Consider the following 224632-nt stretch of genomic DNA (forward strand, 5'->3'; position numbering starts at 1 on the left):
GGGCCGGCTCCGGTCCCCCGGCGGCGGTTCGCGCGACGGCGGGTCAGGCGGGTGTCAGCCCCGGGTTCCCCGCCTCGGTCACGAAGGATCCGGCCGTGCTGACCGGGGCGCCGGGCGTGGTGACCGCGGACACCGTACGGAAGTCGGCGCGCGCCAGCTCCGTGCCGAGGGTGACGAGCGCGTAGCCGCGGCGGCCGTTGTAGAACTTCAGGTGCGGGTTGGCCCGGGTGAGGGTGTCCCAGTTGGACGGCCTGTCGGTGCCGTCCTTGCCGCTGGTGAGCGAGGTGGCCACGATCTCCGTGCCGACGGTCCTGGACGCGGGGTCGTCGAAGTCCGCCTTGAGGTCGAAGCCGTAGCCCACGTGCACGTCACCGGTGAGGACCATGAGGTTCTCGATCCCGGCCGCCCGCGCGCCGTCCATGACGCGCTCGCGTGAGGCGGGGTAGCCGTCCCACGAGTCCATGGACAGCTTGTACGCGTCGCCCGGCACGTCACGCCGCCGGGAGAAGGCGACCTGCTGCGGCACGACGTTCCACAGGGCGTCCGAGGTCTTCCACCCGTCGAGCAGCCAGCGCTCCTGGGCGGCGCCCGTCATGGTGCGCGACGGGTCCTCCGACTCGGGCCCCGGCACCCGCCAGCCGTCGCCGTAGGCCTGGTCGCTGCGGTACTGGCGGGTGTCGAGGACGTCGAACTGGGCGAGCCTGCCGAAGTGCAGCCGCCGGTAGAGCCGCATGTCCGGGCCGACGGGGCGCTGCGGGGTGCGCAGCGGCTGGTTCTCCCAGTACGCGCGGTAGGCGGCCGCCCTGCGCAGCAGGAACTCCTCGGTCGGGACGCTGTTCTCCGGAACGTCGCCCGCGTAGTTGTTCTCGGTCTCGTGGTCGTCCCAGGTGACGATGAAGGGGTGCGCGGCGTGCGCGGCGCGCAGGTCCGGGTCGGACCTGTAGAGGCCGTACCGCATGCGGTAGTCCTCCAGCGTGATCGTCTCCCGGTCGAAGTGGTCCGGCAGGACCCGGTCGGTGTAGCCACGGGCGCCGCCGGTGGCGCTGACGGCGTACTCGTAGAGGTAGTCGCCGAGGTGGAGGACCACGTCGACGTCCTCGTCCGCGAGGTGCCGGTACGCGGTGAAGTAGCCGTCGTGGTACGCCTGGCAGGAGACGGCGGCCAGGGCCAGGGAGCTGTTGCGGGCGTCGCGGGCGGGAGCCGTGCGGGTGCGGCCCGCGGGACTGGTCCAACTGCCGGCGCGGAAGCGGTAGTAGAAGGTCCGGTCGGGGTCGAGTCCGCCCGCGTCCACCCGCACGCTGTGCGCGAACTCCGGGTGCGCGGTGGCGGTGCCGCGCCGCACGATCCGCCGGAAGCGCTCGTCGTGGGCGACCTCCCAGCGGACCTCGACGCGCCGGGCGGGCAGCCCGCCGTCGGCCTCGTAGGGGCGGGGCGCGAGCCTCGTCCACAGGAGCACCGACGACGGCAGCGGGTCCCCGGACGCCACCCCGAGGGTGAACGGGTCCTCGGTGATCCTCCGGGCGTCGAGCTCGGCGGCGGCCGCCGTGCCCGCGCCGGGCAGGCCGACGGCGAAGGCCAGGGCCGCCGCGGCGCCGGTGACGGTCAGGAACCGGCGGCGGCCGACGTCGGCCCCGATCCTCCGCGCGGCGCCGCGCAGTTCGGCGGAGTGCCCGCCCTGGCCGGGCGTCCTGCTGATCTGTGCGGGTGTCATATGCCCCTCCCGTGGCGGATGGTGTCAGAGACATGGGAGAGCGGGACGACGACTTACCGTTGGCACGTACACAACATCCGTATGGCGGTGCGGTGAGCACCGGGTGCCGGCCGCCGTGAAACCTCCCGTACGCTGCCGGGCCATGAACGCTGAGCAGAGAATCGCCGTCGTCACGGGCGCCGGATCGGGGATCGGCAGGGCGGTCGCCCTCACTCTCACGGGTGCGGGCTGGACGGTGGCCCTGGCGGGCCGGCGCCGCGCCGCGCTGGAGGAGACCGCCGCCGCCGCGGGACCGGGCGCCGTGGTGTGCCTGCCCGCCGACGTGAGCGATCCGGACGAGGTGGCCGCCCTCTTCGCCTCCGTACAGGAGCGCTTCGGGCGGCTGGACCTGCTCTTCAACAACGCGGGGACGTTCGGGCCCCGCGCGGTGCCGGTCGAGGACATCGCGTACGAGGACTGGCGAGCCGTGGTCGACGTCAATCTGACGGGGACGTTCCTGTGCGCGCAGGCCGCGTACCGCCTGATGAAGGAGCAGGACCCGCAGGGCGGCCGGATCATCAACAACGGCTCGGTCTCGGCCCACGCGCCGCGCCCGCACTCCGTCGCCTACACGGCGACGAAGCACGCGGTCACCGGCCTGACGAAGTCGCTGTCGCTGGACGGACGGCCGTACCGGATCGCCTGCGGGCAGATCGACGTGGGCAACGCGGCCACCGACATGACGGAGCGGATGAGCACGGGCGTCCTCCAGGCCAACGGGGAGGTGGCCGCCGAGCCCGTCATGGCGGCGGACGACGTGGCCAGGACGGTCCTGCACATGGCGGAGCTGCCCCTGGAGGCCAATGTGCAGTTCGCGACGGTGCTGGCGACGGCCATGCCGTACGTGGGTCGCGGCTGATCTGTTTCGATCGACGCTTGCCCGTAACTCGCCCTCGAATGACAGAAATTGCGAGTTTCTGACTCCGGGTCCGGGCAAGCGCGTACTGCCCGTATGCTGCTGACCTTCACCGGATGAACACAGAAGGACCACAACGCATGCGCATACGCACCGCCGCGCCCCTCGCCCTGGCCGCCGCCACCGCACTGGCCGGCTCGCTCCTGGCCACGGCCCCGGCCTCGGCGGCCTCCCACCGGGGCGGGCTGCACCTCGGCAAGATCCAGTACGACAGCCCCGGCAAGGACACCCGGACGAACACGTCCCTCAACGCCGAGTACGTGGACATCCACAACAACGGCAGGTCGAAGCTTCAGCTCAAGGGCTACAAGCTGAAGGACGACACCGGCTACACCTACACCTTCCCCGGCTTCACCATCGGCGCCGGGAAGACGGTCCGGGTCCACACCGGCAAGGGCCGGAACACCGCCTCCCACGTCTACTGGAACCGCGGCTCGTACGTCTGGAACAACACCGGCGACAAGGCCCGGCTGATCAAGCCGGGCGGCGCACTCCTGCACTCCTGCTCCTGGGGCCGGGGCAACGGCGTGAAGGTCTGCCACTGACCGCAGTGAAGGGGCCGCCGCGGCCGGGGGGTCCGCGGGAGCGGCCAGGGGGTGGTCCGGAGGGTCAGGGCTCCGGACCACCCCGACCGAGGGGCCGGACGCGCCGAGGGGGGCGTGGCCGGGGCCGCCGGGGAATGCGGGCCCGCGGCCCACGGTTGACGTGCGGCATGAGCACACACCACAGCGCCGAGGTCCTCCGTTACACCGCGTTCTCGGCCGACCCGGACGGGGGCAACCCGGCCGGGGTCGTCCTGGACGCCTCAGGGCTCGACGACCCGGAGATGCTCGCCATCGCGGCGGAGCTGGGCTACAGCGAGTCGGTGTTCCTCACCGCGCCGGACGGCCGTGGCGGGCACACGGTCCGCTACTTCAGCCCGAAGGCGGAGGTGCCCTTCTGCGGCCATGCCACGGTGGCCGCCGCCATCGCGCTCGCCGAGCGGGACGGCCCCGGTGACCTGGTGTTCTCCACTCCCGCCGGGACGGTGCCGGTCACCGTCGCCCGTGAGGGCGGCGAGCTCCGGGCCACCCTGACCAGCGTCGAGCCGCACACCACGGACGCCGCGCCGGAAGACGTGGCGGAGGCGCTGGCCGCACTGGACTGGCCGGCCGCCGGGCTGGACCCCGCGCTGCCTCCGCGCATCGCGTACGCGGGCGCCCGCCACCTGGTGCTGGCCGCCGCGAGCCGGGAACGCCTGGCGGACCTGTCGTACGACTTCGCACGGCTGGAAGCCCTCATGCACCGGCTGGACCTGACGACCGTTCAGCTGGTGTGGCGTGAGTCCGGCACCGTCTTCCACGTCCGCGATCCGTTCCCGGTCGGCGGTGTCGTCGAGGACCCGGCGACGGGCGCGGCGGCGGCGGCCTTCGGTGCCTACGCGCGCGAACTGGGCCTCGTCCCGGACGACGCGGTCCTCACCCTGCACCAGGGCGCCGACATGGGACGCCCGGGCACCCTCACCGTCGGGCTGCGGCCCGGCGACGCGCGGATCAGGGTGAGCGGGACGGGTACCCGCATCGGCTGACGGCCCGGGGGCTCCGCCGGGCGCGGGCAGGGACCTGCCGCTTCCACGCCCGGCGGAGCGGCCCGCGCGGCCCGGGTGCGCTCCGGCCGGTACGCGGGCCGGACCCTCAGCACGATGTCAGCTTCGGCTCCTCGGGGGCCGGCTGCTTCATTATCGGCTTCAGGTGCCGGGCGTAGATCCCGGCCCACTGCGACGGCTCTCCCGCGGTGCCCGCCATGATGTCCGCCAGCGCCCCGCACACCTCACGGTGCAGCCCCGTCTCCCCCTGCTCCATCGCCACGCCGTAGCCCTCGGATCCCCCGAGGCTGTCGAGGGCCTTCGTCTTCTCGGAGTACTTGTCGGCGAGCCCGGCGACGATCACGTCGTCCGTGGCCACCGCGTAGACGGCCGACCTGGGGTTCAGCAGCGCCTTCACGCAGTCCTCGTACCCGGCGCGGAGGTCCATCTGGCCGCCCAGGCCCTCCTTCTCGATCCAGTCCGCGTAGACCGACTCCCGCGCGGTGCAGACGTCGGCGGTGGGATCGTCCTGGAGGTCCTTGAGGTCGTTGTACGGCCGGTTCTTGCGCACCAGGAGTCCCTTGAGCGCCTCGAAGTAGGGACCGGCGAACTTCACCTTGTCCTCCTTCTCACGCTGTTCACTGATGCTGTACGTGGCCAGCACCAGATCGATCCTCCCCGTCTCCAGCAGATCGCTGCGGTTGCCCGAGTTCACGCTGACGAACTCCACCTGGCCGTCCTTGAAGCCCAGATGCCGGGCGAGTTCCCTCGCGAGGTCGACCTCGAACCCCTTGTAGCCGGTGCCGGACCTCACGCTCAGTCCCGGCTGGTCGGCCTTGACGCCGACACGCAGGGTCCGGTGGGTGTCGCTGAACCTCGGGACCTCCGTCGCGCCGGCCGCGGGGGCACCCCTGCCCGCCTCCGGGGCGCCCTTCGACCCGTCGTCGCTCCCGAACCGGTTCCAGGCGAAGAGCCCTCCGCCGAGGAGCGCCGCCGTGCAGAGGACGGCCACCGGGACCTTCCACCGGCCCGGACGGCCGCCGCCCGACGCCTCGGGCCGCCCCGCCCCCGGCGTGTGCCGGACGGGACCGGCGGGCCCTACGGGACTCCCCTGCCCCGCCGGGCCCGGGGGCGGCGCACCGGCGCCTCCCCCGGGCCTGGTGGGGACCGGTTCCGGGGTCTCCGCCGTCCTCACGGGCGGCGGTTCCGCGGGCCTGGCCCGGGCCACCGGGCTGTCCAGCGCGGCCACGTCCTGGGTCACGGCCCGCAGCAGCCGGTCGGCCTCGGCGGCGTCGGGCCGCTGCCCGGGGTCCTTCTGGAGCAGCCCGGCGATCAGCCCGGCCAGCGGGCCGGCGTACCTCGTCGGCGGCGTCGGCGACTCGCGGACGGCGATGAGGACCTCGAAGCTGCCGCCTCCGTCGAACGGGCGCCTGCCCTCCACCATCTCGTAGAGCGTGACACCGAGCGCCCACAGGTCGGACGCGGTGGAGGCCGGGCGCGGGTTGTCGGGGGTGTGGCTGAGCAGCTCGGGTGCGAGGTACTGCGGAGTCCCTATGATCTCGTGGGAGCGCGTGACCTGCGCCGCGCCCTCGAAGGTGGCGATCCCGAAGTCCATGAGGAGCGCGCGCCCGTCGGGGCGGAAGAGGATGTTGTGGGGCTTCACGTCGCGGTGCAGCACCCCGGACTCGTGCACGGCGGCCAGTCCGCGCAGCACCTGGAGGCCGATCCGTGCCGCGTGGGGCACCGAGAGCTGCTGCTGCTCGTGCAACAGGTCGGCGAGGGAGCGGGAGTTGAGCAGCTCCATCACGATCCAGACCTGGTTGCCGTCCTCGATCACGTCGTGCACGGCGACCACGTTCTGGTGGCCGATCCTCGCGATGGCCTGCGCCTCACGGCGCGCCCTGCTGACCCAGTTCGCCTGGGCGTCGGAGCTCGCCGCGCCGGGGTAGAGCAGCCCCTTGACGGCCACCCTCCGGTCCAGGCTCGTGTCCAGGGCCTCCCAGACGACGCCCATCCCGCCGCGGCCGAGCTGGCGCAGCAATCTGTAACGGCCCGCTATCACCGTGTCCGGCGCGTCGTCCGGACCGCCGCCGGCTGTGCCCTCGCTGCGCATCCAGGCCCCCCAGGAGATGTTCATCGACAGGGACAGCAACTTTAGACGCATCTCGGACAGATCCGAGCGGCGTGACCGGTCGGTGACAGCCGCCTCGCCGGGCCGTGACATCCCGGGCACGGCAGCCCGGGCGGCGGGACGGGACTGTCGCACGCACGGTGGGGCGAATGGGGCGATCTCGCTCAACCGGCTTGCGCCGGGCTCTGGTTGGCCCTCGGCCTCCGGCACTCCCCCGCCGTGACCGGGCAGTCCCGCGGACGACGACGGGCGCGCGAGGGGCGGCCCGGCCCGCGCTGATGGACGCGCGGACCGTACCCGGCGTCGGCACACGAGCGGACCCGGCACCCGCGCGAACGGGACGGCGCGCCGTCGCCGCGTGAGGCGTGGAGGCGGCGGGGCGCGCGGTACGGCCGCCCGCGCGTGAGCGGGCCGGACCCCCGCCACACGCGCGGGCGGGCAGATCGGGAGCCGGCGTGCGTGGGCGGACGCCGCGCCCGCCCACACGCGGGCCACCGACCACTGGAGCGAGCCGGTGGCAGTGGGTTCCGCCCCGTCCACCGCGCGGGCCGACGGCGGCGAGGCCGGTGCGGGGATCGCTCGTCCCCCGCCCCCGCGCGCGGGCCGGCGTCCGTGGTGGCGCGGGCCGGCCCGGGCCCTGGTCAGGCGAGCAGGCCGGCGACCTCCTCCATCTGTTCGGGCCGCAGCGGGCCGTGGGCGAGGGCCGCCGCGTTCTCCTCGGCCTGGGCGACGGTCCGGAAGCCGGGGATCGGCACCGTTCGGCCGCTGCGGGCCCACAGCCAGCCGAGGGCCCCCTGGGCGAGGGTGCGGCCGTCGGCGGTCAGCACCTCGCGGACGGCCTCGACCCATGCCGCCCAGTGCCCGGCGGGCACCCCGCCCTTCTCGTACCAGCTCAGCCAGGCGGGCGGGGCGGACCGGATGTCCCCCTCGGCCGCCCGGCGGCGGCCGCGCGCGCCGGTGAGCAGGCCCATGGCCAGGGGGCTCCGGATGACGCTGATCAGCCCCCGCTCCTCGCTGAGTTCCAGCATGGCGGGGGCGTCCTCCAGCACGTTGCACGCGTGCTGGACGGCCGCGCAGTGCTCGCCCTCGGCGAACAGCGCGGCCCGCTCCGGGTCGTCGGTGCTCCAGGCGTAGGCCCTGATCAGCCCCTCGGAGACGAACTCCTCGCAGGCGTCGCGCAGTTCGGCCGCCCGGTCGAGCGGGGTGTCGCCGAGGTGCAGCTGGTAGAGGTCGATCCGGTCGGTCCCCAGCCTGCGCAGCGAGGCGATGAGCGCCTCACGGGCGTACGCGGGGGAACGGTCGGCCCCGTCCATCGTGCGGGTCCGCTCGTCGAAGAGGTTGCCCCACTTGGTGGCGACGAAGGCCTCGTCCCGCCTGCCCGCGAGCGCCCTGCCCAGTACGCGTTCACTGTGCCCGGCCCCGTACACGTCCGCGGTGTCGAAGAACGTCACCCCGAGGTCGAGCGCCCGGCGGATCGCGGCCACCGACTCCTCGTCGTCGACCTCGCCCCAGCCCAGCGGGCTGCCGTCGGCGGCCGACCACTCACCGCCGATCGCCCAGCACCCGAAGCCGAGCGCTCCCGCGCCGGTCCCGCTGCCGTCGTGCGTCCTGTGCCGCCAGTCCGTTTCCGTCGTCATGCCGCAGAAGCTACGAGTTGGAGCGCACGAGAGGTCAAGCGCCCCGGCCGGGAACAGAGCCAACGCCGTTCGCCGTGAGGCCGGTTCACGTACACACCGGCCCACGCGGCCACCGCAGCCGGCCGCGCGGTCGGCGGCGGCGGAGGGGCGCCGACACCGCCCGGACCGCCTCCCGGACCTCGTCCTCGCGGGAGCCCTGCCCGCAGGGGCGTTCCCCGGCTGGCCGGGGAGCCGGACGCCGGCCGGGCGAGCCGGGCGAGCCGGGTGAGTCGGGCCGGGCTGCGGGGCGCGGGCCGGGCAGGATGGCGTCCATGGCCCTACCGCTGACCGTCCCCAGCATGACCGCCGGAGCCGACTTCGTCCTGCGGCCCTGGGAGATGAGCGATCTGCCCCTCGTCCGCGAGGCGGCGGAGGACGACTACATCCCGCTGATCACCACGATCCCCTCGCCGTACTCCGACGAGGCGGCCGAGGCCTACGTCCGCCGCCAGTGGGACCGGGCGGCGGCCGGTGCGGGGTATCCGTTCACCATCGCGCGGACCCGGGACCGGCGGCCGGTCGGCTTCATCGAACTCCGGCTCACGGACGCGGCGGAGGGCCGGGCGGCGCTCCGCTACTGGATGACGGTCCCGGGCCGCGGTCAGGGGGTCACCGGCGCGGCCCTGCGCACGGTCACCACCTGGGCCCTGCACGAGCTGCGCATCCCCCGCGTCCAGGCCCTCGTCGAACCGTGGAACACCGCCTCGGTCCGGACCGCCGAGAGCGCCGGCTACCGGTGCGAGGGGCTGCTGCGCGGCTGGCAGGAGATCGGGGGGCGGCGCCGCGACATGCTGATGTACGCGCGGCTGAACGACGACCGGCCGCCCGGTGACCGGCCACCGGCGGCGGGCTGAACACGAGGCGTTACGATCGCGGGCACCGCGGTGGTACCGCGGATGCCCGCGACCGCCGGAACACCCAGGAGAGTCGAGCCTTGTCCGAACCACGCATCGGCGTGTCCGTCGTCACCATGGGAGACCGCCCGCAGCAGGTCGAGGCGCTGCTGGCGTCGGTGGCCATGCAAGATGTGCGTCCCGCCCGCGTGGTCGTCGTGGGCAACGGCTCGGAGCTCCCCGACTACCGGTCCTTCCCCGGCCTGGCGGACCTCGACGGCGGGGTGACCCTGCTCGAACTCCCCGAGAACCTCGGCTGCCCCGGCGGCCGCAACGAGGCCCTGGACGCGCTCGCCGGCTTCGGTGACGTGGACGTCGTCATCGAACTGGACGACGACGGGCTCCTGGTGGACAAGGACGTGTTCCGCACGGTCCGTGAGCTGTACGCCGCCGACCCGCGCCTCGGCATCGTCGGCTTCCGCATCGCGGACGAGCACGGGGAGACGCAGCGCCGGCACGTTCCGCGCCTCCGCGCCAAGGACCCGATGCGCGGGGGCCCGGTCACCGCGTTCCTCGGCGGCGGACACGCGCTCTCCATGAGGATGCTCGCCGAAACCGGCCCCTGGCCCGCCGAGTTCTTCTTCACGCACGAGGAGACGGACCTGTCCTGGCGGGCACTGGACGCGGGCTGGACGGTCCTCTACGAACCCGGACTGCTGCTCCAGCACCCCAGGACGTCCCCGGCCCGGCACGCGGTCTACTACCGCATGACCGCACGCAACCGTGTCTGGCTGGCCCGCCGGAACCTGCCCTTCCTCCTGGTCCCCGTCTACCTCGGCACCTGGATCCTGCTCACCCTCGCCCGGACCCGCTCGGCGACCGGTCTGCGCGCCTGGGCGGCCGGCTTCGCCGAGGGAACGCGTACCCCGTGCGGCGGACGCGCCCCGATGCGGTGGCGCACCGTGTGGCGCATGACGCGCCTGGGCCGCCCGCCGGTCATCTGAACGCGCGGGGGAGGCACACCGGCCGGGGCCGGTCCGTCCGCCGGGCGCCCGGCCTCCCGGGGAGGAACACGGCTCAGCCGGCCGCCGCCCACCGGTACAGCACGTCCGGCTCCTTCTCCTCGTTGCGGCTGCCGTCGTCGTACGCCACGGCGACGAAGCCGTGCCGCTCGTAGAAGGCGCGTGCGGCGGAGTTGCGCTGGAAGGTGTAGAGGCTCAGCTTCCCCCGCGAGGCCTCCTTCACCCGCTCCAGCAGCAGCGTCCCGATGCCCCGCCGCAGGCTGTCGGGCCGCAGGTAGAGCTGGTCGAGCACGTCCCCGTCCAGCGAGGCGAAGCCCAGCACCTCCCCCGGCTCCCCCTCGGCCACCCAGGTCCTGGTGCCGGGCAGGAGGACCTGGGTGATCCAGGCGAGCGTGTCCTCGTCGCTGTGCACCCGGAGCAGACCGGGCAGGGCGGCCGCCCGCGAGGCGAGGAAGACCCGGGTGATCCCCTCCGCGTCCCCGGCGGTGGCCGCCCGCAGCCGTACGGTCGTGTCCTCGGTCATCCGCCGCTCCCCCGCATCGTGAACGCACAGGTATACCAGGGCGGTCCGCCGGTATCAGCGGCCCGTCAGGATCCGGGGCCCGCGCGTCAGGAGACCGTCAGCACCGCGCTCCGGGTGCCCTCCCCGGAGCTGTCATAGGACGGACGGCGGGACGTTCGGGAGAGGTGGGGGCGATGCGGCCGAGAGTCGTGGCCGGGGTGGGCGGCGGGCACGGGAGTCCGGCGGTACTGCGCCGCGCCGCGGCCGAGGCCCGCCTGCGGGGTGCGGAGTTGTGGGCCGTACTGGCCTGGGACGCGCCCGGGGCGGGAGCCGGCGGGCGGCACCTCACCGGTCCCGCGCCCTCGCTGTCGGTGTTCCGTGAGGATGCGGCCGAGCGGCTGCGCCGCTCGCTCGGCGCGGCCTTCGGGGCGGCGGGGGCGGGGGTGCCGCTCACCGGGCGCGCCGTGCGGGGCACCCCCGGCGCCGCACTCGTGGACATCGCGGACGACCAGGACTGCGTGATCGTGGTGGGGACCGGATCGCGCGGCGCGGCGCACCGCCTCCTGTGGCCGTCCGTGGCCCGGTACTGCCTGGCGCACGCGCCGTGCCCCGTACTGGCCCTACCGCCGTCACCCCTGCGCGCCGGCCTGGCGGCCGTCCACCGCCGCAACGTCCTGCGTCTGCGGCTGGACACGCGGGAACTCACGGACCGGGACGGCGTGTGACTCCACGGACCGAACGGGACGAACGTTGCATAATGCGGCCTCCAGGCAGCACCGCCCACCCACCGGAGGAGTTCAGCCGTGCCCCTGACCCGTACAGAGCGTGAGCAGTTCCTGGCCGAACCGCATGTCGGCGCACTGGCCGTGGACGCGGCGGAGGAGGGCCGGGCGCCGCTCACCGTGCCGATCTGGTACCAGTACCTGCCCGGCGGCGACCTGTGGATCATGACGGGACGCGACTCGCGCAAGGGCCTCGCCATCGCGGACGCGGGGCGCTTCAGCATCATGGCCGACCGCGTCACCCCGACCGTGCGGTACGTCTCGGTCGAGGGCCCCGTCGTCGCCACGCTCCCCGCCACCCGTGACCAGCTGGTGGAGATGTCGTCCCGCTACCTGCCCGCCGGGAAGGTCGACGCCTACGTCGCGTCGGCCTGGCGCGACCACGGTGCGCAGGTGGTCATCCACATGCGCCCCCAGCACTGGCTCAGCTCGGATCTGGGCGAGATCTGAGCCGTGCCGGCCGCCCGCGCGCACCGGCCGCCGGGCGCGGGCGGCCGGATCCCGCACCCGCCCCCGGCGGCGGAACCCCGGCGTTCCGCCGTCACCTGCGACACCGCGCCGACCTGCGCGGCCCCGTCGGAACCGGTGGCGGACCGGGTCGGCTGAACCCCTGATTCCGCAAGACATGGTTCGAGCCGATCTTGTGGCATAGATCGTTTAGGCTCTGGGCAGCATCAGGGCGCACATGATGAGCCATCAATTTCAGGCCCAAAACGTGCACTTCGAGTCAATGGGCGTCAATTCCGATCGCCCTTCCGCAGGGGCGGGGGCCTGCGGATCGTCTCACGAGAGGACGCCAATGCCGCAGGACGTCACATTCGACCTCCCCTTCAAGGCCCCGGTCAGCGAGCACCTCGCCCACGCACGGGAGCGCCACCTGCGCTGGGTGTGGGAGATGGGCCTGGTACGCAGCCAGGCCGGGTTCGAGGAGTACCAGTCCTGGGACCTGCCCCAGGCGGCGGCGCGGACCTATCCGCACGCCTCGGCCGAGGACATGGTCGTCCTGATGAACTGGTTCTCCCTCGCCTTCCTGTTCGATGATCAGTTCGACTCCGGGAGTCCGGATCGCGCGGACCGGATAGCGGAGGTCGCGCGGGAGCTGATAGCCACCCCGCTGAGGCCCGCCGGGACGGCCCCCCGGGTGGTCTGTCCGATCACCGTGGCCTGGGCCGAGGTGTGGGCCCGCCTCTCGGATGGCATGTCCCTGACTTGGAGGACCCGCTTCGCCGCCTCCTGGGGCCGTTTCCTCGTGGCGCACACCGAGGAGGTCGACCTGGCGGCCGGGGGCGGAGCCGGAACCCTCGGCATCGAGGAGTACGCGGAGTTCCGCCGCCGCACCGTCGGCATCCACCACAGCATCGACGCGGGTGAACGCAGCCGCGGCTTCGAGGTGCCGGCCCAGGTGCAGGCGCACGACCTGATGGTCCGGATGCGGGACCTGGCCGCGGACACCATCGGGTTCATGAACGACATCCACTCCTTCGAGCGGGAGAAGCGGCGCGGCGACGGCCACAACCTCATCGCGGTGCTGCACCGGGAGCGCGGCTGCACGTGGGAGGAGGCCGCCGACGAGGCGTACCGGATGACCACCCGGTGCCTGGAGGAGTACCTCGAACTGGAGGCGCGCGTACCGGTGATGTGCGAGGAGCTCGGGCTCGGTGCCGAGCAGCGGGACCAGGTGCGGATGGGCGTGGAAGCCATCCAGCACTGGATCAGCGGCAACTACGAGTGGGCGCTGACCTCGGGCCGGTACTCCGCCGCGAAGGAGGGCCCGGCCGCCACGGCTGAGCTGGCGGGCAGGGGATCGCTGGACGATCTGCTCGCCGTCTGACACGGCGGTTCCCGCCCGGCCGGAGGGCCCGGCCGGGCGGGAACGCGGGACGCGGTGGCTACTGCACCGTGAACTCGACCGGGAGGCTGTCCAGACGCGCTTCCCAGGTGGAGGCCGTCGAGGTGAGTTCGTCGACGGGTACCGACAGGCGCAGTCCGGAGAGCCGGTGCAGCAGGACGTCGACGGCGGTCTCGATGATCGCCTGGCCGATGCCCTGGCCGGGGCACTCGTGCGGGCCGCCGCTGAACGCGAGGTGCGACTGGTTGCCGTGCACGGAGACGCCCGAGTCCGGCCGGATGTCCGGGTCGAGGTTGCCCGCCGCGAGCCCGAGCACCAGGAGGTCGCCCTCCTTGATCTGCGTACCGCCGAGTTCCAGGTCCGCCGTGGCGAAACGGCCCGGGAGGACCGCCAGCGGCGGGGTGTTCCACATGGCTTCCTCGACGACCCCGGAGAGGTTCAGCTGGCCGCTGACCAGTCCCGCGAGGCGCGAGGCGTCGGTGAGGACCAGCTCCAGCACCCGGGCCAGCAGGTTGCTGGTCGTGGTGTGGGCGGTGATCAGCACCAGCCGCAGGTGGCTGAGGATCTCGCCCTCGTCGAGGCCGGCGGTGTGCGCGAGCAGCCCGGTGGTGAAGTCGGGACCGGGCTCCTCACGCTTGCGCTCGGCGAGGTCGGCGAGGATCTCCATGATGCGGTCGTTGTGCGCAAGGGCGTCCGGACCGCCCTTGATGACCTGGGCGCACGAGACCGCGAGGCTGCGCCCCTCGGCCGCCGGGAGCCCGAACAGCCGTGTCAGGACGAGCATCGGGAGGTACTCGGCGTACTCCCCGACCAGGTCGGCGGCGCCCTTCCCGGCGAACACGTCGATCTGCTTGTTCGCGAAGTGCGTGACGTGGCGCCGGATGCCCCGCCCCGCGAGCGTGTCCAGGTTGTCGGTGACGGCCCTGCGCAGCCTGCGGTGCGGCTCGCCGTCCTGGGACACGCAGTCGGGGCGCCAGCCGAGCATCTGGATGAGCGGCGAGGTCTCCTCGACGCCCCCTTCCTGCCAGTCGCGCCAGATGCGGGAGTCCCGGCTGAACTGGAGGGGGTTGTCCAGCACCCGCCGGCTCTCGCGGTAGCCGAGGACCAGCCAGGCGCGGACGTCGCCCTCCAGGAGGACCGGGGCCACGGCCCCGTACTCCTTGCGGAGCCGCCCGTAGATGCCCTGCGGGTCGAGCGCCGCGTCCGGGCCGTACAGCCGGGTGAGGTCGTCCGCACCGCCGTGCATGACCGGGCAGCCGCGAACGGCGTCGCCGTCGTTCGCCGGGTGATCGGTCATCGGGGCTCCAGGGCGACGGCGGAGCGTTCCTTGAGGTGCTGGATCAGGGCGATCAGCACGTCACGGCTGGAGTTCCGGTCCCGGGCGTCACAGGTCACGACCGGGGTGTGTGCGGGGATGTCCAGGGCGTCGCGTATCTCCTCGACCGGGTGCCCCTTGGAGTCGGGGAACACGTTCAGGGCGATGACGAAGGGCACGTTCTGCCGTTCCATCTCCTCGATGGCCCGGAAGCTGGAGGCCAGCCGACGGGTGTCCACCAGGACCACGGCACCGAGCGCACCCTTGAACAGGCCGTTCCACAGGAACCAGAACCGCTCCTGTCCCGGTGTGCCGAACAGGTAGAGCACCAGCTCGTCGTTGATGCCGATCTTGCCGAAGTCGAGGCTGACGGTGGTCTGCTGCTTGTCCGCCACCCCGATCAGATCGTCGACGTCCACGCTGGCCTGGGTCAGCGTCTCCTCGGTGGTGAGCGGCTTGATGTCGCTGACCGAGCGCACGAGGGTGGTTTTCCCCGTGCCGAAACCGCCGGCGATCATCACCTTCACCGAGCGGGTGCCCCCGGCCGTCTGCCGGTCGGGATGGTCAAAGCCTTTGAAGTCCACTGAGTACCTCCTCAAGGAGCGCGATGTCGGGCCCGCGGCCGGCGGCTGACGCCGGGATGGGATCACGGGCTTCGACGCGGCCTGCGTCCAGCAGATCGGCCAGGAGCACCGCGAGAATGTTGAAGGGCAATCCGAGGTGGGCGCCGAGTTCGGCCACCGACAGCGGATCGCGGCAGCGCCGGAGTATCTCCTCGTGCTCGTGCTGCAGGCCGGGCTCGGCTGCGACACGGGAGATGACGAGGGTCGCCACGTCCAGGGTCGACGCCGAACCCCCCGGTCCGCTGCGCCCCCCGGTGAGGACGTAGTAGCGCTCGAGACCGGGCGGGTCCGTGGGCCGGCGGGGACCACTCATCCAGAGTGCTCCTCCAGGCGCGGGCTGGTGCCGAGAAGCTCACCCATCCTGCGCGCCAGGTCCCTCATCTGGTGCCCGAGCAGGCCCTGGTCGAGCCCCTCCCTGGCGAGAACGCCGAGATACGTCTCCACACCGGCCCGCACCACGAAGAGGTGGCCGCCGTCGACCTCGATCATCGCCAGGCGGAGCTGCCCCGCGTACTTGGGGAATTGCTCGGCGACGGGCTGCGCGAGGGCCTGCAGCCCCGCGACCACGGCGGCGAAGCGATCCACGTCGTCGGGGTCGTCGGCGCCGTAGGAGGTGATGGCCTTGCCGTCGCTGGAGGCCACGAGGGCGAAGCGGATCTCCCGGATACTCTCCGTCAGATCCCGGAGCGCCCAGCTCACGTCGGTTCCCTGTTGCGTCATGTGGACTAGTCGCTCTCTTCAGTGCGGTTGGACTCGCGGACGGGGGTCGCCTCGATGACGCCCGGGTCGGCGTCCTCGCGTCCGGCCGTGGCGAAGGCCGCGAGGCCGGCGAACGAGGCGTCGGGCGGCACGGCGGCCACCGACTCCGTGCTCCGTTCGACAGCGCCCTGCTGGGCGCTCGGGGCGTCGGCCCGCCTGCTCCTGCGTCGCGGCAGACCGCCGGGCGTGGTGTCCCAGTCCTCGACGGTTTCGGCGCGCTCCACGGGCACGGAGACCTCGGCCGGCACGGGGACCGGCTCGGCCCTTTCCACGACGGGCCTGACCGGCTCGATGGCGGGGGCCGACAGATGGCTGAAGTACTTGTGGGGAACCACCACGACCACGGAGGTGCCCAGCCACGGCGAGTCCGCGAAGGTGACCCGGATGCCGTAGCGGCGTGCCAGGGCACCCACCACGCGCAGGCCCAGGTTGGCGTCCTCCGAGATACCGCCCAGCCCGGGGCCCTTCGCGGTACCCGCGAGGGACTGCTCCGCCTCGCGCTTGCGCTCGTCGCTCAGCCCCTTGCCCGCGTCCTGGATCTCGATGCCGACCCCGTTGGGCACCTCCTTGCCGGAGACGACCACGGGCTCCGTGGGCGGCGAGTAGCGGGCCGCGTTGTCCAGGAGGTGGGCGAAGATCAGGGTGAGGTGGTCCACCAGACCGCCGTCCACCCCGAGTTCGGGCAGGTGGCGGACCTGGATGCGGTTGAAGTCCTTGATGCGGCCGATGCCGCCCCGCACCACGCTGAGCAGTCGCTGCGGCTCCTGCCACTGGCGCCCGGGCCGGTCGGACCCTCCGAGCACGCCGATGCTGGCGGCGAGGCAGTCGGCGGGGCCGATCTCCTGGTCGAGCTCCATGAGCCCCTGGGCCACCGCGGGCAGCCGCCCGTGCTCGCCCTGCATCTCGTGCAGCCGTCCGCGGAGCCGGCCGGTCAGCACGTGGATCCGGCTGCCGATGCCCACCACGGCCTGTTCGGCCGACGTGGAACGATTCAGCTCCTCCTCCACACCGAGCAGCGCGGTCCGCAGGACCTTGCGCTGCGCGGCGCGCATCTGCGGGCTCGCGTCCGGCTCCTGGCCGACCTCGGCCAGGATGTCGTCGATGGACTCACCCTCGCGAAGCCGCTTGATCGCTTCGGGGAGACCGCTCTCGCCGAGTCTGCCGACGGCGGCCTGCTGGAGCACGAGGTGCTCCTCCATGGCCCTGGTACGTGCGGCGATGCCGGCCTCGTACGCCTGGTTGTTCTCCGCGAGCCGGGCCTCGAAGGCGGCTGCCTGCTCGCCGAGTTGGGCCTCCAGCGCGGACCGCTCGACCGCGAATCTCTGCTCCCGGCCGGCGACGTCCGCGTAGCGCTGCTGGGACTGCTCGGTCTGCGCCGAGCGGAATTCCTCGTTCGCACGGCCGAGCTGGTTCCGGGTCCTGACGAGGAGCCGTACACAGGCCGCGCCGGCGACGGTGACCGCGGCACCCGCGAACGTCGCGGGTATCTGGACCTGATCAGGTGCCGCCACCGCGGTGGCGACGGTTCCAGCTCCTAAGGCCAGCGGCATCAGCCACCAGCCGTACCAGGCGACCGGTGCGCGTGCCGCCGGGGGTGGAGTGGCAAGTTCCATCTGCATCCTTCGAGAGCAACACAATCGAACAGGGGGGTCGTGCGGGCGCCGCGCACGCATGCGGGCAGCGCGACAGCGGCCGAGTGAGTTCGAGTCAACTCGCCGCGCCGCAGGGGAGCCTATCGGGTTTGGTATGCAAGTGATCAACTCTCCTCCGCATACCGGAGCTATTCGATCACGCTGTGGCCTGAACCTTCCGGCCACCGGGGTACGACTCGGACAGGCCCCTGCGACTCGCGGGGCGTGGCCCGGCCCCGCGGGGCGGAACGGCCCCGGGGCGGGGCCCGCAGAACGGCCGGAAAGGGCCTTTGACATGGGCCGCAAGGCGGCCGGAACGGCAGGCGGAGGGGCGGGCCGCGCTCCGGGGGCGACGCCTCCGCGGAAGGCGGTCGTGCGATGGCCTCCGTCGCTCGCTCCCGTGTCCCGCTCACGGCCGACGGCCGGGATCAGGGGGGTACGCCTCCACCGGGGACGGTGCGCGCATCGGACCGGCGCGCGAAGAGGGCAGACCCGGGGCGTGCGCACCGGGTCCATGAGCGCCGCGCGCTTCGGCGAGCGGCACGATGCCCCGGCGGCCCCCGGGTCGCCGTCCCCCGCCCCGCCGGACCGCCCCCTGTCGCCGCCCATCGCCCCCGCCGACAGCCTTCCCGGACAAGGAAACTGATGAACCGTCCGCGCGGTCCCCCGCGCCGGACCCCTCCGGCGGGACACTGCGGACCTGTTGCGCGGCCCGTCGGGTCGGGCCCGCGCGTCCCGGAGCCGCGCACCGGAGCAATGCCCCGGAGGAGTGACGCCGCCTGATCGAACGAGTTTGAGATCCGGCCGCCGGACCCTGCCCGGCCAATCCCCGGCATCAGAACTGGTGTTCACGATATGCCCGCCACAGGGCCGTTACGGGACCGGATCCGGCGCGTTTTTGGAGCACCAGTGCCATCCGGCAGCCCAGACGGAGGACGCCATGCATCCCACTCCCGCCCGCCCGCAGCAGCCCCCCGCATTCGAACAGCGCCTTCACCCCGCCCACAGGGTTGACGGCCTCACCGGCTCGGTACGACGGGAAACGGGGTGGGCGGCATGAGCCGGCCGGCCGCTCCCTCACCCGACGGCGTTCCGGGGCCGCGTACCACCCCGCCACCGCCGGACTCCGCCACAGCGCGCCCCGGCGGACCGCACGACGACACCCCCGGCACTCCTCCCGGCGGGCCCCACGGCATCCCCGCCGCGCCGCCCGGCGGCAATCCGCCCGCGTCCGGCGCGACGGACGGCTCGGAACCGCGGAGTGCGAAGCCACTGGGTCCGGAAGCGCAGAACCCGGAACCGGGGAGCTCGGAGCCGGGGAACCCGGAACCCCGGATGCGGTACGTCGACCTGACCGGCAGCCGCGAGGCCGCCGGCCGCTCGATCCGTATGCGGGACATGGCCCGGCGCCTGCCCCAACTGGTGCGCCGCTCGCTGGGACTGGCGTGGCGGGTCGACCGTGGGGCGACCACCGGGCTCCTGCTGTGCCAGGCGGCGGCCGGGGTGATGCAGGCCCTGGGCCTGGTCGCCATCAGCGGCACCCTCACCGCGCTCCTCACCGGCGGTGACGTCTACGACCGGCTCGTCGACGCCTGGCCGTCGGTGGCGCTCCTGGCCGGTGCGGCCGGGGCTCGCGCCCTGCTGGGGATCACCGTCAACTGGCTGTCCTCCCGTCTCGGCCCGCTGATGTCCCGCGAGGCCGAGCAGATGCTGCTCACCGGCTGCGCCGAGGTCGAGTTGTGCGCGTACGACGACCCCGGCTTCAACCGGGACCGTGAGGCCGCCGACCGCGGGGCACAGGTCACCGGCGACCTGATCGACGAGGGCCAGGACCTCATCGCGTCGGGTGCCAGCTTCCTCGCCGGGGCGATCGTGCTGGCCGGCGTGCACTGGGTCCTCCTCCCGCTCCTGGTGGCGGCCAGCCTCCCGCAGGCCCTGGCCCAGGTCAGCGCCGCCCGCGTGCGCTACCTGGCGAACCTGCGCAGCAACGGCGACCAGCGGATGCTGTCGGTGCTGCGCTGGCACATCTACACCAAGGACGCCGCCGACCAGATCCGCGCGGGCACCATGGCCGGATTCCTGTCCGGCCGGTACCGGCAGACCGTCTCCCGGATCAACCGCGAGGACCGGGCGGCGGCCGACAAGGGCGCCCGCATGTCCCTGCTGGGGGCGCTGTGCGGCGGGCTGGGGTCGGCGGTGGTGTGGGCGGCGGTCGTATGGCTGCTCGCGACCGGCAGGATCACCGTCGGGCGTGCCGGGACGGCCGTCTTCGCCCTGCAGACGGTCGGTACGTCGGTGCGCGGCCTGGTCTCCGTCGGCGCGCGGGCCGTGCGTACGGGCCTGTACATGGACGACTGGACCGGTTTCCTGGACAAGGCCGGCGGCTTCCGCATGCGCCGGGGACCGCACCACCCCGGTCCGCCGAAGACGATCACGATCGATTCGGTGTCGCACCGGTACGCCGGCAAGGACCGCGACGCGCTGTCCGGCGTCTCGCTCACCCTGCGCCGCGGGGAGGTCACCGCCCTGGTCGGCTTCAACGGTTCGGGGAAGTCGACGCTGTCGAAGCTGGTCAGTGGCCTCTACCTGCCCACGGAGGGGAAGGTGCTGTGGGACGGGGTCCCGACCCGCGACACCGACCCGCAGGCGCTGTGGCGGCAGACGGCCCTGGTCCCCCAGGACTACGCGCACTGGCCGCTGACGGTGCGCGAGAACGTGACCCAGGGACAGCCCGGGGACGGCGGCGACGCCGCGGTACGTGAGGCGTGCGAGGCGTCCGGCGCCGACGAGGTCGTCGACAAGCTCGGCGCCGGCCTGGACACCCTCCTGGCCCGCGAGTGGCTCAACGGGGAGGAGCTGAGCGGCGGTCAGTGGCAGCGCATCGCTCTCGCGCGGGCGTTCTTCCGCCCGGCCGGACTGCTGGTCCTCGACGAGCCGACCGCGAACCTCGACCCGCGCGCCGAGCACTCCATCTTCCGGCGGCTGCGGGGGCTCGCCCGGGACCGCGTGGTCCTCCTGGTCACCCACCGCATCACGAACGTCGCCGTCGCCGACCGGATCGTGGTGCTCGACGAGGGCAGGATCGTCCAGGAGGGGACGTACGCCCAGCTCGCTCAGCAGCCGGGCCTGTTCCGCCAGTTGCTGTCCTACCAGATCACGTCCGAGCGGGACGGCACGAAGCACGGAAGCCACGCGTGAACCGCCCCGCCGCCGGCCCGGCGCCGTGACACCCACGCCCGGGGCCCGTCCGCAGGTGCCGCACCGCCCCGGGTGACGACGTGCCGTCCGCCCGTGCCGGGGCGTATCCGTCCCGGCTTCCCGGCACGGGCGGAGGGGAGGCCCGGCCGGAACGCGACCGCGCCGGGCCGCCAAGGGCGCGAAGCCTCATGAGACCGGCCCGCGTCACGGGACGGACCCCGGGAGTGCGGGGACCCGGCCGGTCGCTCTCCGGGGCGGTCCGAACTCGGGGACGTCCTCGGGGGCGCGGCGGGGACCCCGGCGCGGCCCTGCCCCGGCCTCCCGGGGCAGGATGCGGCGCGTCGTCCTGCGGAGCGCGGCGGTGCGCGAGGTGCGCGGCGGTCCCGGTACCGGGCTGGTCGGAGCGGTTGCCCGCCACCCGCCGGGGAGGCCGGATTCCCCCTGGTGGCCGAGGGCGGCCGGTACGCCGGCCGGTACGGCGGCATGCTCGCAGGCCCGCCCGGCGGCCACAACGGCATCTCTCGCTTTTACTCCCTCGACTTTCCTTTCGAACGGATGCTGTGCCGGCCCGCCTCCTCGTCCGGCCACGGCTGTCCGGCCCAGGTCACCGAGCGGGATCCGCGTGACCGGGGCCGCGAGCGCGATCTGTGTCCGGGCGGCGTCGAGGCCGTCATCGGAGCCGGCGGCGGCCTCGCTGAGACGGTGGAACACATCATGCGCGGCACCGGCCTCGCCGGGCTGCCCGCGCGGACGACTGATCCAGAACACAGGTGAGACCGATTCCCCGTCACTGTGACCCGCATACAGATCAAGATTCACCCCTGCTTGGAGGAGAAGTGAGCCGTACCTGGTTGCCGCCGGAGGAGTATGCCTTGTCGGTGCCCAAGTCGACCGGGTTCGCCTGTGTGTTCTTCACCGACCGGAAGGACCGGCCGGTGCAGTTGCGAGCCACGTACTCCCCGGCGCATCCGTGGCAGTTCCCCGGCGGCACGATGGATCACGGGGAGCGCCCCTGGCAGACGGCGCGACGGGAGTGCCACGAGGAGACGGGCCTCGACGTGGAGGGGCCTCCCCGGCTGCTCGCCTCGGTCTTCGGCCCTCCCGGGAGCGACTGGCCGTTCAGCTCGACGGGGTGCGTGTTCGACGGCGGCCGGCTCACCGACGAGCAGATCCGGTCCATCGTCCTGGATCCGTACGAGCACGACGCGGTGCGGGTCCTCTCGCTGGCGGAGTGGGAGCCGCTGATGCCCCGGCAGGACTTCGCCCGCCTGGAAGCGGTGATGACGGCACGGCTGACCGGTACGGCGGCCTACTTCGACTCCTGGGGCTGGGACGACAGTTGAGCACCGCCCCGGCGACCGGCCCGCCGTGATCGCCGCTCGGGCCCGGCCGGAGCCGCTCAGCAGCACCCTGCCGGGCGCCGGCGGGCCTGAAGGGCCGGGCAGCTCCGCCGGCGCGGGCCGGAGGTCCGGTGGCGGAGCCGAAGGGGGCGGCAGACGAGTCGGGCTGTACGCCGGGTTCTGTCGCCCGGTCGCCTCGCGGCGGCCGGGGAGACGGCCATCCATCTAGGACCGGCATTGCTGCCGGTCTCGTGCGGTCTACCCGCGAACTCGGGCGGGCAGCCCTCGGACGTTCGCGCAGGAGCACCGGGGTGCTCCCTCTTGACCTTGCTCCGGGTGGGGTTTACCTAGCCGTCCGAGTCGCCTCGGACGCTGGTGGTCTCTTACACCACCGTTTCACCCTTACCGGGGACCGAGGTCCCCGGCGGTCTGTTTTCTGTGGCACTGTCCCGCGGGTCACCCCGGGTGGCCGTTAGCCATCACCCTGCCCTGTGGAGCCCGGACGTTCCTCGGGAGGGTCCGAAGATCCTCACGCGGCCGTCCGCCCGGCTCGTCTGCCGTGGTGACCATGCTACCCGCCGGTGCCGGGGGTGAAGGCCGCGATGCCCGCCTCCCAGGCGGCCGACAGGTCGGCGCCCGGGGGGAAGCGGCCGTTGAGCTCCAGGACCACCATGCCGTGGGCGAAGGCCCAGGCCGCCCGGGCGCGGTCCTCGTCGCCCCCGGCGGCCCGGTACAGCGGAGCCGCCGCCGCGTCCGCCGCTCCCCCGGCGGGCAGCGTGCGGCCCATGGTGAGGAGGTAGAGGTGCGGATGGGCCAGGGCGTACGTGCGATACGCGGTCGCGAGGGCGGAGAAGGAACCGGGGGCCGCGGCCTCGGCCGCCGCCAGGACCCCGGCGGTCTCCCTGAGCATTTCGGTGGCGAGCGCCGCCACCACGGAGGACTTGTCCGGGAAGTGCTTGTAGAGGGACGGCGCCTTGACACCCACCCGGTCGGCCAGCCGGCGCATGGTGAGCGCTTCCGGGCCCTCCGCCTCCAGCAGGGCGCGCGCGGCGGCCACGATCTGCCGGGGCCTGCCGGCCGTGGGGGCGATGGCGAGGTCACTCACGCATAAGACCTTCCCTGGTACGGAGTCGGTACGCAGTCCACGACCGAGGACGTGATCGTACGAGATACGGACAAGCCGGTCGCCGGGGACCTCGGCTGTTCCCGGTACGTCCGGAGGGGACCTCGGCTGTTCCCGGTACGCCCGGAGGGGATCTCGCGTGCTCCCGCCGCTCCTTGGACGGCCCGCGGCCTCCCGGCGCGGGGTGCCACCTCCCCGGGGCGGGTCCGTCGCCCCCGCCCGGGGCGGCGTACGCGCGGGGACCTCGCCCGCCGCGTCCCCTCCTCCCCCGGACCGGGCCGGTGCGCGGGTCTCCCGGCGGGTTCCTGGGCTCCTGGCCCGTACCCTTGCCGGGGGGGGGGCTTCCGTGCGTGAGGGAGCCCTGTGCCGCGTATGAAGGAGAACGCCCGTGCTCGTGCTGTTGCCGCCCTCCGAAGGTAAGGCCGCCTCGGGGAGCGGGGCACCGCTGAAGCCGGAGTCGCTCTCCCTGCCGGGCCTCGCGGACGCGCGGGCCGCCGTCCTCGGCGAGCTGGTCGAGCTGTGCGTGGCGGACGAGGAGAAGGCCCGCGAGGTGCTCGGCCTGAGCGAGGGGCTGCGGGGCGAGGTAGCCAAGAACACCGAGCTGCGCACCGCCGGGACGCGGCCCGCCGGGGAGATCTACACCGGTGTGCTGTACGACGCCCTCGGTCTGGCCACCCTGGACGCGGCGGCGAGGCGGCGGGCCGGGACGTCGCTGCTGGTCTTCTCCGGGCTGTGGGGCGCCGTGCGGGTGGGCGACCGGATCCCGTCGTACCGCTGCTCGATGGGCGTGAAGCTGCCGGGCCTCGGCGCGCTGAGCGCGTACTGGCGCGCACCGATGGCGTCGGTCATGCCGGAGGCCGCCGGGGACGGGCCGGTCCTGGATCTGCGCTCGTCCGCGTACGCCGGGGCCTGGAAGCCGGCGGGCGAGGTCGCGGAGCGCACGGCGAGTGTGCGGGTGCTCCAGTCCCGGATGGTCGACGGGGTGGAGAAGCGGTCCGTGGTCAGCCACTTCAACAAGGCGACCAAGGGCCGGATGGTGCGTGACCTGCTGCGCTCCGGGGCCGACCCGAAGGGACCGGCGGAGCTGGTCGAGGTGCTGGACGGCCTCGGATACGTGGTGGAGGCGCGGGCTCCCGAGCGGGCCGGACGGCCCTGGGCGCTCGACGTGGTGGTCACCGAGATCCACTGAGACCTCCACCCCACCCCGTTCGTTGCAGCATACGCAACGAGCGTTGCGCACTGTGCGGTCCTCGCGGCAGGATGAGTCCATGACCTCCTCCGCGCCCGTCGCCGTGTCCGCCTCCGTGCTGGACCTCGCCCCCGTCGTCCCCGTCGTCGTGCTGGAGGACGCGGCCGACGCGGTGCCGCTGGCCCGTGCGCTCGTGGCGGGCGGGCTGCCCGCGATCGAGGTCACGCTGCGGACGGCGGCGGCCCTCGACGCGATCCGGGCCATCGCCGCGGAGGTTCCCGGGGCCGTGGTCGGCGCGGGCACGGTGATCTCCCCGGCGCACGTCTCACAGACCGTCACGGCCGGAGCCCGCTTCCTGGTCAGCCCCGGCTGGACGGACACCCTGCTGGAGGCCATGAAGGCGTCGGGCGTGCCGTTCCTGCCGGGCGTCTCCACGACCTCCGAGGTCGTGGCGCTGCTGGAGCGCGGGGTCACGGAGATGAAGTTCTTCCCCGCCGAGGCGGCGGGCGGCACCGCGTACCTGAAGGCCCTGGCGTCCCCGCTCCCCCAGGCGCGGTTCTGCCCGACGGGCGGCATATCGGCCGCCTCGGCGCCGTCGTATCTGGCCCTGCCCAACGTCGGCTGCGTGGGCGGCAGCTGGATGGTGCCCGGCGACGCGGTGGCGGCGAAGGACTGGGCCCGTGTGGAGCGCCTGGCGGCCGAGGCCTCGGCCCTCGGCCGCGGCTGACCCGGCGGCGCGGCCCGGGGACCCCCGAGCCGTGGCCCCGGCGGACCGCTAGCGCAGGTGCGAGGTGTCGTTGAGGAGTCTCAGCGACGGGTTCCCGTCCGCGTAGTACGCCACCGTCGAGACGGAGGCCGGGGAGAGTTCCATACGGAACAGAGACTCCGGCGGGGCGCCCAGCGCGAGGCGGACCAGCGTCTTGATCGGGGTGACGTGCGTGACGAGCAGCGCCGTACGGCCCGCGTGACGGGCGATCAGCCGGTCGCGCGTCACGGAGACCCGCTCCGCCACCTCCGCGAAGCTCTCTCCGCCGCCCGTGGGTGCCGCGTCGGGGGACGCCAGCCAGGCGGTGAGGTCGGCGCCGTGGCGCTCCCGCACCTCGGCGAAGGTGAGCCCCTCCCAGACACCGAAGTCCGTTTCGCGCAGTCCCTCCTCGACCCGGACCTCCAGGCCGAGGCGGTCGGCCACGGCTTGCGCCGTCTCACGGCAGCGGCGCAGCGGTGAGCTCACGATCTCCTGGACCGTGCCCAGGGCGGCGAACGCCTCCGCCGCGCAGGCGGCCTGGTGACGGCCGGTCTCCGACAGCTCGGGGTCGCTGCCTCCGCTCCCCGAGAACCGCTTCTCCGGGGTGAGGGCCGTCTCGCCGTGCCGGAGCAGGTAGAACGTCGCGGGCGCGCCCAGATCGGGTGCGCTTGCCCAGCCCACCTGCGGGGTCCCGTCCGTGCCCGACTCCGTGGCCCCGGCCGTTCCCGGCCGTGGCCCCCGCACGCCGCCCGCCCGCGAACCGTCCGTACCGTCCGCCTGCGCCGTCCCGGCCGCACCGGGCTCGGGCGCCTCGGCCGTATCCGGCCCGGGGGTGCCCGGCGGCCGGGCGGCGGCCAGCGCGGCGCGGACCTTCGCCGCGCCCGCGGCCGCGTCGCCGGGCGGTCCGGACCGGGGCGGCGGCTCCGTCGGGAAGTAGGGGCGCATCGTGTCCATGTCGGCCGTCGAGGCACCGGGGTCCCACTGCTCACCCCGCTTGCCGGCGTCCATCGCCTCGTTCGCGAGCCGGTCGGCGTGCTTGTTCTCCGCACGCGGGATCCACTCGTACGTGACCGAGGAGGCGGGCAGGATGCCCGCGGCCTCCTCGGCGAGCGGCTTCATGCCGGGGTGCTTGATCTTCCAGCGCCCCGACATCTGCTCGACCACCAGCTTGGAGTCCATCCGGACACGCACCTCGACGGGGGTGTCCGGGAACAGCTCCCGTACCGCCCTGAGGCCGGCGATCAGACCCCGGTACTCCGCCACGTTGTTCGTCGCGACACCGATGTACTCGGCCCGCTCGGCGAGCGTGGCGGCGTCGAGCGGGTCCAGGACGACGGCGCCGTAGCCCGCGGGGCCCGGGTTGCCCCGGGACCCGCCGTCGGCCTCCACGACGAGCCGGCGGGGAGCGGGCATTACAGACCCGACTCCGAGGTGCGGACCAGGATGCGGTGGCAGTTCTCGCAGCGCAGGACGGTGTCGGGGGACGCCGCCTTCACGTCGTTGACCTCGGTGATGTTCAGTTCGAGACGGCAGCCCTCGCAGCGGCGCTGGTAGAGCCGGGCGGCGCCGACACCGCCCTGCTGGGTGCGCAGCTTGTCGTAGAGCTTGAGCAGGTCGGCGGGGATGGCACCCGCGACGACCTCGCGGTCCTTGGACACGGTGGCCGCCTCGGCGTCCAGCTCGCCGGTCGCGGCGTCACGGCGGGCCGTCGCGTCGTCGGCCTTGGCCTGCACCGCGCCGACGCGCTCGGTCAGCTCGGCGACGCGCTCCTGGGCGGACTCGCGGCGCTCCATGATCTCGAGGACGACGTCCTCCAGGTCGCCCTGGCGCTTGGCCAGCGAGGTGATCTCGCGCTGGAGGTTCTCCAGGTCCTTGGGCGAGGAGACCGCCCCGGAGTCGAGCCGCTGCTGGTCGCGGACGGCGCGCTGGCGCACCTGGTCCACGTCCTGCTCCGCCTTGGTCTGCTCGCGGGTGGTGTCGCTCTCCTCGGTCTGCGAGGCGACGAGCAGGTCGCGCAGCTGCGCGAGGTCGCTGTTGAGCGAGTCGAGCTCGGCGTGCTCGGGCAGCGAGGTGCGCTTGTGGGAGAGCTGCGACAGACGTACGTCGAGTGCCTGGACTTCGAGGAGTCGGATCTGGTCGGCGGGCGCGGCGTTCAGTTGGGGGCTCCAGAAGAGTGGTGGGTGGTCCAGGGGTCGGTGACCTGCTTCGAGACGTGGACCCGGAGGTCCCATCCGTGGCGGTCGGAGATTGCGTCGAGCTGCGCGGCGGCCTGCTCGCACCAGGGCCACTCGGTGGCCCAGTGCGCGGCGTCGACCAGGCCGAGCGGCGTGTGCTGGACCGCCTCGGAGGCCGGGTGGTGGCGCAGGTCCGCGGTCAGGAAGGCGTCCACACCGGCGGCGCGTACGGCGTCGAAGAGGCTGTCTCCGGAGCCGCCGCTCACCGCGACCCGGCGTACGAGCGCGTCGGGGTCGCCGGCCGTCCGGATGCCCTGCGCGGTGGCGGGCAGCCGGGCGGCGGCGCGGGCGGCGAAGTCACGGAGGGTCTCGGGGTGGTCGAGTTCGCAGATCCGGCCGAGCCCGCGACGGCCGCCGGTGTCGCCGGGGGCCGGCACGAGGGGGCCGGTGACCCTCAGGTCCAGCGCGGCGGCGAGGGCGTCGGAGACCCCGGGGTCGGCGGTGTCGGCGTTGGTGTGCGCGACGTGCAGCGCGATGTCGTGCTTGATCAGGCCGTGGACGACCCGGCCCTTGAAGGTGGAGGCCGCGACCGTCGTCGTACCGCGCAGATAGAGCGGGTGGTGGGTGACGATCAGCTGGGCACCGAGGGCGCGCGCCTCGTCGGCGATCTGCTGGACGGGGTCGACCGCGAAGAGGACCCGGTCGATCTCCGCCACGGGATCACCGCAGACCGTGCCGACGGCGTCCCATCCTTCGGCCCGCTCGGGAGGCCAGAGGGCGTCGAGCTCGGCGATGACTTCAGACAGACGGGGCACGGGGGAAAGGCTACCTGTCCGCCGTGCCCCGCCGCCCCTGGCCGCCGGGGCCCGTGGAGCGGGACCGGCGGCCGGTGCGAATCGTTACCCGACGAGGTCGGCGCGCAGGTCGTCCAGGACCAGGTTGGCGGAGGTGACGCCGAGACCGAGGTACCAGGTCTCGTCCGAGACGTCCTTGGCCTGGCCGGCCTTCACCGCGGCGAGGTTCTTCCACAGCGGGTTGGCGCGGGCGGTGTCGCGCTTGGTGGCCTTGGCGTCGCCGTAGACACCGGTGAAGATCCAGTCGGCGTCCGCCTGGTCGATGTTCTCGGGGCTGATCTCGGCGGCGAGGTCGTCGATCTGCTGGTTCTCCGGCCGGGGCAGGCCGACGTCCTGGAGGATGGTGCCGATGAAGGACGCCTTGGCGTAGAGGCGGATCTTGTCCGGCAGGTAGCGGACCATCGAGACGGTCGGCTTGTCCGGGCCGATGTCCTCGCCGAGCTTCTTCGCGTTCGCCTCGTAGGCGGCGAGCTCGGACTTCGCCTTCGCCGTCCTGTCGAGCGCGGCGGCGTTCAGGAGGTAGTTCTCCTTCCAGGTGAAGCCCGGGCGGATGGAGAACACGGTCGGCGCGATCTTCGAGAGCTCGTCGTACTTGTCCGCGGCACGGAGCTGGCTGCCGAGGATCAGGTCCGGCTTCAGGCCGGCGATCGCCTCGAGGTTGAGGCTGTTGATCGTCCCGACGCTCGCCGGGTCGCCCGCGTCCTTCTTCAGGTACGACGGGATGGCCTCGTCGCCCTCGGAGGGTGCGTAGCCGACGGGCTTCACACCGAGCGAGACGACGTTGTCGAACTCGCCGACGTCCAGCACGACCACGCGCTTGGGCACGGACGTGAGCTCGGTGCTGCCCATGGCGTGGGTGACCGTACGCGGGAACTCGCCCGCTCCGGCGTCCGTGCCGTACTCCGCGGTCTTCTTCGCCGCGTCGCCGAAGTCCTTGCCGCCGGTGGCGACGGCCGCCTTCTTGTCACCGCCCTTGTCGCCGCCCTTGTCAGCGCCCGCCGTGTCGTCGCCCCCGCATGCCGAGAGGGTGAGTGCGGCCGCGACCGCGAGACCGATCGCGGCGGTGCCGCGGCGTCTGAAGGACATGTCTGCTCCCGTTCAGGACGTACAGGAAATTCTTAGGGAAGGCTCACCTTATGTGCTTCCCGAACGTGCAGCACAGGCGCCCCCACCTCCGCAGGTGAATCTGGACATCGGCACCCTTATGTGTGAAGAGACATGGCTCGCGTTGTCCGGCGACGTGTCCGAAATCTAGCTTCGGTTGCCGGAGGTGACCGAACCATGACTGCCTGTGCCATCGAGGACAAGACCGCCGGACCCGCCGGGGTCGCGACGACCGGGACCACGCCCGGACCGGCGGGTCCTGACGGCGCGCCCGCACCGGTGGAGCCCCGGGCCGCGGGCGCCTCGGACGAGGGCGCGGATCCGGCCGGGGAGGACCGGCCTCCGGATCCGGCCGGGGAGGACCGGGGTCCGCGGGCGGCCGGCCGGGCCGCGACCGTCGTCCCGCCCCTCCCCTTCGTGCCACCGGCCGCGACCCCGCCCGTCCGCTCGGCGCCGCACATCCCGGCCTCGGGGATCACCGTGGTGCCCGCCGCTTCCTCCGCGGGGATCACCTCGGTACCCGCCCCGCCCGCGGGCATCACCACGCTGCTCACCCCCTCCGCGGGCATCACGGTGGTACCCGCCACCCCATCCGCCGGGATCACGGCGACACCCGCCCCGCCCCCAGGGCCCCCGGTGGGTCCCGCCCCGCCCCCGCAGACCGGGGCGGCGGGACCCCGCCAGATGTCTTCGCGCCGTGTGGGGCCCCCGCTCACCATCGCCGCCGACCACTCGTACGCGGCGCGGCTCACCGAGGCCGGGCCGCCGGACGAGCCGGTCCGGTCCGTCGAGCGCTGGACCCTGGACGGCCCCGAGCCCTACGCCGTACGCCTCCCCCTGGGCCGGCCGGAGCGTGCCGGGGCCGACGTACTGCCGCTCTCGGACGGCCGGGTCCTGATCCGGCAGCAGGTGGCGGCGGGCCGGCACACGTTCTCCCTGCTCTATCCGACCGGCCACGGCACCGGCGAACGGGCGCTCGGCTCCCTGGAATGCCCGGAACTCGCGCTCCTGCCCCCGTCCCCGGACGGCATCAGCGTCTTCGCCCTGCTCCCCGGTGAACGCTCCACCGGCGTCTGGCTGGTGGCGGGTGGCGCGTACGGTCCCGAGCTGGTCGCGGATGTCCCCGGGCGGTGTTCGGGCGGCGCCTGGCTGGACCGCGAGGGGCGGCTGCTCGCGGTGGACCGGCAGATGCCCGGCGGCGGACCCGTGAAGGCGGTCGTCGTGGACCTGGAGCGGGACGGCGAGGTGACCCCGCTGCTCCAGATCGCGCCGGACAGCAACGACCGGCTGCTGACGGCCGACGCCGACAGCGGCCTGCTGCTGGTCCGCTCGGACGCGCCCGGCCAGGACCGGCTCGGCTGGGGCGTGCAGGGCAGCTGCCTTCCCGTGCGGTTCCCCGAGTGCCTGCGCACCCAGGACACGGTGCTGACGCCGTTCGCCGTGCAGCCGGGCCAGATGCTGATGCCGGAGAGCTGCGCGGTGGCCCTGCGGGTCGACGGGGCGGCGGGCAGCTGGGTGGGGCTGTGGCGGCCGGCCGGCCGGCGGCTGCACCAGTTCGCGGCGCCCGGCGGATGGCTCGCCGGAACCGGTTTCTGGACCAGGGAGGGGGTGCTGCACCTCCCGTACTCACGGGAGGACACCCCCTGCGCCGTGGCCCTGATGGAGGCTCCCGTGGACGGGCCCCGTCCCGTCGCCGCGAGCGGAACGGACACCTCCGCCACGGCCCCTGCATCCGGGGTGTGCAAACCCGTTCCGTTGGGGCAGGCGCCTCTCATCGGGCGGACCGCACCTGGATAAACTCTCGCCCGGGCTACGCAGCCGTTCCGTGCGGGCGCCGACGGTGACCGTGCCGGGGGGCGGCGGGGCTGCGACACCACATGTAAGCGATTGCAACGGGGAGACTTCCCACATGCCTGAAGCCCGAACCGACACGACCCAGACGCGTCCGCCCGAGGCGGACACCGGCCGGGCCGAAGCCGGCGGCTACGGAAAGCACCGAGGGGGCGCGTCTGCGGACAGCGTGACCGCGCAGCCGCACGGCCGCCACCGGCGTCCCTCCGAAGGGGGTGGCGGCGCGGCGGCCTGAACCGCTCCGTACGAGACGAGGGCCGTCGCAGCCGTCCGGCTGCGGCGGCCCTCGGCGTTGCTCGGCGTCGCTCGGCGTCGCTCGGCGTCGCTCGGCGTCGCTCGGCGTCGCTCGGCGTCGCTCGGCGTCGCTCGGCGTCGCTCGGCGCCCGAAGGGTGTTCCTCCCGGCGGGGCGGTGGCGTCGCGGCCCCCGTGACGGCCCGGCGGCCTACTGTGAGCCCGTGAACGAGATGCCGCAGGACCACCGCCCCACCGGTTCGGTCCGCATCCTCCTCGCCGAGGACCCGGGGGTGGGGCCGGGCGCACTCGCCCTGCTCCTCGGGATGGAGCCGGACTTCGACGTGGTGGCCCAGCTGACGGCCGGGGACGGGATCGTCCACGCGGCACACCTGTCCCGCCCCGACGTGGCCCTGGTGGACATCGGCCTCCCCGGCCGCGGCGGCCTGGACGCGGCCGCCGAACTGCGGGCGGAGGTGCCGGACTGCCGGGTGCTGATGCTGACCACCCTGAGCAGGCCGGGTCATCTGCGGCGCGCCCTGGAGGCCGGGGCCTCGGGCTTCCTGGTGAAGGACGGCCCGGTCGGTGACCTGGCGAAGGCGGTCCGGCAGGTGCTGGGCGGAGAGACCGTGATCGATCCGGCGCTGGCCGCAGCCGCCGAAGGCGCCGGCCCCTGCCCGCTGACCCCCCAGGAGCGGGACGTGCTCAACGCGTCCGCGGACGGGGCGACGGCCGCAGACATCGCCGGGAGGCTGCGCCTGCCGGAGGCGGCGGTCCTGGGCGACCTCGCGTCGGCCGCCGGGAAGACGGGTACCCGCACCCCCATGGAGGCGATGCGCGCGGCCCGTGCGCAGGGCTGGCTCTGAGCGGCGTCCGCCCTTCTCCCGCACCGTGCCGGACGGCACCGCTCCCGGACCCGGCTACGCCTCCGGGGAGTGCAGCGCCGGAGCGGTCTCCTTCCCGGGGCGCCTCCCCCGGCTCCCCGCGCTCGGGCCCGCCCGCCCGCCCGGGCCCGCCGCCCGGCGGCCCGGCAGCCAGAGCAGCATCATCACCGCTCCGGCCGTCAGCACCACGGCGGACGTACGGAAGGCCAGGGCGTAACCGGCCGTGATCTCCGCCGCCCCGGTCGAACCGGCGGTGCGGGCCGCCGCGACCGTGGAGAGCACGGCGAGGCCCAGCGCGCCGCCCATCGTCCGTGAGGTGTTGACCAGCCCGGAGACGAGTCCGGCGTCCCCGGGTGCCGCGCCTGAGGTGGCGAGCGTGGCCAGCGGGGTGGAGGCCAGCCCGGCCCCGGCCATCATCAGGACGCCGGGCAGGCAGACCGAGGTGAGGTAGGAGCCGTGGACGCCCAGGGTGGACTGCCAGCCGAAACCGGCGGCGGCGACCAGGGCTCCGGCCACGGCCAGGGACCTGGCACCGGTCCTGGCCATGAGGGCGGGCGCGGCCTTCGCCCCGACGAAGACGGCGGCGGAGCTCGGCAGGAGCGAGAACCCCGCTTCCAGCGGCGTGTAGCCGAGCACGTTCTGGGTGTAGACCGTCATGAAGTACCACATGCAGAAGGTCGCCGATCCCAGCAGCAGCATCGACACGTTCGCCGCCGAGACGGCGCGCACCCCGAGGACCCGCAGCGGCATCAGGGGCGCGGCCGTCCTGGTCTCCACCAGGACGAACACCCCGAGCAGCGCGGGACCGCCCAGCAGGGGCACCAGGGTGGCGGCGGCCGTCCACCCGGAGGCCTCGGTCTGCACGACGCCGTACGCGGTCGTGGCCAGGCCCGCCGTGACGAGGACCGCTCCCAGCAGGTCCACCCGGCGCCGGTCGCCCGCCCGGCCCTCGGCCAGCCACACCGCCGCGCCGGCGATGACGAGGACGCCGACCGGCACGTTGACGAGCAGCACCCACCGCCAGGAGAGGGTGTCGGTGAGGACCCCGCCGACCAGCCCGCCGGCCGCGCCGCCGCCCGCCCCGACCGCCATCCAGGTGCCGATCGCCCGGGTCCGCGCCGGGCCCTCGGGAACGGCGGCGGTGAGGATGGTGAGCGTCGCCGGGGACAGGACGGCCGCGCCGAGTCCCTGCCCCGCGCGGGCGGCGAGGAGCTGCCAGCCCTCCTGCGCGAACCCGCCGGCCAGCGACGCGGCGGTGAAGAGGCCCAGTCCGGTCAGGAACATCCGCTTGCGGCCGTATATGTCGGCCGCCCGCCCGCCGAGCAGCATGAATCCGGCGAAGGCGATCGAGTAGGCGTTGACGACCCACTGGAGCGCGGGTGCGCTCAGGCCCAGGTCGGTGCGCATCGAGGGCAGGGCCACGTTGACGACGGACACGTCGAGGACGACCAGGAACTGACCGGTGCAGGCGGCCGCGACCACGGCCCACGTGCGGGTCCTGGAGCGGGCGGGAGGCCGCGGGGGCGGGGTGACGTCAACCATGGGTGTCATACTCGCAGGCCACTCGTGCCCCGTACATCGGTTTCGGGCCCGCCTTCGGTCCCACCGGGCCTCCGCCCTCTGGCGTAGGAACATTCGCCGACTTCCCTGTTTTTACGCCGCGTTCACCGGAATATCGCGGGCGTACGAAAGCGTTCAACATGCACACACTTTGCGGTCGACGCTGCCCGCGGGCGCGCCGCCGCACGTTCCACCCCGCTCGAACTTCCGCTTCTCCCCCTGCCCGGAGGCCACACGTATGCAACGGACGACGAACGAACAGCAAGCCGGGGAACTTCCCGACCCGCGCAGGGCCAAGGGCGGCGGCGTGGTTCCCGTACTCGCGTTCGCGGGGATCACCGTCGCGGTGATGCAGACCCTGCTCGTCCCCGTCATCAAGGACCTGCCGTCACTGCTCGGCACCGACCCGGCCAACGCGACCTGGGTCATGACGGCGACGCTGCTCGCCGGGGCCGTCGCGACCCCGATCATGGGGCGGCTCGGTGATCTGTACGGCAAGCGGCGGATGCTGCTCGCCAGTCTCGCCGTGATGGTGGTCGGCTCGCTGGTCTGCGCCTCCACCGACGACCTCGTGATCATGATCGCCGGGCGGGCGCTCCAGGGCTTCGCGATGGGGGCCATCCCGCTGGGCATCGGCATCATGCGTGACGTGCTGCCGCGCGAGAAGCTCGGCTCGGCCATGGCGCTGATGAGTTCGTCCATAGGCGTGGGCGGCGGGCTCGCGCTGCCCGCCGCCGCGCTCATCGCCCAGCACGCCGACTGGCACGCGCTCTTCCTCAGCTCTGCCGCGCTGGGTGTGCTGGCGATGACGCTGACCGTGCTCGTCGTGCCGGAGCCCCCGCTGCGCGCACCGGGACGTTTCGACCTGGTCGGCGCGCTGGGGCTCTCGCTCGGCCTGGTCTGCCTGCTGCTGCCCGTCACCAAGGGCGGTGACTGGGGCTGGACCTCGCCCCTGACCCTCGGGCTGATCGCCGCGTCCCTGGTGGTCCTGGTGCTGTGGGGCCTGTTCGAGCTGCGTTCCGCGGCGCCGCTGGTCGACCTGCGGACCAGCGCCCGCCGCGAGGTGCTGCTCACCAACCTCGTCTCGATCATGGTCGGGGTGGCCTTCTACGCCGTGTCGCTGGTCCTCCCGCAGCTGCTCCAGCTCCCCCGGGCGACGGGCTACGGCCTGGGCCAGTCCATGGTGATGGCGGGTCTCTGCGTGGCGCCGCTGGGTCTGACCATGATGTTCGTGGCCCCGCTGTACGCCCGGCTCTCCGCCCGCCGCGGCCCCAAGGTCTCCCTGATGCTCGGCATGCTGATCATCGCCGTCGGTTACGGGGCGGGGCTCGGCCTGATGAGCGCCGCCTGGCAGACCGTGGTGATCGCGGTGGTGCTCGGGGCGGGCATCGGGCTCGCGTACTCCTCGCTGCCCGCGCTGATCATCGGGGCGGTCGACGCCTCCGAGACCGGTGCGGCCAACGGTCTGAACACACTGATGCGGTCGATCGGCACCTCGCTGTCCAGCGCGGTGATCGGCATGGTGCTGGCGAACACCTCGGTGCGGGCGGGGTCGGTGGACGTCCCCTCCATGGAGGGCTTCCGGACCTCGTTCATGATCGCGACCGGGGCGGTGCTGATCGGCCTCGTGCTGGCCGCGTTCCTCCCCGCGCAGCGGAAGGCGGGCCCGGTGCTGGTGGCCAGCAGCGCGGGCGACGCCCTCGCCGCGGCGGAGTCCGCCGCCGTCGCGGCCCCGGTCAGCGCTCCGGAGCGTCGAACCTCGGCTCCGTAGCCAGCAGCCGCGACACATCGGTGCCGGCCGCGAGCTCCCGCGGCCGGGCACCGCGGGCGAACAGCCGGGCGGGCCGCGCTCCTTCGACCGTGGCACCGCCCTCGCGGACCCGGAGCCAGGATCCCTCGCGCAGCCCGAGCACGGGGACGTCGTTCTCCTCCAGGAACTCGGTGAGCCGCTCCTCGCGGGTCTCGCCCTTGTGGGTGCTGGCGGGGTCCGGGTCCAGGTAGTGCGGGTTGATCTGGAACGGGACCAGGCCCAGCGCGTCGAAGGACGGCGGCTGGACGATGGGCATGTCGTTGGAGGTCCGCAGGGTCGGCGCGGCCATGTTGGTGCCCGCGCTGGCGCCCATGTAGGGCATGCCGTCCCGCACGGTGTCCTGGAGCGCCTCGCGCAGGCCGGTGCGGTACAGGGCGCTCAGGAGCCGGAAGGAGTTCCCCCCGCCGATGAACACGGCGTCCGAGGCGGCGAGTTCGGCGACGGGGTCGGCGTTCTCGTGGACGCCGCGCACGGTGGTGCCGAAGGGCTCCAGGGCCTCACGGACGCGCGCGGTGTACGCGTCGTGGTCGGCCAGCGCGTAGGGGACGAAGGCGAGCCGCGCGTTCTCCGGGAGGAACGCGGTGACGGTCTCCAGAGCGTGCTCCAGGTAACCGCGGCCGTACTGGGTGGAGTTGGAGAGAAGCAGCAGATTCACGGGGGTTCCTCGCAGGGGTGGGGCGGGCGGGGCGGGCGGGGCGGGCGGCGCGTCAGGCGCTGCGCGGGCGGCCCGCGCGGGACTTCGGCCGCTGGGGCGGGTGGGTGAGCCGGTGCTCCAGCAGGTGGGCGGCGTGGCGCAGGGCGTCGAGGCGGTCCTCGGGCGCTCCCCGGAACCGGTCCTCGCCTCCCCCGAGGCTGAGGCTGCCGTAGGGCTCGCGCCCCAGGAACACCGGTACGGCGACGGTGGCGATCCCGGTGTCGTACTCGCCGACCGTCCAGGCGTACCCCTGGGCGCGCACCTTCAGCAGCTCCTGCTCCAGCAGGTCCGGGTCGGTGACGGTCCGGTCGGTGAAACGCGCCATGGGCCGGCCGCGGAAGAGCCGGTGGCGCTGGTCGTCGGGCAGGTAGGCGTAGAAGGACTTGCTGGTGGCCCCCGCGTGCGCCGGGTAGAGCTCGCCGACCAGCGGGTAGTAGCGCAGCGGTCCCGTCTCGCCCTCCTCGGCGGCCACGCACCGCATGTGGAAGCTGTCGGGCAGGCAGAACAGGACGGTGTCGCCGGTGGCCCGGCGCAGTTCCTCCAGCACCGGCGCGGCCAGCAGTTCCAGTGAGCCCGAGCGCTCCCAGAGCCGGCCGAGCCGCAGGACCGCCGGGCCGATGCGGTAGCGGCGGGTGACCGGGTCGGACACCAGGAAACCGCGGCCCGCGAGGGTGGCCAGCAGGCGCTGGGCGACCGAGGTGTCCCAGCCGAACTCCTCGGCGACCTCGGTGACGCCCCAGTCGGGCCGGGTGCGCTCGAAGGCGAGCAGCACGAGCAGGGCCCGGTCCACGGTTTGCAGGGCTCCGGCCGGGGTGCGCCGGTCCAGATCGAAGTCGGCCATCAGCATCTCACCATTCAGACCCGAATTGCAGATAACGGGAAATCGTTGCGTTCCACGGTAGCCGATCCCGAATCTTGCTCCAGCACCCCGCCCCGCGCTTCCCCGCAGGAGCGCCGGGCGGGTGTCCCGCACCGGAGAAAGGCCCCCCATGCTCAAGTACGTACTGGACATCGTCGAGCTCCTGGACGACCCGCAGGCCGGCGGGAAGTCCGTCGCCGGATACCTCGACTCCGTCGCCGGGGCCGAGGGCCCGTCCACGCGGGTCACCACGGTCACCGGCGACCGGGGGGCGACGGACTTCGTGCTCGTCCGCATCCCGGGCACCCACGGGCGCTCCTCGGGCGGCAGCGCCCGGACCCTCGGTGTGGTGGGCCGGCTCGGGGGCGTCGGCGCGCGGCCGGAGGTGACCGGACTCGTCTCCGACGCCGACGGCGCTGCGGCGGCGCTCGCCACCGCCGCCAAGCTGCTGGACATGCGCCGCCGGGGGGACGCGCTGCCCGGTGACGTGGTCGTCGCCACGCACATCTGCCCGGACGCCCCGACGGAACCGCACGACCCGGTCCCCTTCATGGGGTCCCCGGTGGACATCGCCACGATGAACCGGCACGAGGTCACCGGGGACATGGAGGCCGTGCTCTCCATCGACACCACCAAGGGCAACCGGATCATCAACCACAAGGGCCTCGCCCTCTCGCCCACCGTCAAGGAGGGCTGGGTGCTCCGGGTCTCGGAGCAGCTCGGCGCGCTGCTCGCCGTGGTGACGGGTGAGCCGTTGGTCACGTACCCGGTGACCACGCAGGACATCACGCCGTACGGTAATGGTGCACACCACATCAATTCGATCCTCCAGCCCTCCACCGCGACCGCCGCACCGGTCGTCGGTCTCGCGGTCACCTCGGCCGCCGCGGTGCCGGGCTGCCAGACGGGCGCGAGCCACGAGACGGACATCGCCTCCGCCGCCCGGTACGCCGTCGAGGTCGCCAAGGCCTTCGGCGCCGGAACCCTGGACTTCCACGACGCGGTGGAGTTCGACAACCTCGTCAACCGCTACGGGTCGCTGGCTCACCTGCAGACCTTCGGCCGTACATCCCAGGAGTCCTGATGGCATCCGACAGCCGGGCCGCCGCGGCCCCCGAGGCCAAGAGCATCGGCAGTGACGACTACTCCCTCTCCCGGGTGCCGCGCGACAAGCGCTTCGGCTTCTGGTCGATGCTCCTCCAGTGGCTGGCCCAGTCCGGGTCGATCTCCCAGTTCACGCTCGGCGCCACCATCGGCGTGGGCATGACCTTCGGGAACGCGTTCCTCGCCTTCACGCTCGGCGCGGTCATCCTGGAGATCGTGATCTTCGCGATCGGTCTGGCCGGGATGCGCGAGGGCCTGGCCACCCCGATGCTGACCCGCTGGGTGGGCTTCGGCCGCAACGGTTCGGCCCTGGTCAGCTTCGTCATCGCGGTCAGCCTGGTGGGCTGGTTCGGCGTCCAGAACACGATCTTCGGCACCAGTGTCTCCGCGCTCGTCGGAGGTCCGTCCTGGATGTGGTGCGTCGCCGCGGGCGTCGCGATCACCGCACTGGTGATCTTCGGCTTCCGCTACATGGCGCTGTTCGCGAAGATCGTCACCCCGCTCTTCTTCGGCATGGTCGCCTGGTCGGTGATCAGCACGCTGAGCGACCACTCGCTCGGCGACCTGATCAGCTCGCCGCCGCCCGGTGAGACGATCCCGCTGGCGGTCGCCGCCACCGCCATCGCGGGCGGCTACATGACGGGCGCCATCGTCTCCCCGGAGATGACCCGCTACAACAGGAAGGGCTCGCACGTCTTCGTGCAGAGCGCCTCCTCGATGATCCTCTCCGAGTACATCGTCGGCATGACCGGCGTCCTCCTCGGCCACCTGGTGAAGTCCAGCGAGGTCTCGCACATCGTGCTCTCCACCTCGGGCGCGTTCGGCGTGGTCGTGGTCCTGATGTCCACCGCCAAGATCAACGACTGGAACCTGTACGGCTCCTCGCTGGGCGTCGTCAACTTCTTCCAGGTCGTCTTCGGCCGGCGGCTGCACCGCGGGGTGGTCACCGTCGCCCTCGGTGTCGCCGGGACCCTCCTCTCCGCGGTCGGCATCATGACCCACTTCACGGAGTTCCTCTCGCTGCTCGGCGTGATGATCCCGCCGATCGGCGGCATCATCGTCGCGGAGTACTGGGTCGTGAAGCGGATGCGGCGCCCGCTGGACGAGACCCGCGAGGCGCAGACGCTGCCCGCGACCTCTCCCACCTGGGTGCCGATGTCCCTGGTCATCTGGGCCACCGCGTTCTGTGTCGGCAAGTTCTACGACGGCGGCATCCCGGCCCTCAACTCGCTGGCCACCGCCTTCCTGCTGTACTGCGTGCTCGGCCTGCTGGGCTGGGTCAGGCCGTACGGCACCTCCACCCTGGACGACGACGCGCACACCCCCGCTCCCGCCGCCCACGTCACCACCCCGGCAGGAGCAGCATGAGCATCGTCCCCGCGTCCGCACAGGCCCAGGAGGAGGCGGTCTCCCTCTGCGCCGAACTGATCCGCTTCGACACCTCCAACCCCACCAGCGACGAACGCGCCGCGGCGGACTGGGTGGTGGCGCGGCTCGCCGAGGCCGGCATCGACTCCGTACTGGTCGAGTCCGCCCCCGGCCGGGCCAACGTCGTCGCGCGCATCGCGGGTGCCGACCCGTCCCGGGGCGCCCTGCTGGTCCACGGCCACCTCGACGTCGTGCCCGCCGACGCCTCCGAGTGGCAGGTACCGCCCTTCTCCGGGGAGATCCGCGACGGCTACCTGTGGGGGCGCGGCGCGATCGACATGAAGGACACGGTCGCGGTCATGCTCGCCACCGCCCGGCACTTCGCCCGGACGGGTACGCGGCCCTCCCGTGATCTGGTCCTCGCCTTCCTCGCCGACGAGGAGGCGGGCGGGAAGTTCGGCGCGCACTGGCTGGTCGAGCACCGCCCCGAGCTCTTCGCGGGGGCCACCGAGGCGATCGGCGAGGGCGGCGGCTTCTCCTTCGCGATCGACGACACCCGGCGGCTGTACCCGATCGAGAACGCCCAGCGCGGCATGGCCTGGATGGAGCTCACCGCCACCGGCCGGGCGGGACACGGCTCGTCCCCCAACGACGAGAACGCGGTCACCGATCTCGCCGAGTCCCTCACCCGCATCGGCCGCGAGACCTTCCCGGTCCGGCTGATCGAGCCGGTCCGCGCCCTGCTGGAGGAGGCCGCCCGGCTCTACGGCGTCGCCTTCGACGAGGACGACATCGAGGGCACGCTCTCCCGGCTGGGGCCGGTGGCGGACTTCATGCAGGTGGTGCTGCGCAACTCCGCCAACCCCACCATGTTCTCCGCCGGTTACCAGACCAACGTGATCCCGGGGAAGGCCACCGCACGGGTCGACGGGCGTTTCCTGCCCGGCCACGAGCAGGAGCTGATCGACACGATCGACCGGCTGCTGCTGCCCTCCGTCAGCCGCGAGTGGGTCAACCACGACATCGCGCTGGAGACGGCGTTCGAGGGCCCGCTCGTGGACGCGATGTGCGACGCGGTCCGCGCGGAGGACCCGGACGGCCACCCGGTGCCCTACTGCAACCCCGGAGGTACGGACGCCAAGGCGTTCACCCACCTGGGCATCCGCTGCTTCGGCTTCAAGGGGCTGAAGCTCCCGCACGACCTGGACTACGGCCGGCTCTTCCACGGCGTGGACGAACGCGTCCCGCTGGAGGGCCTGCGCTTCGGGGTCCGGGTCATGACCAGGCTCTGGCAGAGCTGCTGACCTGACCCGGCAGCCCTGCCAGGGGCCCCGCCCCGACCCGGGCCCACCCCACCCGTACGCCCCCGCCGACCCCGGTCGCGGGGGCGTGCGGCACGATGGGACGCCGTCCGATCCGCAGCGCCAGCAGGAGGAACCCCGTGGCCGCCGAGTCCGCCGCCCGTCCCGAGCCGGAGGTCCTCGCCGCCTTCGAGGCCGCCAAGGGCTTCATGCCGGTGCACGAGGGGCTCGCCCTGTACGACGCCGCCGTCGGGGCCGCCGCCCTGGGGCTCCCGCTCCTGGAGGTCGGCACCTACTGCGGGCGGTCCACGATCCTGCTGGCGGACGCCGCGCGGGCGGCCGGGGTCACGGCCCTGACCGTCGACCACCACCGGGGCAGCGAGGAACAGCAGCCCGGGTGGGAGTACCACGACCCGTCGGTGGTGGACCCGGACACCGGTCTGATGGACACGCTCCCCTCCTTCCGGCGCACCCTGCACCGGGCGGGCCTGGAGGAGCACGTGGTGGCGCTCGTCGGACGGTCCCCGCAGGTGGCGGCCGTCTGGGGCGGTGAGCTGGGTCTGGTCTTCATCGACGGCGGGCACACCGACGAACACGCGAACGGCGACTACGAGGGCTGGGCGCCGAAGGTCGCCGACGGCGGGCTGCTGGTCATCCACGACGTGTTCCCGGACCCGGCGGACGGCGGCCAGGCCCCGTACCGCGTCCTCCGCCGCGCCCTGGCATCGGGGGCGTTCACCGAGATCTCGGTGACGGATTCGCTGCGCGTTCTGCGGCGTACGGGGCCGGGGAACTGAGGGGCACGGATAGCATCGCGGCGTGCCTCACCACGACTCCGTTCCCCCCACCTCCCGTCCGGGCCCGCGCCGCCGGCCCGTGTTCACCGCCGCGGCACTGGCGGGTGTCTGCCTGACCGCCGCGGGATGCGCGGGCGACGGCGGGCCGGAGCCCGGCGCCGCGGCGGGGACCGCGACCCGGCCGGCCGCCTCCCCGGCGCCCCCCTCCCCCGCGTCGTCCCCCTCCCCCTCGCCACGGCAGTCCTCGGCCGCGGCCCCGGGCCCCTCGGCCGGGTCCACGTCCTCCCGTCCGCTGCCCCGGGGCCCGCTCACCGGCCGCACCGTGGTCATCGACCCGGGGCACAACCCCGGTAACCGCGACCACACCCGGGAGATCAACAGCCAGGTGGACATCGGCACCGGCCGCAAGGAGTGCGACACCACCGGCACGTCCACGAACGCGGGTTACGCGGAAGCCCGGTTCACCCTCGACGTCTCGCGCAGGCTGCGCACGCTGCTGGAGGAACAGGGCGCGAAGGTCGTCCTCACCCAGGACGGCGACCGCGCCTTCGGCCCGTGCGTCGACGAGCGTGCGCGGATCGGCAACGGCGCGAAGGCAGACGCGGTCGTCTCGGTCCACGCGGACGGTTCCGCAACCGGCAACCGGGGATTCCACGTCATTCTCCCCGCGGCGGTGAAGGGAGGCGAAGCCGACACCGCGAAGATCGTGGCCCCTTCGCGTGAACTGGGAGTGCGCATTGCCGGGAATTTCGTACGCGTTACTGGAAGCGCCCCCTCCAATTACATCGGGGGCGGCACCGGACTGGACACCCGTGACGATCTCGGGGGTCTGAATCTGTCGACCGTGCCCAAAGTGTTCATCGAATGCGGCAATATGCGCGATCCTGAGGACGCGGCCCTGCTCACCAGTGCGGGCTGGCGCCAGAAGGCGGCTCTCGGAGTCGCCGAGGGCATCGGCAGCTATCTGAAGAGGTAGTTCTGCGGTGATAGTGGCGACCTTGGGGGGATGGCCGGTCCGAGGTCCGGGCAGCACCACAACCCGCCCGGGCAGACGATAGATTCATCCGTACGATGGGGAGCCGCCCCGAGCTTCGCGCCGTACCCGCCGTTCAGGCGGCATCGACGACCGCCTCGACGAGACGACGACCGACTAAGGACCTTCACGTGAATATCCGCTCCCTCTCCCGAGGCGACGGCGTGGTGATCGGAGCAGCGGTCGTGCTGTTCATCGCCTCTTTCCTCGACCTCTCCGGCTACGAGTGCCCCAAGGGCGTGGACTGCTCGGGCTACAGCGCGAACGCCTGGGACTCGCTCTCCATCCTGATGGGGATCTACCTCGCGGGCATCATCGGCGCGGCGCTGCTGATCGTCAGCCGCTCGATGCCGGGCCGCAAGGTGGTCGGTTTCGAACTCGGCCAGTTCGGCGCCGCGTTCACCGTGTTCTCCCTGTGGACCATGTTCTGGACGATCATCGACGCCGGTGACGCGGGCGCGGGGCTGATCCTCGGACTGCTGGCGACCCTCGCGCTGGCCGGCGGCGCCGTGGCCACCCCGCTGGTCCCCGCGCTCAAGGCCCCGCTCCTGGGCGCTCCCCGCCCGCAGCCCGTGCAGCCCGCCTACGGCCAGCAGCCCAACCAGGGTTACGGCTACCCCGGGGCGCAGCAGCAGCCGTTCGGCGGTCAGCCCGGACAGCAGCAGCCCTACGGCGCCCAGCCCGGCCAGCACGGCCAGCCGGAGCAGCAGGCTCCGCAGGGCGGCGGGGCTCCGGCCGCCGACTTCACGCCCTTCTGGTTCGCGGTGCCGGTGGCCCGTCCGCTGTACGGCGAGGACGGCGCCCCCAACCCGATCGCCGAACTCGCCCCGGGTACCTGGTACCTCGCGGTCGAGCAGCGTGGCCCCGGGCTCATCGCCCAGACGCAGGACGGCCGTCGCGGCGTCCTCCAGGACACCACGGGCATCCAGCGCGGCTGAGCCGTCGCACGCCCGAGTGGCCCCTGCCCGGACGGGCGGGGGCCACCGTCGTTCCGGGGCCGGGACGGGCGGCCCCCGCCGGATCGGGCCCGCCCGGGGGCCGTGTTCTCACCGAGGGTGACACGGGCCCGCGTCCCGCGCCGCGCACGCCGGTGCGGGAGCGCCCCCGCGCCCCGCGCACGCCGTACGGGTTTCACTCACGGTAAAGCGGCAATCCGGAGAGCATGTCTCCCAGAACAGGCACAGGAAGCAGTACCGCCGCCCGCGTCATAGCCCTCGTCGCGGACATCATGGCCTTCATCATCATTCTGTGGATCCTGATGTACCTGCTCGACGCCAACCGGGGCAACGAGCTGGTGCAGTGGGTCCAGGACTCCGCCCGCTGGCTGGCCGGCTGGTCGTACGACCTGTTCACCTTCGACGAGGCGTGGGCCCGTGTCGTCACCGGGTACGGTCTGGCCGCCGCCGTCTACCTGTTCATCGGTCATGCCGTGGCGGGCCGGGTACGCCGCTTCTGACGAGCTCGCGCCCGGCGAGCGGCGGGACGGCGCGCCGTGGACCGCCGGGCCGGTCGGTCCGGGCGGGCCTCAGGCGTCCTGGCCGCAGCAGTCCGGCTCCAGCCCCGCCGGCAGCCGTTCGCCGCCGAACACCGCGGTGGTCGCCTCGTCCCCGCCGAGCGCGGCCACCGCGAGCAGCAGGGAGCCGGCCGTCCAGGTGGTGAGTTCCTCCGGCCACACGGCCCGCTCGCCCTCGAAGACGTAACCGGTCCAGTAGAGCCCGCCCTCGGCCCGCAGGTGCTGGATGGACTGGAGGATCTCCAGCGCGCGGTCCGACTCCCCCGTCACCCAGAGCGCCAGGGCCAGTTCGCAGCTCTCGCCGCCCGTCACCCAGGGGTTGGGGAGTACGCAGCGCACGCCCAGGCCGGGGACCACGAAACGGTCCCAGCCCTCCTCGATCCGCCGTGTCGCGGCGGCGCCGCTCACGGCGCCGCCGAGGACCGGGTAGTACCAGTCCATCGAGTAGCGGCTCTTGTCCAGGAAGCGTTCGGGGTGGCTGCGGATCGCGTGGCCGAGCGCGCCGGCCGCGAGCTCCCAGTCCGGCTGGGCCTCCTCGCGCTGTTCCGCCAGCGCCAGCGCGCAGCGCAGCGCGTGGTGGACGGAGGAGGAGCCCGTCAGCAGGGCGTCGGTGACGGCGGTGCCGTCGGGCTCGCGCTTCCAGCCGATCTCGCCGCCGGGCTGCTGGAGCCGCAGCACGAACTCGACCGCCGCGTAGACCGTCGGCCACATCCGGTCGACGAACGCGTCGTCGCCCGTGGCGAGGTAGTGGTGCCAGACGCCGACGGCCACGTAGGCGCAGAAGTTGGTCTCGCGCCCCAGGTCGGTCGGCCGGCCGGGATCCCCGTCGTGGTAGGCGGCGTACCAGGAGCCGTCCTCGTTCTGGTGGCGGGCCAGCCACGCGTAGGCGCGGGCGGCGGCCTCGTGCTCGCCTGCCGCGTCCAGGGCCATCGCGGCCTCGGTGTGGTCCCAGGGGTCGAGGTGGTGGCCGCGGAACCAGGGCAGCGCACCGTCCTCACGCTGCACCGCGAGCACCGCGGCCACGGTCTCCGCGGCCTGTTCGGCCGTCAGGACACCGGGCAGGACGAGGTGTTCGGTCTGCTCGGGCGTGCTCACGCCTCGGCCTTCGGCAGGTGCGGCTTGGTCGCGTACGCCACGAAGCTCTTGCCGACCACGGGGTTGAGCAGCTGCTCGGCGACCCGGGTGGCCAGGGGCTTCTTCATGATGTCCCAGACGAGCAGCTTGTGGTAGGCGCGCACCGGGAGCGCCTTCTCGTTGTCCACGCCGAAGGCGCACTTCAGCCACCAGTACGGGCTGTGCAGCGCGTGCGCGTGGTGGGTGCCGTAGGGCTTGAGCCCGGCTTCCCGGATCCTGCCGAGGAGTTCGTCGGCCCGGTAGATGCGGATGTGCCCGCCCTCGACCTCGTGGTAGGCGTCGGAGAGCGTCCAGCAGACCTTCTCGGGCCCGTAGCGGGGCACGGTGATCGCGATCCGGCCACCGGGCTTCAGCACCCGGACCATCTCGGCGAGGACACCCTTGTCGTCGGGGATGTGCTCCATCACCTCGGAGATGATGACGACGTCGAACGACGCGTCGGGGAAGGGCAGGTTGAGCGCGTCGCCCTCCATCGCGGTGGCGGTCGCGCCCGCCGGCGCCTCCCCCGCCTCCTTCATCGCGGCGAACCACCTGGCGACCTCGCGGATCTCCTCGCCGTTGCGGTCCAGGGCCACCACCTGGGCACCGCGCCGGTAGCACTCGAAGGCGTGCCGGCCGGCGCCGCAGCCCAGGTCGAGCACCCGGTCGCCTGCGGCGAGCGGGAAGCGGGTGAAGTCGACGGTCAGCACGGGGGCCTGCCTTCGAGGTCGGAGGTACGGATTCCGGGAGCCACGGGGGCGTTCACCTGCGGGCCCCCCGGGCGGCGATCGACTGACGGTACAGCTCGACGGTGCCCAGAGCGGCCCTGGCCCAGGTGAAGTTGGCCAGGACCCGGGCCCGGCCGGCCTCGCCGAGGCGGGCGCGCAGCGCGTCGTCGCCGAGCAGCCGTCCGAGGGCGGCGGCCAGCGCCCCGGCGTCGCCGGGCGGCACGGCCAGGCAGGTCTCCCCGTCGGGTCCGGCGACCTCGGGGATGGCGCCGCCGGTGGTGGCCACCAGCGGGGTGCCGGTGGCCATGGCCTCGGCCGCGGGCAGCGAGAAGCCCTCGTAGAGCGAGGGGACGCAGGAGACCTGGGCGCCGCGGACCAGGTCGACGAGTTCGGCGTCGCTGATGCCCTTGACGAACTCGACGGCGTCCCGGAGGCCGTAGCGTTCGATGGCCTGCGCGACGGGGCCGTCCTCGGCACGCTTGCCGACGACCACGAGGTGGGCCGCCGGGTTCTCGGTACGGAGCTTGGCGAGGGCCTCCACGAGGTGGACGAGGCCCTTGAGCGGGACGTCGGCGCTGGAGGTGGTGACGATCCGGCCGGGGACCTCGGCGACCGACGGGTCGGGCGACCACAGGTCGGTGTCGGCGCCGATGTGCACGACCCGGACGCGGTCCGGGCGGACGCCCAGGTGCTCGGTGATCTCCTGCCGGGACGAGCCGGAGACGGTGAGGACGGAGGGCAGGCGGCGGGCGACGCGCTTCTGCATCCGGGTGAAGCCGTACCAGCGGCGCACGGAGAGCCGGCGCCGTGCCGACTCCGCCGCTTCCAGGTCCAGCCGGCGGTCGACGGTGATGGGGTGGTGGATCGTGGTGACGAGGGGTGCGCCGAGGTCCCCGAGCAGGCCGTAGCCGAGGGTCTGGTTGTCGTGCACGACGTCGAAGTCACCGCGTCTGGCGCGCAGATGGCGCCGTGCCCGCAGGCTGAAGGTGAGCGGTTCGGGGAAGCCGCCGGTCCACATGGTGGCGACCTCGGCGAGGTCGATCCAGTCGCGGTACTCCCCGCGTCCCGGGGTGCGGAACGGGTCGGGCTGGCGGTAGAGGTCCAGGCTCGGGAGCTCGGTGAGCGGGACGCCCTCGTCGAGTACGGGATAGGGCTGGGCGCCTATCACCTCGACGCTGTGGCCGAGCCGGGCCAGCTCACGGCCGAGGTGGCGTACGTAGACGCCCTGGCCCCCGCAGAAAGGATTGCCCTTGTACGTCAGGAGGGCGATGCGCAGGGGCCGGTCACCGTCGGTGCCCGACGTGCCGCCGCCCGTGAAGGAGCCTGTCTCCGTGGCCTCAGCGGTCACACTCGGCCCCCTTCTCACTGCGCTTTCGCCGGAGCGTAACCGGTCGCGCTAATCTAGAACAAGTTTCAGACTCGCTCGTACAACCCGCACCGAATCTACCGGCAGGTAGCGTCGGCGTGACGGCCGGATCAGGTGATTCGCGCCACGGCGGACACCTGCGCGGGCCGTGCGCGTTCGGAGAGCGGCGCCCGGCCGGGCAGGGAACCGGTTCTCCCTTTCTGGATGGGGACAGATGACAGCGGAAGCCAGGCCGGCAGCGCCTCCCCTGACGGAACGCCAGGAGGCCCGCCGCCGCAGCATCCTGCGGGCCGGCGCGCGGCTGGCCGGGCGGGGCGGCTTCGAGGCCGTGCAGATGCGTGAGGTGGCGGACGCCGCCGGGGTCGCCCTGGGCACGCTCTACCGCTACTTCCCGTCCAAGGTGCATCTGCTGGTCGCGATCATGCAGGGCCAGCTCCAGCACCTGCACGTCACGCTCCGCAGGCGTCCCCCGGCCGGGGACGACGCCGCCCAGCGGGTCGCCGAGACCCTGATGCGGGCCTTCCGGGCGCTCCAGCGCGATCCCCACCTGGCGGACGCCATGGTGCGGGCGCTGACCTTCGCCGACCGGGGGGTGAGCCCGGAGGTGGACGCCGTCTCGCGGCTGACGACGGCGATCGTGCTGGACGCGATGGGGCTGGAGGAGCCCACGCAGGAGCAGCTGTCCGTGGTCCGGGTCATCGAGCACACCTGGCACTCGGCGCTGATCACCTGGCTGTCGGGGCGGGAGTCCGTCGCACAGGTGAGGCGGGACATCGAGACGGTGTGCGGGCTGATCGACCTGCCGGCGGACGCACGCTGAGGCGTGCCCATGTGCGGTGCCCACACCGGCACCCGCCCAGGTGAGGTGCCCTGCACCATATCGACGGCGCCACGGTGTTCGTACGGTTCGGCCGACATCACCCGAACCCTGCCGAGGAGCCGGTCACCATGCGTCGAAGAGCCGTAGGCACCGTCCACAGAAGAACCCTGACCGCGGCGGGACTCGGCGCCGCCGGCCTGCTCCTGGTGGGATGCACCGCCGCCGGGCAGGCGGGCGGCGCCGCCGGGACGGACGGGGGCGGGGACGGGACCGTGAAGGTGGGTCTCGTCTACTCCCGTACGGGGCTGCTCGCCGCGTACGGGAAGCAGTACCGCGACGGGTTCGTGGCGGGCCTCGACCACGCGACGAAGGGAACCGGCAAGGCGGGCGGCCATCCGATCGAGGTCACCGAGCAGGACGACGCAGGCGACCCCGGCAAGGCGGTCTCCGCCGCGAAGAACCTGATCGGCAAGGGGTACAAGGTGCTGGCCGGCACCACGGACTCCGGCGTGGCGCTCCAGATGGCCCCGCTGGCCGCCCAGAACAAGGTGCTGTACGTCAACGGCCCGGCCGCGACGGACGCGATGACCGGGGTCAACCCGTACACCTTCCGGTCCGGCCGGCAGTCCTACCAGGACATCCTCACCGCGGGCACCATGCTCGGCGACCCGGAGGGGAAGAAGGTCACCGTCCTCGCGCAGGACTCCACCTTCGGCCAGGCCAACGTCGCCGCCGTCAAGGCGGTCCTGGGCGCCGAGGGGGCGACGGTGGGCTCCGTCCTCGCCCCTCCGGGCGCCACGGACCTGACGCCCTTCGCCCGGCAGGTCAAGGCGGGCGGACCCGATCTGGTCTTCGTCGCCTGGGCCGGGGCGACCGCGCCCGCGCTCTGGACCGCCCTGGACCAGCAGGGTGTGCTGGGCGCCGGCAAGGTGGTCACCGGGCTGGCCGGCACCGCCTCGTACCCGGTGTTCGGTACCGCCGGCGCGAAGGTGTCCTTCCTCGCGCACTACTTCCCCGGCGCGGGCGGCGGGAACGCCGTGGAGAGGGCCATGCTCGACGGTGTACGGAAGGCGGGCGGCACCCCCGACCTGTTCAGCGCCGACGGGTTCACCGCGGCCCAGATGATCGTGCGGGCCGTCGAGGAGGGCGGGGCCACCGACACGGCGGCCATGGCGAAGGCCCTGGAGGGCTGGAGCTTCGACGGGGTGAAGGGCCGGCAGCGGATCCGCGCCGAGGACCACGCGCTGCTCCAGCCCATGTTCGTGGCCCGGCTCGACGGCGCGGGCGACGCCGCGAAGCCGGAACTGGCCGGCACGCTGACGATGGACGCGGTGGCCCCTCCCGTGAAGCCCTCGGCGGGCTGAGGCCATGACCGCATCCGGCACCGCCACCGCGCGGGACGACGGGGCGCGTACGGGCGGCCCGGTGCTCCGGCTGGACCGGCTCGGTCGGCGCGTCGGCGGGGCGTCCATCGTCGAGGACGTCTCGCTCGATGTCCGGGAGGGCGAGTTCCTCGCCTTCATCGGGCCCAACGGGGCGGGCAAGACGTCCCTGTTCAACCTGATCAGCGGGATCGTCCCGCCCACCACGGGCACCCTGGAGCTGGACGGCGCGGACCTGACCGGCCTGCCGGTGCACACCCGTGCGCGGCGCGGGATCGGCCGGACGTTCCAGACCTCCAGCCTCTGGCCGCGGATGACCGTGGCCGAGCACGTCCGGCTGGCCGCGCAGGCCAGGCACGGCGGTTCGCACCGGCTCTGGCGGCGGGCCGCACCGTTCACCGCCGAGGTCGACGGCGTCCTGGAGCGCACCGGTCTCGGGCACCACGCCGGGGCCACGGCGGCCGAGCTCTCGCACGGCGGGAAACGCAAGCTGGAGCTCGCCGTACTGCTGGTCGGCGAGCCCCGGATCATGCTGCTCGACGAGCCGATGGCCGGGGTCAGCGCCGAGGAGGTCCCCGCGCTCACCGAACTGATCCGCACCCTGCACCGCGAGGAGGGCCGCACCGTGCTCATGGTCGAGCACCACATGGACGTGCTGCTGGGACTCGCGGACCGGCTGGCGGTGATGCACCACGGCCGGCTGCTCGCCCTGGGCACTCCCGGCGCGGTGACCGCCGACCCCGTCGTCCAGCGGGCCTATCTCGGGGAGGGACTGTGAGCGCGCCGCCGCCCGCCCTGCTCGCCGTGCGGGACCTGCGCGTCCTCATCGGCGGCCGGCACATCCTGCACGGGGTGGACCTGGACGTGGCGCCCCACGGCGTCACCGCGCTGCTCGGCCGCAACGGGGCCGGCAAGACCACCACCGTGCGCGGCGTCCTCGGGCTCGTGCCGCGCACCGGGAGTGTGCTCCTCGACGGTGCGGAGACCGTGGGCCTGCCCACCCACACCCTGGTCCGCCGCGGCATCGGCTACGCCCCCGAGGACCGGGGGATCTTCGCCGGCCTCACCGTCGCGGAGAACCTGCGGCTGGCCGAACGCCGGGGCGGGGACGGGCCCGCGTACGGCCTGGTCCACGAACTCTTCCCCGAACTGAAGCGACGGGAGCGGCAGTTGGCGGGCACCCTGTCCGGCGGCCAGCAGCAGATGGTGGCCATCGGGCGCACCCTGCTGGGCGGCAACCGGCTGATCATCGCCGACGAGCCCACCAAGGGCCTGGCCCCCAAGGTCGTCACCGAGGTCGCCGTGGTGCTGGAGCGCGCCGCCGAGGCCGTGCCCGTGCTCCTGGTCGAACAGAACCTCGCCGTCGTACGCCGCCTCGCCCGGCACTGCGTGGTGCTCGCCGACGGCCGCACGGCGCACCGGGGCGAGGCGGCCCGGCTGCTCGGCGACCCGGAGGCCACCCGCCGGCTGCTCGGCGTGGGCCACGGCCCGCTCGCCCCACCGACCCCGGAGGCGGATGCCTGATGTCCACCCTCGTACTGCTCACCATGACCGGACTCGGTCTGGGGGCGCTCTACTTCCTCGTCGCGTCGGGGCTCTCACTGATCTTCGGCCTGATGGACGTGCTCAACTTCGCCCACGGGGCGCTGCTCTCCATCGGCGCGTACGGCACCTGGTGGGCGGCGTCCGGCGGTCTGCCCGGCGCCGGCCCGGACGGCTGGGGCTTCGCGCTGGCGGTCCTGTTCGGCACGGCGGTGGGCACGCTGGCCGCCGTGGTCCTCGAACTGGCCGTCGTACGGCCCCTGTACGACCGGCCCCGGGAACAGGTCCTCGCGACGGTCGGGGCGGGGCTGGCCGTGCCCGCCCTGCTGTCCGGCATCTGGGGTTCGGACGCCCGGACCTTCCCCGGTCCCGAGGCGCTGTCCGGCACGTTCCGGCTGCTGGGCGCGGACGTCCCGGTCGACCGGCTGGTGCTCGTCGCGGCGGCGGCCGCCGTCCTGGTCGCGCTGCGGCTGTTCCTCGGCCGGACCCGGCACGGCCTGGTCGTACGGGCCGGGGTCGAGGACCGCGCCATGGTGACCGCGCTGGGCATCGACGTCCGCAGGGCGTTCACGCTGGTCTTCGCGATCGGCGGCTGCGCCGCCGCGCTGGGCGGCGCGCTCGGCGGGCTGTACTTCGGCTCGGTCGACCCCCATCAGGGCACCTCGCTGCTGATCTTCGCGTTCGTCGTCGTGGTCACCGGCGGCATGGGCTCGGTGACCGGCGCGGCCGTGGCGGCCGTGGTCATCGGCCTGGTCCAGCAGTTCGCCAACTACTACACCGCAGCGGGCCTCGGCGACCTGGCCGTCGTCGTCCTGCTCGCCGTGCTGCTGCTCGTCCGGCCGCGCGGACTGACCGGGAGGCTCGCGTGAGCACCGCCACCACATCCGCGCCCACCGCCGTGACCCCGGCGCCCGGGGGCCGCAGGACCCGGCTGCTGCGCCGGTGGCCGGCCGCCGTCCTCGTGCTGCTGATCGTCGCGCCCTTCAGCGCGCTGCCGCTGCCCGGACTGCTGGACGGCCCGGTCGGAAGCCCCGGCAGCCTGCAACTCCTGGCGACCTGCCTGCTGTTCGGTGCCCTCGCCACCGGATACGACCTGCTGCTCGGCCGGACGGGGCTGCTGTCCTTCGGGCACGCGCTGTACTTCGCGGCGGGCAGTTACGCCACCAACACGCTCCTGCTGGAGGCGGGCCTGCCGTTCGCCGCGGCCGCGGTCCTCGGCCTGTGCTCCGGCGCCCTGCTGGCCCTGGTGCTGGGCTCGGTGAGCCTGCGGGTCACCGGCATCGGCTTCTCCATGGTGACGCTCGCCTTCGCGCAGGCCGGCTCGATCCTCGTCTCCCGCGACCCGGGCGGCCTGACCGGCGGCGAGGAGGGCCGGGCGGCCCCCGCGGAGCTGCTGCCCTCCTGGCTGGTGGGCATCGACCACACGGCCAATCTGTACTGGATCACCCTCGCCTACCTCGTCCTCACCCTCGCGGTCGTCCACCGGGCCGTCCGCTCGCCCACCGGCCGCGTCTGGGAGGGCATCAGGGAGAACGAGCGCCGGGTGGAGGTGCTGGGCCTGAAGCCGTACGGATTCAAGCTGACGGCCTTCGTCCTGGCCGGGACGCTGGCGGCGGCGGGCGGGCTCGTCCATCTGCTGCTGACCGGCGGCTCCACGCCCCGGACGACGGCCTCGGACTTCACCCTGTCGCTGTTGGTGATGGTGGTGCTGGGCGGATCGGGCACCCGCTGGGGGCCGATGGCCGGCGGCATCCTGTACACCTGGGCCGACCACCGGCTCGGCGACCTCGCCGGGTCGGACGCGGTGGCCGGCCTGCCCGCGGTGCTGCGCGTCCCGCTCTCCCAGCCGCTGTTCCTGCTCGGGGTGCTGTTCGTGGCCGTGGTGCACCTGCTGCCCGGCGGCCTGGCCCGCCTGCCGTCCCGTCTGCGCGGGACCCGTGAGGAGAACCGATGATCCCGTACGAGGAGTTGCGCGTCCCCGTCACCGGCGGCCACCTGGCCGCGCTGCGGTGGCCGGCCCGCGATCCCGGCGCGCCGGTGGTGGTGGCCCTGCACGGCATCACGGCCAACGCGCTGTCCTGGGGGCCGGTGGCCCGTCTGCTCGACGGGCGGGCCACGCTGGTCGCCCCCGACCTGCGCGGCCGGGCCGGCAGCGCCGGACTGCCCGGCCCGTACGGCATCGCCGCCCACGCGGACGACGTGGCCGCCCTGGCCGGGGCGCTCGGGCGGGACCGGGTGGTGCCGGCGGGCCATTCGATGGGGGCGTTCGTGGCGGCCCTCGCCGCCGTACGCCGTCCGGGGCTCTTCGGCCCGCCGGTGCTCGTCGACGGCGGGTTCGGGTTCCCCGCGCCCACGCACCTGGCGGCGGACGAGCTGATGGCGGCGGTGATCGGCCCGGCCATGGACCGGCTGTCGATGACGTTCCCCGACCGGGAGGCGTACCGGTCGTTCTGGCGGGCCCATCCCGCGTTCGCCGGTGACGCCTGGTCGCCGGAGGTGGACGCGTACATCCAGCGCGACCTGACCGGTGAGGAGCCCGCGTTGCGCTCGGGCTGCCGGCTGGAGGCGGTCCGCACGGACGGGGTGGGCCTCTTCCAGGACGAGGTACTGGCCGCCGTCCGCCGGCTCCCCGGGCCCGCGACCCTGTTGTGGGCGCAGCGCGGGCTGATGGACGAGGAGCAGGGGCTGTACGACGAGTCCCGGCTGGCGGCGGCCGGCCAGCCGGGCACGAACGTCAGGGCGGTGCGGGTCGAGGACGTCAACCACTACACGGTGCTGACGGGCGACAGGGGGGCGCGGGAGGTCGCCGGAGCGCTGCTGCGGGCGGCGTCCGCGCTCCGCTGAGCGGGCGGTGGGCGGCCGGGGCTCAGCGGTCCCGGCCGTCCGCCAGCAGGTGCAGGCGCAGGGCCAGTTGGAGCTCCAGCGCACGGTCGGGCTCGTTCCAGTCGCGGCCCAGCAGGACCTGGACGCGGTCGAGGCGCTGCACGACCGTGTTGACGTGCACGTGCAGTTCGTCCTTGGCCCGGATCAGGCTACCGCCCGCGCCGAAGTACGCCCGCAGTGTCCGCACCAGATGGGTGCCGCGGCGTTCGTCGTAGCGCAGCAGCGGCCCGAGCACCCCGGTGACGAAGCCGTCCACGTCCTTCGCGTTGCCCAGGACGACCCCCAGGAAGCCGAGTTCGCCGACGCAGGCCCCTTCGCCCTCGCGGCCCAGCACCCGCATGGCGCGCAGGCAGCGGGCGGCCTCGGTGTAGGCGGCGGCGAGTTCGCGGATGCCCCGGGCCGGGCCCGTACCGGCGACCGTGACGGGTGCCTGGACCAGGTGGCCGAGCTGTGCGGCCGCCGCCCGGGCCGCCGCGCCCACGGACGTGGTGGCGTCGTCGGTGGCGATCAGCAGCACGACGGCGCCCGCGTGTTCGGCGCTCACCCCGTGGATGTCCCCGCCGAAGAGGTACCGCATCGCGGCGCCGCCGAGCCGCTCCCCGGCCGCCGCCTCCGCGACCAGCAGGAGGTGCGGCCCGTCCAGGTCGACGCCCAGGCGCCGGCCGCGTTCGGCCAGCCCGGCGGGGTCGCGCTCCGGGTCGCCGAGCAGGTCGCTGATCAGCTCGCCCCGTACCCGGTTCTCGGTCTCGGCGACCGTGCGGCGCAGCAGCAGGAGGAGGCCGGTGACGACGGCGGCGCGTTCGAAGAGCCGCCGGTCGGAGTCGTCGAGCCGGTCCGCACGGTGCAGCACCAGTCCGGCGAGGAGTTCCTGCCCGGCGAGCACGGCGCAGATCCACCGGCCGTCGCGGTGGACGGCGCGCGCTCCGTGGCGGGACTCCTGCGCGGTGCGCGCGAGCCATCCGGCGTCCATGCTGTCGGCGGCGGACGCGGTGCCGTCGGGGCGTACGGCGGCCAGGGGGCGGCCGCCCGGGTCGTGGATGGTCAGGGGGCTGTCGAGCAGGCCGGCGACGGACGCGGCGACGTCCCTGACGTCGCCGCCGCGCAGCACCAGGTCGGTGAGCCGGTCGTGGGCCTCCTCGGCGCGCCGCATGGCGGCCGAGTGGGCGCGTACGGCGGCGTTGGCGCCGGCCAGTTCGGCGTTGGCGCCGGCGAGTTCCGCGAGGGCGGTACGGGTGGCGTCGACGGCCCTGGCGGTGTCGATGGCGATGGCGGCGTGCGCGGCGAGCGAGCAGAGCAGGGCGACCTCGTCGGGGCTGAAGACCCGCGCGGCGCGGTCGGCGGCGAACAGGACCCCGATGACCTTCCCCGTGCCGCCCCGGCTGGATCCGAGCAGCAGGGGCACGCCCAGGATCGCCACCAGCCCTTCGTCCAGCACCCCGGCGTTGATGTTGCGGGTGTGCCGGAAGCGTTCGTCGGTGCGGTAGTCGTTGGTCGCGTACGGGCTCGCGGTCTGCGCCACCAGTCCGCCGAGCCCTTCGCCCAGTTCGAGCCGGAGCCGCTGGAAGAGGAGGGACACCGACCCGTCGGTCACCCGCATGTAGGTGTCCCCGGCCTCCTCGTCGGGGAGCGTGAGATAGGCGGTGTCGGTGCCCAGCAGCATCCGGGCCCGCCGGACGATCGCCTTGAGCACGTCGTCGAGGTCCCGGGAGGCCGCGAGGTCGCCCGCCGTGTCGAAGAGGGCGGTGAGCTGGAGTTCCCGGCGCCGGTGCTGGCGCAGGGCGCCCCTGATCCGCAGGGCGGTGGCGGCCGCCCGCTCCACCTCGGCCAGTTCGGCCGGGGAGACACCCGCGGCCCTGGCCTCCGAGGTGACGGCGCCCAGGTCCTCGGCGGGGGCGTCGTCGGCCAGCAGGTCGAGGAGGTGCGCCAGCAGGGGCGCGGCGGACGGGGACGGTTCAGACATGGGCGGCCATCGTTCTTCCGGCTTCCGGGGGCGGTTGCGGTCAGTTGGCGGTCCAACCGCCGTCCATCGTGAGGGAGCTTCCGGTGAGGTGCGACGTGCCGGGGCCGCACAGCCACAGGACGGCGCCGGCGACGTCGCCGGGCTCGATCAGGGACTTGAGGGCGCTGCGTTCCAGCAGCACCCGCCCCACCACCTCCTGTTCGGAGATGCCGTGGCTGCGGGCCTGGTCCGCGATCTGGTCCTCGACCAGGGGCGTGCGGACGTAGCCCGGGCTGACGCAGTTGCTCGTCACCCCGTGCGGCGCCGCTTCGAGTGCGACCACCTTGCTGAGCCCCTCCAGTGCGTGCTTGGCCGACACGTAGGCCGATTTGTAGGGGCTCGCGCGCAGCCCGTGCACGGACGAGATGTTGACGACGCGGCCCCAGCCGCGTTCGTACATGCCGGGGAGCGTGCGGCGCAAGATGCGGAACGGGGCTTCCACCATGACGCGGTGGATCAGTGCGAAGCGGTCCGGCGGGAACTCGTGCACGGGCGCCACGTGCTGGAGCCCCGCGTTGTTGACCACGATGTCCGCGTCGGCGGGCAGCCCGTCCACCGCCTCGGCCACGGAGAGGTCGGCGACCCAGGCCGTTCCGCCGATCCGTTCGGCCAGGCGCTCGGCGGCGTCGCCCGCCTTGTCCACCACGTGCACATGGGCGCCCGCGGCGGCGAGCGCCTGTGCGCAGGCCAGTCCGATGCCGCTGGCGGCCCCGGTGACCAGGGCGGTGCGTCCGGCGAGGTCGCGGGGGTCGGGCTGGGGGGTCCGGGAAGTCTGCATGGGCGTCACCGTAAGGACGTCGCCGCCCGCATCACACGGGGCCGGTGCACACACCCCGGTGCGGCCCCGTGGTGGCGGCCCACATGGTGCGCGGCTGCGGGCGCGCCGTGCGCCCGGCGGGCCCCGGGCGGGCGCAAGGAGAGCGCCGCACACAGCGGCGGACGGCCGGTGTCCGTCTGCCACATGGGCGGCCGGGCCCGCGGCTCGTAGGTTCCGGCAGCAGTCCGCACGTCCGTCCGCACGTCCGACGAGGAGGCCACACCGTGCGCCCACCGATCCTGCGACGCCTGCTCCGCCGCGTCGCCCCCGTCGCCGTCTGCGGCCTGCTCGCCGTGCTCGGCGCACGCCCGGCGCCCGCCGTCGCCGCCCCCGCGGCTCCGGCCGCCACCGGGCTCCAGCAGGTCACCGGCTTCGGCTCGAACCCCGGCGGTCTCCAGATGTTCGCGTACACCCCCGACGGTGTGCCGGCGGGCGCGCCCCTGGTGGTCGCCCTGCACGGCTGCACACAGTCGGCGAGCGCCTACTTCACCGGCTCCGGCTGGAGCAAGTACGCCGACCTGTGGGGCTTCGACGTCGTCTTCCCGCAGACCACACCGGCGAACAACGCGCTGTCGTGCTTCGGCTGGTTCGACCCGGCGGAGAGCACCCGGGGCCGGGGCGAGGCGGCGTCCGTCGTGCAGATGGTCGAGTACGCGAAGCAGACGTACGGTTCCGACGGCCGCCGGGTGTACGTCACCGGGCTGTCGGCGGGCGGCGGGATGACCGCCGATCTGCTGGCCGCCTATCCGGACGTGTTCGCGGGCGGCTCGGTGGCCTCCGGGCTGCCCGCGCAGTGCGCCACCAGCCAGGCGGCCGCGTCCGGCTGCCAGACGGGCCCGCAGAAGCTCTCGCCCGCCCAGTGGGGCGACAAGGTCCGCGGCTCCTACCCGGGCTGGACCGGCCCCTGGCCACGGGTGGCGATCTGGCAGGGCACCTCCGACCGCACCGTCAGCCCGGCCAACGCCACGGCGCTGCGCGACCAGTGGACCGACGTGTGGGGCATCGGCCAGACCCCCTCCGGCACCGGGAGCCTGCCGGGCGGCACCACCCGGAGCGTGTACGAGGACGCGTCGGGGCGGTCCGCGGTGGAGACCTTCTCGGTGTCCGGCATGGGTCACGGCCTGCCGGTGAACCCGGGTTCGGGGGCCGACCAGTGCGGGGCGACGGGTGCGTACTTCCTGAACACCGTCTGCTCGGCCTACCACACGGGCGTGTTCTGGGGCCTGGACCGGGACGCGCCGGGCGGCGGGTCCGGGCTGCCCGCCCCCACCGGCCTGAAGGTCACCGGGGTCACCGACAGCGGCGCCTCACTGGCGTGGGACGCGGTCACGGGCGCGGCCTCCTACACGGTGTACCGGGACGGCGCGGAGGTGGCCACGACGCCCTCGGTGTCCTTCACCGACACCGGCCTGACCGCGGGCACGTCCTACCGCTACTCGGTGGCCGCGGCCGACTCCTCGGGGGCCGCCGGGGCGGGCTCGTCGGCCGTGACCGCGACCACGACGGGCGGCACGGCCCCGGCGAGGTGCTTCACGGCGACGAACTACGCGCACGTGACGGCGGGCCGGGCGCACATCTCGGGCGGCCACGCCTACGCGAACGGTTCGGGGCAGGACATGGGGCTGTACAACGTGTTCGTCACACACACCCTGCGGGAGTCCCCGGCGGGCCACTTCGTGATCGCCGACTCCGGCTGTCAGGCGGGGTCCTCGTAGGCGCCCCTCGCCTTTCCGGGCAGCCGGCAGCCGTCCTCGACGGCGTTGAGCGACACGGTCGGGCCGGCGCCCTGGACCGCGTGGTAGCGGGCGTACAGCTTCCAGCCCCGTTTGGCGAGGGTGCGGTAGGTGATGTCCCGCACGGCGTGGCTGGAGACGAGCTCCCAGTCGTGCTGCCGCAGCCGTGTCAGTGTCCCCTCGAACGCGTCCGCGGCCCCGGCCGCGGGCGCGTAGCCCGTCCAGGGCGCGACGCACTTCTGCCAGTCGCCCCCGGGCAGTCCGCCCGTCGAGGTGTTCCCGTCCGGGAGGCCCGCGGCGCGGGCGAAGCCGGCTATCTCGTCGGCGACCGTCCGCGCGACGAACGGCGGGGTGGGTTCCGGGGTGGGCGCGAGGGGTGTCCCGCTCTCGTCCAGGAGGCCGCAGCCCGCCGTCACCGTCATCAGTCCGGCCGTCACGGCGGCGACGGCCGCCGTGCCCCTTCTCGTTCCGCGCACTGTGTCCCGCCCGGTCGTCCCTCCCCACGGGCACGCGCCCGTGTGACCCCCGCCGGAGTCTCGCACGGGCTCTGACCTGCTGGGAAGGCCCCGCGTCCACGGGGTGCCGCTGTCCGCCCGGAGGGGGCCGGGCGTGCCCCGGTAGAGTGTGCGGGTCGTCATCATGCCCGTACAGGGGGAAGCCGGTGCGAATCCGGCGCAGACCCGACCCCTACGCGCTCGGCTCAGCTCGAGCAGGGGAAACCCCATTCGAGAGGCCCAGCCCGCCATGTCCGTACGCCGCCGCGCGGTCGCGCTCGCGCTCACCGCCGTGCTCTGTGGAGCGGCCGCCCCCATGGCCGCCGCCGCGCCGGGTCCGTCGCCCTCACCTTCCGCACCGGACCTTCCGGCGGGGCTGTACGGCACCAAGGACCCGACGTACGACGGGGTGTGGCGTCAGTCGCTGGCCTTCCTGGCCCAGAAGATCGAGCTGGTCACGCCCTCCACGCGGTCGGTGGAGTGGCTCGTCGGCCAGCAGTGCGACAGCGGGGCCTTCGCCGCCTACCGCGACGCCTCCGTGCCCTGCGACGCCGCGACGGTCGCGGACACCAACGCCACGGCGGCGGCGGTCCAGGCCGTGGTCGAGCTCGGGGTGCACCGCGAGGCCGTGGACAACGGGGTCGCCTGGCTGAAGTCCGTGCAGAACGAGGACGGCGGCTGGGGCTACAACCCGGGCAGCCCGAGCGACGCCAACTCCACCGGTGTCGTGGCCGGTGCGCTGGCCCGGGCGGGCGTTCCGCTCGCCGAGATCACCACGGCGGGCGGGAAGACGCCGTACACGGCGCTCCAGACCTTCGCGCTGCCCTGCGGCGGCGACGGCGGCGGGGCGTTCGCCTACCAGCCGGACAAGGACGGCAAGCTCACCGCCAACGCCGACGCGACGGCGGCGGCGGTCCTCGGCGCGATGGGCAAGGGCATGGCCGCGGGCAACTACAACGCGGTGAAGGCACCCGTCTGCGTGGAGGGCACCGGCCTCACCCCCGAGCAGTCCGCGCAGAACGGCGCCGCCTACCTGGCGAAGGCCCTCGCCGGCGGGTATCTGGACCTGCCGCCGATGCCGGGCGCCGAGGAGTCGGCGCCGCAGCCGGACTTCGGCAACACGGCGGACGCGGTCGTGGCGCTGGCGGCCTCCGGCCACAAGGACAAGGCGGCCCGGGCGGTCGCCTACCTGGAGAAGCACGCGCAGGGCTGGGCGAAGGAGGGCGGCCCGGCGGCCACCGCGCAGCTGGTCCTCGCCGCCCACGCGACCGGCACCGACGCCCGTGACTTCGGGGGCGTCGACCTCGTCGCCCAGCTCAACGCGACGGGCCCGGCGCCCGCCGCCACCGCCGTGCCCTCGCCGACCGCGACGGAGCCGGAGAAGCCCGCGGACACGAGCAGCGACGACGGCGGGCTGGGCCTCTGGTGGATCATCGGCATCGGTCTCGTCTTCGGCACGGGCATCGGTTTCCTGCTCAGCGGACGCCGGAAGAACCAGCGGCCGTGAGGCGCCCGCTGGGCACGGCGGCGCTGCTCCTCCTCATAGGCGCCGTCCTGGCCGTGCCGGGCGCGGGCACCGCCCAGGCGGCGGGCTACCGCTACTGGTCGTTCTGGGAGGGCGACGGCGGCACGGACTGGACGTACGCCACCCAGGGACCCTCCGTGATCCGCCCGGACGACGGCGCGGTGCAGGGCTTCCGCTTCTCGGTGAGCGCGGACTCCCAGGACTCGGCGCGCCCCCGCCGCGCACCGGACTTCGGGACCGTCTGCGCGGCCACCCCGGCGAAGGACGGCCTCAAGCGGATCGCGCTGGTCATCGACCCCGGGACGGCGGCCGACGCGCCGGACGGCGAGAAGCCGCCCGCGCCGCGTACCGCCTGCGCCGTGGTGGCACCGGAGGCGAGCACGGCGGAGGCCCTCGCCTCGGTGGCGAAGCCCCTGCGCTACGACAGCTCCGCGATGCTCTGCGCGATCTCGGGCTACCCGCGGTCGGGCTGCGGCGAGCAGGTCGGCGGGGAACCGGACACCGCGGAGTCCGGAGAACCGGCCACGGCGCCGGCGGCCGACGGCGGGGGGAACGCCTCCGAGGACTCCACCGGCGGCGGCCCGTCGGCGGGTGTGCTCACCGGCGTCGGCGCGGTGCTCGTCCTGGGTGCCGCCGCCGTGCTGCGGGCCCGCCGCCGCCGATGACCGGCTCCACCGGCACGGCCCGGCTCCACCCTGCCCTGCGCGCCCCCGGGGCCACCCGCGGCAACGCCCTGCCGGCCGGGGCCTGGTGGCTGTGGGCGCTCGGGCTGGCGGCAGCGGCGTCCCGCACGACCAACCCGCTCCTGCTCGGGCTGCTGGTGGGGGTGGCCGGCTACGTGGTGGCGGCGCGTCGCACGGACGCGCCGTGGGCCCGTTCGTACGGGGCCTTCGTCAGGCTCGGACTGTTCGTCGTCGCCGTGCGCCTGGTGTTCTCCGTCGTCCTCGGCTCGTCCGTCCCCGGTACGCACACCCTGTTCACGCCGCCCGAGGTGCCGTTGCCCGACTGGGCCCAGGGGATCAGGATCGGCGGCCGGGTCACGGCGGAGCAGGTCGTCTTCGCCCTCTACGACGGCGCGAAACTGGCCACCCTGCTGATCTGCGTCGGCGCGGCGAACTCGCTGGCCAGCCCGGCCCGGCTGCTGAAGTCCCTGCCCGGCGCCCTGTACGAGGTCGGGGTCGCCGTCGTCGTCGCGATGACGTTCGCGCCGAACATGGTCGCCGACGTGGCACGGCTGCGGACGGCGCGCCGGCTGCGCGGACGGCCCGCCGGCGGGATCGGCGCGGTGCTCCGGATCGGACTGCCGGTGCTGGAGGGCGCGCTGGAGCGCTCGGTCGCCCTGGCCGCGTCGATGGACGCGCGGGGCTACGGGCGCACCGCGCGGGTCCCGCCCGCCGTCCGCCGCACCACGCGGGTGCTGACGCTCGGCGGGCTGCTGGGCGTCTGCGCCGGGACGTACGGGCTGCTGGCCGCCCGGGGCGCCGTGCACGGGCTGCCGTTGCTGCTGGCCGGACTGGCGGCGGCGACGGCCGGGCTCAGGCTCGGCGGGCGCCGCTCGGTCCGCACCCGCTACCGGCCCGACCGCTGGGGCGTACGCGCCTGGCTCGTCGCGGGCTCGGGCGCGGCCGTCGCGGCGGCGATGATCGGGGCGGGCGCCGCCGCCCCGGACGCCCTGCACCCCGGTGTCGTCCCGCTCACCGCTCCGGTACTGCCGCTGTGGCCCGCCGCCGCCGTGCTGCTCGGACTGCTGCCCGCCGCGGTGGCACCCCTTCCCCCCTCGCCCTCGGACTCCAAGGAGCACGCATGATCCGGTTCGAGCAGGTCTCGGTGCGGTACGAGGGCGCCGAACGCCCCACCCTGTCGGGGGTGGACCTCACGATCCCGGAGGGCGAACTGGTGCTGGCCGTCGGCCCCTCCGGTGTCGGCAAGTCGACACTGCTGGGTGCCGTGTCCGGTCTCGTACCGCACTTCACCGGCGGGGTGCTGAGCGGCCGGGTCACGGTCGGCGGACGCGACACGCGCACGCACAAGCCGCGTGAACTGGCCGATCTCGTCGGCACGGTGGGCCAGGACCCGCTCGCCCACTTCGTGACGGACACCGTCGAGGACGAGCTGGCCTACGGGATGGAGTCGCTGGGCCTCGCCCCGGACGTGATGCGGCGCCGGGTCGAGGAGACGCTGGACCTGCTGGGGCTCGCCGAGCTGCGCGACCGGCCGATCGCCACGCTCTCCGGGGGCCAGCGCCAGCGGGTCGCGATCGGCTCGGTCCTCACCCCGCACCCCACGGTCCTGGTCCTCGACGAGCCGACGTCCGCCCTGGACCCGGCGGCGGCCGAGGACGTGCTGGCGGTCCTCCAGCGCCTGGTGCACGACCTGGGCACGACGGTGCTGATGGCCGAACACCGGCTGGAGCGCGTGGTGCAGTACGCCGACCAGGTCCTCCTCCTGCCCGGGCCCGGGGCCGCCCCGGTGATGGGCGCGCCCGCGGACGTCATGGCGCTCTCGCCGGTCGCCCCGCCGGTGGTGGCCCTGGGCCGCCTGGTGGGCTGGGACCCGCTGCCGCTGTCGGTGCGCGACGCCCGCCGCCGGGCGGTGCGCCTGCGCGAGCGGCTGGCCGACGTGGAACCGCCGCCGCGCGCGGCCCCGGCGGATGCGGTGGTGGCCCCGCTGCCTGCGCGGCCCGCGGCCCGCCCCGGCCTGCTGGCCCGGCTGCTCGGCCGCGCGCAGGACGCGGCCCCGGCGCTGCCCCCGGCCCCGGAGGCCGCCGCCACCCTGGTCGAGGGGCTGGGGGTGCGGCACGGGCGGGTCCAGGCGCTGCGCGGGGTGACCCTGTCCGTCGCGCCGGGCGAGACCGTGGCCCTGATGGGCCGCAACGGCGCGGGCAAGTCCACCCTGCTGTCCACCCTGGTGGGGACGGTCCGGCCCACCTCGGGCTCGGTGCGTGTCGCGGGCCTGCACCCGTCCGGCACCCCGCCTCGGGAGATGGTGCGCCGGGTCGGTCTCGTACCGCAGGAACCGCGCGACCTGCTGTACGCGGACACGGTCGCCGCCGAGTGCGCGGCGGCCGACTCCGACGCGGGCGCGCCCGGGGGCAGTTGCCGGGCGCTGGTCTCCGAGCTGCTGCCCGGGGTGCCCGACTCCGCCCACCCCCGTGATCTCTCGGAGGGCCAGCGGCTCGCGCTGGCCCTCGCCCTGGTGCTCACCGCCCGCCCCCCGCTCCTCCTCCTGGACGAGCCGACGCGCGGGCTGGACTACGCGGCGAAGGCACGGCTCGTCGGCGTGCTGCGCCGGCTGGCCGCGGCGGGCCACGCCATCGTGCTGGCCACGCACGACGTGGAGCTGGCGGCGGAGCTGGCGCACCGGGTGGTGATCCTGGCCGACGGCGAGGTCGTCGCCGACGGCCCGACCCGGGAGGTCGTGGTCTCCTCCCCCGCCTTCGCCCCGCAGACCGCGAAGGTCCTGGCGCCGCGTCAGTGGCTGACCGTCTCCCAGGTGCGCACGGCGCTGGAGGGGCTGGAGTGACGGCGCGGTCCGCCCGGCCCGTGCGGCTCGGCCCGCACGCCGTCGCCGCGCTCGTCCTGGTCAGCGCGGTGGGGGTGGTCGCGTTCGGCTGGCCGCTGCTCGCGGGAGCGGGCTCCGGCCTCGCCCACGCCCAGGACGCTCCGTGGCTGTTCGGCGTGCTGCTCGTCCTGCTCGTCGGCGTCGTCCTCGCGACGATCGCGGACTCCGGCCTGGACGCGAAGGCCGTGGCGATGCTGGGCGTCCTCGCCGCGGTCGGCGCCGCGCTGCGTCCGCTGGGCGCGGGGACCGCGGGCCTGGAGCCCATGTTCTTCCTGATGGTCCTGAGCGGCCGGGTCCTGGGGCCGGGCTTCGGCTTCGTGCTCGGCTCGGTCACGATGTTCGCCTCGGCGCTGCTCACGGGCGGGGTCGGACCGTGGATGCCGTTCCAGATGCTGTCGATGGGCTGGTTCACCATGGGCGCGGGCCTGCTGCCCGGGCCGGACCGGCTGCGCGGCAGGGGCGAGCTGCTGGTGCTGGGGGTGTACGGATTCGCGGCGGCGTTCGCGTACGGCACGGTGATGAACCTGTACGGCTGGACGATCGTGCCGGGGCTCGGCTCCGGGGTCTCCTTCGTCGCGGGCGCCCCGGTCCACGAGAACCTGGTGCGCTTCCTCGCCTACTGCACCGCCACCTCGCTGGGCTGGGACCTGGGCCGCGCCGTGCTCACCGTCGTCCTGACGGTGGCGGTCGGGCCCACCCTGCTCAGGGCCCTGCGCCGGGCCACCCGCCGCGCCGCGTTCGACGCCCGGGCGGACTTCGAGGTCCGCCCGGACTGATCAGCGGTCCTACGCCTTGCTGCCCGCCGGTTCGGCGGCCACGGGTTTCTCCGGGCCGTCCGCCGCCGGACCGCCGCCGGTGCGGGCGGCCGGGATGGTGCCGGTGCCCGCCTGGAGCCTGCGCGGCCCCGAGAGGACGTACACGATCCCGAAGCCCGCCGTGACCACCGTCGCGCCGCCGACAGCGTCCAGCACCCAGTGGTTGCCCGTGGCCACGATCGCGGAGACGGTGAACAGCGGATGCAGCAGCCCCAGGGCCTTCATCCAGATCTTCGGGGCGAGCAGGGCGATCACCACCCCGCACCACAGGGACCAGCCGAAGTGCAGGGACGGCATCGCCGCGTACTGGTTGGTCACCGCCGTCAGCGCACCGAAGTCGGGGCTGTCCAGGTCCTGGGTGCCGTAGACCGTGTCGATGAAGCCGAGCCCCGGCATGAGGCGCGGGGGCGCCAGCGGGTAGAGCCAGAAGCCGAGGAGGGCGAGGACCGTGGCGCAGCCCAGCGTGCTGCGGGCCCAGCGGTAGTCGGAGGGACGGCGTGCGTAGAGCACGCCGAGGACCGTGAGCGGCACGATGAAGTGGAACGTCGAGTAGTAGTAGTCGAAGAAGCCGCGCAGCCAGGGGATGCCGACGACGGTGTGGTTCAGCCAGTGCTCGATGTCGATGTGCAGCCACTGCTCGAGGGAGTGGATCTGCCGGCCGTGCTCCTCGGCGGCGGAACGCCCGGCGGTCGCGGCGAGCCGCACCTGGGCGTACGCCGAGTAGACGACCCGGATGAGCAGGAGTTCCAGCAGCAGGTTGGGGCGGCTGAGCACCCGCCGCCAGAACGGCAGCAGCGGCACCCACGCGAAGCGCGCCGGCACCGGTCGCGCGTGGTCGGTGGGGACCGGCCGCCGCCAGTGGGGCGAGGTGCGGGGCAGGAAGGGCATCGCGCAGGCCGCGGCGAGCGCGGCGATCAGCAGCATGTTGTCGCGTACGGGCAGGATCACGCCGACGTTCGGCAGCAGCATCTTCCCCGGCAGGGTCAGGACGAGCACGACGACGACCGGCCACACCAGCCGGTCCGAGGCGCGGACGCCCACGCGGCCGACGACGGCGAGCAGCACCCACAGCAGCTGGTGCTGCCAGGCGGTGGGTGACACCGCGACGGCGACGCAGCCCGTGACGGCGACGGCCAGGAGCAGCTGCCCGTCCCGGGCGTAACGGGCCGCCCGGCGCAGCCCGAGGAGGATCACGACGGCGGCCAGGGCCAGGAACAGCACCGTCTCGAACGGCCCCTGGAGCCCGAATCGCAGCAGGGCGCCGTGCAGGGACTGGTTGGCCAGGCTGTCCGGTCGCTCACCGAGCCCGGCACCCGCGAGGTGGTGCACCCAGTACGCCCAGGAGTCGCGCGGCATCATCACCCAGGCCAGCGCCGTGCAGAGGCCGAAGGTGGCGCCGCCGGTCACGGCGGCCCCGCGTCTGCCGGTAAGCCAGAACAGGCCGGCGAAGAGCAGGACGGCCGGCTGGAGGGCGGCGGCGACCCCGGTCAGCACCCCGGGAAGCCGTTCGCCGCGCACCGCGAAGCAGGCGAGGAGCACCAGCAGGACGGGCAGGATGCTGGTCTGGCCGAGCTGGAGGGTGTTGCGGACGGGCAGCGACAGCATCAGCAGGGTGATCGCGACGGGCGCCGCCAGGAACGCGGTGCGCCGGCTCACGGGTGCGGGCAGCGCGCGGACGGCGACGTATCCGAGCAGGACGACGAGCAGCAGCGAACCGAAGGTCCACACGACGCCGAGGGCCTGTTCGGCCGAGACCGTCAGCGGCTTCAGCACCAGCCCGGCGAAGGGCGTGCCGGTGAACCGGCCCGGGTCGTAGAGGGAACCCGCGATGTGCAGGACCCCGGTCGCGCCCGTCCAGGTCTCGAGGTCGGCGAGGCGTTCGCCCGGCGGCCTCCGCAGCACCACCGCCGCCTGCCGTATCGCCAGGACACCGGCGAGCAGCCACAGGACGGCTCTGACCACCGCGGCCCTCGACCCGGGATCCGCCGCCGCGTCCCCCCGCACACTGCGCTCCACATCTGTCACGCTGCGCCGACCCTCCCCTTTTCGTGCACGGTCCCCTCGGCCCGGGTATGTGCGGATGAAGCCTCGCATTGCCCTATGAGGTAGACACAATCAACCCCCTCTTCGCCTGTCTGTCACCACCGGGTGCCGGAAGAACGCCCGGACGCCGTCGGGCGGGTCCGGCGGCGTACGGGTCGGTCCTCGTGACGGGGAGCGTCCGCCTGCCAGCCGGCGAAGAGGGGGACGTCCGACGAGCCGTCCAGGACGACGACGCCGAAGGGCCGGTCGAAGGCGATGTGCCGGACCGTCCGCGGCCGCGCGGCGAGGGCCCGTGTCGTCAGGACCGTGACCGCCGCGGCCTCGACGCCGTCCTCGGCGATCTTCACCACCGCCTCCTGGACCGCCTCGGAGAGATGGAGGCGTACGGGCGAGAGGCCGGAGAAGTCGGCCGCGGCGCGGTCGGTCGCGAGCCGCACCCCGAGCGCGGGCAACTGCCCGGTGATGGGGATGTTTGTCCGCAGGGTGAAGCGCGGCAGCGAGACGGTCACCGCTCCGGCGTCCAGCGGGACGCGTGACCCGCCGGGGGCCCACGCGAGCGGCAGGACCCGGTCGGCGCCGTCGCCCGGCCGCCCGAGGACGAACCTGACCCGCGCCGGTGCCGCGCCCTCCGGCTCCGCGCGGCAGCGCAGTTCGACGACGTACGCCCCCGAGACCGTCCACACGTCCGCGCGCCGGACCGGCGCGTGCATCGTCGCCACCGGCCGGGTGGTGCCCGCCGCGTCGGTGAAGGGGACGTCACGGGTGCGGCCGGCGTCGAACGGCGCCTCCCAGAGCGCCTTCAGGGCCAGCACGCCGACCAGGGCGAGTTCGATGTCCTCGCCGAGTTCCAGCGGCAGCCGCTCGATCAGGCCGCCGGTCCGCTCGCACACCCACGCGTCGGCCTCCGCGGCGTCGGCCGGGCCGAACTCGACGTCGGGCAGGGACCGTTCGTAGCGGGGGTGGAGCGGCGCGTCGTGCCACACCCGGGTCGCGACCTTGAGCGCCCCGGTGCGCCCCCAGTCCCGGGCCGCCTCCGTCACCACGGCCGCCGCCTCCTCGCCTGCCGCGCCCAGCAGGGCGCGCAGTTCCGCCGCGGTCTCCGTGCGGGCGCCCGCGCCGAGCACCGTCAGGGCCAGCCAGAGCCCGGCGGGCGAGCACACGAAGCCGGGCCCGCCGGGCCGGGCCAGCTCCCGTATCCACCGCTCCCCCAGCCGCTGGACGGCCGTCTCGATGCCGGTGTCCCGTGTCATCGCTTCCTCCCGCTCCGCGCTCCCGCGCCACTGACAAAACGGTTCGCCACCGCGTGCCGCCCCGGACAGAATGGCCCGGTGACATGGACGGTGACCCCGGAACACTTCGGCAGCCCCGAGGCGGCCCTGCTGCGGCGGGACTACTACGACGAGGTGGCGAGCCGGTACTGGGGCCGCCCGGCGACCTCGGAGGAGATCGACGAGGGGCTGCGGGACGACGGCGCCGGGCTGCTCGCCCCGCCCACCGGCGAGTTCCTGGTGGGACGGTACGGCGGCGAGCCCGCGGGCTGCGCGGGCCTGCTGCTGGCCGGCGACGCGACGGCGGAGCTGACCCGGGTGTTCGTGCGGCCGGCGTTCCGCTCGACGGGCGGCGGCGGCCTGCTGCTCGCCGGGGTGGAGAGCGCCGCGCGGGCCCGCGGGGTGCGGCGGATCCGGCTCGACACCCGCGACGACCTGGTGGAGGCGCGCGGGCTGTACGCGAAGCACGGCTACCGGCCGGTGCCTGCCTTCAACCGGGGCCCCTACGCGGAGCACTGGCTCGCCAAGGAACTCTGATCCCCCGGCGGCGGGGGGTCAGCCCACCGAGTGGTCCCGGCGCGGTTCGGGCATGTGCGGCCGCTCCCGGCTCGATCCGCTCACCTCGGCCGACAGCTCGGTCACCAGGCGGACCAGGTCGGTGGGCCGGTCCGGACCCCACCAGTCGCCCAGCAGTTCGGCCAGTGACTCCTCGCGGGCCTGGGACAGCCGCACCACGGCCTCCGCGCCCCGTTCGGTGAGCACCAGCTGCATCCCCTCGCGCCGGGCGTAGCCGAGCCCCTCCACCTGGCGTGCCGCCGAGGTGATCACCCTGAGCGGCACGGGGGCGACCTCGGCGAGCCGGCCGGGTTCGACGGTGCCGTGCCGTTTGATGCGCAGCAGGAGCCAGCTGGCGGCGGGCTGCAGCTCGTATCCGGCCTTCGCGGTGATCTTCTCGTAGATCTCCCGGCGCCCCTCCCGGGTGGCGAGCACCGACAGCGCGCGGGCGCACTCGTCGTACGAGGAGCGCTGGACCGGGTTCGAGGCGAGGGTCTCGCTGCTGTCGGGTGCGGTCACCGACCCGCGCAGGGGCTCCTCCTTGAGGAACCAGGCGAAGACGAACGCGACGAGGACGACCGGTGCCGCGTACAGGAAGACGTCGGTGATCGAGGTCGAGTACGCGGTCAGCACCGAGGGCCGCAGACCTGCCGGGAGGCGGCCGATGGCCCGCGGGTCGGCGGCGAGCGATCCGGCGTCGACCCCGGGGGGAAGGGCGCGGCCGGTGAGCGCGTCGGCGAGTTTGCCGGTCAGCCGGTTGGTGAAGATGGTGCCGAACACGGCGACGCCGAACGAGGCGCCGATGGACCGGAAGAAGGTCGCCCCCGACGTGGCGACACCGAGGTCCTCGTAGCCGACGGAGTTCTGCACGATGAGCACGAGCACCTGCATCACCAGGCCGAGCCCGGCGCCGAAGACGAAGAAGCAGAGGCTCATCGTCAGGGTGGAGCTGTTCTCGGAGAGCGTGTGGAGCAGCAGCAGGCCGATCACGGTGACGGCGGTGCCGGCGATCGGGAAGACCTTCCAGCGTCCCGTCCGGCTGACGATCTGGCCGGATCCGGTCGAGGTGATCAGGAGCCCGAAGACCATCGGCAGCATGTGCACACCGGACAGGGTCGGGGTGATGCCGTGCACGACCTGGAGGAACGTCGGCAGGTAGGTCATGGCGCCGAACATCGCGAAGCCGATGACGAAGCTGATGACCGCGACGAGGCTGAAGGTCCTCTTCCGGAACAGCCTCAGCGGCAGCACGGGCTCAGCCGCCCGCCGCTCGGCCGCGATGAACGCCGCCAGCAGCACCACGGAGAGGACCGCGAGGGCGATGATCTGCACGGAGCCCCAGGCCCAGGTGGTGCCGCCGAGCGAGGCGACGAGGACCAGGCAGGTGGCGGCGGAGGCGATGAGGAAGGTGCCCAGGTAGTCGATGGTGTGCCGGGTGCGGCGGACCGGGATGTGGAGGGACGTGGCGATGACGAGCAGCGCGACGACGCCGATGGGCAGGTTGATGTAGAAGACCCAGCGCCAGCTGAGGTGCTGGGTGAAGAGGCCGCCGAGCAGCGGCCCCAGCACGCTGGTCACTCCGAAGACCGCGCCGAAGAGGCCCTGGTACTTGCCTCGTTCGCGCGGGGTGACGATGTCTCCGACGATCGCCATCGACAGCACCATCAGGCCGCCGCCGCCGAGTCCCTGGAGGGCGCGGAAGCCGATCAGCTGCGGCATGTTCTGGGCCATGCCGCAGAGCGCGGAGCCCACGAGGAAGATGACGATGGCGGTCTGGAAGAGCTTCTTGCGCCCGTACTGGTCGCCGAGCTTGCCCCAGAGCGGGGTGGCCGCGGTCGCCGCCAGCAGGTAGGCGGTCACCACCCACGACAGGTGGTCCAGGCCGCCCAGTTCGCTGACGATCGTGGGGAGTGCGGTGGACACGATGGTCTGATCGAGTGCGGCGAGCAGCATGCCGAGGAGCAGGGCGCCGATGGACACCAGGACGTTCCGCCGGGACCGCCCCTCACCTGTGGCAGGGGGTGGCGGGCTCAGCTGCTGGGCCATGAGCATCTCCTCGGGTCCGCTTCCACCCCATCCTGGCCGCTGTGTGCCGTTATGGCCTGCCGAGCCGCCGCCGCGGGCGTTGGGCTTCCCCGCGGCGGCCTTGCATAATCGCAGGCAGTTCAAAGGGGAGGGGAACCCACGATGACCGGACATATATGCCCGGAGTGCGGTGGCGAGCGGGGCGCGAGACCGGGGGCGGGGTGCGCCTGCGGAGCGGGGGCGGCCGCACGGGACGCCCGTACGGCGGAGATCGCGGCGGCCGAGGATTTCGACCCGCTGCGGATCCGGCCGTACGTGACGCTGAACAGCGACGACGCGCAGGACCACGGCACCCCTGACGCGGCCACGACGATGCCGCTCTTCCTGGACGGCGCCAGGGGGGCCGCACCGGGCGCGCCGCCCGGCGGCGCCGTCGCGGACGGGACCCGCCGGCGGACCGCGGCGGCCTACGCGGGCGGCGGCCCCGATCCCGTGCAGCCACGCCGCCGGCGGCCGTTCGCCGTCGTCGCGGTGGGGGCCGCGGTGGCCGCGGTGGTGGGGACGGCGGCTTTCGCCGGGGGCCTGTTCGACGACGAGGACAGCCGTGACACGGCTCTGCCCGAGGCCATGACGAGCATGCCGGACGCGGGCGGCGAGCCGGCCGCGACCGTGTCGGAGTCCCCGTCCGCCTCGGCCTCCGCCACTCCGTCCCGGTCGGCGTCGGCTTCGGCGTCCCCGTCGGCGTCGCCCTCCCCGTCGGACAGCCCGTCGGCCTCGGCGTCGGCGTCGGCGACCGCCTCCCGGCAGCCGTCACCCTCGGCCAGCGCGACGATGGCGCCCGCCACGACGGAGGCGGTGGCGCCCCCCGCCGAGGAGGAGTCCGGGACGACGCTCCGCCGGGGGGACCGCGGCGCGGAGGTCTCCGAGCTCCAGCGGCGCCTCCAGGAGATCTGGGTCTACCGGGGACCGGAGAACGGCGACTACTCGCAGCAGGTGGAGCAGGCCGTCGCCGAGTACCAGCGGTGGGTATCGGTCAGGAACGACCCCCCGGGGGTCTACGGGCCGGAGACCCGGGCCGCCCTGGAGGCGCAGACGAGCGGCAGGGGCCGCAGGTCCTGAGCGGCCTCCCGCCGGACCCGTGAGGACGCGGAACCGGCGCGGGGCCGCATCCCCGGTGCGCCGGACTGGCGTTTCCGCGACGGTTTTTGTATCGTGGTGGAACAAAGTAGCCTCCGCCCGTTCACCCTGACCGGCGGGCGGGGCTGCTTGTTTCTTCGTCACCCGCAGCGATGAGCTGTTCCCCCGCGCTCTGGAGCATGCCGATGCCGGCCACCGTCCTCGAAGCCCGCGCCCTCCTGCTGGACATGGACGGCACCCTCGTGAATTCCGACGCGGTGGTGGAACGCTGCTGGCGCCGCTGGGCGACCGCGCAGGGGCTGGACCCCGAGGCCGCGCTCAAGGTGGTCCACGGCCGCCAGGGCTACGCGACGATGGCGGCCCTGCTGCCGGACCGCCCGATGGAGCAGAACCACGCGGAGAACCGCCTGATGCTCGCCGAGGAGACCGCCGACACCGAGGGCGTCGTCCCCATCGGCGGCGCCCCCGCCTTCATGGCGTCGATCGCCACCCTCCCGCACGCGCTCGTGACCTCGGCCGACGAGGCGCTCGCGCAGGCGCGGATGACGGCCGCGGCCCTGCCGATGCCGGAGACGCGCGTCACCGCGGAGCTGGTGGGAGCCAGCAAGCCGGACCCCGAGGGCTTCCTCAAGGGCGCGGCCGAGCTGGGCTTCGACCCGGCGGACTGTGTCGTGTTCGAGGACTCGGAGGCCGGCGTCATGGCGGGCCGGGCCGCGGGCATGCGCGTCGTGGGCGTCGGCCCGCGCGCCGCCGCGCTCTCCCCCGACGCCCATGTCGAGGACCTGACGCGGCTCCGGGTGGAAGCGGGCGCGGACGGTTCGATCCGGTTGCACATCGAGGTCGCGTAGCGGCGGGGGCCACCCCTCCACGCACCGGATTCCGCAGGACCGGAGGGCTGCCCCTCCGCCCGCGTACCGGGCCCTGAGGGGCTCGACCCTCCGCGTACGGAACCCCGTGGTCCCAGGGGGCTCGACCCTCCGCGTACGGAACCCCGTGGTCCCGGGCGACTCGACGCCCCGCGTACGGAACCCCGTGGCCCCAGGGGGCTCGACCCCCCGCACAGGGAACCCCGTGGTCCCGGGCGACTCGACGCCCCGCGTACGGAACCCCGTGGCCCCAGGAGGCTCGACCCCCCGCACAGGAAACCCCGTGGCCCCCGCGCGGATTCGCCCCGGCCCTCGCTCCTCCGCCTTGCCGCCCCGGGTCAGTCCCGGTGCAGCAGCCCTCGTGCGACCAGTTCCAGCACCAGCGCGACGGCGACCGCCTGCACCGCCATCAGGGCCACCAGGACGAACAGCTGCACGGCGCCCGCCTGAACAGGTGAGGCGCCGCCCAGCAGCATGCCCACGAACGCCCCGGGCAGGGTGACGAGCCCCACGGTCCGGGTCTGGTCCAGTCCCGGCAGCAGCGCGTCCGACGCCGCGGGACGGGCGATCTCCAGCCGGGCGTCCCGGTCGAGCAGTCCGAGCGCCATCCCGGCCTCCACCTCCCCGCGCCGCGCCCCGAGTTCGTCCAGCGCGCGCCGCCCGCCGAGCACGGTCGCGGTGAGCGCGCCCCCGATGAGGATGCCCGTGACCGGGATCAGCGCGATGCCGCGCGGCGGGAGCAGCCCGGTGAGCAGCAGTGCCACGACCACGGGCACGACACCCGCGGCGATCGGCAGCGCGGCCCACCACCAGGTGCGGTTGGGGGTGATCCGCCGGCCTGCGGTACGCACCGCGACGGCGAACATCAGCGCGAGGAAGCCGAGCAGCGGCCCCAGCGAGCGCACCACCCAGCCGATGAGCAGCGAGACGGCGGCCAGTTGGACCGCGGCCCGCAGCCCGGCGACGGCGATCTCGCGGCCCCGCCCGAGCGAGGCCCACCCGGCGACGGCGACGGCGAACACCAGGAGTACGGCGAGCACGACGCCGAGCGTGGGAGTGACCGGAAGCAACACCCGGCCACCCTAAGGGGGCACCCTGTGCCGCCTTCCTCCCGGTACGCGAGGGGTGCCCGACCCCGCCGCGTCCGGCGGCGCCGACGGCGGCCCGTCCTCCCGGTGCGCGGGGTCCCGCCGAGCCGCCCTCCCGGCCCGCGGGGGGACACCCCGGCGTACGGGCCACCCGGCACGGCCCACGAGCCCCGGCCGGGCTCCACGGACACTCACACGCCTCCCGCCCGGGGCCGCTCCGGGCTCACGAACGCCCGGGACGAAGAAGCCCCGGAGGGGGCGTGGACACCCTCCGGACCGCCCCGGGATCACCGGAACGTCAACTTCGCGCCTCGAACACCTTTCGGACGGGACGTCAGACCGACCGTCCTACCTCTTGATGTGACGTGCGCATGTCGTCACTCTGTTACCTGGCGACCACCCCACCGAAACCCGGTGCCGCCACGATGGCCGGGCTCCGCAGGTTGCCCGCACGACATCCCCCCATATCAAGGGAGTTCACATGTCAGGTATCTACGCGCGTCGCATAGCTGTAGTCGCCGCCTCGGCCGCGCTCGCCGCCACCACCGGGCTCCTCACGGCACCGACCGCCCAGGCCGCGATGCCCACCCCGGTCGCCGCATCGACCGCCCGTACGTATCTGAGCCAGCTCACCGTCTCCGCCGAGGGCTCGTCCTCCGGCTACAGCCGTGACAAGTTCCCCCACTGGATCACCCAGTCGGGAACCTGCAACACCCGGGAAGTGGTGCTGAAGCGCGACGGCACCGGCGTCGTCCAGGACTCCGCCTGCGCGGCGACCAGCGGCACCTGGTACTCGGAGTACGACGGAGCCACCTGGACCGCCGCGTCCGACCTGGACATCGACCACATGGTCCCGCTCGCCGAGGCCTGGCGCTCCGGGGCCAGCAGCTGGACCACGGCCCAGCGCCAGTCCTTCGCCAACGACCTGACCCGGCCCCAGCTCATCGCGGTCACCGACAACGTCAACCAGTCCAAGAGCGACAAGGACCCGGGCAAGTGGCTCCCGCCGCGCACCGCCTACCGCTGCACCTACGCACGCGCCTGGGTGCACGTGAAGCACTACTACGGCCTCAGCGTCGACTCCACCGAGAAGAGCGCTCTGCAGTCCGTCCTGAACGGCTGCTGACCCGCCCTCCGTCACGGGCGTGACCCGGCCCGCCCTCCTCCCGTCGTTCCGTACCCTACGGAGCCATCGGCGACGCGAGGAGGGCACACATGGCCGGGCTACGCCTGGGACCGCTGCTGAGGTACGTCGACTGGGAGACCGGCTCCCGGGCGACCGTCTGGGTGGAGTCGACCAGGCCCTGCACCGCGGAGGTCCGCTGCGCGGACGGGGCGGCGGGCTCCTCCCCCACGTTCGCCGTCCAGGGCCACCACTACGCCCTGGTGGTGGTGACGGGGCTGACGCCCGGTTCGGTCACGCCCTACGAGGTACTGCTCGACGGCCGCCGCGTCTGGCCGCCCGAGGACTCCCGCTTCCCGCCGAGCACCATCACCACGCCCGCGGTGCCACAGCCCGAGGAGGCGGGCCCGGTCCGGGTCGCGTTCGGCTCCTGCCGGTGGGCCGCGCCGCCCGCCCACGGCGACGGCGCCTTCCCGGGCTCGGGCAGCGGCGACCCCGTCGGCCCCGACGCCCTCGACACACTGGCGGTCCGCCTCGCCGCGGACCCCGGGGCGGTCCGCCCGGACGTGCTGCTGCTCCTGGGCGACCAGGTGTACGCGGACGAGACGTCCCCCGCGGTGCGGCGGCGGCTCGCGGCCCGCAGGGACCTGAAGGAGGCGCCGGGCGCCGAGGTCGCGGACTACGAGGAGTACACCCACCTCTACGACGAGTCCTGGCGCGACCCGGACGTGCGCTGGCTGCTCTCCACCGTCCCCAGCTGCATGATCTTCGACGACCACGACATCGTGGACGACTGGAACACCAGCGAGGCGTGGGTCCGCGACATGCGCCGCACACCCTGGTGGCACGAGCGGATCGTCAGCGGACTCATGTCGTACTGGGTCTACCAGCACCTCGGAAACCTCTCCCCCGACGCCCTGGAGGCCGACCCGGTCTACGCGGCCGTGCGCGCCGCACCGGACGGCACCGAGACCCTGCGCGCCCACGCCGCGGCCGCGGACGCCGACCCCACCCGGACGCGATGGAGCTACCGGCGTGTTTTCGGCCGAGTACGGCTGCTGATGGTGGACACCCGGGCGGCCCGGACCCTCGACGAGCGGCGCCGCTCGATGCTCCGCGACGAGGAGGCCAGGTGGCTGGCCGACGAGGTGCTCGCGGACCCCGCCGCGTACGACCATCTGCTGATCGGCACCTCGCTGCCGTGGCTCCTGCCGCCCCTCGTCCACGACCTGGAGGCGTGGAACGCCGAGATGTGCCGCGGCGGGCGCGGCGAGCGCTGGGCGCGCCTCGGGGAGAAGGTGCGCAGGGCCGCCGACCTGGAGCATTGGGCCGCGTTCCCGGACTCGTTCCGTTGGCTGTCGGAGCTGTTGCGGGAGGCCGCACGGGCGCAGGACGGACCTGCCACGGTATGCGTGCTCTCGGGCGATGTGCACCATGCCTACATCGCCGAGCCCCAGTGGTCCGGCTCAGCCCCTGACGGCACGCGCGCCGCACGCGTCCTGCAACTGACCTGCTCTCCCGTCCACAACTCCGTCCCCGCCCACCTGCGCGCCGGCTTCCGCTTCGGGTGGAGCGGTGCGGGCCGGCGGCTCGGGCGCGCGCTGGCGCTCCACGGGCGGACGAGACGCCCTCCGGTCCGCTGGCGTAAGACAGGCGGACCGTGGTTCGGCAATCAACTGATGACGCTCACCCTGCACGGCCGGAAAGCTGTACTGACATTGGTTCAGGCCAGAGCCCGGCCCACAGGGGCGCAGCTGGAGACCGTGTTGGAGCGTTCACTGACTTCGAACGAATGACCAATTTTCAGCCAGTCGACAGAATGTTGAACTTGCAAGTAATGGTGAGGCCACCCTAACCTGTTGGCCCTCGATCGGTTCACGTCCCCAGACCGAAGGAGCCCCACCCCCCATGTCCATACGCCTGAACCAAGCCCAGCCCTACGCGCTCGGCCTCTTCCGTATCGTCGTCGGTTTCCTCTTCGCGTGCCACGGGGCCGCCTCGCTCTTCGGGGTCCTGGGCGGCTCCATGGGCGGCGGCACCGTCCCCACCGGCACCTGGCCGGGCTGGTACGCCGCGGTCATCCAGCTCGTCGGCGGCACCCTGGTCGCACTCGGCCTCGGCACCCGCGCCGCCGCTCTCATCTCCTCCGGCTCCATGGCCTACGCGTACTTCAAGGTGCACCAGCCCGCGTCGCTGTTCCCCCTCCAGAACGGCGGCGAGGCGTCGGCGGTCTTCTGCTGGGCCTTCCTGCTGCTGGTCTTCACCGGCTCCGGCGCCCTGGCCCTGGACCGGTTCTTCTCCTCGCGCGGCGGCCCGGAGGGTGAGGACCGGCCCGCCCACGAGAAGGCCCCGGCCGTCTCGGTCTGACCCGCACGCTCCCCACGCCCCGGCCCCCCTTCGTCGAGGGGGGCCGGGGTGGCACGTGACCTGCGCGACATCGGACGATCTCCCGGCGCATACCTGGTGAACCGGGTGAACGTCAGGCGTACGCTGTACAGCTGGCCCTGCCGCTCCTGCCGCTCCCCTGCGACGTCGCGGCGTTGACACGGAACACGGGAACGGGGAGTAGAAAGTGCTCGAGAGTGTGGGTGCGCTGACCGGCAGCCCATGGATCTACGCGGTGGTCGCCCTCTCGGTGCTCCTGGACGTGTTCCTCCCCGTCCTCCCCAGCGGTGTCCTGGTGATCACCGCCGCCACGGCCGCTGCCGCGAGCACGACCACGGTCACCGCCGCGGCCGGCGGAGCCACCCGGCACGTGCCCTCGCTCCTGGTCCTGATCCTCTGCGCGGCGACCGCCTCGGTGCTCGGTGACCTCGTCGCCTACCGTCTCGCCTGGCGCGGTGGCGACCGCCTCGACCGGGCCATCGCCCGCTCACGCCGCCTCACCTCCGCCCAGGAACGCCTCGGTGCGGCGCTGAGCCGTGGTGGAGGGGCCCTCGTCGTCATCGCCCGTTTCGCACCGGCCGGCCGCTCCGTCGTCTCGCTGGGAGCGGGCGCCGCCCACCGCAAGGTGAAGGAGTTCCTGCCCTGGTCGGCCGTGGCCGGTGTGGCCTGGGCGGTCTACAGCGTGGGGCTCGGCTACTTCGGCGCCCAGTGGCTCGGCGCGGGCTGGCTCGGCACGGCCGTCTCGGTCCTGGCCCTGTTCGTGGCGGGCGCCCTCGCGGCAGCGGTCGTACGCCGCCCCGTCCCCGCCCCGGTCCACACCGCCGGGGCCCCGGCCGGAACCTGAGGGCGAGCGCTCCGGAAGCCCAGGGGCACGCGCGGACGACGCACCGCCCGGCCCGGACGGCACGTGCGGACGTCCCACACCGTCCGGACCGGCGCGGCCCGGTCACCCGCACGGTCCCTCCGGCCGTCCGGCCCCGGCCGCTCAGACCCGGGCCGCGCCCCGTATCTCCAGGCCGTCCAGCAGTCGCCGGGTCGACTCGGCGATCTCGGCCACGGCACGGTCGAAGACCTCCTGGTTGTACGCGGCGGGTGCGCGGAAGCCCGACACCTTGCGGACGTACTGCAGGGCGGCGGCTCTCATCTCCTCCTCGGTGGCCTCTTCGGGGATGGCGGGCGGACGAAGCGTCTTGATGCTGCGGCACATGTCTCCAGTGTGCGACGCGCCACCGACAACGCGCCTCACGACCCCGGAACCGCCCGCCGCCGGGACTCCGGGGGCGGCGACCTACACTCCCGGCCGGTTCCCGTACGGCTCGATCGGCGGGATGGCGTAGCTCCCGTCGAGAACGGCCTGGCCGGGCAGGAGCAGCCGCATCAGCGGCCGGAAGGCGCCCGGCGGCACCGGGAGCCAGTTTGCCGCGGCCACGGGGTCCGCCGGGCGTTCCGCGGCGAGGTGCAGCGTCAGCGAGCCGTCGGCGGCGTGGACCAGCCCGGGCGTCCGGTTCCCGACCGCGTAGCGCTCCTCCGCGTTCGCGACCAGGTGGCCCCCGGGGCTGTCGTACGCGGTCAGCGACCAGAGGCCCCGGACCGGCGGCGGCTGGTCCAGGCGCAGCACGTAGCGGCGGGACCCGTCGAGCGGGTGGCCGAGGGCGTCGCGGGAGGTGTGCGCGTACACCGCCTCGTACCCGTGGGGCAGCCAGCGGTCCCGCCGGGCGGCCACCGCTCTGACCAGGTACGACGCCTCCCGGTCGGGGATCCTCCACTCCGGTGAGCCGAGCGTTCCGACCCCCAGGTGGTCCAGGTTGTGGTCGCGCAGGTGCGGCACCGTCCGCCAGGCTCCCGGCGGCCCGGCGGGAGCCGTCGCGAGCCGCCGGGCCTCCTCCTCGACCCGCAGCCTGCCGAGCGCCAGCCCCCGCCTCAGCGCGCGCACGAGACCGGGCCGGGGCGACACGTACGGCGAGAGGCCTTCCTCCAGGAGGCCCAGGGGCTGGAAGCGGTCCTGGTAGGCGCGATCGGCGGGGGCGGGCGGGAAGTCCCCCATCCACACCCGGAGTTCCTCGAAGAACCGCAGCTCCCCCGGCACTCCGGGCTCGGTCGCCGGGAGCCCGGTCCGGTGGGCGCGGTCGCCGAGGTGCGTGAGGGTGAGCTCCTGCTGGAGCGCGCGGATCCGGGGCATGTCCTCGGGCCCGTCGCACGCGAGACGGCCGACGACGGAGGCGACGGAGGTGGGCGCGTCGATCACCCCGGTCACCCCGTCGGGCACGGTGCCGGCCCAGCCGGGCGGCACGATCATCCAGTCCCCCTCGCCCGTGCCGGTGGCCCGGGGCCCGAGGTAGGCGAAGGCGTTGCCCCACGCGTCCACGAACTGCAGGACGTAGTAGGCGCCGTCGGTGTCCGGCACGTGCAGCCTGACCGGCCCGCCGGAGAGGTCGAGCTGGGCGAGCGCGTCCACGAGGTCGGCCGGGGCGAACGGGACGTGCGTGGAGGGCGTGGCCGGGCCGTCCGCGTGCGCGAAGTCGTTGAACGGCGCAGGTGCCAGCGTCCCGCAGCCCTCCTGGAGGCAGGCCTGGACGGCGGACAGCTGACGGACGAGCGGCGATCCGTAGACGTACGCGTCGGCGGCCAGCGCGGTGATCGCGTCCGGCTCCAGGCCACTTCGCCCCTGTCTCACGTCAGATGACCGGCTTCGACCGGTGGACGCACAGGGCCCAGATCACGAAGATGTCGATCGCGACGGAGATGACCGCCCACACCGGCTGGTACGGCAGCCAGACGAAGTTGGCGATCAGGTTCAGCGCGGCCAGCACGACGCCCACACCCCAGGCCCACGGCACGCCCTTGAGGATGCTCCACCCCACGAGCACCAGGACCACCCCGAGGACCAGGTGGATCCACCCCCAGGCGGTGACGCCGAACTTGAAGGTGTAGTCGTCGATGCGCATGTACACCTGGTCGGACGCGAGACCCGCGATCCCTTTGACGACGGACAGAACGCCGTCGACGACGAGCAGCACCCCCGCGAACATCACCCCGCCGGCCACCCAGGGGTTCTCCGGGCGCGGGGAGGGGGGCGAAGGGCGGGAGGAGCCCGGGGCGGATGCTGGACGGGACATGGGATTCCTCTCCGCGGATTCCTCTCCGCTCGACGGACCGCCCCTTGCTGCGGCCGCAGGTCCGACCTTGTGGGACAGGCTCACCGGTGACGACCCGGACGTGCCCGTTCGAGTGACCTCCACACCCGCTTCAGGGTGCGCCCACCGTGACGACCTGACCCTGCGCGTCGACGGTGACCACCACACGCTCGACCTTGTTCGTCAGGGCCAGCACCGCCCACACCACGCCCCACACGCAGCACGAGAACGCCGTCAGGAGGGCGTGCAGCACATGGTTGACGGGCTGCCCGCGTACCAGGACCGCCTGGCTTCCCGACCGGGACTCCACGCGCCACCCCGCCGCGACCCGCCGGCTGACCACCCAGTCGAGGATCAGGCCGCGCTGCGTGACGCCGGGCGTTCCTCCGCTCGCCCCGTAGTAGCCGGGGGGAGGCTCGAGTGACGCCTCGTGCCGGTGTGCTCCTCGACGCCTCACGGGGCTCACCTCCAGGTGTCGAGGCCTCCGCCCCGCCACTCGATCAACTCCGGCCGGTCGAGATCGATCTCCTCGGCCCCGTCGGCGAGACCGGCCCGCCGCAGGTAGGAGGCGACGTCCCCGCGCCCGTGCGCCAGCCCGACGATCTGCCCGCGCACGGTCACCCGCCGCCCACCGGTCGAGGAGGGCGGGTACACGATCACGGGCGGGTGTCCGGACATGCCTCCACGGTCCCCTGTGCCTCGCCGGCTCGCATCCCGGGACGGAGGCCACCCGTCGTCCGGCAGGGGAGCGGTACGGGTCTCGGCATGAGCGCCGCCACAGCAGCCGTAGCAGCCGTAGCAGCCGTAGCAGCCGTAGCAGCCATGGTCACCGCAGTCGTCGGCGTGCTCGGCACGCTCTTCGCCCCGCTGATCACGAGCTGGGTGACCAGGCGCCGGCGCACTCCACACGCTCCTCAAGGGCGCCCCGCACCGCACGCGCGACGGGGTCCGCACGGACGACGACCGGGCCCAGCTCGAACTGGGCCGCCGCGACTGCCGCGACCGGTACGCCGAGGCCCGGGTGATCGTTCCCGAGGCCGTCCTGAACTGCTCGCGTGAGGTCGACGTGGTCCTCGCCGGGGTGGACGCCGCGCTCAAGCGCATCGGCCGCGGTCCGCCCCGCGAGGGCGGGACGGCCGAACGACTGCTCCTGGAGCTGAAGGCCGCGGATCCGGGACTCACCGCCCCGCACCGGGTCATGCGCCAGGACCTGGGCGTCTCCGGCTGCGGCGCTGCCGCACGCGGCGGGGGCGGGAACGGCGGCCGGGCCGCTACCGGCAGGCGCCGGGACGTGGTACGTCTCTTCCTCACTGCCGGCCGAGGGGGCCTGGCAGCACAGGGGCGGAGGACCGGTGGAGGCAGGCAGCCGAGGAGTGCTGGGGGTCGTGGGTGCGGCGGCCGACGGGGTCGAGTCGCTGCGCACGGGGCTGGTCGGACCGGCCGTCGCCCTGGGGTGGCGGGTGGCCGTGACGCTCACACCGAACGCCGGCCGCTGGCTGAGGGCGAACGGTGAGCTGGACCGGCTGGAGGCACTGACCGGCCTGCCCGTACGGGACGCTCCCCGCCTCCCCGACGAGCCCCGCCCGCACCCCGTGGCCGATCGCTACGTCGTCGCCCCGGCCAGCGCCGACTTCGTGGCCAAGCTCGCGACGGGTATCGCCGACAACCAGGCACTCACCCAGGTGAGCGAGGCGCTGGGCACGGCCGGTGTCCCCGTGGCGGTGTTCCCCCGGATCAACGCGGCGCACGCGAGGCACCCGGCATGGGAAGGGCACATGGAGGCTCTGCGCAGGGCAGGGGTCGAACTGCTGACCGGCCCCGATGTCTGGCCGCTGTACGAACCGCGTCGGGAACCGGCGGACAGGGAGCCCCCGTGGGCGGCGATCCTGGGGTGCGCCGCTCTCCGGTGACGCGGTCCCGCGACCGCACCACCAGGACACGGCGCTGCGGGTCCTCCCCAGGATGACCGGCATACGCGGGGCGAGGGAGGACGGGGTGGGAGACGGCAGGCCGGGTCACGGCGGTGGGCAGCCACGGGACGTACGCCTTCAGCAAACCCAACCACGCGTCCGTGAGGCTGCTCGCCGGTCTCGGTGCCGAAGGGGACGTCCACGCGGGTGAGACGATCCGCCACCAGTTCCGCATGACCTACGAGCCGGACCTGCCCAACCTCCGTCAAGGACACCTGATGCGCGAGGAGCTCTTCGACGAACTCACCGCCAGGGGCTACGCCGTCGCCGCAGGAGAACTCGGCGAGAACATCACCACCAGGGACGTCGATCCGCTGGGGCTTCCCTCCGGCAGCCTGCTCCGTCTCGGCGACCAGGCGGTGGTGGAGGTGACGGGGCTGCGCAACCCCTGCGCGAAGATCAACGACTTCCGGCAGGGCCTGCTCAAGGAGGTCTTCGCCCTCGACCCCGTCTCGGGGACCTTCACCTTCAGGTCCGGGATCACGGCCGTGGTCCGCCGCGCGGGCACGGTCCGCCCGTACGACGCGGCCGAGGTCGAGCTCCCTCCGCTCCCGCACCGCCCCTGAGACGCGTCCGAGGGCGCGTCGCTCCGCGGCCGGCGGTATGCGACAGCGTCCGAGCCGGAGCCGCGACGGCCACCGACTCGCCTTCTGAGCCCGCGAGTCGGGGTACGCCGGCCGCACTCCGAGGGCACACGCGGGCGGGTGCACCACTGGCGTAGGCTCCCGCGTGTTCGCACACAGGAGCGAACGCTCAGCGTGCACGGGCACGGCAGGCACGGCACGTACGGCCGAGGGGGGACGTTCATGAGTGACGCACGGGCAGACGAGGAACCGTCCGCCGACGGCCCGGCGGACACCCGGCCCGCACGTCGGCGTCCGCTCGGATGCCTGGGGATCGCCCTGCTCGTCCTGGCGGTGGCGGCCGGAGGGGTCGTCTGGCTGTTCCAGGACGAGTTGTTCCACCCCTTCGGCGACGCCCGCGCCTGTGAGGGCAGCGAGGTGCCCCTCTCGGACGTGATCGGCGGCGCGGGAAGCGTGCCGCTCCCCGCGGACGCATCCGACGTCCACTACTTCACCGAGCACGGCAGAGCCCAGATCTCCTTCGTCAGTAGCCGGATGCCGGAATTCCTCCACCGCTCGGGCATCGTTCCCGACGGCGCGTCCCCGTTCGACGAGCGGTACGACAGCCACTACGCACTCGGCGACGGCGAGACCGAGCTGCCGAAGGGCCTGTGCGGCACCGGCGTACGCGGCCCCGTCCTCAGCTACGGGGGCACCTCCTTCACCCTCATCGTGGAACGCTCCCCCTTCACCCCGGAGCGGTTCCGGGCGCCCGCCCGTGCCATCGTCACGTACAACATCCCCTGAGGAGCGGGGAGTTCCCGCCACCCCGGTGCACCCGCACGGCTCAACGCCGCTGCCACGAGGCGAGGACACGAGGGACGCGCCCGGAGGGGCACATGAGCACGGGGAACGGGACTCCGCTGCTGCCCGACGTGCTCCGGGCCTATCCGTACGCCTGGGACAACGGCTTCGTCCGGCCCTCGGAGAAGGAGGACGGGGAGGCGCTCGCCCACGCGCGGGCCGTACTGACCACCTGCCTCCCGCCGGACGGCCTTGCCGAGCCCGAGCCTCCGCGGGAAGCGGTCGTGTTCGAGTGCTCCGGCGACGCGTGCCCGGAGTGGACCGCGATCCGTTCCGTCCTGCGCGCCCGCATGCCGTACGCGCGGCACGTGACGGTGGAGCGCATGGCCGCCGCCGGGGGCTCGACACGACCGGTTTCCAGGAGGTCCGGACCCGCCGCGTCACCGTCTGGACGGCAGAGCAGACCCTGTACTGGTGCGGCCCCGTGGTCGACGACGAGGAGGCACTGACGCCCTGGCTCATGGATCTCGCCGAACTCTTCGCGAGCCGCGGCATGGCCGCCGAGAAGGCCGTGGGCGCGCTCAGCCGCACCGGGCGAGGGCGGCGCGGCTCTCCACGTACGGCGGGCTGCCGGCCGGGATCCGGGAGGCCGTGACGTACGCGCTCCGCCGAAGCCCCACACCCCACGGCCCGACGCGGCGGTGCACCGGGGGGGCCGGAGGTGCCGGACACCGCGACGGGCCCGGCACCGTGCGGTGTCGGGCCCGTCGGGGGCTCAGCGCGCGGACGGGACGCCCGGCGGGCGTCCCGTCCCCGGCATCACGCGTGGGAGTCGGCCTTCCGGCGGCGTACCACGAACACCGCGCCCGCGCCCAGAGCCAGGGCCGCGCCGCTCGCGAGGGCGAGCTGCGAGGTCGCGGAGGACGATCCCGTGGCGGCGAGGCTGCCGGTCACGGGGGTGGCCGACGCGTCGCCCTGCGGCTTGAGGTCCGAGGTGTTCGGCTCGGTCTTGCCGGGCTTCGCGTCGTCGACCTTGCCGGGCTTGCTGCCCGCGGCGGCGATCACGAACTCGTAGCCCTCGAGGTCCGGGCTGCCACCGCAGGTGCCGTTGTCGTTGAAGTAGTCACCGGCGACGAAGGTGACGCCGTTGCCCGCAGGGGCCGAGGCGTCGATCGCGAGACGCATCTTGACGTCGGCGTGGGCACCGGCCTTCAGCGGGCTGATGGTGTCCATGTAGTGCTCGTTGTCGACGGTCTTCCACGTCGAGGAGGAGGCGGACGACCACTGGAGGTGCACCAGGTCGTCGATGTCGTTGAGCCCGCTCCGGTCCGTCGCGTGGACGTAGGCGAACGGAAGCACCTCGTCCATCGTCCTGTCGCTGCCGTTGGTCACGCGAAGGGTGAAGCTGACCTTCGTACCGGCGACGACGGTGGACGGCAGTCCCTTGACGACGGTGGTGAGCTTGGGCTCGGGGACGCAGTCCTCGCCCTCCTCGCCGCCTTCGCCCTCCTCGGCCGCTTCCTCCTTCGCCTTGGCCAGCGCCTCGTCGGCGGCGTTCTTGTCGGCGAGCGCGGCCTTGGTGGCCTGCTGAGCGCCGTGCAGCGTGCTGAGCGCGTCGACCCGGTAGTCGTCGAGCGCCTTGCCGGCTTCCGCCGCCTTGGCGTCGGCGTCGGTCCTGGCCTGCCCGGCGGCTGTCGCGGCGGCCTCCGCCTCGGAGAGGGCGGCTTCCGCGGCGGCCTTCTCCTCGTCGGTGGCCGTATCGGGAAGGCCCTCGACCACGGCCCGGGCGTCGACGACCTTCTGATCGGCCTCGGTCTTCGCGGTGGCGGCCTCGACCGCCGCAGCCCTCGCGAGCCCGGCCTCCACGGCCAGGGGAGCGGTGTCGGACGCGGCCGCCTCCACAGCCGCGTAGGCGGTGTTCTCGGCGGCCAGAGCCTGCTCGTACACCACCTTCGCGGCGGCGGCGGCCTTCTCCAGCTCCGCGATGGACGGCTTCTGCTGCGTCTGCGCCGCCGGCTTGTCGTCGGCGAACGCGGGGGTGACCGACAGCAGGACGGCAGGCGTGGTCACTGCGGCGACAACTGCTGTGGCGAGGATCCGGCGAATCTTCACAAGTGCCCTTCAGGGTCCGGGAAAAGAGAAGAAAGGGCCGCAGCGGAATGGGACACGCAAATGCGGCTCGAGGTGATCGTATGGCGGATGCAACGACCGGTCGTCACGGATTTTTCACCCGTTCCCGCCAAGACCACCACACGAGGACAGACAGAAAAGACGAAAGGGTGCAGTTGCTTTCGCCGCCTGTGCTTTCGCTGTGAGGAACACCACACCGGCCCACCGGGCTCCCCTCCGCGCCTACCGACGAACTGGCCTGCGGGCGGGGCTGTTTCCACCGAGGAGTACGTCGCCGCCGGGGGTAGGGAGTCAGCCCCGGAAACGCCGCTGCGCCGTGGTCGCATGCCGTTCGGCGGGGTGGCGGGGTGGGCGGGGTCGTGGGGTGGGCGGAATGTGCGGGGTCACGCGATGACAGGACGCCGGCACTCTTCGCCGCTGGGCACGGTTCCTCGGTGCCACCATGGGCGTCACACCACGTCCCGCTGGGGAAGCGGCAGTCTGTTCGGGGGCTCCATGAACGTGAAGGTACCGGCCGCCCTGTGGGACCGAGAGTACGTCGCTGACCTGCTACGGCAGTACTGGTCCTCCCTCCCCGACGGATCCCCGGTGTATACGGGCGCGAGGTTCGAGAGGCTCGGAGGCGGCGGGGACCGCCGGGAGGTGGTCCACCACTTCGCGTCGGAGGACTTCGTCGCGGTCGCCATGCTGAGCGTTGACGTACCGGCGCGAGCAATCCTGCACGTCCTGGAACCTGCCAGGCCCGGTTACTTCAACAGCCTGCTGCGGGAGATCCCCTCCGACACCGAATTGGCCGACGCGACGGAAGAGCACGTGGCTCACGGTGGTCCGGCCTGGACGCTGTGGACGCGCCTGTGCGAGGTACACGGCATCGGCCCGGTGGGCGCGGGTAAGTTGCTCGCCCGCAAGCGCCCGCACCTGCTGCCCGTCTACGACTCGGTCATCAAGAGGGTGTTCGAGCGCCCGAAGAGGGACCTGACGTTCTGGTCGGACGTACGTACCCAGCTTCGCACTGACCAAAGGGCGCTGGTGTCACATCTGGAAGCGGTTCGGGACTTGGCGGAGATCGGCGAGGACATCAGCGTGCTGCGGGTCCTCGACACAGCGGCGTGGCTCCACGGCAGAACCGTGCGGGGATGAACGGCGAGCCACCGCCTTGCATGCCTGGCGCCGGCGCAGGACGGCCACGGGCAGCGCGCACGGACACTTCCTCTGCCTTCACCGGGAACGACTGCACCAAGCCCGCTCCGGCGAAAGCCACCGGGCCGGCCTCGGGCGCCCGCACCCGTCGGTGCCCACGGTGGATGTCAGCCAGTCCGAGGCACGATGCTCACCGCGCGGTAGTCGTACCCGTCCTGCTTGAAGCCAGGTGCTTCCCATACGAGTTCGACCTGCTGACCGGCCGACAGCGTACGGAAGCCGACCGCCTGGATGTCGGCGTAATGGCCGAAGCAACCGCCGGGGGTCTCGGGTGAGTCGAGGACACCCCACCCTTCCTCGTCGTTCCACTCGCGGACAGTCGCATGCACCATGGACGGAAGCCTACGGCTTCCGCCGTAGAAGGTAGGCGCCATCGCAGCGGCCTCTGCCGCCTGTGCCCAGGCAAGCCCCTGGTCACCTCACGCGGCGATCGGGGCTACAGCCCCCTCAACGCCTCGCGGAAGTCGTCGTACGCGCTCCAGCAGTCGATGGTTCCGTCGTCGTTGAGACTGCCCATGTACCAGCCCTCGTCACCGATTTGCTTCAGCAGGCAGAGGCTGTGAAAGCCGATCACGACCTCCGGCCGCATTTCCTCACCGTCACTTGGGCCACCTCGCCATACGGCCGCACGATCTGCGTCGAGCAGCACTGCCTCCTGGTCTCCGGAAACATCGCGGACCTGGGCAAGGCTCCAGCCTGCGGGAAGCCACTCGCTCGTCATGGCGCCATCATGGCCCGGCCTGCGGCCGAGCGTAGCCAGCCGCCCTTTCGGCCACACTGCGGACTTCCGAGAAATGCGGCCACGCCCGCTTTCTCCGCGGGACGGTTCGTTCCACGCCGCGGGTCACTGCGTCTGCCAATCGGCACGAGCGGGTCATCCCTGTGGCTTCTGTCGGTACTCGGAAGTCGAACTCAAAGGGGGTGACCACGTCACGTTGCCGAACAGGGGGTTCTTCGGCATGGACAGAGAAGAAGAAAAAGAGAAGGGAGACGTCGCCGTTGTCCACGCGTTTCAGTTGCAAGCGTCGCGATGCGAGACATTTCATTTCACTGGACGCGCCACTGCCCCTGCCTCCGACAACAGAGACACCTCACGACGAGACCCTGCGCGCGAGAGTACGGCCACCCGCCTGGTGAAGCAGGACTCTCCAGATAGAGGGGGCAGTCACCCCGGTCCCATGCCCGCTTCAGGTTGGACGGACCGGACGGGCCGGCGGCTGAACAGCTGCCGTCACCCACTACCGTCAACGCCCCCGCAGCGGCTCGCTGCGGGGGCGTTCTGACTGGTGGGCGCGGACGGTTTCGAACCGCCGACATCTGCTTTGTAAGAGCAGCGCTCTACCCCTGAGCTACGCACCCGTGGATGAAGCAACAGGTTACATGGCCCACCGCCCCCCGCAGCAATCCGGGAGTCCGCCCCTCCGTGCCCGCCGCTCCCCCGGTCGGAGCGCGCGGTTACGGGGGATATCCCCACCCCGGAGACGGTAGCCGTCCGGATCGTCCCGGGGGTGGGGCCGTACTTACGGTGGAGCCACATCGGCAGCGCTCTCAGGGGGACACACATCATGACCATCCGTACACGACGCACCGACGCCCTCGTGGCCGCCGCCGGGACCGTAATTCTTGTCGCGGCGCTCAGCGGCTGTGGCAGTACGGACGCCGAGGACTCCGCCCCCGAGCACAAGTCGTTCGCCTTCGGTGGGGAGGCGCTCACCATCGATTCCGGGAACTCGACCCTGGATCTGGTGCCGGCCGATGTGAAGCAGATCGAGGTGACCCGCCGGGTCGACGGGTGGGTTTTCCTCGGCAGCGGCCCGGATCCCGTGTGGAAGCTGGAGGGGGACAAGCTCCGGCTCGAGGTGAAGTGCCGGGCGATGATCAGCAACTGCGAAGCGCACCACGAGGTCAAGGTGCCCAGGAGGCTGGCCCTGACCGTGCAGGGGAACAACGGGAAGGTCACCGCGGCCGGCTTCGACACCCCGCTCAAGATCACAACGGACAACGGCGGGGTCGACGTCCATGACATCTCCGGTCCGCTGGAGCTGCACGCCGACAACGGCTCGGTCGAGGCCCAGCGGGTCTCGGGGCCTTCCGTGATCGCCCGCTCGGACAACGGGAGGATCCGGATCGGGTTCACCCGGGCCCCGGATCTGGTGGACACCTCCAGCGACAACGGCAGCATCTCCATCGCCCTGCCGGCCGGGAAGGAGACGTACGCCGTCTCCACCCACACCGACAACGGCCGCGTCTCCGTCGGCGTGCCCCGCAGCGAAAACAGCGAGCACGTGGTGAAGGCGCGCAGCGACAACGGGGAAGTCACCGTCCGAACTGCGAACTAACCGACCCGTGCGTTCGTCCTTACTGGTGCGAGAATGAACCGGGCAGGGCGAATCGGCACGGGAGAGGGATGTGACGGCGACACACACGCGGCCGGAGGCGAAAGCGAGTGTCGGCTCCGCCGTCAGGGACGTCCTGGTGCTGATGCTGCTGCCGGTCCCCCTGGTCGTCGCGGCGCTGCCGGCCGCCTTCGCGGGCGGGGGCACCCGCCGCTGGTTCGGGGGCCGCGGGGAGAACCAGCGGGCCGACGCCCAGGCGGCGAAGGACGCCGCGGCCGAGGCCTTCTACGAGCTGGACACCGCGCAGCGCGATCTCCAGATCTCGATCGAGACGATCACCGCCGTGGACAGTTCGCCCCGCGCCCGCAAGGCCGCGGAGGACTTCGCGGCGCTGGGCCGGCGGATCGACGAGGTCAGCCACCTGTACATCACCGCCGTCGACGCCCACGACCTGGACCGGGACGACCTGGAGCCTTCGGTGGCGGCCGGTGCGCGTACCCAGCTGACCCGGGCCAAGGACGATCTCGTACGGGTGAAGGGCGAGCTCGACCGGTTCGGCCAGGGCCTCGGGACGCTGCTCAGCAGCGCGGAGACGCAGCTGGCACGGCTCGCCCCCGCTGTGGAGCGGGCTCGCCAGGCGCTGCTCGCCGCGAGCAACGCCCTGGACGCGATACGTGCCTCCGGGCTGCGGGCCGATGATCTGGCGGCCCGGCTCGCGGCCCTCGCCCCGGAGCTGACCAAGCTCAACCAGGGCGCGGGCCGGCACGGCGTGGCCGAGACGCTGCAACGTGCCGACCAGGTGCTGCGCGACGCCGAGGCGGTGCGGGCGGAAGCGGCCCGCCTTCCCGAGCGGGCCGCCGAGATCGACCGTCGGCTGGTCTCGCTGCGCACCCGGGCCCAGGCGCTGACGACGCGCGCCGGACAGGTCGAGCCGGTGCTCAGCGAGCTCCGGCGGCGTTTCTCGGCTGCCTGCTGGCAGGACCTGCAACCGGTTCCCGACCAGGCGGCCGCCAACGTCCGGCAGGCCGAGACGAAGCTGGCGGAGGCCGCCCAGGCGCGCTCCGAGCAGCGCTGGGCCGATGCGACCTCCCGCCTGAGCACGGTCAGGGCACTGTTGAACACGACCGACGAGGCGGTTTCCGCGGCCGGCGACCGGCTGCGGCGCCTCGACGCGGTGGCCAAGGATCCGCAGGCGGAGATCGAGCGCACCCGCTTCGCGATCCGGGACGCCCAGCGTCTCGCCATGGCGGGCCGCAACACCCCCGATCCGCGTCATGCCCGCCCGCTGGACGACGCGGTGGCGCGGCTGGATCGCGCGATCACCGGGCTCGACGGCCGCCATCCCGACTACTGGCACTTCCTCACCGAGACCGAGGCCGTGCGCAGCACGGCGAACCGTGTCGTGTCCGCCATCCGGGAGGAGCTGGGAGGCGGCGCCTGAGCGCGCCTGCCGCCCCCGCCTGTCGAACCCGGAAGGCGACGCCGCAGACCGCCGGACCGGCCGGACCCGCGGGGCCCCCATGACCCGCACGACCCGCATGATCCCCTTGCCGAAGCCGGGCCTTCCTGCCCCCAGCCCAGCCCGGCCCGGTACGCCCTCCCGCCCGACGCCCAGGCGATCAGGCGGCCCGGCGGCCCGGCGGCCCGGCGGCTGAAGATCCGGCGGCAGGCGTCCGGCATCCAGTCCTGCCCCGGGTGCCTGACCGGCCGGCGGCGCCCCCGCCCCGGTGCACTGCTTCGCCCCAGCCCGGAGGCCGAGCACCGCTCCACCGGCGCCCCCGGCCCGTCGCTCAGGCCGCCCGACCAGAAGGCACTGGTACGGGCACCGGCACCGGGACCCGCAGCACCAGCACCAGCACCAGCGAAGGTGAAGGTGAAAATGAAGACAGGGGCGAAAGGCCCTGATTTGTCCCCAGCGGCCGGCGGACCGATCCTGGAGGTACGCAGCGGCTTCCGCCGGGGAGCCCCTTGTCGCGTACGCGGCTGAAGGAGGCCTTCATGGCCACACACGTCCTGCATCCCACGCGCCGACGCGGCAAGCCCACCCGCCGCGGGGTCACCCGCCTCGACGAGCACCTGCCCGTCGACCACCGGCTCAGCCAGGTCTACCGGGTGGGCGCGGGCCTCATGGGTCTGCTGCTCGTCGCCTTCGGCATCCTGGGGCTGATCGACCGTATCGGCATCTTCGACACCGGCGGCGACAGGGTGGCGGGCCTCAACACCAACGGTGCGCTGAGCATCCTGTCCATCTGCATCGGGCTGCTGCTCTTCGTCGGCATGGTCATCGGCGCGAACTTCGCCTCGACCCTGAACATGGTCCTGGGCATCGCCTTCATCATCAGCGGGTTCGTGAACCTGGCCCTGCTGGACACCAGCATGAACTTCCTGGCCTTCCACATGCAGAACGTGCTGTTCAGCTTCGTGGTCGGGCTGCTGCTGATGATGTTCGGCATGTACGGAAGAGTCAGCGGCGGTCTGCCCCACGACAATCCGTACTGGCGTGCCCGTCACCCCGAGCAGGTCGCGCGGGAGGAGCGCCGGGCTCGCGTCCCGATGCCCGAGGTGGCGAAGGGGAAGAGGCTCTAATCTGGGGCCATGCCTCGTTACGAGTACCGCTGCCGCCCCTGTGGCGAGACGTTCGAGCTCAGCCGTCCGATGGCCGAGTCGTCCGACCCCGCCTCCTGCCCCGCCGGGCACGAGGACACCGTGAAGTTGCTCTCCACCGTGGCCGTGGGCGGGTCGGCCTCACCATCGGCATCCGCCGCGCCCGCACCGTCGGCGGGCGGAGGCGGCTGCTGCGGCGGTGGCTGCTGCGGCTGAACGGAGACTTCCCGGTCCGCCCAGCCTGTGGTGGGCCGGGCCCCCGGAGGTCGGCCCACCGCACCGACCCACCCGCCTGCTCACTGCCCGCTCACCGCACCGGCCCGCCCGCTCGCCGCCCACTCACCGTGGTGCTCACCGCCCGCTCACCGCACCGGCCCACCTGCGGGCCCCCTCACGGCTCGCTCACTGCCCCCTCACCTGCGGCGTGAGAGCGTCAGCCCGTCCGCCACGGTCAGCAGCACGCTGTCCATCCGGTCGTCGGCGGCCACGTGGTCGTTGAACCCCCTGATGTCCGCCGCGGCCCCCATGGCCAGCGGGTCGGCGACGCCCCCGTGGAAGAGGACGTTGTCGGTGACGACGAGCCCGCCGGGGCGCATCCGCGGGACGAGTTCCTCCCAGTACGCGATGTAGTTGCCCTTGTCCGCGTCCAGGTAGGCCAGGTCGATGTGCGGCTCGGCCGGCATCGCGCGCAGGGTGTCCAGCGCGGGAGCGATCCGCAGGTCGATCCGGTCGGCGACACCCGCCTTCTCCCACGCCTGCCGGCCGTACGCCGTCCACTCCTCGGAGATGTCGCAGGCGATCAGCACCCCGTCGGCGGGCAGTGCCTGCGCCATCGACAGTGCCGAGAAGCCGGTGAACGTGCCGACCTCCACGACGTGCCTGGCACCCGTGAGCCGGACGAGGAAGGCGAGCAGCGGCCCCTGCTCCTGCGCGGACTGCATGCCCGCGTGGCTCGGCAGCTCCGCGTACGTGGTCTCCACGAGCTCACGCTGTACCGCGTCCAGGGGAGGGTTGTGGGCCAGCGTGTAGGCGTACAGCTCGTCGGTGATCTTGGTCTGGTTGCCCTTGGTCATGAGCGTCTCCTCGGTCGGCGGCGGCCCGGCCAGCTTGCCGAAGATCGCCCGCGAACGCTCAGCGACCCGCCCCCCGCGGGTCGGCGGCGCGCAGGAAACGGCGCAGGATCTCCTCACCCGCGGCGACGCCCCGCTCCCGGAGCACCTCGGTCCCGGGCGCGCCCCAGCCGCAGTCGGCGAGTTCGCCGTGGCCCGGGCGCCACGACCGGTGGGCGGCGAGCAGCAGGTCGGCGTCCAGGAGCGAGTCACCGGCGGCCAGCGTCAGCGTGGCGCCGCAGCGGCGTGCCACCTCGCGCATGGCGGCGCTCTTGGTGAGCGGCTCGGGCACGACGTAGATCTTGCGGCCCTGGAGGGAGACGCTCCAGCCCCGGGGGCCGGCCCAGGCGGACAGTTCCTTGACCCAGCCCTCGGGCAGGGCGGCGCGGTCGACGACCAGGTAGGCGAAGAGGTCCTCGGCGATCCGCTCCTTGAGCAGCCAGGAAGGGTCCCCCACCGCCTGGAGATGGGCACGGACCTCGGCCAGCGGGGCGCACTCACCGGCGATCCGGCCGACCACGTGGCCGTGCCATTCCGGGTCGGAGACGCCGTCGACCAGGAGGTGCCCGCCGTTGGCGCAGATGGCGTACCGGGGGGCGGGGCCGGGGAGGTGGATGCGGCCGTACTGCTCCCGGGTCCGGGTGGTGGTCGGGACGAACACGGTGGTGCGGGCCAGTTCGTCGAGCAGCCCGGCGGCCGTCTCCGTCAGGTAGCTGAGGGGGGCCTGGCCGTACACCTCCACGCAGAGCAGACGAGGGGCCTGCGCGTCCGGCATGGTGAGCTGGAGGGACGCAGCCGAGTAAATGAGGGTGCGGTCGAGGTCGCTGGCCACCAGCGTCACGGGCCCCTGCGCGGGGGCACTCGCGCCCGCTCCCGGGGGGCCGGTCACGGGGCCCGGCGCGGTCACGGCGCCGGGCCGGGGGGCCGGGGGCTCGGGCGCGTTCGCGGGCGTGCTCGCGGTTCCGCTCACTTCGCCGTCACCGCCGTGCCGTCCGCACCGGTGGCGCCCCTCGTGTACTTGGGGTGGATCAACCCGACGCAGGTGTACGGGAGTTCCGCGACCTCCTCGACCGGGACACCGCGCTGCTCGGCGAGCAGGCGTACGTGGTCGAGGTCGGCGCCTGCCCCCCGCTTGGCCAGGATCTTCCACGGAACGCGGCGCAGCAGGACCCGGGTCGTCTCGCCGACACCCGGCTTGACCAGGTTCACGTCGTGGATGCCGTACTCCTCACTGATGCGTTCGACGGCGGCCCACCCTTCCCAGGTAGGGGCGCGGTCCGCGGCGAGCAGCTCCTTCGCCTCGGCGTCCACGGCGTCGGAGACCTCGTCGAAGCGCGCGGACACCGTGTCGAGGAACAGGCCGGAGACATCGGATTCGGCGAGTTCGCGGTAGAACTTCGCCCCGTGGAAGTCGTTCGGACCGACCAGGTCGGCACGCAGTACGGTGCGGGAGATCAGCCCGGACACCGTGGAGTTGAGGCAGGCGGACGGGATGAGGAAGTCCTCGCGCGTCCCGTACGTCCGGACGCAGCCTCCCGGGTCGGCCAGTACGGCGATCTCCGGGTTGAACCCGCCGAACTCCTTCAGCGCCGCTGCGAGTTCGCGTGTGATGGCACCCTTCCCCGTCCAGCCGTCGACGAAGACGACGTCCGCCGGGTCGTGGTGGGCGGCCAGCCAGCGCAGGGCGTTGGCGTCGATGCCGCGGCCCCGCACGATGGACACCGCGTAGTGCGGCAGGTCGAGGCCGTGCCGGTGCAGGGCCCAACGGCGCATGAGGACCCCGACGGGGGTACCGGCCCGGGCGAGGGAGACCAGGACGGGCCGGGCGGTGCCCGCTCCCGCCCCGGGCCGGGAGCCCCGGTGTTCGGCGAGGACGGTCTCGGTGACCGTGCCGACGGCCCGGGCGATACGGGCCGCAGAGGTGTCCAGGGCCGCCTTGAACAGCTCCTGGTAGCGGGGGCTGGGCTGGTACTCGACGGGCAGCGATTCGGCGTAGTGCGCTCCCCCGCTCTGGATCGCCTCCTCGCGTTCCTCGGTGGGCGCTTCCAGCGGCGTGTCGGAGAGGTCCTGGAGCAGCCAGCCGACGTCGTCCGCCGCGTAGGAGGAGAAGGCGGGGCCCCGGAGGGGTTCGGGCAGCATGGCGGCTTCCTGCCTGTCTGAGGTCGGCGAGGGGCCCCGGTCCGAGGCCGTGGAGGGACGTCTTCCCGGAGCGGTCGGCAGCACGGGGTCCGGGGCGTCGGACGACGCCCCGCCGGACGACGGGGTGGCGGACGAGGACACGTGCGACGACCGGGCGACGGACGGTCCGGCGACGGACGACAGCTCGCCCGACGACCGGGCGTCCGAGGGTCGGCCGCCGGTCGGCCGGGCACCGGCCGGGACGTACGACGGGACGACCGCGAGCAGGACCCGGTCGGTGTGGCCGGCGAGCCGGGCCAGCAGCCCGTCGGGGCCGTGCAGTGCGGCGGTGTCGGCGGCGGAGTCGACGACCGCGACGACGGCGTCGAACCCCGCGCCCGCCACGTTGTACGCGTACCGGTCGCCCGGGCCGTCGGCGGGGTCGTCGTGGGCGGGGAAGACGAGGCGGCTGCGTATGGCGTAGCCGGGGTCGTCGACGGCGAGCACGGGTGAGCGGGTGGTGGTCGAGTAGCGCACGTCGGCCGTGACGGCGTCCTCCAGGGCGGTGGCCAGCCGCAGGGGCGCGTACATCAGCTCCTCGAAGCCGAGGACGAGCACCCGCCGCGCGTCGCCCAGAGCATCGGCGACGCGGCCCGCCATGGCCGGGAGGGCGGCTTCCAGGGCCGCGCGGTGGGCCGGGGTGAAGCCGTGGCGTCCCCCGTCGGGCACACCGGCCGGCCAGTCGAGCGCGACGCGTACGGGGACGGGGAGGGGCCGCGGCGCGGAAGGGCCCGCCGTGGGGCGGCCCCCGACGCCCGCGGCGTCCGCACCACCCGCAGGACCCCCGCCGCCCGGGCCACACTCACGGCCGGCGCGGTCCCCACCACCCGGGCCGCCCGCAGTGAGCGCCTCGCCCGCACGGCCCGCGCCGTCCGCGTGACCGGACTCGTGGGCGGCGACCAGGCGCCGGCCCTTCTCCAGGACTCCCTCGGGCAGCAGCACGGTGCCACGGGCCCGGACCACGAGGTCCACGCGGGCGCCGATCTCCTCGGCGAACTCCGCGAGCCGCCCCTGGTCGGCCTCGGACCGCATGTCCACCAGGGCGACGATGACGTACCGGTTCCGGGGGTAGCGCGCGTGGAGCGCCCGGATCGTGTTGAGCACGGTGTTGCCGGTGGAGAACTCGTCGTCGACCAGGACCAGCGGCGAGCCCTCGGCACCGGCGGTCAGGAGGTCCGGATCCTCCGGCAGCAGCAGATGGGAGGTGGCGTGCGAGTGCGCCTCCTCGAAGCCGCCCGCCTGCGCGACCCCGTCGACGGGGCGCCGGGTCGAGTGGAGGTACGGGGCCACGCCCAGCCCGTCCGCGACGGCGTGGCCGAGGCCCGTGGCCGTCTCCGCGTAGCCGAGGACGACCGCGCGCCGGGCCTCCGCCTCCCCCAGCAGGTTCCGCACCCGTTCACCGAGCTCGAAGCCGGCGCCGTGCACGACGGACGGCCGCTGCGGCACGTGCTTGCCCAGGACGTTCGACACCAGAAGATGGGCCCGCTTCGGGTTGCGGCGCAGGGCGAGCCCCAGCAGCTCCCGCAGTTCCCCGTCACCGACGAGCTCGACCCCGAGCCGACCGGCGACCCAGTTACCCGACCACTCCACGTCCACTGCCTCTTCTTCCCGTACACACCCGTGCACCAGCCCGCGTCCACCCATGTCCGCGCTCATGTCCCGACCACGCTCACGTCCCGGCCGCGTTCATGTCCCGGCCGCGTTCACCGACGGCCGCCCGGGCCGACCACCGCGTCCGCGCCCAAGTCTCCGCCCTGTCCGACGTGTCCGCCCTGTCCGCCCGTGCCCGCGCGCCCACGTCCGCGCTCAGTCCGCCACGCCGGCTGCGAGCAGCTCCACGAAGCCCACGTCCTCGCGGGCCACACCGAAGACCTCGGCCCGCCGCAGGGTGCGCTCGGCCCAGGCACGGTGCGGCTTCACCTCGTTCATCTTGTTCGTGTACGCCGAGCGCAGCACCCCGCCGCCGTCCCGTTCGGGCCGCAGGATGTCCTGCGCGTCGCTGTACTCCTCGTGGCTGACGACCGACAGCGCGTGCACCGGCAGGACGTGGGACGGGTGGATGCAGGTCTTGCCGAGCAGCCCGTTGGCCCGGTCGAGGTCGATCTCGCGCAGCAGCCCGTCGAGGTCGTGCTCGATGAGGGTGGTGCGCAGCTCCTCGGCCCGCCCCATGAAGGGGCTGCGGCGCAGCTGGGGCTTGAACATGCGTTCCTGGAGGCGGAAGTACTCCCACACGGGCCCGGTGATCGTGAATCCGGTGCCGTCCGCCCGGCCCAGCACGTTCACGACGTCGCCGATGACGGCGCCCACGATCTGGACGTCGTACGCGGTCATGTCGGGGGCACGGCGCAGGCCGTAGGCGGAGCAGAAGTCGGTGACGCCGAGCCGCAGCGCCAGGACACGCTCGCGGTACTTGTCGACGGTGCGCGCGATTCCCTGGAGGGTCTCGGCCCTGGTCTCCAGGTGCAGGAGCTCGGGTGATTCGAGGACGGGCATGGCGAACAGCCGGTGTCCGCTTTCCGCTTCGGCCGCGGTGAGAGCCTCCAGAAAGTGCTCTCCCCGCTCTTCCGTGAATTTCGGAAGTACGAATCCGGACAACAGTCGGGCGGAGCTTCCCAGCCGCCGTACGAGATCGGAGATCTGCTCGGGCTCCCGGACCCTGATGAAGAGGAGGGGCCCGTCCGCTTCGCGGGCCTCCAGATCGGCGAACTGCCGGACCAGGTTCGCCTCGGCGCCGACCACTTCGGCGTCGTCGATGGAATCCTCCAGGCAGAGGACCATGGAGACCACCCCGCGCCCCGCCTGCTTGATCACGTCGTCGGCCAGCCGGGGCCGGGTCGCGGGGCTGTAGAGCGTGGCCCCCAGGGCCACGCTCAGCAGATCGGGGGAGGAACCCGCGTCGAATTCGCACGGTCCGCTGAAGAACAGCCCCTCCCGGACAGCGGGCGAGATATGCCCGAAATGACGCATGTGATTCCCCCGTACTGTCATAGAGACGGCCAAACGCATGGCCGGTAATAGTACGTTCGAGCAGGTGTCCTCGGTTCCCCGACCGTATGAACTTCGGGTGTCCCCGGTGTATCTCACACCCCGCGCGGCGCGCCTGAGAGGTCCCCGCGAACAGGGCCTGGCCTACTGGTCCGTACCCCCGCGTTGTCCGGGCGCCCCACCAGCAGGCAGGATGACCGCCATGACGCACGCGATGCTGAAGGGCTCGAACGTCCCTCTCGACGCCACGGCCGTACGGGCCGTGCTGCGGTGGACCCCGGGTCCCGGGGTTCCGGACGTGGATGCCTCCGCCCTGCTGATCGACCCGTCCGGGCGGGTGCGTTCCGACGAGGACTTCGTCTTCTACAACCAGCCGCGGCACCCGTCGGGCCTCGTGCGGCGGCTGCCCAAGCGCAGTGTCCCCGAAGGCCTCACGGACACGATCGAGGCGGACCTCTCCGCCCTCGACCCCTCGGTGGACCAGGTGGTCATCGCCGCGTCCTGCGACGAGGCGGCGTTCGAGCGCGTGGCGGACCTGCGCATATCGCTGTACGACGCGGCGTCCTCCGACGGTGAGCCGCTCGCGGTCTTCGACGTGCGGCCGGAGACAGGTGAGGAGACCGCCGTGATCTGCGGCGAGCTGTACCGGCGGGGGGACGGCTGGAAGTTCCGGGCGGTGGGGCAGGGGTATCCGACCGGCCTCGTCGGCCTGGCCACCGCCTTCGGGATCTCGGTGGACGAGGCGGAGGCGGCCTCCGAGCCCGGCTCGTCCGAGACCTCCGCGGCTTCCCCGTCCGTGCCGGAGGCCACCGCGCCCTCGCCGGACTCCCAGGCCACGGTCCAGCACCAGCAGCCCGCCTACGGCTACCCGCAGCCGTCCGCCGCGCCGCAGCCGGCCTACGGCTACCCCCAGCCGCCCACCACGGCCCCCCAGCCCGCCTACGGGTATCCACAGCCCGCCGCGCAGCCGGCGTACGGCTACCCGCAGCCCGCTCCCGCGGCGGCCCACGCCGCCGACCCGAACTTCGTGCTGCCCCCGCAGGGCCCGCAGTTCCTCAGGTAGTGAACCCGGGGCGCGGCCGTCCGCCGCGGTGTCCATTCAGGCCCGCGTCTTGTAGCCGCGCCCCCACTGCATCCCGAAGCCGTACATCCGGTCCAGCTCCGACTGGAAGCCGTACACGAACTTCACCTCACGGCGCACGATCAGCTCGCCCTTGAGGTTCTCCACCGTGAACACCGCGCAGGAGCGGGCCTGCGGGGCCCGTTCGTCGAGCTCGATCTCGATGCGCGGGCCGTTGCCCGGGTAGAGCGTCACCTTCGCGTGCGTGCGGTCGAAGGCCGGCGTCTGGTCGTAGATGTACACGAAGAACAGCAGGCGCTTGATCTCGTCGCGCTTGTCGAGGTTCACGTAGACGGTCTCGCCCGACGGTGCCCCGAAGCGGTCGTCCCCGCTGAGCCTGATGTACGGTGCGGCGTTCAGGTCGCCTATGAGGTTGCCCAGGGGCTGCACCACCCCCTTCGTCCCGTCCGCCAGTTCGTACATGCAGCCCAGGTCCAGGTCGACGTTGACCATGCCCTGGGTGTGCGCCTGGACGACTTCCGGCTTGAAGAGCTTCAGCGGACGCAGCAGCCGGCCGCTCTGCCCCGACCGGCCGCCGAAGTCCGACGTCCGCATGCGCCACGACAGGTTGACGCGCAGGTTGCCCGACAGGGCGCCCTGCTTGTTCAGCGAGATCGTGGCATTGCGCTTGGAGAGCACGATCGAGTTCGTGACGGAGTTACCCGACTCGAACTGCGACGCCCGCCCTGGAAACAGGCCGTCCCAGAAGGCCATCCCAACCCCCATATGTCTAGGTGGTACCGCGCCGGATACCAGCAGCGGCCCCACACGCCCCGCACGCCACTGCGGGGCGGCCACAGAGCCGGAGGCCCGGGTGTTCCCGGAGTACCGCCGCCATGGGCCGCCCCGCAGAGAGAGCGTTCCTCATTCCTTACCGGGTCACACCCCGGAGGAGACTTCCGCCTTGGAATCGGAGCCGCCACCGCCGTCGCCGGCCGCCTCCAACGCCTTGTTGCGCCGCACCGAGGACCAGAAGGAGAGGCCGATCAGCACGACTCCCACGAGACCGGTGATGATCTCGTTGATCTGGAACTGGATGGTGACCAGCAGGATGACCGACAGGGCGCCGATCGCGTAGTGCGCGCCGTGCTCCAGGTAGACGTAGTCGTCCAGCGTGCCCTGACGGACCAGGTACACGGTGAGCGAACGGACGTACATGGCACCGATGCCGAGACCGAGGGCCATCAGGACGATCTCGTTGGTGATGGCGAAGGCGCCGATGACGCCGTCGAACGAGAAGGACGCGTCGAGGACTTCGAGGTAGAGGAACATGAAGAACGCGGCCTTGCCCGCGAGCGCCACGGCGGAGACCGGCTTCCCGGACTTCCTGGCCTCTTCCTCGGCCTCCTGCTCGCGCTCCTCCTCCTCTTCGAGCTTGTTCTCGAAGAATCCGGAGAGTCCGCCGACCACGAGGTAGGTGATCAGACCCGCGATACCGGAGAGCATGACGGTGGACGCCTTGTCGGCGTGCCCGCCACCGTGCTGGTGGGCGTGGGTCGCGAACGTGAGCGCGGAGACCAGCAGGACGATCAGCGCGACGCAGACCGACAGCATGTCGATCTTGCCGAGCTTGGCGAGCGGACGCTCGATCCAGCGCAGCCACTGGATGTCACGCTCCTCGAAGATGAAGTCGAGGAAGATCATGAGCAGGAACATCCCACCGAAGGCGGCGATCGACGGATGGGCGTCCGTCACCAGTTCCTTGTACCTGTCAGGGTCGTTGAACGAGAGGTCGATGGCCTCGATCGGCCCCAGCTGGGCGCTGATGGCGACGATCACGACGGGGAAGACCAGCCGCATGCCGAAGACGGCGATGAGCACACCGACGGTGAGGAAGATCTTCTGCCAGAAGGCGTTCATCTTCTTCAGGATTCCGGCGTTGATCACCGCGTTGTCGAAGGACAGCGAGATCTCGAGGACCGACAGGATCGCGACGATGCCGAATGCCTGCCACCCCCCGTAGAACACCGCTGCGACCAGGCCGAGCGCGGTGACCGCGAACGACCAGCCGAAGGTTTTCAGAAGCACTGGCTACCCCATCGTGTATGTAACGGGTCTCCCCCGGTGAGTACGGGGCTCCCCCGCGCCGTGCGCGGCTTTACGAAACGTTGACCCCGAAGTCTAGAGCGATGCCACGGAGCCCCGACGCGTACCCCTGTCCGACTGCACGGAATTTCCACTCCCCGCCATAGCGGTAGAGCTCGCCGAAGATCATCGCCGTCTCCGTCGAGGCGTCCTCACTGAGGTCGTAACGCGCGAGTTCCTGACCGTCCGCCTGGTTCACCACGCGGATGAAGGCATTACTGACCTGCCCGAAGGTCTGCCCGCGATTGTCGGCTTCATGGATCGAGACCGGAAAAACGATCTTGTCGCAGTGCGCCGGCACCTGGGTGAGGTTCACGATGACGGACTCGTCGTCGCCCTCGCCCTCCCCCGTGAGGTTGTCACCGGTGTGCTCGACGGAACCGTCGGGGCTGGTGAGGTTGTTGTAGAACACGAACCACTCGTCGCCGAGGACCCGGCCCGACTGGCACAGCAGCGCGCTGGCGTCGAGGTCGAAGTCGGCTCCCGTCGTGGATCGTGCGTCCCAGCCGAGCCCGACCAGCACCTGAGTGAGGTTGGGTGCGGCCTTGGAGAGGGAGACGTTGCCTCCCTTGGCGAGCGTGACGCCCATGGTGTGTCCTCCCCGAGTCGTTGGACGGTCTTCCGGCCCGGCACGGGCGCCTGACGGACGCGGTGGAGCTGAAGCTGTCCGGAGGATCCTCCGGACCGGCTCAGACGTTGACGCCGAAGTCCTGCGCGATGCCGCGCAGACCCGAGGCGTACCCCTGGCCGATGGCACGGAACTTCCACTCCGCGCCGTTGCGGTAGAGCTCACCGAAGACCATGGCGGTCTCGGTCGAGGCGTCCTCGCTGAGGTCGTAGCGCGCCAGCTCGCTGTTGTCCGCCTCGTTCACCACGCGGATGTAGGCGTTGCGCACCTGGCCGAAGCTCTGCTGGCGGCTCTCGGCCTCGTAGATCGAGACCGGGAAGACGATCTTGTCGACATCGGCCGGGACCCCGGCCAGGTTCACCTTGATGACCTCGTCGTCGCCCTCGCCCTCACCGGTGAGGTTGTCACCGGTGTGCTCCACCGAGCCGTCGGGGCTCTTGAGGTTGTTGAAGAAGACGAAATTCCCGTCGCTGCCGACCTTGCCCTCGGCGTTGGTCAGCAGAGCGCTGGCGTCGAGGTCGAAGTCACCGCCGGTGGTCGTACGGGCATCCCAGCCCAGACCCACGATGACCGCGGTCAGGTTCGGCGCGGCCTTGGTCAGCGAGACGTTGCCGCCCTTGCTGAGGCTGACTCCCACGAGTCCTCCAAAAGTTTTGAGAGGGCCGGCAGACACCAGCGCCCCCGTCGTGCGTTGGCATAGGATCAACGTCTGGATCCTAGTGACCGGTTCCCGGTCAAAACAGGCTTTTGGCCGGTGGCGGCGAGGAGATACCCGGATCCGGCCGGTCGAGACCCCCCGGGCCCCTTCCATCACCGGCCAGGACCGCCGGACGGCTCCTGCCCCGGGGCCCCTCCCGGAAACCGGAGGAGTCCGGTCCGCCGCCTCCGCCGGATCAGATCGAGTCGAGCGCCTTGACGTAGTCGTTCAGGTCACGCGCGTCCGGCAGACCGTTGACGACGGTCCAGCGGACCACGCCCTCCTTGTCGATGATGAAGGTGCCGCGCACCGCGCAGCCCTTGTCCTCGTCGAAGACGCCGTACGCCCGCGAGGCCTCCCCGTGCGGCCAGAAGTCCGAGAGCAGCGGGTACTCCAAGCCCTCCTGCTCGGCGAAGACGCGCAGGGTGTGGATGGAGTCGTTGGAGACGGCCAGCAGCTGGGTCTCCTCGTTCTCGAACTTCGGCAGCTCGTCGCGGAGCGCGCAGAGCTCGCCCGTGCAGACGCCGGTGAAGGCGAAGGGGTAGAAGAGCAGCACCACGTTCTTCTCACCGCGGAAGTCGGAGAGCTTCACCGTCCGCCCGTGGTTGTCCTTCAGCTCGAAATCCGGAGCCTGCGTGCCGACCTCGATCGCCATGTAAACCTCATCCCTTCACCAGCGTCACACGTGCCCGGCCTGGGCCGTCCGGGTGACACCCACCCTACGCAGCGGCCCCCGCGGATCCCGGGCGCCCCGCGGCGGCGCGTACGAAGGCCCCCGGCGGCGTGCTGCCGTCGGGGGCCTCGGTGGTGGGGAAAGAGCTCAGCGCTTGGCCTTGGCCCCCTTGGGGGTGACCAGACGGCTGCCCGTCCAGTCCTTGCCCGCGTTGATGCTCTTGGTCTGGGCAAGACCAGCTGTCTGGGCAGCCTCGTTGATGTCGCTCGGCTCGACGTATCCGTCTCGGCCGGTCTTGGGCGTCAGCAGCCAGACCGCCCCGCCGTCCTCGATCAGACCAATGGCATCCACCAGCGCGTCCGTAAGGTCGCCGTCCTCGTCACGGAACCAGAGCAGGACGACGTCAGCGACGTCGTCGTAGTCCTCGTCGACGAGATCCTGGCCGATTGTGGCCTCAATGCCCTCACGGAGCTCCTGCTCGACGTCGTCGTCGTAGCCGATCTCCTGGACCACCTGTCCGGGTTCGAACCCAAGCCTGACGGCCGTGTTGGTCCGTTCCTCCGCGTGGTCCGCGGTCGCGCTCACGGGTTGCCTCCTGATCATGTTTCGGAAAATGCTTCAGCCACGCGCGTGCGCGGGGCATTGGCCGTAGTCCACACGGGCTCGGCGAATCGCGCAAGTACCCGGCGTCCGAGACCGCCTAAACGGTGACGTTCCCTGCCACGTCGCCGCAACATCCGGCATGTCTCCTGCGGGGCCGGAAATGGGGTCCGGACCCTTTGCGTCCTTCCTCAGCTTATGCCGTTTCGCTCCGCCATTCGGATTCGAACGGCCTTTGGGAACGCTTGACCGGGTCGGGCGTATGGTTGCGGTTTGGGCGGGGCCGCCCCCGCGCTGCTGGTACTCGTGCCCGGACACGGCGTCCGGGAACCTTGTGTTACCCCACAGTAGAGATGACGTTTAGATCCTCGCGGTACACGATGGAGGCGGCGTAGAGCGGGCACTCCGGGGGTACGTTCCCCGCGACCAGGCCTCGAAGAGCACTACCGAACAGCGAGGGAACAGCGTGGCTTCCGCATCCGATCGCAACCCGATCATCATTGGCGGCCTTCCGAGTCAGGTCCCGGACTTCGATCCCGAAGAGACCCAGGAATGGCTCGACTCCCTCGACGCCGCCGTCGACGAGCGCGGCCGTGAGCGGGCCCGCTATCTCATGCTCCGGCTCATCGAGCGGGCGCGGGAGAAGCGCGTGGCCGTTCCCGAGATGCGCAGCACGGACTACGTCAACACGATCGCCACGAAGGACGAGCCGTTCTTCCCCGGCGACGAGGAGATCGAGCGCAGGGTCCTCAACGCGACCCGGTGGAACGCCGCGGTGATGGTCTCCCGCGCCCAGCGTCCCGGGATCGGTGTCGGCGGTCACATCGCCACCTTCGCCTCCTCCGCCTCGCTGTACGACGTCGGCTTCAACCACTTCTTCCGGGGCAAGGACGACGGCCGGGGCGGCGACCAGATCTTCTTCCAGGGGCACGCGTCCCCGGGCATCTACGCCCGCGCGTTCCTGCTGGACCGGCTGAGCGAGGCGCAGCTCGACGGCTTCCGCCAGGAGAAGTCGAAGGCCGGCCACGCGCTGTCCAGCTATCCGCACCCGCGGTCGATGCCGGACTTCTGGGAGTTCCCGACGGTCTCGATGGGCCTCGGCCCGCTCGGCGCGATCTACCAGGCGCGGATGAACCGCTACATGGAGGCGCGCGGCATCGCCGACACCTCCGCGTCGCACGTCTGGGCCTACCTCGGCGACGGCGAGATGGACGAGCCCGAGTCGCTCGGCCAGCTCTCCATCGCCGCCCGCGAGGGCCTGGACAACCTCACCTTCGTGGTGAACTGCAACCTTCAGCGCCTCGACGGCCCCGTGCGCGGCAACGGCAAGATCATCCAGGAGCTGGAGTCGCAGTTCCGCGGCGCCGGCTGGAACGTGATCAAGCTGGTCTGGGACCGCAGCTGGGACCCGCTGCTGGCGCAGGACCGCACGGGCATCCTGGTCAACAAGCTGAACACGACCCCGGACGGACAGTTCCAGACGTACGCCACCGAGACCGGGGCGTACATCCGCGAGCACTTCTTCGGTGACGACCCGCGGCTGCGCGAGATGGTCAAGGACATGTCCGACCAGCAGATCCTGCACCTCGGGCGCGGCGGCCACGACCACCGCAAGGTCTACGCGGCGTACGCGGCGGCCAAGGCCCACAAGGGCCAGCCGACCGTGATCCTGGCGCAGACGGTCAAGGGCTGGACGCTGGGTCCGAACTTCGAGGGCCGCAACGCGACCCACCAGATGAAGAAGCTCACGGCCGAGGACCTCAAGCGCTTCCGTGACCGGCTGCACATCCCGATCGCGGACAAGCAGCTGGAGGACGGCAACCCGCCGTACTACCACCCGGGCCGCGACTCGGAAGAGATCCAGTACATGCACGACCGCCGCCAGGGTCTCGGCGGTTACGTCCCGACCCGCGTGGTGCGGGCGAAGGCGCTGCCCCTCCCCGACGAGAAGGCGTACGCGACCGCGAAGAAGGGTTCGGGTCAGCAGTCGATCGCCACGACCATGGCGTTCGTCCGCGTCCTGAAGGAACTCATGCGGGACAAGGAGATCGGCAAGCGTTTCGTGCTGATCGCGCCCGATGAGTACCGCACCTTCGGCATGGACGCCTTCTTCCCGAGCGCGAAGATCTACAACCCGCTCGGCCAGCAGTACGAGTCCGTGGACCGCGAGCTCCTCCTCGCGTACAAGGAGTCGCCGACCGGGCAGATGCTGCACGACGGCATCTCCGAGGCCGGCTGCACCGCCTCGCTGATCGCCGCCGGGTCGGCGTACGCCACGCACGGCGAGCCGCTGATCCCGGTGTACGTCTTCTACTCGATGTTCGGTTTCCAGCGCACCGGTGACCAGTTCTGGCAGATGGCCGACCAGCTCTCGCGCGGCTTCGTGCTGGGCGCGACGGCCGGACGCACGACCCTGACCGGTGAGGGCCTCCAGCACGCCGACGGCCACTCGCAGCTCCTCGCCTCGACGAACCCGGCCTGTGTGTCCTACGACCCGGCGTTCGGCTACGAGATCGCGCACATCGTGCAGGACGGGCTGCGCCGGATGTACGGCGGGGCGCCCGACGAGAACGAGGACGTCTTCTACTACCTCACGGTCTACAACGAGCCGATCCAGCACCCGGCCGAGCCCGCCGACGTGGACGTCGAGGGCATCCTCAAGGGCGTGCACCGCTACCGCGCCGGCGACAAGGGGCAGATCCCGGCCCAGATCCTGGCGTCCGGTGTGGCGGTCCCGTGGGCGGTCGAGGCCCAGCGGATCCTCGCCGACGAGTGGAACGTGAAGGCGGACGTCTGGTCGGCGACCTCCTGGAACGAGCTGCGCCGCGAGGCCGTGGAGGTGGAGCGCCACAACCTGCTCCACCCGGAGGAGGAGCAGCGCGTTCCCTATGTGACGGAGAAGCTCTCCGGCTCCGAGGGCCCGTTCGTGGCGGTCTCGGACTGGATGCGCTCGGTACCCGACCAGATCGCGCGCTGGGTGCCCGGCACGTACCAGTCGCTGGGCGCGGACGGCTTCGGCTTCGCCGACACCCGGGGTGCGGCCCGCCGCTTCTTCCACATCGACGCGCAGTCGATCGTGCTGGCGGTGCTGACCGAGCTGGCGAAGGAAGGCAAGATCGACCGTTCTGCGCTGAAGACGGCGCTCGACCGGTACGAACTGCTGGACGTGGCGGCCGCGGGCCCCGGCCCGGCCGGCGGCGACGCGTAGGGAACACACGGTTCCGGCCGGAGGGCGGCGGACCCCGGGTCCGCCGCCCTCCGGCGTCCCGCCGCCGCTCAGTTCTCCCAGATCTTGAAGGCCCTCACCGTGTACGGCGACCTGGGCACCCAGGTGCCGCCGCCCGGGTACGTCTCGAACTCTCCCGTCTCGGCGCACTCGGCCGACTGGAACGTGGTGACCGGGCGCCCGGTGCGGTTGACGAGCGCCTGGGCGCTGCTTCCGGCGGGAAGCGGGACGCAGCTCTCGATGTCGACGGTGGACAGTTCGTGGGCCTGCTTGGCTCCGGTGAAGTCGGGCTTCGCCCAGAGGCAGAGCTGGCCAGCGCCGCACGGCGCGAGCCCTGCCGGGGAGGCGAGCGGCGCGTTGCGGGTGCGTTCCTGACCGGCGGACGCGTGGTGGGCGGCCGGGGCGGCGTCCGAGGACAGGGCCGTGACCGGGACGAGTGCGGTGGCCGCCAGGGCGGCGGCGAGGAAGGTGGTGCGCATGTGGATCAACCCCCGTTGGTCGAGCGAGCCGGACGGCCCGCATGTCCGCACTCTGACCTGCGGAAGGACGGGCCGGGAAGGGGTCGGCCGGCGGACCACCCTGATAGGCGACAGCCCCGCCGGAGGCGTCCGGCGGGGCTGTCGCACGTGCTGTGTTGACGTCCGCTGCCGCCCGGCACCCGGGTCCTGCCGGGCACCGGCCGGGGGGACGGATGCCGCCCGCACCCGTCCCCGCCTCGGCGTTCGCGCCACGCCCGGTGGACGTGGCGGCGAAAACCGCGGCCACCACGACGATCCCCACGGCCAGGAGGGCGGAGCTCCCGCCCGACACGAACGTGTCATCGGCGGCGCCCGTGATCCTCGTAGCGACAGCCGGTGGCGCCCGTGAGCGCCGCGGCGTTGTCCGGCGGTGTACCCCCAGGCCCTTCACCACACAGGAGCACGGCCGGAAAGGCAGCCGGCGGGACCGCCGATGCCGCCGGTGCTGCCGGTGCTGCCGGTGCTGCCGGTGCTGCCGACGCTCCCGATGCCGTCGAGGTCCGCCGCACGCCTTCCTGTCCGCCGTTCCGCGAACAAGGCGGCCGTCGCTCCGGAGCTCCAGAACCCGTCGCCCTCCCGGTCCAGGAGGCACCGGACGCGCGCTTCCTCGCGGAGGCGCGTCAACACCCCGCCACGGAAGCCCCTTTCGAGGCATGGCCCCCGGACCCGCTGGGCATATGGGGCACGCACGACCAGTACGAGCAAAAGAGAAAAAGCGAACATTACGCCCGAACTCCGGGCGTGGGCCCACCGAATGACCGGCCCGGGTCAGGCCCTGCGGCACGGCGTCGACCCGGCATGGCAGGCCGCTCCACCGGTAGCGGAGCGTGAGGAGCACGGGCGCCGAGAGGGATCCGCGCCCACGGGCGTCCGCCGCCGCGCTCCCCGGGGCGACGCGGGCGGCCGCACGGAAGCGGGGCGAGCGGCAGGGCGCGGGAGCGGAAGGCCGGGGGAAGCCGGCCGAACTCCGCCCGGACCGGCCCCGACCTGCGCCCCCGGGATGCGGCGGGCCGCCCAGGCACGCCCTTACGTGAACCGCACAGGTGTGCCGCACCCCTCATCGCCCGCGCATGGCCGAACTCACAATCCCCCGGCGCCGCAGGCCGATTCGAGCGGACGGCAGCCCGCAGGGGCGCCGGAGTGTGGACCCTGCGCACACGGAGCGTGGAGGACGGACGGCCGATTCCCCGCAGCCGGGTGATCCGTGTCACCCCTGCGACGACGGCACGTGGGCGTCTCCTAGGGTGGGGCGCAGTGACTTCCTTCGATTCATCCCCCACGCTCACCGCCTGGCGCGCGCTGCTCGCCGTCGCGGTCGTGTTCGTGATGCTGGCGACCACCGGATGGACCGCCGTGCGTCATCAGCACTCCACCACGCCGCGCGAGCTCGCGCTCGCTTCCTGGGCGAAGGACCGGATAGCCGGTCACGCCCTCCCGGACGTGGGCGCGCCGGCGTACCGGCTGAGCACGTTCTTCGCGACCCTCACCACGGGTCAGCAGGTCGCCCTGGCCGACAAGTACCCGCTGGTGGTGGGGAATCTGAACGGTGCGCCGGTCGCCCTGCGCTACCGGGCCAACCGGGACGCGCTGGAGCAGGCGGAAGCGGCCGAGGAACAGCGGACGCTGGACACGCGGCTCTCCCCGGACGGGCGGCGGCAGGCCGTGCTCCGACTGGAGCGCTTCCGCTCCCTGCTCGCCGGTGACCGGCAGATCCTCGCCTTCGACCCCTCGGGGCGCGGCCGGGCCGCCGAGGTCTTCGGCGATCTCGACCGGGCCGAGCGGGTCTCGGTCGTCGTGCCGGGCGTCGACACGAATCTCCTGACGCTGGAGCGCAGCGGCGTCAAGGAGAACGCGGCGCCCGTCGGCATGGCCCGTTCGCTGTACGGTGCCGAGCGCTCGGCGAGTCCCTCCTCGCACACGGCGGTCATCGCGTGGGCCGACTACACCGCGCCCGTCGGGATCGGTATGGACGCCGCGCTGGGCGGGCTCGCCTCGGAGGGCGCGCTGCGGCTCGACGCCCTCGTGAGGGCGCTGCCCGGCACGTCGGACGTCTCGCTGTTCTGCCACAGCTACGGCTCGGTGCTCTGCGGGGTGGCGGCGCACGAGCTGCCGTCCAGGGTGTCCGACATCGCGGTCGCGGGCAGTCCCGGGATGCGGGCGGACAACGCCGGAGCCCTGCACACCCGGGCCAGGGTGTGGGCGATGCGGGACGGCGACGACTGGATCGAGGACGTCCCGAACATGGCGGTCGGCGGGCTCGGGCACGGCGCCGATCCGGTCGACCCGGCCTTCGGGGCACGGATCGTGTCGGCGAACGGCGCGGTCGGGCACAGCGGCTATTTCGAGCCGGGCACCGAGAGCCTCAGCAACTTCGCCGCGATCGGCGTGGGGGCGTACGACTCGGTCAGCTGCGCGGGCTCCGACAACACGTGCCACCGGGAGATTTCCGGCGGGTCGGGGGCCTGACGCGCGTAGAAGGATGTCCGACGCCGGTGGAGAGCGGCGAATGGCCTGCCCGATTTCGCCTGTCCCAGAAGGGGGACGTGCGGGCCCGTGCCACATACGATGAGGCACATGGGTGATGTGCTGGCCGGAATTCATGCCACCTGGGAGTTCGACACCGACTCCGTGCTCATCCGCTTCGGAGGGGGAATCCGCTCACCGAGGCTCTTCCAGAGCCTGGGTGAGCGCCGTATTCCGTACGCGGCGCTGTCGTCGGTGACGCTGACCCAGGGCAAGCGGGGCACGGTGGTGCTGCGCGCGGTGCCGAGACCGGGCGCCGATCCGCTGCTGGAGGCCGCGGCCGGGCAGCTCAAGGAGAGCAGCGACCCGTACCGCCTGGTGCTGCCCGCCGAACGCGAGACGCTCGCCGAGTACTACGCCGACGAGCTGCGCGCCGTGCTCGGCCCCGAGGCGCCGCATCCCGCCGAGCGCTTCCTGGTGACGGCCCCCGAGGCACCGATGCACTTCAAGGCGTACGACGGCCGGGCAGGCTTCGACGGGACGCTGGTCTCCTTCCGGTGGTTCTGGACGGGCGCGTCGAGCGCCAAGTGGAAGGCGGGCGACCAGTCGTTCCCGGTGGCGGAGCTGGGCGGGATCGAGTGGCGTTCACCCGAGGCCTTCGAGGGCTACCTCCGGCTGGTGCCGCGTGGCGCGGTGGCGGGCTCGGAGGCGGACGGCCCCGGTCCTGAACCGGTTCCCGGCGCGGGCCGCCCGTCCGCGGGGCGGATAGAGCCGGACCAGGACCCCGCGGCGGTCGTGTTCGGCCTGGGGTACGGGCCGGTGCACGAGTCGCTGCCCTTCGCCGCGGCGGTGCTGGAGTCCGTGCGCCGCACGCAGTCGGTGCCGGTCGCGACCGCTCCCGTCCCGGTGGGCGGCGCCCGCCGCGACCCCGCGGACATCGCCGAACGGATCCGCCACCTCGGGGACCTGCACCAGGCGGGTCTGGTGACGGACGCGGAGTACAGCGCGAAGAAGGCGGAGCTCCTCGCGGAGCTGTAGGACGGTGGGCGTTCCGGCGGGACCGGGCACGGCCTCGGGCCCCCTACCCCGGTACGGGTCCGGGCACCGCCGTTCCACCCTCCGGTATGACGCCGACCGGCATCCTCCGCGCCTACTCTGACCCGATCATGTCCGCATCCCCCTCCGGGCCTCCGCCCGCCGACGGCCCGCTGAGCGCCGCCCTCCGCAATCTGCGCGAGCTGGCCCACGGGCTGTCCCACCCGTCCCATCCGCCGACCCCGCTGTTCGCCGGTTCCCCGCGGCGCTGGCTGAGACTGCTGCCGTACGCCGTGGTGCTCGCCCTGGCAAGCGTCTTCATCCCGGTCACGATCCAGGTACTGAGCGGCGACTACGGGGTGCCCGGCGCGCTGGCCGGAGCTCTGGCCGTCGGGCAGGCCGCGCCCCTGCTGATGCTGGCGCACCGGCCGCTACAGGCCTGGTGGATCATCTTCACCGCCGACATCGTGGGCGCGCTGGTGCAGCTGGAGGACGGCGTGCGGCCGGGCCTCGTCTGGCCGTGGACCCCGCCGGCCGTCATCGGCTACCTCTTCGTGCTGCTGGCCCTCGGACTGCGGGAGAGCCGGCGGACCGTGATCGGCGTCTGGCTCGCGACGGGAGCGGCCGGGCTCCTGCTGCACCTGGTAGCGCCCGCGCACGGCGAGGGCGGCGAGCTCCTGCTGTTCGTCCTCGGCGGGGTGGTGCTGGTGATCGGGGCGGCGGTACGCGAGCGGGGCGAGGCCCAGCGCCGGCTCGCCGAGCAGGAGACGATCAGCGAGGCGGAGCGGGCGCAGCGGACGCTGCTGGAGGAACGCACCCGCATCGCCCGTGAGCTCCACGACGTGGTCGCCCACCACATGTCGGTGATCACGGTGCAGGCCGACTCGGCCCCGTACCGGATCGCCGGGCTGTCCGAGGAGGCACGGGCGGAGTTCGCGTCGATCGCGGCGGGCGCCCGGGAGTCGCTGGCCGAGATGCGCCGGCTGCTGTCGGTGCTCCGCAGTGACGGCAGCCGGGGCGAGCTCGCCCCGCAGCCCGGCCTCGGCCGGGTGCAGCAACTGGTGGAGGCGACCGTGCGGGCGGGGCTTCCGGCGGAGCTGTCGCTGGCGGCGGACGTGGTCGAGGCGGTGGAGCGGGGCGGCGTACCGCAGGCGGTGGACCTGTCGGCGTACCGCATCGTGCAGGAGGCCCTGGCCAATGTCGTCCGGCACGCGCCGGGGGCGCGGACCCAGGTCTCGGTCACGGCGCGCGAGGGCCGGCTGACGGTGCTGGTCGTCAACGGCAGGGCGCGGGAGCCGGGTTCGCCCCTGGAGGCGTCGGGGACGGGACACGGGCTGGTCGGCATGCGGGAACGCGTACGGTTGACCGGCGGCACGCTCGACACCGGTCCGCTGCCGGACGGGGGTTTCCGGGTGGCCGCGCGGCTCCCGCTGCCGCCGCCCCAGCCCCCCGCGTCCGTGACCCCGGAGGAACCGTGACCATCCGCGTGATCATCGTCGACGACCAGGCCATGGTGCGGGCCGGGTTCGCCGCGCTCCTGGCGGCGCAGAGCGACATCGACGTGGTGGGCGAGGCCCCGGACGGGCGCCGGGGCGTCGAGGTCGGCAGGGCGGTGCGCCCGGACGTGGTCCTGATGGACGTCCGGATGCCGGAGATGGACGGACTGGCCGCCGCCCGCGAGCTGTTGACCCCGCCGGCGGGTGTCGACCACCGGCCGAAGGTCCTGATGCTCACCACGTTCGACGTGGACGACTACGTCTACGAGGCGCTGCGCGCCGGGGCGTCCGGGTTCCTGCTGAAGGACGCCCCGCCGGCGGACCTGATCTCCGCGGTGCGGGTCGTCGCGGCGGGGGACGCGCTGCTCGCGCCGTCCGTGACCCGGCGGCTCATCGCGGACTTCGCGCGGCAGCGGCCGGCGGCCCCGTCCGGCGGTCCGGCGCTGCGGCTGAACGGTCTGACACCACGGGAGACGGAGGTGCTGGAGCTCATCGCCCGGGGCCTGTCGAACCAAGAGATCGCGGCGCGGCTGGTGCTGGCGGAGCAGACGGTGAAGACCCACATCGGCAGGGTGCTGGCCAAGCTCGGGCTCCGGGACCGGGCGCAGGCGGTGATCTTCGCGTACGAGTCGGGGCTGGTGGCTCCGGGGGACGCGTAGCCCCTCCCCCTCCCGGTGGCACCCCCGGCGGGGTGGGGCTCTCCCCCCGTACACCCCCTACCCCGGTAGCACCGGGCAGTTGGCCCCCCGGGGTGACGCTTCGTCACCCGTCGTCCTCCTACCGTCCTCCCCGGCACACCGAGCGGTGTGCGCACACCGTACGGGGAGGGCATGATGCGCCGATTCGCGAGGACGCTGGCCGCGGTCGCACTGGCGGCCGCAGGGGTGGCGGGGACGGCCGGCTGGGCGTCGGGGACCACCCAGCGGGCGGTGACGGGGCCGCCGCCCGGCAGCGCCTCGTGGCGGGCCGACGGGGTGCTGGGGCGGACGCTGCCCGACCCCGGCGGTGCGACGCCGCATCAGGTGCGGGTGTTCTTCGCCGGGTTGGGCGACGGCGAGCGGCAGGTGCTGCTGGAGCGGCATCCGTCGGTCGTCGGCAATCTCGACGGGGCGCCCCTGGAGCTCCGCTACCGTGCCAACGCCCGTGCCCTGCGGGCCTCCGACGACCCCCGGTACGCGGGTCTCGCCGCACCCGGCCGGCAGATCCTGGCGTTCGATCCGCGCGGCCGGGGCCAGGTGGCCGAGGTCTTCGGGGACCTGCGCTCGGCCCGCCACGTGTCCGTCGTCGTACCCGGGTCGGACATCGACGCCGGGACCTTCGACCGGCGCGGCGACGTGTACGGCACTCCGGCGGGCATGGCGAGGTCCCTGTACGCGCGGACGGGCCCGGGAAGCGCGGTGATCGCCTGGGCCGGTTACACCACCCCGGTCGGTCTCGGCCTGGACGCGGCGACCGGCGCTCTGGCCGAGGCGGGGGCCGGGCGGCTGACCCGGTTCACCGCGGGACTGGCGGCCGACGGTCTGCCCGCGCCCGTCGTGTTCTGCCACAGCTACGGCTCGGTGGTCTGCGGGCTCGCCGCCTCGGGGCTCGGCGCCACCGACCTGGTCGTGCTCGGCTCCCCCGGGATGCGCGCCGACGACGTGGAGGGCCTGCACACCCGGGCACGGGTGTGGGCGGCGAAGGACGGCACCGACTGGATCGACGACGTGCCGAACATCCAGGTGGCGGGCCTCGGGCACGGTGCGGACCCGGCCGGCGAGAGCTTCGGGGCGCGCCATGTGCCGGCCCGGGACGCCCGGGGCCACACCGGGTACTTCGCTCCCGGCACGGACTCGCTCCGGGCCTTCGCCGCCATCGCCGAGGGGGTCTCCCGGTGAGCGTGCGGCAGACCGTGTCCCGCATCGACGCGGGCACTCCCGCCCACCGCGACCGCGCGGTCGACGGGCTGCGGGCCCTCGCGCTGCTGGCCGTACCCGCCGGGCACTGGCTGCTCGGCGGATTCACACGGGACGCCGACGGCGCCCTGCACAACGCCAGCCCGCTCTCCACGTTCGCCGTGTTCTCCCCGGTGAGCTGGGTGCTCCAGATGCTGGGGGTCTTCTTCCTGGTCGGCGGCTACGCCTCCGTCCTCTCCTACCTGCGCAGGCCGTCCACCACCGGGGCGTGGCTGCGCGGCCGGATGGTCAGACTGGGCAGGCCGGTGCTCGGCGTGACCGCCGTCTGGGCGCTGGCACTCCCGGTGCTGTACGCCGCCGGGGTGCCCGAGGACACCCTGCGTACGGGCGCGAAGCTGGTGATCCAGCCGCTCTGGTTCGTCGGGGTGTACGCCGTGGTCACGGCGCTCACGCCGTACTGCGTGCGGGTGTCCGGGCGGCTCGGGGGCTGGGCCGCGGCACCGCTGATCGGCTCGGTCGCCGCGGTCGACCTCCTGCGCTACGGGCCGTACGCGGACGCCGTGCCGTCCTGGACCGGCCTGCTGAACATCCTTCCCGGCTGGCTCTTCGCGTACCAGCTCGGCGTCTGCTGGGGCCGGGGCCGCCTCTCCCGGCGCGGGGGGTGGCTCCTGCTCACCGGGGGTACGGCCCTGTTCGCCGTGCTGCTGCTCGTCCTCCACTACCCGGCGTCGATGGTCGGCGTACCGGGTGAAGCGCGGACCAACTCGCATCCGCCGTCGCTCCTGGTCCTGGCCCTCGCCTCCGCGCAGAGCGGGGCGGCGGTCCTGCTGCACGGCCGGATCGGCCGGGCGCTGCGCCGCCCCGCGCTGTGGGCGCCCGTGGTGGTGGTCAACCTGTCGGCGATGACGATCCTGTGCTGGCACCAGACGGCGATGCTGGCCGCGGCGGTCCCGGCCTCCTTCGCCGGAGCCGTGCCCGGGCTGACGACGGCCCCGGACTCGGCCGCCTGGGTCCTGGCCCGGCCGGCCTGGATGCCGCTGTTCGCCGCCCTGCTCGTCCTCCTCTCCCGGTACGCCCGCCGGTTCGAGGAGCCCTGGGACGCCTCGGGCGGCCGGGCCGGGACCGTCCGGCGGGCCGCGGCCGGGCTGCTGGCGGCGGGCTTCGCGGTCTTCGCGCTCCGGCCGGCGTGAAGGGGACCCGGCCTACCGTCGCCCGTCGACCAGGCCGGATTCCCAGGCCCAGGCGGCGATCTCCACCCGGTTGCGGGCGGGCAGTTTGGTCTGGACGTTGCCGAGGTGGGTCTTCACCGTGCCCACGGAGATGGACAGTTCGGCCGCGATCTCGGCGTTGGTCAGCCCCCTGGCCACCAGGCGCACCAGGTCCTCCTCCCGTGCGGAGAGCGCGGTGTCCGGCTTCCGGGGGGCGGGCGCGGCGCTGTTGAGGTGCCGCAGCAGCCGTACGGTGATGGCGGGGCTCACCAGCGCCTCGCCGGAGGCGGCGGCCCGGATCGCCTCGACGAGCAGGGCGGGGCCGGAGTCCTTGATCAGGAAACCGGAGGCGCCTTCGCCCAGGGCGCGCTGTACGTACTCGTCGTCGTCGAACGTCGTGACCACGACGACCTTCGGCGGGTTCACCGTGCCGGGGCGGGTCAGTCTCCGCAACGCCTCCAGCCCGTCCATGCGGGGCATGCGGATGTCCATCAGCACCACGTCGGGCCGGTGGCGCCCGGCCAGTTCCACGGCCGCCAGCCCGTCCGCGGCCTCCGCGACGACGTCGATGTCGTCCTCCGCCGCGAGGATCATCGCGAACCCGGCGCGGACCATCGCCTGGTCGTCGGCGATCAGCACCCGGATCGTCATGACGCCGTCACCCCCGCGGTGGCCGCGGGCAGTACGGCCTCGACGCCCCAGCCGCCCGCCGTCACCGGACCCGCCCGGACGCTCCCGCCGATCAGGCCCACCCGCTCGGCCAGTCCCTTCAGCCCGTAGCCGCTCCGGGAGCCGTGCCCGGGCCGGCCGTCGTCGGTGACCCGCACGGTGACCCGGTCCCCCGAGCGCTCCACGCGCACCCGCACCTCGGTGCAGCCCTGGGCGTGCTTGCGCACGTTGGTGAGGGCCTCCATCACCACCCGGTGCGCGGTCGTGGTCACCTCCACCGGCAGATCGTCGAAGCCCCCCTCCAGGTCGAGCCGGGCCCCGGCGCCGCCGACGGCCGAGAACTCCTCGACGAGCGAACGCACTTCACCGATCCCCGCCAGTGGCGTCAGCGCCACCTGCCCGTCGGCGTCACGCAGCATCCCCACCATGTGCCGCATCGAGGTGAGCGCCTCCGAACCGGCCTGCTCGATCCGCCGGAGGGCGGGCGGCACCAGTTCGGGCCGCCGGTCCGCGACGGCGTGGGCGCCCTGCGCCTGTACGACGATGCCGGTCACATGATGGGCGACGAAGTCGTGCAGGTCCCTCGCGAACTCCGTCCGCTGCTCCAGCCTGAGCGCGGCGGCCTGCCGCCGCCGGTCCGCCAGCAGCAGACGCATCCCGAGGCCGGCGCCCAGCGCGGTGACGGCCGCGAGGGCGAAGACCAGGGCCATGATCGTGGTGCTCTGCCGCACCGAGACCGACACCGGCCTCAGCACGATCGCGAGGAACAGCGGGGGGACGGCCGCGACCGCCCACGACGGCACCCCGCGTCGGGCGGTGAGCAGCAGGAGCCACACCAGCGCCGCCGGTTCGGCGAATCCCATCGCGTACGAGCTGACCGACAGCTCCAGGTGCAGCACGAACGAGAGGCACAGCGACACGAACGCGAGTGCGCCGGCGGCCGACGGCAGGGCGCGTCCGCCGAGCCTGGGCGAGGCGATGACGAGGGCGACGCCCAGCAGGGCGCAGCCGAGCTTGGCGGGGCCCAGCGGGGAGGGGCCGTGGTCCTGGACCGAGTAGAAACCGCCGCCCACCCCGTCCAGCAGGACGAGGCCGGCCAGGGCCACGAGCAGCAGGAGCCGGACGATGACGACCAGGAGCCGCGGTTCGCCGTTCTCCCGGCCGGTCGTGGTGGGGGCCGTACCGGCCGGTCCCGGCGTCTGCCTCACAGTCCTCCCGCCGACCGGCCGAAAGTCGGAGCCGGCCGGCCATGATCTGTCTTTCGCCCGATCCGCCGCGGGACGCGGCGGAGAAGAATCGTCCTCACCGGGCGGCGTTCGCCGTTCATCACCCCAGGAGGATGTCACGATCGCGGCCGACGCCATTTCGACCCGGAACCCCGGTGACTGTGCCCCGGGAACAGCCGAACAGGCCGCCCGCACGGGCGGTATCGCGTCCCGGCGGCCGGCCGCGCGTCCCGCCGGCCCTTCCCCCCACGTACAGGGCCCGCCCCTCCCCCACACAAAGGATCCACAGGTGAACCACGCAGAGTCGCAGTCCGGGGACGGAACGGGGTTCGCGCCTCCGTCCGTCGGCGCTCCGGCGATCGAGGCCCACGGTCTCGGCAGGAAGTACCGGCGCGGCTGGGCGTTGCGGGACGTCTCGTTCCGGCTGCCGGCCGGGCGGGTGTGCGGCCTCGTCGGCCCCAACGGCGCGGGGAAGAGCACCCTGATGGGGCTGGCCACGCACATGATCCGTCCGACGGCCGGCACCCTGCGGGTGTTCGGCGCGGAGCCCGGTTCGACGGAGGCCGTGCTGCGGACCGCGTTCCTCACGCAGGAGAAGCCGCTGTTCCGGCGCTTCACCGTGGCGGAGACCCTGCGGCTGGGCCGCGAGTTCAACCCCCGCTGGGACCAGGAGGTCGCCGAGGGCATCGTCCGCGCGGGCCAGGTACCGCTGGACGCGAAGGTCGGCACGCTCTCCGGCGGGCAGCGCACCCGCGTCGCCTTCGCCCTGGCGTTCGGCAAGCGCCCCGATCTGCTCATCCTCGACGAGCCGATGGCCGACCTGGATCCGCTGGTCCGCCGCGAGCTCATGAGCACCCTGACGGCGGAGGCCGCCGGACACGGTACGACGGTGCTGGTGTCCTCGCACATGCTCGCCGAGCTGGAGCACATCTGCGACCACCTCCTCGTCATCGCGGACGGCGGGCTCCGTCTCGCGGGCGAGGTGCGCGAACTGCTGGCCGCACACGCCCTGTTCGACATCCCGGAGGGCGACCGTCCGCCGGCCGTCACCCCTCACCGGGTCATCGGGGCCGACCACGGCGACGGGCGGCCGGGGGTGCTGGTGCGCCTGGGCGGACCGCTCGCCCACGGGGGTCCCGCGGCGGAGACCCCGACCCTGGAGGAGCTTCTGCTCGCCTATCTGCGGTCACCCGACGCGCCCCCGCTGATCGCACCCGGCGCACGGGTGGGCGACATCGACGACATCATCACCCGCGACCGTACGAAGGCGATGACGGCATGACCACGCTCACCCGCGACCCGGCCCGTACGACACCCTCCGCACCCACGCGGAACTACTGGCTCCCCCGGCTCGGCGGTCCGGTCTGGCTCGTCTGGCGCCAGCACCGCGCCGCGCTCTGGACACTCCTCGGCATCACCGCGCTCGGCGTGCTGGTCATGGTCCACCTGCGCGGGCAGACGATGGACTTCCTGGCCACCCAGGAGCCGACGGCACGGCGCCTCGGCGGCATGCCGCCCGAGTTCGAGACCCACGTCGACCGCCTGCTGGGCATCGCGGGCTACCTCGGCTACCTCCCCGCCCTGGCCGGCGTGTTCCTCGGCGCTCCGCTCATCGCGGGCGACCTGGAGACCGGCACCGCCAAGCTGGTGACCTCGCAGTCCGTCAGCCGGCAGCGGTGGCTCCTCACGAAACTCGCCGTTCCCGCCGCGGTGCTCACCCTGTCCGCCGGGGTGCTCTCCGCGGTCCTCACCTGGTGGTGGAATCCGGTCAAGGGCCTTTCCGGCGGCCTCCTCTGGACCGCCGTCTTCAGTTCGACGGGCGTCGTACCGGTGGCCTACGCCCTGCTCACGTTCACCGTGGGCGTGGCGGCCGGCCTGGTCCTGCGCCGCACGCTGGTGTCGATGGTGGTCACGCTCGGCGTCGTCGTCGCGATCGGGTTCGTCTGGAGCGAACTCTGGCGGAGCCTGGGGCACATCAGGTCGGTCAGCACCCACGACGGCGTCGGACCCGGCGCGGTACAGCCGGAGCTGCCCGCCCAGGCGGAGCAGCAGGGACAGGGCACCTACTTCCTCACCAGCTCCGGGGACCGCCTGGAGTGGACCACCTGCCTCGACCAGATGGAGGACGACCGGGCCCACACCGCCTGCCTGGAGTCCCACCACGTCGTGGGCCGGACCATCGACTACCTCGACCTCTCCCAGATGCAGACGATGCAGTGGCTCGGAGCCGGCATCATGCTCGCCGTCACCGCGGCCGTCGCCGCCTTCGTCATCCTCCGGGGCAGCAAGCGGCTCCTGTGACCCGCGGATCACAGGAGCCGCCGTGAGCCGGCCGCCACGGCACGAGCGGTGGGCGGGGGGCGGCCTCCGGCCGACCCCCGCCTACTCGCGCGCGGTGGCGGTGTTGCTCATGTCCGGGTACCTGTCCCCCGCCACCCGGCCGGCGATGGGCTCCAGCAGCTCCAGCTCCGGCCCGGTCAGGGTCAGCCGGGTCGCTCCGACGTTCTCCAGCAGGCGGCTGCGCTTACGCGTGCCGGGGATCGGCACCACGCTCAGGCCGTGCACCTGCGCCCGCTGCTGCACCCAGGCCAGGGCGACCTGCGCCGCCGTCGCCCCGTGCGCCGCCGCGATCTTGTGAACCGGCTCCAGCAGGGCGGCGTTGTTCTTCGCGTTCTCACCGGTGAAACGCGGCTGGTGCACGCGGAAGTCGCCCTGTCCCAGGTCCTTGGCCGCGTCCGCGAACGCCCCGGTCAGGAACCCTCGGCCGAGCGGGGAGTACGGCACGAGGGTCACCCCGAGCTCGGCGGCGGCCGGTACGGCGCTGCGCTCCACGTCGCGGCTGAAGAGCGACCACTCGGACTGGAGGGCGGCGATCGGGTGCACGGCGTGCGCCTCGCGGAGCTCGGCCCCGGTGACCTCGCTCAGCCCGAGCTGCTTGACCTTGCCCTGCCGGACCAGCTCGGCCATCGCGCCCACCGACTCGGCGAGCGGGACCAGCGGGTCGCGGCGGTGCATGTAGTACAGGTCGATGACATCGGTGCCCAGCCGTCGCAGGCTGGCCTCGACCGCCTCACGGATGTACGCCGGGTCGTTGCGCACCCCGCGGTAGTGCGGGTCGTCGGTCCGCTCGATGGCGAACTTCGTGGCCAGGGTGATCGCGTCGCGGTGCGCCCCCACGAACGGCGCGAGGAACGTCTCGTTGGCCCCCCGTCCGTAGACGTCGGCGGTGTCGAAGAGCGTGACGCCGGCTTCGAGCGCCGCCTCCAGGGTGTCGCGGGCGGCCGCCTCGTCGGTGTCGCCGTAGAACTCGCTGATCCCCATGCAGCCGAGCCCCTGCACACCGACCCGCGGGCCTCCGGTACCGAGTTCCGCTGTCGCGATCTTTCCGGTGTCACTCATGTCTCAGACCCTTTCCGGCGCCGTGCGGGCGCCGCCATAAAAGTCGATCTTGAAGTCGAGCACGGCCAGCGTTCCCTGGAGTTCCGCGATCCGCGTCTTCACGTCGCGCCGGGTCGCCTCCAGCAGTTCCTGCCGCTCGGCGAAGGTGTGGTCGCCCTCGCGGACCAGTTCGGCGTACCTGACCATGTCGGCGACCGGCATCCCGGTCAGCCTCAGCTTTCCGACGAAGGCGAGCCAGTCCAGGTCGCGGTTGCGGAACCGGCGCTGGCCCGTGTGGGAGCGGTCCACGTGCGGCATCAGCCCGATCCGCTCGTACCAGCGCAGCGTGTGGGCGGTGAGCCCGCTGAACGCCACGACCTCGCTGATGGTGTAGCGGTCCTGGCCCTCGGGGCGCGGATGCGCCTTCGGGGCGGACGCGCAGGTGTCCGTCCGTGCGGAAATGCTCTCCATCACCGTCATGCCTCCACGCTAGAACCCTGGAGTGCACTCCAAGCAAGCGATATCGGTGGCGATCTCGGATCCGGGCTCCCGTTAGGCTCGTACGCATGCAGAGCCTGGCGATGACCGAGAACTGGCCCGTCCCCACCGCGGCAGCCGCCGTCGTCACCTCCGACGGCACGCTCCTGGGTACCCATGGTCCCACCGCGCGGCGCTTCCCGCTGGCCTCGGTCACCAAGCCGCTCGCCGCCTACGCGGCGCTGGTGGCCTACGAGGAGGGCGCCGTCGAGCTGGACGAACCGGCCGGCCCCGAGGGCTCGACCGTCCGCCACCTCCTCGCGCACACCAGTGGTCTCGCCTTCGACGAGCACCGGGTCACGGCGCCTCCCGGCACCCGCAGGCTCTACTCCAACGCGGGCTTCGAGGTGCTCGGCGACCACATCGCGAAGGCCACGGAGATCCCGTTCCCGGAGTACGTGCGCCAGGCCGTCCTGGAGCCCCTGGGCATGACCTCGACCTCACTGGAGGGCTCCCCCGCCAAGGACGGCGTCTCCACCGTGGACGACCTGGTGCGGTTCGCCGCCGAGGTCCAGGCCCCGAGGCTCCTGGACCCGCGTACGGTCCTGGAGGCGCAGACCGTCGTCCACCCCGGGCTCAAGGGCGTGCTCCCCGGCTACGGTCACCAGAGCCCGAACGACTGGGGGCTCGGCTTCGAGATCCGTGACTCCAAGTCACCGCACTGGACCGGGGTTTCGTCCTCACCCGCCACCTTCGGCCACTTCGGGCAGTCCGGCACCTTCCTCTGGATCGACCCGGCGGCGGGCGCGGCCTGTGTCGCGCTGACGGACCGGGCCTTCGGGCCGTGGGCGGTCGAGGTCTGGCCGCCGTTCACCGACGCGGTCCTGGCGGAGCTCGCCGCCTCCCGCTGAGAGCACTCGAACCACACCGACTTGCCCACGCCGTCGGGGCGCGCCTCGACGCCCCAGCGGTCGGTGACGGCGTCGACCAGCCGCAGCCCCCGCCCGCCCTCGTCCAGCACCTCCCTCACGGCCGGGCGGGGCAGCCGGGGGCAGGCGTCCGCGACCTCGACACGGACGCCCCCGGCGGGCAGCAGGAAGATGAGGGTCCGGCAGCGGCGCCCGGGAACGTGGCGTACGACGTTGGCGATCAGCTCGGTCAGGGCGAGTTCCGCCGCGTCCGCCACGTCGAGCAGGCCCCAGCCGGTGAGGTACAGCCGCAGGACCCGGCGCAGATGGCGTGCGGAGTGCTCGCCCATGGCGAGTTCGGCACGGTAGGCCGCGGCCTCCGCGTCACCGGTCCGGGTACGGGATACGTGATTCATGTCACCAGAGTGCCGTGTTCCGGTTACTCTCGGCTACGACCTGGAGGCGGTACCGACCGCCCGTGTGATGCGGGAGCGTCGTGGCGACCGGTCCGAACCCCTGACGAGCGCGGCTGGCGTAAGTCCGGCTACGGCGGAAGCACCGGCGGTGAGTGCGTGGAGGTGGCCGACGGCCGCGCCGCCTCCGTCCCCGTCCGCGACAGCAGGGAGCCGGCCGGCCCGTGCTCGCCCTGGGCACCGACGCCAGGCAGTCCTTCGCGGACGGGCTGCGCCGACCCGGCGCGAAGTCGGTGTGGCCCGCCGTGCGCCCCGATGCTCCTCGAACTCCCGCACCGGGCTGCGCCGTTGGCCGGCCTTCCGCAGGAACGGCGCGACGCTCCCAAGGACCTGTTCCCACAGGCGATGGCCCGTTCCCGCCGGTCACGCCCCACGGGCCTCCCGTGATCGCGCTCCGATAGGTTCGGCCCCTATGCGATCACGTGATTACGACCTCGACTTCCGGGACCGGGCGGGCAGGACGCGGACCAAGGGCCTGGTGCTGCTGTGCCTGGCCGCGCTCCTCTGGGTCTGGACCGCTGTGCTGCTGACGATGCCGTACCAGGCGGACACCGGGCGCGACGGCGATACCGCCAGCTGCGGCGCCCGGCTGTTCACGGAGCGGGGGACGGCCAACACCGGTGGGTCTGGCAGGGAGTCCTGCCAGAAGGAACGCGACTGGCCGAAGGTCCTCGCCGTCCTCGGCGCCTCCATACCCGTCTCGGTCGTCGGCGGGTCGCTCTTCACCATCGGCACGGTGACGCGCCGGATGAGCGCCCACGGCGAGGCCATGCGCGAACTCGACAAGCTGACGGCCGGCCGCGAGGACTGAGGGCCCGCGGCCGGGCCGCCCGGACGGTCAGAGCCAGACGGTGGCCAGCCAGGCGGCCACCGCGGCCAGCACCAGAAGGACGATGTTGAGGCCGATCACGCCCGTCTCGCCGCGCGACAGGTGCAGCGCCAGGCCGCCCACCTGCACCAGGGCCAGGCCGATCGCCGCCGCGACGGCGAGCGCGACCGCGATGCCGGTGAGGGGCGGCAGGACGAGGCCGAGCGCGCCGAGCACCTCCAGGGCGCCGATGGCCCGGACGGCCGACATGGGCACCTGGTCCACCCAGCCCATCATCGGCCTGAGTTCCGCCTGGCTCTGGAGGACCTTCCTGCCCCCCGAGTAGACGTAGAGCAGGGCCAGCAGCGCGGCGACGATCCAGTACGCGACCTGCATGACGGCAGACCTCCCGTTAGTTACGAACCGTAAGTTGCCCCATCATGAGTCAGTGTCGGGAGGCCTGCAAAAGGCACACGGATGTGAGCAACGCACAAGGAGCTGTCATGGAGCAGTACGAACACACCTGCATGATCCGGGGGGACGGCGGCCGGGCGATCCGGGCGATCCTGGACCGGATCTGCGACAAGTGGACGATGCTGATCGTGGCGACGCTGGACGAGGGGCGCATGCGCTTCTCCCACCTGCACCAGCACATCCCGGGCATCTCGCAGCGGATGCTCACGCTGACCCTGCGCAACCTCGAACGGGACGGCCTCGTCTCCCGCACCGTCTACGCCGAGGTCCCGCCCCGGGTCGAGTACGCGCTCACCGCTCGGGGGAAGAGCCTCATCCCGCCCGCCCTGGCACTCGCCCGCTGGGCCATCGAGCACAACGGCCCGATCCAGTCCAGCAGGACCGCCTACGACGCCGGGAAGGCCTGACCGCCCTCTCCCGCCGGGTGCCGGTCAGCCGTCCGGCACCCGGCGGGAGGCCGCCCCGCCCCCGATGCCGGGGTCCCGGGCGGGACTTCGCCGCCGCCGGGCCCGCGGGCGGCGGCGCCGTACACGGAGAACCGGTGTCCGCCGCGTGCGGCGGGGCGACCGGCGCTCACACCGCCGAGAGCTCCCACATCAGCACCTCGACACTCCCCAGGGCCACCAGCTCCAGGCCGCGGGGCTCCGTGATCCGCGCCGAGTCACCCTCACCCAGCTCCTCGCCGCCCAGGCGCACCTCGCCCCGCACGACGTGGACGTAGACACCGGCGGCGTCCGGCACGGCACTGCGCCCGCCCTCGGACAGCCGCCGCACATGGAGCATCGCGCCCGCCTCGGGGAGGGCGTACGGGGTGGAGTCGGCTATCCCGGCGACATGCGTGTACGAGGGCTCCCCGCCGGGCCGCAGGGGCGCCAGCCACATCTGAATGAACGTCAGCGGGCTTTCCCCGTCGTTGCGTTCGACGTGCCGCACCCCGGCGGCCGAGCTGAGGTGCTGGACGTCCCCGGCCCGTACGACGCCGGAGTGCGAGGCCGAGTCCCGGTGGGTGAGCTCGCCCTCCACCACCCAGGTGACGATCTCGGTGTGGCTGTGCGGATGCTCGTCGAAGCCGGCGCCCGGGGCGAGACGCTCCTCGTTGCAGGCCAGGACCGGACCGAATCGCAGATTGTCCGGGTCGTAGAACCGCCCGAAGGAGAAAGCGTGCAGGGTCTCGATGCCCGCGGAGCCACCCGTGGCGGGGTCACCGCCGCGGAAGCGGTCGCCGGAGCGGCGTACGTCCATCACCACCCCAAGGTATCCCCGCAGGCCGGGCCCCCGCCCCACCTCTCCGGGCACCTGTCCCGATAAGGCAGTCTTGTGTGCGTGCCCCGACACGATCCTGAACAGCCCGCCAAGCATGACCCCCACCTCCACGCCGCGACGCTGAAACGGCTGGAGCAGTCCTCCGGCCGGCTGGCCGCCAACGCCATCGCCCGCATGGACGAGACGCTGCCGTGGTACCGGGCGATGCCCCCGGAGAACCGGTCCTGGATCGGCCTGGTCGCCCAGGCCGGTATCGCCGCGTTCACCGAGTGGTTCCGGCACCCGGAGACGCCGCAGGCGATCTCCACCGACGTCTTCGGCACGGCTCCGCGCGAACTGACCCGGGCCATCACCCTGCGCCAGACCGTCGAGATGGTGCGTACGACGATCGAGGTCATGGAGGCCGCGATCGAGGAGGTCGCCGCGCCCGGCGACGAGTCGGTGCTGCGCGAGGCCCTGCTCGTCTACGCCCGTGAGATCGCCTTCGCGACCGCCCAGGTCTACGCGCAGGCCGCCGAGGCCCGCGGCGCGTGGGACGCCCGGCTGGAGTCGCTCGTGGTGAACGCGGTGCTGTCCGGCGAGGCGGACGAGGGAGCCGTGTCACGGGCCGCCGCGCTGGGCTGGAACTCCCCCGAGCACGTGTGCGTCATCCTCGGCACGGCCCCGGACGGCGACAGCGAGCTCACCGTGGAGGCCATCCGGCGGGCGGCCAGGCACGCCAAGCTCCAGGTCCTGACCGGGGTGCTCGGGCACCGCCTGGTCGTGATCGCGGGGGGCAGCGACAATCCGCTGAACGTGGCGAAGTCGCTGATCGGCCCGTACGCGGCCGGTCCCGTCGTCGCCGGACCCGTGGTGCCCGACCTCCTCGCCGCGACCCGGTCCGCGCAGGCGGCGGCGGCCGGTCTCAAGGCGTGCTCGGCGTGGCAGGACGCTCCGAGGCCCGTCCTGTCGGACGATCTCCTTCCTGAGCGTGCGATGGCCGGCGACCCCGCCGCGCGCGATCAGCTGGTGGAGGAGATCTACAGACCGCTCGAAGAAGCGGGTTCGGCACTTCTGGAGACGCTGAGTGTCTATCTGGAGCAGGCGAGCAGTCTCGAAGGCGCGGCGCGCATGCTGTTCGTGCACCCCAATACCGTGCGCTACCGGCTTCGACGTGTGACCGACGTCACCGGCTGGTCACCCTCCGACGTCCGGTCCGCGTTCACGCTGCGGATCGCCCTCATCCTGGGGCGCTTGGTCGCCGGAGACACTCAGTCCTAGACTTTTGTCGAACTTCAACAATTCCCCTGACGGTTCTTCGTCCTTGTCCCCACGGGCGTCCGGGGCCGTCCACAAGAGAGAGTGTGAGGGTGCTCGTACTCGTCGCTCCCGGCCAAGGCGCTCAGACGCCCGGCTTCCTGACTCCCTGGCTCGAACTCCCCGGTGCCGCAGACCGCATCGCGGGCTGGTCCGACGCCATCGGGCTCGACCTTGCCCACTACGGCACGAAGGCCGACGCGGACGAGATCCGCGACACGGCGGTGGCACAGCCGCTGCTGGTCGCCGCGGGTCTCCTGTCCGCCTCCGCACTGGACGCCTCGCCCGGCGTCGTCGCGGGACACAGCGTCGGTGAGATCACCGCCGCCGTGCTCGCCGGCGTCCTCGGCGACGAGGAGGCGCTCCGCCTCGTACGCACCCGGGGGCTCGGCATGGCCGAGGCCGCCGCGCTCACCGAGACCGGCATGGCCGCGCTCCTCGGCGGAGAACCGGACGTCACGGTCCCGCACCTGGAGAAGCTGGGGCTCACCCCGGCCAACGTCAACGGCGGCGGGCAGATCGTCGCCGCCGGCACCGCGGCCCAGATCGCCGCGCTGATCGAGGACAAGCCCGAAGGCGTGCGCCGTGTGGTGCCGCTCAAGGTGGCGGGCGCCTTCCACACGCACCACATGGCTCCGGCCGTGGACAAGCTGCGTGCCGCCGCCACCGCCCTGACGGTCTCCGACCCGAAGGTGACGTACGTGTCGAACGCCGACGGAAAGACGGTCGCCACGGGCGACGAGGTCATCTCGCGGCTCGTCGGCCAGGTCGCCAACCCGGTCCGCTGGGATCTGTGCATGGAGACCTTCGCCGAGCTGGGTGTCACCGCCCTCATCGAGGCGGCGCCCGGCGGGACCCTGGTCGGGCTCGCCAAGCGCGCGCTGCCCGGCGTGAAGACCCTCGCGCTCAAGACCCCCGACGACCTCGACGCTGCCCGCGCGCTCATCTCCGAGCACGCGGACGCCTAAGGAGCCCGAGAGCATGTCGAAGATCAAGCCCAGCAAGGGCGCCCCGTACGCACGGATCATGGGTGTCGGCGGCTACCGCCCCACCCGTGTCGTGCCCAACGAGGTGATCCTCGAGACGATCGACTCCTCCGACGAGTGGATCCGCTCCCGCTCCGGTATCGCGACCCGGCACTGGGCCTCCGACGAGGAGACCGTGTCCATGATGTCGGTGGAGGCCTCCGGCAAGGCGATCGCGGACGCCGGGATCACTCCCGAGCAGATCGGCGGAGTCATCGTCTCCACCGTCTCGCACTTCAAGCAGACGCCCGCCGTCGCGACCGACATCGCGCACCGGATCGGCGCGGGCAAGCCCGCCGCCTTCGACATCTCGGCCGGCTGCGCGGGCTTCGGCTACGGCCTCACCCTCGCCAAGGGCATGATCGTCGAGGGCTCCGCCGAGTACGTGCTCGTCATCGGTGTCGAGCGGCTCAGCGACCTCACCGACCTGGAGGACCGCGCGACGGCCTTCCTCTTCGGCGACGGCGCCGGCGCGGTCGTCGTCGGCCCCTCCCAGGACCCGGCCATCGGCCCCACGGTCTGGGGTTCCGAGGGCGACAAGTCCGAGACGATCAAGCAGACCGTGGCGTGGAACGACTTCCACATCGGCGACGTCTCGAACCTGCCGCTCAACGAGCGCGGCGAGGTCAAGTTCCCGGCCATCACGCAGGAGGGCCAGGCGGTCTTCCGCTGGGCCGTCTTCGAGATGGCGAAGGTCGCCCAGCAGGCGCTGGAAGCGGCCGGGATCTCCCCCGAGGACCTGGATGTCTTCATTCCGCACCAGGCGAACATGCGGATCATCGACTCGATGGTGAAGACGCTCAAGCTGCCGGAGCACGTCACGGTCGCCCGTGACGTGGAAACCACCGGCAACACGTCGGCCGCCTCGATCCCGCTCGCGATGGAGCGGCTTCTGGCGACCGGTCAGGCCAAGAGCGGCGACACGGCGCTCATCATCGGCTTCGGGGCGGGTCTCGTCTACGCCGCGACGGTCGTTACCCTCCCCTAGGCACACCGGACCTTTCGGTCCGCACGCCCGAACCCTGCAGAAACACATCGAAGGAGCGCCAACATGGCCGCCACTCAGGAAGAGATCGTCACCGGTCTCGCCGAGATCGTCAACGAGATCGCCGGTATCCCGGTCGAGGACGTCCAGCTGGACAAGTCCTTCACCGACGACCTGGACGTCGACTCGCTGTCCATGGTCGAGGTCGTCGTCGCCGCCGAAGAGCGCTTCGACGTCAAGATCCCGGACGAGGACGTCAAGAACCTCAAGACGGTCGGCGACGCCGCCGAGTACATCCTGAAGCACCAGGGCTGATCCCAGCCCGTCCCGTGTGTCGCCACCCGGCGGTGGCGCCGCTGATTCACGACCCTCTACACGTGGAGAAGATTTTCCAGTGAGCCCGACCAATCGCACCGTGGTCGTCACCGGTATCGGCGCAACCACTCCGCTGGGTGGCGACTCCGCATCGACCTGGGAAGGTCTGATGGCCGGCCGTTCCGGCGTCAAGCCTCTCGAGGGCGAACGTTTCGCCGAACTGCCCGTACGGATCGCCGCCCTCGCGGCCGTCGATCCCGGCGACGTACTGCCCAGGCCCCTCGCCCGCAAGCTGGACCGCTCGGCGCAGTTCGCGCTGATCGCCGCCCGCGAGGCGTGGGCGGACGCGGGCTTCACCGGCAAGGCCGGTGAGGACGAGAAGATCCGCCCCGAGCGTCTGGGCTCGGTCATCGCCTCCGGCATCGGCGGCGTGATCACCCTGCTCGACCAGTACGACGTGCTGAAGGAGAAGGGCGTACGCCGCGTCTCCCCGCACACCGTTCCCATGCTCATGCCCAACGGCCCGGCGGCCAACGTCGGCCTGGAGGTCAACGCCCAGGCCGGTGTCCACACCCCGGTCTCCGCCTGCGCGTCGGGCGCCGAGGCCATCGGCTACGCCGTCGAGATGATCCGCACCGGCCGCGCCGACGTGGTCGTCGCCGGCGGCACCGAGGCGGCCATCCACCCGCTGCCGATCGCGGCGTTCGCCAACATGATGGCGATGTCCAAGAGCAACGACGAGCCCGAGAAGGCCTCGCGCCCCTACGACACGGCCCGTGACGGCTTCGTCCTCGGCGAGGGCGCGGGTGTCGTGGTCCTGGAGTCCGCGGAGCACGCGGCCGCGCGCGGCGCCAGGGTCTACTGCGAGGTGCTGGGGCAGGGCCTGTCCGCCGACGCCCACCACATCGCGCAGCCCGAGCCCACCGGGCGCGGCATCGCCACGGCCATGCAGAACCTGCTGGACGCGACGGATCTCAAGCCGTCGGAGGTCGTGCACCTGAACGCGCACGCCACGTCCACGCCGCAGGGTGACCTCGCGGAGATCAAGGCGCTGCGCGCGGTGCTGGGCGACGACCTCGACCATGTCGCGATCTCCGCCACGAAGTCCATGACGGGTCACCTGCTCGGTGGCGCGGGCGGTATCGAGACCGTGGCGACCGTGCTGGCGCTGCACCACCGCCTGGCCCCGCCGACCATCAACATCGACGAACTCGACGAGGCCATCGACGCGGATGTCGTGCGCGGTGAGCCGCGGGCGCTGCCGGAGGGGTCGATCGCCGCGATCAACAACTCGTTCGGCTTCGGCGGCCACAACGTGGTGCTGGCGTTCCGCTCGGTCTGACCGGCCCGGATCCGCCGCGAGGCCCGCTTCCCAGGACGGGAGGCGGGCCTCTGGCATGCGGCGCGGCGGCCGACGGGGGGTTCCGGCGCCCCGGCGGACGTCCGGAGAGCCGGGGCGGGGGTACGCGCCCTCGGAGGGCGTCCCGAAGGCAGGGGCAATCGTTTCTTCTGAGCGGGGGGCGCACACCCCGAACGGGGTCCCGCGGTTACACCACCTGGTGGAGCCAGCGGACCGGGGCGCCCTCTCCCGCGTGCCGGAAGGACTCCAGCTCGTCGTCCCAGGGCTTGCCGAGGAGCTTGGCGACCTCGGCCTCCAGATCGGTCTCCCCGCGCAGGGAGCGCGCCAGTGCGGCCCGCAGCCGGTCCTCGGGGACCAGGATGTCGCCGTGCATGCCGGTGACCGCGTGGAAGATGCCGAGGCCGGGCGTGGAGCTGTAGCGCTCCCCCTCGGCCGTGGGGCAGGGTTCCGCGGTCACCTCGAAGCGCAGCAGATCCCAGCCGCGAAGGGCCGAGGCCAGCTCCGAGGCCGTGCCGACGCGGCCCTTCCAGCTGAATTCGCACCGCCAGGTGCCGGGCGCGGCCGGCTGTCTGACCCAGTCGAGCTGGACCCTCACACCGAGCACACCCGCTACCGCCCACTCGACGTGCGGGCACAGCGCGCGCGGTGCGGAGTGGACGTACAGGACTCCACGTGTCGTCACCGGGACCTCCAGTGTGGGTCGAGGTTCGCCTTCCTCAGCGGCCTCGCGCCCGTACCGTCTCTTCCCGGCCGGATCCCGAGGTTGTCATCAGTAAACAGCATCGGGAGTTAATCTCCAGAAAAGGGACAGTATGTGACGTGAGATAACTTACCGGGCCCGCCGATGCGTGCGCGGGCCGGTCGGCGCCTCTGGTTCGACGGGGAAAAGCTACCGTGCGCCGGGGCCGGCTGTGTGACGTACGGTCGGTCCCGGGCCCGTGATTCGCTCTCCTTTCACCCGCGAGGGCACGGGGGCCCGCCACCTGGGACCAGTGGATGTGCCAGGGGCACCATCACCCGTGCGGCGGGAGGGAAAAAGGGATGCCTGAGCACCGGACACGCCGCCGCGTCCGGGGCGCGGCGGCCGCTCTGGCGGCGGTCGCGCTCGCCGGCGCGGCCCTCACCGGCTGCACCTCCGGCACGGACGCGGCACCGGGGAGGACCGGGAGCGCGCCGAGCCCCTCGCCGACGCCGCTGTGGAACGCGAGTCCGGGCTCCGTCGCGGCCGTCGGGGATTCCATCACCCGGGGCTTCGACGCCTGCTCGGTGCTGGCCGACTGCCCCGAGGTGTCCTGGGCGACCGGGACCGACGACGGGGTGCGCAGCCTCGCCGTGCGCCTCCTGGGCGCGTCGAGGGCCGCCTCGCACAGCTGGAACCACGCCGAGTCGGGCGCCCGGATCGCGCAGCTCCCGGAGCAGATGGCGCTGGCCGCGAAGGACCGGCCGGAGCTGGTCACGGTGATGATCGGCGCGAACGACGCCTGCCGGGACTCGGTGCCGCTCATGACTCCGGTGAAGGACTTCCGGGCCTCCTTCGAGGCGTCGATGCGGCAGCTGCGGTCCGCCGCCCCGAAGGCGCAGGTGTACGTGTCGAGCGTGCCGGACCTCAAGCGGCTCTGGTCGACCGGGCGTGAGAACCCGCTGGGCAAGCAGATCTGGAAGCTGGGGATCTGCCGGTCGATGCTGGGCGACGCGGACGACATGGGGCCCGCGGCCATCGCCCGCCGCGACGCGGTGCGGGAGCGGGTCGTCGCGTACAACGGGGTGCTGCGGGACGTCTGCGCGCGGGACGAGCGCTGCCGCTACGACGGCGGGGCGGTGTTCGACTACCGGTTCACCGGTGAGCAGCTGAGCGAGTGGGACTGGTTCCACCCGGGCAGGAACGGCCAGGCCAGGCTGGCGGAGATCGCTTACCGCGCGGTCACGGCGGCGGGGCCCCCGGCGTAGAGTTCTTGATCATGACGACGGGTTCAGCGGTACACGGCGAAGACTTCTCCACCCTCACGGACGGCACGCCGGTGCGGCGCTGGACCCTGGAGCGCGCGGGCACCCGGGTGCGCGTGCTGACGTACGGCGCCGTGGTGCAGTCCGTCGCGGTGCCCGGCAGGAACGGCACCCGGGCGGAGGTGGCCCTGGGGCTGCCGGACGTCAAGGGGTACGAGACCTGCCCCGGCCCGTACTTCGGCGCGGTGGTCGGCCGGTACGCGAACCGGATCGGGGGCGGCTCCTTCGTCCTGGACGGGCGGACGCACCGGGTGACGCGGAACGAGGGCCGCAACAGCCTGCACGGCGGTGAGCGCGGCTTCGACAAGCGGGTGTGGGCCGCCGAGGAGGTGCCGGACGGGGTGCGGCTCTCCCTGACCGCCGAGGACGGCGAGGAGGGCTTCCCGGGGCGGCTGGAGGTGTCGGTGACGTACACCCTGGACGAGGACGGCGCGCTGCGGATCGCCTACCGGGCCACGACGGACGCGCCGACCGTGGTGAACCTGACGAACCACTCGTACTGGAACCTGGCCGGGGCGGACAGCGGCAGCGCGCTCGGCCACGAACTGCGGCTCGCGGCCGGGCGGATCACCCCGGCGGACGGGGAGTCGATCCCCACGGGCGAGTTCCTGCCGGTGGAGGGGACCCGTTTCGACTTCCGGGAGTCCCGCCCGGTGGGTCCCGGCTACGACACCAACTACGTGCTGGAGGAGACCGGCGACGAGCCGGTCGCCGAGCTGTACGACGCGGCGTCGGGGCGGCTGCTGACGGTCCGCACGACGGAGCCGGGGCTCCAGCTCTACACCGCCGACCACCTGGGCGGGGATCCGTTCGTGCCGTGCGCCGGGATCGCGCTGGAGACGCAGCACTTCCCCGACTCCCCCAACCGCCCGGAGTTCCCCGGCACGGTACTGCGGCCGGGTGAGGAGTACGCCTCCACGACGGTGTACGGATTCTCGGTGCGCTGAGCCCGGGCGGCGGGCCGTCAGTCCTTGCTCAGGGTGTACGGCGACGAGGGGGCCGGCTCCGGCAGGGGCGCGGGCGCCGTGAGTTCGCGGGCCAGCAGCGTGGCCCCGGCGACGGCGCCCGGCATGAGGAACACGGCGACGAACGGGACGACGAAGGCGAGCGCGAGCGGGACCCCGAAGCCCAGGACCATCATGCGGCGGCCCCGCAGCAGCGCGAGCCGGTCCTTGAGGACCATGCCGCGCCGCTGGAGGGCCACGGCGGTGAGCTCCTCGGAGAGGAAGTAGCCGGAGACGCAGAAGCCGAGGGCGGGGATCACGGTCTGCCCGATGACGGGGATGAAGCCGAGGGCGAAGAGCAGCACCCCGTAGAGCGCCACGCGCACGAGGATGCGGACGGAGTCGCGGGCGGAGATCCACAGCTCGCGCAGGAGCGGCAGGTCCGACCGCGGCACCTCGCCGCCCTCGGTGCGGTCGACCTCCTCGGAGAGCGACTCGTAGAACGGCTGGCCCACCAGCAGGGTCACGGCGGTGAAGGTGATGACCGCGAGGAACATCCCGAACACGAAGACCAGGGCGACCAGGGTGCCGCGCAGGAGGGCCTGCCAGGGCGAGGACCAGTCGTCGGCGAACGGGGTGGCCCAGCCGACGAAGTCGTCGGCGCCGTAGCCCAGTCCGACGAGGGCGGCGGCGTACACGACCAGGGTGATCAGCGCGGGCAGCAGACCGAAGCCGAACCACCGGCCGTGCCCGAAGGCCCAGCGCTGGCCCTTGACCAAGTAACCGAAACCCGCCCCGAGATCACTCATGGCGTCAGGGTACCCAGAGCGGCCGGCACCCGTTCGCCGGCGTCGTGGGACGGGCCCGCCCACCTGCGCGTCGTCGTCGGCCGCCCGGGACCGTCCGCCTCCCGGCAGCCGCACGCTCCCCGTCCCGGGCCTTCTCCCGCCCACGGGTGCCGGCCGGTCCTACGCGAACCATTGACACGTCCCCCGGGGCGTCATTAACGTCACGCCAGCATTTCGAACGAGCGACGAAATACCGAACACGTCGAGAGGCAACACCCGTGCGCATCACCGGAATCAGTACGCACGTCGTCGGCACGCCGTGGCGCAACCTCACCTACGTCCAGGTCCACACCGACGAGGGGCTCACCGGGGTCGGCGAGACCCGGATGCTGGGGCGCACGGACGCGCTGCTCGGCTATCTGCGGGAGGCGTCGGCCAACCACATCACGGGATCCGACCCGTTCGCGATCGAGGACCTCGTCCGCCGGATGAAGTACGGCGACTACGGGCGGGCCGGGGAGATCGTGATGTCCGGCATCGCGGTCGTCGAGATGGCCTGCTGGGACATCAAGGGCAAGGCGCTCGGCGTCCCCGTGTGGCAGCTGCTCGGCGGGAAGGTCACCGACCGGGTCAAGGCGTACGCGAACGGCTGGTACACCACCGAGCGCACCCCGGAGGCCTACCACGAGGCGGCGCAGGGGGTCGTGGCGCGCGGTTACCGCGCCCTGAAGATCGACCCGTTCGGTACGGGGCACTTCGAGCTGGGCCAGGAGGAGACGCGTTACGCCGTGTCCCTCATCGAGGCCGTGCGGGACGCCATCGGCCCCGACACCGAGCTGATGCTGGAGATGCACGGGCGGTTCAGCCCCTCGACGGCCGTGCGGATCGCCCGGGAGATGGCCCCCTTCCGGCCGGCCTGGCTGGAGGAGCCGGTGCCGCCGGAGAACCTCAAGGCGCTGAGCAAGGTCGCGGAGAAGGTGGACCTGCCGATCGCGACCGGTGAACGCATCCACGACCGGATCGAGTTCCGCGAGCTCTTCGAGTCGCAGGCCGCCGACATCATCCAGCCGGACGTCGGCCACATCGGCGGCATCCTGGAGACCCGCAAGCTCGCGGCGACCGCGGAGACGCACTACACGCTGATCGCCCCGCACAACGTGGGCGGCCCGGTGCTGACCGCGGCCAGCCTCCAGGTCGCCGGGTGCACCCCCAACTTCAAGATCCTGGAACACTTCAACGACTTCGCGGACGCCGACATCAAGAAGGTCGTCAAGGGCGCCCCGGCCGTCGACCCCGCGACCGGCTGCTTCGAGCTCTCGGACGCACCCGGGCTCGGCGTGGAGCTGGACGTGGACGCGGCGGCCGAGTTCCCGCAGCAGCAGGCGCGGTTCGACCTGTGGGCGGACGGCTGGGAGAAGAGGCAGCCCAAGTGAGCCCCCTCTCCCGCTCGCTGACCGTCGAGCGCCCCGGCAGCCACCGGCTGACCGCGGGCCCGCTCCCGGAGCCGGGCCCCGGCGAGGTCAGGGTGCGGGTCGCCGCCGCCGGGATCTGCATGAGCGACCGCGAGGTGTACGACGGCCACCGCGACCCGGCCTACGTGCGCTACCCCGTGGTACCGGGGCACGAGTGGTCGGGGACCGTGGACGCCGTGGGCGAGGGCGTCGACCCCGCGCTGACCGGACGGCGTACGGTCGCCGAGGGCTTCCGGGCGTGCGGGCGCTGCGAGCGGTGCAGGTACGGGGAGACCTCCCTGTGCACGGCGGGGTACGACGAGACGGGCTTCACCCGGCCCGGCGCGTTCGCCGACCATCTGGTGGTCCCCGCCCGGCTGCTGCACCCGCTGGCCGACGACGCCGACCTGCGGGCGGCGGCCCTGCTGGAGCCCGCCGCGGTGATCGCGGCGGCGGTACGGGCCGGGGCGCCCGAGCCCGGTGAGCGGATCGCCGTGCTCGGGGCGGGCACGCTCGGCCTGCTCGCGGTGCAGTTCCTGGCGGCGGTGTCGCCGGCGGAGCTCACCGCGATCGACCCCCGGGAGGGACGGGCCGCCCAGGCCCTTCGGTTCGGCGCGGCCGAGGCGCGGACCCCCGGGGAGGCCGAGGAGGTGCGCGGCCGCTACGACCTGGTCGTGGAGACGGCCGGAGCGCCGTCGACCGCGGCGGACGCGTGCCTGCTGGCGCGTCGCGGCGGGCGGGTGGTGCTGACCGGGATGTTCACCCCGGGCGCCACCGGCATCGACCCGGTGCACCTGTCGCTGAGCCAGCTCACCGTGCGCAGCGTCTTCGGGGCGTCCTCGTCGGCCTGGTCCCACGCGGTGCGGGCGTTCACGGCCGGGCTGCTCGACCCGGCGCCGCTGATCACCCACGAGTTCCCGCTGGAGCGGTTCGCCGAGGCCGTGGCGCTGGTGGGGTCCGGGGACCCGGAGACGGGGAAGGTGCTGCTGCGGCCGTGACGGGCCGGCCCTGACCCGTACCCGGTCCGGCGGCGTCCTGACCGCCTTCGTACCGGCTCACCCCCAAAGATCCGAACTTCGTCCGAAATACCGAACATGAAGGACCAGTCGTGAACGACGCCCCTGTCTCTTCCCCCGGTAGCGCCGGCCCCCGCCGCCCCGGTGAGGCCGCGCTCACCGCGCTCGGCCTCGGCGCGGCCCCCCTGTCCCCGGCGGACGCCTCGCCGCACTCCTTCCCCGGCGGGGGGAGCTGGCGCACCGAGGTGCCGTCCGTGGAGGGTCCCGAGGCCCTCGGCGTCGTGCTCGAGGAGTCCGCGCGGCTCGGCGTGCCGGTCCACCGGGTCAGTCAGGGCAGCGGCATCTGGATGCTGACCGACGCGGAGATCACGGAGATGGTCGAGGCCTGCGCCGGACGGGACATCGAGCTCTGCCTGTTCACGGGGCCGCGCGGCACCTGGGACACCGGCGCGTCGGTCCGTACGGACTCGGGCGGCGCGGGGCTGCGCTCCCGTGGCCACGACGCCCTGGCCGGCTGTGTCGAGGACGCGCTGCGCGCCACCGCGCTCGGGGTGAAGTGCCTGCTCGTGGCCGACGAGGGGGTGCTGTGGACCCTGCACCGGCTGCGCGCGCAGGGCACCCTGCCCGCCGACACCACCTTCAAGGTCTCGGCGCTCATCGGGCCGGTGAACCCGGCCTCGTACGCCGTGTTCGAGCAGCTCGGCGCCGACTCGATCAACATCCCGTCCGACCTGACGCTGGCTCAGTTCACCGAGATCCGAAGGGTGTCGCGGGCTCCGATGGACCTCTACATCGAGGCTCCGGACGATCTCGGCGGCTATGTCCGGATGTACGAGGTGGCCGAACTGATCCGGCGCGGGGCGCCGCTGTACCTGAAGTTCGGGCTCGCCAAGGCGCCCGGGATCTATCCGTACGGACAGCACCTGCGGGATCTGGCGCTGTCCACCGCCAGGGAGCGGGTGCGGCGCGGACGGCTCGCGCTGGACCTGCTCGCACGGCACGGGGCCGACGGGGGCATGGCCCCGCTCGGCTCCCGACTGCCGGGCCCGCTCAACCGGTTCGCGATCTCGTCATAACGTTCCGGAAAAGTTTCACACAAAAGAAGACAGGGACGCGCACAATCCCACACACCTGTTCTCGGTCGATCAGCCCGTAGCTCCCCGGGCGTACCGGCACCACCGGACCGGGACCTGACCCCCATCAAGGATGATGACTATGCGCAACCGCAGAGCCGCACTCGCCGCCATAGCCTCCGCCGCCTCCCTCGCCCTCGCGCTGACCGCCTGCGGCCAGAACGCCGAGGGCGGCAGCGACGAGGACAAGGGTGGCTCCGACGGCGCCACCGTCGGCGTCGCGATGCCGACCAAGTCCTCCGAGCGCTGGATATCCGACGGCGCCAACGTCGTGAAGGAACTGAAGTCCAAGGGCTACAAGACCAAGCTCGTCTACGGCGAGGACGACCCGGACCAGCAGGTCTCGCAGATCGAGAACATGATCACGCAGGGCGTGGACGCCCTGATCGTCGCCGCGATCGACAACAAGTCGCTCAACAACGTGCTCCAGCAGGCCAAGGACGCCGACATCCCGGTGATCTCCTACGACCGGCTGATCCTCGGCACGGAGAACGTCGACTACTACGCCTCGTTCGACAACGAGAAGGTCGGCGAGCTGCAGGGCACGTACATCGTGGACAAGCTCGGCCTGGAGGACGGCAAGAAGGGCCCCTTCAGCATCGAGCTGTTCGCCGGCTCCAACGACGACAACAACACGAAGTACTTCTTCCAGGGCGCGATGAACGTCCTCAAGCCGTACGTGGACAAGGGCGAGCTGGTCGTCCGCTCCAAGCAGACCGCCCTCAACCAGGTCACCACCCTGCGCTGGGACGGCGGGACCGCCCAGAAGCGCATGGACGACCTGCTGACGTCGAGCTACCGCAGCGCCCGGGTCGACGCCGTGCTCTCCCCGTACGACGGCATCTCCATCGGCATCCTCTCCGCCCTGAAGTCGGACGGCTACGGCACCAAGGCCAAGCCGATGCCGGTCGTGACGGGCCAGGACGCCGAGGTCGCCTCGGTGAAGTCGATCGTCACGGGTGAGCAGACGCAGACCGTCTACAAGGACCTGCGCCAGCTCGCCAAGGTCGCCTCGAACATGGTCGACGCGGTCCTGAACGACAAGAAGCCCGAGGTCAACGACACCAAGTCGTACGACAACGGCGCCAAGGTCGTCCCCGCCTTCCTGCTCCAGCCGGTCAGCGTCGACAAGGCCAACTACAAGGAAGTCCTCATCGACGGCGGCTACTACACCGAGAACGACCTCAAGTAACCGGGCGAGACCAAGGATTGGAAGGCAAGACCATGGCGGGACCCGTCCTGGAAATGCGCTCGATCGTCAAGACCTTTCCCGGTGTCAAAGCGCTTTCGGACGTCTCACTGACCGTCCGTCAGGGCGAGGTCCACGCCATCTGCGGGGAGAACGGCGCCGGCAAGTCGACCCTGATGAAGGTGCTGTCCGGCGTCCATCCGCACGGCAGCTACGAGGGGGACGTCCTCTTCGAGGAGGAGACCTGCCGGTTCAAGGACATCCGGGCGAGCGAGCAGCACGGCATCGTGATCATCCACCAGGAGCTGGCGCTGGTGCCGTACCTGTCCATCGCGGAGAACATCTTCCTCGGCAACGAACACGCCAGGCGCGGACTGATCAACTGGAACGACACCCTCAGGCACGCCGGTGAACTGCTGCGCCGCGTCGGTCTCGACGAGCACCCGGAGACCCGCGTCGCCGACATCGGCGTGGGCAAGCAGCAGCTGGTGGAGATCGCCAAGGCCCTGTCGAAGAAGGTGAAGCTGCTCATCCTCGACGAGCCGACGGCCGCGCTCAACGACGAGGACAGCGGCAAACTGCTCGACCTGATCCTTCAGCTGAAGGAACAGGGCATGACCTCGATCATCATCTCGCACAAGCTGAACGAGATCCGCCGGGTGGCCGACTCGGTCACGATCATCCGCGACGGACGCTCCATCGAGACGCTCGACGTGAAGGCGGCGGAGACGACCGAGGACCGGATCATCAGCGGGATGGTCGGCCGCGACCTGGAGAACCGCTTCCCCGACCGGACCCCGCACCACCCGGAGGAGGGTTCCGCACCCGCCCTGGAGATCCGCAACTGGACGGTGCACCATCCCATCGACCAGCAGCGCAAGGTCGTCGACGACGTCTCGATCGAGGTGCGCCGCGGCGAGATCGTCGGTATCGCCGGGCTCATGGGCGCCGGCCGCACCGAGCTGGCGATGAGCGTCTTCGGCCGCTCCTACGGCCGCTACGCGGGCGGCACCGTGCTCAAGGACGGCGCCGAGATCCGCACGAAGACCGTCCCGGAGGCGGTCGGGCACGGCATCGCGTACGCCACCGAGGACCGCAAGCACTACGGCCTCAACCTCATCGACACCATCAACCGGAACATCTCGCTGACGGCCCTGGGCAAGGTCGCCAGGCGGGGTGTGGTCGACGAGCACGGCGAACGCCAGGTCGCCGAGGGCTTCCGCACGTCCATGAACATCAAGGCGCCGACCGTCTTCGAGCCGGTGGGAAAGCTGTCCGGCGGCAACCAGCAGAAGGTCGTCCTCAGCAAGTGGATCTTCGCGGGTCCCGAGGTGCTGATCCTGGACGAGCCCACGCGCGGCATCGACGTGGGCGCCAAGTACGAGATCTACACGGTCATCGACCAGCTGGCCGCCCAGGGCAAGGCGGTCGTCTTCATTTCCTCCGAACTGCCGGAGCTGCTCGGCATGTGCGACCGCATCTACACGATGGCCGCGGGACGGCTGACGGGTGAGTTCTCGCGGGCCGAGGCCTCGCAGGAAGCGCTGATGCGTCAGATGACGAAGGACAAAGAGGTAACCCGATGAGCACGGACGTGACCGACAGGACCCCGGCCCCCGCGCCGCCCGGCAAGGAGGGGTCCGGCGACGGCCTGCTGCAGCTGATGCTCGGCGGGATGCGCCGGAACATGCGCCAGTACGGCATGCTGATGGCCCTCGGCCTGATCGTGGTGCTGTTCGCGGTGTGGACGGACGGCGACCTGCTGCTGCCGCGCAACGTCTCCAACCTGGTGCTGCAGAACAGCTACATCCTGATCCTCGCGATCGGCATGATGCTCGTCATCATCGCGGGCCACATCGACCTGTCGGTCGGCTCGCTGACCGCGTTCATCGGCGCGATGGCCGCCGTGCTGATGGTCGAACACCACATCGCCTGGCCGCTCGCGGTGGTGCTGTGCCTGGCCATCGGCGCCGTCGCCGGCTCGGTGCAGGGGTTCTTCATCGCCTACCTCGGCATCCCGTCGTTCATCGTGACGCTGGCGGGCATGCTGCTCTTCCGCGGTCTGACGGAGATCTTCCTGAAGGGCCAGACCCTCGGCCCCTTCCCGCCGGACCTCCAGAAGATAGCCAACGGCTTCCTGCCCGAGGTCGGCCCGACCACGAACTACCACAACCTCACCCTGCTGCTGGGCCTCGCGGTGATCGTCTTCGTGGTGCTCCAGGAGGTCCGCGACCGCAAGCGGCAGCAGGAGTTCGCGCTCGACGTGCCGCCGGCCAAGCTGTTCCTGCTGAAGCTGGTCGCACTGGTCTCGGCCGTCCTGGTCGTCACGCTGCTGCTCGCCAGCTACAAGGGCGCCCCGGTCGTGCTGCTCATCCTCGGTGTGCTGGTCGTCGGCTTCGGCTACCTGATGCGCAACGCGATCATCGGCCGCCACATCTACGCCATCGGGGGCAACCTGCCCGCGGCCAAGCTGTCGGGCGTGAAGGACAAGAAGGTCACCTTCCTGGTCTTCCTGAACATGGGCATGCTGGCGGCGCTGGCCGGTCTGGTCTTCGCCGCCCGCTTCAACGCGGCCTCGCCCAAGGCGGGTCTCAACTTCGAACTGGAGGCCATCGCCGCCTCGTTCATCGGCGGTGCGTCGATGAGCGGCGGGGTCGGCACGGTCCTCGGCGCGATCATCGGCGGCCTGGTCCTGGGTGTGCTGAACAACGGCATGAACCTCGTCGGCATCGGCACCGACTGGCAGCAGGTCATCAAGGGAGCGGTGCTGCTGGCCGCCGTCGGCTTCGACGTCTGGAACAAGCGCAAGGTCGGCTCGTGACCACCGCCCGACGGGCACGCTGACCACCGCGCCCGACCGCGAACGGCGCCCTCCCCGGCACGGGGAGGGCGCCGTTCGCCGTGGTCAGGACAGCCGGATCATGTTCCAGGACAGCGGTTCCAGCACGGCCTTGAGCGTCCCGCCCACCAGCTCGGTCCCCTCGGCCGCGTGCGGGAGCACCCGCTCGGGCTCGGCGAGGGTGTTGCGGGCCTCGGGGTCGGCGTCCGCGACGACCCGGTGTTCGACGACCCGCTCCAGGCCCAGTCCGGTCAGGGCGACTTCGAGGGGCAGCGCGGCGTCCTGGCCGCGGTTGACGGCGAAGACGGTGACCGCGCCCGTCTCCGGGTCCCGTACGGCCGTGGCGTGCAGCAGGTCCGTCTCGCCGTACTTCGCCGTCCCGTAGGTGGGCGAGTCCACCCGTACGTCCAGGACCTGGCCCCGCCCGTACCGCGCGGCCTGGGCGAAGGGGAAGAAGGTGGTCTGCCGCCAGGCGGGTCCGCCGGGCTCGGTCATGATCGGGGCGATCACGTTGACCAGCTGGGCCAGGCAGGCGACGGTCACCCGGTCCGCGTGGCGCAGCAGCGCGATGAGCAGGCTGCCGAAGACGACGGCGTCGGTGACGCTGTAGTTGTCCTCCAGCAGGCGCGGCGCCTCGGGCCAGTCGAGCGGGTTCTCCGCCGTCTCCTGCTGGAAACGGCTCATGTACCAGACGTTCCACTCGTCGAAGGAGAGGTTGATCTTCTTCGTGGACTTCAGGCGCGCCCCCACGTGGTCGCAGGTCGCGACGACGCTCTCGATGAAGGACTCCATGTCCACGGCCGAGGCGAGGAAGGAGTCCCGGTCACCGTCGGTCTCCTCGTAGTAGGCGTGCAGCGAGACGTGGTCGACGAGGTCGTAGGTCTCGGCGAGCACCGTCGCCTCCCAGGCGGCGAAGGTCGGCATGGCGCGGCTGGAGGAGCCGCAGGCGACCAGCTGGACGGACGGGTCGATCTGCCGCATCGCGCGCGCGGTCTCGGCCGCGATCCGCCCGTACTCCTCGGCGGTCTTGTGGCCGGTCTGCCACGGGCCGTCCATCTCGTTGCCCAGGCACCACAGCCTGATCCCGAAGGGGTCCTTGTCGCCGTGCTCCACGCGGCGGTCGGAGAGTTCGGTGCCGGAGGGGTGGTTGGCGTACTCCTGGAGCTGGATGGCCTCCTGGACGCCTCGCGTGCCGAGGTTGACCGCGAGCATCGGTTCGGCCTGCGGGCCGATCTTCCTGAGGAAGCCGATGTACTCGGAGAGGCCGAAACGATTCGTCTCGGTGGAGCGCCAGGCGAGGTCGAGCCGGCGGGGGCGCTCGTCGGCGGGGCCGACGCTGTCCTCCCAGCGGTAGCCGGAGACGAAGTTGCCGCCGGGGTAGCGGACGGCGGTGACCCCGAGTTCGCGGACGAGGTCCAGGACGTCGGTGCGCAGCCCTGCCTCGTCGGCGCAGGGGTGGCCGGGCTCGAAGATGCCGTCGTAGACGCAGCGGCCGAGGTGCTCGACGAAGGAGCCGAAGAGGCGTGGGTCGACATCGCCGACGGTGAAGGCCGGGTCGAGTGTGAAGCGCGCGGTGCGGGTCATGACTCCCTAACTCGTTCGATATTTCGAATGCTGCTCGTAACATCGAACGGACCGTAGGGTTCAACCTCCGCGGCCGTCAATGCTTTCGCACACGCTCCTGCGGACGGGGGTGTCCGCGTACGTCCGAGGGCCGCACCCCTGTGACGGGATGCGGCCCTCGGACGTACGCGTGGAGCGGGGTCAGCCGACCGACAGCGCGACCTTGATGTTGCCCCGGGTGGCGTTCGAGTACGGGCACACCTGGTGCGCCTTCTCGACGAGCGCGAGGGCGGTGGCCGGGTCGAGGTTCGGGAGGGAGGCGCTGATCGCGACCTCCAGGCCGAAGCCGCCCGCCTCGGTCCTGCCGATGGAGACCGACGCGGTCACCGTCGAACCGGAGATGTCCGCCTTCTCCTGACGGGCCACCACGCCGAGGGCGCCCTGGAAGCAGGCGCTGTAGCCGGCCGCGAAGAGCTGCTCGGGGTTGGTCCCCGCGCCGCTGCCGCCCATCTCCTTCGGCGGGTTGACGACCACGTCGAGCTTGCCGTCGTCGCTGGAGACGCGGCCGTCACGGCCGTTCGAAGCGGTGGCGACGGCGGTGTAGGCGACGTCCACGTGCTGGATGGTCATACGGGTGATTCCTCCTGCTGATGCGCCGCGGCTCGCGCCCACGACCGCGACGGCCTGGGCCGAGCCTAGCGGGTGGCGGTGCGGCGCACCCCGCCACCCGCCGGATCACCGACGGCCCGGGCCCGCGGGCGCTCAGGCGTCCAGCGAGACGATCATCTTGCCGGTGTTCTCGCCGCGCAGCAGGCCCACGAAGGCGTCGTAGCCGTGCTCGATGCCCTCGACCTTCGTCTCGCGGTACTTGAGCTCGCCGGAGGCCAGCCAGCCGGCCACCTCCTGGACGAACTGCGGCTGGAGCGCGGAGTGGTCGCCGACGAGCATGCCCTGCAGGCGCAGCCGCTTGCCGATGACCAGCGCCAGGTTGCGCGGGGCCGGGGTGGGCTCCGTGGAGTTGTACTGGGCGATCATCCCGCAGATGGTGGCGCGGCCGTGGACGTTGAACGAGGAGATCGCCGCCTCCAGGTGTTCGCCGCCGACGTTGTCGAAGTAGACGTCGATGCCGTCGGGAGCGGCCTCGGCGAGCTGGTCGCGGACGGGGCCGTTCTTGTAGTTGAAGGCCGCGTCGAAGCCGTACTCCTCGACGAGGAGCTTGACCTTCTCGTCGGAACCGGCGGAGCCGATGACCCGGGAGGCGCCCTTGAGCCTGGCCATCTGGCCGACCTGGCTGCCGACCGCGCCGGCCGCGCCGGAGACGAAGACGGCGTCGCCCTCCTTGAAGGAGGCGACCTCGAAGAGGCCGGCGTAGGCGGTGAGCCCGGTCATGCCGAGCACGCCGAGGTAGGCGGAGAGCGGGGCCAGCGAGGCGTCGACCTTGACCGCGTGCTTCGCCGGGACGTCGGCGTACTCGCGCCAGCCCAGACCGTGCAGGACGTGGTCGCCCACGGCGAAGCCCTCGGCGTTCGAGGCGACGACCTCGCCCACCGCGCCGCCGTCCATGGGGTGGTCGAGCTTGAAGGGCGGGACGTACGACTTCACGTCGTTCATCCGGCCGCGCATGTAGGGGTCGACCGAGAAGTGGAGGTTGCGGACGAGGACGCGGCCCTCACCGGGAGCGGACACCGGCACCTCGCGCAGAGCGAAGTCCGAGGTCTCGGGCCAGCCGTGCGGGCGGGCGACGAGGTGCCATTCGCGGCTGGACGTGGGGAGTACGGACATGGGCTCGGGTTCTCCTCGGTGTCGTGCGGGGGGAGAAGCGAAAAGCTTCAGGACGTGAAACAACCATGCGTCCAGATATTTCACCTTGTCAAGTAATTCGGTACCCTGGGTGTCATGGCCACCTCGCACACGGACCCTCTCACCCTCGACGTCATCCAGCTCATCGGCGGCGTCGTGGCGCGCTACCACGAGGAGTACGACCGGGCGGCCGCCACCCACGCGCTGACCGGCGCGCAGGCCAGGGTGCTCGGGCTGCTCTCGCTGGAGCCGATGCCCATGCGCAAGGTCGCCCGGAAGCTGAAGTGCGAACCGTCCAACATCACGGGCATTGTCGACCGGCTGGAGCTCCGCGGCCTGGTGGAACGCCGCCCGGACCCGGCCGACCGGCGGGTCAAGCTCGCCGCCCCGACCGAGGAGGGACTGCGCACGGCCGGGCAGCTGCGGGACGCCCTGGACTTCGCCCGGGAGCCGCTCGCCGAGCTGTCGGAGGCGGAGCGCACCGTGCTGCGTGACCTGCTGCGCCGGATGCTCGGCGAGGACGCCGTCTGAGGGCCGTCCTACGGCCTCAGCAGAAGATCCACCATCGACAGGTCTCGGTCGGCGACGGGCTCGGGGCGGGGTCCTCCGTGGGCTCCGGGCGCGTCGGCTCCTCCGACGGCGTGCCGGGCTCCGAAGGCTCCTCGGGCGTCCGGGTCACGTCCGGATCCGACGAGGCGGAGACGGACGCGGACGCCGAGGTCTCCGCGCGGACGGGTGCCGACGGGGAGGCCCCGGACTCCTCCGCGGCGGACGGGGCGTCCGCCTCCGCGGCCGTCGCGGAGCGGGAGTCGGTGACCGGCACGACGGTGGGGGTGTCCACCGGGCCGGGGTCGTCGGGCTCCGCACCCGACGACGCGGGCGGTCCGGGCTCGGTGGCGGTGGGCGTGGCCTCGCTCACGTACTCCGAGGCACCGCTGTCACCCCCGGGCTCCATGGCCAGCTCGGCCAGGCTCAGCGCCCCCAGCGCGAGCACCACGCCCACCGCCGTCAGCAGCAGCGCGCGGCCCCGCCTGCGGTGCCCCCGCCGACGGCGCCCGGCGGCGGCCCGGGCACCCCGGCGGCGGCCGGCGGCCCCCTCGGGTTCCAGGGTCTCGACGGCGGGCTCGGCCCGACGGCCGGAGGGGTCCGCGACGGCATAGGGGACCAGCGCCTCGGCGGGAGTCCCGCAACCTGCGCAGGCCAGAGCCCCGTTGAGGTGCCGTTGGCACGGGTGGCAGTAATCCATTGCGCCCGCAGACTAGACGGGCGGACGACACCGCAGGAAGCCGCTCAGGTGAGGATCCTGTGTGGAATCAGGGACTCCGGTGCGCGCGGTGCCCCGGACGTGCCACGCGGCAGGATGGTTCCATGACCGCTCCCGCCCCGTTCGGGCCGCTCCAGTTCCAGCTCGTCCTGCTGCGCCGGATGGCCGACCACCGGCCGGACCTCGTCGAGGACGCCCGCCATGAACTGAGCGCCTCGCTCGCCGAGATGCGGGAGGCGAACCGGCGCTGGCAGGCGATGCTCCGTGCCCCGCGCGGCCGGGGCGCGCTGCGCCGCTACCGCTCGGTCCTGGGCGAGCCCGAGTCCTCCGTACGCCGCCAGGTGGGCGACCTGCAGTGCGACGCGCTGCTGTGGCGGCTGCCGCTCTGGCCCGACCTGCGGTTCGAGGTGATGGCGGGTCCCGGCGGAGCCGTGTGGAACGAGTGGCTGGTCCGCGCCCCCGGTTCGGCGGGCCCCGGGCTGCGCACCGCCGCCGACCTGCGCCCCTGGTCGTGCACCGTGGACGAGGTGGCCAGGGCCTTCCCCCCGGCGCGCCCCATGGAGGGCAGCGCGCCGACCCGCTGGGCACTGGCCTTCACCGACCCGGCGGACGGCGGGCCGCGCGTCGCCGAGTTCACCTGGGGACTGTTCCAGCGGCTGCTGCCGCACCCCGCCTGAGACCTGTCGCGCCGTCAGCTCGGGGTCCCCCCTACGGCTCACCCAGCGCGCGCCGGGCCTGTCGCGGCAGGACGATGCCAGGAGAGCCGGCTGCCGCCGGTACCCCCGTCAGCGTTCTCGGGAGACCCTGCCGTGACCGTCAGTCTCGAACAGTTGCGCCGTTGCCACATCGCCGTCGATCTCGGGGCCGCGAGGACCCGTGTGTACATCAAGGGGGTGGGGCTCGTCGTGGACGAGCCCAGTGTCGCCGCCGTGAACACGCGCACCGGCTCGCTCATCGCCGTCGGCGCGCTCGCCGAGCAGATGACCGGCCGCACGCCCGCGTACATCCGGGTGGCCCGCCCGGTCTCCGGCGGGACGGTCGTCGACATCGACATGGCGCAGCGCATGCTGCGCCACCTGCTCGGTGAGAAGCTCCGCCGCCAGCTGCGCCGCAAGCCCCGGCTGCGGGCGGCCGCCTGCACCCCGCACGACGCCGATCCACTGGCCCAGCGCGCGACCGTCGAGACCCTCGTCGGCCTCGGCGCGCGGCGGGTGGAACTCGTCGACACCCTGATCTCGGCCGCCATCGGCGCCGGGCTCCCGGTCGAGCAGCCGACCGCCACCATGATCATGGTGTGCGGCGCGGCGACCACGCAGATCGCGGTGCTCTCGCTCGGCTCGATCGTGACCGCCGTACGCATCCCGATCGGCGGCGAGGCCATCGACGACGCGGTGATCCAGCACCTGCGCCAGCACCACGAGCTGATGCTGCCCAGCCAGTCCGTGCGCCCCCTGCAACTGGCGCTGCGGGGCAACGGCCTCACGCTCAACGGCCCGGCGGAGACGGAGATCCACGGCCGTGACGTGGCCACCGGCCTGGCCCGTTCGGTGCGGGTCGACACCGCCGCCGTACGCCAGGCGATCCACGCCCCGCTCACCGCGGTGCTCGACGGGCTGGGCAAGGTGCTGCGCGACTGCCCGCCCGACCTGGTGGCCGACATCGCGGAGTCCGGGATCATGATGGTCGGCGGGAGCGCCCTGCTGCCGGGGCTCGACCAGATGCTGCGCGACGCGACGGGCGTGCCGGTGAACATCGCCGAACGGCCCGACGTCTGCTCCGTGCTGGGGCTGGGCGCGATGCTGGACGGCACGGTCCAGCCGCTGGACCTCGCCCCGCTCGCGGGCTGAGGCCGGCGGCCCCGCCGGTGGGCGAGACGGGTCTCGACCTGGGGACCACCCTCCAGCACATCGTGGACACCGCCACGGCGCTGGCCGGGGCACGCCACGGCGCGCTGGCCCTCTTCCACGGCGAGGACCGCCGTGTCACCGACCTGTTCACCGCCGGCCTGTCCGACGCCGGGCGCGACGCCGCTGTCCGGCTCCTGGACGGACGTACGGGAGCACTCGGTGCGCTCGTGGACGACACGCAGGCCGTGCGCGTCGACGACCTGGCGGCGGGCCCGCACCCCCTCGCCGTACCGGCTCCGCACCCCCCGGTGCGTTCCTTCCTGGGCGCGCCCGTCCGGGTGCACACCGAGGTGCTCGGCAGTCTCTGCCTCACGGCCGGGGAACCGGGCCGTTTCACCGACACCGAGCTGGCCCTGCTGCGGCTGCTGGCGTCCCAGGCGGCCGCGGCGATCGGCGGCGCCCACCTGTACGAGGCGGCCCGGCAGCGGGAGAACTGGATCGAGGGCGCGGCCGCCGTCACCCGGGCGCTGCTGACCGGGGCGGGCACGACGGACGCGCTGATGACCGTCGCCGAACGGGCCAGGGTGCTGGCCGGCGCGGCGGCCGGGGTGATCCTCCAGCCGACCCCGGACGGCGGGATGGAGATCGTCGCCGCCTCCACCCTGGACGATCCGGCCGGCCTCGTCGGTACGGCCATCGAGCCGGGCGCCCCCGTCCTGGTCCAGCTGCTGGGCGGCGAGGAGGTCTTCATCGAGGACTCCGCGACGGACGAGCGGATGACGACCCACGTACGGGAGCGGTTCGGCCCGAGCATGATGCTTCCCCTCCAGAGCGGGGGCAGGCTCATCGGCACGCTCGCCCTCCCCCGTGGACGTGAAGGGGCGCCGTACACCGCGCTGGACCGGCAGCTCGCCTCCCAGTTCGCCTCCCAGGCGGCGCTGGCCCTGGTGATGGCCGACGCCCAGCACTACCGGGAGCAGCTGGCGGTCTACGAGGACCGCGACCGCATCGCCCGCGACCTCCACGACCTCGTCGTACAGAGGCTGTTCGCGACGGAGATGATGCTGGAGTCGACCCGTCGCAAGGACCTGGCCGGCGACACCGGGACCGCCGAACTGCTCGCGAAGGCGGTCGACGAGCTGGACTCCACGATCCAGGAGGTCAGGACCGCGATCTTCGCGCTCCAGCAACCGCCCGCCGAGGCGCCCACGACCTTCCGCGGCCGGGTGCTCAGGGAGACGGGCGGCGCCGCGGCGGTGCTCGGCTTCCAGCCGTCGGTGCAGTTCACCGGCGCGGTGGACGCCCTGGTGACGGACCCGGTGGACGGCGAACTGCTCGACGTGCTGCGCGGCGCACTGGCCGCCGCGCACCGGAGGTCGGATGTGTCGGCCGTCGAGGTGGAGGTGGACGCGACGGCGCGACTGCCCGACGGGCGTGCGGCGGTGCGGCTCGTGGTCGCGGACGACGGGCGCACCGAGGACGGCACCCGGTCGCCGACGGTCATCTGGCAGGCGCCGCTCTGAGGGCGATCCGGGTGTTGGAGTGGGCGACGCCCGCGTCCTTCTTCAGCCGCCGCAGCAGCGCGTCCAGGGAGGCGGGGTCGGCCGCCGTGGCGCGTACGAGGTAGTCGTGGCCGCCCGTCACGTGCACCACCTCGGTGATGCCGGGCAGGGTGAGCACCGAACGTTCGAACTCCTCGTTCGTCGTGTCCAGGCGCAGTGACACGTCGATGAAGACGACGAGCCCCGAACGGGTGTCGGCGGCGGGGTCGACGATGACCGTGAAGCCGCGGATCACCCCGTCGCGGCGCATGCGGCGCACACGGTCGCCCGCCGCGTTGGCGCTCAGCCCGACGCGTACACCGAGATCGCGGTACGAGATCCGGGCGTCCTCCTGGAGAATGCCGAGGATCTCTCTGTCCAGCCGGTCCATGCCCCCGATTCTCCCAGCTCCGGGGCGGAAACGGCGGGCGGGAGGCCGCTCCCGGGGCCTCGGAGGGGCCCCCGCCCATGGGGCGCCTGCCGTGCGGCCCCTCCCCGGATGGCCCAGTCCGCCGCGCTCCGCCCGCGCCTCCCCCCTTGACTTGCGCTGTGGACACAACAGCCGAGCAGGCCCCCGCCCCGGACCGGAAGCAATCCGCCGCCTACCGGAACCTGATCATGGCCACGATCGGCTTCACGCTCACCTTCTGGGCGTGGAACCTGATCTCCCCGCTCTCGGGCGACTTCAAGGACCGGCTGGGCCTGAGCTCCTTCCAGCAGTCGCTGCTGGTGGCGGTGCCCGTACTGGTGGGCTCGCTCGGCCGGATCCCGGCAGGGGCGCTGACCGACAGGTTCGGCGCCAAGCTGATGTTCCCCGTCGTCTCGGCCCTGACGATCGTCCCGGTGCTGCTGCTCATCCCGGCGAAGGACAACTACGGGGCGATGCTGGCCGTCGGCTTCCTGCTCGGGCTCGGCGGCACGACCTTCGCGATCGGCATCCCGCTGGTCAACTCGTGGTTCCCGCCCGCGAAACGGGGTCTCGCGCTCGGCGTGTTCGGCATGGGCATGGGCGGCGTCGCGCTGTCCGGCTACTTCACGCCGCGGATCGCGAAGCACGACGTGAACCTGCCGTTCTGGATCGTCGCCGGGGCGCTCCTGGTGTACTCGCTCCTCGCCGCGGTCCTCATCTCCGACCACCCGGACCGCAAGGTGCCCACGGACTCGCTGGGCCACCGGCTGGGCCGGGCGGGACGGCTCCGGGTGACCTGGGAGCTGTCCGCGCTGTACGCGATCGGCTTCGGCGGCATCGTGGCGTTCGGCGTGTACCTGCCGACGTATCTGAAGACCTGGTACGAGATGTCACCGACCGAGGCGGGCACCAAGGCGGCGGGGTTCGCGCTGGTCACGGTCATCTTCCGGCCGATCGGCGGCTGGCTGTCGGACCGGGTCCACCCCGCGCTGGTCACCGCCGGGGCGCTGCTGCTGGCAGCGCTGATGGCCATCATCCAGGCCTTCGACCCCCCGCTGGACCCGCTGGGCACGGTCGCGCTGCTCTGCATGGCGGCCGGGCTCGGCACCGCGAGCGGAAGCGTCTTCGCCCTGGTCTCGCAGGTGACCCCGCAGGCCAAGGTGGGCAGCGTGACCGGCATCGTCGGGGCGATGGGCGGGCTCGGCGGATTCGTGCCGCCGCTGGTGATGGGCGCGATCTACAGCGCGAAGGGGTCGTACTCGATCGGCTTCATGCTGCTGTCCGACCTGGCGCTGGCGGGCGCGGTGTACGCGTACGGCCGGATGCGGAACGTCCGGCGCGACGGCTGACCACGTCGCGCGGGGCGGCGGGCGGGCGGCGGGCGCTTGGCCACAGCTCGTCGCTCACGGTCGCGACTCGGCTCGTCATGGCTCGTGACCAGCGGCCCGCGACTCGTCGTGGCGCGCGGCCGGGGGCCCGGGGCCGGTGGCTCACTTCTCACCGGTGCGGCCCCTTTCGCCGCAGGCCCGGCGGGGTCTTGCGGGGACCCCATAGGCTCGCCGGGTGACCTCTCTTCTGCCCGCGCTGCGCGGAGCGTCCGGCCGGACGAACTCCCCCGAGGCCGTCCGGTTCGGCGAACACGTCCTGACCTACGCACAGTTGGCCGAGGCATCCGCCTCCCTGGCCGCCCGGATCGCGGGGGCGGGACGTGTCGCCGTCTGGGCCACGTCCACCCCGGAGACGGTCGTCGCCGTCGTGGCGGCGCTGCGGGCGGGGGTGCCCGCGGTGCCGCTCAACCCGAAGACCGGTGAGCGGGAACTCGCGCACATCGTCGCCGACAGCGCGCCCTCGCTGGTACTTGCGGGGGCGGCCGACACGCTGCCGCCCGCGCTGGGCGGCCTGGAACGGCTGGACGTCAGCACCGCCGCCCCCTCCCGCACCCCGGAGGACGGCCTGCCCGAGCCCTCCGGGGAGTCCCCCGCGCTGGTCGTCTACACCTCCGGCACCACGGGCCCGCCCAAGGGGGCCGTCCTGCCCCGCCGGGCCATCGCCGCGTCGCTGGACGCCCTGGAGGACGCCTGGGGGTGGACCGGTGACGACGTCCTCGTCCACGCCCTGCCGCTGTTCCACGTCCACGGGCTGATCCTGGGTGTCCTCGGCCCGCTGCGCCGGGGCGGCTCCGTGCGCCACCTCGGCCGGTTCTCGGCCGAAGGGGTGGCCCGGGAACTGCTGTCCGGGGGGACGATGCTGTTCGGCGTACCCACGATGTACCACCGGCTGGCCGGCGCGCTGGCCGATCCCGACGGCCCCGGGAACCTCGCCGAGGCCCTGGCGGACGCCAGGCTGCTGGTCTCCGGCTCGGCGGCGCTCCCGGTCCACGACCACGAACGGATCGCCGCGGCCACCGGACGCGCGGTCGTCGAGCGGTACGGCATGACGGAGACCCTGATGAACACGGGGGTGCGGGCCGACGGAGCGCCGCGCGCCGGGACGGTCGGGCCACCGCTGCCGGGGGTCGAGCTCCGGCTCGTCGAGGAGGACGGCACCGTGCTCGCGGACCCGTCGTCCATCGGTGAGATCCAGGTACGCGGACCGAACCTGTTCACCGGCTATCTGAACCGGCCCGACGCCACGGCGGCGGCCTTCACCGAGGACGGCTTCTTCCGCACGGGCGACATGGCCACCATCGACCCGGACGGCTACGTGCGGATCGTCGGCCGCAAGGCCACCGACCTCATCAAGAGCGGCGGTTACAAGATCGGCGCGGGCGAGATCGAGAACGCCCTGCTGGACCATCCCGGTGTGCGCGAGGCGGCGGTCACCGGCGAACCGGACCCGGACCTCGGCGAGCGCATCGTCGCCTGGGTGGTGCCGGAGGACCCCGGATCGCCCCCCGGCGGGAAGGAGCTGGCGGATCATGTGGCGCGCCTGCTGGCCCCGCACAAGCGTCCCCGCGTCGTCCGCCATCTCGACGTGCTGCCCCGCAACGAACTGGGCAAGATCATGAAGCGGTCGCTCGGTGTCTGATCCCTCGCGCGGCCGCATGACGGCACGGGAAGCGATCTCGGCGGTCACCGGGAGCTTCACGGAGCACCGCCCGGCCGAACGGCCCGCCGCCGCGGACGGCCCGCTCGGCTGGGACGGCTACGGCGAGTCCAGGGCGCGCGCCTCGGCGCGGACCGGCGAGGAGGAGTCCGTGCTGTTCGGGACCGCCGTCGTCGGCGGCCGGGAGTGCGTCCTGGTCTCGTTCGAGTTCGGGTTCCTGGGCGGCTCGCTGGGCGGACGCACCGGGGACCGGCTGGAGGCCGCGTACGCGCTGGCGGGTGAGCGGCGGCTGCCGCTCGTCTCGCTCGTGGCCACCGGGGGCAGCCGGATGCAGGAGGGCATGATCGCGCTGATACAGCTCCAGCGGGTGGCCCGCGCGTCCACCGCGCTGCGGGCCGCCGGACTGGCGCAGATCGCGGTACTGCGGGATCCGACGACCGGCGGCGGCTGGGCCACCGTGGGCGCGGGCGCCGATGTGGTGCTGGCGCTCCCCGGGGCGCAGATCGGGTTCGCGGGTTCCCGGGTACGGCCCGCCGACGCGGATCCGTACGCGTACACCGCCGAGGGGCAGCTCGCGGCGGGCCAGATCGACGCGGTCGTCACCCCGGACGGACTGGCGGGGACGCTGGGCCGCTGGCTGGCCGCGCTGACGGTCACGGGCCCGCCCCGGGCGGCCCCGGTACCGGCCGCGCTGTCGGCCACGGGGCTCCCGGCGACCGGCTGGGACGCGGTGGAGCAGGCACGGTCCGCCGGGCGCCCGCGGGCCGAGGCGTATCTGGACGCGTACTTCGAGCACCGGCTGCCGCTGAACGGCGACCGGTGCGGCGGCAGGGACCCGGGGCTGCTCTGCGGGATCGGGCTGCACGCCGGGCGGCCCGTGGCGTACGCCGCCCAGTGCGGCACCGCGACGCGGCCCGCGGGCTACCGCACGGCCGCCCGGGTCATCCGGCTCGCGGACCGGCTCGGCCTCCCCGTACTCACCCTGATCGACACCCCCGGCGCCGCCAACGACGCCGAGGCCGAACGGGCGGGCGCGGGCGCCGCCATCGCCGACGCCTTCGCGGCGGTCGCCGGCGCCCGGGTACCCGTGACGACGCTCGTGATCGGCGAGGGCGGTTCGGGCGGGGCCCTGGCGCTGGCGGCGCCGGACAACACCCACGTCACCACGGACAGCTACTTCTCGGTGATCGCGCCGGAGTTGGCGGCGGCCATCCTCAAGCGCGGCCCGGACGAGGTGCGGTCCACCGCCGGCCAGCTCCGGCTGCGCCCCCAGGACCTGGTGGAGCTCGGAGTCGCCCGCTCGGTCGTCGGCCCCGCCGGGCGGGAGGGCTGAGACGCTCTCGGCGCGCCGCCCGGACGACCGGTGGCTAGCGTGGGAAGGGGGCCGTCCACCGAGTGAGGAAAGGTCCGAGCCATGGCCGCAGAATCCGAGGGCACACCGTGCTGGGCCGACGGAACGTTCGGCGACATGGAGGGAGCGAAGCGCTTCTACGGTGAACTCCTGGGCTGGACGTACGCCGACCCGGTCGCGGAGTACGGCGGCTACACCCAGGCCCATGTGAACGGCGAGGCGGTCGCCGCCCTGTCGCCTCCCGTGCCCGGCCAGGAGGCACCGGACGCCTGGTGCCTGTACCTGGCGTCGGCCGACGCGACGGCCACCGCCGCGAAGATCCGCGAGCACGGGGGCGCCGTGCTGGTGGAACCGATGCGGGTCGGCGACTTCGGGACGATGGTGCTGGCCGCCGATCCCGGCGGGGCGCGCTTCGGGGTGTGGCAGGCGGGCAGCCACGAGGGTTTCGGGGCACGCGCGGTGCCCGGCGCCTACACCTGGGCCGAGGTCTTCACCCGGGACCCGGCGAAGGCGGACGCCTTCTTCTCCGGCGTCTTCGGGTACGGGGTGAAGCACCTGGACGACGACTCGATCGACTTCTCGCTGTACGACCTGGGCGCGGACCCGGTCCTCGGCCGGATGAGGATGACGGAGGACTTCCCGCCGCAGGTGCCCGCCCATCTGAACGTGTACTTCACCGTCGCGGACTGCGACGCCGCCGTGGAGAAGGCGAAGTCGCTGGGGGCGGAACTCCGGTTCGGCCCGATGACCATCCCGTACGGCCGGTTCGCCTCCCTGACCGACCCGCAGGGCGCGGTGTTCTCGCTGATCGACGGGACGACGACCGGGGGCGCGATGCCGGGCGTCACCGAGGTCGCCTGACCGGCTCCCGGCACCCGTCCGGCCTCGGCCAACGGCGCCGGGGGTGTGCCCGCGGCCGTCCACCGGGCCGGCCCACGGGGTCACGCCACAGCGCCCGCCCCCGCGCCTTCCGCCACTCCTCCACTCCGGCTCACGCTTCCGCTTCCGCTTCCGCTTCCGCGAGGAGCGTGCGCAGCCGGGGGGCGACCTCCTCCCCCACCCGGTAGGCCTCCTCCAGGTGCGGGTAGCCGGAGAGGATGAACTCGCCGATCCCCAGGCGCCGGTACTCGGACAGCCGCTGGGCCACCTCGTCGTGGGAGCCGACGAGAGCCGTGCCGGCCCCCTCCCGTACGAGCCCGATGCCCGCCCACAGGTTGGGGGCGACCTCCAGCCCGGCGGCGTCGGCGGAGCCTCCGTGCAGGGCGGCCATCCGGGCCTGGCCGGTGGAGTCCATGCGGGCGAAGCGTTCCTGGCTGGCCCGGACGGCCTCCGGGTCGATCCCTGCCAGGATGCGGTCGGCCTCGGCCCACGCCTCGGCGGCGGTGTCCCGGCTGATGACGTGCAGCCGCAGTCCGTAACGCAGCTCGGGCGCGACGGCGCGGAGCCGCCGGATGCGCTGCGCGAGGGCGGCGGGCGGTTCGCCCCAGAGCAGTTGGACGTCGGCCCGGCGCGCGGCGACGGCTTCGGCGGCCGGGGACGCACCGCCGAAGTAGAGGGGTACGGGGTACTGGAGCGCGGGATCGTGGAGCTGGGCGCCCTCGATCCGCAGGTGCTCACCGGTGTGGTCGACGCGCTTGCCGTCCAGCAGGTCGCGGAGGACGGCCATCACCTCGTCGGTGCGCGCGTACCGCTGGTCGTGGGCCAGGTGGTCCCCGTACGCCCGCTGTTCCGCCGGATCTCCGCCGGTGACGACGTTGAGCCCGAGCCGCCCGCCGGCGAACCTCCTGAAGGCGTCCGCCTGTTGGGCCAGCAGGGTCGGGCTGGCGAACCCTGCGCGGAAGGCCACCAGGAACCCGATGCGGTCGGTGTGCGCGGTGAGGGCAGCGGTGAGGATCCACGGGTCGACGCAGCCGAGCCCCACGGGGGTCAGCAGCGAGTGGAAACCGGCCTGTTCGGCGGCGCGCGCCACCTGGGCCAGATAGCCGATGTCGGCGGGACGGCGGGTGGCCGCACGGGTCCTCCCCTGCACGGCGGTGACCCCGCCGGGATCGCGGCCGTCACCGCCCGTGGGCAGGAACCAGTGGAGCAGGAGCGGACTCTCGGGCATGGCGGATCCTCCGGGGAGGGCGGCGGGAAACGTACGGCGGGTACGGGTGCGCGGGGCAGCCGGTGTCACGCGTGACCGGGAAGGCGAGGACGCCGGGAGGCCGGCGCACGCCTGCGGGAGGTGGGGTCAGCGGCAGGACGGACAGCGGGAGCCGGGCCGGCGGAGCACGGTCGGGACACACGGGAGGTCCACGTGGCGGTGCGACACGAGAGCGGTGGCCATACGGGCATCCTGGCCGCGTCACCGGCACCGCGACAAGGGCCGCCCGTATGCCGGACAGCGGCGCGCCGGAAGTGGGGCGGGGCCCGGGGCCGGGGTCTAGGCCTGCGGGTCGCGCGCGTCGTACCGGGCGAAGCCGCGCCAGCGCAGGGCGAGCAGACACACCACCAGGACGCACGCGAGGCCGCCGCCGGTCACCGCCACGGCCGGGGACGTCAGGTCGGCGACGGAACCGGCCACGAGATCGCCGAGCCGGGGGCCGCCGGCCACCACGACGATGAACACGCCCTGGAGCCGGCCCCTCATCTCGTCGGGCACCGCGGCCTGGAGCATGGTGTTGCGGAAGACCATCGAGATGGAGTCCGCGCACCCGGCGAGCGCGAGCAGGACCAGACCGGGCCAGAGCTGCCGGGTGAGCCCGAACACCGCGATGGCTCCGCCCCAGCAGCACACGGCGACCAGCACGGCGAGCCCGTGCCGCCGGACGCGGCTCAGCCACCCCGAGAACACGCTGCCGAGCAGGGCTCCGAGCGCGGGGGCCGCGACCAGGAGCCCGGTGGTCCTGGCGTCGCCGCCGAACCAGACCACGGCCACCACGGGGAAGAGTGCGCGCGGGTGGGCGAGGACCATGGCGCTCAGGTCGGTGAAGAAGGTCATCCGCAGATTGGGCCTGGTGCCGAGGAAGCGCAGGCCGTCCAGGACGGACGCCCGCTTGGCGCCGTCCTCCCCGGCCGCCCGGTCGGGCAGCATCGACGGCAGCCGCCACATCGCGTAGAGCGAGGCGGTGAAGGTGACGGCGTCGACGGTGTAGGCCGCCCGGTAGCCCCACCAGCCGACGATGAGCCCGCCGAGCATCGGCCCGACCAGGCCGCCCGTGGTGGACGTCATCGCGTTGAGGGCGTTGGCGGCGGGCAGCTGCGCGGGCGGGAGGAGCCGGGCGATCATCGAGCTGCGGGCCGGGGAGTTGAGCGCGAAGCACACGGCCTGGAGGGCGACGACGGCGTAGAGCAGGCCCACGTGCTCGACCCCGGCGAAGGTGACGGCGGCCAGCACGACCGAGAGCAGGAACGATCCGGTGGCGCTGAACAGCCCGAGCTTGCGCCGGTCGACGGTGTCGGCGACCGCCCCGCTGTACAGCCCGAGCAGCACCAGCGGGACGAGCGAACAGAGACCGATGAGCCCGACGGAGAACGCGGACCCGGTGATGTCGTAGACCTGGAGGGAGACGGCCAGCGCCGTCATGCCCTGCCCGACCCAGGAAACGGTGTTCCCGAACCAGAGCCGCCGGTAGTCCGGAGAGGACCGCAGGGGCGTCAGGTCGGCGAGTATGCGTGTGCGGGGTACACCTTGTTCGGCTGTTTCGGTCACACGGGATGGTAACGGCCCCGCCCCGGGGCGGTCAGCCGGCGGCCACGACGGACCGGCCCCCGCACCGTTCACGCGGTCACGACGGCTACGGCTACGGCTACGGCTACGGCATGATCAGCCGGCGGTCACGGCGACGGGCGGAGGCAGACGTACGGCATGCTGCCCGGGGCGGCGGGGCGCGCGGACCTCCTCGGAGGGGCCCTGGGGGCCGGTCCGTACGGATACGCGATCCCGGCCAGGCGATCACCGGGCAGGTGGTACCGGGTCGGCATGAAGAACACAGACAAGTGAAGAGGAACGCGACCGATGGACAAGAAATGGCTGCCGCTGACCGTCGTGCTCGGCGCCGCGGGGGCGGCCGTGGTGACGGCGAGCCTCTGGCCCGAAGCCGAGAAGCCACCCCTGCCGCAGACCCTGTGCCATGGGGCGCTCAGCCGGGAGACCGCGAGCCTCATCGACGACGGCAAGGGGGGCGAGGTCAGCACGGACGAGTGGGAGAGAAAGGGCAGGACCACAGACTTCGCGGTGTTCAAGGGGTGCCGGGTGCTGCGCGCCAACCCGGACAGTGACTACCCCCGCGGGATCTACAGCCTCATCATCGAGGACACCCGGAGCGCCCCCGGCGACAAGAAGGACTCGGTCCCTCTCGGTCCCGGGTTCACCGGCTGGGCGCTGCCCGACAAGGCCGAGGTCACGCTGCCCGCCGGCTGCGCCGCCCGCATGGGATCCACCGCCACCTACATCACGGCGTCACTGGGCGTGCCCTCGCAGGAGGAGAAGCGTCCGGCTGCGCGGAAGGGGACGAAGGGCCTCGTCGACCGGGACACCGCGATACGCGACAACGCGACGCTGATGCGGGAAGTGGCCACCAGACTCACCGAGCGGTACGACTGCGCCGACTGACCACCGCCCCCGGCCACCTTCAGCGCCTCGCCGCCGTGGCGAGCGGGCCGGGCGTGCGGCAGCCACAGCAGCCGTCGGGCCCACCGTGCCGGGCCGGACGACGGCGCCCCGGCACCTTTCCCGGCGGCGCGGAGAATTCATGACGGTCCATCGGCCCCGGCCCACGGGGCACGTCCGACGCACCCGAAACACCCCAGAAAAACACGTTTCCCCAGGTCAGAACGATTCTGCCTGGGGATAGCGGTGGGGCGGGTGGGACTCGAACCCAAAAGCGTGACGCCTCTCACCTGCGGAAACGTCACAGAGGCGGACATTCACATCCTGCTGGATCCCGCTGCATCCGCCTCGATCCCCGGCAACCGCACTGCGGTGCGGTACGTACCGCACGGCTACGTGGCGGCCCCTGCGCCTGTAGTGGGAGACGATCCGCCCGGCAACAGACAAGCCGACGGCTCACCCGCAGCGCATGCCTCAGACTCCGTTGCCACCCCGCCCCTTGACAGGTGCAGTCACACTCCGTATCGACCGGGCACCGGAAGCCGGGAGCGTATCGGTTCCGGCTTCCGGCCGAACACGACTCGGGCGCTTCGCGCTGGCACCCGCCCGCACGCCTCAGCGGCCAGGACACGGGCGTCACCTCTACTGTTACTGCCAGTATGGGCGTTCGAACTTTAAGTGGGACAGCCGTGCGCCCAAAGCTTGGCTGTAGTCGGTGTCCGCGGGAGGGGCTGACGGGTCTATAGCGAACCCACGAGAGATGAGTCGTGTACCGCGAACACCGCATCACATCGGCTACGAACGCTGTCGTCGTGGGTCGCGATGACCACTGAGCATCCGGACTTACTCATGCCCTCAAGGATGTCGATGACCATCGTGCTGTTGGCATCGTCGAGCGCGCCGGTCGGCTCGTCTGCGAGAACGACGGTTGGCTGCTGAATCATGAGGCGGGCCAGAGCCACGCGCTGCTGTTCTCCTCCGCTGAGGTGGGAGATCTTCTCTTCTTCCCGCCCGGTCAGACCGACGCGGTCTAGTACTTCAGCTAGGGACGTGTTGGCAGGGCGCTGCGACGAACGCCGCAGCTTGGTGACTACTTCCAGGTTCTCTTGCACTGTCGCGGTCTCGATCAGGGCATAGTGCTGGAACAGGTAGCCGAGGGTATCGCGGCGGTATCGGCGGATATCACGCCGACCGAATCGGGTAATATCTTTCCCTTCGTAACAGATTTCCCCCTTGTCCGGTCGCTCGAGCAGCCCTAGACAGTTGAGGAGAGTTGACTTACCCGATCCACTTGGGCCGATGAGGGCCAGCATTTCACCGCCGTTAACGGTGAAGCTGATGTCGCTCCACACAGTGCGGGCTCCGAATGATTTCGATAGATTCTTTATATCGATCACGACGCACTCCGACTAGTGAGGAATTCCGTAACGAAAGGCATCATCCCTCGGTCGCGCCTTCTTTAATTATGCGGCGGTGAAAGAAGGCGAGGGCGAGAAGCACGGCTGCCAGTTCGAAGACGACGAGGCCGGTGATGACGCTGGTATCTAATGCAGTGATGTGAACGGCCTCGAAGGGGGCAGGCGCACCGGCCGCGGCAAGGTCGCGCAATTCTCTGTTCTGCTGCCAATTTTCGAAAGGCACTCTACTGGCAAAGATTATCGCGATTGCCACCTCTACAGCGAGTATGAAGCGGTGGGTAGCACTATACCTCCAACCACTGATGTGTCGCACGAAAATATTTTGGGCGTTCTTCCGCGAGTAAATAATGCACACACCTGCACCTGCGACAAGCAGCACTATCATGGCGATGATGAGGTTGAATGTGTGCAGTCGGAATTTATTCGACGCTTCCCTGAGGTCCAGTGCAGCTTTTTGTCCGACCGGGCTAACGGAGCTCACATAGTTTCGCAGGGATTGGGACCTGATGCCATTCAACGCGTCGTTGGGGTCAGGAAATACTACGCCCCCCTGAGTAGCGAATGTAGCGTATGCATCGTTCGTAAGGAATGATCCATTGGGGACTACGATAAGGACCGGGTCGTCCACCAATGATCTGTCTTCGTCCGCGCTGTGTGCCGCGCTGTAAACGTTGGTACCGGTGTTGTATCCGAAGACACGTTGCCCTGTTTTGCTGGTGAGTGTTTCGAGCGGGATGTTCCGACTGAGATGCGGGTCAATTATCCGAGAGGCCGCTTGTGTGATGTCGGGCGTGTGCGAGGTCAGAGACTCAGGAACGATAACCCGGACCTGGCTCGACTTGCTATTACCATTTCCGGACGTGGCAGAATAACGTCGACCATTTATGCCGACAACTGGCTGTTCGCCAAGATAGGTGTCGTTGACGATAAGAATCTCACCGGCCGGCAGATGCGCTTCGGGAACGGACAGTTGCAGGTCTCTACGTCCGGAAACAATGACCTCACCGCGCTGGTCGGCCTGACGTAGCCACGGCCCCACGTGCTTGTCCAATTCGTCAAGTTGCATTGCAAAGGCGCCATTGAGGCGAATTGAGACTGCATCGCCGACAGTGTCATAGACCTCTCGGTTCTCCTGCCGCGTGAGAACATCCCTGGCCGCGAAGCTGACATGGCCTGCGATGCTCAGGGCGAGTAGCAGAGCGGGAATACGCACCAGGTAGACGCTGATGGATGCCGCCCGTGATGGCAGTTCGCCCTTGAGGGCAGGCAGCACGTCGACCTTGTACGTCAAGGCGAGCACGGCCGCATGTGTGGCGAGCACCAGGGCGCTGAGCAGGACGGCGATCACAACAGTTACCAACGTGAACAGTCCCAGCCAGGCGAAACCGTTGTAGAGGCCTAGGAAGCCCAGCGTGGTAGTCGCCACAACGCCAGCTGCTATTAGCCAGGACACCCTCAACTGTCGCAGGTCATGGAGAAGGACGCCGGTGAAGGACATGCCCTGCATTCGAAGGACTGCGTAGGTCTTCACATTGAGCAGCACGCTCGCGCCGGTCATCGTCAGTGCAGCGAGGGCAACTACTCCGAGGGCACGAAACAGGGGGTCGTCCGTGTACGTTTTGGACAACTCTTCGTATGACAGAGGGTGTATGACGCTTGCGACCATGCCGCGGTCACTCAAACCGGCTACCAGAGCATCGGCTGCCTCGGAAGACCCGAACACGTAGTACGAGCCTCGCGGATCCTGATGCCCGATCTCTGATAGTGGATGCACACGTGTGTCATATTTCTCACTGAAGGCCGGATAGCCCTTACTTAGCCATGATGCTGTCACGGTGCCGGCGTCGCCCGTCGCCAAGTACAGATGCCGACGCCCGTCAGGGTTCTTCAGATCCGGCACTTCGCGACCCACCGCGACCCCGTGCTCGGTCGCGAATGACTCGACGAGTCGAACGGCTTGAGCAGCACTCACCGAATCGTCCGAGTCGAGCACGGTGACCAAAGCCGAGTTCCCTAGAACCGTGCTCTCATCCAGCCCCCGCAGAAACAGAAAACTCAGTACTACGGAGAAGGCCAATATGGCGGCGTGGACGAATTTTATACCTCGGTGCAGCATCGGTTATTACCTAGGTTGAGGGTGCTCGGGGAGCACGCATCCGAATAGGCTCAGCTGAAAAAACAGCTGTGAGGGCGAGAGGTACTCGCCCTCACAGCTAAATTGAGTTAGGCATGTTGGAGCGGCGCCACTCGCACGTGCCCTAACTCAGTATTCGACCGGACGAACTAGCAGCTCGGGTCGTAGTAGTAGTTGATGCTGCCACCGTTCTTGGACCCGGAGGCCAGGGACCACGAACCCGGCGACGTGCAGCCGCTCCTGGAAAGCTGGCCGCCGATCGACACCGAAGAAGCGTGGTAGTTCGAGGCGTGCTTGTAGTTCGACCACGCCGTGTTGGCGCCCTGGTCGTAGCTCCAGGTACCCCCACCGACATTGACGGTGGTCGCCAGCGCGGGAGTGGCCGCGGCGAGGACGAGACCCACTGTCGCAATGGCTGCCTTAGCCCCGGTGCGCTTGTTCATGAATGTTCCCCTTTTCATCATGACCTTGTTCGCGGACAAACAAGATCTTGCTACGGAGAGCGGTCCAGCCTCAACCCTGAGTGCATGTGACGAAAGTAACTTTATAATACATACAACTACGCTCGCGCCGACTGGCGTTGAGGGTATGGGGTGACCTCACCGGAGGGTCGAAGGACATTTTCAGCTAATGAAGATGCACGTTCAAGCCAACGCTGGCCATTTAGCAACCTAAGCACTGGAATGGTCTCAGCCATAGGGCATGATTCCGGCCAGAAAGAAGGAATCAGTGGCCACTGCGATGGCATCCTGAAGCGCGCTGGATTTCATCGGGCCGCGCATCGCGGGGACTAGCTGCACCATCCGTCCGTCGCTTTGGGACGCCCCGCCGCCACAGAAGCCCTCGCTCCCGTCCAGGACCGCATGCCGCCCGCCGCACCGCTACCCGAGGGTCTGAAAACGCTGATGAACTCCCCAACGACCCCCGCGCGTCACCGCGTTCTCGTCTGCCTGCTCCCGATGGTGTGGACACTGGCTCTCGGCCTTTGGGGACTGTCCCGGCAGGACAGCGTGTGGCGGGACGAAGCGGCCACCTGGCAGGTGGCCCAACGCTCCACGGCCGAGATATGGAGCATGCTGGGGAACGTCGATGTCGTACATGGCTGCTATTACCTCTTCATGCACGGATTGTTCGAATATTTCGGCCCCAGCACCACCACACTGCGGTTGCCTTCGGTGCTGGCCACAGCAGTGGCGGCTGCCTGCGTGGCAGCCATCGGACACCGGCTAGCCGGACTTTCCGTGGGCCTGGCGGGGGGAGTGGCGTTCGGGCTCCTCCCCGCCGTGCAGTTCTATCTCCAGGAGGGCCGCCCGTACGCGCTGGTCGCGGCCGGAGCCGGAATCTCGACCCTGCTGCTCGTGACCGCGCTGCAGGGGCGCACTCAGATGCCGCACTGGTTCGCCTACGGTGGGACGGTCCTGGCGTGCGGGCTGCTGAACTGGCTCTCGCTGATGATCCTGCCGGCGCACTTGCTCACGCTGCTCTGGACGCGACCCACGCTCCGCATATCCGTACGCTGGGCAGCCGCTTCCGCGGCCGCGACGGCGTGTGTACTGCCCCTGATGCTCTTCAGTCACAGCCAGTCCGTACAGGTCTCATGGATCCCGCCATTGACCTGGCACATGCTGATCGGACCGACGGTCCTTCTGCTGATCGGCGGCATCGGAGCCGCACTGGATCGGCCCAGGGCGGGCCACCTGTCGGTTGCGGCCGTCGGACTCCCCCTGCTGGCCGTACCACAACTCGGCCTGGCCGGCCTCTCCCTGATTCAGCCACTGTTCTTGGACCGGTACATACTCTTCAGCCTGCTGGGACTGGCGCTGCTGATCGGTTCGATCATCGGCTCGGCCGTACAAGCAGCCGCCCCCAGGTTCCCGAGGGCATCGAGGTGGATTCTCCCCGCAGTGGTCGCCCTCGCGGTGATGGCGCTGCTGCCGCAGGCGCTGGCAAAACGCTCGCCGGCAAGCCGGGTGGACGACGTCCTGGCGGCGGCGTCAGAAGTACGGCTGATGAACGAACCTGGAAGTGCAGTGCTCTTCATCCCGTCGGCCCGGCGGGACACCAAATCCGTCTCACCCAGCGCCTTTGCCGGCCTGCGGGACATCGCTCTGGCACAGAGCCCGGAGGAATCCGGAACACTCAAGGGTGTGGAAGTAGACCCGGACCAGATTCGCGCCGCAATGCTTGCCCAGCACAGAATCGTGCTGGTAACAGACGCATCTCAAGTGGCAAAACCGGTGACAGCCAAGCGGGACAAACTCAAGACCTCCGTGCTGACGACGTACTTCACGGTAGTAGCCGACGAGCAGGTCCGCGGCAGGCGGGTAACGGCCTACGAGCGACGCGCAGCACCTCACTGACCCCAACAGCGCAGCAGCTCATGCCCGGCCCCGGTATGGGAGACAGGAGCCGGTCCTGACCGCTTGGTGGTCGAGACCGAGGCCTGCGTCTGAAATGGCGTATGCGCCTCCCAGATGCCAGCGTGTAAACGGCCGTCCCCTGTGGTGACAGCAGGCGGCTGCCCCGTCCTGTCGGCAGCTTCGGTCCGACCACCCGCCTCACCGCTGATCTCTGGCTCGCTGGCCAATGGGCCACCACAACCGACACCGTCGGGCGATTTTGAGACTGCCCGCGCCCCGCAAGAAGCGATCCGGCTCCCGGTCTCTCTGACGCGAAAGCCCCGGCTGGTCGGGGAGCCAGCCGGGGCAGCTATGAGTGTGGGTCCGGAGAGCGGTCGGCGTCCCCGGCGCGAAGATCAGCCACCGCGGCGACTGGACCCACGATGGCTACGAAGACCTCATCACGCTGCGCAGCGAATCCGCCACCAGCCGCCTGTGGATGCATCCGAACACCGGCACCGGCTACGCCCGTGCCGACTGCGTCACCGGCGAGCAGGCCCCTGGGCGTCTACGACCCCGCCAACAACCACTGGTCCACCGGCGCCAAGCAGATCCTCGCGGTCGGCGACGTCGGCGGCGGAACCGACACGGACACCGACGGCGACGGCGACGGCGACGGCGACGGCACCGAAGACGTTCCCGGCTACCCGGACATCATCGTCAACGACGGTGAATACATCTGGCGCTACTACGGCAACCGCGATCTGCGCCTCGGCAGCGACCGCGACCCCGTCCTCCTTGCCGGCCCCGACGATCCCATCGCCTCAGGCGACTCCAAGGTCAACGAGGTGACGCTCGCCGCCCCGGCGACTTCAACGGCGACGGACAGGCCGATCTCGTCGTCCGCTACGACCGCCCAGACGTCGGCGGGCCTTACGTCTTCCACGGGCATGAGGACGACTACGGCTACGACATCAGCGACCGCACCGAGATCGGAGCCAACTGGAGCACAAGCACCGTGCCCCAGTTCACCGCCACACCCGACGCCCAGAACAACGGCAAGTTCGACCTCTGGGCCACCACACACAACTCCGGACGCCTCCGCATCTTCGCCGACTACACAACAGCCGGACACACCGCAGTACTTATCGCATCCAAAGAACTGGCCGACTACCAAGCCATCAGCTGAACCAGTCCCGAACCCCTGGCCTCGGCGCTCTGCCAGGGCCACGCTCCGTTTGGGCAGAGCCGACGGGTCCCTGCAAGCGCCAGTACCTCCCCTACAAAGATGCACTCTTCGCCACCAGGAGAACAACGGGGCCAGAAAGGTGGATCACCAGGACATCTCGCCGCCCAGATGGCAGCCGTGGGACCGCACCACGACGCTCTCTCAGGCAACCGCCACAAAAGGCCAGGTCAGGCGCATCCAAAGTGCGCTGACACGCTGCAACAGCGGGTCAGTACCGCACGGCGCGCGGCTAGTACCGCACGAAAAACAGCCGCGAAATCTACGTTTTCCCAGGTCAGAACGATTCTGCCTGGGGACGCTGGGTGGGGCGGGTGGGACTCGAACCCACGGCCGACGGATTATGAGTCCGCTGCTCTAACCGGCTGAGCTACCGCCCCGTTTCGGCGTGGCGCGTACATGTGTGCGCGCCGTCTGCCGCAGCATAGCCGGTCATACGATCTCCCGCTGCGGATGCCCGGCTTCGCGTGACCATGAAGACCTCGCAGCGTGCTGCCCGGTTCCAGGCGGTACGGAATCCCCCCGAAAGAGTCACCGGCACCTCGCGCGGGGCGCGGAGCGGGCACACGAAAAAGGACCCCGTAGGGTCCTCTTCCGCATCGCTCCCCCGACTGGACTCGAACCAGTAACCCTCCGGTTAACAGCCGAATGCTCTGCCAATTGAGCTACAGGGGATCGCGCTCCCCCGACTGGACTCGAACCAGTAACCTGCCGGTTAACAGCCGGCTGCTCTGCCAATTGAGCTACAGGGGATTGCTGCGGTGCCTCGAATCGTACCTGCCTGGCTGCTGCCGAGCGGCGCGCGTTCGCTGCGACACATACATTAGCGCAAGCAGGGGGGTGCTCCGCCAATCGGTATCCCCCCGGGGTGATCTCGGCTGTCCGCGGGTAGGCGGGCAGCACATGTCGCACGGAGCGAAGGAAGGGTGGCACCCATGCGGTACCGGCTCACGTTCATCGCCGGAGTTGCGCTCGGTTACGTGCTCGGCACGCGAGCCGGGCGCGAGCGTTACGAGCAGCTGAAGAAGGCCGCGCAGCAGCTGGCGGAGAATCCCGCCGTGCGGAACGCGGCGGAGTCCGCCGCGCAGGGCGGCCGGGACTTCGCCGGCAAGGCGTACCACTCGGTGAGCGAGAAGGTCGGGGACCGGGTCCCCGTGTCCGTCTCCGACCGGGTGCGCTCGCTGCGCGAGCGCAGCGGCCAGAACGGCAGCGACGACTGGGGTACGACGAACACCTGAGGCCCGTTCCCGTACCGGGCGCGCACCCCGTGCGGGGACGGTCCGGTGCGGGAACGGTCCGCGGGTGCGGCAGAATCTTGTACATGGGCATAGTGGCCGGCTTGGACAGTTCATCCGCCTTCACGCGCATCGTCGTCTGTGACACGGACACCGGTGAGGTGCTGCGGCAGGGGTACGCCGCGCATCCCGTCGAGGCCAAGGCCTCCGAGGTGGATCCGCAGGCGTGGCTGCTCTCACTCGGTGAGGCGGCCTCCGGAGGGCTGCTCGAAGGCGTGCAGGCGATCGGGGTGTCCGCGCAGCAGCACGGGCTGGTGCCGCTGGACCACCAGGGCAATCTCGTACGGCCCGCGCTCCTCGGCAACGACCGGCGGGCGCAGGCCGCCGCCGCGGACCTGGTCGACGGGCTCGGAGGGCGGCAGCCCTGGGCCGAGGCGGTGGGGTCCGTGCCGCAGGCCTCGCAGCCCGTGGCGAAGCTGCGCTGGCTGGCCCGGAGCGAGCCGGAGAACGCGCAGCGGGTCGCCGCGGTCCTCCAGCCCCACGACTGGCTGGTCTGGCAGCTCCTCGGCCGGCCCGCCCGCCGGACCACGGACCGCGGTGCCGCGTCCGGCACCGGTTACTGGTCGACGGGCTCCGGTTCCTACCGGCCCGATCTCGTGGAGCTGGCGCTCGGTCACCAGGCCGCGCTGCCCGAGGTCCTCGGCCCGGCCGACGCCGCCGGGACGACCCCGGAGGGGCTGCTGATCTCGGCCGGCACCGGCGAGACGATGGCCGCGGCCTTCGGGCTGGGTGTCGCCGTCGGGGACGCCGTGGTGTCGCTGGGCGCCTCGGGCTCGGTGATGGCGGTGCACCACGAGGCACTGGCCGACCCGACGGGCATGATCACCTCCTTCGCCGACGCGACCGGGATGCACCTGCCGGTGGTCCACACCTCGAACGCGGTCCGCGCGCTGCGCGGTACGGCCGAGATGCTGGGCCTGGAGGGCCTGGAGGAACTGTCCGCGCTGGCGCTGAAGTCGACCCCGGGAGCCTCCGGACTCGTCCTGCTGCCGTATCTGGAGGGTGAGCGCACCCCGCACCTGCCGCACACCGCGGGAACCCTGAGCGGGCTGCGGCGGGAGTCGATGAAGCCCGAGCACCTGGCGCGGGCCGCGTTCGAGGGGATGCTCTGCTCGCTGGCCGACGCGCTGGACGTGCTGCGGGACCGGGGCGTGGAGGTGCGGCGGGTGTTCCTGCTGGGTGCGGCCGCCGAACTGCCGGCCGTACAGGCTCTGGCACCCGCGGTGTTCGGCACGCAGGTCGTCGTGCCGCAGCCCGCGGACTACGCGGCGCTGGGCGCGGCCCGGCAGGCGGCGTGGGCCCTCGGGGTGTCGCAGGGGACGCTCGACGCGCGTACACCCCCGGCCTGGCGGGGTGCGGCGGCGCAGGTGCTGGAGCCCGGCGAGGAACTCGCGGTGGGCGGCGCGGTGCGCCAGCAGTACGGGGCGACCCGGGACCAGATCCACCCCGGGGCGTTCGACCGGGGCGTCTGAGGAGCGGCCCGGGATTTGACCCGGGCTTGAGCAAAAGCGTTGGCGGTCATGGACCGGCGTGCCGGAGTATGGACCGGCCCTCTGCCCCCCGCCGACTCCGAGAGACTCGTGTGCTCATAAAACTCCTGCGGACCTATCTGGGTCCGTACAGACGTCCCATCGCGCTGCTGGTGCTGCTCCAGCTCCTGCAGACGTGCGCCAGCCTCTATCTGCCCAGTCTCAACGCGGACATCATCGACAACGGTGTCGTGCGGGGGGACACGGGTTACATCCTCGAGTTCGGCGGCGTGATGATCGCCGTCAGCGTCGTCCAGATCGTCTGCAACGTCGGCGCGGTCTACTACGGGGCCCGGACGGCGTCCGCGCTCGGGCGCGACGTACGGGCGTCCGTCTTCGGCCGGGTGCAGTCGTTCTCCGCGCGTGAGGTGGGACGCTTCGGGGCGCCTTCCCTGATCACCCGTACGACCAACGACGTGCAGCAGGTCCAGATGCTCGTCCTGATGGCCTTCACCCTGATGGTCTCGGCGCCGATCATGTGCGTCGGCGGCGTCATCATGGCGCTCGGCCAGGACGTACCGCTGTCGGCGGTGCTGCTGGCCGTGCTGCCGGTCCTCGGTGTCTCGGTGAGCCTCATCGTGCGGAGGATGCGGCCGCTGTTCCGCACGATGCAGGTACGGCTGGACACGGTGAACCGTGTGCTGCGCGAGCAGATCACCGGCAACCGCGTCATCCGCGCCTTCATCCGGGACGGCTACGAGGAGGAACGCTTCCGCGGAGCCAACCGGGAGCTGACGGACGTCGCGGTGTCGACGGGGCGGCTGATGGCCCTCATGTTCCCGACGGTGATGACCGTGGTGAACCTGTCGTCCATCGCCGTCGTCTGGTTCGGGGCGCACCGCATCGACAGCGGCGGGATGCAGATCGGGGCGCTCACCGCGTTCCTGGCGTATCTGATGCAGATCGTCATGTCGGTGATGATGGCCACCTTCATGTTCATCATGGTGCCGCGCGCCGAGGTGTGCGCCGAGCGGATCCAGGAGGTCCTGGAGACCGAGTCCAGCGTGGTGCCGCCGGCCGCCCCGGTCACCGAGTTGCGGACCCATGGCCGTCTGGAGGTACGGGGTGCGGAGTTCCGCTTCCCGGGAGCCGAGGAGCCGGTGCTGCGTTCGGTGGACCTCGTGGCGCGGCCCGGCGAGACGACCGCGATCATCGGGTCGACGGGCAGCGGGAAGTCGACCCTGCTCGGGCTCGTCCCGCGGCTGTTCGACGCGACGGACGGCGAGGTGCTGGTCGGCGGTACGGACGTGCGGACGCTGGATCCGGTCCTGCTGGCGAAGACCGTGAGCCTCGTCCCCCAGAAGCCGTACCTGTTCTCGGGGACGGTCGCGACGAACCTCCGCTACGGCAGTCCGGACGCGACCGACGAGGAGCTGTGGCACGCGCTGGAGGTGGCGCAGGCCAAGGACTTCGTGGAGCGGCTGGAGCACGGCCTGGACGCGCCGATCTCGCAGGGCGGCACGAACGTCTCCGGCGGGCAGCGGCAGCGGCTCGCGATAGCGCGGACCCTGGTGCAGCGGCCGGAGATCTACCTCTTCGACGACTCGTTCTCGGCGCTGGACTACGCGACCGACGCCGCGCTGCGCGGCGCGCTGTCCCACGAGACGGCGGGGGCGACCGTGGTGATCGTGGCCCAGCGGGTGTCCACGATCCGTGACGCCGACCGGATCCTGGTCCTGGACGAGGGCAGGGTCGTCGGCACGGGCAGCCATCAGGAGCTGATGGCCGGCAACGAAACCTACCGGGAGATCGTGCTCTCCCAGCTGACGGAAGCGGAGGCCGCCTGATGGCAGGACCGGGCGGACGGATGATGGCCGGCGGGCCCACCGAGCGCTCCATGGACTTCAAGGGGTCCGGGAAGCGGCTGCTGCGGCGGTTCAGCAAGGAGAGGCGCGCGCTGTCCCTGATGCTGGGCGCCGGAACGCTGAGCGTGGCGCTCTCCGTCGTGGGGCCCAAGATCCTCGGCGGGGCGACGGACCTCATCTTCGCGGGTGTGGTCGGACGGCAGATACCCGGCGGCACGACCAAGGAGCAGGCCATCGACGGCCTGCGCGAGAAGGGCGACGGAGGGCTCGCCGACATGCTGACCGGGGTGGACTTCACCCCGGGTGACGGCATCGACTTCGGCGCGGTGGGCCAGGTCCTGCTGGCGGCGCTGCTGGTCTACGTCGGCGCGGGACTGCTGATGCTGGTGTCGACCCGGCTGTCGATCCGGGTGATCAACCGGGTCGTCTTCCAGCTGCGCGAGGACCTCCAGACCAAGCTGGCACGGCTCCCGCTGTCCTACTTCGACCGGCAGCAGCGCGGCGAGGTGCTGAGCCGGGCGACGAACGACATCGACAACATCTCGCAGACGATGCAGCAGACGATGGGCCAGCTCATCAACTCGCTGCTGACCATCGTCGGTGTCCTGATCATGATGTTCTGGATCTCCCCGCTGCTGGCCCTGGTCGCGCTGGTGACGATCCCGCTCTCGGTGTTCGTCGCGGCACGGGTCGGCAAGCGGTCGCAGCCGCACTTCGTGGCGCAGTGGAAGGTGACGGGCAAGCTCAACGCCCACATCGAGGAGATGTACACCGGCCACACCCTGGTGAAGGTCTTCGGGCGGCAGGAGGAGTCCGCGCGGGACTTCGCCGAGCAGAACGACGCGCTGTACGAGGCGGGCTTCAAGGCCCAGTTCAACAGCGGGATCATGCAGCCGCTGATGATGTTCGTGTCGAATCTGAACTACGTGCTGGTCGCGGTCGTCGGCGGGCTGCGCGTGGCCTCGGGCGCGCTGTCGATCGGTGACGTGCAGGCGTTCATCCAGTACTCGCGGCAGTTCTCGATGCCGCTGACGCAGGTCGCGTCGATGGCGAACCTGGTGCAGTCGGGCATCGCCTCGGCCGAGCGGGTCTTCGGCCTGCTGGACGCCGAGGAGCAGGCACCCGACCCGGATCCGGCGGAGCGGCCGCGGGAGCTGCGCGGCAGCGTCTCGCTGGAGCACGTGTCCTTCCGGTACGACCCGGAGAAGCCGCTCATCGAGGACCTCTCGCTGAGCGTGGAGCCCGGCCACACCGTCGCGATCGTCGGCCCGACCGGTGCCGGCAAGACGACGCTGGTCAACCTGTTGATGCGGTTCTACGAGGTGACGGGCGGCCGCATCACGCTGGACGGGGTGGACGCGGCGAGAATGTCGCGCGACGAACTCCGTTCGGGCATAGGCATGGTGCTCCAGGACACGTGGCTGTTCGGCGGCACGATCGCGGAGAACATCGCCTACGGCGCCTCGCGCGAGGTGACCCGGGAGGAGATCGAGGAGGCCGCGCGGGCGGCCCACGCCGACCGCTTCGTCCGTACGCTGCCCGACGGTTACGACACGGTGATCGACGACGACGGGGCCGGGGTGAGCGCGGGCGAGAAGCAGCTGATCACCATCGCGCGGGCGTTCCTGTCCGACCCGGTGATCCTGGTGCTCGACGAGGCCACCAGCTCGGTGGACACGCGTACCGAGGTGCTGATCCAGAAGGCGATGGCGCGGCTGGCCCACGGCCGTACGAGCTTCGTGATCGCGCACCGGCTCTCCACCATCCGGGACGCGGACGTGATCCTGGTGATGGAGAACGGTTCGATCGTCGAGCAGGGCACGCACGACGAGCTGCTGGCGGCCGGCGGCGCCTATGCCCGGCTGTACGCGGCGCAGTTCGCCCAGGCGCTGGCCGAGGTCGACTGAGGCGCGGGCCGCCGCTTCCGGGCGCGGCGGGACGGGCGGTGGGCGGGGACGGCTCCCGGAGCGGTCCCCGCCCACCGTCGTGCCGCTCAGTCCAGGTAGCCGCGGAGCTGGTCGGCGAAGGCGTGGCCCCGCAGTCTGTCGAGGGTCCTGGACTCGATCTGGCGGATGCGTTCGCGGGTCACCCCGAAGATCCGCCCGATCTCCTCCAGGGTGCGGGGCCTCCCGTCGTCCAGTCCGTACCGCAGCTGGACCACCTTCCTCTCGCGCTCCCCCAGCGTGGAGAGCACCGCCTCCAGGTGCTCGCGCAGCAGGAGGAAGGCCGCGGACTCCACGGGTGAGGCGGCGTCGCCGTCCTCGATGAGGTCGCCGAAGGCCACGTCGTCCTCCTCGCCGACGGGGGCGTGCAGGGACACGGGCTCCTGGGCGAGGCGCAGGACCTCGACGACGCGTTCGGGGGTCAGCCCGAGCTGGTCCGCGACCTCCTCGGGGGTGGGTTCGGTGCCGCGTTCCTGGAGCATCCGGCGCTGGACGCGGACGACGCGGTTGATCAGCTCGACGACGTGCACCGGGACCCTGATGGTCCTGGCCTGGTCGGCGAGTGCGCGGGACATGGCCTGGCGGATCCACCACGTGGCGTACGTGGAGAACTTGTAGCCCCGCGCGTAGTCGAACTTCTCGACCGCCCTGATCAGTCCGAGGTTCCCCTCCTGGACCAGGTCGAGCATGGTCAGGCCCCGGCCGACGTAGCGCTTGGCGACGGAGACGACGAGGCGGAGATTGGCCTCGATCAGCCGGCGTTTCGCCGTCCGGCCCAGGACCACGAGCCGGTCCAGGTCGACGGCGAGCCCGGAATCGGGGTCGCGGGTGCCGGCGAGCCGTTCCTCGGCGAAGAGTCCCGCCTCGACGCGGCGGGCGAGCTCCACCTCCTCGGCGGCGCTGAGCAGGGGTATCCGGCCGATCTCCCGTAAGTACTGGCGGAAGAGGTCGGACGTGGGTCCGCCGCTCTCCGTGCGGCTGCGGGGTTCCGGGAGCTCCGGGGGCTCCACCGGTTCCTCCAGCACCGGTTGGGGCGTGCCCGTGGTCTCCGGGTGGCGGGTGACCCGGTTCTGCGCGGGAATCGCCGGGACATGCTCGGTCGTGGGCGGCACGGTCCGGGTCTGCACGGGGGCGACCTCCAGGTGATCGCTGCCGGACCGCGGGGATGGGGGGTCCGCCCGGGACGGACCGGCCGCGCTCCGATGACTCAGGCACCGCCCTCCAGTGTGGGGTACGACACATCGCCGCCACGAGGGGCGTGCGGTGACTTTCTGCGCCGGAGCGTGACGGGGGCGCCCGCCCGGCTCAGAGGGCGTCGGCGCCGTGGCTCCGCAGCGACTGGGCGTACTGCTGGAGGACCCAGACCTCGTTCTGCGCGGCGGCCAGATGGTCCGGGGCGACGTTGCTGCCGAGGCGGGCGAGGCTGCCCTGGACGTCGTCGATCCTGCGGTCGACGGCGCGCAGGCGGACCTGGACGAGCTGCATGCCCGCATAGGTCTCGTCGATGGTCTTGCCGTGGAAGACCTCGACGGCGAGCTCGGTGACGAGGTTGCGCACGGTGTCGTCGGGAGCGGCGTCCATCACGTTGACCAGGTAGTCGCGGGTCTCGGCCAGGCCCTGTTCGGCGCCGCCGGACTCCGCGATGCACTGGCGCACCGCCGCGTAGGGCGGGGCGGTGAACTCGTCGGCGCCGTAGGCGTCGAAGGCGGGCGAGACCAGGGCGGGCTTCTGCAGGGCGAGCTTGAGCAGCTCGCGCTCGGTGCGGTGGGCGGGGCTGCGGAGGTTGAGCGCGGGCCCGGACGGTGCCTTGGGGGCCTGGGCCTGGTGCTGCGGGGCGCCGCCCCGGGAGGGCTTTCCCTGCGCGGGTCCCCGGTCGCCGCGGTCGCGGGCCCAGCGGGCGAGCTGGCCGACGCGGTGGACGACGAACTCCTGGTCGAGGATGCCGACGAAGCCGGCGAGCTGGACGGCGACCTCCCGCTGCACGCTGCTCGTCTTGATCTTCGCCACGACGCCGGCCGCCTCGTCGAGCGCGGCGGCGCGGCCCGCGGGGGTCTCCAGGTCGTACCGGCCGACGATCTGGCGGAGCGCGAACTCGAAGAGCGGGGTGCGGGGCTCGACCAGGTCGCGTACGGCGTCGTCGCCCTTGGCGAGTCGCAGGTCGCACGGGTCCATGTTGTCCGGGGCGATGGCGATGTAGGTCTCGGCCGCGAACTTCTGGTCGTCCTCGAAGGCGCGCAGGGCGGCCTTCTGGCCTGCGGCGTCACCGTCGAAGGTGAAGATCACCCGGGCGCTGCCGTTGTCCATCAGGAGCCGTCGGAGGATCTTGATGTGGTCGTTGCCGAACGCGGTGCCGCAGGTGGCGATGGCGGTGGTGACCCCGGCGAGGTGGCAGGCCATGACGTCGGTGTAGCCCTCGACGACGACGGCGCGGCTCGCCTTGGCGATGTCCTTCTTGGCGAGGTCGATGCCGTACAGCACCTGGGACTTCTTGTAGATCGGGGTCTCGGGGGTGTTGAGGTACTTCGGGCCGTTGTCGTCGTCGCGGAGCTTGCGGGCGCCGAAGCCGACGATCTCCCCGGAGGTGTCGCTGATCGGCCACATCAGCCGTCCGCGGAAGCGGTCGATGGGGCCGCGTCGGCCGTCCTGGGAGATGCCGGAGCTGATGAGCTCCTTGTCGCTGAAGCCCTTGCCGCGCAGGTAGCGGGTGAGGTGGTCCCAGCCCGCGGGGCTGTAGCCGACGCCGAAGTGCGCGGCCGCGTCCTGGTCGAAGCCGCGCTCGGCGAGGAACTTCCTGCCGATCTCGGCTTCGGGGCCGTTCAGCTGCTCGCGGTAGAAGTCGGCGGCGATCTTGTGTGCCTCGACCAGCCGAATGCGTTCGCCGCGCTGGTGGGAGGGGTTGTAGCCGCCCTCCTCGTAGCGCAGGGTGATGCCCGCCTTGGCGGCGAGGCGCTCGACCGTCTCGGAGAAGGTCAGGTGATCGATCTTCATCACGAAGGCGATCGTGTCGCCGCCCTCCTGGCAGCCGAAGCAGTGGAACAGGCCCTTGCCCGGGCTCACCTGGAAGGAGGGGGACTTCTCGTCGTGGAAGGGGCACAGGCCCTTGAGGTTGCCGCCGCCCGCGTTGCGCAGTTGGAGGTACTCGGACACGACGGCGTCGATCGGGACCGCGTCCCGGACCGCCTTCACGTCGTCGTCATTGATCCTGCCTGCCACGCGTGAAGTCTACGGGTGGGGCCGGACATCCGGGACCGGCCGGCGGGGGCACCGCCCCCGGGCGCCGTACGTCCCGGATGTCCGGGCCACCGGTCAGAGCAGGGAGTCCAGGGGCACCGACGGGTCGCCCAGGGCGTCCGGGTCGACCGGCCGGGCGGCCCTGATCAGCTTCTGGATGCTCTCGGTGACGTCCCACACATTGACGTTCATCCCGGCGAGGACCCGGCGGTCCTTCAGCCAGAACGCGATGAACTCGCGCTTTCCGGCGTCGCCCCGGATGACGACCTGGTCGTACGAGCCGGGCGGCGCCCAGCCGGAGTACTCCAGGCCGAGGTCGTACTGGTCGGAGAAGAAGTAGGGCACGCGGTCGTACGACACGTCCTGGCCGAGCATGGCCTTCGCGGCGGCGGGTCCGCTGTTCAGGGCGTTCGCCCAGTGCTCCACGCGCAGCCGGCCGCCGAAGAGGGGGTGGTCGACGGACGCGATGTCCCCGGCGGCGTAGATGTGCGGGTCGGAGGTGCGCAGCGAGGCGTCGACGGCGACGCCGCCGCCCTCGGCCCGGTCCGCCATGTGGAGCCCGGCGGCCTCCGCGAGCGAGGTGCGCGGCGCCGCGCCGATCGCGGCGAGCACGTCGTGGGCGGGGTGCTCCTCGCCGTCGTCGGTACGGGCGGCGAGGACCAGGCCGTCCTGTCCGGTGATCTCGGTCAGGCGGGCGCCGAAGTGGAAGCGGACGCCGTGTCCGGCGTGCAGGTCGGTGAAGATCTGGCCGACCTCGGGGCCGACGACGTGGTGCAGCGGGGTCGCCGAGGGGGCGACGACAGTGACCTCGGCGCCGTAGCCGCGGGCCGCCGCGGCCACCTCCAGGCCGATCCAGCCGGCTCCGGCGATGACCAGGTGCCCGTTGTCGCGGCCGAGGGCGGCGAGGACATTGCGCAGGCGTTCGGAGTGGGCGAGGCGGCGCAGGTGGTGCACGCCGACCAGGTCGGTGCCCGGGACGTCGAGACGGCGCGGCTCGGCGCCCGTGGCGAGCAGCAGCTTGTCGTAGTGCACGACCGTGTTGTCGCCGAGCTGCACGGACCGGCCGGCCCGGTCGATGGAGGTGACCACCTGGCCGAGGTGGAGTTCGATGTCGGCGCCCGCGTACCAGGCGGTCTCGTGGACGAAGACGGAGTCCCGCGCGTCCTTGCCCAGGAGGTAGCCCTTGGACAGGGGAGGCCGCTCGTACGGATGGTCGCGCTCGTCGCCGATGAGGATCACCCGGCCGCTGAAACCCTCCGCCCGGAGTGTCTCGGCCGCCTTCGCTCCGGCGAGTCCTCCGCCGATGATGACGAACGTCCGATGTGCGTCGACCACTTGATGCCTCCTCGGTACTTGGCTGCGCGGCGCCTCCACCTGCGAGCGTCCCGCACGCAGCGTGATGGCGAAAGAGGGTGTGCCCCGATCAGGTCACAGTCGGTGGGCATGTGGCCCGGTCATGGTCCAGTCTGCCCAACAGCCGTGAGTGTTCCGTGAAGGGACCGCGCGGAGACGTCCGTGAGTGCGGCGATCTGGTCGACGAGGACCCTCTTCCGGGCCCGGTCGTCGGGGGCCGCCGTGTACAGGGCGCGGAACTGCGGCTCCAGCCCTTCGGGCGCGCGTGCGGTGAGGGCGGCGGCGAGCTCGGCGATGACGATCCGCTGCCCGGCCCGGATGGCCTCCTGCTCGGTGCGCTGCATGACGTAACGGTCCGCGACGGCCTTGAGCACGGCGCACTCGTCGCGCACCTCGCGGGGGACGATCAGCTCGGCGCCGTACCTGCCGAGCCGTCCGGTGCCGTACGCGGTGCGGGTCGCGGTCTCGGCGGCGAGGCAGAACCTGCCGATGAGCTGGCTCGTCGCGTCCTTCAGCCGCGCCTGGGAGACCGCCGTGCCGTCGTAGCCGTGCGGCCACCACTCCTGGCCGGTGAGCCGGTCGAGGGCGTCGGCGAGCTGCTGGGGGGCGGTGTCCGCCGGGACGTACCGGCCGATGGCGACGGCCCAGATCTCCGCGCGCTCCGGCTCCGAGAAGAGGCAGCCGGGGTCGATGTGACCGGCGTGCAGACCGTCCTCGAAGTCGTGCACCGAGTAGGCGACGTCGTCGGACCAGTCCATGACCTGGGCCTCGAAGCACTTGCGGTCCCTGGGCGCGCCCTCGCGGGCCCAGGCGAAGACGGGCAGGTCGTCCTCGTACACCCCGAACTTCGGTGAGCCGGGGTCGGTGGGGTGCGCGCCCCGGGGCCAGGGGTACTTCGTGGCGGCGTCCAGGGCGGCCCTGGTGAGGTTGAGGCCGACGCTGACGAGCTCCCCGCCGCGGGGGTCGCGGACGAAGCGCTTGGGTTCGAGGCGGGTCAGCAGGCGCAGCGACTGGGCGTTGCCCTCGAAGCCTCCGCAGTCCGACGCGAAGTCGTTGAGCGCCTGTTCGCCGTTGTGGCCGAAGGGCGGGTGGCCCATGTCGTGGGAGAGGCAGGCGGCCTCGACGAGGTCGGGGTCGCAGCCGAGGGCGGCGCCGAGCTCCCGTCCGACCTGGGCGCACTCCAGGGAGTGGGTGAGGCGGGTGCGCGGGCTGGCGTCCCAGGCCCCGCTCCGGGTGCCGGGCGTGACGACCTGGGTCTTGCCGGCGAGCCTGCGCAGGGCGGCGGAGTGGAGCACCCGCGCGCGGTCGCGCTGGAACGCGGTGCGGCCGGGCCGTTTGTCGGGCTCGGTGTCCCAGCGCTCGGTGTCAGCCGCGCCGTAGGGCGTGTCCCGGGGGTCGTGCGTACCGTCCATGTCCCCGACAGTAGACGGGCGGGCCGACAGGAGGGGTCAGGCGGGGGCCAGGAGGTGCGTCAGGGCACCCTGCGCGGGGGCGTCCGCGGCACGGGCCTGGTCGTAGCGGTGCAGCAGGAGGCGCGCCATGGCCGGGTGCGCGCCGAGGGGGGCGGCGGCGATGCCCGGTGCGGCGGCGGCCGAGAGGGCCGCGAAGCGGCCGGGCGCCGTGAAGTACGAGGCGAGGGCCACCCGGTGGCGGCCCCGGGCGGCGAGGGCCCGCAGGGCGGCCGGCACGTCGGGCCCGGCCGCCGAGGCGTAGGCGGGGAGGACGGGGACCCCGCCGAGGCGGTCGCCGAGCATGGCGGCGGTGCGGCGCGCGTCGGCGTCCGAGTCGGGGTCGCGTGACCCGGCGGCGGCGAGCACGACGGCCGCGCTGCGGCTCGTGCCGTCCTCGTCCCGCCAGCCTGCCTCGACGAGCCGCTCGTACAGGGCCTCGACGAGCAGGGGGTGCGGTCCGAGCGGTGCCGCCACCCGGGTGCGGAGGCGGCTCGCGGCCGCCGCGGCCAGCGGCAGGTCGTGCCGGACGTGGTGGCCGCGGCCCAGCAGCAGCGGTACGAGCACGGCGTCGCCCCGGCCGATGCCGTCCAGGGTGTCCGGCAGCAGGGGTTCGTTCAGCTCGATGTGGCCGAGCCGGACGTCGAGGGCGGGCCGCAGTTCCCGTACCCGGTCCAGGAGCTCCAGGACGGTGCGCAGGGCCTGCGGGTCCCGGCTGCCGTGCGCGACGGCCACCAGGGTGGGGGCGGAACTGCGGATGCGGTGCATGGGCCTGCGGGTTCCGTTCAGGGAGACGAGGCTGAGCTGGGTCCCGAGCTGGGAGGTGACGCGGGTCAGGAGCTGCGCCGTGCTGTCGAGGGGCAGGGGCTCACGGGGGTGTTCCGGTGCCGTCTCCGTCATGGACCGATGGTGCCGCGCGGACGTTGCCGGGCCGTTTCGCACCCGTGACGGGTGTTTGCCTCGGTCTCACACGAGGACGGCCCGTGGTGTCGGTACCCGTTCACACCGTCCCCGCGAACCATTCACTCCCGCCGTTCGTCCTTCCCTCGAAGGATCAAGTACGAGCGCGGGGGGCGCCGCATGGGGCTGAGGACACCGGGGGGACCGGGCCGTGCGCGGCCGGGGGCCCTGGGAGGGCTCGCGGCCCGGCGGCCCCGGCTGCCCCGGACCCGGCGGGGGCAGCGCCGGCTGGTCCAGGCGCTGATGGTGGTGTGCGCCGTGGCGCTGGCGCCCGCGGCGTGGCTGCACACCACCGCCGACGCCCGGGTGCGGACGGCGGCGGACGCCCCGGCCCAGCAGGTCGCCGTGGTGTTCGGCGCGGGGCTGTGGGAGGGCCGGCCGTCGCCGTACCTGGCCCGCCGGCTCGACGCCGCCGCCGAGCTGTACACGAGCGGCAGGGTCCGGGTCGTGCTCGTCACCGGGGACAACAGCCGCCCGGAGTACGACGAACCGGATGCCATGCGCACGTATCTTGCCGCGCGCGGGGTGCCGGACGGCCGGATCGTCAGCGACCACGCGGGCTTCGACACCTGGGACTCCTGCGTCCGGGCCAAGCGGATATTCGGGGTCGACCGGGCCGTCCTGGTGAGCCAGGGCTTCCACATACGGCGGGCCATCGCCCTGTGCCGCTCCGCCGGGATCGACGCGTACGGGGTGGGGGTCGACGACGTGCACGACGTGACCTGGTACTACGGCGGGACGCGGGAGGTGTTCGCGGCGGGCAAGGCACTCCTGGAAGCGGTGTTCGAGCCGGATCCGCACTTCCTGGGGCCACGGGAGCCGGGGGTGACGGAGGCGCTCTCCGACGGCCTCGCGACGGCGGGCGGTCCGGGCTGAGACCGCGGGCGGCCCCGGAGGAAGGGGGCGTGGCCGCGCTCGCCGGGGAGCCGCGTGCCGTGGACGGAGTACGGCAGCCGGGCCTCCGTCACAGTGTCGCCACGGGCGCCGTCTCCGCGGACACCCAGGCGAGGTAGCGGTCGCTCCCGCGCACGACGGGCGTCGCGATGATCTCCGGTGTCCCGTAGTCGTGCGCCGCGAGGAGGTGGGACTCCAGCTCGTCGTACCGCTCGGCGGTGGTCTTGAAGAGCACCTGCCACTCCTGGCCGGTCTCGACGGCGCCCTCCCACCGGTAGACGGAGAGGACGGGCGCCGAGATCTGGGCGCAGGCGGCGAGCCGGGCCTCCACCGCGCCCCGGGCCAGGGCCCCGGCCTTCTCCTCGGTGTCGGTGGTGGTCAGTACGGTGAGCCATGCGGGCCGGGTCATCCCGGGTCTCCTCGTCGTCGGCGTCGGTGGCCCCTCGATTGTCGGCGGTCCCGGCGTCAGCCGCCGTACGGGTGCCGGGTCCTGGCCTCGCGCAGGGCGCGGCCCCACCAGACCAGCTGGTCGAGCATCCTCTTGGCCGCGCCGTCGGTAGCGGCGGGGTCCTTGGGCACGCCCCGGTCGTCGAAGAGGGCGCCCGCGCCGTGGAAGGAGACGGTGTCGCGCACGGAGACGGCGTGCAGTTCGGCGAAGACCTGGCGCAGGTGTTCGACCGCCCGCAGGCCGCCGGAGATCCCGCCGTACGAGACGAACGCGACGGGCTTGGCCTGCCATTCGGTGAAGTGCCGGTCGATGAGGCTCTTCAGCGGGGCCGGGTAGGAGTGGTTGTACTCGGGGGTCAGCACCACGAAGGCGTCGGCGGCCGCCAGCAGTGCGGTCGCGCGGGCGGCGCCGGTGGCGGGCGGTTCGCTGTCGGCGACGTCGACGAGTCCGGCCTCGATGTCCGGGTGGCCGGCCGCCTGCCCGAGGAACCACGTGGCGACGACGGGCCCGAAGCGGCCCTCGCGGTTGCTGCCGAGGATCACGGCCACCTTCAGCGGGGCCTCGGAAGGGACGGAAGCCGGAGCGGGAGCGGGAGTGTTGGGGTCCATGCACCGCAGACTCACACCTCAACCAGGATTGAGGTCAAGCGCCGCATGCCGGCACCTAGGCTGGAGGCCATGACGACCTCCGCACCGGATGTACCGGACGTACCGGGTGTACCGGATCTCCACGTCGAGTTCGACGGGCACCCGGCCACCGCCGAGGACCTGCGGATCCCGGCCTTCGCGGGCTTCGGCCATTTCACCGCGATGCAGGTCAGGGACCGCACGGTGCGCGGCCTCCCCCTGCACCTGGACCGCCTGGACGCCGCGAACCGGGAGCTGTTCGGAGCCCCGCTCGACGGGGAGCGGGTGCGCGCGCTGATCGGTCACGCGCTCGACGGCGCCGGGGCGCGCGACGCGTCGGTCCGGGTGCACGGCTTCAGGCCACCGGGCAGCGCGGCGACGGTGACGATGGTGACCGTGCGGGAGCCCGCCCGCCCGGACGCCGCGCCCCGGAGCCTGATGTCGGTCCCGTTCGCACGCTCCGTGCCGCACATCAAGCGGCCCGGCGAGTTCGGCCAGATCTACTACGGGGAGCAGGCCGGGCGGGCCGGCTTCGACGAGGCGCTGCTCGTCTCACCGGCGGGCATGGTGACCGAGGGCTCGGTCACCAACATCGGCTTCTGGGACGGCGCCTCGGTGGTCTGGCCGGACGCCCCGGCCCTGACCGGGATCACCATGGCGCTGCTGGAGCGCGGACTGGCCCGGACGGGCCGGCCGTCGGTACGCCACGGGGTGACGCTGGACGGGGTCGGCGCGTACCGGGCGGCGTTCGTCACCAACTCGCAGGGCATCGCGCCCGTCCACCGGATCGACGACACGGCCTTCGCCGTCGACGAGGACCTGATGGGACTGCTCGCCCGGGTCTACGACGACGCCCCCCGCGAGACCGTATGACCCGCGCGGCGTACGGGACCATGGAGCCCATGCGGATCCACATCGAGGCCACGGAACTCCCGGGCCGCACCTGCGGCCCCGACACCGACTTCTCGGGTTTCGACAACATCCATGTCGGCGTGCAGGCCCGGGACAGCCCCGGAGAACTGTTCGGGCTGCACCCCGGCGACGCGACGGCCGCCTCCTGGACCCTGGACTGCTCCGCCGTGTCCACCGCGGAGGGCGTCGAGGTGTCGGGGCCGTACGTCCAGAACCGGCTCGGGGGGCGCTTCGTCTACCTGTCCTGGGGCACGGTGGACGACTCGGGCGCCTTCACCATGTTCCGCCGGGCCAAGCTGATGATGAGCGACATCGCACCGGAGGTCCTGGAGGCCGCCGCACGGTCGGGACACCTCACCGCCCGCCTGCGCCTGAGCGACGACCGGGGGCAGCCCCGGTGCGCGCGCGTCCGGCCGCCGGACGTCGTCTGGTCCGCGACGGGCGGGGACGGCTCGCCCGGGACGTGAGGCGGGGCGAGGCGCGCAGGGCCTGGCGAACGGCGCGGGGCGGAAGGGCGACATGACACCGCCCTCACCGATCCCGGGGGGGGTGGGCCGGTGAGGGCAGTTGCCTTGGGGCCGGCGGGGGGCTGCCGTCCCGTGGGGGGGTAGAGAGCGTGTGCCCGGGCACCCCCACTCCATTCATGTGACCCGGGTCACACTCCGGGCGTCCCCGTGGTCACCCGATCGGCACCCGGGCGGCGCGGCGCCCCCGTCACCGCCGCGACCTGCGAGGGGCCGGACCGGCGGGCGCGCCCCCCGGGCCCGTACGGGTGAAAGCTGACGCTGCGTCAGCATGCGGCGGGCGGGCCGGGGCCGTTACCTCGGAGGCAGGACACATCCGTCTGCCCGGAGGATTCCCATGCGTAGCCCCGCCCGCCTCGTGACCGGTACCGCCGCTGCGGCCCTCACCGCCGCCGCGCTCGGACTCGGCGCCCCCTCCGCCCACGCGGACGGCCTCGGCAGACCGGGGCCCGCCGTCGCGCAGGCCGCACCCGGCAGCGCGGACTGCGGTCCCGGCGGACCGGTGGGGACCACGCAGGCGGCCTCCTGCGGCAGTGACGGGGTGATGGCCGGCCCGCTGTCCGCCCAGGACCCGGAGGACGAGGGGCCGTACGCGGCGGAGGACCCGTACGCCGCCGAGGACCCGTACGCGGCCGAGGGGCCCGACCTGGGCCGGGCGCCCGGTCCGGACGAGGAATCCGCCCCCGCCGACGACCCGGCGGCGGTCTCGGGGCCCTCCCGGCCGGAGGGGGACCCGGACGACGCGGACACCGGGCCGGACGGGGCAGGACCGGTCCAGCCGCCCGGGGCCGGCACGGGGACGGCGCCCGGGACGGGTCACCGCCCCGAGCCCGTACCGCCGTCGGAGACCGACCCCGGATCCGCGAAGCCGCCGCTGCCCCCGGGGCACCGGCCGACCACGGCTCCCAGCCCCGGCCGGCCCTCCGGCCACGTGGGGACGGGTGTCGGAGGCAGCGCCGCCCCCGACACCGCCCAGCTCGCCGCGGGCGCCGGGCTCGTCGGGGTGGCGTCCGTCGCCGGTGTCCTGCTGCTGCGCCGCCGCCGCGCTGACGACCTGCGCCGCTGAGGACGGCCGGCGGAGTACGGACGTGGACAGGACCGCGCTGCGGGCCCGGGCCTGGCTGGCGGGCATCGCCGCGCTGTGCGGCGTATGGCTGGTCCACAACGGAGCGGCCACCGGGACCGCGCCCCAGCCCTCCACCGCCCAGGCGTTCGCCGCGGGCCCCGGACCCCGTCCGGGCACCCGGGTCGCCGAACCGCTGCGCCCCTCCGCGCCGGTCAGGATCCGGATCCCGGGCATCGGTGTGGACGCGCCCATGACGGGGCTGAAGCTGGGCGAGGACGGGAGCCTCGACGCGCCGCCCGCCGAGGACGCCAATCTGGCGGGCTGGTACGAGGACGGCACGCCGCCCGGCGCCAAGGGCACCGCGGTGGTCGCCGGCCACGTCGACAACGCGGAGGGGCCGTCCGTGTTCTACGCCCTCGGATCGCTGGAGAAGGGGGCCGTGGTCGAGATCGACCGCGGGGACGGGCGTACCGCCGTCTTCTCGGTCGACGCGGTCGAGGTGTACGAGAACGACCGGTTCCCGGACAGGCGCGTCTACGGTGCCACCCCGGACGCCTCGCTGCGGCTGATCACCTGCGGCGGCGGGTTCACGCGCGAGACGGGCTACCTGGGCAACGTGGTGGTCTACGCGCACCTCGCCGAGGTGCGCTGACCGGGGCGCAACGGGGTGCGGAACGGCGGGCCGCCGGCCTGGGACTCAGGCCGTCCACTGGTCGAAGCCGAGCTTGGCGACCAGGGAGAACACCACGACCAGCAGGACCCCGCGGACGAAGTCGCTGCCCTTCCTGAGGGCCATCCGCGCCCCGATCATCGCCCCGGCCAGGTTGAACACGGCCATCAGCGCGGCGAGCTGCCACAGGACCGTGCCCTGGTAGGCGAACATCGCCAGCGCGCCGCCGTTGGTGCAGACGTTCACGATCTTGGCGTTGGCCGACGCGGTGACCAGGTCGAGGTGCAGGACGGCGGTCAGGGCCAGGACCAGGAAGGTGCCCGTGCCGGGCCCGAACAGCCCGTCGTAGAAGCCGATGCCGCCGCCGACCAGCACGATCGCGGTGACCGTGCGGGCCCGTGTGACCGTGCGTGCCGTACCGTCGCCGGCCGCCGCCGCGCCGAAGCCCGGCCGCAGCATCACGAAAGCCGCGACGGCGAGCAGCACCACCATGATCACCGGCCGCAGCACGTCGCTGCTGATCCCGGCGGCGAAGAACGCTCCGGTCATGGATCCGGCCAGGGCCATGAGCCCGATCCGCACGGCGGTCCCCACCCGGACCGGCGCCTTGCGCAGGTAGGTCACGGCGGCACCCGACGTGCCGACGATGGCCACCGCCTTGTTCGTGCCGAGGACGTGCGCGGCCGGGACGTGCGGCAGGCCCAGCAGCAGGGCGGGCAGGAGGAGCAGTCCGCCTCCGCCCACCACCGCGTCGATCCAGCCCGCGGCGGCTGCGGCCAGGCAGAGGACGACCAGGGTGGTGAGGGTTATCTCAGGCATGCTCGCGACCTTAAGCAGGTGGTGGGTACACCGTCCAACCGGTTGTCCGCGCCCTCACAGGGGGCACCGTGACGCGCTGAGCGCAAGGTTCCTCCCGGGAAACAGGAGGGATGCGGCCGGGTAACACCCACCGCGCACGCTCGACGGCATGAGGACACGGACGGGAGAGACGGCGCGCGTGGCGGTGGCCGGCGCCGGGACGGCGGGAGCGCGGCCCGCCTCCCGGGCGCGCGGCGCCGCCGTCACCGTCACCGGTGAGGGCGGGCGCGCACCGTACGACGCGGCGCGAACGGCGGGACGCCCCGTCCGGCACGGCGGGCCCGGGACCCCGGCACCGTCCGCCCCGCGCCCCTCCCCCTCCCCCGCCCCCGCCGGTACGTCCCCGCTCCACCCGCCCACCAACGACGGAGGCTTCTGATGCCGGTGCCCAATCCCCCGACCGCCCCCACCGCGGGCGTGCCGACGATCGTGGTCGTCGGGCACGGCATGGTCGGACAGCGGTTCCTGGAGGCTCTCGCCGACCGCGGTCTGACCGCCGCGGCGGGCACCGCCAGGGTCGTCGTGCTCTGCGAGGAGCCCCGTCCCGCCTACGACCGGGTGCAGCTGACCTCGTACTTCTCCGGGCGGACGCCGGAGGACCTCTCGCTCGTCGAGCCGGACTTCATGGAGCGCCACGGCATCGAGCTGCGCGTCGGCGACCCGGCGGAGAGCGTGGACCGCGCGGCGCGCACCGTCACCGCGCGCTCGGGGGAGACCTTCGGCTACGACACGCTGGTGCTGGCCACCGGCTCGTACCCCTTCGTCCCGCCCGTCCCCGGCAAGGACACCGAGGGCTGCTTCGTCTACCGCACCATCGAGGACCTCCGCGCCATCGAGGAGTACGCGCGGACCGCCCGGACCGGCACGGTGGTCGGCGGCGGGCTCCTCGGCCTGGAGGCGGCGGGCGCGCTCAAGGGCCTCGGACTCGACACGCACGTCGTCGAGTTCGCGCCCCGCCTGATGCCGGCCCAGGTCGACGACGGCGGCGGCGCCGCGCTGCTGCGCACCATCGAGGGCATGGGCCTCTCGGTGCACACGGGCGTCGGCACCCAGGAGGTCACCGCGGGCGAGGACGGCCGGGTCGCCGGGATGGCGCTCTCGGACGGTTCCTCGCTCGCCACCGACCTGGTCGTCTTCTCCGCGGGCGTACGCCCCAGGGACCAGCTCGCCCGCGACTGCGGCCTGGCGGTCGGCCCGCGCGGCGGCGTCGTCGTCGACGACGAGTGCCGCACCTCCGACAGCGCCGTCTTCGCCGTCGGCGAGTGCGCGCTCGCCTCGGACGGCCGGGTCTACGGGCTGGTGGCGCCGGGTTACGAGATGGCGCTGACGGCCGCCGAGGTGATCGCGGGCAACGCGGCGTCCTTCACCGGCGCCGACCTCTCGACGAAGCTGAAGCTGCTCGGGGTGGACGTCGCCTCGTTCGGCGACGCGCACGGCGCCGCCGAGGGCTGCCTCGACGTGGTGTACGCCGACTCGCGTTCGGGTGTGTACAAGAAGCTGGTGATGGGCCGGGACGGCACACTGCTCGGCGGCGTACTGGTCGGTGACGCCGACCAGTACGGCACCCTGCGGCCGATGACCGGCACGGTGCTCCCCGTCGCCCCGGAGCAGCTGGTGCTGCCGGCCGGTGCGGGCGGGCCGGTCGCCCTCGGCCCGTCGTCGCTGCCCGACGAGGCCGTCATCTGCTCCTGCCACAACGTCACCAAGGGAGCGGTCCGCGAGCACGGCACGCTGCCCGAGGTGAAGAAGTGCACCAAGGCCGGTACGGGCTGCGGGAGTTGCGTCAAGGTCATCGGACAGCTACTGCCCCGGTCCGAGGACCGGGGGCTGTGCGGGTGCTTCGCGTACACCCGCAGCGAGCTGTACGAGATCGTCCGCACCCTCGGCATCACGACGTACGCCGGGCTCCTGGACTCGCACGGCCGCGAGGCGGCGCGCGGGGGCGACGGCTGCGAGGTCTGCAAGCCGACGGTCGGCTCGGTCATCGCCTCGCTCGCCCCCACGGTCGGCGCGAGCGGCTACGTCCTGGACGGGGAGCAGGCCGCCCTCCAGGACACCAACGACCACTTCCTGGCCAACCTCCAGCGCAACGGCTCGTACTCGGTGGTGCCGCGCATCCCCGGCGGGGAGATCACCCCGGAGAAGCTGATCGTGATCGGCGAGGTGGCCCGGGACTTCGGCCTCTACACGAAGATCACCGGCGGTCAGCGGATCGACCTGTTCGGCGCCCGCGTCGACCAGCTCCCGCTGATCTGGACCCGCCTCGTGGACGCGGGCTTCGAGTCGGGGCACGCCTACGGGAAGTCCCTGCGCACGGTGAAGTCCTGCGTGGGGCGGACCTGGTGCCGCTACGGGGTGCAGGACTCGGTCGCGATGGCGATCGGCCTGGAGCTGCGCTACCGGGGCCTGCGCTCCCCGCACAAGCTGAAGTCGGCGGTCTCGGGCTGCGCCCGGGAGTGCGCGGAGGCCCGCGGCAAGGACTTCGGGATCATCGCCACGGCGCAGGGCTGGAACCTCTACGTCGGCGGCAACGGCGGGGCCACCCCGCGCCACGCGGACCTCCTCGCACAGGACCTCTCCGACGCCGAACTGGTCCGTCTCATCGACCGGTTCCTGATGTTCTACATCCGTACGGCGGACCGCCTGGAGCGCACCTCGACCTGGCTGGACCGGATCGAGGGCGGCCTGGACCACGTGCGGGACGTCGTCGTCCACGACTCGCTGGGCCTCTGCGACGAGCTGGAGCGCCTGATGGCCGACCACGTCGGCGGCTACCGCGACGAGTGGGCCGAGACCATCGACGACCCGGAACGGCTGCGGCGCTTCGTCACCTTCGTCAACGCCCCGGACGCGCCCGACCCCTCGGTCAGGTTCGTCCCCGAGCGCGACCAGGTCAAGCCCGACCTGGACATCCTCGCGGGCCCGGTGCTCGCCGTCCGCACCCTCGAAGGGACCTCCTCCTGATGACGACCCGGACGCCGGAGACCACGCGGAACACCCGGACCATAAGGCTCGCGGACGGGGACGGCTGGCTCACGGTCTGCGACCTCTCGCTGCTGACCCCGGGGCGCGGCGTGGCCGCGCTCCTCCCGGACGGCCGGCAGGTAGCGCTGTTCGTGGACCGGTCGGGGCGCGCCTACGCGATCGACAACCGCGACCCGTTCACCGGTGCGTACGTCCTCTCCCGCGGCCTGGTCGGCTCGGCGGGAGGACGGCCGTTCGTCGCGTCGCCCCTGCTGAAGCAGCGCTTCGACCTGGAGACGGGTGCCTGCCTGGACGACGACGAGGTCACCGTGCCGGTCTTCCCGGTGCGCGCGGACTGACTTTCCGGGGCGCGGGGGCGTTCGGGGAGCCGGGATCGGAGCGGACGGACGGGAAGCCCGCGCGGGAACGCACCCCGGACGCCCCGGCGCGCCCGCCCCGGAAGGACCCGAACCCGACCTGTTCATGACACGTTGAGGTCCCGGTCACCGCGCACCCCTACTGTCCTGACGTTCGACCCGCCGGGCCGACCGGACCGGCGGGCCCGCACGTCACCCGTGGAGTGATCGTGGAACGTCGGACCTTCTTGCGCACAGCGGTGATCGGCAGCTCGGCGGCGGCCTTCGGCGGCACCCTGTGGCGGGGTGCCGCCTTCGCGGACCCGGCCCAGCCGGCCCCCGGCCCCTACGGCGCGCTGCGGGCCGCCGACGGCAACGGCATCCTGCTGCCCGCCGGCTTCACCAGCAGGGTCATCGCCCGCTCCGGGCAGAGCGTCCCCGGCACCTCGTACGCCTGGCACAGCGCACCGGACGGCGGCGCCACCTTCACCGACGGCAGCGGCTGGATCTACGTCTCCAACGCCGAGGTGTCCGCGAGCAGCGGCGGCGGGGCGAGCGCGGTGCGCTTCGACTCCTCGGGCACGGTGACGTCGGCGTACCGGATCCTGTCCGGCACGAACACCAACTGCGCGGGCGGCCGGACCCCGTGGAACACCTGGCTCTCCTGCGAGGAGGTCACCCGCGGCTTCGTGTACGAGACCGACCCGTGGGGGGTGAAGGCCGCCGTGCAGCGCCCCGCGATGGGCCGCTTCAAGCACGAGGCCGCGGCGGCCGACCCCGACCACGGCTACGTCTACCTGACCGAGGACGAGACCGACGGGCGCTTCTACCGCTTCCGCCCGACCACCTGGGGCACGCTCTCGTCCGGCACGCTCCAGGTGCTCGTCGCGGGCAGCGGCACGTCGGGGCCGGTGACCTGGGCGACGGTGCCCGACCCGGACGGCTCGCCCACCCAGACCCGCTACCAGGTCTCCGGCGCCAAGGTGTTCAACGGCGGCGAGGGCTGCTTCTACGCCGCGGGCACCTGCTGGTTCACCACCAAGGGCGACAACCGGGTGTGGGCGTACGACGCGAACGCCTCGTCCCTCTCGCTGGCCTACGACGCCTCGCTCGTCACGGGCGGCAGCGCCCCGCTGACCGGCGTCGACAACGTCACCCGCGCCGCCTCCGGTGACCTGTACGTCGCGGAGGACGGGGGCAACATGGAGATCTGCCTGATCACCCCGGCCGACACCGTCGCCCCGTTCCTGCGGATCAGCGGCCAGTCCGGGTCCGAGATCACCGGCCCGGCCTTCTCCCCCGACGGCCGCAGGCTCTACTTCTCCTCGCAGCGCGGAACCAGCGGGAGTTCGTCCGGCGGCATCACCTACGAGGTCACGGGGCCGTTCCGCTCCTGACGCGCCCCGGAGGCGGCGGGCGCGGCCACCCTCGGCGCGCCCGCCGCCTCCGCGCGGCTCACGCCTGTCCGCCGACGGCGGCCGGGTCCATCCAGACGACCTCCCAGATGTGGTGGTCGGGGTCCTGGAAGGAACGGCCGTACATGAAGCCCTCGTCCACGGGGTCGTTCGCGGGCGACCCGCCGTTGGCGAGCGCGGCGTCGGCCAGTTCATCGACCTTCTCGCGGCTCTCCGCGCTCAGGGCGAGCAGGACCTCGGTCGTCGCCGAGGCGTCGGCGATCTCCTTCCTGGTGAACTCCTTGAAGCGCGGCTCGCTGATGAGCATGGCGAAGATCGTGTCGCTGATGACCAGACAGGCCGTCGTGTCGTCGCCGAACCGGGGATCGAAGCCGAACCCGAGCCCGGCGAAGAAGTCCTTCGTCGTCCCCAGGTCCTTGACCGGCAGGTTCACGAAGATCATCTGAGGCATGGTGTCCCACTCTTCCGTCCGGCACCCCGGGGGTGCTCCCGGGCGCTCCCTGCGAGCGCCCGGGAGGTAGACGACGGGGCACCGCGAAACTCATCGCCCGCCGGCCTTTCCGCACGCGCGGGTGTCAGGACACCGCGAGCGGGGCTCCGCCCCTGATCAGGTCGGCGCCCAGCGGGGTGAGGGTGTGCAGGACCGAGCTGCCGTGGCGCAGGGTGCGGACCAGACCGGCCTCGCGCAGCACACAGGCGTGCTGGCTCGCCGAGGCCAGCGAGACCCCGGTCCTGCGGGCCAGTTCACTCGTCGTGCACCCGTCGCCTATGGACCGCAGGACGGTGGAGCGGGTGTGGCCCACCAGCCGCCCGAGCCAGGGGCCCGGTTCGGCGGCGGCGGGGGCGCCGGGGTGGGTGACCGGATAGACGAGGACCGGCGGGAGCGACGGGTCGCGGTAGACGACGGGGGTGCCCCGGCAGAAGAACGACGGCTGGAGGAGCAGCCCCCGCCCGTCCAGGCGCAGTTCGCGGTCGACGGGGTAGTCGGCCTCCAGCACCGGGGCGCGCCAGCGGATCATCGGCGGCAGGGTGGCCAGCAGCTCGTCCGCGCCCCCGTCCAGCAGGGCCCGGCCCCGGACGGCCCGGTCGGCCTCGACGCTCGCCCGGATGTGCGGCCAGTACGGCTCGACGGCGGCCCGGTGGTAGGCGCGCAGGGTGGAGATGAGGCGCCCGAGGGGCTCCGTACGGCCCTCGGCGAGCGCCTCGGGCAGGGCGGCAGCCGCCGGGGAGGGCACGGCGGGCGCCCTCCGGGCCGTCGAGGGGCCCGCCGACAGCAGGCGGAGTTCCTCGCGCATCCGGTCCACCGGGGTGTCGCGCAGCGCCTCCATTCCGGCGTCGAGACCGAATGGCCCGGCGGCCCCCTGCGAAGGCGTCAGGAAGTCGGGGAAATAACCACGCGGCGGAACCACCGCGGACAGCAGGCGCGCTTCACCATTCAGCCTGGCCCGGGATTCGTCGCGCCATTTCCCGAACACGGTGGAACCCCGCCGGTCCCTCAACCGGTGGAAACTGAGAATGGTTTCCCACATCGCGTCCGGCCCCGTGGCCATCCGCACGCGCGAAAGGTCCACTCCGGACACATGGATACGCAGCATCGATCCCCCACCTGTTGCACCCGCAATTGCCCCCACCGAAGCGTATACACAGCGTGACGGGTGGTCACCACGGGGTTTCGGCCACAGTTGAAACGTCTCGCCCGTTCCCCCGCCGGAGGAAAGGCTGTACGTCGTCGGGCGCGTTACCGGAGTCACCGGTGAGCGGGTGGGGGCCGTGGGGGCCCTGCCCGTTCGGCGGCGGTGAGCGACGGTGCGGCTCCGCACCCGGCAGGGGTAAGCGGGTGCGGTCCGGGGGTGGGGATCCCCGGACCGCACCTGGACCGTGGGAGCCCTCTTTGCGCACCGAACGGTGAAAAGCCAACAACTCGAATGGTTGGCCGTTCAATTGACGAAGCGGCGGCACCCCCGCACAGGGTGCCGCCGCTTCCGGGTAATCCGGTTCCGCCGGCGGGCCCGGTGAGGGTCCCTGTGGGCCGCCGACGGTATCCGGAATCGTGGCGGTCTCTCGCCGCGGGGCTCAGCGGCTGTCGCTGCCCCGCGATTCGGCCGCGGCCCGGCCCGCTTCGAGCCGGGCGACCGGAATGCGGAACGGCGAGCAGGAGACGTAGTCCAGGCCCGCCTCGTGGAAGAAGTGCACCGACTCGGGGTCGCCGCCGTGCTCACCGCAGATGCCGAGCTTGAGATCCGGGCGGGTGGCCCGGCCGGCCTCCACGGCGCTGCGCACGAGGGCGCCGACGCCGTCCCTGTCGATCGTCTCGAACGGTGACACCCCGAAGATGCCCTTCTCCAGGTACGCGGTGAAGAACGAGGCCTCCACGTCGTCACGGGAGAAGCCCCAGACCGTCTGGGTGAGGTCGTTCGTGCCGAAGGAGAAGAACTGCGCGGCCTCGGCGATCTGGCCGGCGGTCAGCGCGGCGCGGGGCAGCTCGATCATCGTGCCGATGGTCAGCCTGAGTTCCGTGCCGGTCGCCGCCTCCACCTCCGCGATGACCTGGACGGCCTCGTCGCGGACGATCTCCAGCTCCTGGACCGTGCCGACGAGCGGGATCATGATCTCGGCGCGCGGGTCGCCCTTGGCGTTCCTGCGGTGCGCGGCCGCCTCCGCGATGGCCCGGACCTGCATCGCGAACAGCCCGGGGATGACCAGGCCGAGGCGGACACCGCGCAGGCCCAGCATCGGGTTCTGCTCGTGCAGCTTGTGGACGGCCTGCAACAGGCGCAGGTCGTTCTCGTTGGCGTCCTTGCGGGACTCGGCGAGCGCGACCCGTACGGAGAGCTCGGTGATGTCGGGCAGGAACTCGTGCAGCGGCGGGTCGAGCAGCCGGACGGTGACGGGCAGCCCGTCCATCGACTCGAACAGCTCGATGAAGTCGGCCTTCTGGAGCGGCAGGAGCGCTGCCAGCGCGGCCTCGCGCTCGTCGTCGGTGTCCGCGAGGATCAGCTTCTCGACCATCTCGCGGCGCTCGCCGAGGAACATGTGCTCGGTGCGGCACAGGCCGATGCCCTGGGCACCGAAGCGGCGGGCCCGCGAGGCGTCCTCGGCGTTGTCCGCGTTCGCCCGTACCCGCAGGCGGCGCACCCGGTCGGCGTACGCCATGATCCGGTGCACGGCGGCGACGAGTTCGTCGGCGTCGTCGGCGCCGGCGTGCATGCGGCCCTCGAAGTACTCCACGACCGGGGACGGCACGACGGGCACCTCGCCGAGGTACACCTTGCCGGTGGAGCCGTCGACGGAGACGAGGTCGCCCTCCTCCACGACGGTGTCCCCGACGGTGAGCCGGCGGCGCTTGGTGTCGACCTCGATCTCCTCGGCGCCGCACACGCACGTCTTGCCCATGCCGCGGGCGACGACGGCGGCGTGCGAGGTCTTGCCGCCGCGCGAGGTCAGGATGCCCTCGGCGGCGATCATGCCGTCGAGGTCGTCGGGGTTGGTCTCGCGGCGGATGAGGATGACCTTCTCGCCGGACCGCGACCACTTGACGGCGGTGTACGAGTCGAAGACGGCCTTGCCGACGGCGGCGCCGGGCGACGCCGCGATGCCGCGGCCCAGCAGCACGCTGGCGGCACCGTGGTCGAAGCGCGGGAACATCAGCTGCGCGAGCTGGGCGCCGTTGACGCGCTGGAGCGCCTCCGCCTCGTCGATGAGGCCCTGGTCGACGAGCTGGGTGGCGATACGGAAGGCGGCACCGGCGGTGCGCTTGCCGACCCTGGTCTGGAGCATCCAGAGCCGGCCGCGCTCGATGGTGAACTCGATGTCGCAGAGATCCCTGTAGTGGGTCTCCAGGGTCTCCATGATCTTCATCAGCTGGTCGTACGACGCCTTGTCGATCGACTCCAGGTCGGCGAGCGCCACCGTGTTGCGGATACCGGCGACGACGTCCTCGCCCTGCGCGTTCTGGAGGTAGTCGCCGTAGACGCCCTGGTGGCCGCTGGCCGGGTCACGGGTGAAGGCCACGCCCGTGCCGGAGTCGGGGCCGAGGTTGCCGAAGACCATCGAGCAGATGTTGACGGCCGTGCCGAGGTCGCCGGGGATCCGCTCCTGACGGCGGTAGAGCTTGGCCCGGTCGGTGTTCCACGAGTGGAAGACCGCCCTTATGGCCAGGTCCATCTGCTCCCGCGGGTCCTGCGGGAAGTCCCGCCCGGCGTCCCGGGTGACGATCGCCTTGAACTCCTCGACGAGCCCCTTCAGGTCGGCCGCGTCCAGGTCCACGTCGACCGTGACGCCCTTGGCCTCCTTCGCGGCCTCCAGCGCCTCCTCGAAGAGGTCGCCGTCGACGCCGAGCACGGTCTTGCCGAACATCTGGATGAGACGGCGGTAGGAGTCCCAGGCGAAGCGCTCGTCGCCGGCCTGGGCGGCGAGACCCACGACCGAGGCGTCGGAGAGGCCGATGTTGAGGACCGTGTCCATCATGCCGGGCATCGAGAACTTCGCCCCGGACCGGACGGACACCAGCAGCGGGTCGTCGGCCTGGCCGAGGTTCTTGCCCATCCGCTTCTCGAGCGCGTCCAGGTGGGCGCTGACCTCGTCGCGCAGTTCGGCCGGCTCGTCACCGCTGTCGAGGTAGACCTTGCACGCCTCGGTGGTGATCGTGAAACCCGGAGGGACGGGCAGCCCGAGGTTGGTCATCTCGGCGAGGTTGGCACCCTTGCCGCCCAGGAGGTCCTTCAGATCCTTGTTGCCCTCGGTGAAGTCGTAGACGAACTTCCGGGGATCTTTGTTTTCCGACACGGGTCTCGACTCCTCGAGGACGCGGTGGCTGCCCTGACGGCGAGGAACATACCCAGATCGAAGGTGTCCCGGTACGGCCACTTGCGCGTCGCGAGGTCCCAACCACCCGTCCGCCAGCAGATCGAAAGTGAAGGGCGGGCGGCCCCGGGAAGGCGCACGCTTCACCTCTTGAATTCACTCTCACGATGAGTTCATGGAAGTCCGCCGAACACTACGCTGAGTAGCGGATGGCTTGACCGGTCGAAAATAAGACGCCTGGCACCCAGTGCCACTATTTGAGAAGTGCAGCACCACATTAACCGCTCATATGAGCCATGGGCGCCTCAAGGGTGGCGAGAATCACGCCCCGGTCCGCGCTCAGATGTCATCATTCGGACGCCCGCGGGCCCACTTGATGTCACCGCAGAGCTACGCAGCATCCACACAAAGTGACCGTAGGGTCGCCGGGTGGTGATCGCATGCATGCGATCACCGTCGGGCCGCGCGGGAGAGCGCCGAATCTCGCGAAAAAGCCCGCTCATGTGAGCGGGCTTCTTGGTAGGGCACTGGGTGCCCCTCGCGTCGGAGCGGCGGTCAGCCGCCCGAGGTGTCCAGCTCCGCGTCGGCACTCACGCCCGAGCAGTCGTACGGGTCCTTCAGCCAGCCGTCCGGCAGCGCCACCCGGTTGTTGCCGGAGGTACGCCCCCGGGGCCCGTCCGCGCCGTCCGGCCAGGGCTGGTCCAGGTCGAGCTCCTGGAGCTGTCCGCCCAGCTCCTCCAGCGAGGAGGTGACCGCGAGCTTCCTGCGCATGTCCGAGCCGACCGCGAAGCCCTTGAGGTACCAGGCCACGTGCTTGCGGAAGTCGATCACGCCCCGGCTCTCGTCGCCGATCCACTCCCCCAGCAGCGTCGCGTGGCGCAGCATGACGTCCGCGACCTGGCGCAGGACGGGCTCCTGCCGCACCCCCGTCCCCTCGAAGGCGGCGACCAGGTCGCCGAAGAGCCAGGGGCGCCCGAGGCAGCCGCGGCCCACGACGACGCCGTCGCAGCCCGTCTCGCGCATCATCCGCAGGGCGTCGTCGGCGCTCCAGATGTCGCCGTTGCCGAGGACCGGGATCTCCGGGACGTGCTCCTTGAGCCGGGCGATCGCGTCCCAGTCGGCCGTGCCGCCGTAGTGCTGGGCGGTGGTCCTGCCGTGCAGGGCGACGGCCGTGACACCCTCCTCCACGGCGATGCGGCCCGCGTCGAGGTAGGTGGTGTGGTCGTCGTCGATGCCCTTGCGCATCTTGATGGTGACCGGGAGGTCCCCCGCCCGGGTCACGGCCTCACGGAGGATCGCGCGCAGGAGCGGCCTCTTGTACGGCAGGGCGGAGCCGCCGCCCTTACGGGTGACCTTGGGGACGGGGCAGCCGAAGTTCAGGTCGATGTGGTCGGCGAGGTCCTCGTCCACGATCATGCGGACCGCCTTGCCGACGGTGACCGGGTCCACCCCGTAGAGCTGGATGGAGCGCGGTGTCTCGCTCGCGTCGAAGTGGATGAGCTGCATGGTCTTCTCGTTGCGCTCGACCAGCGCCCGCGTGGTGATCATCTCGCTGACGAACAGCCCCTTGCCGCCCGAGAACTCACGGCACAGGGTGCGGAAGGGCGCGTTGGTGATGCCGGCCATGGGGGCGAGCACGACCGGCGGCTGCACGGTGTGCGGGCCGATCCGGAGCAGCGGGAGGGCGGGGGCGAGCGTGGTCATGGCCCCATTGTCCCGTACCCGCGCGGCGGCGCGGAGACCGCCCGTCCGGGGCCCGTGCGGAACCGCCCCCTCAGGCCCCGGCGAGGACCGGGCCCGAGGCGGGCTGCGCGGCGTCGGCGAGGGCCGACTCCATGAGCCGGTCCAGGCCCTGCCGCGACTCCTCGTCCGAGGGGACGTACGTCACCAGGCGCGGGCCGACCGAGGGCCCCAGCCACAGGTCGGTGTGGTCGAGCCTGAGCAGTCCCACCCGGGCGTTGCGGAAGATCTTGGTGCGGTTGGCGGGACCGACGACCTCGTGCCGGGCCCAGATCTCGCCGAACTCGGGTGAGGCCGCCTCCAGCCGGGCCAGCAGCGCCTTCCAGGGCGGCTCGGCCAGATGTTCCGCCATCGAGGCGCGGAACTTGGCGGCCATCACCCGGCGCGTACCGGGCAGGTCGACGACGGCGGCGCGCCAGTCCTCGTCGGTGAAGGCGAGCAGCATGCAGTTGCGGTCCTGGGGGGCGACGGCGTCCAGGTCGCACAGCAGCCGGCCGTAGGTCCGGTTGTAGGCGAGGATGTCGTACCGGCTGTTCTGGATGCAGGCGGGGAAGGGCTCCAGGCGCGTGAGCATCTCCTGGAGCGCCGGGGTGATGCCCGCGCAGTCCGAGCCGGGCGCGGGGTCGGCGGCCCCGGCCAGGGCGAAGAGGTGGGTGCGCTCGCTGCGGTCGAGCAGCAGCGCGCGGGCCAGGGAGTCGAGGACCTGGGGCGAGACCTGGATGTCGCGCGCCTGTTCCAGCCACGTGTACCAGGTGACGCCGACGGCCGAGAGCTGCGCGACCTCCTCACGCCGCAGGCCGGGGGTGCGCCTGCGGCGGCCGCGGGGCAGACCGACCTGCTCGGGGGTGATCCGCTCGCGGCGGCTGCGGAGGAATCCGGCGAGTTCGTTCCGCCGGACGTCTGTGTCGGTCGCCTCGGTCACGGTCGTCATGCTCCCAGGGTGCCGAACGTACGGGCGTATTGCCAGGTGCTGCCGGTACCAGGATAAGGAGACTCTGGTACCAGGCTGGGTTCCGGTCCATCGTCGACGGCGTGAGTGAATCCTCTGTACTGAACCACGTGTCCGCCCCCGGCGCCCCGGTGGTGCGCCACGACCACCCCGGGCCGGTGCTCGGCGGGCTCGGGCTGTTCACCGTGCTGCTCGGCGCGGCCCTGCCGCTCATCGACTTCTTCATCGTGAACGTCGCCCTGCCGACCATCGACCACGACCTGGCCGCGGGCCCCGCCCTGCTCGAACTGGTCGTCGCCGGATACGGCCTCTCCTACGCCGTCCTGCTCGTCCTCGGCGGGCGCCTGGGCGACATGGCCGGACGGCGCAGGCTCTTCCTCGCCGGGATGGCGGCCTTCGGCCTCACCTCCCTCGCCTGCGGGCTGGCCCCGGACGCCTGGACGCTCGTGGGGGCGCGGGTGGCGCAGGGCGCCGCGGCCGCGCTGATGCTGCCGCAGGTGCTCGCCACCATCCAGGCGTCGACGGCCGGGCACCGCAGGGCACGGGCCATGAGCCTGTACGGGGCGACCGCCGGGCTCTCCATGGTCGCCGGCCAGATCCTCGGCGGCGTCCTGGTCTCCGCCGCCCCGCTCTCCTCGCTCCTCGGCGAGAGCGCGGGCTGGCGGTCGGTCTTCCTGGTGAACGTCCCGGTGGCGGTCGTGGGCTTGGTCCTGGCCGTCCGCTCGGTGCCGGAGAGCCGGTCGGACCGGCCCGCCCCCGTCGACGTACCGGGCACGCTCCTGCTGGCCCTGTCGCTGGTGACGCTGCTCGCCCCGCTGACGGAGGGGCGGGCGGCGGGCTGGCCGCTGTGGACCTGGGTGTCGCTGGCCCTGTTCCCGTTCGCCGCGGTCGCCTTCTACCGGGTGGAGCGCCGGGCCGACGCGCTCGGGCGGACACCGCTGGTGCCGCCGAGCCTGCTGCGGCTGGAATCGCTGCGGCGCGGTCTCGCCCTGGTGGTGCCGTTCTCGATCGGCTTCGGCGGCTTCATGTTCGTGATCGCGGTGGCCCTCCAGCAGGGTCTGGAGATGGGCCCGGCCGCGGCGGGGCTGTCGCTGGCGCCGATGGCCGCCGCCTTCTTCGCCGCCTCGCTGGCCGGTCCCCGGCTGGTACGGCGCTTCGGCAGCCGGGTCGTGACGGCGGGCGGGGTGATCCAGGGCGCCGGCGTCACGGTACTGGCGCTGACCGTGTGGCACGGCTGGCCGGACCTCGGGCTGCTGGGGCTGCTGCCGGGCGTCGCGGTCGCGGGGCTGGGGCAGGGGCTGCAACTGCCCGTCCTGATGCGGATCGTGCTCTCCGACGTACCGGCGGAGCGGGCCGGGGTCGGCGGCGGCGTGATGACGACGACCCAGCAGGCCGCCCTCGCGCTCGGCGTCGCCACCCTCGGGACGCTGTTCCTCGCGCTGGCGCCCGGGGCGGGGATGCGGGACGCGCTGGTCGTGACGCTGCTCGTGCAGCTGGCGGCCGTCGTCCTGACGGTGCTGCTGAGCCTGCGGCTGCCGCGCGCGGTGGGATGAGGGAAACGGACGCGGGCCCGGATCACGAGGTGATCCGGGCCCGCGTCGTACGGGTGGTGCGGGGAGGTCAGCTCCCGGCCGGCGCGTCCTGCGCCGGTGCGGCCGCCGCGGCGGCGCGCTCACGCATCTTGCGCACCAGCTCCTGCTTCTTGTCCTCGGCGGCCCTGCGGTCGTCGTTGCGCGCGGTGCCCGCGCCCTGCTGTTCGGCGCGGGACAGCTTCTTGCGCTGTCCGCCCACGCCGAGGAGGTTGTTGCGGCTCTTGGCCACGGGGTTCTCCCGTTCGTAGTGAGGAAGTGAGGATGACGCGTCGTGTATCGATCCGATGGGCGACGGGCGGTCGGGCCCGTCGCACGCTCACTCGTAGATCTGGAAGAACGAAGACATGGCGAAAAGGTACCCCGGCCGGAGAACGTCCTCATCCGGTTATTACCGGCCACCCGCCCGCGCGGGCTCAGGACCTCGGGTCGACGGTGGCCTGGTGGGCCTCCGTCAGATGCTCCTCGGCCTTCAGCCAGGGCAGGAACTGCGCCCCCTTGCGCCAGCCGCAGGTGTCGCAGGTCAGCTGCCGCCGCGTCCCCGACTTCCGCACGTGGACGACGTGTTCACGGCCGTGCTGGTCCCATCGGCTGACCTTGCTCGTGGTCGTGGACGGCATCCTGGCCTCCCTGTGGACGAGTGCGCCCAGTGTGCACGAGGCCCCCTGTCCCGCGTGGCGGAACAGGGGGCCCCGGGCCGGAGCGGGTGCCGTCAGCAGCCCAGCAGGCGGGAGCCGAGGTAGCCCTGGATCTGGTCCAGGGAGACGCGCTCCTGCTTCATCGTGTCGCGCTCGCGCACGGTCACCGCGTTGTCGTCGAGGGTGTCGAAGTCGACGGTGACGCAGAACGGCGTGCCGATCTCGTCCTGGCGGCGGTAGCGGCGGCCGATGGCGCCCGCGTCGTCGAACTCGATGTTCCAGTTCTGCCGCAGGTCGGCGGCGAGGCCCTTGGCCTTCGGCGACAGCTGCGGGTTGCGGGACAGCGGGAGGACGGCGACCTTGACCGGCGCGAGGCGCGGGTCGAGGCGCATCACGGCGCGCTTCTCCATGACGCCCTTGGCGTTGGGGGCCTCGTCCTCGCTGTAGGCGTCGAGGAGGAACGCCAGCAGCGAACGGCCGACACCGGCGGCCGGCTCGATGACGTACGGCGTGTAGCGCTCGCTCTTCTCCTGGTCGTAGTAGGAGAGGTCCGTGCCGGACGCCTTGGAGTGCGCGTTGAGGTCGTAGTCGGTGCGGTTGGCGACGCCCTCGAGCTCGCCCCACTCGCTGCCGCCGAAGCGGAAGCGATACTCGATGTCAGCGGTGCGCTTGGAGTAGTGGGAGAGCTTCTCCTTCGGGTGCTCGAACCACCGCATGTTCTCCTCGCGCAGGCCCAGGCCGGTGTACCAGTTCCAGCGCTGCTCCATCCAGTACTCCTGCCACTCCTCGTCCTCGCCCGGCTTGACGAAGAACTCCATCTCCATCTGCTCGAACTCGCGCGTGCGGAAGATGAAGTTGCCCGGAGTGATCTCGTTCCGGAAGGACTTGCCCATCTGCGCGATGCCGAACGGCGGCTTCTTGCGCGAGGTCTGCTGCACCTGGGCGAAGTTGGTGAAGATGCCCTGGGCGGTCTCGGGACGCAGGTAGGCGACCGAGCCGGAGTCCTGGGTCGGGCCGAGGTGGGTGGAGAGGAGGCCCGAGAACTGCTTGGGCTCGGTGAAGGTGCCCTTGTTGCCGCAGTTGGGGCAGTTGAGGTCGGCCAGGCCGTTGACGGGCGGCTTGCCGTGCTTCTCCTCGTACGCCTCCTCCAGGTGGTCCGCGCGGTAGCGCTTGTGACAGGAGGTGCACTCGGTGAGCGGGTCGGAGAAGGTGGCGACGTGGCCGGAGGCGACCCAGACCTCGGGGGCCAGGATGACCGACGAGTCGAGACCGACCACGTCCTCGCGCGAGGTGACCATGTAACGCCACCACTGGCGCTTGAGGTTCTCCTTCAGCTCGACACCCAGGGGCCCGTAGTCCCAGGCGGCCTTCTGGCCGCCGTAGATCTCACTGCAGGGATAGACGAAGCCACGGCGCTTGCTCAGGCTGACGATGGTGTCGATCTTGTCGGCGGCCACGGTGCTCTCTTCATTACGACGGCGAAATTGGACAGGGGCGGCGCGGAGCGCCTCGCTGGGGATCTGCGCGAGACGGGCGGGCGAATGCCCCAGATTACCGGCGGGCGCACCCCCTGGATCAAATCGGTGGGGCGCATCGCGGTCACCGGGTTCGGATCCGGGCATCTCATCAGCCTTGTTGACAATCGTTTCCACTTTTGTTGAAAATGACTGTCATGAACGTACGCCGCCTCATACCCACAGCCGCCGTCGCCGGAGCAGTCGCGCTCGGCCTCACCGCGCTCTCCGCCTGTTCCTCCTCCGACGCGGCCGAGGGCGGGGGCGACGGCAAGCTGGACGTCGTGGCGTCCTTCTACCCGATGCAGTTCCTGGCCGAGGAGATAGGCGGATCGCACGTCTCGGTCACCACGCTGACGAAGCCGGGCGCGGAGCCGCACGACCTGGAGCTCTCCCCCCGGCAGATCGGCGGTCTCGGCGACGCCGACTACATCCTGTTCCTCAAGGGCGTCCAGCCCGCCGTCGACGACGCCGTCGCCCAGGCCGGCGTGAAGAACACCGTGGACGCCGCGAAGCTCACCACGCTCGAGAACCACGGCTCCGAGGTCGGCCACGACCACGGCCACGAGGAGGGCGAGGAGCACGAGGGCGAGGAACACGGCCACGAGGAGGGCGAGGAGGCCGGCCTCGACCCGCACATCTGGCTGGACCCGGTGAAGTACGCCGAGGTCGCCAAGGGCGTCGGCAAGTCCCTGGAGAAGGCCGACCCGGACCACGCGGCGGACTACCGCGAGAACACCGACACCCTCGTCTCCGAGCTGAACGCGCTGGACACGGCGTACCGGACGGGGCTGAAGGACACCGCGACCCGGACGTTCATCACCACGCACTCCGCCTTCGGCTACCTCGCCGAGCGCTACGGCCTCACCCAGGAGGGCATCGCCGGCCTCGACCCCGAGGCCGAGCCCAGCCCGGCCCGGATCGACGAGATCCACTCCGTCGCCGCGAAGAACAAGGCGACCACCGTGTTCTTCGAGACACTCGCCAGCGACAAGACCGCCAAGACCCTGGCCAAGGACCTCGGGCTGGAGACCGGTGTCCTGGACCCGCTGGAGGGAATCACCGACAAGTCCGCGGGTGCTGACTACATCGAGGTCATGAAGTCCAACCTCGCCGCGCTGGAGAAGGCCCTCGGCGCGAAGTGACCCAGGCAGCACCCGAACCACCCGCAGCAGCACCGGAGGCGATCGTGCCCGAGCCCAGCCAGCCAGAACCCGTGATCAGCCTGCGCGGAGCCACGGCGACGCTCGGCGCGCGCCCCGTGCTGCGCGGCGTCGACCTCACCGTCCACCGCGGTGAGGTCGTGGCGCTGCTCGGCGCCAACGGATCCGGCAAGTCCACCGCCGTGCGTTCCGTCATCGGCCAGGTGCCGCTCACCGGCGGCGGCGTCGAGCTGTTCGGCACTCCGCTGCGCCGCTTCCGCCAGTGGGCCCGCGTCGGATACGTACCGCAGCGCACCACGGCCTCCGGGGGCGTCCCCGCCACGATCCGCGAGGTCGTCTCCTCCGGGCGCCTCTCCCGTACGAAGCTCAGGCTGCCGGGCCGGGCCGACCGGGCGGCCGTGGACCGGGCCATCGAGCTCGTCGGCCTCACCGACCGTGCCAAGGACTCGGTGAACGCCCTCTCCGGCGGCCAGCACCAGCGGGTCCTGATAGCCCGCGCGCTCGCCGCCGAGCCCGAGGTGCTGATCATGGACGAGCCGATGGCCGGCGTGGACCTGGCCAGCCAGGAGATCCTCGCCACGACCCTGCGCGAGCAGGTCGCCGGCGGGGCGACGGTGCTGCTGGTGCTGCACGAGCTCGGCGCCCTGGAGCCGCTGATCGACCGGGCCGTCGTCCTGCGCGACGGCTGCGTCATGCACGACGGGCCGCCCCCCGAGGCGGTGGGCCAGCACGCGCTGCCCGGCCACGACCACGTACACCCCCACGCGGCCTCCGAGCCCGTCCGGACGGGACTGCTGAGCTGATCATGCTGGAATTCCTGAACCCCCCCTTCATGCAGCGGGCCCTGATAGCGGCCGTCCTGGTCGGCATCACCGCCCCGGCGATCGGCATCTACCTGGTCCAGCGCCGCCAGGCCCTGATGGGCGACGGCATCGGGCACGTCGCGATGACCGGCGTCGGCCTCGGCTTCCTGCTCTCCACGAACCCGGTCTGGATGGCGACACTCGTCGCGGTGGCCGGCTCGGTCGTCATGGAGCTGATCCGCTGGTACGGACGCACCCGGGGCGACATCGCCCTGGCCATGCTCTTCTACGGCGGTATGGCCGGCGGAGTGATGCTGATCAACCTCTCCGACACCGGCTCCAACGCCAACCTGACCTCGTTCCTCTTCGGCTCCCTGTCCACCGTCTCCGAGGAGGACGTCACCGCGATCGTCGCGCTGGCCGCCTTCGTGGTGCTGGTCACCGTCGGCCTGCGGCGGCAGCTGTTCGCCGTCAGCCAGGACGAGGAGTTCGCCCGCGTCACCGGACTGCCGGTCCGCGCGCTCAACCTGCTGGTCGCCGTGACGGCGGCGGTCACCGTGACCGTGGCGATGCGGGTGGTCGGCCTGCTGCTGGTCAGTGCGCTGATGGTGGTGCCCGTCGCCGCCGCGCAGCAGATCGCCAAGTCCTTCAAGGTGACGTTCGTGCTGGCCGTCGTCATCGGCACGGCCGTCACCCTGGCCGGCACCGTGACCTCGTACTACCAGGACGTACCGCCCGGCGCGACGATCGTGCTCCTGGCCATCGCCTCGTTCGTCCTGCTGACGGCGCTCGCCACGCCGCTGGCGCGCCGGCGCGCACGGGCCGGCGACAGCGGGACGGACCGGTGCACCCTTGAGGTACCGGCCGCCCGCACGGCCGGGGACGACGTGCGGGTGTGACCGTGACGCGGGGGCGGGCTGGCACAATGGCCCGACGTACGAACCGGCGACACGAGGAGGCAGCTGTGGCGACGGCGCCGATCAGTGGCACGAACGCGGCTCCGGTACGCGGCCGGTCCACCCGGCAGCGTGCGGCGGTCGCGGCTGCGCTCGACGAGGTCGACGAGTTCCGCAGTGCCCAGGACCTGCACGACGTGCTCAAGCACCGGGGCGACTCGGTCGGGCTGACCACCGTCTACCGCACGCTCCAGTCCCTCGCCGACGCCGGCGAGGTCGACGTCCTGCGCACCACGGACGGCGAGGCCGTCTACCGCCGGTGCTCGACGGGTGACCACCATCACCACCTGGTCTGCCGCGTCTGCGGCAAGGCCGTGGAGGTCGAGGGCCCGGCGGTGGAGCAGTGGGCCGAGACCATCGCCTCGCAGCACGGCTACGTGAACGTGGCCCACACCGTGGAGATCTTCGGGACCTGCGCGGACTGCGCGGGCGCCAAGGACTGACGCGGCCGTCCCGCGACCCGCGCGCACGGAGGGGCCCCGGATGCCGGGGCCCCTCCGTGCGCGTTTCTCAGCCCTCGGGGGTCTCCACGGTCTTGACGACGTCCTCCGCGCCGCCGAAGCGCCGGTCGCGCCGGGCGAACTCCAGACAGGCGTTCCACAGGTCACGCCGGTCGAAGTCCGGCCACAGGACGTCCTGGAAGACCATCTCGGCGTACGCGCTCTGCCAGATCAGGTAGTTGGACGTGCGCTGCTCGCCGCTGGGGCGCACGAAGAGGTCCACGTCCGGCATGTCCGGGTAGTACATGTACTTCGCGAACGTCTTCTCGTTGACCTTCGACGGGTCGAGCCTCCCCGCCGCGACGTCCTGCGCCACGCGCTGCGCGGCGTCGGCGATCTCGGCCCGGCCGCCGTAGTTGACGCAGAAGTACAGCGTCATCCTGTCGTTGTCCTTGGTCTGCTCCTGGGCGACCTGGAGCTCCTGGACGACCGACTTCCACAGCTTCGGCATGCGGCCGACCCAGCGGATGCGGATGCCGAGCTCGTCCATCTCGTCACGGCGGCGGCGGATGACGTCCCGGTTGAAGTTCATGAGGAACTTCACCTCGTCCGGCGAGCGCTTCCAGTTCTCCGTGGAGAACGCGTACAGCGAGAGGTTCTTGACGCCCATCTCGATGCAGCCCTTGAGGACGTCCAGGACGACGCTCTCACCGACCTTGTGGCCCTCGGTGCGCGGAAGGCCCCGCTCCTTGGCCCACCGGCCGTTCCCGTCCATCACGACCGCGACGTGCTTGGGCACGAGCTCACCGGGGATCGCCGGCGGGGTGGCGCCGGAGGGGTGCGGCTCGGGGGTCTTGTACTCACGCCGGTTGAGGCCGCCGAGCATCCCGCGTACTGCCATGGGTTTCTCTCGTCTCCCTGTGTCACTTCTCTACGTACCGCAGCGAGCGCAGGCCGCGCTCCAGATGCCAGTGCAGATAGGCGGACACGAGCCCGCTGCCCTCCCTGACATGACGCGCCTCGGACGCGTCCGCCGTCTCCCAGTCACCGGTGAGCAAGGCGCTCAGCAGTTCGACGGCCTCCGCCGAGGGTACGACGCTGCCCGGCACCCGGCAGTCGCCGCATATGACGCCGCCCGCCGCCACCGAGAAGAACCGGTTCGGTCCGGGCATCCCGCACTTGGCGCAGTCGACGAAGCTGGGGGCGTAGCCGTTGACGGCCAGCGAGCGCAGCAGGAACGCGTCCAGGATGAGATTCGGCGCGTGCTCGGCGCGAGCGAGGGTGCGCAGCCCGCCGACGAGCAGCAGGTACTGCTGGACCGCGGGCTCGCCCTCGTGGTCGGTGAACCGCTCGGCGGTCTCCAGCATCGCGGTGCCGGCCGTGTAGCGGGCGTAGTCGGAGACGATGCCGCCGCCGTACGGCGCGATCGTCTCGCTCTGGGTGCACAGCGGGAGGCCCCGGCCGACGAGTTCGCTGCCGCGCGCGAAGAACTGCACGTCCACGTGGGAGAAGGGTTCGAGCCGCGCCCCGAACTTCGACTTGGTGCGCCGCACCCCGCGGGCCACGGCACGCACCCGCCCGTGGCCGCGGGTCAGGATCGTGATGATCCGGTCGGCCTCGCCCAGCTTCTGCGTACGCAGCACGACGCCGTCGTCCCGGAACAAGCTCATGCGCCCATTGTCGCCCACCTCGACCGGCGCCCGCCGGGGGTCCCCGCCCCAGGTGCGGGCGGACCCGTCCGGCCGGGAGCCCTGAGGCGCCCCTCAGCGGGGCGTACGGAGCCCGGGAGCGCGAGGGGGCCCTGACGGGCGCCCCGGCGCCCGCCGGCGGCTCAGGAAGGCGTACGCGCCGCCTCCAGCAGCTTCGCGGTGTCGGTGGGGCAGAGCTGGAGCGCGCTGCCCACCGTGGTCAGCACCTCACGCTCCGCCTGGCTGTACGGGCCGTCGGCGAGCGCGATGCGCGCGCCCCGCAGCAGGACCGCCTCGCGGCCGGGCACGGCGAGGTGCGGCGCGAGGGGTTTCAGGACCTCGTGGAGCTCGATGGCGAGCGCGGCCCCGCAGGCGTCGGCGCCGGGGCCGGTCCCGTCACCGTGCCCGGTGTCGGCGGCCAGCACCTCGACGATGGTGAAGAGCTGCTCCTGGGTGCAGTCGTCGAGCCCCGCGTCACGGACGGTCGCCGCCGCGGTCTCCAGGACCGTGCGGGAGGTGGCGCCGCCCGCGGTGAGCACGGCGAGCGTCACGGTGTGCACGGCCTCCCGCAGCATGGCGGAGAAGCGGGTGGTGGTGGGGCGGTCGAGGGTGTCCGGCTCCAGGTGCGTCCCGCAGGCCGCGCATTCGACGACGGGTCCGGCGCTGCCCCGGGCCAGCAGGGGCACCCCGAGGACGGTGAGGCGGTGGCGGCCCGTGAGGCGCCGGTAGTTGCGGTCGCCCCCGCAGCACGGGCAGAAGAACTCTCCGTCGCCGACGGTGTCCCAGACGGTACGGATGCCGTAGATGCGCAGTCTCACGGCGCGTTGTCCTTTGGCTGTCCGCACGTCGCACACCTCCGTAACGCCACGGCAACATTGCCGCGTTGGACGTGATGTTAGCCACATGCGTGATCCCGCGTCAGTATCCCGGACGTCACAACAGCCGGATATGGCCGAACCCCGCCCGCCCTCGACGGGCGGACGGGGTTCCCGGGCCGGGGTGGTTCAGCGGCGTATCGGATGTTTGTCCGTGATGCCGCCCGACGGCGTCAGCGGGTCGCGCGGTTGACCGCGGAGACGACCGCCTTCAGCGAGGCACGCGTGGTGTTGGCGTCGATGCCGATGCCCCACAGCACCTTGCCGTCGATCGCGCACTCGATGTAGGAGGCGGCCTGCGCGCTCGCGCCCTCGCTCATCGTGTGCTCGCTGTAGTCCAGCAGGCGGGCGTCGATGCCGATGGCCTGCAGCGCCTCGAAGAACGCGGAGATCGGGCCGTTGCCCGTGCCGGTCAGCACCGTGTCCGTGCCGTCGACGGTGGCCTCGACGGTGATGGTGTCCTGGCCGTCGGTACCGGTGGTCGTCTGGCCGGAACGGATCTGCACGCGGCCCCAGGCGTTGTCCGGGTTCGGCAGGTATTCGTCCCGGAACGTCGACCAGATCTGGCCCGGCGTGACCTCGCCGCCCTCGGCGTCCGTCTTGGCCTGAATGATCCGGGAGTACTCGATCTGCATCCGGCGCGGCAGGTCCAGCTTGTGGTCGTTCTTCAGGACGTACGCGATTCCGCCCTTGCCGGACTGCGAGTTGACCCGGATGACCGCCTCGTAGGAGCGGCCGACGTCCTTCGGGTCGATCGGCAGGTACGGCACGGCCCATTCCAGGTCGTCCACGGTGACGCCCTCGCCCCGGGCGGCCGCGTCGGCCTCCATGGCGTCGAAGCCCTTCTTGATGGCGTCCTGGTGGGAGCCGGAGAAGGCCGTGTAGACCAGGTCGCCCGCGTAGGGGTGGCGGGGGTGGATCTCCATCTGGTTGCAGTACTCGCTGGTGCGGCGGATCTCGTCGATCTGCGAGAAGTCGATCTCCGGGTCGACGCCCTGCGAGAACAGGTTCATCCCCAGGGTGACCAGGTCGACGTTGCCGGTGCGCTCGCCCTGGCCGAACAGGCAGCCCTCGACGCGGTCGGCGCCCGCCATGACCGCCAGCTCGGCGGCGGCGACGGCGGTGCCGCGGTCGTTGTGCGGGTGGACCGACAGGCAGACGTACTCGCGGCGGGACAGGTTGCGGGACATCCACTCGAAGCGGTCCGCGTGCGTGGAGGGCGTCGAACGCTCCACCGTGGCGGGCAGGTTGAGGATGATCTCGCGGCCCTCCTCCGGCTGCCACACGTCACAGACCGCCTCGCAGACCTCCAGGGCGAAGTCCAGCTCGGTGTCCGTGAAGATCTCCGGGCTGTACTGGTAGCCGAAGACCGTCTCGTCGCCCAGGATCTTGTCGGCGTACTCCATGACCAGGCGGGTGCCGTCCACGGCGATCTGCTTGACCTCCTCCTTCGAGCCGCGGAAGACCACGCGGCGGAAGGTGGGGGCGGTGGCGTTGTACAGGTGGACGGTGGCGCGCCGGGCGCCCACCAGCGACTCGACGGTCCGCTCGATCAGTTCCTCACGGGCCTGCGTCAGGACGGAGATCGTCACGTCCTCGGGGATCGCGCCCTCCTCGATGATCGAGCGGACGAACGCGAAGTCGGTCTCGCCCGAGGACGGGAAACCGACCTCGATCTCCTTGTAGCCCATGCGTACCAGCAGGTCGAACATCTCGCGCTTGCGGGCCGGCGACATGGGGTCGATCAGGGCCTGGTTGCCGTCGCGCAGGTCGGTGGACAGCCAGCGGGGCGCCCGCGTGATGCGGTTGTCGGGCCAGGTCCGGTCGGAGATGTCCACGGCCTCGTAGCCGCGGTACTTGTGGACCGGCATCCCGGAGGGCTTCTGCAGCCGCTCCGCGTTGGTCACCGGTGTCGGACCGCCGACGGGGGTGGCGACGGCGTCGGTGTGCGCGGAGGGATTCACTGCGTTCATGGCGTACGGCTCCTCTGAGGTCCAGCAGGGGCGGCCGACTGTGTCGCTGCAACAGCGAACTCCGCGGGGAGGGAGCCGGCCTACGACTACAGGCCCTCGCCGCGGCAGCTAAGAAGGAGCAGCCCGAAACGCATGATGCGGCCACACTAACCGAGGGGCGCCTGGTGCGTCGGTCCGTATCAGTATGCGGGATCGCGTGCCCATGAAGGCAGAACGGTGATACATCACTCCATTTCATCAATAGTGATCGCAACCAGTGACAGAGTGATGACGGAGTGCCACAGTCGATTGCATGCAGCCTCGACCGAACAACGGGTTCCAGCCCGTCTTCTGCACGATCGTGCCGCCCCACGTCCTCGACAAGCTGTCCCAGGCCGAAGACCCGCTCCTGGCCGACCCCGCCCGCCGCACCCTGGAGGCCGACGGCGCCAGGCGCCATCACCGGCGGGTGACCGCGCTCGCCTGGACCCCCCAGGCCGCCCGCACCTCCGCCGCCGTACCCACCAAACCCCACCGCACCCTGCACGACTGCCGGCACGGCACGGACCTGCCGGGCGTCAAGGTCCGCGACGAGGGCGACGAGCCCACCCAGGACGCCAGCGTCAACCGCGCCTACGCCGGGCTCGGCGCCACCTTCGACCTGCTGCTCACGGAGTACGGCCGCAGCTCGATCGACGGCAAGGGGCTCCCGCTCATCGGCTCCGTCCACTACGACGAGAAGTACAACAACGCCTTCTTCGACGGCGAGCAGATGGTCTTCGGGGACGGCGACGGGGAGATCTTCCTCGACTTCACCGTCGCCATCGACGTGATCGCCCACGAGCTGGCGCACGGTCTCACCCAGTACACGGCCAACCTGGCGTACGAGGGCCAGTCGGGCGCCCTGAACGAGTCCGTCTCGGACGTCTTCGGCTCCCTGGTCAAGCAGTACTCCCTGGGCCAGAGCGCGGACCAGGCCGACTGGCTGATCGGCGCGGGGCTGCTCGCCCCCCGGGTCAGCGGTGTCGCACTGCGCTCGATGAAGGCCCCGGGCACGGCGTACGACGACGACGTGCTCGGCAAGGACCCGCAGCCCGGCTCGATGGACGACTACGTCGAGACGGACCAGGACAACGGCGGGGTCCACCTCAACTCCGGCATCCCCAACCGCGCCTTCTACCTGCTGGCCACCGCGCTCGGCGGCAACGCGTGGGAGCGGGCCGGACGGATCTGGTTCGACGTCCTGACCGGCGGCGAGCTGGCCCAGGACGCGTCCTTCACGGACTTCGCCAAGCTCACCGTCTCCGCCGCGCAGCAGAGGTTCGGCGAGGGCGACGAGGCGGAGGCCGTGCTGAAGGCCTGGTCGGAGGTGGGCGTGCCGACCCGCTGACCGGGTAGGGAGCAACGGGGGCCGTCCGCACCGGGCCAGGCAGGAGCCAGTACGCATGCGCATTCAGGTGAGCCGGACCGGCGGGTTCGCCGGCATCGCACGCCATGGCGAGGTGGACACCTCGGGACGGCCCGACGCCTCGGAGTGGGAGGCCCTGGCCGAAGCGGCACTCGCCGTGGGCCGGGGCGGCCCGCCCGCCGGAGTGCCGGACGGCTTCCGCTACCGGATCACGGTCGGCGACCGGACGGTCGACTGTGCGGACCCCCGGCTGACCCAGGAGCAGCGGGCGCTGATCTCCCGGGTCCTGAAGGAGGGCGCGTAGCCCCCGGGCCCGTCTCCGCGCGGCCGGGCCCGGGAGACCGGCCTCAGAACCCGAGCTTGCGCAGCTGCTTCGGGTCGCGCTGCCAGTCCTTGGCGACCTTCACGTGCAGGTCCAGGAAGACCGGGGTGCCGAGCAGTGCCTCGATGTGCTTGCGTGACTTCGTGCCGACGTCCTTCAGCCGCTTGCCCTTCGGGCCGATGATGATGCCCTTCTGGCTGGGCCGCTCGATGTAGACGTTCGCGTGGATGTCCAGCAGCGGCTTGTCCGCCGGACGGTCCTCGCGCGGCAGCATCTCCTCGACGACGACCGCGATGGAGTGCGGAAGCTCGTCCCGTACGCCCTCCAGCGCGGCCTCGCGGATCAGTTCCGCGACCATGACCATCTCGGGCTCGTCGGTGAGGTCGCCCTCCGGGTAGAGCGGCGGGCTCTCGGGCAGCAGCGGTGCGATGAGGTCGGCGAGCAGGCTCACCTGCTGGTCCTTGACCGCCGAGACCGGCACGATCTCGGCCCACTCGAAGCCCAGCTCGTCCGCCAGGGCGGAGACGGCGAGCAGCTGCTCGGCGAGCGCCTTGGACTCGACCAGGTCGGTCTTGGTGATGATCGCGATCTTCGGGGTCTTCTTGATCCCGGCGAGTTCCTTGACGATGAACTTGTCGCCGGGGCCGAGCTTCTGGTCGGCGGGCAGGCAGAAACCGATGACGTCGACCTCGGCCCAGGTGGTCCGCACGACGTCGTTCAGCCGCTCCCCCAGCAGCGTGCGCGGCTTGTGGAGGCCGGGCGTGTCGACCAGGATCAGCTGGGCGTCGTCGCGGTGCACGATGCCCCGGACCGTGTGCCGGGTGGTCTGGGGGCGGTTGGAGGTGATCGCCACCTTCTGACCGACCAGAGCGTTCGTGAGGGTGGACTTGCCCGCGTTGGGGCGGCCCACGAAGCAGGCGAAGCCGGCCCGGTGGGGGGCGGCGTTCTCCGCCTGCCGCGCAGCGGCTTCTGTGTTCGGTCGAGCGCTCATGGCGCCCATTCTCCCCGATCCGGGCGGCGGCGATGCACAGCAGGGCGCCGCCGGTCCGGATCAGCCCGCGGCGACGGTGGTGCGGAGCGTGCCGTCGGGCCCCGCGAGCAGCACGGGAGTGTCCGGTCCGCCCAGGTCGCGGACGGCGGCCCGGTCGGCGTCCGACGCGGTTCCGGCCTCGGAGACGAGGGCGGCCGCCTCCAGGGACGTGGCGCCGCTGGCCACCGCCATCGCGACGGCGGTCTGCAACGCGCTGAGCTTCAGTGACTCCAGGGCGACGGTGCCGGCGGCGTAGGTGCGTCCGGTCTCGTCCCGTACGGCCGCGCCCTCCGGCACCCCGTTGCGTGCGCGGACGCTGCGTGCCAGCGTGACGATCTTGCGGTCCTCGGCGCCGAGGTCAGTGCTGTCGGTCATGGGCCGAGCATACGAAGGCGGTGCGTGTGCGCCGGACGACGGGGTGGCCGCGGGCCCCGCACCCGGGGAGGGGCGGGACCCGCGGAGCGCCCTAGGACCGGTCCAGCCGCAGCCGTTCCGCCTTGGGGAGCCCGGCCACGACCAGGTCGTAGCTGTCCTCCACGAGCTCCCGCACCATCCGGTCCGGGAGCCCGGAGACCGTGACGGTGTTCCAGTGCCGCTTGTTCAGGTGCCAGCCGGGGACGATCGCGGGGTGCTCCTTGCGGAGCCGCAGCGCGTCGTCCGGATCGCACTTGAGGCTGATCTGGAGGGGCTGTCCGTCGAGCGCGCCGAGGGCGAACATCTTCCCCAGGACCTTGAAGACCGACACCTCGGGTCCGAAGGGGAACTCCTCCGCGCTCGCGTTGAACTCCAGGCAGAACGCGCGCAGTTGCTGGGGGGTCACGCCGTGTCCCCTCCCTCGGGTTCCACCAGAACCGTGACGATCTTGTTCCTGCGGCCGGCGGGGGACTCCGCGGTCAGGCGGAGCTTGCGCCCGTCGGGGAGGTCCACGATCGAGGAGGCCCCGGAGATCGGGACACGGCCGAGCGCCTTCGCCAGCAGGCCCCCGACCGTCTCCACGTCCTCGTCGTCGTACGCGTCGAGGCCGAAGAGCTCCCCGAGGTCGCCGATGTCGAGCCGGGCGGTCACCCGGAAGCAGCCGTTCTCCAGCTCCTGGACGGGCGGGAGTTCACGGTCGTACTCGTCGGTGATCTCGCCGACGATCTCCTCGAGGATGTCCTCGATGGTGACGATGCCGGCCGTGCCGCCGTACTCGTCGATGACGACGGCGACGTGGCTGCGGTCCTGCTGCATCTCCCGCAGCAGGTCACCGGCGTTCTTGGTGTCGGGGACGAACGCGGCGGGGCGCATCGCGGTGGAGACCAGGTCCGACTCCGCGTCGCGGTTGATGTGGGTCTTGCGGACCAGGTCCTTGAGGTAGACGATCCCGACGATGTCGTCCTCGTTCTCGCCGGTGACCGGGATCCGGGAGAAGCCGGAGCGCAGGGCCAGGGTGAGCGCCTGCCGGACCGTCTTGTAGCGCTCGATGCAGACCAGGTCGGTGCGGGGCACCATGACCTCGCGGACGAGGGTGTCCCCGAGCTCGAAGACGGAGTGCACCATGCGGCGTTCCTCGTCCTCGATGAGCGACTCCTGCTCGGCGAGGTCGACCATCGCGCGCAGTTCGGCCTCGCTCGCGAAGGGCCCCTTGCGGAAGCCCTTGCCCGGGGTCAGCGCGTTGCCGAGGAGGATCAGCAGCTGCGGGACGGGTCCCATGACCCTGGCCAGCGGCAGCAGGACGTACGCCGCCGCCGTCGCGGTGTTCAGCGGGTGCTGGCGGCCGATGGTGCGCGGCGAGACCCCGATGGCGACGTAGCTGACGAGGACCATGACCCCCATGGCGAGGGCCAGCGCCTGCCAGGTCTCGGTGAACTCCTGGAGGCAGGCGTAGGTGACGAGGACGCCGGCCGACATCTCGCAGGCGACCCGGACGAGCAGGGCGACGTTGAGGTAGCGGGTGGGGTCCGCGGCGACCTGTTCCAGCTTGGCGCTGCCGCGGCGCCCGGCCCGCACGGCCTCGGCCGCGCGGAAGCTGGACGTACGCGCGATGCCGGCCTCGGCGCAGGCCGCGAGCCATCCGACGACGACCAGCAGGACGGCGCCGAAGACGAGGGGGAGGCTCACGAGACGGTGGGGGCGGGGGACGGACCGGTCAGCCCGCGCTCACCGCGCCAGCCGTCGACGATGGCCGCCTGGAGACCGAACATCTCGGCCTTCTCGTCCGGCTCCTCGTGGTCGTAGCCGAGGAGGTGCAGCACCCCGTGGACGGTGAGGAGCTGGAGCTCCTCGTCCATGGAGTGCTGCGTCTCGGCGTCCTCGCCCTGCTTCTTCGCGACCTCCGGGCAGAGCACGATGTCGCCGAGGAGACCCTGCGGGGGCTCCTCGTCGTCCTTGGCCGGGGGACGCAGCTCGTCCATCGGGAAGGACATGACATCCGTGGGGCCCGGGAGGTCCATCCACTGGATGTGGAGCTGCTCCATGGCGGCGGTGTCCACCACGATCACCGAGAGTTCGGACAGCGGATGGATCCGCATCCGGGCGAGCGCGTAGCGGGCGATGTCGAGGATCGCCTGCTCGTCGACCTCGGTTCCGGACTCGTTGTTGACGTCGATCGACATGGTGCGCTGCGACTACTTCCCGTTGCGGCCGTTGCGGCCCTCTGCGTTGTCGTACTTCTCGTACGCGTCGACGATACGGCCGACGAGCTTGTGCCGGACGACATCCTGGGAGGTGAGCCTGGAGAAGTGCACGTCCTCGACGCCGTCCAGGATCTCCTGGACCTGGCGCAGACCGCTCCTGGTGCCGGTCGGGAGGTCCACCTGGGTGACGTCACCGGTGATGACGATCTTCGAGTCGAAGCCGAGCCGGGTGAGGAACATCTTCATCTGCTCGGCGCTGGTGTTCTGCGCCTCGTCGAGGATGATGAACGCGTCGTTGAGCGTGCGGCCGCGCATGTACGCCAGCGGCGCGACCTCGATCGTGCCCGCGGCCATGAGCCGGGGGATCGAGTCGGGGTCGAGCATGTCGTGCAGGGCGTCGTAGAGCGGGCGCAGGTACGGGTCGATCTTGTCGAAGAGCGTGCCGGGCAGGAAGCCGAGCCGCTCCCCCGCCTCGACGGCGGGCCTGGTCAGGATGATCCGGCTGACCTGCTTGGACTGAAGGGCCTGGACCGCCTTGGCCATGGCGAGATAGGTCTTGCCGGTGCCCGCGGGGCCGATGCCGAAGACGATCGTGTGCCGGTCGATCGCGTCGACGTACCGCTTCTGGTTGAGCGTCTTGGGGCGGATCGTGCGGCCACGGCTGGAGAGGATGTTCTGGGTGAGCACCTCCGCGGGGGTCTCCGCGCCCTCCCCGTTGCCGTTCCCGCTCGCCCTGAGCATGGCGATCGAGCGTTCCACAGCGTCCTCCGTCATCGGCAGCCCGGTGCGCAGCACCAGAACCATCTCGTCGAACAGGCGCTGGATGAGGGCGACGTCCGCCGCGCTTCCAGTCGCGCTTATCTCGTTGCCCCGGACATGGATGTCGACGGCCGGGAACGCCGTTTCGATCACGCGCAGCAGCGAGTCGCCCGACCCCAGGAGCATCACCATGGGGTGTGCGGCCGGAATACTGATCTGCGCCCGCGCCTGCGGCTGTGTGGATGACTGAGTCATGGGCCGGCCCTCGGGCCTGCGCATACCTCCCGTTGCAGGGCCGTCGCTGCTCGACCGCCTCTGGAGTACCAGCGTACGACTCCCCACCCTGGACGCCGAGAGGTTTTACCCGGTGATCATCCGGGCTTCACTGCCGGAAGCCGATGGTCGGGACGGCGCGGCGCAGCGGCCAGGCCCGGCCGGAGGCGGGCAGCAGTTCGTCCAGGAAGGCGTAGCGCTCCAGTGCGGCCGGGTCCTGGCCGGCGCAGGTGCGCACCTGCTGCCACCAGCCGGCGATCTCCGCCCATCCGGGCGCGGACAGTGATCCGCCGAACTCCTGTACCGACAGGGCGGCGGTGAGGCCGGCGAAGGCGAGGCGGTCGGCGAGCGGCCAGCCGGCCAGCGTCCCGGTGACGAAGCCCGCGACGAAGACGTCGCCCGCGCCGGTGGGGTCCAGTGCCTCCACCTCGATGGCGGGCACCTCGGCGGCCGTCCCGGTCTCCCCGTCGACCGCGTAGGCGCCCTCCGCACCGAGGGTGACCACGGCCAGGGGCACCCGTTCGGCCAGGGCGTGGGCGGCGGCGCGCGGGCAGTCGGTGCGGGTGTAGCGCATGGCCTCCTCGGCGTTGGGGAGGAAGGCCAGGCAGTGCCCGAGGTCGGGCAGGGCGTCCAGGTCCCACCGGCCGGTCTCGTCCCAGCCGACGTCGGCGAAGACCATCGCGCCGGCCCGGGCGGCCCCGGCCACCCAGGGCTCGCTGCGGCCGGGGGTGAGCGAGGCGACGGCGGCGCGGGCACGGGGCGGGCAGTGCGGGAGGGTGCGGCCGGGCAGCGGGGAGGGGGTGGGGGCGGGTGCCTCGTGCCCGTGCGAGACCATCGTGCGCTCGCCCTCGTACGCCATGGAGACGGTGACGGGTGAGTGCCAGCCGGGGACCGTGCGCGACATGGACAGGTCGATGCCCTCGCCCTGCTGGAGCGCGTCCCAGCAGTACTCGCCGTAGTGGTCGTCGCCGAACGCGGCGGCCAGCGAGGTGTGCAGGCCGAGCCGGGCGAGCGCGGTGGCCATGTTGGCCACCCCGCCGGGGCTGGAGCCCATCCCCCGGGCCCAGGACTCCGTCCCGCGCACCGGGGCGCTGTCGAGACCGGTGAAGATGATGTCCAGGAAGACCGTGCCGGTCAGGAAGACGTCGCAGGCCGGGTCCTGCGGGGCCCGCAGCCCGAGCAGCGGGTCGATGCCTGGATTGGTTGTGCTCACCGTGCGCTCCCGGCCGTGGCAGATCTGAACAGTGCGAGTTCCGGCCAGTGTGCCGGATTCGTCTCCGCTTCCGGAGGGCCCGCGCCGCATCGCGCATACTCGCTCCCACCTGCATAAACATGCGCAGCTACCCGGCTCTCAGACGCATAAACCTGCATGTGACCCAGATCACATCGAGTCGGCTTTCCGTCGCCAGGGCGCGCTTGATACAAATTGGCCCGCGAGCACCGTTCGGGACAGTTGACGACGAGTGCCGCTTCTCCCGCTTTTTCTCGCCTTACCCTCCCCTGCCTCCTTTCGCTCCACCCTCCCCTGCCACACCCCTGCCTTGCCCTCCCCTGCCTTCTTCTGCCTCCTCAGGCATGTCTTCAGGAACGCCCATGTCCTCGCGCCCTCGCGCCGCGTGGCCCCTGGTCGCCGTGTTCACCGCCGGTTACCTCGCCGCCTATCTGCTCCCCACCATCGTCGGCCGCCTCAGCACCTATCTGGGGCTGAGCTCCGCCCAGGCCGGTCTGGTCGGCAGTGCCCTCCTGCTCAGCTCGGCCTCGGCCGGTTTCGCACTGGCGGGACGCGTCGAGAGATTCGGGTCGCGCCGGCCGGCGCGCGCGGGCCTGCTGCTGGCCGCGCTCGGCTACGGCTGCGCGGCGCTGACCACGTCGATGCCGCTGGTCATCGCGGGCGTCGTGGTCGGCGGCCTGGGCTCCGGTACGGCGACCGCCGTCGCGGCGTCCGGCATCGCTGCGCAGCGCGATCCGCACCGCACCTCCTCGCTCGGGCTGCTCAGCGTCTCGGCGACGGCGGGCGCCCTCTACCTGACGATCCCTCACCTGGGCGGCGGCCACCGGCTGCCGTTCGCCTCGATCGCGCTGGTCGCCCTGCTCGTCTGGCCCGCCACCTCCCGGCTGGGCGGCTCCGCCCCCGTGGGCGGGGCGTCACCGGTGCAGGGGCGGCTGCCGCACCGGCGGTCGGGACTGGTGCTGGCGGGCGGCATGCTCGTCTGGTCCATGGCGCAGAACGCCCTGTGGGGCGTGAGCAGCCGTATCGGGGCCGAACAGGTCGGCCTCTCCGAGGTGACCATCGGCGCCGTGTTCGCCGCCGCGCTGGGCGCGGGACTGCTCGGTGTGATGGGCGCGGGCGCGCTCGGTGCCCGGCTCGGGCGGGCGGTGCCGATCGGCGTCGGGACGATGGTCATCGCCGGGAGCATCGTGCTCAGCTCCTCGGCCGAGGACCTGGGGTCGTTCGCGACCGGCGAGATCGCCTGGAACACCTTCTACCCGGTGGTCCTGTCGTACCTGATCGGGCTGGCGGCCTCGCTGGACGTGCGCGGCCGCTGGGCGGTCCTCGCGGGTTCGGCGTCGTCCGTGGGCACGGCGTGCGGCCCCCTCCTCGGCAGTGTGCTGTCCGAGCAGGCGGGTTACGCGGTGATGGGCATGCTCCTGGGGGCGGCCACGCTCCTGGTCGCGGCCCCGGTCACCGCGGTGGCACTGCACACCGGCGGGCGTCCGCTGGTGCCCGGTTCCGTCCGGCGCCGCGGTGGCGCGCCGGCGGCACTGCTCGCCGCCACGACCAACAGCCTGTCCGGCGCGGTCCCGAAGCTGGGCGCGCCGGAGCAGGCGGTCGCGGAGATCAGCGTGCCCGCGCTGCGGCGCAGGCGGCTGGTGCGCAGCGCGTTCCGGACGGCGGGACCGTCCGGCGGGTCCGGTCAGTCGAACGCGTACGCCTCGACCTCGGACAGGTAGCGCGCCCTGCGCTCCTCGTCGTGGTCCAGGAAGGCCGCCTCGAAGGAGTTGCGGGCCAGGGTGCGCAGCTGTTCGCGGTCCAGGCCGAGCGCCTCGTGGACGGCGTGGAAGGTGTCTCCGGCGTACCCGCCGAAGTAGGCGGGGTCGTCGGAGTTCACCGTGCAGAGCAGGCCCGCGTCCATCATGGCGCGCAGCGGGTGCTGCTCCAGGACGTCGATGGCGCGCAGCCGCACGTTGGAGAGCGGGCAGAGCGTGAGCGGGATGCGCTCGGAGACCAGCCGGTCGACCAGGTCAGGGTCCTCCATGCAGCGCAGGCCGTGGTCGATGCGCTCGACGCCGAGGACGTCCAGGGCCTCGCGGATGTACTCCGGGGGGCCCTCCTCGCCCGCGTGGGCGACCTTGCGCAGGCCGAGGGCCGCGGCTGCGGCGTACACCTCGCGGAACTTCGCGGGCGGGTGGCCCACCTCCGCGGAGTCGAGGCCGACGGCGCTGATGCGGTGGAGGTACGGCTTCGCGGCCTCCAGGGTCTCCAGCGCCGACTCGGCGGACCTGTCGCGCAGGAAGCACATGATCAGCTGGGTGGAGACGCCGTGGGTCTCCTCGCTGCGCTCCAGCGCCCTGCCGAGCCCTTCGACGACGGTGCCGATCGGGACGCCGCGGTCGGTGTGGGCCTGCGGGTCGAAGAAGATCTCGGCGTGCCGGACGCCCTGGGCCGCGGCGCGGGCGAGGTAGGCGTCGGCCAGTTCGGCGAAGTCGTCCTCGGTGCGCAGCACCGCCATGAGGGCGTAGTAGAGGTCGAGGAAGCTCTGCAGGTCGTCGAAGAGGTAGGCGGTGCGCAGCTCTTCGGTGTCCGCGTAGGGCAGCTCCACGCCGTTGCGGGCGGCGAGTGCGAAGGCCAGCTCGGGTTCGAGGGTTCCTTCGATGTGGAGGTGGAGTTCGGCTTTGGGGAGGTGCACGGTGTTCTCGTTACGTGTGGCGGGTGGGTACCGGGACCCTGATCAGGTCCTGGGCGATGGTCAGTTCGCCTTCGAAGCCGGCTGCCCTGGCCTGGTGCTCGAAGGTGTCGGGGTCGGTGTAGCGCTGGGAGAAGTGCGTCAGCACGAGGTGCCGTACGTCCGACTCCTTCGCCACCCGGGCCGCCTGGCCGGCGGTGAGGTGGCCGTGGTCGGCGGCGAGCCGGCTGTCCTCGTCGAGGAACGTCGACTCGATGACCAGCATGTCGCACCGCTCGGCGAGGGCGAACGCGCCGTCGCAGAGCCGGGTGTCCATGACGAACGCGAAACGCTGGCCCCGCCGGGTCTCGGAGACCTCCGCGAGCGGGATGCCGCGCAGGACGCCGTCCCGCTGGATCCGTCCGACGTCGGGTCCGGTGATGCCGTGCTCGGCCAGCTTCGCGGGCAGCATGCGCGGCCGGTCGGGCTCGGTGAGGCGGTAGCCGTAGGACTCGACGGGGTGGGAGAGCCGGTGGCTGTCGAGGGTGTACGCGCCGGTGGTGGCGAGGACGCCGTCGGCGGCGACCGGGGCTTCGGTCAGCTCGGCCGACTCGCGGTAGGCGGTGGCGTACCGCAGGCGGTCGAAGAAGCGCTGCCCGCTCGCCGGGTAGTGGGCGGTGACGGGGTGCGGGACCTGGTCGAGGTTGATCCGCTGGATCACGCCCGCCAGGCCGAGCGCGTGGTCACCGTGGAAGTGGGTGACGCAGATCCGGTTGATGTCGTGGGCGGCGACGCCCGCCCGCAGCATCTGGCGCTGGGTCCCCTCGCCCGGGTCGAAGAGGATGCCCTCGCCGTCCCAGCGCAGCAGGTAGCCGTTGTGGTTGCGGTGGCGGGTCGGCACCTGGCTGGCGGTGCCGAGGACCACGAGTTCGCGTACGGACACGGGTGGGAGGCCCTAGCCGGGGGGCCACTGCATCCCGCGGCCGCCCAGGACGTGGGCGTGCGCGTGGAAGACGGTCTGCCCGGCGCCCGCACCGGTGTTGAGCACGATCCGGTAGCCCGTGTCGGTGAGCTTCTCGTCGGCGGCGACCAGACCGGCCTCGCGCAGGACGTCGGCGGCGGCCTGCGGTTCGGCGGCGGCCAGCGCGGCGGCGTCCGGGTAGTGCGCCTTGGGGATGACCAGGACGTGCGTCGGGGCCTGGGGGTTTATGTCGCGGAAGGCGACGGTCGTCTCGCTCTCGCGGACGATGGTCGCCGGGATGTCCCCTGTAACGATCTTGCAGAACAGGCAGTCGGTCTGCGGCTCTCCCGCCATGGCCCGGCCTCCTCGGTCGTTCGGTCCTCGTGATCAGTACACCCGCATGCTATCCGTCCGGGACGGGCGGGCGGTTCTCAGCTCCAGCGCCCGGTGCGCCCCATCAGCAGGGCCGCGGCCGCGGTCCCCGCCGTCGAGGTGCGCAGCACACTGGGGCCGAGCCGGTAGGGGGGCGCGCCCGCCCCGGCGAAGGCGGCGAGCTCCTGCGGTGACACCCCGCCCTCCGGGCCCACGACCAGCACGATGGTTCCGGCGGCGGGGAGCGTGGCGGTGGCGAGGGGCGCGCCGGCGCCGTCGCGGTCCTCGTGCAGGACACCCGCGAAGTCCGCGCCGGCCAGGAGGGCGGCGACCTGCTTGGTCGTCATGGCGTCGGTGACCTCGGGGAAGCGCACCCGGCGCGACTGCTTGCCCGCCTCACGGGCGGTACTGCGCCACTTGGCGAGCGACTTGAGCCCGCGGTCGCCCCTCCACTGCGTGATGCACCGCGCGGCCTGCCAGGGCACGATCACGTCGACGCCCGTCTCCGTCATCGTCTCCACGGCGAGCTCTCCGCGGTCACCCTTGGGCAGGGCCTGGACGACGGTGAGGGACGGGGCGGGAGCGGGTTCCTCCCGGACGCCGCCGAGGCCGGTGACCACGAGCCGGTCCTTGCCCTCGGCCGCCCGCACGACACCCTCCGCCCAGCGGCCCCGCCCGTCGGTCAGGACGACGTCCTCCCCCGGGTTCAGCCGCCTGACGGACACGGCGTGCCGCCCCTCGGGGCCGTCCAGGACGAACTCCGTCCCGCCGGGCAGCTGTTCGACGACGAAGACCGGTGCCGTCACCGGGCACTCCTCACACTCACTGCCGCGCGCGCGGCATCCGTTTCCGCGGCGAGCAGGTCCACGAGTTCCCCGGCGGGCAGCTCGCGTGCCATCCGGTGGCCCTGGCCCGCCCACAGGGCCATGCCCTGGGCGTCCCCGGTCCTGGCCGCGGCCCTGCGCAGCCCGCTGGTCAGCTGGTGCACCTGCGGGTAGGCGGCGGGGGCGTAGGGCCCGTGCTCCCGCACGAACCGGTTGACCAGGCCGCGGGCGGGGCGTCCGGAGAAGGCACGCGTCAGGACGGTGGTCACGAACAGCGGGTTGGTCAGGGCCTGTTTGTGCAGCGGGTGCGCTCCCGACTCGGGGCACGGCAGGAACGCCGTACCGAGCTGCGCCGCGTCGGCGCCGGCCGCCAGGACGGCCGCGATCTGGGAGCCGCGCATCAGTCCGCCGGCCGCGACGAGGGGCAGCTGGACGGTCTCGCGGATCTCGGCGATCAGGGCGAGCAGCCCGGTGCCGGAGAGCCCGGCCTGCGGGTCGTCGCGGTGCGTGGACTGGTGGCCGCCCGCCTCGGTGCCCTGGACGCAGAGGGCGGCGGCGCCCGCCCACCGGGCGTTCCGTGCCTCCTGCGGCGAGGTGACCGTGACGACGGTGAGCGTGCCGGCTGCGGCGAACGCGGCGAGGACCTCGCGGCTGGGGCAGCCGAAGGTGAAGGAGACCACGGGCACGGGATCCTCCAGCAGGATCGCGACCTTGGCGTCGTAGCCGTCGTCCCCGCTGGAGTCCGGATCGCCGAGGGGGGTCTCGTACCAGGCGGCCTCACCGGCGAGCTGGTGCCGGTAGACCTCGACGGCGCTGGGGTCGGCCACCAGCGGCTGCGGCATGAACAGGTTGACGCCGAAGGGCCGTGCGGTCGCCCTGCGCAGCTGTTTGACCTCGTTGTACATGCCGTCCGCCGTCTTGTAGCCGGCGGCGAGGAAACCGAGCCCCCCGGCCTCGGAGACGGCGGCGGCCAGCTCCGGTTGCGAGACACCGCCCGCCATCGGGGCCTGCACGATCGGGTACCGGCAGAGATCGGTCAGCGCCAAGGACATGACGGCATCGTGCCACGTCCGGCGGATCGTGCCGAATCAGCCCCTTTCCCACGGTGCGAGGAGTGCCGCGCACACGGCACCGCCCGCCGGTACGGGACCGGCGGGCGGTGCGGTGAAGCGGGTTCAGCGGCCGTTGAAGGCGTCCTTGAGTCGGGAGAAGAGGCCCTGCTGCCCCGGCTGGAACTGGCCGGTGGGCCGCTCCTCGCCGCGCAGCTTGGCCAGCTCCCTCAGGAGGCGCTCCTGCTCGGGGTCCATCTTCGTCGGGGTGATGACCTCGACGTGCACGATCAGGTCGCCGCGCCCGCCGCCGCGCAGGTGCGTGATGCCGCGCCCGTGCAGCGGGACCGACTGGCCGGACTGGGTGCCCGGCCGGATGTCGATCTCCTCCAGGCCGTCGAGCGTCTCCAGCGGCACCTGGGTGCCCAGCGCCGCGGCCGTCATCGGGATGGTGACCGTGCAGTGCAGGTCGTCCCCGCGACGCTGGAACACGGCGTGCGAGAGCTCGTGGATCTCGACGTACAGGTCGCCGGCGGGGCCGCCGCCGGGGCCGACCTCGCCCTCGCCCGCGAGCTGGATCCGGGTGCCGTTGTCGACACCGGCCGGGATCTTGACCGTGAGGGTGCGCCGCGAGCGGATGCGGCCGTCACCGGCGCACTCGGGGCACGGGGTCGGCACGACCGTGCCGAAGCCCTGGCACTGCGGGCAGGGCCGCGAGGTCATGACCTGGCCGAGGAAGGACCTGGTGACCTGGGAGACCTCGCCGCGCCCGCGGCACATGTCGCAGGTCTGCGCGGAGGTGCCGGGGGCCGCGCCCTCGCCGCTGCAGGTCGTGCAGACGACCGCCGTGTCGACCTGGATGTCCTTGGTCGTGCCGAACGCCGCCTCGGAGAGGTCGATCTCCAGGCGGATCATCGCGTCCTGGCCGCGCCGGGTGCGCGAACGGGGTCCGCGCTGCGAGGCCGTGCCGAAGAAGGCGTCCATGATGTCGCTGAAGTTGCCGAAGCCGCCGGCTCCGAACCCTCCCGCGCCACCGCCGCCGCCCGAGGCGGACAGCGGGTCCCCGCCGAGGTCGTAGACCTGCTTCTTCTGCGGGTCCGACAGCACCTCGTAAGCGGCGTTGATCTCCTTGAACCGCTCCTGGG

The 224632-nt window shown here is 72.4% G+C and carries 210 protein-coding genes, 4 tRNA genes, 1 other RNA gene and 1 pseudogene (1 of these 216 cut by a window edge); 112 read left to right on the forward strand and 104 right to left on the reverse strand.

Annotation, left to right across the window (positions count from 1 at the left end; all coding sequences use genetic code 11):
* Positions 1-43: 43 nt before the first annotated feature.
* Positions 44-1711 carry an alkaline phosphatase D family protein gene (locus ACFVS9_RS08715; RefSeq protein ID WP_389931087.1) on the reverse strand — a complete coding sequence of 556 codons (1668 nt, stop codon included), beginning with the start codon at positions 1709-1711 and terminating at the stop codon, positions 44-46.
* A gap of 142 nt (positions 1712-1853) precedes the next feature.
* Between ACFVS9_RS08715 and ACFVS9_RS08720 the strand changes: the two genes are divergently transcribed.
* From ACFVS9_RS08720 to ACFVS9_RS08730, 3 genes are all read left to right on the forward strand, one after another.
* Entirely contained in the window at positions 1854-2609 is a 756-nt protein-coding gene (locus ACFVS9_RS08720) for an SDR family oxidoreductase (protein WP_389931089.1), read from the forward strand.
* Between the two features lie 137 nt (positions 2610-2746).
* Positions 2747-3211, forward strand: a complete 465-nt coding sequence (locus ACFVS9_RS08725) for a lamin tail domain-containing protein (RefSeq protein WP_383117528.1) — start codon at positions 2747-2749, stop codon at positions 3209-3211.
* Positions 3212-3378: 167 nt separating this feature from the next.
* Positions 3379-4233: a PhzF family phenazine biosynthesis protein gene (locus tag ACFVS9_RS08730; RefSeq protein WP_389931091.1), complete on the forward strand. Its 855-nt coding sequence runs from the start codon at positions 3379-3381 to the stop codon at positions 4231-4233.
* Between the two features lie 106 nt (positions 4234-4339).
* Here ACFVS9_RS08730 and ACFVS9_RS08735 read toward each other — a convergent pair whose 3' ends face one another.
* Both ACFVS9_RS08735 and ACFVS9_RS08740 read right to left on the reverse strand, forming a co-directional pair.
* A complete protein-coding gene (locus tag ACFVS9_RS08735; protein WP_389931093.1) occupies positions 4340-6394 on the reverse strand; it encodes a protein kinase in 2055 nt (684 codons plus the stop codon).
* A gap of 608 nt (positions 6395-7002) precedes the next feature.
* Positions 7003-7998, reverse strand: a complete 996-nt coding sequence (locus ACFVS9_RS08740; protein WP_389931095.1) for an aldo/keto reductase — start codon at positions 7996-7998, stop codon at positions 7003-7005.
* A 311-nt stretch (positions 7999-8309) separates the two neighbouring features.
* On the opposite strand from ACFVS9_RS08740, the gene ACFVS9_RS08745 reads away from it, so the two are divergent.
* Together ACFVS9_RS08745 and ACFVS9_RS08750 are read left to right on the forward strand one after the other, a co-directional pair.
* The gene (locus ACFVS9_RS08745; protein ID WP_389931097.1) at positions 8310-8891 is read left to right on the forward strand and encodes a GNAT family N-acetyltransferase; all 582 of its coding nucleotides are present in this window, start codon (positions 8310-8312) and stop codon (positions 8889-8891) included.
* 80 nt (positions 8892-8971) lie between these two features.
* Positions 8972-9874 (forward strand): glycosyltransferase family 2 protein, encoded by a 903-nt coding sequence (locus ACFVS9_RS08750; RefSeq protein WP_389931099.1) that lies wholly within the window; start codon positions 8972-8974, stop codon positions 9872-9874.
* Positions 9875-9947: 73 nt separating this feature from the next.
* Here ACFVS9_RS08750 and ACFVS9_RS08755 read toward each other — a convergent pair whose 3' ends face one another.
* Positions 9948-10415 carry a GNAT family N-acetyltransferase gene (locus ACFVS9_RS08755; protein WP_389931101.1) on the reverse strand — a complete coding sequence of 156 codons (468 nt, stop codon included), beginning with the start codon at positions 10413-10415 and terminating at the stop codon, positions 9948-9950.
* 173 nt (positions 10416-10588) lie between these two features.
* Between ACFVS9_RS08755 and ACFVS9_RS08760 the strand changes: the two genes are divergently transcribed.
* The 3 genes from ACFVS9_RS08760 to ACFVS9_RS08770 all read left to right on the forward strand — a co-directional run bounded on the left by ACFVS9_RS08760 (position 10589) and on the right by ACFVS9_RS08770 (position 13007).
* Positions 10589-11119, forward strand: coding sequence for a universal stress protein (locus ACFVS9_RS08760; protein WP_389931103.1), 531 nt, complete (start codon positions 10589-10591; stop codon positions 11117-11119).
* Between the two features lie 78 nt (positions 11120-11197).
* Positions 11198-11626 (forward strand): pyridoxamine 5'-phosphate oxidase family protein, encoded by a 429-nt coding sequence (locus tag ACFVS9_RS08765; protein ID WP_383117536.1) that lies wholly within the window; start codon positions 11198-11200, stop codon positions 11624-11626.
* A gap of 349 nt (positions 11627-11975) precedes the next feature.
* Positions 11976-13007: a 7-epi-alpha-eudesmol synthase gene (locus ACFVS9_RS08770; protein ID WP_383117537.1), complete on the forward strand. Its 1032-nt coding sequence runs from the start codon at positions 11976-11978 to the stop codon at positions 13005-13007.
* A gap of 58 nt (positions 13008-13065) precedes the next feature.
* Here ACFVS9_RS08770 and ACFVS9_RS08775 read toward each other — a convergent pair whose 3' ends face one another.
* The 5 genes from ACFVS9_RS08775 to ACFVS9_RS08795 are packed head-to-tail and all read right to left on the reverse strand — an operon-like array spanning position 13066 to position 17335.
* Entirely contained in the window at positions 13066-14322 is a 1257-nt protein-coding gene (locus ACFVS9_RS08775; RefSeq protein ID WP_383117538.1) for a cytochrome P450, read from the reverse strand.
* Positions 14319-14924, reverse strand: coding sequence for an ATP/GTP-binding protein (locus ACFVS9_RS08780; RefSeq protein ID WP_383117539.1), 606 nt, complete (start codon positions 14922-14924; stop codon positions 14319-14321). The genes ACFVS9_RS08775 and ACFVS9_RS08780 overlap by 4 nt, the downstream gene beginning before the upstream one ends.
* Positions 14905-15276: a DUF742 domain-containing protein gene (locus tag ACFVS9_RS08785; RefSeq protein ID WP_383117540.1), complete on the reverse strand. Its 372-nt coding sequence runs from the start codon at positions 15274-15276 to the stop codon at positions 14905-14907. Before ACFVS9_RS08785 ends, ACFVS9_RS08780 begins: the two co-directional genes overlap by 20 nt.
* Positions 15273-15683, reverse strand: coding sequence for a roadblock/LC7 domain-containing protein (locus ACFVS9_RS08790; protein ID WP_073747478.1), 411 nt, complete (start codon positions 15681-15683; stop codon positions 15273-15275). The genes ACFVS9_RS08785 and ACFVS9_RS08790 overlap by 4 nt, the downstream gene beginning before the upstream one ends.
* 5 nt (positions 15684-15688) lie before the next feature.
* Positions 15689-17335: an ATP-binding protein gene (locus tag ACFVS9_RS08795; protein WP_389931107.1), complete on the reverse strand. Its 1647-nt coding sequence runs from the start codon at positions 17333-17335 to the stop codon at positions 15689-15691.
* 1353 nt (positions 17336-18688) lie between these two features.
* Between ACFVS9_RS08795 and ACFVS9_RS08800 the strand changes: the two genes are divergently transcribed.
* From ACFVS9_RS08800 to ACFVS9_RS08810, 3 genes are all read left to right on the forward strand, one after another.
* Positions 18689-20551 (forward strand): ABC transporter ATP-binding protein, encoded by a 1863-nt coding sequence (locus ACFVS9_RS08800; protein WP_389931109.1) that lies wholly within the window; start codon positions 18689-18691, stop codon positions 20549-20551.
* Positions 20552-20995: 444 nt separating this feature from the next.
* Positions 20996-21325, forward strand: a complete 330-nt coding sequence (locus tag ACFVS9_RS08805; RefSeq protein ID WP_389931111.1) for a hypothetical protein — start codon at positions 20996-20998, stop codon at positions 21323-21325.
* A gap of 104 nt (positions 21326-21429) precedes the next feature.
* On the forward strand, positions 21430-21894 hold the full coding sequence (locus tag ACFVS9_RS08810; RefSeq protein WP_383117550.1) for an NUDIX domain-containing protein: 465 nt from the start codon (positions 21430-21432) through the stop codon (positions 21892-21894).
* A gap of 150 nt (positions 21895-22044) precedes the next feature.
* Here the strand turns inward: ACFVS9_RS08810 and rnpB are convergent.
* An RNA gene (rnpB, locus tag ACFVS9_RS08815) (RNase P RNA component class A) lies at positions 22045-22444 on the reverse strand.
* 18 nt (positions 22445-22462) lie between these two features.
* On the reverse strand, positions 22463-22996 hold the full coding sequence (locus tag ACFVS9_RS08820) for a TetR/AcrR family transcriptional regulator (protein ID WP_383117544.1): 534 nt from the start codon (positions 22994-22996) through the stop codon (positions 22463-22465).
* Between the two features lie 406 nt (positions 22997-23402).
* Between ACFVS9_RS08820 and yaaA the strand changes: the two genes are divergently transcribed.
* Both yaaA and eda read left to right on the forward strand, forming a co-directional pair.
* Positions 23403-24203, forward strand: a complete 801-nt coding sequence (yaaA, locus tag ACFVS9_RS08825) for a peroxide stress protein YaaA (protein ID WP_389931113.1) — start codon at positions 23403-23405, stop codon at positions 24201-24203.
* A gap of 79 nt (positions 24204-24282) precedes the next feature.
* On the forward strand, positions 24283-24930 hold the full coding sequence (gene eda, locus ACFVS9_RS08830; protein ID WP_389931115.1) for a bifunctional 4-hydroxy-2-oxoglutarate aldolase/2-dehydro-3-deoxy-phosphogluconate aldolase: 648 nt from the start codon (positions 24283-24285) through the stop codon (positions 24928-24930).
* 48 nt (positions 24931-24978) lie between these two features.
* Here eda and ACFVS9_RS08835 read toward each other — a convergent pair whose 3' ends face one another.
* The 4 genes from ACFVS9_RS08835 to ACFVS9_RS08850 form a co-directional block, all read right to left on the reverse strand.
* The gene (locus tag ACFVS9_RS08835; protein WP_389931117.1) at positions 24979-26361 is read right to left on the reverse strand and encodes a bifunctional RNase H/acid phosphatase; all 1383 of its coding nucleotides are present in this window, start codon (positions 26359-26361) and stop codon (positions 24979-24981) included.
* Positions 26361-27104 carry a zinc ribbon domain-containing protein gene (locus ACFVS9_RS08840; protein WP_383117551.1) on the reverse strand — a complete coding sequence of 248 codons (744 nt, stop codon included), beginning with the start codon at positions 27102-27104 and terminating at the stop codon, positions 26361-26363. The genes ACFVS9_RS08835 and ACFVS9_RS08840 overlap by 1 nt, the downstream gene beginning before the upstream one ends.
* Positions 27101-27937 carry a Nif3-like dinuclear metal center hexameric protein gene (locus tag ACFVS9_RS08845; protein ID WP_383117548.1) on the reverse strand — a complete coding sequence of 279 codons (837 nt, stop codon included), beginning with the start codon at positions 27935-27937 and terminating at the stop codon, positions 27101-27103. Before ACFVS9_RS08845 ends, ACFVS9_RS08840 begins: the two co-directional genes overlap by 4 nt.
* Positions 27938-28021: 84 nt before the next feature.
* Positions 28022-29062 carry an ABC transporter substrate-binding protein gene (locus ACFVS9_RS08850; protein WP_389931119.1) on the reverse strand — a complete coding sequence of 347 codons (1041 nt, stop codon included), beginning with the start codon at positions 29060-29062 and terminating at the stop codon, positions 28022-28024.
* Positions 29063-29257: 195 nt separating this feature from the next.
* Here ACFVS9_RS08850 and ACFVS9_RS08855 point away from each other — a divergent pair, with 195 nt between their 5' ends.
* On the forward strand, positions 29258-30877 hold the full coding sequence (locus tag ACFVS9_RS08855; protein WP_389931121.1) for a hypothetical protein: 1620 nt from the start codon (positions 29258-29260) through the stop codon (positions 30875-30877).
* A 519-nt stretch (positions 30878-31396) separates the two neighbouring features.
* Complete coding sequence (locus ACFVS9_RS08860; protein ID WP_389931296.1) at positions 31397-32029, forward strand: response regulator; 633 nt, start codon at positions 31397-31399, stop codon at positions 32027-32029.
* Positions 32030-32083: 54 nt separating this feature from the next.
* On the opposite strand, the gene ACFVS9_RS08865 is transcribed toward ACFVS9_RS08860, so the two are convergent.
* Positions 32084-33598, reverse strand: coding sequence for an MFS transporter (locus ACFVS9_RS08865; RefSeq protein WP_389931123.1), 1515 nt, complete (start codon positions 33596-33598; stop codon positions 32084-32086).
* Between the two features lie 247 nt (positions 33599-33845).
* Here ACFVS9_RS08865 and ACFVS9_RS08870 point away from each other — a divergent pair, with 247 nt between their 5' ends.
* Positions 33846-35378, forward strand: a complete 1533-nt coding sequence (locus ACFVS9_RS08870; protein ID WP_383113424.1) for an MFS transporter — start codon at positions 33846-33848, stop codon at positions 35376-35378.
* Here ACFVS9_RS08870 and pepE read toward each other — a convergent pair.
* Both pepE and ACFVS9_RS08880 read right to left on the reverse strand, forming a co-directional pair.
* Positions 35344-36072: a dipeptidase PepE gene (gene pepE / locus ACFVS9_RS08875; RefSeq protein ID WP_383113425.1), complete on the reverse strand. Its 729-nt coding sequence runs from the start codon at positions 36070-36072 to the stop codon at positions 35344-35346. The two genes, ACFVS9_RS08870 and pepE, sit on opposite strands and share 35 nt — an antisense overlap.
* 52 nt (positions 36073-36124) lie before the next feature.
* On the reverse strand, positions 36125-36952 hold the full coding sequence (locus ACFVS9_RS08880; protein WP_383113426.1) for an IclR family transcriptional regulator: 828 nt from the start codon (positions 36950-36952) through the stop codon (positions 36125-36127).
* 148 nt (positions 36953-37100) lie between these two features.
* Here ACFVS9_RS08880 and ACFVS9_RS08885 point away from each other — a divergent pair, with 148 nt between their 5' ends.
* The 7 genes from ACFVS9_RS08885 (at position 37101) to ACFVS9_RS08915 (ending at position 44029) form a co-directional block, all read left to right on the forward strand.
* On the forward strand, positions 37101-38054 hold the full coding sequence (locus tag ACFVS9_RS08885; protein WP_389931126.1) for a DUF1177 domain-containing protein: 954 nt from the start codon (positions 37101-37103) through the stop codon (positions 38052-38054).
* Positions 38054-39442 (forward strand): cytosine permease, encoded by a 1389-nt coding sequence (locus ACFVS9_RS08890; protein WP_383113428.1) that lies wholly within the window; start codon positions 38054-38056, stop codon positions 39440-39442. The genes ACFVS9_RS08885 and ACFVS9_RS08890 overlap by 1 nt, the downstream gene beginning before the upstream one ends.
* Entirely contained in the window at positions 39439-40746 is a 1308-nt protein-coding gene (locus tag ACFVS9_RS08895) for a M20/M25/M40 family metallo-hydrolase (RefSeq protein WP_383113429.1), read from the forward strand. The genes ACFVS9_RS08890 and ACFVS9_RS08895 overlap by 4 nt, the downstream gene beginning before the upstream one ends.
* Positions 40747-40883: 137 nt before the next feature.
* Complete coding sequence (locus tag ACFVS9_RS08900) at positions 40884-41540, forward strand: class I SAM-dependent methyltransferase (RefSeq protein WP_383113430.1); 657 nt, start codon at positions 40884-40886, stop codon at positions 41538-41540.
* A 22-nt stretch (positions 41541-41562) separates the two neighbouring features.
* The gene (locus tag ACFVS9_RS08905) at positions 41563-42516 is read left to right on the forward strand and encodes an N-acetylmuramoyl-L-alanine amidase (RefSeq protein WP_389931129.1); all 954 of its coding nucleotides are present in this window, start codon (positions 41563-41565) and stop codon (positions 42514-42516) included.
* 188 nt (positions 42517-42704) lie between these two features.
* Positions 42705-43511 (forward strand): hypothetical protein, encoded by an 807-nt coding sequence (locus ACFVS9_RS08910; protein WP_389931131.1) that lies wholly within the window; start codon positions 42705-42707, stop codon positions 43509-43511.
* A 224-nt stretch (positions 43512-43735) separates the two neighbouring features.
* Positions 43736-44029, forward strand: coding sequence for a hypothetical protein (locus tag ACFVS9_RS08915; RefSeq protein ID WP_383113433.1), 294 nt, complete (start codon positions 43736-43738; stop codon positions 44027-44029).
* Between the two features lie 69 nt (positions 44030-44098).
* Here the strand turns inward: ACFVS9_RS08915 and ACFVS9_RS08920 are convergent, their stop codons facing one another.
* From ACFVS9_RS08920 to ACFVS9_RS08930, 3 genes are read right to left on the reverse strand one after another with little or no spacing between them, the layout of a single operon-like run.
* The gene (locus ACFVS9_RS08920) at positions 44099-45181 is read right to left on the reverse strand and encodes a prenyltransferase (RefSeq protein ID WP_383113434.1); all 1083 of its coding nucleotides are present in this window, start codon (positions 45179-45181) and stop codon (positions 44099-44101) included.
* Positions 45178-45909 carry a methyltransferase domain-containing protein gene (locus tag ACFVS9_RS08925; RefSeq protein WP_389931133.1) on the reverse strand — a complete coding sequence of 244 codons (732 nt, stop codon included), beginning with the start codon at positions 45907-45909 and terminating at the stop codon, positions 45178-45180. The genes ACFVS9_RS08920 and ACFVS9_RS08925 overlap by 4 nt, the downstream gene beginning before the upstream one ends.
* A gap of 52 nt (positions 45910-45961) precedes the next feature.
* Complete coding sequence (locus ACFVS9_RS08930; protein ID WP_389931135.1) at positions 45962-47275, reverse strand: glycosyltransferase family 4 protein; 1314 nt, start codon at positions 47273-47275, stop codon at positions 45962-45964.
* 232 nt (positions 47276-47507) lie between these two features.
* On the opposite strand from ACFVS9_RS08930, the gene ACFVS9_RS08935 reads away from it, so the two are divergent.
* The 7 genes from ACFVS9_RS08935 (at position 47508) to ACFVS9_RS08965 (ending at position 53881) form a co-directional block, all read left to right on the forward strand.
* Positions 47508-48113 carry a TetR family transcriptional regulator gene (locus ACFVS9_RS08935; RefSeq protein WP_383113437.1) on the forward strand — a complete coding sequence of 202 codons (606 nt, stop codon included), beginning with the start codon at positions 47508-47510 and terminating at the stop codon, positions 48111-48113.
* A gap of 128 nt (positions 48114-48241) precedes the next feature.
* The gene (locus ACFVS9_RS08940; protein ID WP_389931137.1) at positions 48242-49477 is read left to right on the forward strand and encodes a substrate-binding domain-containing protein; all 1236 of its coding nucleotides are present in this window, start codon (positions 48242-48244) and stop codon (positions 49475-49477) included.
* Positions 49478-49481: 4 nt separating this feature from the next.
* On the forward strand, positions 49482-50273 hold the full coding sequence (locus ACFVS9_RS08945; protein WP_383113439.1) for an ABC transporter ATP-binding protein: 792 nt from the start codon (positions 49482-49484) through the stop codon (positions 50271-50273).
* A complete protein-coding gene (locus ACFVS9_RS08950; protein ID WP_389931140.1) occupies positions 50270-51019 on the forward strand; it encodes an ABC transporter ATP-binding protein in 750 nt (249 codons plus the stop codon). Before ACFVS9_RS08945 ends, ACFVS9_RS08950 begins: the two co-directional genes overlap by 4 nt.
* Positions 51019-51906 carry a branched-chain amino acid ABC transporter permease gene (locus ACFVS9_RS08955; protein ID WP_389931142.1) on the forward strand — a complete coding sequence of 296 codons (888 nt, stop codon included), beginning with the start codon at positions 51019-51021 and terminating at the stop codon, positions 51904-51906. The genes ACFVS9_RS08950 and ACFVS9_RS08955 overlap by 1 nt, the downstream gene beginning before the upstream one ends.
* Entirely contained in the window at positions 51903-52991 is a 1089-nt protein-coding gene (locus tag ACFVS9_RS08960) for a branched-chain amino acid ABC transporter permease (RefSeq protein WP_389931144.1), read from the forward strand. The genes ACFVS9_RS08955 and ACFVS9_RS08960 overlap by 4 nt, the downstream gene beginning before the upstream one ends.
* Positions 52988-53881, forward strand: coding sequence for an alpha/beta fold hydrolase (locus ACFVS9_RS08965; RefSeq protein WP_389931146.1), 894 nt, complete (start codon positions 52988-52990; stop codon positions 53879-53881). The genes ACFVS9_RS08960 and ACFVS9_RS08965 overlap by 4 nt, the downstream gene beginning before the upstream one ends.
* Before the next feature lie 22 nt (positions 53882-53903).
* Here ACFVS9_RS08965 and ACFVS9_RS08970 read toward each other — a convergent pair whose 3' ends face one another.
* Both ACFVS9_RS08970 and ACFVS9_RS08975 read right to left on the reverse strand, forming a co-directional pair.
* Positions 53904-55880, reverse strand: coding sequence for a helix-turn-helix domain-containing protein (locus ACFVS9_RS08970; protein ID WP_383113444.1), 1977 nt, complete (start codon positions 55878-55880; stop codon positions 53904-53906).
* Between the two features lie 40 nt (positions 55881-55920).
* Positions 55921-56697, reverse strand: coding sequence for a 3-hydroxybutyrate dehydrogenase (locus ACFVS9_RS08975; protein WP_383113445.1), 777 nt, complete (start codon positions 56695-56697; stop codon positions 55921-55923).
* A 263-nt stretch (positions 56698-56960) separates the two neighbouring features.
* Here ACFVS9_RS08975 and ACFVS9_RS08980 point away from each other — a divergent pair, with 263 nt between their 5' ends.
* Positions 56961-58451, forward strand: a complete 1491-nt coding sequence (locus tag ACFVS9_RS08980) for a PHB depolymerase family esterase (RefSeq protein WP_389931148.1) — start codon at positions 56961-56963, stop codon at positions 58449-58451.
* On the opposite strand, the gene ACFVS9_RS08985 is transcribed toward ACFVS9_RS08980, so the two are convergent.
* Positions 58433-58945, reverse strand: coding sequence for a hypothetical protein (locus tag ACFVS9_RS08985; RefSeq protein ID WP_383113447.1), 513 nt, complete (start codon positions 58943-58945; stop codon positions 58433-58435). The genes ACFVS9_RS08980 and ACFVS9_RS08985 overlap by 19 nt on opposite strands.
* A gap of 268 nt (positions 58946-59213) precedes the next feature.
* Here ACFVS9_RS08985 and ACFVS9_RS08990 point away from each other — a divergent pair, with 268 nt between their 5' ends.
* Genes ACFVS9_RS08990 through ACFVS9_RS09010 form a run of 5 tightly spaced genes read left to right on the forward strand, consistent with a single transcriptional unit; the run spans position 59214 to position 64825 of the window.
* Entirely contained in the window at positions 59214-60470 is a 1257-nt protein-coding gene (locus tag ACFVS9_RS08990; protein ID WP_383113448.1) for a prenyltransferase/squalene oxidase repeat-containing protein, read from the forward strand.
* Positions 60467-61153, forward strand: a complete 687-nt coding sequence (locus ACFVS9_RS08995; protein WP_389931150.1) for an SCO2322 family protein — start codon at positions 60467-60469, stop codon at positions 61151-61153. The genes ACFVS9_RS08990 and ACFVS9_RS08995 overlap by 4 nt, the downstream gene beginning before the upstream one ends.
* On the forward strand, positions 61150-62295 hold the full coding sequence (locus tag ACFVS9_RS09000; protein ID WP_383113450.1) for an energy-coupling factor transporter transmembrane protein EcfT: 1146 nt from the start codon (positions 61150-61152) through the stop codon (positions 62293-62295). The genes ACFVS9_RS08995 and ACFVS9_RS09000 overlap by 4 nt, the downstream gene beginning before the upstream one ends.
* Entirely contained in the window at positions 62292-64010 is a 1719-nt protein-coding gene (locus tag ACFVS9_RS09005) for an ABC transporter ATP-binding protein (protein WP_389931152.1), read from the forward strand. The genes ACFVS9_RS09000 and ACFVS9_RS09005 overlap by 4 nt, the downstream gene beginning before the upstream one ends.
* Positions 64007-64825 carry an ECF transporter S component gene (locus tag ACFVS9_RS09010; protein WP_383113452.1) on the forward strand — a complete coding sequence of 273 codons (819 nt, stop codon included), beginning with the start codon at positions 64007-64009 and terminating at the stop codon, positions 64823-64825. The genes ACFVS9_RS09005 and ACFVS9_RS09010 overlap by 4 nt, the downstream gene beginning before the upstream one ends.
* Positions 64826-64834: 9 nt before the next feature.
* Here the strand turns inward: ACFVS9_RS09010 and ACFVS9_RS09015 are convergent, their stop codons facing one another.
* The gene (locus ACFVS9_RS09015; RefSeq protein ID WP_389931155.1) at positions 64835-66958 is read right to left on the reverse strand and encodes a bifunctional glycosyltransferase 87/phosphatase PAP2 family protein; all 2124 of its coding nucleotides are present in this window, start codon (positions 66956-66958) and stop codon (positions 64835-64837) included.
* A 44-nt stretch (positions 66959-67002) separates the two neighbouring features.
* Positions 67003-68157 carry a serpin family protein gene (locus ACFVS9_RS09020; RefSeq protein ID WP_389931157.1) on the reverse strand — a complete coding sequence of 385 codons (1155 nt, stop codon included), beginning with the start codon at positions 68155-68157 and terminating at the stop codon, positions 67003-67005.
* 78 nt (positions 68158-68235) lie between these two features.
* Between ACFVS9_RS09020 and ACFVS9_RS09025 the strand changes: the two genes are divergently transcribed.
* The gene (locus ACFVS9_RS09025; protein WP_383113455.1) at positions 68236-68712 is read left to right on the forward strand and encodes a GNAT family N-acetyltransferase; all 477 of its coding nucleotides are present in this window, start codon (positions 68236-68238) and stop codon (positions 68710-68712) included.
* 18 nt (positions 68713-68730) lie between these two features.
* On the opposite strand, the gene ACFVS9_RS09030 is transcribed toward ACFVS9_RS09025, so the two are convergent.
* Positions 68731-70776: a DHA2 family efflux MFS transporter permease subunit gene (locus ACFVS9_RS09030; RefSeq protein WP_383113456.1), complete on the reverse strand. Its 2046-nt coding sequence runs from the start codon at positions 70774-70776 to the stop codon at positions 68731-68733.
* Between the two features lie 141 nt (positions 70777-70917).
* Here ACFVS9_RS09030 and ACFVS9_RS09035 point away from each other — a divergent pair, with 141 nt between their 5' ends.
* Both ACFVS9_RS09035 and ACFVS9_RS09040 read left to right on the forward strand, forming a co-directional pair.
* Positions 70918-71874, forward strand: coding sequence for a peptidoglycan-binding protein (locus tag ACFVS9_RS09035; protein WP_389931159.1), 957 nt, complete (start codon positions 70918-70920; stop codon positions 71872-71874).
* Between the two features lie 203 nt (positions 71875-72077).
* Complete coding sequence (locus ACFVS9_RS09040) at positions 72078-72740, forward strand: HAD-IA family hydrolase (protein ID WP_383113458.1); 663 nt, start codon at positions 72078-72080, stop codon at positions 72738-72740.
* A 356-nt stretch (positions 72741-73096) separates the two neighbouring features.
* On the opposite strand, the gene ACFVS9_RS09045 is transcribed toward ACFVS9_RS09040, so the two are convergent.
* Positions 73097-73831: an ABC transporter permease gene (locus ACFVS9_RS09045; protein WP_389931161.1), complete on the reverse strand. Its 735-nt coding sequence runs from the start codon at positions 73829-73831 to the stop codon at positions 73097-73099.
* Between the two features lie 496 nt (positions 73832-74327).
* Between ACFVS9_RS09045 and ACFVS9_RS09050 the strand changes: the two genes are divergently transcribed.
* The 4 genes from ACFVS9_RS09050 (at position 74328) to ACFVS9_RS09065 (ending at position 78198) form a co-directional block, all read left to right on the forward strand.
* Complete coding sequence (locus ACFVS9_RS09050) at positions 74328-74972, forward strand: HNH endonuclease family protein (protein WP_383113460.1); 645 nt, start codon at positions 74328-74330, stop codon at positions 74970-74972.
* A gap of 89 nt (positions 74973-75061) precedes the next feature.
* Complete coding sequence (locus tag ACFVS9_RS09055; protein ID WP_383113461.1) at positions 75062-76765, forward strand: alkaline phosphatase D family protein; 1704 nt, start codon at positions 75062-75064, stop codon at positions 76763-76765.
* Between the two features lie 112 nt (positions 76766-76877).
* Positions 76878-77336 (forward strand): DoxX family protein, encoded by a 459-nt coding sequence (locus ACFVS9_RS09060; RefSeq protein ID WP_389931164.1) that lies wholly within the window; start codon positions 76878-76880, stop codon positions 77334-77336.
* 205 nt (positions 77337-77541) lie between these two features.
* The gene (locus tag ACFVS9_RS09065; RefSeq protein WP_383113463.1) at positions 77542-78198 is read left to right on the forward strand and encodes a DedA family protein; all 657 of its coding nucleotides are present in this window, start codon (positions 77542-77544) and stop codon (positions 78196-78198) included.
* A 141-nt stretch (positions 78199-78339) separates the two neighbouring features.
* Here the strand turns inward: ACFVS9_RS09065 and ACFVS9_RS09070 are convergent, their stop codons facing one another.
* From ACFVS9_RS09070 to ACFVS9_RS09095, 6 genes are all read right to left on the reverse strand, one after another.
* The gene (locus ACFVS9_RS09070; RefSeq protein WP_389931166.1) at positions 78340-78561 is read right to left on the reverse strand and encodes a DUF2277 domain-containing protein; all 222 of its coding nucleotides are present in this window, start codon (positions 78559-78561) and stop codon (positions 78340-78342) included.
* An 81-nt stretch (positions 78562-78642) separates the two neighbouring features.
* Positions 78643-80028: a DUF1254 domain-containing protein gene (locus ACFVS9_RS09075; RefSeq protein ID WP_389931168.1), complete on the reverse strand. Its 1386-nt coding sequence runs from the start codon at positions 80026-80028 to the stop codon at positions 78643-78645.
* Between the two features lies 1 nt (position 80029).
* A complete protein-coding gene (locus ACFVS9_RS09080) occupies positions 80030-80470 on the reverse strand; it encodes a hypothetical protein (RefSeq protein ID WP_383113466.1) in 441 nt (146 codons plus the stop codon).
* 130 nt (positions 80471-80600) lie between these two features.
* Complete coding sequence (locus ACFVS9_RS09085; RefSeq protein ID WP_383113467.1) at positions 80601-80945, reverse strand: hypothetical protein; 345 nt, start codon at positions 80943-80945, stop codon at positions 80601-80603.
* 5 nt (positions 80946-80950) lie between these two features.
* Positions 80951-81166, reverse strand: a complete 216-nt coding sequence (locus ACFVS9_RS09090; RefSeq protein WP_383113468.1) for a hypothetical protein — start codon at positions 81164-81166, stop codon at positions 80951-80953.
* Between the two features lie 193 nt (positions 81167-81359).
* The gene (locus tag ACFVS9_RS09095) at positions 81360-81680 is read right to left on the reverse strand and encodes a hypothetical protein (RefSeq protein ID WP_389931170.1); all 321 of its coding nucleotides are present in this window, start codon (positions 81678-81680) and stop codon (positions 81360-81362) included.
* Between the two features lie 160 nt (positions 81681-81840).
* Here ACFVS9_RS09095 and ACFVS9_RS09100 point away from each other — a divergent pair, with 160 nt between their 5' ends.
* The 5 genes from ACFVS9_RS09100 (at position 81841) to ACFVS9_RS09120 (ending at position 84480) form a co-directional block, all read left to right on the forward strand.
* Positions 81841-82398: a flavoprotein gene (locus ACFVS9_RS09100; RefSeq protein WP_389931172.1), complete on the forward strand. Its 558-nt coding sequence runs from the start codon at positions 81841-81843 to the stop codon at positions 82396-82398.
* Between the two features lie 113 nt (positions 82399-82511).
* Positions 82512-83024: an MOSC domain-containing protein gene (locus ACFVS9_RS09105; RefSeq protein WP_389931174.1), complete on the forward strand. Its 513-nt coding sequence runs from the start codon at positions 82512-82514 to the stop codon at positions 83022-83024.
* A 240-nt stretch (positions 83025-83264) separates the two neighbouring features.
* Positions 83265-83828, forward strand: a complete 564-nt coding sequence (locus ACFVS9_RS09110; protein ID WP_383113472.1) for a hypothetical protein — start codon at positions 83265-83267, stop codon at positions 83826-83828.
* Between the two features lie 92 nt (positions 83829-83920).
* Positions 83921-84334, forward strand: a complete 414-nt coding sequence (locus ACFVS9_RS09115; RefSeq protein ID WP_389931176.1) for a hypothetical protein — start codon at positions 83921-83923, stop codon at positions 84332-84334.
* Positions 84310-84480 carry a hypothetical protein gene (locus ACFVS9_RS09120; RefSeq protein WP_389931178.1) on the forward strand — a complete coding sequence of 57 codons (171 nt, stop codon included), beginning with the start codon at positions 84310-84312 and terminating at the stop codon, positions 84478-84480. The genes ACFVS9_RS09115 and ACFVS9_RS09120 overlap by 25 nt, the downstream gene beginning before the upstream one ends.
* A gap of 164 nt (positions 84481-84644) precedes the next feature.
* On the opposite strand, the gene ACFVS9_RS09125 is transcribed toward ACFVS9_RS09120, so the two are convergent.
* A complete protein-coding gene (locus ACFVS9_RS09125) occupies positions 84645-85937 on the reverse strand; it encodes an LAETG motif-containing sortase-dependent surface protein (RefSeq protein WP_389931180.1) in 1293 nt (430 codons plus the stop codon).
* A gap of 513 nt (positions 85938-86450) precedes the next feature.
* Here ACFVS9_RS09125 and ACFVS9_RS09130 point away from each other — a divergent pair.
* Positions 86451-87095, forward strand: coding sequence for a DUF6308 family protein (locus tag ACFVS9_RS09130; protein ID WP_389931182.1), 645 nt, complete (start codon positions 86451-86453; stop codon positions 87093-87095).
* Between the two features lie 167 nt (positions 87096-87262).
* Here the strand turns inward: ACFVS9_RS09130 and ACFVS9_RS09135 are convergent, their stop codons facing one another.
* The 3 genes from ACFVS9_RS09135 to ACFVS9_RS09145 all read right to left on the reverse strand — a co-directional run bounded on the left by ACFVS9_RS09135 (position 87263) and on the right by ACFVS9_RS09145 (position 88514).
* Positions 87263-87487 carry a cold shock domain-containing protein gene (locus tag ACFVS9_RS09135; protein ID WP_389931184.1) on the reverse strand — a complete coding sequence of 75 codons (225 nt, stop codon included), beginning with the start codon at positions 87485-87487 and terminating at the stop codon, positions 87263-87265.
* Between the two features lie 104 nt (positions 87488-87591).
* Positions 87592-87744, reverse strand: coding sequence for a hypothetical protein (locus ACFVS9_RS09140; protein ID WP_383113480.1), 153 nt, complete (start codon positions 87742-87744; stop codon positions 87592-87594).
* 695 nt (positions 87745-88439) lie between these two features.
* Positions 88440-88514, reverse strand: a tRNA-Val gene (locus tag ACFVS9_RS09145).
* Positions 88515-88720: 206 nt separating this feature from the next.
* Here ACFVS9_RS09145 and ACFVS9_RS09150 point away from each other — a divergent pair.
* From ACFVS9_RS09150 to ACFVS9_RS09165, 4 genes are all read left to right on the forward strand, one after another.
* Complete coding sequence (locus ACFVS9_RS09150; RefSeq protein ID WP_389931186.1) at positions 88721-89494, forward strand: DUF4097 family beta strand repeat-containing protein; 774 nt, start codon at positions 88721-88723, stop codon at positions 89492-89494.
* Positions 89495-89564: 70 nt separating this feature from the next.
* The gene (locus ACFVS9_RS09155) at positions 89565-90932 is read left to right on the forward strand and encodes a hypothetical protein (protein ID WP_383113482.1); all 1368 of its coding nucleotides are present in this window, start codon (positions 89565-89567) and stop codon (positions 90930-90932) included.
* 557 nt (positions 90933-91489) lie between these two features.
* The gene (locus tag ACFVS9_RS09160) at positions 91490-92077 is read left to right on the forward strand and encodes a DUF4383 domain-containing protein (RefSeq protein ID WP_389931188.1); all 588 of its coding nucleotides are present in this window, start codon (positions 91490-91492) and stop codon (positions 92075-92077) included.
* A 9-nt stretch (positions 92078-92086) separates the two neighbouring features.
* Complete coding sequence (locus ACFVS9_RS09165) at positions 92087-92311, forward strand: zinc ribbon domain-containing protein (protein WP_383113485.1); 225 nt, start codon at positions 92087-92089, stop codon at positions 92309-92311.
* A 197-nt stretch (positions 92312-92508) separates the two neighbouring features.
* Here the strand turns inward: ACFVS9_RS09165 and ACFVS9_RS09170 are convergent, their stop codons facing one another.
* From ACFVS9_RS09170 to ACFVS9_RS09185, 4 genes are all read right to left on the reverse strand, one after another.
* Positions 92509-93168 (reverse strand): O-methyltransferase, encoded by a 660-nt coding sequence (locus ACFVS9_RS09170; protein WP_389931190.1) that lies wholly within the window; start codon positions 93166-93168, stop codon positions 92509-92511.
* Between the two features lie 58 nt (positions 93169-93226).
* Positions 93227-94036 (reverse strand): HAD family hydrolase, encoded by an 810-nt coding sequence (locus ACFVS9_RS09175; protein WP_389931297.1) that lies wholly within the window; start codon positions 94034-94036, stop codon positions 93227-93229.
* Between the two features lie 134 nt (positions 94037-94170).
* Positions 94171-97026: a phosphoribosyltransferase domain-containing protein gene (locus ACFVS9_RS09180; RefSeq protein ID WP_389931299.1), complete on the reverse strand. Its 2856-nt coding sequence runs from the start codon at positions 97024-97026 to the stop codon at positions 94171-94173.
* Between the two features lie 162 nt (positions 97027-97188).
* The gene (locus tag ACFVS9_RS09185) at positions 97189-98349 is read right to left on the reverse strand and encodes an HpcH/HpaI aldolase/citrate lyase family protein (RefSeq protein ID WP_389931192.1); all 1161 of its coding nucleotides are present in this window, start codon (positions 98347-98349) and stop codon (positions 97189-97191) included.
* Positions 98350-98560: 211 nt separating this feature from the next.
* Here ACFVS9_RS09185 and ACFVS9_RS09190 point away from each other — a divergent pair, with 211 nt between their 5' ends.
* A complete protein-coding gene (locus ACFVS9_RS09190) occupies positions 98561-99430 on the forward strand; it encodes a TerD family protein (protein WP_383113488.1) in 870 nt (289 codons plus the stop codon).
* 36 nt (positions 99431-99466) lie between these two features.
* On the opposite strand, the gene ACFVS9_RS09195 is transcribed toward ACFVS9_RS09190, so the two are convergent.
* The 6 genes from ACFVS9_RS09195 to ACFVS9_RS09220 form a co-directional block, all read right to left on the reverse strand.
* Entirely contained in the window at positions 99467-100201 is a 735-nt protein-coding gene (locus ACFVS9_RS09195; protein WP_383113489.1) for a Tellurium resistance, read from the reverse strand.
* A gap of 165 nt (positions 100202-100366) precedes the next feature.
* Complete coding sequence (locus tag ACFVS9_RS09200) at positions 100367-101515, reverse strand: DUF475 domain-containing protein (RefSeq protein ID WP_383113490.1); 1149 nt, start codon at positions 101513-101515, stop codon at positions 100367-100369.
* 70 nt (positions 101516-101585) lie between these two features.
* Positions 101586-102161: a TerD family protein gene (locus ACFVS9_RS09205; protein WP_145763295.1), complete on the reverse strand. Its 576-nt coding sequence runs from the start codon at positions 102159-102161 to the stop codon at positions 101586-101588.
* A gap of 100 nt (positions 102162-102261) precedes the next feature.
* Positions 102262-102837: a TerD family protein gene (locus ACFVS9_RS09210; protein ID WP_099172391.1), complete on the reverse strand. Its 576-nt coding sequence runs from the start codon at positions 102835-102837 to the stop codon at positions 102262-102264.
* 256 nt (positions 102838-103093) lie between these two features.
* Positions 103094-103552 carry a peroxiredoxin gene (locus tag ACFVS9_RS09215; RefSeq protein WP_383113491.1) on the reverse strand — a complete coding sequence of 153 codons (459 nt, stop codon included), beginning with the start codon at positions 103550-103552 and terminating at the stop codon, positions 103094-103096.
* A gap of 165 nt (positions 103553-103717) precedes the next feature.
* Positions 103718-104155 carry a DUF3052 domain-containing protein gene (locus tag ACFVS9_RS09220; protein ID WP_267077945.1) on the reverse strand — a complete coding sequence of 146 codons (438 nt, stop codon included), beginning with the start codon at positions 104153-104155 and terminating at the stop codon, positions 103718-103720.
* Between the two features lie 481 nt (positions 104156-104636).
* Between ACFVS9_RS09220 and aceE the strand changes: the two genes are divergently transcribed.
* Positions 104637-107378, forward strand: coding sequence for a pyruvate dehydrogenase (acetyl-transferring), homodimeric type (gene aceE, locus ACFVS9_RS09225; protein WP_389931195.1), 2742 nt, complete (start codon positions 104637-104639; stop codon positions 107376-107378).
* Between the two features lie 68 nt (positions 107379-107446).
* Here the strand turns inward: aceE and ACFVS9_RS09230 are convergent, their stop codons facing one another.
* Positions 107447-107875: a peptidase inhibitor family I36 protein gene (locus ACFVS9_RS09230; protein WP_383113493.1), complete on the reverse strand. Its 429-nt coding sequence runs from the start codon at positions 107873-107875 to the stop codon at positions 107447-107449.
* Positions 107876-109168: 1293 nt separating this feature from the next.
* Here ACFVS9_RS09230 and ACFVS9_RS09235 point away from each other — a divergent pair.
* From ACFVS9_RS09235 to ACFVS9_RS09260, 6 genes are all read left to right on the forward strand, one after another.
* Entirely contained in the window at positions 109169-110380 is a 1212-nt protein-coding gene (locus ACFVS9_RS09235) for an alpha/beta hydrolase (protein WP_383113495.1), read from the forward strand.
* Positions 110381-110488: 108 nt separating this feature from the next.
* Complete coding sequence (locus tag ACFVS9_RS09240; protein ID WP_383113496.1) at positions 110489-111415, forward strand: DUF4429 domain-containing protein; 927 nt, start codon at positions 110489-110491, stop codon at positions 111413-111415.
* 128 nt (positions 111416-111543) lie between these two features.
* Positions 111544-112890: a sensor histidine kinase gene (locus ACFVS9_RS09245; RefSeq protein ID WP_389931198.1), complete on the forward strand. Its 1347-nt coding sequence runs from the start codon at positions 111544-111546 to the stop codon at positions 112888-112890.
* A complete protein-coding gene (locus ACFVS9_RS09250; RefSeq protein ID WP_389931200.1) occupies positions 112887-113567 on the forward strand; it encodes a response regulator in 681 nt (226 codons plus the stop codon). Before ACFVS9_RS09245 ends, ACFVS9_RS09250 begins: the two co-directional genes overlap by 4 nt.
* Before the next feature lie 174 nt (positions 113568-113741).
* Positions 113742-114785 (forward strand): alpha/beta hydrolase, encoded by a 1044-nt coding sequence (locus ACFVS9_RS09255; protein ID WP_389931300.1) that lies wholly within the window; start codon positions 113742-113744, stop codon positions 114783-114785.
* Positions 114782-115993, forward strand: a complete 1212-nt coding sequence (locus ACFVS9_RS09260; RefSeq protein ID WP_383113499.1) for an acyltransferase — start codon at positions 114782-114784, stop codon at positions 115991-115993. Before ACFVS9_RS09255 ends, ACFVS9_RS09260 begins: the two co-directional genes overlap by 4 nt.
* 12 nt (positions 115994-116005) lie before the next feature.
* Here the strand turns inward: ACFVS9_RS09260 and ACFVS9_RS09265 are convergent, their stop codons facing one another.
* Positions 116006-116662 carry a response regulator gene (locus ACFVS9_RS09265; protein ID WP_383113500.1) on the reverse strand — a complete coding sequence of 219 codons (657 nt, stop codon included), beginning with the start codon at positions 116660-116662 and terminating at the stop codon, positions 116006-116008.
* Positions 116659-117888 (reverse strand): histidine kinase, encoded by a 1230-nt coding sequence (locus ACFVS9_RS09270; protein ID WP_389931202.1) that lies wholly within the window; start codon positions 117886-117888, stop codon positions 116659-116661. Before ACFVS9_RS09270 ends, ACFVS9_RS09265 begins: the two co-directional genes overlap by 4 nt.
* Before the next feature lie 376 nt (positions 117889-118264).
* On the opposite strand from ACFVS9_RS09270, the gene ACFVS9_RS09275 reads away from it, so the two are divergent.
* Complete coding sequence (locus ACFVS9_RS09275) at positions 118265-119188, forward strand: ABC transporter ATP-binding protein (protein ID WP_383113513.1); 924 nt, start codon at positions 118265-118267, stop codon at positions 119186-119188.
* Positions 119185-120207: an ABC transporter permease gene (locus ACFVS9_RS09280; protein WP_389931204.1), complete on the forward strand. Its 1023-nt coding sequence runs from the start codon at positions 119185-119187 to the stop codon at positions 120205-120207. The genes ACFVS9_RS09275 and ACFVS9_RS09280 overlap by 4 nt, the downstream gene beginning before the upstream one ends.
* An 81-nt stretch (positions 120208-120288) precedes the next feature.
* Here ACFVS9_RS09280 and ACFVS9_RS09285 read toward each other — a convergent pair whose 3' ends face one another.
* The gene (locus ACFVS9_RS09285; protein ID WP_383113503.1) at positions 120289-121305 is read right to left on the reverse strand and encodes an aldo/keto reductase; all 1017 of its coding nucleotides are present in this window, start codon (positions 121303-121305) and stop codon (positions 120289-120291) included.
* 3 nt (positions 121306-121308) lie between these two features.
* On the reverse strand, positions 121309-121764 hold the full coding sequence (locus tag ACFVS9_RS09290; protein ID WP_383113504.1) for a MerR family transcriptional regulator: 456 nt from the start codon (positions 121762-121764) through the stop codon (positions 121309-121311).
* A gap of 86 nt (positions 121765-121850) precedes the next feature.
* On the opposite strand from ACFVS9_RS09290, the gene ACFVS9_RS09295 reads away from it, so the two are divergent.
* The gene (locus ACFVS9_RS09295; protein ID WP_383113505.1) at positions 121851-122672 is read left to right on the forward strand and encodes a serine hydrolase domain-containing protein; all 822 of its coding nucleotides are present in this window, start codon (positions 121851-121853) and stop codon (positions 122670-122672) included.
* Between the two features lie 2 nt (positions 122673-122674).
* On the opposite strand, the pseudogene ACFVS9_RS09300 reads toward ACFVS9_RS09295, so the two are convergent.
* Positions 122675-123085, reverse strand: a pseudogene (locus ACFVS9_RS09300) (ATP-binding protein); the annotation flags it as partial.
* On the opposite strand from ACFVS9_RS09300, the gene ACFVS9_RS09305 reads away from it, so the two are divergent.
* Positions 122996-123529: a DUF397 domain-containing protein gene (locus tag ACFVS9_RS09305; RefSeq protein ID WP_389931207.1), complete on the forward strand. Its 534-nt coding sequence runs from the start codon at positions 122996-122998 to the stop codon at positions 123527-123529. The pseudogene ACFVS9_RS09300 and the gene ACFVS9_RS09305 overlap by 90 nt on opposite strands.
* Positions 123530-123554: 25 nt before the next feature.
* Positions 123555-123953, forward strand: a complete 399-nt coding sequence (locus ACFVS9_RS09310; RefSeq protein ID WP_389931209.1) for a hypothetical protein — start codon at positions 123555-123557, stop codon at positions 123951-123953.
* A gap of 27 nt (positions 123954-123980) precedes the next feature.
* Here the strand turns inward: ACFVS9_RS09310 and ACFVS9_RS09315 are convergent, their stop codons facing one another.
* Positions 123981-124346, reverse strand: a complete 366-nt coding sequence (locus tag ACFVS9_RS09315; RefSeq protein WP_383113507.1) for a DoxX family protein — start codon at positions 124344-124346, stop codon at positions 123981-123983.
* A 107-nt stretch (positions 124347-124453) separates the two neighbouring features.
* Between ACFVS9_RS09315 and ACFVS9_RS09320 the strand changes: the two genes are divergently transcribed.
* Positions 124454-124831 carry a winged helix-turn-helix transcriptional regulator gene (locus ACFVS9_RS09320; RefSeq protein WP_383113508.1) on the forward strand — a complete coding sequence of 126 codons (378 nt, stop codon included), beginning with the start codon at positions 124454-124456 and terminating at the stop codon, positions 124829-124831.
* A gap of 166 nt (positions 124832-124997) precedes the next feature.
* Here the strand turns inward: ACFVS9_RS09320 and ACFVS9_RS09325 are convergent, their stop codons facing one another.
* The gene (locus ACFVS9_RS09325; protein WP_389931302.1) at positions 124998-125666 is read right to left on the reverse strand and encodes a pirin family protein; all 669 of its coding nucleotides are present in this window, start codon (positions 125664-125666) and stop codon (positions 124998-125000) included.
* 81 nt (positions 125667-125747) lie between these two features.
* Here ACFVS9_RS09325 and ACFVS9_RS09330 point away from each other — a divergent pair, with 81 nt between their 5' ends.
* The 5 genes from ACFVS9_RS09330 to fabF all read left to right on the forward strand — a co-directional run bounded on the left by ACFVS9_RS09330 (position 125748) and on the right by fabF (position 130650).
* Positions 125748-126947 (forward strand): PucR family transcriptional regulator, encoded by a 1200-nt coding sequence (locus ACFVS9_RS09330; RefSeq protein ID WP_389931211.1) that lies wholly within the window; start codon positions 125748-125750, stop codon positions 126945-126947.
* Positions 126948-127036: 89 nt separating this feature from the next.
* Positions 127037-127951: an ACP S-malonyltransferase gene (locus ACFVS9_RS09335; protein ID WP_383118465.1), complete on the forward strand. Its 915-nt coding sequence runs from the start codon at positions 127037-127039 to the stop codon at positions 127949-127951.
* A gap of 13 nt (positions 127952-127964) precedes the next feature.
* A complete protein-coding gene (locus tag ACFVS9_RS09340) occupies positions 127965-128996 on the forward strand; it encodes a ketoacyl-ACP synthase III (RefSeq protein ID WP_147963269.1) in 1032 nt (343 codons plus the stop codon).
* 63 nt (positions 128997-129059) lie between these two features.
* A complete protein-coding gene (locus ACFVS9_RS09345) occupies positions 129060-129308 on the forward strand; it encodes an acyl carrier protein (RefSeq protein ID WP_028439857.1) in 249 nt (82 codons plus the stop codon).
* Positions 129309-129387: 79 nt separating this feature from the next.
* The gene (gene fabF / locus ACFVS9_RS09350) at positions 129388-130650 is read left to right on the forward strand and encodes a beta-ketoacyl-ACP synthase II (RefSeq protein ID WP_389931214.1); all 1263 of its coding nucleotides are present in this window, start codon (positions 129388-129390) and stop codon (positions 130648-130650) included.
* Between the two features lie 205 nt (positions 130651-130855).
* Here fabF and ACFVS9_RS09355 read toward each other — a convergent pair whose 3' ends face one another.
* Complete coding sequence (locus ACFVS9_RS09355) at positions 130856-131350, reverse strand: DUF3145 domain-containing protein (RefSeq protein ID WP_383118467.1); 495 nt, start codon at positions 131348-131350, stop codon at positions 130856-130858.
* Positions 131351-131709: 359 nt separating this feature from the next.
* On the opposite strand from ACFVS9_RS09355, the gene ACFVS9_RS09360 reads away from it, so the two are divergent.
* Entirely contained in the window at positions 131710-132615 is a 906-nt protein-coding gene (locus ACFVS9_RS09360) for an SGNH/GDSL hydrolase family protein (protein ID WP_389931216.1), read from the forward strand.
* 11 nt (positions 132616-132626) lie between these two features.
* Entirely contained in the window at positions 132627-133619 is a 993-nt protein-coding gene (locus tag ACFVS9_RS09365) for an aldose epimerase family protein (protein WP_389931218.1), read from the forward strand.
* Positions 133620-133636: 17 nt separating this feature from the next.
* Here ACFVS9_RS09365 and ACFVS9_RS09370 read toward each other — a convergent pair whose 3' ends face one another.
* A complete protein-coding gene (locus tag ACFVS9_RS09370; RefSeq protein ID WP_389931219.1) occupies positions 133637-134425 on the reverse strand; it encodes an EI24 domain-containing protein in 789 nt (262 codons plus the stop codon).
* A gap of 257 nt (positions 134426-134682) precedes the next feature.
* Here ACFVS9_RS09370 and ACFVS9_RS09375 point away from each other — a divergent pair, with 257 nt between their 5' ends.
* From ACFVS9_RS09375 to mmsB, 6 genes are all read left to right on the forward strand, one after another.
* Complete coding sequence (locus ACFVS9_RS09375; protein ID WP_383118471.1) at positions 134683-135837, forward strand: mandelate racemase/muconate lactonizing enzyme family protein; 1155 nt, start codon at positions 134683-134685, stop codon at positions 135835-135837.
* The gene (locus ACFVS9_RS09380; RefSeq protein ID WP_389931221.1) at positions 135834-136853 is read left to right on the forward strand and encodes a zinc-binding dehydrogenase; all 1020 of its coding nucleotides are present in this window, start codon (positions 135834-135836) and stop codon (positions 136851-136853) included. Before ACFVS9_RS09375 ends, ACFVS9_RS09380 begins: the two co-directional genes overlap by 4 nt.
* A 110-nt stretch (positions 136854-136963) precedes the next feature.
* Positions 136964-137947 (forward strand): hypothetical protein, encoded by a 984-nt coding sequence (locus ACFVS9_RS09385; RefSeq protein WP_383118473.1) that lies wholly within the window; start codon positions 136964-136966, stop codon positions 137945-137947.
* A 139-nt stretch (positions 137948-138086) separates the two neighbouring features.
* Positions 138087-139196, forward strand: a complete 1110-nt coding sequence (gene chvE / locus ACFVS9_RS09390; RefSeq protein WP_383118474.1) for a multiple monosaccharide ABC transporter substrate-binding protein — start codon at positions 138087-138089, stop codon at positions 139194-139196.
* Between the two features lie 32 nt (positions 139197-139228).
* Complete coding sequence (gene mmsA, locus ACFVS9_RS09395) at positions 139229-140779, forward strand: multiple monosaccharide ABC transporter ATP-binding protein (RefSeq protein ID WP_389931223.1); 1551 nt, start codon at positions 139229-139231, stop codon at positions 140777-140779.
* Positions 140776-142014 carry a multiple monosaccharide ABC transporter permease gene (gene mmsB / locus ACFVS9_RS09400; protein WP_383118476.1) on the forward strand — a complete coding sequence of 413 codons (1239 nt, stop codon included), beginning with the start codon at positions 140776-140778 and terminating at the stop codon, positions 142012-142014. The genes mmsA and mmsB overlap by 4 nt, the downstream gene beginning before the upstream one ends.
* An 84-nt stretch (positions 142015-142098) precedes the next feature.
* On the opposite strand, the gene ACFVS9_RS09405 is transcribed toward mmsB, so the two are convergent.
* The 3 genes from ACFVS9_RS09405 to ACFVS9_RS09415 form a co-directional block, all read right to left on the reverse strand.
* Positions 142099-143616 (reverse strand): alpha-N-arabinofuranosidase, encoded by a 1518-nt coding sequence (locus tag ACFVS9_RS09405; RefSeq protein WP_383116710.1) that lies wholly within the window; start codon positions 143614-143616, stop codon positions 142099-142101.
* A 180-nt stretch (positions 143617-143796) separates the two neighbouring features.
* A complete protein-coding gene (locus ACFVS9_RS09410; RefSeq protein ID WP_383116709.1) occupies positions 143797-144225 on the reverse strand; it encodes an organic hydroperoxide resistance protein in 429 nt (142 codons plus the stop codon).
* Positions 144226-144357: 132 nt separating this feature from the next.
* Complete coding sequence (locus ACFVS9_RS09415) at positions 144358-145377, reverse strand: NADP-dependent oxidoreductase (RefSeq protein WP_383116708.1); 1020 nt, start codon at positions 145375-145377, stop codon at positions 144358-144360.
* A 114-nt stretch (positions 145378-145491) separates the two neighbouring features.
* Here ACFVS9_RS09415 and ACFVS9_RS09420 point away from each other — a divergent pair, with 114 nt between their 5' ends.
* Entirely contained in the window at positions 145492-145926 is a 435-nt protein-coding gene (locus ACFVS9_RS09420) for a MarR family winged helix-turn-helix transcriptional regulator (RefSeq protein ID WP_383116707.1), read from the forward strand.
* A 16-nt stretch (positions 145927-145942) separates the two neighbouring features.
* On the opposite strand, the gene ACFVS9_RS09425 is transcribed toward ACFVS9_RS09420, so the two are convergent.
* On the reverse strand, positions 145943-146641 hold the full coding sequence (locus ACFVS9_RS09425; protein ID WP_389931225.1) for a hypothetical protein: 699 nt from the start codon (positions 146639-146641) through the stop codon (positions 145943-145945).
* 122 nt (positions 146642-146763) lie between these two features.
* Between ACFVS9_RS09425 and ACFVS9_RS09430 the strand changes: the two genes are divergently transcribed.
* From ACFVS9_RS09430 to ACFVS9_RS09440, 3 genes are all read left to right on the forward strand, one after another.
* Entirely contained in the window at positions 146764-147336 is a 573-nt protein-coding gene (locus tag ACFVS9_RS09430) for a hypothetical protein (protein WP_389931226.1), read from the forward strand.
* 132 nt (positions 147337-147468) lie between these two features.
* Entirely contained in the window at positions 147469-148506 is a 1038-nt protein-coding gene (locus ACFVS9_RS09435; protein ID WP_383116704.1) for a rod shape-determining protein, read from the forward strand.
* Positions 148507-148523: 17 nt separating this feature from the next.
* Positions 148524-150029, forward strand: coding sequence for a GAF domain-containing protein (locus ACFVS9_RS09440; protein ID WP_383116703.1), 1506 nt, complete (start codon positions 148524-148526; stop codon positions 150027-150029).
* Here ACFVS9_RS09440 and ACFVS9_RS09445 read toward each other — a convergent pair.
* Positions 150007-150438 carry an Lrp/AsnC family transcriptional regulator gene (locus ACFVS9_RS09445; protein WP_383116702.1) on the reverse strand — a complete coding sequence of 144 codons (432 nt, stop codon included), beginning with the start codon at positions 150436-150438 and terminating at the stop codon, positions 150007-150009. The genes ACFVS9_RS09440 and ACFVS9_RS09445 overlap by 23 nt on opposite strands.
* 158 nt (positions 150439-150596) lie before the next feature.
* Between ACFVS9_RS09445 and ACFVS9_RS09450 the strand changes: the two genes are divergently transcribed.
* The 4 genes from ACFVS9_RS09450 (at position 150597) to ACFVS9_RS09465 (ending at position 155713) form a co-directional block, all read left to right on the forward strand.
* Positions 150597-151805, forward strand: coding sequence for a nitrate/nitrite transporter (locus ACFVS9_RS09450; protein ID WP_389931228.1), 1209 nt, complete (start codon positions 150597-150599; stop codon positions 151803-151805).
* Between the two features lie 214 nt (positions 151806-152019).
* The gene (locus ACFVS9_RS09455; RefSeq protein ID WP_383116701.1) at positions 152020-153483 is read left to right on the forward strand and encodes an acyl-CoA synthetase; all 1464 of its coding nucleotides are present in this window, start codon (positions 152020-152022) and stop codon (positions 153481-153483) included.
* A gap of 16 nt (positions 153484-153499) precedes the next feature.
* Positions 153500-154834 carry a carboxyl transferase domain-containing protein gene (locus tag ACFVS9_RS09460; protein ID WP_389931230.1) on the forward strand — a complete coding sequence of 445 codons (1335 nt, stop codon included), beginning with the start codon at positions 153500-153502 and terminating at the stop codon, positions 154832-154834.
* A gap of 81 nt (positions 154835-154915) precedes the next feature.
* Complete coding sequence (locus tag ACFVS9_RS09465; protein WP_383116699.1) at positions 154916-155713, forward strand: VOC family protein; 798 nt, start codon at positions 154916-154918, stop codon at positions 155711-155713.
* A 130-nt stretch (positions 155714-155843) separates the two neighbouring features.
* On the opposite strand, the gene ACFVS9_RS09470 is transcribed toward ACFVS9_RS09465, so the two are convergent.
* On the reverse strand, positions 155844-156959 hold the full coding sequence (locus tag ACFVS9_RS09470) for an LLM class flavin-dependent oxidoreductase (RefSeq protein ID WP_389931231.1): 1116 nt from the start codon (positions 156957-156959) through the stop codon (positions 155844-155846).
* Between the two features lie 318 nt (positions 156960-157277).
* Entirely contained in the window at positions 157278-158546 is a 1269-nt protein-coding gene (locus tag ACFVS9_RS09475) for an MFS transporter (RefSeq protein WP_389931233.1), read from the reverse strand.
* Positions 158547-158852: 306 nt separating this feature from the next.
* Here ACFVS9_RS09475 and ACFVS9_RS09480 point away from each other — a divergent pair, with 306 nt between their 5' ends.
* Positions 158853-159449 carry a hypothetical protein gene (locus ACFVS9_RS09480; RefSeq protein WP_383116696.1) on the forward strand — a complete coding sequence of 199 codons (597 nt, stop codon included), beginning with the start codon at positions 158853-158855 and terminating at the stop codon, positions 159447-159449.
* Positions 159450-160186: 737 nt separating this feature from the next.
* On the opposite strand, the gene ACFVS9_RS09485 is transcribed toward ACFVS9_RS09480, so the two are convergent.
* The 3 genes from ACFVS9_RS09485 to ACFVS9_RS09495 form a co-directional block, all read right to left on the reverse strand.
* Positions 160187-160843, reverse strand: a complete 657-nt coding sequence (locus tag ACFVS9_RS09485) for an ABC transporter ATP-binding protein (protein ID WP_103517210.1) — start codon at positions 160841-160843, stop codon at positions 160187-160189.
* Positions 160844-160883: 40 nt separating this feature from the next.
* On the reverse strand, positions 160884-162980 hold the full coding sequence (locus ACFVS9_RS09490) for a bacteriocin-associated integral membrane family protein (protein WP_389931234.1): 2097 nt from the start codon (positions 162978-162980) through the stop codon (positions 160884-160886).
* 167 nt (positions 162981-163147) lie between these two features.
* On the reverse strand, positions 163148-163402 hold the full coding sequence (locus ACFVS9_RS09495; protein ID WP_389931236.1) for a lactococcin 972 family bacteriocin: 255 nt from the start codon (positions 163400-163402) through the stop codon (positions 163148-163150).
* Between the two features lie 501 nt (positions 163403-163903).
* Between ACFVS9_RS09495 and ACFVS9_RS09500 the strand changes: the two genes are divergently transcribed.
* A complete protein-coding gene (locus tag ACFVS9_RS09500) occupies positions 163904-165358 on the forward strand; it encodes a glycosyltransferase family 39 protein (RefSeq protein WP_389931304.1) in 1455 nt (484 codons plus the stop codon).
* Between the two features lie 997 nt (positions 165359-166355).
* Positions 166356-166526: a hypothetical protein gene (locus ACFVS9_RS09505; protein WP_389931237.1), complete on the forward strand. Its 171-nt coding sequence runs from the start codon at positions 166356-166358 to the stop codon at positions 166524-166526.
* A gap of 363 nt (positions 166527-166889) precedes the next feature.
* Here the strand turns inward: ACFVS9_RS09505 and ACFVS9_RS09510 are convergent.
* The 3 genes from ACFVS9_RS09510 to ACFVS9_RS09520 all read right to left on the reverse strand — a co-directional run bounded on the left by ACFVS9_RS09510 (position 166890) and on the right by ACFVS9_RS09520 (position 167336).
* A tRNA-Ile gene (locus tag ACFVS9_RS09510) sits at positions 166890-166963 on the reverse strand.
* A gap of 222 nt (positions 166964-167185) precedes the next feature.
* Positions 167186-167258, reverse strand: a tRNA-Asn gene (locus ACFVS9_RS09515).
* Positions 167259-167263: 5 nt separating this feature from the next.
* Positions 167264-167336, reverse strand: a tRNA-Asn gene (locus ACFVS9_RS09520).
* Between the two features lie 182 nt (positions 167337-167518).
* On the opposite strand from ACFVS9_RS09520, the gene ACFVS9_RS09525 reads away from it, so the two are divergent.
* From ACFVS9_RS09525 to ACFVS9_RS09540, 4 genes are all read left to right on the forward strand, one after another.
* On the forward strand, positions 167519-167821 hold the full coding sequence (locus tag ACFVS9_RS09525; protein WP_383116695.1) for a YtxH domain-containing protein: 303 nt from the start codon (positions 167519-167521) through the stop codon (positions 167819-167821).
* Positions 167822-167904: 83 nt separating this feature from the next.
* A complete protein-coding gene (locus tag ACFVS9_RS09530) occupies positions 167905-169350 on the forward strand; it encodes an FGGY family carbohydrate kinase (protein ID WP_389931239.1) in 1446 nt (481 codons plus the stop codon).
* Between the two features lie 110 nt (positions 169351-169460).
* Positions 169461-171194 carry an ABC transporter ATP-binding protein gene (locus ACFVS9_RS09535; RefSeq protein WP_383116693.1) on the forward strand — a complete coding sequence of 578 codons (1734 nt, stop codon included), beginning with the start codon at positions 169461-169463 and terminating at the stop codon, positions 171192-171194.
* On the forward strand, positions 171194-173119 hold the full coding sequence (locus ACFVS9_RS09540; RefSeq protein WP_383116692.1) for an ABC transporter ATP-binding protein: 1926 nt from the start codon (positions 171194-171196) through the stop codon (positions 173117-173119). Before ACFVS9_RS09535 ends, ACFVS9_RS09540 begins: the two co-directional genes overlap by 1 nt.
* 86 nt (positions 173120-173205) lie before the next feature.
* Here the strand turns inward: ACFVS9_RS09540 and ACFVS9_RS09545 are convergent, their stop codons facing one another.
* The 5 genes from ACFVS9_RS09545 to ACFVS9_RS09565 form a co-directional block, all read right to left on the reverse strand.
* Entirely contained in the window at positions 173206-174282 is a 1077-nt protein-coding gene (locus ACFVS9_RS09545) for an RNA polymerase sigma factor (protein WP_383116691.1), read from the reverse strand.
* A 178-nt stretch (positions 174283-174460) separates the two neighbouring features.
* On the reverse strand, positions 174461-176368 hold the full coding sequence (gene dnaG / locus ACFVS9_RS09550) for a DNA primase (protein WP_383116690.1): 1908 nt from the start codon (positions 176366-176368) through the stop codon (positions 174461-174463).
* A gap of 93 nt (positions 176369-176461) precedes the next feature.
* Complete coding sequence (locus ACFVS9_RS09555; protein ID WP_383116689.1) at positions 176462-177721, reverse strand: NAD(P)/FAD-dependent oxidoreductase; 1260 nt, start codon at positions 177719-177721, stop codon at positions 176462-176464.
* A gap of 119 nt (positions 177722-177840) precedes the next feature.
* A complete protein-coding gene (locus ACFVS9_RS09560) occupies positions 177841-179151 on the reverse strand; it encodes a deoxyguanosinetriphosphate triphosphohydrolase (protein WP_383116688.1) in 1311 nt (436 codons plus the stop codon).
* A gap of 36 nt (positions 179152-179187) precedes the next feature.
* Positions 179188-180087, reverse strand: coding sequence for a sirohydrochlorin chelatase (locus ACFVS9_RS09565; protein WP_389931241.1), 900 nt, complete (start codon positions 180085-180087; stop codon positions 179188-179190).
* A 180-nt stretch (positions 180088-180267) separates the two neighbouring features.
* Between ACFVS9_RS09565 and ACFVS9_RS09570 the strand changes: the two genes are divergently transcribed.
* A complete protein-coding gene (locus tag ACFVS9_RS09570; protein ID WP_383116686.1) occupies positions 180268-181023 on the forward strand; it encodes a vancomycin high temperature exclusion protein in 756 nt (251 codons plus the stop codon).
* Between the two features lie 88 nt (positions 181024-181111).
* Here ACFVS9_RS09570 and cutA read toward each other — a convergent pair whose 3' ends face one another.
* Positions 181112-181450 (reverse strand): divalent-cation tolerance protein CutA, encoded by a 339-nt coding sequence (gene cutA, locus ACFVS9_RS09575; RefSeq protein ID WP_383116685.1) that lies wholly within the window; start codon positions 181448-181450, stop codon positions 181112-181114.
* Between the two features lie 56 nt (positions 181451-181506).
* Positions 181507-182097 carry an NADPH-dependent FMN reductase gene (locus ACFVS9_RS09580; RefSeq protein WP_383116684.1) on the reverse strand — a complete coding sequence of 197 codons (591 nt, stop codon included), beginning with the start codon at positions 182095-182097 and terminating at the stop codon, positions 181507-181509.
* A gap of 69 nt (positions 182098-182166) precedes the next feature.
* On the opposite strand from ACFVS9_RS09580, the gene ACFVS9_RS09585 reads away from it, so the two are divergent.
* From ACFVS9_RS09585 to ACFVS9_RS09600, 4 genes are all read left to right on the forward strand, one after another.
* Positions 182167-182988, forward strand: coding sequence for an aminotransferase class IV (locus ACFVS9_RS09585; protein WP_389931243.1), 822 nt, complete (start codon positions 182167-182169; stop codon positions 182986-182988).
* Between the two features lie 29 nt (positions 182989-183017).
* Positions 183018-183494 carry a DUF5990 family protein gene (locus ACFVS9_RS09590; protein ID WP_383116682.1) on the forward strand — a complete coding sequence of 159 codons (477 nt, stop codon included), beginning with the start codon at positions 183018-183020 and terminating at the stop codon, positions 183492-183494.
* Between the two features lie 394 nt (positions 183495-183888).
* Complete coding sequence (locus ACFVS9_RS09595; protein WP_389931245.1) at positions 183889-184617, forward strand: hypothetical protein; 729 nt, start codon at positions 183889-183891, stop codon at positions 184615-184617.
* Between the two features lie 22 nt (positions 184618-184639).
* Positions 184640-185269 carry a class F sortase gene (locus tag ACFVS9_RS09600; protein ID WP_389931246.1) on the forward strand — a complete coding sequence of 210 codons (630 nt, stop codon included), beginning with the start codon at positions 184640-184642 and terminating at the stop codon, positions 185267-185269.
* Between the two features lie 45 nt (positions 185270-185314).
* Here the strand turns inward: ACFVS9_RS09600 and ACFVS9_RS09605 are convergent, their stop codons facing one another.
* Positions 185315-186106, reverse strand: coding sequence for a sulfite exporter TauE/SafE family protein (locus ACFVS9_RS09605; protein WP_383116679.1), 792 nt, complete (start codon positions 186104-186106; stop codon positions 185315-185317).
* A gap of 148 nt (positions 186107-186254) precedes the next feature.
* Here ACFVS9_RS09605 and ACFVS9_RS09610 point away from each other — a divergent pair, with 148 nt between their 5' ends.
* The 4 genes from ACFVS9_RS09610 to ACFVS9_RS09625 all read left to right on the forward strand — a co-directional run bounded on the left by ACFVS9_RS09610 (position 186255) and on the right by ACFVS9_RS09625 (position 190862).
* Positions 186255-186524: a hypothetical protein gene (locus ACFVS9_RS09610; RefSeq protein WP_389931248.1), complete on the forward strand. Its 270-nt coding sequence runs from the start codon at positions 186255-186257 to the stop codon at positions 186522-186524.
* Positions 186524-189109 carry a nitrite reductase large subunit NirB gene (gene nirB / locus ACFVS9_RS09615; RefSeq protein ID WP_389931249.1) on the forward strand — a complete coding sequence of 862 codons (2586 nt, stop codon included), beginning with the start codon at positions 186524-186526 and terminating at the stop codon, positions 189107-189109. The genes ACFVS9_RS09610 and nirB overlap by 1 nt, the downstream gene beginning before the upstream one ends.
* Positions 189109-189468, forward strand: coding sequence for a nitrite reductase small subunit NirD (nirD, locus tag ACFVS9_RS09620; protein ID WP_389931251.1), 360 nt, complete (start codon positions 189109-189111; stop codon positions 189466-189468). The genes nirB and nirD overlap by 1 nt, the downstream gene beginning before the upstream one ends.
* A 227-nt stretch (positions 189469-189695) precedes the next feature.
* A complete protein-coding gene (locus tag ACFVS9_RS09625; protein WP_383116675.1) occupies positions 189696-190862 on the forward strand; it encodes an alkaline phosphatase PhoX in 1167 nt (388 codons plus the stop codon).
* 58 nt (positions 190863-190920) lie between these two features.
* On the opposite strand, the gene ACFVS9_RS09630 is transcribed toward ACFVS9_RS09625, so the two are convergent.
* The 5 genes from ACFVS9_RS09630 to ACFVS9_RS09650 form a co-directional block, all read right to left on the reverse strand.
* Entirely contained in the window at positions 190921-191331 is a 411-nt protein-coding gene (locus ACFVS9_RS09630; RefSeq protein WP_383119062.1) for a VOC family protein, read from the reverse strand.
* A 124-nt stretch (positions 191332-191455) separates the two neighbouring features.
* The gene (locus ACFVS9_RS09635) at positions 191456-192475 is read right to left on the reverse strand and encodes an ArsR/SmtB family transcription factor (protein WP_383119061.1); all 1020 of its coding nucleotides are present in this window, start codon (positions 192473-192475) and stop codon (positions 191456-191458) included.
* A 478-nt stretch (positions 192476-192953) separates the two neighbouring features.
* Positions 192954-195665 carry a pyruvate, phosphate dikinase gene (gene ppdK / locus ACFVS9_RS09640; protein ID WP_383118906.1) on the reverse strand — a complete coding sequence of 904 codons (2712 nt, stop codon included), beginning with the start codon at positions 195663-195665 and terminating at the stop codon, positions 192954-192956.
* A 573-nt stretch (positions 195666-196238) separates the two neighbouring features.
* Positions 196239-197387 (reverse strand): tRNA dihydrouridine synthase DusB, encoded by a 1149-nt coding sequence (gene dusB / locus ACFVS9_RS09645; protein WP_389931253.1) that lies wholly within the window; start codon positions 197385-197387, stop codon positions 196239-196241.
* Positions 197388-197457: 70 nt separating this feature from the next.
* On the reverse strand, positions 197458-198354 hold the full coding sequence (locus tag ACFVS9_RS09650; RefSeq protein ID WP_389931254.1) for a helix-turn-helix transcriptional regulator: 897 nt from the start codon (positions 198352-198354) through the stop codon (positions 197458-197460).
* A 101-nt stretch (positions 198355-198455) separates the two neighbouring features.
* Here ACFVS9_RS09650 and ACFVS9_RS09655 point away from each other — a divergent pair, with 101 nt between their 5' ends.
* Entirely contained in the window at positions 198456-199925 is a 1470-nt protein-coding gene (locus ACFVS9_RS09655; protein ID WP_389931256.1) for an MFS transporter, read from the forward strand.
* 67 nt (positions 199926-199992) lie between these two features.
* Here the strand turns inward: ACFVS9_RS09655 and ACFVS9_RS09660 are convergent, their stop codons facing one another.
* From ACFVS9_RS09660 to ACFVS9_RS09670, 3 genes are all read right to left on the reverse strand, one after another.
* Positions 199993-200193 carry a DUF6243 family protein gene (locus ACFVS9_RS09660; RefSeq protein WP_383118953.1) on the reverse strand — a complete coding sequence of 67 codons (201 nt, stop codon included), beginning with the start codon at positions 200191-200193 and terminating at the stop codon, positions 199993-199995.
* A gap of 184 nt (positions 200194-200377) precedes the next feature.
* Positions 200378-200581, reverse strand: coding sequence for a hypothetical protein (locus tag ACFVS9_RS09665; protein WP_383118954.1), 204 nt, complete (start codon positions 200579-200581; stop codon positions 200378-200380).
* A 92-nt stretch (positions 200582-200673) separates the two neighbouring features.
* Positions 200674-202056, reverse strand: coding sequence for a glycine--tRNA ligase (locus ACFVS9_RS09670; RefSeq protein ID WP_383118955.1), 1383 nt, complete (start codon positions 202054-202056; stop codon positions 200674-200676).
* Positions 202057-202271: 215 nt separating this feature from the next.
* Between ACFVS9_RS09670 and ACFVS9_RS09675 the strand changes: the two genes are divergently transcribed.
* The 4 genes from ACFVS9_RS09675 (at position 202272) to ACFVS9_RS09690 (ending at position 205478) form a co-directional block, all read left to right on the forward strand.
* Entirely contained in the window at positions 202272-203258 is a 987-nt protein-coding gene (locus ACFVS9_RS09675; RefSeq protein ID WP_383118956.1) for a metal ABC transporter substrate-binding protein, read from the forward strand.
* Positions 203259-203302: 44 nt separating this feature from the next.
* Positions 203303-204079, forward strand: a complete 777-nt coding sequence (locus ACFVS9_RS09680; protein WP_383118957.1) for a metal ABC transporter ATP-binding protein — start codon at positions 203303-203305, stop codon at positions 204077-204079.
* Complete coding sequence (locus ACFVS9_RS09685) at positions 204079-204978, forward strand: metal ABC transporter permease (RefSeq protein WP_389931305.1); 900 nt, start codon at positions 204079-204081, stop codon at positions 204976-204978. Before ACFVS9_RS09680 ends, ACFVS9_RS09685 begins: the two co-directional genes overlap by 1 nt.
* 65 nt (positions 204979-205043) lie before the next feature.
* Positions 205044-205478, forward strand: a complete 435-nt coding sequence (locus ACFVS9_RS09690; RefSeq protein ID WP_383118958.1) for a Fur family transcriptional regulator — start codon at positions 205044-205046, stop codon at positions 205476-205478.
* Positions 205479-205545: 67 nt separating this feature from the next.
* Here ACFVS9_RS09690 and ACFVS9_RS09695 read toward each other — a convergent pair whose 3' ends face one another.
* The 4 genes from ACFVS9_RS09695 to leuA all read right to left on the reverse strand — a co-directional run bounded on the left by ACFVS9_RS09695 (position 205546) and on the right by leuA (position 210011).
* On the reverse strand, positions 205546-206376 hold the full coding sequence (locus ACFVS9_RS09695) for an isoprenyl transferase (protein WP_383117577.1): 831 nt from the start codon (positions 206374-206376) through the stop codon (positions 205546-205548).
* A gap of 22 nt (positions 206377-206398) precedes the next feature.
* Positions 206399-207145, reverse strand: a complete 747-nt coding sequence (recO, locus tag ACFVS9_RS09700) for a DNA repair protein RecO (protein WP_351325214.1) — start codon at positions 207143-207145, stop codon at positions 206399-206401.
* Positions 207146-207306: 161 nt separating this feature from the next.
* Positions 207307-208008: a TerB family tellurite resistance protein gene (locus tag ACFVS9_RS09705; RefSeq protein ID WP_383117578.1), complete on the reverse strand. Its 702-nt coding sequence runs from the start codon at positions 208006-208008 to the stop codon at positions 207307-207309.
* Positions 208009-208211: 203 nt separating this feature from the next.
* On the reverse strand, positions 208212-210011 hold the full coding sequence (gene leuA, locus ACFVS9_RS09710) for a 2-isopropylmalate synthase (protein WP_383117579.1): 1800 nt from the start codon (positions 210009-210011) through the stop codon (positions 208212-208214).
* 292 nt (positions 210012-210303) lie between these two features.
* Here leuA and ACFVS9_RS09715 point away from each other — a divergent pair, with 292 nt between their 5' ends.
* Positions 210304-211380 carry a M4 family metallopeptidase gene (locus tag ACFVS9_RS09715; RefSeq protein WP_383117580.1) on the forward strand — a complete coding sequence of 359 codons (1077 nt, stop codon included), beginning with the start codon at positions 210304-210306 and terminating at the stop codon, positions 211378-211380.
* A gap of 55 nt (positions 211381-211435) precedes the next feature.
* Positions 211436-211702: a protealysin inhibitor emfourin gene (locus ACFVS9_RS09720; protein ID WP_383117581.1), complete on the forward strand. Its 267-nt coding sequence runs from the start codon at positions 211436-211438 to the stop codon at positions 211700-211702.
* A 43-nt stretch (positions 211703-211745) separates the two neighbouring features.
* Here the strand turns inward: ACFVS9_RS09720 and era are convergent, their stop codons facing one another.
* The 7 genes from era to ACFVS9_RS09755 form a co-directional block, all read right to left on the reverse strand.
* Positions 211746-212720, reverse strand: a complete 975-nt coding sequence (era, locus tag ACFVS9_RS09725) for a GTPase Era (protein WP_389931259.1) — start codon at positions 212718-212720, stop codon at positions 211746-211748.
* Between the two features lie 51 nt (positions 212721-212771).
* Positions 212772-213125: a cytidine deaminase gene (locus ACFVS9_RS09730; RefSeq protein WP_389931261.1), complete on the reverse strand. Its 354-nt coding sequence runs from the start codon at positions 213123-213125 to the stop codon at positions 212772-212774.
* 91 nt (positions 213126-213216) lie between these two features.
* Entirely contained in the window at positions 213217-213570 is a 354-nt protein-coding gene (locus tag ACFVS9_RS09735; protein ID WP_383117584.1) for an MmcQ/YjbR family DNA-binding protein, read from the reverse strand.
* On the reverse strand, positions 213567-214850 hold the full coding sequence (locus ACFVS9_RS09740) for a hemolysin family protein (protein ID WP_389931262.1): 1284 nt from the start codon (positions 214848-214850) through the stop codon (positions 213567-213569). Before ACFVS9_RS09740 ends, ACFVS9_RS09735 begins: the two co-directional genes overlap by 4 nt.
* Positions 214847-215344 carry an rRNA maturation RNase YbeY gene (gene ybeY, locus ACFVS9_RS09745; RefSeq protein ID WP_277334053.1) on the reverse strand — a complete coding sequence of 166 codons (498 nt, stop codon included), beginning with the start codon at positions 215342-215344 and terminating at the stop codon, positions 214847-214849. Before ybeY ends, ACFVS9_RS09740 begins: the two co-directional genes overlap by 4 nt.
* 12 nt (positions 215345-215356) lie before the next feature.
* Positions 215357-216379 (reverse strand): PhoH family protein, encoded by a 1023-nt coding sequence (locus ACFVS9_RS09750; protein WP_383117586.1) that lies wholly within the window; start codon positions 216377-216379, stop codon positions 215357-215359.
* Between the two features lie 127 nt (positions 216380-216506).
* Complete coding sequence (locus ACFVS9_RS09755) at positions 216507-217610, reverse strand: carbohydrate kinase family protein (RefSeq protein ID WP_383117587.1); 1104 nt, start codon at positions 217608-217610, stop codon at positions 216507-216509.
* Between the two features lie 380 nt (positions 217611-217990).
* Between ACFVS9_RS09755 and ACFVS9_RS09760 the strand changes: the two genes are divergently transcribed.
* Complete coding sequence (locus tag ACFVS9_RS09760) at positions 217991-219349, forward strand: MFS transporter (protein WP_389931264.1); 1359 nt, start codon at positions 217991-217993, stop codon at positions 219347-219349.
* Here ACFVS9_RS09760 and ACFVS9_RS09765 read toward each other — a convergent pair.
* The 6 genes from ACFVS9_RS09765 to dnaJ all read right to left on the reverse strand — a co-directional run.
* Positions 219313-220305, reverse strand: a complete 993-nt coding sequence (locus tag ACFVS9_RS09765) for an adenosine deaminase (protein WP_383117589.1) — start codon at positions 220303-220305, stop codon at positions 219313-219315. The two genes, ACFVS9_RS09760 and ACFVS9_RS09765, sit on opposite strands and share 37 nt — an antisense overlap.
* 10 nt (positions 220306-220315) lie before the next feature.
* A complete protein-coding gene (locus ACFVS9_RS09770; RefSeq protein WP_389931265.1) occupies positions 220316-221224 on the reverse strand; it encodes a ribonuclease Z in 909 nt (302 codons plus the stop codon).
* A 12-nt stretch (positions 221225-221236) separates the two neighbouring features.
* The gene (locus tag ACFVS9_RS09775) at positions 221237-221596 is read right to left on the reverse strand and encodes a histidine triad nucleotide-binding protein (protein ID WP_383117591.1); all 360 of its coding nucleotides are present in this window, start codon (positions 221594-221596) and stop codon (positions 221237-221239) included.
* A 77-nt stretch (positions 221597-221673) separates the two neighbouring features.
* A complete protein-coding gene (locus tag ACFVS9_RS09780; protein ID WP_389931267.1) occupies positions 221674-222420 on the reverse strand; it encodes a 16S rRNA (uracil(1498)-N(3))-methyltransferase in 747 nt (248 codons plus the stop codon).
* On the reverse strand, positions 222417-223490 hold the full coding sequence (locus ACFVS9_RS09785) for a nitronate monooxygenase (protein WP_389931268.1): 1074 nt from the start codon (positions 223488-223490) through the stop codon (positions 222417-222419). Before ACFVS9_RS09785 ends, ACFVS9_RS09780 begins: the two co-directional genes overlap by 4 nt.
* A 123-nt stretch (positions 223491-223613) precedes the next feature.
* A protein-coding gene (dnaJ, locus tag ACFVS9_RS09790) for a molecular chaperone DnaJ (RefSeq protein WP_383117594.1) crosses the window boundary here: on the reverse strand, positions 223614-224632 show its 3' portion. It continues 121 nt past the right edge of the window; only the last 1019 of its 1140 coding nucleotides appear in the window; its start codon lies beyond the right edge, outside the window; its stop codon occupies positions 223614-223616.

Source organism: Streptomyces sp. NPDC058008, from assembly GCF_042886395.1.
GTDB lineage: Bacteria > Actinomycetota > Actinomycetes > Streptomycetales > Streptomycetaceae > Streptomyces.

What these genes read in the sequence shown, in the direction of transcription:
- ACFVS9_RS08715 (WP_389931087.1), bottom strand. Translation starts at nt 1,711, where the DNA reads ATGACACCCGCACAGATCAGCAGGACGCCCGGCCAGGGCGGGCACTCC.
- ACFVS9_RS08720 (WP_389931089.1), top strand. Translation starts at nt 1,854, where the DNA reads ATGAACGCTGAGCAGAGAATCGCCGTCGTCACGGGCGCCGGATCGGGG.
- ACFVS9_RS08725 (WP_383117528.1), top strand. Translation starts at nt 2,747, where the DNA reads ATGCGCATACGCACCGCCGCGCCCCTCGCCCTGGCCGCCGCCACCGCA.
- ACFVS9_RS08730 (WP_389931091.1), top strand. Translation starts at nt 3,379, where the DNA reads ATGAGCACACACCACAGCGCCGAGGTCCTCCGTTACACCGCGTTCTCG.
- ACFVS9_RS08735 (WP_389931093.1), bottom strand. Translation starts at nt 6,394, where the DNA reads ATGCGTCTAAAGTTGCTGTCCCTGTCGATGAACATCTCCTGGGGGGCC.
- ACFVS9_RS08740 (WP_389931095.1), bottom strand. Translation starts at nt 7,998, where the DNA reads ATGACGACGGAAACGGACTGGCGGCACAGGACGCACGACGGCAGCGGG.
- ACFVS9_RS08745 (WP_389931097.1), top strand. Translation starts at nt 8,310, where the DNA reads ATGGCCCTACCGCTGACCGTCCCCAGCATGACCGCCGGAGCCGACTTC.
- ACFVS9_RS08755 (WP_389931101.1), bottom strand. Translation starts at nt 10,415, where the DNA reads ATGACCGAGGACACGACCGTACGGCTGCGGGCGGCCACCGCCGGGGAC.
- ACFVS9_RS08760 (WP_389931103.1), top strand. Translation starts at nt 10,589, where the DNA reads ATGCGGCCGAGAGTCGTGGCCGGGGTGGGCGGCGGGCACGGGAGTCCG.
- ACFVS9_RS08770 (WP_383117537.1), top strand. Translation starts at nt 11,976, where the DNA reads ATGCCGCAGGACGTCACATTCGACCTCCCCTTCAAGGCCCCGGTCAGC.
- ACFVS9_RS08775 (WP_383117538.1), bottom strand. Translation starts at nt 14,322, where the DNA reads ATGACCGATCACCCGGCGAACGACGGCGACGCCGTTCGCGGCTGCCCG.
- ACFVS9_RS08785 (WP_383117540.1), bottom strand. Translation starts at nt 15,276, where the DNA reads ATGAGTGGTCCCCGCCGGCCCACGGACCCGCCCGGTCTCGAGCGCTAC.
- ACFVS9_RS08790 (WP_073747478.1), bottom strand. Translation starts at nt 15,683, where the DNA reads ATGACGCAACAGGGAACCGACGTGAGCTGGGCGCTCCGGGATCTGACG.
- ACFVS9_RS08795 (WP_389931107.1), bottom strand. Translation starts at nt 17,335, where the DNA reads ATGGAACTTGCCACTCCACCCCCGGCGGCACGCGCACCGGTCGCCTGG.
- ACFVS9_RS08800 (WP_389931109.1), top strand. Translation starts at nt 18,689, where the DNA reads ATGCGGTACGTCGACCTGACCGGCAGCCGCGAGGCCGCCGGCCGCTCG.
- eda (WP_389931115.1), top strand. Translation starts at nt 24,283, where the DNA reads ATGACCTCCTCCGCGCCCGTCGCCGTGTCCGCCTCCGTGCTGGACCTC.
- ACFVS9_RS08835 (WP_389931117.1), bottom strand. Translation starts at nt 26,361, where the DNA reads ATGCCCGCTCCCCGCCGGCTCGTCGTGGAGGCCGACGGCGGGTCCCGG.
- ACFVS9_RS08850 (WP_389931119.1), bottom strand. Translation starts at nt 29,062, where the DNA reads ATGTCCTTCAGACGCCGCGGCACCGCCGCGATCGGTCTCGCGGTCGCG.
- ACFVS9_RS08855 (WP_389931121.1), top strand. Translation starts at nt 29,258, where the DNA reads ATGACTGCCTGTGCCATCGAGGACAAGACCGCCGGACCCGCCGGGGTC.
- ACFVS9_RS08860 (WP_389931296.1), top strand. Translation starts at nt 31,397, where the DNA reads ATGCCGCAGGACCACCGCCCCACCGGTTCGGTCCGCATCCTCCTCGCC.
- ACFVS9_RS08865 (WP_389931123.1), bottom strand. Translation starts at nt 33,598, where the DNA reads ATGACACCCATGGTTGACGTCACCCCGCCCCCGCGGCCTCCCGCCCGC.
- ACFVS9_RS08870 (WP_383113424.1), top strand. Translation starts at nt 33,846, where the DNA reads ATGCAACGGACGACGAACGAACAGCAAGCCGGGGAACTTCCCGACCCG.
- ACFVS9_RS08880 (WP_383113426.1), bottom strand. Translation starts at nt 36,952, where the DNA reads ATGGCCGACTTCGATCTGGACCGGCGCACCCCGGCCGGAGCCCTGCAA.
- ACFVS9_RS08885 (WP_389931126.1), top strand. Translation starts at nt 37,101, where the DNA reads ATGCTCAAGTACGTACTGGACATCGTCGAGCTCCTGGACGACCCGCAG.
- ACFVS9_RS08890 (WP_383113428.1), top strand. Translation starts at nt 38,054, where the DNA reads ATGGCATCCGACAGCCGGGCCGCCGCGGCCCCCGAGGCCAAGAGCATC.
- ACFVS9_RS08895 (WP_383113429.1), top strand. Translation starts at nt 39,439, where the DNA reads ATGAGCATCGTCCCCGCGTCCGCACAGGCCCAGGAGGAGGCGGTCTCC.
- ACFVS9_RS08915 (WP_383113433.1), top strand. Translation starts at nt 43,736, where the DNA reads ATGTCTCCCAGAACAGGCACAGGAAGCAGTACCGCCGCCCGCGTCATA.
- ACFVS9_RS08935 (WP_383113437.1), top strand. Translation starts at nt 47,508, where the DNA reads ATGACAGCGGAAGCCAGGCCGGCAGCGCCTCCCCTGACGGAACGCCAG.
- ACFVS9_RS08940 (WP_389931137.1), top strand. Translation starts at nt 48,242, where the DNA reads ATGCGTCGAAGAGCCGTAGGCACCGTCCACAGAAGAACCCTGACCGCG.
- ACFVS9_RS08945 (WP_383113439.1), top strand. Translation starts at nt 49,482, where the DNA reads ATGACCGCATCCGGCACCGCCACCGCGCGGGACGACGGGGCGCGTACG.
- ACFVS9_RS08955 (WP_389931142.1), top strand. Translation starts at nt 51,019, where the DNA reads ATGTCCACCCTCGTACTGCTCACCATGACCGGACTCGGTCTGGGGGCG.
- ACFVS9_RS08965 (WP_389931146.1), top strand. Translation starts at nt 52,988, where the DNA reads ATGATCCCGTACGAGGAGTTGCGCGTCCCCGTCACCGGCGGCCACCTG.
- ACFVS9_RS08970 (WP_383113444.1), bottom strand. Translation starts at nt 55,880, where the DNA reads ATGTCTGAACCGTCCCCGTCCGCCGCGCCCCTGCTGGCGCACCTCCTC.
- ACFVS9_RS08975 (WP_383113445.1), bottom strand. Translation starts at nt 56,697, where the DNA reads ATGCAGACTTCCCGGACCCCCCAGCCCGACCCCCGCGACCTCGCCGGA.
- ACFVS9_RS08990 (WP_383113448.1), top strand. Translation starts at nt 59,214, where the DNA reads ATGTCCGTACGCCGCCGCGCGGTCGCGCTCGCGCTCACCGCCGTGCTC.
- ACFVS9_RS09000 (WP_383113450.1), top strand. Translation starts at nt 61,150, where the DNA reads ATGACCGGCTCCACCGGCACGGCCCGGCTCCACCCTGCCCTGCGCGCC.
- ACFVS9_RS09005 (WP_389931152.1), top strand. Translation starts at nt 62,292, where the DNA reads ATGATCCGGTTCGAGCAGGTCTCGGTGCGGTACGAGGGCGCCGAACGC.
- ACFVS9_RS09015 (WP_389931155.1), bottom strand. Translation starts at nt 66,958, where the DNA reads ATGCGAGGCTTCATCCGCACATACCCGGGCCGAGGGGACCGTGCACGA.
- ACFVS9_RS09020 (WP_389931157.1), bottom strand. Translation starts at nt 68,157, where the DNA reads ATGACACGGGACACCGGCATCGAGACGGCCGTCCAGCGGCTGGGGGAG.
- ACFVS9_RS09030 (WP_383113456.1), bottom strand. Translation starts at nt 70,776, where the DNA reads ATGGCCCAGCAGCTGAGCCCGCCACCCCCTGCCACAGGTGAGGGGCGG.
- ACFVS9_RS09035 (WP_389931159.1), top strand. Translation starts at nt 70,918, where the DNA reads ATGACCGGACATATATGCCCGGAGTGCGGTGGCGAGCGGGGCGCGAGA.
- ACFVS9_RS09040 (WP_383113458.1), top strand. Translation starts at nt 72,078, where the DNA reads ATGCCGGCCACCGTCCTCGAAGCCCGCGCCCTCCTGCTGGACATGGAC.
- ACFVS9_RS09050 (WP_383113460.1), top strand. Translation starts at nt 74,328, where the DNA reads ATGTCAGGTATCTACGCGCGTCGCATAGCTGTAGTCGCCGCCTCGGCC.
- ACFVS9_RS09055 (WP_383113461.1), top strand. Translation starts at nt 75,062, where the DNA reads ATGGCCGGGCTACGCCTGGGACCGCTGCTGAGGTACGTCGACTGGGAG.
- ACFVS9_RS09060 (WP_389931164.1), top strand. Translation starts at nt 76,878, where the DNA reads ATGTCCATACGCCTGAACCAAGCCCAGCCCTACGCGCTCGGCCTCTTC.
- ACFVS9_RS09070 (WP_389931166.1), bottom strand. Translation starts at nt 78,561, where the DNA reads ATGTGCCGCAGCATCAAGACGCTTCGTCCGCCCGCCATCCCCGAAGAG.
- ACFVS9_RS09080 (WP_383113466.1), bottom strand. Translation starts at nt 80,470, where the DNA reads ATGTCCCGTCCAGCATCCGCCCCGGGCTCCTCCCGCCCTTCGCCCCCC.
- ACFVS9_RS09090 (WP_383113468.1), bottom strand. Translation starts at nt 81,166, where the DNA reads ATGTCCGGACACCCGCCCGTGATCGTGTACCCGCCCTCCTCGACCGGT.
- ACFVS9_RS09110 (WP_383113472.1), top strand. Translation starts at nt 83,265, where the DNA reads ATGAGTGACGCACGGGCAGACGAGGAACCGTCCGCCGACGGCCCGGCG.
- ACFVS9_RS09115 (WP_389931176.1), top strand. Translation starts at nt 83,921, where the DNA reads ATGAGCACGGGGAACGGGACTCCGCTGCTGCCCGACGTGCTCCGGGCC.
- ACFVS9_RS09130 (WP_389931182.1), top strand. Translation starts at nt 86,451, where the DNA reads ATGAACGTGAAGGTACCGGCCGCCCTGTGGGACCGAGAGTACGTCGCT.
- ACFVS9_RS09135 (WP_389931184.1), bottom strand. Translation starts at nt 87,487, where the DNA reads ATGGTGCATGCGACTGTCCGCGAGTGGAACGACGAGGAAGGGTGGGGT.
- ACFVS9_RS09140 (WP_383113480.1), bottom strand. Translation starts at nt 87,744, where the DNA reads ATGCGGCCGGAGGTCGTGATCGGCTTTCACAGCCTCTGCCTGCTGAAG.
- ACFVS9_RS09150 (WP_389931186.1), top strand. Translation starts at nt 88,721, where the DNA reads ATGACCATCCGTACACGACGCACCGACGCCCTCGTGGCCGCCGCCGGG.
- ACFVS9_RS09160 (WP_389931188.1), top strand. Translation starts at nt 91,490, where the DNA reads ATGGCCACACACGTCCTGCATCCCACGCGCCGACGCGGCAAGCCCACC.
- ACFVS9_RS09165 (WP_383113485.1), top strand. Translation starts at nt 92,087, where the DNA reads ATGCCTCGTTACGAGTACCGCTGCCGCCCCTGTGGCGAGACGTTCGAG.
- ACFVS9_RS09170 (WP_389931190.1), bottom strand. Translation starts at nt 93,168, where the DNA reads ATGACCAAGGGCAACCAGACCAAGATCACCGACGAGCTGTACGCCTAC.
- ACFVS9_RS09180 (WP_389931299.1), bottom strand. Translation starts at nt 97,026, where the DNA reads ATGGGTGGACGCGGGCTGGTGCACGGGTGTGTACGGGAAGAAGAGGCA.
- ACFVS9_RS09185 (WP_389931192.1), bottom strand. Translation starts at nt 98,349, where the DNA reads ATGCGTCATTTCGGGCATATCTCGCCCGCTGTCCGGGAGGGGCTGTTC.
- ACFVS9_RS09190 (WP_383113488.1), top strand. Translation starts at nt 98,561, where the DNA reads ATGACCGCCATGACGCACGCGATGCTGAAGGGCTCGAACGTCCCTCTC.
- ACFVS9_RS09195 (WP_383113489.1), bottom strand. Translation starts at nt 100,201, where the DNA reads ATGGCCTTCTGGGACGGCCTGTTTCCAGGGCGGGCGTCGCAGTTCGAG.
- ACFVS9_RS09205 (WP_145763295.1), bottom strand. Translation starts at nt 102,161, where the DNA reads ATGGGCGTCACGCTCGCCAAGGGAGGCAACGTCTCCCTCTCCAAGGCC.
- ACFVS9_RS09215 (WP_383113491.1), bottom strand. Translation starts at nt 103,552, where the DNA reads ATGGCGATCGAGGTCGGCACGCAGGCTCCGGATTTCGAGCTGAAGGAC.
- ACFVS9_RS09230 (WP_383113493.1), bottom strand. Translation starts at nt 107,875, where the DNA reads ATGCGCACCACCTTCCTCGCCGCCGCCCTGGCGGCCACCGCACTCGTC.
- ACFVS9_RS09240 (WP_383113496.1), top strand. Translation starts at nt 110,489, where the DNA reads ATGGGTGATGTGCTGGCCGGAATTCATGCCACCTGGGAGTTCGACACC.
- ACFVS9_RS09245 (WP_389931198.1), top strand. Translation starts at nt 111,544, where the DNA reads ATGTCCGCATCCCCCTCCGGGCCTCCGCCCGCCGACGGCCCGCTGAGC.
- ACFVS9_RS09255 (WP_389931300.1), top strand. Translation starts at nt 113,742, where the DNA reads ATGCGCCGATTCGCGAGGACGCTGGCCGCGGTCGCACTGGCGGCCGCA.
- ACFVS9_RS09265 (WP_383113500.1), bottom strand. Translation starts at nt 116,662, where the DNA reads ATGACGATCCGGGTGCTGATCGCCGACGACCAGGCGATGGTCCGCGCC.
- ACFVS9_RS09280 (WP_389931204.1), top strand. Translation starts at nt 119,185, where the DNA reads ATGACCACGCTCACCCGCGACCCGGCCCGTACGACACCCTCCGCACCC.
- ACFVS9_RS09285 (WP_383113503.1), bottom strand. Translation starts at nt 121,305, where the DNA reads ATGAGTGACACCGGAAAGATCGCGACAGCGGAACTCGGTACCGGAGGC.
- ACFVS9_RS09290 (WP_383113504.1), bottom strand. Translation starts at nt 121,764, where the DNA reads ATGACGGTGATGGAGAGCATTTCCGCACGGACGGACACCTGCGCGTCC.
- ACFVS9_RS09295 (WP_383113505.1), top strand. Translation starts at nt 121,851, where the DNA reads ATGCAGAGCCTGGCGATGACCGAGAACTGGCCCGTCCCCACCGCGGCA.
- ACFVS9_RS09305 (WP_389931207.1), top strand. Translation starts at nt 122,996, where the DNA reads ATGGCGTGCGGAGTGCTCGCCCATGGCGAGTTCGGCACGGTAGGCCGC.
- ACFVS9_RS09310 (WP_389931209.1), top strand. Translation starts at nt 123,555, where the DNA reads ATGCGATCACGTGATTACGACCTCGACTTCCGGGACCGGGCGGGCAGG.
- ACFVS9_RS09315 (WP_383113507.1), bottom strand. Translation starts at nt 124,346, where the DNA reads ATGCAGGTCGCGTACTGGATCGTCGCCGCGCTGCTGGCCCTGCTCTAC.
- ACFVS9_RS09320 (WP_383113508.1), top strand. Translation starts at nt 124,454, where the DNA reads ATGGAGCAGTACGAACACACCTGCATGATCCGGGGGGACGGCGGCCGG.
- ACFVS9_RS09325 (WP_389931302.1), bottom strand. Translation starts at nt 125,666, where the DNA reads ATGGACGTACGCCGCTCCGGCGACCGCTTCCGCGGCGGTGACCCCGCC.
- ACFVS9_RS09340 (WP_147963269.1), top strand. Translation starts at nt 127,965, where the DNA reads ATGTCGAAGATCAAGCCCAGCAAGGGCGCCCCGTACGCACGGATCATG.
- ACFVS9_RS09345 (WP_028439857.1), top strand. Translation starts at nt 129,060, where the DNA reads ATGGCCGCCACTCAGGAAGAGATCGTCACCGGTCTCGCCGAGATCGTC.
- ACFVS9_RS09360 (WP_389931216.1), top strand. Translation starts at nt 131,710, where the DNA reads ATGCCTGAGCACCGGACACGCCGCCGCGTCCGGGGCGCGGCGGCCGCT.
- ACFVS9_RS09365 (WP_389931218.1), top strand. Translation starts at nt 132,627, where the DNA reads ATGACGACGGGTTCAGCGGTACACGGCGAAGACTTCTCCACCCTCACG.
- ACFVS9_RS09370 (WP_389931219.1), bottom strand. Translation starts at nt 134,425, where the DNA reads ATGAGTGATCTCGGGGCGGGTTTCGGTTACTTGGTCAAGGGCCAGCGC.
- chvE (WP_383118474.1), top strand. Translation starts at nt 138,087, where the DNA reads ATGCGCAACCGCAGAGCCGCACTCGCCGCCATAGCCTCCGCCGCCTCC.
- mmsA (WP_389931223.1), top strand. Translation starts at nt 139,229, where the DNA reads ATGGCGGGACCCGTCCTGGAAATGCGCTCGATCGTCAAGACCTTTCCC.
- mmsB (WP_383118476.1), top strand. Translation starts at nt 140,776, where the DNA reads ATGAGCACGGACGTGACCGACAGGACCCCGGCCCCCGCGCCGCCCGGC.
- ACFVS9_RS09405 (WP_383116710.1), bottom strand. Translation starts at nt 143,616, where the DNA reads ATGACCCGCACCGCGCGCTTCACACTCGACCCGGCCTTCACCGTCGGC.
- ACFVS9_RS09410 (WP_383116709.1), bottom strand. Translation starts at nt 144,225, where the DNA reads ATGACCATCCAGCACGTGGACGTCGCCTACACCGCCGTCGCCACCGCT.
- ACFVS9_RS09415 (WP_383116708.1), bottom strand. Translation starts at nt 145,377, where the DNA reads ATGTCCGTACTCCCCACGTCCAGCCGCGAATGGCACCTCGTCGCCCGC.
- ACFVS9_RS09420 (WP_383116707.1), top strand. Translation starts at nt 145,492, where the DNA reads ATGGCCACCTCGCACACGGACCCTCTCACCCTCGACGTCATCCAGCTC.
- ACFVS9_RS09425 (WP_389931225.1), bottom strand. Translation starts at nt 146,641, where the DNA reads ATGGATTACTGCCACCCGTGCCAACGGCACCTCAACGGGGCTCTGGCC.
- ACFVS9_RS09430 (WP_389931226.1), top strand. Translation starts at nt 146,764, where the DNA reads ATGACCGCTCCCGCCCCGTTCGGGCCGCTCCAGTTCCAGCTCGTCCTG.
- ACFVS9_RS09445 (WP_383116702.1), bottom strand. Translation starts at nt 150,438, where the DNA reads ATGGACCGGCTGGACAGAGAGATCCTCGGCATTCTCCAGGAGGACGCC.
- ACFVS9_RS09460 (WP_389931230.1), top strand. Translation starts at nt 153,500, where the DNA reads ATGACGGCACGGGAAGCGATCTCGGCGGTCACCGGGAGCTTCACGGAG.
- ACFVS9_RS09465 (WP_383116699.1), top strand. Translation starts at nt 154,916, where the DNA reads ATGGCCGCAGAATCCGAGGGCACACCGTGCTGGGCCGACGGAACGTTC.
- ACFVS9_RS09470 (WP_389931231.1), bottom strand. Translation starts at nt 156,959, where the DNA reads ATGCCCGAGAGTCCGCTCCTGCTCCACTGGTTCCTGCCCACGGGCGGT.
- ACFVS9_RS09480 (WP_383116696.1), top strand. Translation starts at nt 158,853, where the DNA reads ATGGACAAGAAATGGCTGCCGCTGACCGTCGTGCTCGGCGCCGCGGGG.
- ACFVS9_RS09490 (WP_389931234.1), bottom strand. Translation starts at nt 162,980, where the DNA reads ATGCTGCACCGAGGTATAAAATTCGTCCACGCCGCCATATTGGCCTTC.
- ACFVS9_RS09500 (WP_389931304.1), top strand. Translation starts at nt 163,904, where the DNA reads ATGAACTCCCCAACGACCCCCGCGCGTCACCGCGTTCTCGTCTGCCTG.
- ACFVS9_RS09525 (WP_383116695.1), top strand. Translation starts at nt 167,519, where the DNA reads ATGCGGTACCGGCTCACGTTCATCGCCGGAGTTGCGCTCGGTTACGTG.
- ACFVS9_RS09530 (WP_389931239.1), top strand. Translation starts at nt 167,905, where the DNA reads ATGGGCATAGTGGCCGGCTTGGACAGTTCATCCGCCTTCACGCGCATC.
- ACFVS9_RS09540 (WP_383116692.1), top strand. Translation starts at nt 171,194, where the DNA reads ATGGCAGGACCGGGCGGACGGATGATGGCCGGCGGGCCCACCGAGCGC.
- ACFVS9_RS09560 (WP_383116688.1), bottom strand. Translation starts at nt 179,151, where the DNA reads ATGGACGGTACGCACGACCCCCGGGACACGCCCTACGGCGCGGCTGAC.
- ACFVS9_RS09565 (WP_389931241.1), bottom strand. Translation starts at nt 180,087, where the DNA reads ATGACGGAGACGGCACCGGAACACCCCCGTGAGCCCCTGCCCCTCGAC.
- ACFVS9_RS09570 (WP_383116686.1), top strand. Translation starts at nt 180,268, where the DNA reads ATGGGGCTGAGGACACCGGGGGGACCGGGCCGTGCGCGGCCGGGGGCC.
- cutA (WP_383116685.1), bottom strand. Translation starts at nt 181,450, where the DNA reads ATGACCCGGCCCGCATGGCTCACCGTACTGACCACCACCGACACCGAG.
- ACFVS9_RS09580 (WP_383116684.1), bottom strand. Translation starts at nt 182,097, where the DNA reads ATGGACCCCAACACTCCCGCTCCCGCTCCGGCTTCCGTCCCTTCCGAG.
- ACFVS9_RS09585 (WP_389931243.1), top strand. Translation starts at nt 182,167, where the DNA reads ATGACGACCTCCGCACCGGATGTACCGGACGTACCGGGTGTACCGGAT.
- ACFVS9_RS09590 (WP_383116682.1), top strand. Translation starts at nt 183,018, where the DNA reads ATGCGGATCCACATCGAGGCCACGGAACTCCCGGGCCGCACCTGCGGC.
- ACFVS9_RS09595 (WP_389931245.1), top strand. Translation starts at nt 183,889, where the DNA reads ATGCGTAGCCCCGCCCGCCTCGTGACCGGTACCGCCGCTGCGGCCCTC.
- ACFVS9_RS09605 (WP_383116679.1), bottom strand. Translation starts at nt 186,106, where the DNA reads ATGCCTGAGATAACCCTCACCACCCTGGTCGTCCTCTGCCTGGCCGCA.
- ACFVS9_RS09610 (WP_389931248.1), top strand. Translation starts at nt 186,255, where the DNA reads ATGAGGACACGGACGGGAGAGACGGCGCGCGTGGCGGTGGCCGGCGCC.
- nirB (WP_389931249.1), top strand. Translation starts at nt 186,524, where the DNA reads ATGCCGGTGCCCAATCCCCCGACCGCCCCCACCGCGGGCGTGCCGACG.
- nirD (WP_389931251.1), top strand. Translation starts at nt 189,109, where the DNA reads ATGACGACCCGGACGCCGGAGACCACGCGGAACACCCGGACCATAAGG.
- ACFVS9_RS09630 (WP_383119062.1), bottom strand. Translation starts at nt 191,331, where the DNA reads ATGCCTCAGATGATCTTCGTGAACCTGCCGGTCAAGGACCTGGGGACG.
- ACFVS9_RS09635 (WP_383119061.1), bottom strand. Translation starts at nt 192,475, where the DNA reads ATGCTGCGTATCCATGTGTCCGGAGTGGACCTTTCGCGCGTGCGGATG.
- dusB (WP_389931253.1), bottom strand. Translation starts at nt 197,387, where the DNA reads ATGACCACGCTCGCCCCCGCCCTCCCGCTGCTCCGGATCGGCCCGCAC.
- ACFVS9_RS09650 (WP_389931254.1), bottom strand. Translation starts at nt 198,354, where the DNA reads ATGACGACCGTGACCGAGGCGACCGACACAGACGTCCGGCGGAACGAA.
- ACFVS9_RS09665 (WP_383118954.1), bottom strand. Translation starts at nt 200,581, where the DNA reads ATGCCGTCCACGACCACGAGCAAGGTCAGCCGATGGGACCAGCACGGC.
- ACFVS9_RS09675 (WP_383118956.1), top strand. Translation starts at nt 202,272, where the DNA reads ATGAACGTACGCCGCCTCATACCCACAGCCGCCGTCGCCGGAGCAGTC.
- ACFVS9_RS09695 (WP_383117577.1), bottom strand. Translation starts at nt 206,376, where the DNA reads ATGGCAGTACGCGGGATGCTCGGCGGCCTCAACCGGCGTGAGTACAAG.
- recO (WP_351325214.1), bottom strand. Translation starts at nt 207,145, where the DNA reads ATGAGCTTGTTCCGGGACGACGGCGTCGTGCTGCGTACGCAGAAGCTG.
- leuA (WP_383117579.1), bottom strand. Translation starts at nt 210,011, where the DNA reads ATGAACGCAGTGAATCCCTCCGCGCACACCGACGCCGTCGCCACCCCC.
- ACFVS9_RS09715 (WP_383117580.1), top strand. Translation starts at nt 210,304, where the DNA reads ATGCAGCCTCGACCGAACAACGGGTTCCAGCCCGTCTTCTGCACGATC.
- ACFVS9_RS09720 (WP_383117581.1), top strand. Translation starts at nt 211,436, where the DNA reads ATGCGCATTCAGGTGAGCCGGACCGGCGGGTTCGCCGGCATCGCACGC.
- era (WP_389931259.1), bottom strand. Translation starts at nt 212,720, where the DNA reads ATGGGCGCCATGAGCGCTCGACCGAACACAGAAGCCGCTGCGCGGCAG.
- ACFVS9_RS09730 (WP_389931261.1), bottom strand. Translation starts at nt 213,125, where the DNA reads ATGACCGACAGCACTGACCTCGGCGCCGAGGACCGCAAGATCGTCACG.
- ybeY (WP_277334053.1), bottom strand. Translation starts at nt 215,344, where the DNA reads ATGTCGATCGACGTCAACAACGAGTCCGGAACCGAGGTCGACGAGCAG.
- ACFVS9_RS09750 (WP_383117586.1), bottom strand. Translation starts at nt 216,379, where the DNA reads ATGACTCAGTCATCCACACAGCCGCAGGCGCGGGCGCAGATCAGTATT.
- ACFVS9_RS09760 (WP_389931264.1), top strand. Translation starts at nt 217,991, where the DNA reads ATGTCCTCGCGCCCTCGCGCCGCGTGGCCCCTGGTCGCCGTGTTCACC.
- ACFVS9_RS09775 (WP_383117591.1), bottom strand. Translation starts at nt 221,596, where the DNA reads ATGGCGGGAGAGCCGCAGACCGACTGCCTGTTCTGCAAGATCGTTACA.
- ACFVS9_RS09785 (WP_389931268.1), bottom strand. Translation starts at nt 223,490, where the DNA reads ATGTCCTTGGCGCTGACCGATCTCTGCCGGTACCCGATCGTGCAGGCC.